142 protein-coding genes, 1 tRNA gene, 1 other RNA gene, 3 pseudogenes and 1 riboswitch (1 of these 148 running past the window's edge) are annotated in these 169,975 nt (G+C 70.6%); of the genes and pseudogenes, 53 read left to right on the plus strand and 94 right to left on the minus strand.

Annotation, left to right across the window (positions count from 1 at the left end):
* Positions 1-437, minus strand: partial view of a hypothetical protein gene (locus tag LRX76_RS07475; RefSeq protein ID WP_231803656.1) — the 5' portion only. 286 nt of this gene lie to the left of the window's left edge; 437 of the gene's 723 nt are visible here — the first part of the coding sequence; the start codon lies at positions 435-437; its stop codon lies off the left edge, out of view.
* A gap of 198 nt (positions 438-635) precedes the next feature.
* Between LRX76_RS07475 and LRX76_RS07480 the strand changes: the two genes are divergently transcribed.
* Positions 636-2,015, plus strand: a complete 1,380-nt coding sequence (locus LRX76_RS07480; RefSeq protein ID WP_231803658.1) for an MFS transporter — start codon at positions 636-638, stop codon at positions 2,013-2,015.
* Between the two features lie 117 nt (positions 2,016-2,132).
* On the opposite strand, the gene LRX76_RS07485 is transcribed toward LRX76_RS07480, so the two are convergent.
* From LRX76_RS07485 to LRX76_RS07510, 6 genes are all read right to left on the minus strand, one after another.
* The gene (locus LRX76_RS07485; RefSeq protein ID WP_231803660.1) at positions 2,133-2,690 is read right to left on the minus strand and encodes a DUF3228 family protein; all 558 of its coding nucleotides are present in this window, start codon (positions 2,688-2,690) and stop codon (positions 2,133-2,135) included.
* 17 nt (positions 2,691-2,707) lie between these two features.
* Positions 2,708-3,631 carry a M14 family metallocarboxypeptidase gene (locus tag LRX76_RS07490; RefSeq protein ID WP_231803663.1) on the minus strand — a complete coding sequence of 308 codons (924 nt, stop codon included), beginning with the start codon at positions 3,629-3,631 and terminating at the stop codon, positions 2,708-2,710.
* A 485-nt stretch (positions 3,632-4,116) separates the two neighbouring features.
* Entirely contained in the window at positions 4,117-5,706 is a 1,590-nt protein-coding gene (locus tag LRX76_RS07495) for a PepSY-associated TM helix domain-containing protein (RefSeq protein ID WP_231803665.1), read from the minus strand.
* 4 nt (positions 5,707-5,710) lie between these two features.
* Positions 5,711-6,013 (minus strand): hypothetical protein, encoded by a 303-nt coding sequence (locus LRX76_RS07500; RefSeq protein ID WP_231803667.1) that lies wholly within the window; start codon positions 6,011-6,013, stop codon positions 5,711-5,713.
* Positions 6,010-6,300 (minus strand): hypothetical protein, encoded by a 291-nt coding sequence (locus tag LRX76_RS07505; RefSeq protein ID WP_231803669.1) that lies wholly within the window; start codon positions 6,298-6,300, stop codon positions 6,010-6,012. Before LRX76_RS07505 ends, LRX76_RS07500 begins: the two co-directional genes overlap by 4 nt.
* A complete protein-coding gene (locus LRX76_RS07510) occupies positions 6,297-8,519 on the minus strand; it encodes a TonB-dependent siderophore receptor (RefSeq protein WP_231803671.1) in 2,223 nt (740 codons plus the stop codon). Before LRX76_RS07510 ends, LRX76_RS07505 begins: the two co-directional genes overlap by 4 nt.
* A gap of 187 nt (positions 8,520-8,706) precedes the next feature.
* Between LRX76_RS07510 and metF the strand changes: the two genes are divergently transcribed.
* The 3 genes from metF to LRX76_RS07525 all read left to right on the plus strand — a co-directional run bounded on the left by metF (position 8,707) and on the right by LRX76_RS07525 (position 12,713).
* Positions 8,707-9,531 carry a methylenetetrahydrofolate reductase [NAD(P)H] gene (gene metF, locus LRX76_RS07515; protein WP_231803673.1) on the plus strand — a complete coding sequence of 275 codons (825 nt, stop codon included), beginning with the start codon at positions 8,707-8,709 and terminating at the stop codon, positions 9,529-9,531.
* Between the two features lie 219 nt (positions 9,532-9,750).
* The gene (locus tag LRX76_RS07520; protein ID WP_231803675.1) at positions 9,751-12,039 is read left to right on the plus strand and encodes a TonB-dependent hemoglobin/transferrin/lactoferrin family receptor; all 2,289 of its coding nucleotides are present in this window, start codon (positions 9,751-9,753) and stop codon (positions 12,037-12,039) included.
* Between the two features lie 80 nt (positions 12,040-12,119).
* Positions 12,120-12,713, plus strand: coding sequence for a biliverdin-producing heme oxygenase (locus LRX76_RS07525; protein ID WP_231803677.1), 594 nt, complete (start codon positions 12,120-12,122; stop codon positions 12,711-12,713).
* Between the two features lie 91 nt (positions 12,714-12,804).
* Here LRX76_RS07525 and LRX76_RS07530 read toward each other — a convergent pair whose 3' ends face one another.
* The 3 genes from LRX76_RS07530 to LRX76_RS07540 all read right to left on the minus strand — a co-directional run bounded on the left by LRX76_RS07530 (position 12,805) and on the right by LRX76_RS07540 (position 17,986).
* The gene (locus LRX76_RS07530; RefSeq protein WP_269450766.1) at positions 12,805-13,728 is read right to left on the minus strand and encodes a Nudix family hydrolase; all 924 of its coding nucleotides are present in this window, start codon (positions 13,726-13,728) and stop codon (positions 12,805-12,807) included.
* A 404-nt stretch (positions 13,729-14,132) separates the two neighbouring features.
* Positions 14,133-16,889, minus strand: a complete 2,757-nt coding sequence (gene secA / locus LRX76_RS07535; RefSeq protein ID WP_231803679.1) for a preprotein translocase subunit SecA — start codon at positions 16,887-16,889, stop codon at positions 14,133-14,135.
* Between the two features lie 146 nt (positions 16,890-17,035).
* Complete coding sequence (locus tag LRX76_RS07540; RefSeq protein WP_231803681.1) at positions 17,036-17,986, minus strand: M23 family metallopeptidase; 951 nt, start codon at positions 17,984-17,986, stop codon at positions 17,036-17,038.
* Positions 17,987-17,995: 9 nt separating this feature from the next.
* Between LRX76_RS07540 and LRX76_RS07545 the strand changes: the two genes are divergently transcribed.
* Complete coding sequence (locus LRX76_RS07545) at positions 17,996-18,433, plus strand: DUF721 domain-containing protein (RefSeq protein ID WP_231803683.1); 438 nt, start codon at positions 17,996-17,998, stop codon at positions 18,431-18,433.
* Positions 18,434-18,697: 264 nt separating this feature from the next.
* Here LRX76_RS07545 and lpxC read toward each other — a convergent pair whose 3' ends face one another.
* The 15 genes and pseudogenes from lpxC to mraZ form a co-directional block, all read right to left on the minus strand.
* Positions 18,698-19,609, minus strand: coding sequence for a UDP-3-O-acyl-N-acetylglucosamine deacetylase (lpxC, locus tag LRX76_RS07550; protein WP_231803685.1), 912 nt, complete (start codon positions 19,607-19,609; stop codon positions 18,698-18,700).
* A 361-nt stretch (positions 19,610-19,970) separates the two neighbouring features.
* The gene (gene ftsZ, locus LRX76_RS07555) at positions 19,971-21,194 is read right to left on the minus strand and encodes a cell division protein FtsZ (RefSeq protein WP_231803687.1); all 1,224 of its coding nucleotides are present in this window, start codon (positions 21,192-21,194) and stop codon (positions 19,971-19,973) included.
* A gap of 205 nt (positions 21,195-21,399) precedes the next feature.
* The gene (ftsA, locus tag LRX76_RS07560) at positions 21,400-22,635 is read right to left on the minus strand and encodes a cell division protein FtsA (RefSeq protein ID WP_231803689.1); all 1,236 of its coding nucleotides are present in this window, start codon (positions 22,633-22,635) and stop codon (positions 21,400-21,402) included.
* 53 nt (positions 22,636-22,688) lie between these two features.
* A pseudogene (locus tag LRX76_RS07565) lies at positions 22,689-23,363 on the minus strand (cell division protein FtsQ/DivIB); the annotation flags it as partial.
* 133 nt (positions 23,364-23,496) lie between these two features.
* Positions 23,497-24,453, minus strand: coding sequence for a D-alanine--D-alanine ligase (locus LRX76_RS07570; protein ID WP_231803691.1), 957 nt, complete (start codon positions 24,451-24,453; stop codon positions 23,497-23,499).
* Positions 24,450-25,886 carry a UDP-N-acetylmuramate--L-alanine ligase gene (gene murC, locus LRX76_RS07575; protein WP_231803693.1) on the minus strand — a complete coding sequence of 479 codons (1,437 nt, stop codon included), beginning with the start codon at positions 25,884-25,886 and terminating at the stop codon, positions 24,450-24,452. Before murC ends, LRX76_RS07570 begins: the two co-directional genes overlap by 4 nt.
* Positions 25,883-27,151, minus strand: coding sequence for an undecaprenyldiphospho-muramoylpentapeptide beta-N-acetylglucosaminyltransferase (gene murG / locus LRX76_RS07580; RefSeq protein WP_231803695.1), 1,269 nt, complete (start codon positions 27,149-27,151; stop codon positions 25,883-25,885). The genes murC and murG overlap by 4 nt, the downstream gene beginning before the upstream one ends.
* Positions 27,148-28,452 (minus strand): putative lipid II flippase FtsW, encoded by a 1,305-nt coding sequence (gene ftsW / locus LRX76_RS07585; protein ID WP_231803697.1) that lies wholly within the window; start codon positions 28,450-28,452, stop codon positions 27,148-27,150. The genes murG and ftsW overlap by 4 nt, the downstream gene beginning before the upstream one ends.
* On the minus strand, positions 28,452-29,537 hold the full coding sequence (gene mraY, locus LRX76_RS07590; RefSeq protein ID WP_231803699.1) for a phospho-N-acetylmuramoyl-pentapeptide-transferase: 1,086 nt from the start codon (positions 29,535-29,537) through the stop codon (positions 28,452-28,454). The genes ftsW and mraY overlap by 1 nt, the downstream gene beginning before the upstream one ends.
* A complete protein-coding gene (gene murF / locus LRX76_RS07595) occupies positions 29,527-30,963 on the minus strand; it encodes a UDP-N-acetylmuramoyl-tripeptide--D-alanyl-D-alanine ligase (protein ID WP_231803701.1) in 1,437 nt (478 codons plus the stop codon). Before murF ends, mraY begins: the two co-directional genes overlap by 11 nt.
* On the minus strand, positions 30,960-32,462 hold the full coding sequence (locus LRX76_RS07600; RefSeq protein WP_231803935.1) for a UDP-N-acetylmuramoyl-L-alanyl-D-glutamate--2,6-diaminopimelate ligase: 1,503 nt from the start codon (positions 32,460-32,462) through the stop codon (positions 30,960-30,962). Before LRX76_RS07600 ends, murF begins: the two co-directional genes overlap by 4 nt.
* A gap of 8 nt (positions 32,463-32,470) precedes the next feature.
* A complete protein-coding gene (locus tag LRX76_RS07605) occupies positions 32,471-34,330 on the minus strand; it encodes a penicillin-binding protein 2 (protein ID WP_231803703.1) in 1,860 nt (619 codons plus the stop codon).
* 142 nt (positions 34,331-34,472) lie between these two features.
* Positions 34,473-34,736 (minus strand): cell division protein FtsL, encoded by a 264-nt coding sequence (gene ftsL / locus LRX76_RS07610; RefSeq protein ID WP_231803705.1) that lies wholly within the window; start codon positions 34,734-34,736, stop codon positions 34,473-34,475.
* A complete protein-coding gene (rsmH, locus tag LRX76_RS07615) occupies positions 34,733-35,842 on the minus strand; it encodes a 16S rRNA (cytosine(1402)-N(4))-methyltransferase RsmH (RefSeq protein WP_231803937.1) in 1,110 nt (369 codons plus the stop codon). Before rsmH ends, ftsL begins: the two co-directional genes overlap by 4 nt.
* 14 nt (positions 35,843-35,856) lie before the next feature.
* On the minus strand, positions 35,857-36,312 hold the full coding sequence (gene mraZ, locus LRX76_RS07620) for a division/cell wall cluster transcriptional repressor MraZ (protein WP_231803939.1): 456 nt from the start codon (positions 36,310-36,312) through the stop codon (positions 35,857-35,859).
* A 316-nt stretch (positions 36,313-36,628) separates the two neighbouring features.
* On the opposite strand from mraZ, the gene LRX76_RS07625 reads away from it, so the two are divergent.
* Positions 36,629-37,384 (plus strand): NRDE family protein, encoded by a 756-nt coding sequence (locus LRX76_RS07625; protein ID WP_231803707.1) that lies wholly within the window; start codon positions 36,629-36,631, stop codon positions 37,382-37,384.
* Between the two features lie 249 nt (positions 37,385-37,633).
* A complete protein-coding gene (locus LRX76_RS07630) occupies positions 37,634-38,857 on the plus strand; it encodes an MFS transporter (RefSeq protein WP_231803709.1) in 1,224 nt (407 codons plus the stop codon).
* Between the two features lie 276 nt (positions 38,858-39,133).
* Here the strand turns inward: LRX76_RS07630 and rnpB are convergent.
* Positions 39,134-39,565: RNase P RNA component class A (rnpB, locus tag LRX76_RS07635), an RNA gene on the minus strand.
* Between the two features lie 100 nt (positions 39,566-39,665).
* On the opposite strand from rnpB, the gene LRX76_RS07640 reads away from it, so the two are divergent.
* On the plus strand, positions 39,666-40,649 hold the full coding sequence (locus LRX76_RS07640; protein ID WP_231803711.1) for a zinc-dependent alcohol dehydrogenase family protein: 984 nt from the start codon (positions 39,666-39,668) through the stop codon (positions 40,647-40,649).
* Positions 40,650-40,826: 177 nt separating this feature from the next.
* Here LRX76_RS07640 and rsmI read toward each other — a convergent pair whose 3' ends face one another.
* Complete coding sequence (gene rsmI / locus LRX76_RS07645; protein WP_231803713.1) at positions 40,827-41,651, minus strand: 16S rRNA (cytidine(1402)-2'-O)-methyltransferase; 825 nt, start codon at positions 41,649-41,651, stop codon at positions 40,827-40,829.
* 92 nt (positions 41,652-41,743) lie between these two features.
* Between rsmI and LRX76_RS07650 the strand changes: the two genes are divergently transcribed.
* Together LRX76_RS07650 and LRX76_RS07655 are read left to right on the plus strand one after the other, a co-directional pair.
* Positions 41,744-43,474, plus strand: a complete 1,731-nt coding sequence (locus LRX76_RS07650; RefSeq protein WP_231803715.1) for a penicillin-binding protein activator — start codon at positions 41,744-41,746, stop codon at positions 43,472-43,474.
* Positions 43,464-43,844 (plus strand): YraN family protein, encoded by a 381-nt coding sequence (locus tag LRX76_RS07655; RefSeq protein WP_231803717.1) that lies wholly within the window; start codon positions 43,464-43,466, stop codon positions 43,842-43,844. The genes LRX76_RS07650 and LRX76_RS07655 overlap by 11 nt, the downstream gene beginning before the upstream one ends.
* A gap of 5 nt (positions 43,845-43,849) precedes the next feature.
* Here the strand turns inward: LRX76_RS07655 and LRX76_RS07660 are convergent, their stop codons facing one another.
* On the minus strand, positions 43,850-44,953 hold the full coding sequence (locus LRX76_RS07660) for a hypothetical protein (protein WP_231803718.1): 1,104 nt from the start codon (positions 44,951-44,953) through the stop codon (positions 43,850-43,852).
* A gap of 109 nt (positions 44,954-45,062) precedes the next feature.
* Here LRX76_RS07660 and LRX76_RS07665 point away from each other — a divergent pair, with 109 nt between their 5' ends.
* Together LRX76_RS07665 and LRX76_RS07670 are read left to right on the plus strand one after the other, a co-directional pair.
* Complete coding sequence (locus tag LRX76_RS07665) at positions 45,063-46,385, plus strand: PLP-dependent aminotransferase family protein (protein WP_231803720.1); 1,323 nt, start codon at positions 45,063-45,065, stop codon at positions 46,383-46,385.
* Positions 46,386-46,881: 496 nt separating this feature from the next.
* Complete coding sequence (locus LRX76_RS07670) at positions 46,882-48,264, plus strand: FAD-linked oxidase C-terminal domain-containing protein (protein WP_231803722.1); 1,383 nt, start codon at positions 46,882-46,884, stop codon at positions 48,262-48,264.
* Positions 48,265-49,244: 980 nt separating this feature from the next.
* On the opposite strand, the gene thiL is transcribed toward LRX76_RS07670, so the two are convergent.
* The 20 genes from thiL to LRX76_RS07770 all read right to left on the minus strand — a co-directional run bounded on the left by thiL (position 49,245) and on the right by LRX76_RS07770 (position 70,668).
* Entirely contained in the window at positions 49,245-50,234 is a 990-nt protein-coding gene (gene thiL, locus LRX76_RS07675; protein WP_231803724.1) for a thiamine-phosphate kinase, read from the minus strand.
* Between the two features lie 31 nt (positions 50,235-50,265).
* Positions 50,266-50,742, minus strand: a complete 477-nt coding sequence (gene nusB / locus LRX76_RS07680) for a transcription antitermination factor NusB (protein ID WP_231803726.1) — start codon at positions 50,740-50,742, stop codon at positions 50,266-50,268.
* Entirely contained in the window at positions 50,739-51,206 is a 468-nt protein-coding gene (gene ribH, locus LRX76_RS07685) for a 6,7-dimethyl-8-ribityllumazine synthase (protein WP_231803728.1), read from the minus strand. The genes nusB and ribH overlap by 4 nt, the downstream gene beginning before the upstream one ends.
* A gap of 61 nt (positions 51,207-51,267) precedes the next feature.
* A complete protein-coding gene (gene ribB / locus LRX76_RS07690) occupies positions 51,268-52,380 on the minus strand; it encodes a 3,4-dihydroxy-2-butanone-4-phosphate synthase (protein ID WP_231803730.1) in 1,113 nt (370 codons plus the stop codon).
* A complete protein-coding gene (locus tag LRX76_RS07695; RefSeq protein WP_231803732.1) occupies positions 52,377-52,979 on the minus strand; it encodes a riboflavin synthase in 603 nt (200 codons plus the stop codon). The genes ribB and LRX76_RS07695 overlap by 4 nt, the downstream gene beginning before the upstream one ends.
* Positions 52,980-53,165: 186 nt before the next feature.
* A riboswitch (FMN riboswitch) is annotated at positions 53,166-53,355 on the minus strand.
* Between the two features lie 185 nt (positions 53,356-53,540).
* The gene (ribD, locus tag LRX76_RS07700; RefSeq protein ID WP_231803734.1) at positions 53,541-54,662 is read right to left on the minus strand and encodes a bifunctional diaminohydroxyphosphoribosylaminopyrimidine deaminase/5-amino-6-(5-phosphoribosylamino)uracil reductase RibD; all 1,122 of its coding nucleotides are present in this window, start codon (positions 54,660-54,662) and stop codon (positions 53,541-53,543) included.
* A gap of 7 nt (positions 54,663-54,669) precedes the next feature.
* A complete protein-coding gene (gene nrdR / locus LRX76_RS07705) occupies positions 54,670-55,206 on the minus strand; it encodes a transcriptional regulator NrdR (RefSeq protein WP_231803736.1) in 537 nt (178 codons plus the stop codon).
* A gap of 105 nt (positions 55,207-55,311) precedes the next feature.
* Positions 55,312-56,565: a serine hydroxymethyltransferase gene (gene glyA, locus LRX76_RS07710; protein ID WP_231803738.1), complete on the minus strand. Its 1,254-nt coding sequence runs from the start codon at positions 56,563-56,565 to the stop codon at positions 55,312-55,314.
* A gap of 155 nt (positions 56,566-56,720) precedes the next feature.
* Positions 56,721-57,929, minus strand: coding sequence for a D-alanyl-D-alanine carboxypeptidase family protein (locus LRX76_RS07715; protein ID WP_231803740.1), 1,209 nt, complete (start codon positions 57,927-57,929; stop codon positions 56,721-56,723).
* A gap of 118 nt (positions 57,930-58,047) precedes the next feature.
* Positions 58,048-59,508 carry a septal ring lytic transglycosylase RlpA family protein gene (locus tag LRX76_RS07720; protein WP_231803742.1) on the minus strand — a complete coding sequence of 487 codons (1,461 nt, stop codon included), beginning with the start codon at positions 59,506-59,508 and terminating at the stop codon, positions 58,048-58,050.
* Positions 59,505-60,665 (minus strand): lytic murein transglycosylase B, encoded by a 1,161-nt coding sequence (gene mltB, locus LRX76_RS07725; RefSeq protein ID WP_231803744.1) that lies wholly within the window; start codon positions 60,663-60,665, stop codon positions 59,505-59,507. The genes LRX76_RS07720 and mltB overlap by 4 nt, the downstream gene beginning before the upstream one ends.
* A gap of 221 nt (positions 60,666-60,886) precedes the next feature.
* Entirely contained in the window at positions 60,887-61,666 is a 780-nt protein-coding gene (locus LRX76_RS07730; RefSeq protein ID WP_231803746.1) for an acetoin reductase, read from the minus strand.
* 90 nt (positions 61,667-61,756) lie between these two features.
* The gene (locus tag LRX76_RS07735) at positions 61,757-63,169 is read right to left on the minus strand and encodes an NAD(P)(+) transhydrogenase (Re/Si-specific) subunit beta (RefSeq protein WP_231803748.1); all 1,413 of its coding nucleotides are present in this window, start codon (positions 63,167-63,169) and stop codon (positions 61,757-61,759) included.
* A 3-nt stretch (positions 63,170-63,172) separates the two neighbouring features.
* Complete coding sequence (locus LRX76_RS07740) at positions 63,173-63,499, minus strand: NAD(P) transhydrogenase subunit alpha (protein ID WP_231803750.1); 327 nt, start codon at positions 63,497-63,499, stop codon at positions 63,173-63,175.
* Between the two features lies 1 nt (position 63,500).
* Positions 63,501-64,643 carry an NAD(P) transhydrogenase subunit alpha gene (locus tag LRX76_RS07745; protein WP_331716762.1) on the minus strand — a complete coding sequence of 381 codons (1,143 nt, stop codon included), beginning with the start codon at positions 64,641-64,643 and terminating at the stop codon, positions 63,501-63,503.
* A 145-nt stretch (positions 64,644-64,788) separates the two neighbouring features.
* Positions 64,789-65,895: a rod shape-determining protein RodA gene (rodA, locus tag LRX76_RS07750; protein WP_231803754.1), complete on the minus strand. Its 1,107-nt coding sequence runs from the start codon at positions 65,893-65,895 to the stop codon at positions 64,789-64,791.
* Positions 65,892-67,955: a penicillin-binding protein 2 gene (gene mrdA / locus LRX76_RS07755; RefSeq protein WP_231803756.1), complete on the minus strand. Its 2,064-nt coding sequence runs from the start codon at positions 67,953-67,955 to the stop codon at positions 65,892-65,894. The genes rodA and mrdA overlap by 4 nt, the downstream gene beginning before the upstream one ends.
* Positions 67,956-67,964: 9 nt before the next feature.
* Positions 67,965-68,450 (minus strand): rod shape-determining protein MreD, encoded by a 486-nt coding sequence (gene mreD / locus LRX76_RS07760; protein WP_231803758.1) that lies wholly within the window; start codon positions 68,448-68,450, stop codon positions 67,965-67,967.
* Positions 68,447-69,454 carry a rod shape-determining protein MreC gene (gene mreC, locus LRX76_RS07765; RefSeq protein ID WP_231803760.1) on the minus strand — a complete coding sequence of 336 codons (1,008 nt, stop codon included), beginning with the start codon at positions 69,452-69,454 and terminating at the stop codon, positions 68,447-68,449. Before mreC ends, mreD begins: the two co-directional genes overlap by 4 nt.
* Positions 69,455-69,621: 167 nt before the next feature.
* Positions 69,622-70,668: a rod shape-determining protein gene (locus LRX76_RS07770; protein ID WP_231803762.1), complete on the minus strand. Its 1,047-nt coding sequence runs from the start codon at positions 70,666-70,668 to the stop codon at positions 69,622-69,624.
* 285 nt (positions 70,669-70,953) lie between these two features.
* On the opposite strand from LRX76_RS07770, the gene LRX76_RS07775 reads away from it, so the two are divergent.
* Complete coding sequence (locus LRX76_RS07775; RefSeq protein ID WP_231803764.1) at positions 70,954-71,886, plus strand: carbohydrate kinase family protein; 933 nt, start codon at positions 70,954-70,956, stop codon at positions 71,884-71,886.
* Between the two features lie 136 nt (positions 71,887-72,022).
* Here LRX76_RS07775 and LRX76_RS07780 read toward each other — a convergent pair whose 3' ends face one another.
* The 3 genes from LRX76_RS07780 to ubiE all read right to left on the minus strand — a co-directional run bounded on the left by LRX76_RS07780 (position 72,023) and on the right by ubiE (position 75,954).
* Complete coding sequence (locus LRX76_RS07780; RefSeq protein ID WP_231803766.1) at positions 72,023-72,742, minus strand: hypothetical protein; 720 nt, start codon at positions 72,740-72,742, stop codon at positions 72,023-72,025.
* Between the two features lie 362 nt (positions 72,743-73,104).
* Positions 73,105-75,036, minus strand: coding sequence for a M1 family metallopeptidase (locus tag LRX76_RS07785; RefSeq protein WP_231803768.1), 1,932 nt, complete (start codon positions 75,034-75,036; stop codon positions 73,105-73,107).
* A gap of 156 nt (positions 75,037-75,192) precedes the next feature.
* Positions 75,193-75,954: a bifunctional demethylmenaquinone methyltransferase/2-methoxy-6-polyprenyl-1,4-benzoquinol methylase UbiE gene (gene ubiE / locus LRX76_RS07790; protein ID WP_231803770.1), complete on the minus strand. Its 762-nt coding sequence runs from the start codon at positions 75,952-75,954 to the stop codon at positions 75,193-75,195.
* A 200-nt stretch (positions 75,955-76,154) separates the two neighbouring features.
* On the opposite strand from ubiE, the pseudogene LRX76_RS07795 reads away from it, so the two are divergent.
* The 4 genes and pseudogenes from LRX76_RS07795 to atpC all read left to right on the plus strand — a co-directional run bounded on the left by LRX76_RS07795 (position 76,155) and on the right by atpC (position 79,975).
* Positions 76,155-78,119, plus strand: a pseudogene (locus LRX76_RS07795) (ribonucleoside triphosphate reductase).
* The gene (locus tag LRX76_RS07800; protein ID WP_231803772.1) at positions 78,116-78,805 is read left to right on the plus strand and encodes an anaerobic ribonucleoside-triphosphate reductase activating protein; all 690 of its coding nucleotides are present in this window, start codon (positions 78,116-78,118) and stop codon (positions 78,803-78,805) included. The pseudogene LRX76_RS07795 and the gene LRX76_RS07800 overlap by 4 nt, the downstream one beginning before the upstream one ends.
* 157 nt (positions 78,806-78,962) lie before the next feature.
* On the plus strand, positions 78,963-79,418 hold the full coding sequence (locus LRX76_RS07805; RefSeq protein ID WP_231803774.1) for a nucleoside deaminase: 456 nt from the start codon (positions 78,963-78,965) through the stop codon (positions 79,416-79,418).
* Between the two features lie 71 nt (positions 79,419-79,489).
* The gene (atpC, locus tag LRX76_RS07810; protein WP_231803776.1) at positions 79,490-79,975 is read left to right on the plus strand and encodes an ATP synthase F1 subunit epsilon; all 486 of its coding nucleotides are present in this window, start codon (positions 79,490-79,492) and stop codon (positions 79,973-79,975) included.
* 299 nt (positions 79,976-80,274) lie between these two features.
* Here atpC and LRX76_RS07815 read toward each other — a convergent pair whose 3' ends face one another.
* The 3 genes from LRX76_RS07815 to hslV form a co-directional block, all read right to left on the minus strand.
* Positions 80,275-81,780 (minus strand): DASS family sodium-coupled anion symporter, encoded by a 1,506-nt coding sequence (locus tag LRX76_RS07815; RefSeq protein WP_331716763.1) that lies wholly within the window; start codon positions 81,778-81,780, stop codon positions 80,275-80,277.
* 456 nt (positions 81,781-82,236) lie between these two features.
* Positions 82,237-83,604 carry an ATP-dependent protease ATPase subunit HslU gene (gene hslU, locus LRX76_RS07820; RefSeq protein ID WP_231803778.1) on the minus strand — a complete coding sequence of 456 codons (1,368 nt, stop codon included), beginning with the start codon at positions 83,602-83,604 and terminating at the stop codon, positions 82,237-82,239.
* Between the two features lie 102 nt (positions 83,605-83,706).
* Positions 83,707-84,258 carry an ATP-dependent protease subunit HslV gene (gene hslV / locus LRX76_RS07825; RefSeq protein WP_231803780.1) on the minus strand — a complete coding sequence of 184 codons (552 nt, stop codon included), beginning with the start codon at positions 84,256-84,258 and terminating at the stop codon, positions 83,707-83,709.
* A gap of 209 nt (positions 84,259-84,467) precedes the next feature.
* Here hslV and LRX76_RS07830 point away from each other — a divergent pair, with 209 nt between their 5' ends.
* Complete coding sequence (locus LRX76_RS07830; protein WP_231803782.1) at positions 84,468-85,424, plus strand: LysR family transcriptional regulator; 957 nt, start codon at positions 84,468-84,470, stop codon at positions 85,422-85,424.
* Between the two features lie 33 nt (positions 85,425-85,457).
* On the opposite strand, the gene LRX76_RS07835 is transcribed toward LRX76_RS07830, so the two are convergent.
* The 11 genes from LRX76_RS07835 to LRX76_RS07880 all read right to left on the minus strand — a co-directional run bounded on the left by LRX76_RS07835 (position 85,458) and on the right by LRX76_RS07880 (position 95,612).
* The gene (locus tag LRX76_RS07835) at positions 85,458-87,128 is read right to left on the minus strand and encodes an OFA family MFS transporter (protein ID WP_231803784.1); all 1,671 of its coding nucleotides are present in this window, start codon (positions 87,126-87,128) and stop codon (positions 85,458-85,460) included.
* A 55-nt stretch (positions 87,129-87,183) separates the two neighbouring features.
* Positions 87,184-87,681 (minus strand): HPP family protein, encoded by a 498-nt coding sequence (locus LRX76_RS07840; protein WP_231803786.1) that lies wholly within the window; start codon positions 87,679-87,681, stop codon positions 87,184-87,186.
* 24 nt (positions 87,682-87,705) lie between these two features.
* The gene (locus LRX76_RS07845) at positions 87,706-88,911 is read right to left on the minus strand and encodes an NAD-dependent formate dehydrogenase (protein WP_231803788.1); all 1,206 of its coding nucleotides are present in this window, start codon (positions 88,909-88,911) and stop codon (positions 87,706-87,708) included.
* 289 nt (positions 88,912-89,200) lie between these two features.
* Positions 89,201-89,398 (minus strand): DUF1203 domain-containing protein, encoded by a 198-nt coding sequence (locus tag LRX76_RS18750; RefSeq protein WP_331716764.1) that lies wholly within the window; start codon positions 89,396-89,398, stop codon positions 89,201-89,203.
* The gene (locus tag LRX76_RS18755; protein ID WP_331716765.1) at positions 89,383-89,598 is read right to left on the minus strand and encodes a DUF1203 domain-containing protein; all 216 of its coding nucleotides are present in this window, start codon (positions 89,596-89,598) and stop codon (positions 89,383-89,385) included. Before LRX76_RS18755 ends, LRX76_RS18750 begins: the two co-directional genes overlap by 16 nt.
* Positions 89,599-89,787: 189 nt before the next feature.
* Positions 89,788-90,669 carry a tyrosine recombinase XerC gene (xerC, locus tag LRX76_RS07855; protein ID WP_231803790.1) on the minus strand — a complete coding sequence of 294 codons (882 nt, stop codon included), beginning with the start codon at positions 90,667-90,669 and terminating at the stop codon, positions 89,788-89,790.
* A 59-nt stretch (positions 90,670-90,728) separates the two neighbouring features.
* Positions 90,729-91,415: a DUF484 family protein gene (locus tag LRX76_RS07860; RefSeq protein WP_231803792.1), complete on the minus strand. Its 687-nt coding sequence runs from the start codon at positions 91,413-91,415 to the stop codon at positions 90,729-90,731.
* Positions 91,412-92,266 (minus strand): diaminopimelate epimerase, encoded by an 855-nt coding sequence (gene dapF, locus LRX76_RS07865; protein ID WP_231803794.1) that lies wholly within the window; start codon positions 92,264-92,266, stop codon positions 91,412-91,414. Before dapF ends, LRX76_RS07860 begins: the two co-directional genes overlap by 4 nt.
* On the minus strand, positions 92,256-92,477 hold the full coding sequence (locus tag LRX76_RS07870) for a lipoprotein (RefSeq protein ID WP_231803796.1): 222 nt from the start codon (positions 92,475-92,477) through the stop codon (positions 92,256-92,258). Before LRX76_RS07870 ends, dapF begins: the two co-directional genes overlap by 11 nt.
* 55 nt (positions 92,478-92,532) lie before the next feature.
* A complete protein-coding gene (locus LRX76_RS07875; protein WP_231803798.1) occupies positions 92,533-92,916 on the minus strand; it encodes a YbaN family protein in 384 nt (127 codons plus the stop codon).
* 518 nt (positions 92,917-93,434) lie between these two features.
* Positions 93,435-95,612, minus strand: coding sequence for a S9 family peptidase (locus LRX76_RS07880; protein WP_231803800.1), 2,178 nt, complete (start codon positions 95,610-95,612; stop codon positions 93,435-93,437).
* A gap of 90 nt (positions 95,613-95,702) precedes the next feature.
* On the opposite strand from LRX76_RS07880, the gene LRX76_RS07885 reads away from it, so the two are divergent.
* The gene (locus tag LRX76_RS07885; protein WP_231803802.1) at positions 95,703-96,899 is read left to right on the plus strand and encodes a pyridoxal phosphate-dependent aminotransferase; all 1,197 of its coding nucleotides are present in this window, start codon (positions 95,703-95,705) and stop codon (positions 96,897-96,899) included.
* Between the two features lie 274 nt (positions 96,900-97,173).
* Here the strand turns inward: LRX76_RS07885 and LRX76_RS07890 are convergent, their stop codons facing one another.
* Positions 97,174-99,267 carry a prolyl oligopeptidase family serine peptidase gene (locus tag LRX76_RS07890; protein WP_231803804.1) on the minus strand — a complete coding sequence of 698 codons (2,094 nt, stop codon included), beginning with the start codon at positions 99,265-99,267 and terminating at the stop codon, positions 97,174-97,176.
* Between the two features lie 69 nt (positions 99,268-99,336).
* A complete protein-coding gene (locus tag LRX76_RS07895; RefSeq protein ID WP_231803806.1) occupies positions 99,337-99,672 on the minus strand; it encodes a hypothetical protein in 336 nt (111 codons plus the stop codon).
* Between the two features lie 134 nt (positions 99,673-99,806).
* On the opposite strand from LRX76_RS07895, the gene LRX76_RS07900 reads away from it, so the two are divergent.
* Positions 99,807-100,379, plus strand: a complete 573-nt coding sequence (locus tag LRX76_RS07900; protein ID WP_231803943.1) for a lipocalin family protein — start codon at positions 99,807-99,809, stop codon at positions 100,377-100,379.
* A gap of 604 nt (positions 100,380-100,983) precedes the next feature.
* On the opposite strand, the gene LRX76_RS07905 is transcribed toward LRX76_RS07900, so the two are convergent.
* Positions 100,984-101,850 (minus strand): SDR family oxidoreductase, encoded by an 867-nt coding sequence (locus LRX76_RS07905; protein ID WP_231803807.1) that lies wholly within the window; start codon positions 101,848-101,850, stop codon positions 100,984-100,986.
* A gap of 86 nt (positions 101,851-101,936) precedes the next feature.
* On the opposite strand from LRX76_RS07905, the gene LRX76_RS07910 reads away from it, so the two are divergent.
* A complete protein-coding gene (locus LRX76_RS07910) occupies positions 101,937-102,365 on the plus strand; it encodes a helix-turn-helix domain-containing protein (protein WP_269450769.1) in 429 nt (142 codons plus the stop codon).
* Between the two features lie 117 nt (positions 102,366-102,482).
* On the opposite strand, the gene LRX76_RS07915 is transcribed toward LRX76_RS07910, so the two are convergent.
* Positions 102,483-103,451, minus strand: coding sequence for a YafY family protein (locus LRX76_RS07915; protein WP_231803809.1), 969 nt, complete (start codon positions 103,449-103,451; stop codon positions 102,483-102,485).
* A 444-nt stretch (positions 103,452-103,895) separates the two neighbouring features.
* On the opposite strand from LRX76_RS07915, the gene LRX76_RS07920 reads away from it, so the two are divergent.
* Positions 103,896-104,705 carry a DUF481 domain-containing protein gene (locus tag LRX76_RS07920; RefSeq protein WP_231803947.1) on the plus strand — a complete coding sequence of 270 codons (810 nt, stop codon included), beginning with the start codon at positions 103,896-103,898 and terminating at the stop codon, positions 104,703-104,705.
* A 332-nt stretch (positions 104,706-105,037) separates the two neighbouring features.
* Here the strand turns inward: LRX76_RS07920 and hemC are convergent, their stop codons facing one another.
* The 6 genes from hemC to LRX76_RS07950 form a co-directional block, all read right to left on the minus strand.
* The gene (hemC, locus tag LRX76_RS07925) at positions 105,038-105,955 is read right to left on the minus strand and encodes a hydroxymethylbilane synthase (protein ID WP_231803811.1); all 918 of its coding nucleotides are present in this window, start codon (positions 105,953-105,955) and stop codon (positions 105,038-105,040) included.
* A gap of 171 nt (positions 105,956-106,126) precedes the next feature.
* Positions 106,127-106,849 (minus strand): LytTR family DNA-binding domain-containing protein, encoded by a 723-nt coding sequence (locus tag LRX76_RS07930; RefSeq protein WP_231803949.1) that lies wholly within the window; start codon positions 106,847-106,849, stop codon positions 106,127-106,129.
* A 394-nt stretch (positions 106,850-107,243) separates the two neighbouring features.
* Positions 107,244-107,909, minus strand: a complete 666-nt coding sequence (locus LRX76_RS07935) for a carboxylesterase (RefSeq protein ID WP_231803813.1) — start codon at positions 107,907-107,909, stop codon at positions 107,244-107,246.
* Positions 107,910-107,963: 54 nt separating this feature from the next.
* A complete protein-coding gene (gene mdoH, locus LRX76_RS07940; RefSeq protein WP_231803815.1) occupies positions 107,964-109,886 on the minus strand; it encodes a glucans biosynthesis glucosyltransferase MdoH in 1,923 nt (640 codons plus the stop codon).
* A gap of 241 nt (positions 109,887-110,127) precedes the next feature.
* A complete protein-coding gene (locus LRX76_RS07945; protein ID WP_231803817.1) occupies positions 110,128-110,421 on the minus strand; it encodes a hypothetical protein in 294 nt (97 codons plus the stop codon).
* A gap of 400 nt (positions 110,422-110,821) precedes the next feature.
* Positions 110,822-111,688 carry a LysR family transcriptional regulator gene (locus LRX76_RS07950; protein ID WP_231803819.1) on the minus strand — a complete coding sequence of 289 codons (867 nt, stop codon included), beginning with the start codon at positions 111,686-111,688 and terminating at the stop codon, positions 110,822-110,824.
* A 133-nt stretch (positions 111,689-111,821) separates the two neighbouring features.
* Here LRX76_RS07950 and LRX76_RS07955 point away from each other — a divergent pair, with 133 nt between their 5' ends.
* The 9 genes from LRX76_RS07955 (at position 111,822) to LRX76_RS07995 (ending at position 122,355) form a co-directional block, all read left to right on the plus strand.
* Entirely contained in the window at positions 111,822-112,748 is a 927-nt protein-coding gene (locus LRX76_RS07955) for an aldo/keto reductase (protein WP_231803821.1), read from the plus strand.
* A gap of 10 nt (positions 112,749-112,758) precedes the next feature.
* Positions 112,759-114,126, plus strand: a complete 1,368-nt coding sequence (locus LRX76_RS07960) for an MFS transporter (protein WP_231803823.1) — start codon at positions 112,759-112,761, stop codon at positions 114,124-114,126.
* Positions 114,127-114,229: 103 nt separating this feature from the next.
* Positions 114,230-115,198 carry an SDR family oxidoreductase gene (locus LRX76_RS07965; RefSeq protein ID WP_231803825.1) on the plus strand — a complete coding sequence of 323 codons (969 nt, stop codon included), beginning with the start codon at positions 114,230-114,232 and terminating at the stop codon, positions 115,196-115,198.
* A 105-nt stretch (positions 115,199-115,303) separates the two neighbouring features.
* Entirely contained in the window at positions 115,304-116,023 is a 720-nt protein-coding gene (locus LRX76_RS07970) for an SDR family oxidoreductase (protein WP_231803827.1), read from the plus strand.
* Entirely contained in the window at positions 116,020-117,279 is a 1,260-nt protein-coding gene (locus tag LRX76_RS07975; RefSeq protein ID WP_231803829.1) for an MFS transporter, read from the plus strand. Before LRX76_RS07970 ends, LRX76_RS07975 begins: the two co-directional genes overlap by 4 nt.
* Before the next feature lie 244 nt (positions 117,280-117,523).
* The gene (locus LRX76_RS07980; protein ID WP_231803831.1) at positions 117,524-118,309 is read left to right on the plus strand and encodes an antibiotic biosynthesis monooxygenase; all 786 of its coding nucleotides are present in this window, start codon (positions 117,524-117,526) and stop codon (positions 118,307-118,309) included.
* 156 nt (positions 118,310-118,465) lie between these two features.
* Positions 118,466-119,521, plus strand: a complete 1,056-nt coding sequence (locus tag LRX76_RS07985) for an SDR family oxidoreductase (RefSeq protein WP_231803833.1) — start codon at positions 118,466-118,468, stop codon at positions 119,519-119,521.
* 66 nt (positions 119,522-119,587) lie between these two features.
* Entirely contained in the window at positions 119,588-120,901 is a 1,314-nt protein-coding gene (locus LRX76_RS07990; RefSeq protein WP_231803835.1) for a sorbosone dehydrogenase family protein, read from the plus strand.
* Positions 120,902-120,954: 53 nt separating this feature from the next.
* On the plus strand, positions 120,955-122,355 hold the full coding sequence (locus tag LRX76_RS07995; protein ID WP_231803837.1) for an MFS transporter: 1,401 nt from the start codon (positions 120,955-120,957) through the stop codon (positions 122,353-122,355).
* 51 nt (positions 122,356-122,406) lie between these two features.
* On the opposite strand, the gene LRX76_RS08000 is transcribed toward LRX76_RS07995, so the two are convergent.
* Positions 122,407-122,634, minus strand: a complete 228-nt coding sequence (locus tag LRX76_RS08000; RefSeq protein WP_231803839.1) for a hypothetical protein — start codon at positions 122,632-122,634, stop codon at positions 122,407-122,409.
* 116 nt (positions 122,635-122,750) lie between these two features.
* Here LRX76_RS08000 and LRX76_RS08005 point away from each other — a divergent pair, with 116 nt between their 5' ends.
* The 4 genes from LRX76_RS08005 to LRX76_RS08020 all read left to right on the plus strand — a co-directional run bounded on the left by LRX76_RS08005 (position 122,751) and on the right by LRX76_RS08020 (position 126,017).
* Entirely contained in the window at positions 122,751-123,551 is an 801-nt protein-coding gene (locus tag LRX76_RS08005; protein WP_231803841.1) for a MipA/OmpV family protein, read from the plus strand.
* A gap of 189 nt (positions 123,552-123,740) precedes the next feature.
* Positions 123,741-124,451: a response regulator transcription factor gene (locus LRX76_RS08010; RefSeq protein WP_231803843.1), complete on the plus strand. Its 711-nt coding sequence runs from the start codon at positions 123,741-123,743 to the stop codon at positions 124,449-124,451.
* A complete protein-coding gene (locus LRX76_RS08015; RefSeq protein WP_231803845.1) occupies positions 124,438-125,808 on the plus strand; it encodes an ATP-binding protein in 1,371 nt (456 codons plus the stop codon). Before LRX76_RS08010 ends, LRX76_RS08015 begins: the two co-directional genes overlap by 14 nt.
* Positions 125,805-126,017 carry a hypothetical protein gene (locus tag LRX76_RS08020; protein WP_231803847.1) on the plus strand — a complete coding sequence of 71 codons (213 nt, stop codon included), beginning with the start codon at positions 125,805-125,807 and terminating at the stop codon, positions 126,015-126,017. Before LRX76_RS08015 ends, LRX76_RS08020 begins: the two co-directional genes overlap by 4 nt.
* A gap of 536 nt (positions 126,018-126,553) precedes the next feature.
* Here the strand turns inward: LRX76_RS08020 and LRX76_RS08025 are convergent.
* Positions 126,554-128,128 carry an alpha/beta hydrolase gene (locus LRX76_RS08025; protein WP_231803849.1) on the minus strand — a complete coding sequence of 525 codons (1,575 nt, stop codon included), beginning with the start codon at positions 128,126-128,128 and terminating at the stop codon, positions 126,554-126,556.
* Positions 128,129-128,467: 339 nt separating this feature from the next.
* On the opposite strand from LRX76_RS08025, the gene LRX76_RS08030 reads away from it, so the two are divergent.
* Both LRX76_RS08030 and LRX76_RS08035 read left to right on the plus strand, forming a co-directional pair.
* Entirely contained in the window at positions 128,468-130,180 is a 1,713-nt protein-coding gene (locus tag LRX76_RS08030) for a sensor histidine kinase (protein WP_231803852.1), read from the plus strand.
* The gene (locus LRX76_RS08035) at positions 130,168-130,869 is read left to right on the plus strand and encodes a LytTR family DNA-binding domain-containing protein (RefSeq protein WP_231803854.1); all 702 of its coding nucleotides are present in this window, start codon (positions 130,168-130,170) and stop codon (positions 130,867-130,869) included. The genes LRX76_RS08030 and LRX76_RS08035 overlap by 13 nt, the downstream gene beginning before the upstream one ends.
* A 246-nt stretch (positions 130,870-131,115) precedes the next feature.
* Here the strand turns inward: LRX76_RS08035 and LRX76_RS08040 are convergent, their stop codons facing one another.
* The 3 genes from LRX76_RS08040 to LRX76_RS08050 all read right to left on the minus strand — a co-directional run bounded on the left by LRX76_RS08040 (position 131,116) and on the right by LRX76_RS08050 (position 133,935).
* Positions 131,116-131,301 (minus strand): Arm DNA-binding domain-containing protein, encoded by a 186-nt coding sequence (locus tag LRX76_RS08040; protein ID WP_231803856.1) that lies wholly within the window; start codon positions 131,299-131,301, stop codon positions 131,116-131,118.
* 139 nt (positions 131,302-131,440) lie between these two features.
* Positions 131,441-131,516 (minus strand) — tRNA-Ile (locus LRX76_RS08045).
* A gap of 67 nt (positions 131,517-131,583) precedes the next feature.
* Complete coding sequence (locus LRX76_RS08050; RefSeq protein ID WP_269450771.1) at positions 131,584-133,935, minus strand: GH92 family glycosyl hydrolase; 2,352 nt, start codon at positions 133,933-133,935, stop codon at positions 131,584-131,586.
* Between the two features lie 135 nt (positions 133,936-134,070).
* Here LRX76_RS08050 and LRX76_RS08055 point away from each other — a divergent pair, with 135 nt between their 5' ends.
* Genes LRX76_RS08055 through LRX76_RS08070 form a run of 4 tightly spaced genes read left to right on the plus strand, consistent with a single transcriptional unit; the run spans position 134,071 to position 138,711 of the window.
* Positions 134,071-135,147 (plus strand): LacI family DNA-binding transcriptional regulator, encoded by a 1,077-nt coding sequence (locus LRX76_RS08055; protein ID WP_231803858.1) that lies wholly within the window; start codon positions 134,071-134,073, stop codon positions 135,145-135,147.
* A complete protein-coding gene (locus LRX76_RS08060; RefSeq protein ID WP_231803860.1) occupies positions 135,144-136,451 on the plus strand; it encodes a sugar MFS transporter in 1,308 nt (435 codons plus the stop codon). The genes LRX76_RS08055 and LRX76_RS08060 overlap by 4 nt, the downstream gene beginning before the upstream one ends.
* Positions 136,451-137,437: a carbohydrate kinase gene (locus tag LRX76_RS08065; RefSeq protein ID WP_231803863.1), complete on the plus strand. Its 987-nt coding sequence runs from the start codon at positions 136,451-136,453 to the stop codon at positions 137,435-137,437. Before LRX76_RS08060 ends, LRX76_RS08065 begins: the two co-directional genes overlap by 1 nt.
* A complete protein-coding gene (locus LRX76_RS08070) occupies positions 137,434-138,711 on the plus strand; it encodes an AGE family epimerase/isomerase (RefSeq protein WP_231803865.1) in 1,278 nt (425 codons plus the stop codon). Before LRX76_RS08065 ends, LRX76_RS08070 begins: the two co-directional genes overlap by 4 nt.
* An 820-nt stretch (positions 138,712-139,531) precedes the next feature.
* On the opposite strand, the gene rpoD is transcribed toward LRX76_RS08070, so the two are convergent.
* Positions 139,532-141,400, minus strand: a complete 1,869-nt coding sequence (gene rpoD, locus LRX76_RS08075; protein ID WP_231803867.1) for an RNA polymerase sigma factor RpoD — start codon at positions 141,398-141,400, stop codon at positions 139,532-139,534.
* 142 nt (positions 141,401-141,542) lie between these two features.
* The gene (gene dtd / locus LRX76_RS08080; protein WP_231803870.1) at positions 141,543-141,983 is read right to left on the minus strand and encodes a D-aminoacyl-tRNA deacylase; all 441 of its coding nucleotides are present in this window, start codon (positions 141,981-141,983) and stop codon (positions 141,543-141,545) included.
* Positions 141,984-142,034: 51 nt separating this feature from the next.
* Between dtd and LRX76_RS08085 the strand changes: the two genes are divergently transcribed.
* The 4 genes from LRX76_RS08085 to LRX76_RS08100 all read left to right on the plus strand — a co-directional run bounded on the left by LRX76_RS08085 (position 142,035) and on the right by LRX76_RS08100 (position 146,934).
* Positions 142,035-142,958: a lauroyl acyltransferase gene (locus LRX76_RS08085; protein ID WP_231803872.1), complete on the plus strand. Its 924-nt coding sequence runs from the start codon at positions 142,035-142,037 to the stop codon at positions 142,956-142,958.
* Between the two features lie 159 nt (positions 142,959-143,117).
* Positions 143,118-144,242, plus strand: coding sequence for a GTP cyclohydrolase II RibA (gene ribA, locus LRX76_RS08090; protein WP_231803874.1), 1,125 nt, complete (start codon positions 143,118-143,120; stop codon positions 144,240-144,242).
* A gap of 668 nt (positions 144,243-144,910) precedes the next feature.
* Positions 144,911-145,429, plus strand: coding sequence for a PH domain-containing protein (locus tag LRX76_RS08095; protein ID WP_231803876.1), 519 nt, complete (start codon positions 144,911-144,913; stop codon positions 145,427-145,429).
* Positions 145,426-146,934, plus strand: coding sequence for a PH domain-containing protein (locus tag LRX76_RS08100; protein ID WP_231803878.1), 1,509 nt, complete (start codon positions 145,426-145,428; stop codon positions 146,932-146,934). Before LRX76_RS08095 ends, LRX76_RS08100 begins: the two co-directional genes overlap by 4 nt.
* A gap of 55 nt (positions 146,935-146,989) precedes the next feature.
* Here LRX76_RS08100 and LRX76_RS08105 read toward each other — a convergent pair whose 3' ends face one another.
* Complete coding sequence (locus tag LRX76_RS08105; RefSeq protein ID WP_231803880.1) at positions 146,990-148,045, minus strand: CDP-glycerol glycerophosphotransferase family protein; 1,056 nt, start codon at positions 148,043-148,045, stop codon at positions 146,990-146,992.
* Here LRX76_RS08105 and LRX76_RS08110 point away from each other — a divergent pair.
* Positions 148,044-148,898, plus strand: a complete 855-nt coding sequence (locus LRX76_RS08110) for a glycosyltransferase family 2 protein (protein WP_231803953.1) — start codon at positions 148,044-148,046, stop codon at positions 148,896-148,898. The genes LRX76_RS08105 and LRX76_RS08110 overlap by 2 nt on opposite strands.
* Positions 148,899-148,906: 8 nt before the next feature.
* On the opposite strand, the gene LRX76_RS08115 is transcribed toward LRX76_RS08110, so the two are convergent.
* The 6 genes from LRX76_RS08115 to def form a co-directional block, all read right to left on the minus strand.
* Positions 148,907-150,175: an O-antigen ligase family protein gene (locus tag LRX76_RS08115; protein WP_231803882.1), complete on the minus strand. Its 1,269-nt coding sequence runs from the start codon at positions 150,173-150,175 to the stop codon at positions 148,907-148,909.
* Between the two features lie 92 nt (positions 150,176-150,267).
* Entirely contained in the window at positions 150,268-151,290 is a 1,023-nt protein-coding gene (locus tag LRX76_RS08120; protein WP_231803884.1) for a glycosyltransferase, read from the minus strand.
* 73 nt (positions 151,291-151,363) lie between these two features.
* Positions 151,364-153,088, minus strand: a complete 1,725-nt coding sequence (locus LRX76_RS08125; protein ID WP_231803886.1) for a glycosyltransferase family 39 protein — start codon at positions 153,086-153,088, stop codon at positions 151,364-151,366.
* Between the two features lie 18 nt (positions 153,089-153,106).
* Positions 153,107-154,435, minus strand: coding sequence for a 16S rRNA (cytosine(967)-C(5))-methyltransferase RsmB (gene rsmB, locus LRX76_RS08130; protein ID WP_231803888.1), 1,329 nt, complete (start codon positions 154,433-154,435; stop codon positions 153,107-153,109).
* Entirely contained in the window at positions 154,432-155,358 is a 927-nt protein-coding gene (fmt, locus tag LRX76_RS08135; RefSeq protein WP_231803890.1) for a methionyl-tRNA formyltransferase, read from the minus strand. Before fmt ends, rsmB begins: the two co-directional genes overlap by 4 nt.
* Positions 155,359-155,484: 126 nt before the next feature.
* The gene (gene def / locus LRX76_RS08140) at positions 155,485-155,997 is read right to left on the minus strand and encodes a peptide deformylase (RefSeq protein WP_231803892.1); all 513 of its coding nucleotides are present in this window, start codon (positions 155,995-155,997) and stop codon (positions 155,485-155,487) included.
* 129 nt (positions 155,998-156,126) lie between these two features.
* On the opposite strand from def, the gene LRX76_RS08145 reads away from it, so the two are divergent.
* The 6 genes from LRX76_RS08145 (at position 156,127) to LRX76_RS08170 (ending at position 163,551) form a co-directional block, all read left to right on the plus strand.
* Positions 156,127-157,263 carry a LysM peptidoglycan-binding domain-containing protein gene (locus LRX76_RS08145; RefSeq protein ID WP_231803894.1) on the plus strand — a complete coding sequence of 379 codons (1,137 nt, stop codon included), beginning with the start codon at positions 156,127-156,129 and terminating at the stop codon, positions 157,261-157,263.
* Positions 157,264-157,350: 87 nt separating this feature from the next.
* Positions 157,351-158,511, plus strand: coding sequence for a DNA-processing protein DprA (dprA, locus tag LRX76_RS08150; RefSeq protein WP_231803896.1), 1,161 nt, complete (start codon positions 157,351-157,353; stop codon positions 158,509-158,511).
* A gap of 42 nt (positions 158,512-158,553) precedes the next feature.
* Positions 158,554-159,027: a DUF494 family protein gene (locus LRX76_RS08155; RefSeq protein WP_231803898.1), complete on the plus strand. Its 474-nt coding sequence runs from the start codon at positions 158,554-158,556 to the stop codon at positions 159,025-159,027.
* 447 nt (positions 159,028-159,474) lie between these two features.
* Entirely contained in the window at positions 159,475-161,931 is a 2,457-nt protein-coding gene (locus LRX76_RS08160; protein ID WP_231803900.1) for a DNA topoisomerase I, read from the plus strand.
* A gap of 346 nt (positions 161,932-162,277) precedes the next feature.
* On the plus strand, positions 162,278-162,838 hold the full coding sequence (locus tag LRX76_RS08165; protein WP_231803902.1) for a Sua5/YciO/YrdC/YwlC family protein: 561 nt from the start codon (positions 162,278-162,280) through the stop codon (positions 162,836-162,838).
* 47 nt (positions 162,839-162,885) lie between these two features.
* Positions 162,886-163,551, plus strand: a complete 666-nt coding sequence (locus LRX76_RS08170; RefSeq protein ID WP_231803904.1) for a DUF4124 domain-containing protein — start codon at positions 162,886-162,888, stop codon at positions 163,549-163,551.
* A gap of 98 nt (positions 163,552-163,649) precedes the next feature.
* Here the strand turns inward: LRX76_RS08170 and LRX76_RS08175 are convergent, their stop codons facing one another.
* On the minus strand, positions 163,650-164,426 hold the full coding sequence (locus LRX76_RS08175) for an SDR family oxidoreductase (protein ID WP_231803906.1): 777 nt from the start codon (positions 164,424-164,426) through the stop codon (positions 163,650-163,652).
* 104 nt (positions 164,427-164,530) lie between these two features.
* Here LRX76_RS08175 and LRX76_RS08180 point away from each other — a divergent pair, with 104 nt between their 5' ends.
* Entirely contained in the window at positions 164,531-164,740 is a 210-nt protein-coding gene (locus LRX76_RS08180) for a hypothetical protein (RefSeq protein ID WP_231803908.1), read from the plus strand.
* Positions 164,741-165,290: 550 nt separating this feature from the next.
* On the opposite strand, the gene sppA is transcribed toward LRX76_RS08180, so the two are convergent.
* The 4 genes and pseudogenes from sppA to LRX76_RS08200 form a co-directional block, all read right to left on the minus strand.
* The gene (gene sppA / locus LRX76_RS08185; RefSeq protein WP_231803909.1) at positions 165,291-167,189 is read right to left on the minus strand and encodes a signal peptide peptidase SppA; all 1,899 of its coding nucleotides are present in this window, start codon (positions 167,187-167,189) and stop codon (positions 165,291-165,293) included.
* Positions 167,190-167,267: 78 nt separating this feature from the next.
* Positions 167,268-168,632 (minus strand): MATE family efflux transporter, encoded by a 1,365-nt coding sequence (locus LRX76_RS08190; protein ID WP_231803911.1) that lies wholly within the window; start codon positions 168,630-168,632, stop codon positions 167,268-167,270.
* 339 nt (positions 168,633-168,971) lie between these two features.
* Positions 168,972-169,553, minus strand: a complete 582-nt coding sequence (locus LRX76_RS08195) for a DUF3106 domain-containing protein (RefSeq protein WP_231803913.1) — start codon at positions 169,551-169,553, stop codon at positions 168,972-168,974.
* A pseudogene (locus LRX76_RS08200) lies at positions 169,543-169,975 on the minus strand (hypothetical protein); the annotation flags it as partial. The gene LRX76_RS08195 and the pseudogene LRX76_RS08200, both read right to left, overlap by 11 nt.

Here is a 169,975-nt window from a genome sequence, read left to right on the forward strand (position 1 = left end):
TCCAGCACGCCGGCGGCCAGCGCGTCGCCATCGCGCCACAGTGCCAGGCGGATGCGCCGCCGGCCGCCGCCGCGCAGCCACAGCAGCAGGTGCCCGCGCGCGTGCAGCTGGCGTACCTGCGTGACCTCGGCGAACGGCAGCCGCGTGCGTCCGTCGTCGATGCCGCCGGGGTCGAGCCGCAGCGTCGCCGGCGCGCGCAGCCAGGCGAACAGGTCCGCGCCCTTCCAGAAGATCAGGTAGGCCGCGGTGGGCAGCGCCAGGAAGAACACCAGCGCGGCGGCGCGGTAGTGGAGGAGCTGCGAGGTCAGCGCATGCGGCAGCAGCGCGACGCCCAGGGGCGCCAGCAGCATCGCCAGGAACAGGTAGGCCAGGGCCAGGCCCCATGCCACGTACAGCAGGGCGGTACGCGGCAGGATGCGTTCGAAGGACTGGTTCATACGGGGCGGAACATGGCGTGTGCCGGGAAAAACCGGCGCGCATGATAGCAGCCGCGGTCGTCCCGCCTGTCGCAGGGCGTGACCGGCGCCGCCGCACGGCGGTTCCAAGTGCGCCATCCGGGCGTATCGTCCCCCTGCCATGCGGACGCGGGCGACAATGGCCGGCCCGTGGCGAGGTCCGCTTCCCGAGGAGACGCAATGACGCCATCCACACAAACGGGCCTGCCGCCGCCGGCGCGCCTGTGGGCGATGGCGGCGCTGTCCATCGCGGTATGCCTGGCGACGCTGGACACCGCCATCACCAATACCGCACTGCCGACGATCGCCCGGGAGTTCGCGGCCGGACCGGCCGACACCATCTGGATCGTCACCAGCTACCAGCTGGTCATGATCGCCGCGATGCTGCCGCTGGCTTCGCTGGGCGAACGGTTCGGGCAGCGCGCGGTCTTCGTCGCCGGCATCGCGGTGTTCGCGGCGGCCTCGCTGGCGTGCGGGCTGGCGCGGTCGCTGCAGGTCCTGGTCGGCGCCCGGGCGCTGCAGGGCCTGGGAGCGGCCGCGATCATGAGCGCCAACACCGCGCTGGTCAGGCACATCTACCCGGAGGCGAACCTGGGCCGGGGCCTGGGCCTCAACGCGCTGGTGATCGCGTTCGGGCTGGCGGCCGGGCCGGTGCTGGCCTCGGCGATCCTGGCGGTCGCCACGTGGCACTGGCTGTTCCTGGTCAACGTCCCAGCCGGCCTGCTCGCGCTGTCGATGGCGTTGCGGATGCTGCCGCGCCCGGCCGGCACCGCCGCCGGCTTCGATGGCGTGGCGGCACTGCTGTGTTTCACGATGTTCGCCCTGTTCGTGCACGGCCTGGGCGAAGCCAGCCACCGCGGCGCGTGGGCACTGGTGGCCGCGGAATGGGCGCTGGCGCTGCTGTGCGGGTATCTGCTGGCGAGGCGGCAGCGGCGCGGATCGTCCCCGATCCTGCCCGTGGACCTGCTGCGGATCCCGCTGTTCGGCCTGTCGTCGGCGGTCGCCGTGTGTGCGTTCGCCACGCAGGGACTTGCGCTGGTGGCGCTGCCCTTCCACTTCATGGCCGATCTGGGGCGAGGCCAGGTGGAACTGGGACTGCTGATCGCCCCCTGGCCGCTGCTCGGCGCGGCCATGGCCCCGGTCGCCGGGTCGCTCTCCGACCGCTATCCCGCCGGCCTGCTCGGCGGCGCCGGGCTGCTGTGCCTGGCCTCCGGGATCGCCCTGCTGGCGCTGCTGCCCGCCGCCACCTCGACCGCGGCCATCGTCGGCTGCATGGCGCTGTGCGGATTCGGGTTCGGCCTGTTCCTGTCGCCGAACCAGAGATCGATCATGGCCAGCGCGCCGGCCCGGCGCTCCGGCGCGGCGAGCGGCATCCTCGGCACGGCGCGGCTGCTGGGCCAGGCGCTGGGCGCGGCCATCGTCGCGCTGTGGCTGACGCTGTCCGGGACCGCCGGCGCGCGCGCCGCGTTATGGGTCGGATGCCTGCTCGCCGTCGCCGGCGCCATCGCCTCGATGGCCAGGCTGTTGCCGGCGCGGAAGCACGACGCCCACGGGGACTGAAGGCCAGGCCGGCGGGATGCCGTCCATCGCAGCCGGCTCCCGCTCCGGCTCGCGCCGTGCCGGCGGCTGTCGCCTGTCACACGCCCGGGCGAACGGTGCGGCCGGCTCGCGTCGGCGCTACGGCCGCCAGTTGGCGTGCCGCTCCCAGAACGCCACGCTGCGCCTGTACGCCTCGCGGTCCAGCGGCACGCCCGAGCCGCCCTCCTCCACGCCGAGCGCGTTGCGCATCATCGTGATCGGCGCCATCGGCAGTTCCTCCGGCGTCATCGTGTACAGGCAGCCGACCACGCCCCAGTCGGCGTCGATCGGCGAACCCTCCTTGGCCAGTTGCTCGCGGCTGTACAGGATCGGCAGCAGGTAGCCGGCCACCGGCGGCTCGACGCCCTCGAACCAGCGCACCAGCACCGGCAGTTCCTCGCGGCTGCGCGCCTCGTAGGCGCTGCGCAGCAGCTGGCGGTTGCCGTCGTCGATCGCCACCACCGAGCACCGCGTGGAGGTCCAGTTGCGGTGCACGTGCAGCTTGCAGAACGGTGCGTAGCCGTCGAGCACCTGCAGCGGCGCGTGCTCGTTGAGGTGGCGCTCGAACTGCTCGGCGCCGCAGTCCTGGATGGCGGTGCGGCGCCCGTCGCGCGGGAACAGGCGGCTGCGGGCGAACGGCGTCAGGACGATGGACATGGCAGGCACGGACCGGCTCAGGCGGCGTGCGCCAGCGCGTGGTCGATGGCGGCGCGGATGGCGGCCACCTGCGCGGCGTTGCACTGCTCCGGCGTGGCCCTCGGGCTGTCCGGGTAGACCTCGGTGGTGGTGCGGTAACGGGCAGGGGTGATGCTGGCGCACAGGCCCAGCGCGGTGCAGTCGTATTCGATCACCCCCGGCGCCACCACCGGCGAGCCGATGATCTCGCCCTCGCCGTCCGCCGGGGCGATGTGGGTCACCTCGGCGACGGCGGCGTTGACCGCCTGCTGGAAGGCCGGCTCCGGCGCGGCGCTGTCGGCACACAGGTAGAAGCCGTCGGGGATCGTGCCCGGCTCGAACGGCTTGCCGTCGCGCGCGGCAAGCGCCGGGCGGAACTCGCTCTCGTCGCTGTCGGTGGTCTCGTGCAGGTCGATGTGCATGAGCACGGTGTCGCGCAGCGGCGCCACCAGCCGCATCAGCGCCGCCGATTCCTGCGCCGGGCTGTCCGCGCGGAACGAGCGGTTCGGATCGAGCGCGTCGGCGTTCCAGCGCTGGATGTGCTCGTAGCCCCACGGGCTGACGCACGGCACCAGCAGCACATTGGCACGGCCGGCGTAGTCGCCCGCGTGTTCGCCGGCAAAGCGCAGCGCACCATGCACGCCGCTGGTCTCGTAGCCGTGCACGCCGCCGGTCACCAGCACGGTCGGCAGCGCGTCGTCCCAGCCGCGGCTGCGCAGCGCCAGCAGCGGGTAACGCTCCTGGCCATAGGCAAGCTCGCCGTACTCGTGCACCTGCCAGTGCGAACCCAGCCGCTCCACCGCCGCCACCACGTCGATGGCATGGCTGCGCTGGCGGCGCTGCCGCGCGCACCACTGCGCCTTCTCCGCATCGCCCCAGGGCTGTCCGGGGGTGCCGACGGGATAGAAGGACGGGATGTTCATGACGGTGCTCGCTCGGGCATGGAACGGAAGGCCCGAGACTTTACACCGGTGCCGGCCATTGCCGCTTGGCGCATCCGCCATCGCTGCGGACCTGCGCAGGCCACGTCGCGGCGCGGACCCATGGCAGGCCCGAGCGCCAGCATTCGCCTTGGCCCGTCGCGCCCCTTGCAGCGGCACTGCTCGGTCGAGGACGCAACGTCCATGGGCGCCCCACCTGCGCGGGAGCGACGATTGTTTCCCCGGGCAGCAATGCCCCGCGCGGAAACCGCGGCACCGCGGATGCCTGCGGCGAGCCTGCCCCGGGAGCGTGGGCGGCAGAGATGTTCGAGGCGAAGCGCTTCACCACAGCGAAGCGGGTCGAAGTTCGCCGTGCGAAGCCAGATTCGTGACGATTCGCCTGTAGCCGCGCTATAGGCCAGGAAGCGGTGCGGATATGGACCGCACGGCGGGCTTCGCAGCCCTGACGGCTTCCGCCGCCCGCGCTCCTAGCCGCGGGCCACGTCCTCCGCATCCCGGCCGGTCCATATGCTGTCGACCGCACCGTGCCGCATGCGCCGGCGCGTGTAGCGGGCGATCAGCACGAACGCCGGCACCGCGGCCAGCGCCACCAGGTCGACGACGATCCCGCTGCCGGGGTGATTCCAGCTGCCGCCGATGCCCCACACCCCGGCCAGGCTGGACAGCGGCACCAGCAGCGCCGCCAGCGCGCACAGCCACAGCAGCTCGCAGGCGCCCTGCGCGGCACCGCGCCAAAGCGCCCAGGCCGTGGCCGCCAGGAACACGGCGTAGTAGATGCCGGTATGCCAGGCCATCAGGTCCTGCACCTGCGCCGGCAGCCACTTGGCCGCGGCCACCGTGGCGGAGATGCCGGCCACGCAGCCCAGCGACACGCCCACCGTCAGCGCGCCCATGACCCGGGCCGAGCGCTTCTGCGCCACCGGCGTGCCGTGGCGCGCCTTCCTGCGCCGCGACTCGATCCACAGCAGGTTGCCGGTGTAGAACAGCATCGCCCCGGCCAGGCCGAGCGCGAAGTACATCCAGCGCACCGGATTGCCGCCGAAGCTGCCGAAATGGAGCATGAAGAAGCTGTTGACCGCGGTGTCCCAGCCATCCATATGCCCGGGCAGGTCGTGCGGGTCCACCTCGCCCGTGTACGGATCCAGGTGGGCGCTGGCATAGGTGCGCGCACGGGTGCCGTAGCGGATGTCCAGGCCGGTCACCCGCGCCTCCAGCCGGCCGTGGTCCTCGGCGAAGCCCAGGCTGTGCACCTCGAAGCCCGGCAGTTGCCGCCGCACCCGCTGCAGCAGCTCGGCCGGCGCCAGCGGCACCGCGCCGGGCGGTGGTGCCGGTTCGGCCTGCTCGCCCCATTCGATGCGCTGGTCGTAGACCGCCTTCTCCTGCACCTCGTAGAACTGGTCGTGGAAGGCGAACACCACGCAGGTCAGCGCCATGATCAGGTGGAACGGCAGGCTGACCACGCCCAGCGCGTTGTGCGCGTCCAGCCACATGCGCTTGAGGTTCTTGCCGATGCGCAGGGCGAAGAAGTCCTTGGCCAGCGTCGGCAGCAGCACGATCAGCCCCGATACCAGCGCCACCGCGTAGGCCAGCGACACCGCACCCATGATCGGCCGCGACACCGCGTCGGGGAACGGCAGGCCGACGTACTGGTGCAGGCGGTCCACCAGCTCGGCGGCCCTGGCCTTGCGCAGCTTCTCCACCTTCAGGCTGCCGTCCGGCGCGAAGTTGGCGCCGTACTCGGTGAACTGGCGCCGGCCCTGCCCGCGTTCGCGCCAGATCACCCGCGCCGGCTGGTCCGGGGTGATGTCCACCACCACCGAATGGTTGCGCGCCGCCTGCGGATGTGCGGCCAGCACCGCGGCGACCAGCTCCGGCGCGCGCTGCAGCGGCACCGGCTCGCCCAGCGCCGAGGGCGGCGTGGCCCAGCGCTCCAGCGGCTTCTCGAACATGGTGATGGAGCCGGCGTAGAACGCCACGAACAGCATCAGCCCGGTCACGATGCCGACCCAGATGTGCACGTCCTTGTAGACCTTGACGATGTCGCTGCGCAGCTTCATGCCCTCATCCCAGCGCCGTGCGCACGGCCCACAGCAGCGCGAAGCCGAGCACGTTGGCCGCGCCCAGCCACAGCCACGCGCGCAGGCTGTCGCGGAACAGGAACACGAAGCTCAGCACGCCGGCCCACACCGGCGCCATCAGCCACATGTTGAACTGCGCCTTGCCGCCGCCGGCGCCGATGCCGCCCGGCCCCAGCCAGGCGAACAGGCCGGATGCCGCCAGCGCCAGGCCGAAGCCCAGCACCGCGCCGGCGCAGGTCTTGCCCAGCCAGTGGCGGCTTTGCAGCCTGGCCGGCCCGGCGCTCATCGCGCCCTCCGCCGCCGCGCCCGCCACGCGCCCAGGAACGGCGCGGCCGACCCCACCAGCATCAGCAGCGTCAGCCAGGCGAACACGGCCGCGCCCGAGCCCATGACCGGCAGCAGCAGCGCCAGCGACAGTGCCAGGCAGGCGCTGCCGGGCAGCCAGCGCCGGCGCGACGGCCACGGCCCGGCCGCGCGCCACTGCTGCTGGGGCGAGGCGACGTACAGCAGCATCGTCCCCAGCGTGCCGGCCAGCGCGGCCAGCAGCGCAATCCAGCCAGCGCCCACCATCACCAGATGAAGCGCGCCGTGGCGGTCACCACGCGGCCGCTGCCGTAGTAGCACGAGGACACGCCGCCGCAGGTGGAGACATAGGTCTTGTCGGCCAGGTTGCTGGCGTTGAGCGCCAGCTGCACGGCCGTGGCGCCGAAGCGGCCGGCGTCGTAGCGGATCGCCGCGTCGAACAGGGTGTAGGACGGGATGCGGTACAGGTTGGCGCTGTCGCCATAGCTCTCGCCGTTGTAGCGCACGCCGGCGGCCAGGCTCAGGCCCGCCAATGCACCGGCCTGGAAGGTGTAGTCGCCCCACAGCGCGGCGGTCCAGTCCGGCACCATCGCCAGCTGCCTGCCCTTGTAGCCGTTGTTGCTGCGGGTGACTTCCGAATCCATCCACGACGCCGCGCCGATCACGCTGAAGCCGTCGAACGGGGTGATGCGCGCCTCCAGTTCGACGCCGCGCACGCGGCCCTCGCCGTCCTGGACCTGGCACTGGCTGCTGCCGCTCGCACCGCAGCCATCGGCATGGTCGGGGTCGTTGGTCAGGATGTTCTGCTGGCGCAGGTCGTAGGCGGCCACGGTGAACAGGCCGTCGAAACCGGCCGGCTGGTACTTCAGGCCGGCTTCCCACTGCTTGCCGGTGATCGGGTCGAACGGCGTGCGCGCGTAGCTCATGTTGGTATCGGTGCCCGCCGGCTGGAACGACTCGGCGTAGCTGACGTAGGGGGTGAGGCCGTTGTCGGCCACGTACAGCACCCCGGCATTGCCGCTGAAGGCCTTGTTGTCGATCCGGGTCGGTACGCGCGCCCCGTACACGCCGCTGACCGCGTTGTAGGAGCGGGTCCAGGTGTCGTCCTTGGTCCAGTCGTAGCGCCCGCCCAGGGTGAGGCGCCACTTGTCCAGCGCGATCTGGTCCTGCAGGTACACGCCGGTCTGGCGGTTGACGCCGCCGGAGTAGGCGATGCTGGTGGTGACCGGGACGTAGCCGGTGTAGACCGGGTTGAAGATGTCGATGTCGAGCGGGCTGTTCATCGCGCCGCGCGCGCCGTCCCAGTCCGCCCTCTGCCAGTCCACGCCGAACAGCAGCGTGTGCTCGGCGGCGCCGGTGGCGAACCGGCCGGTCAGGCGGGTGTCCAGCGTGTCGCCGTCCGAGTCGCCGGTGCCCCAGGTGGCGCGGCGCTTCTGGGTGCGGCCGTCGGCATTGAGCCCGCCGTTGGTCACCACGGTGCGGAACAGCGAGTCCACATGCGTGCGGCGCGCGCTCTGGCTCAGCGTCCAGTGCTCGTTGAAGCCGTGCTCGAACAGCCAGCCGGCGGTCCAGAGGGTGCGGTCGAAGGTGTTCCAGTTCGGCTCGCCGATGAAGGTGGTGTTCTTCATCCGCCCGTACGGCGTGGCCACCAGGGTGCCGGCCATCGGCAGGAACTGGTAGGTCGAGCCGCCGTCGTCCTTCTGGTACAGGCCGAGCAGGGTCAGGCGGGTGCGCTCGGCGATCTGCCAGGTGTAGCTGGGCGCCAGGAACCAATGCTTCTGCTCGGTGTGCTTGATCTGGGTGTCGCCGTCGCGGTACAGCCCGACCAGGCGGAACAGGTGGTCGTCGCCGGTGCTGCCGGCGCCGACGTCGAAGGCGGTGCCGTACTGGCCGTTGCCGTCCACGTTCAGCCGCAGCTGCTGCTCCTGGTCCGGCGTCGGCGTCTTGCTGACCTGGTTGACCATGCCGCCCGGGGCGACCTGGCCGTACATCACCGCCGACGGTCCCTTGAGCACCTCCACCCGGTCCAGGTTCCAGCTGTCGAACATGGAACGGTTCCACTGGCTGCCCTGCGGCGCGCGCATGCCGTCCAGGGTGACGTTGTTGGACCAGCTGCCGGCGTCGAAGCCGCGGATGCGGAAGTCGTCCACGCGGTTGTCGATGCCGCTGCTCTCCAGGCTGACGCCGGCGACGTAGCGCATGGCCTCGTTGAGGTTCTGCACGCCGCGCGCATCCAGCTCCTCGCGCGCGATCACCGACAGCGACTGCGCCGTCTCGGCCACCGGGGTGTTGGTCTTGGTGGCGCCGCTGGCGCTGGTGGTGGCGCGGTAGGCGTTCACCCGCACCGCGTCGAGATCGACCGGGTCGGCATCGCCGCGCGCGGCCGACGGCGACTGCTCGGCCACGGCGGTACCGGACAGCAGCGCGCAGGACAGGAGAAGGACGAGACGGCGGCGGCGCGGCGCACGCAGGGAGCTGCAACGGGACATGACGGGACCTCGGTGTATCGAAACGAAGCGCGGGAACGGGCTCGCCCACGCTGGCCGGCGCGGATTGTCCTGCAAATGAGAATAGTTATCAAACCTATCGCCAGGACGGCGGTTGCATCCGACACTTCATTTCACATCCATCGCGATAAAGAGATATGATTCGCACCCCGCCACGGCCGCCGCCGCGATGACCCAGATCAGCTTCGAGTTCTACCCGCCCAAGACCGACGAGCAGCGCGCGCAGCTGGACCGCACCGCCAGCCGGCTCGGCAAGTTCGCTCCCGAGTACGTGTCGTGCACCTTCGGCGCCGGCGGCTCCACCCTCAGCTACACCTCCGAGACGGTGCGCCACCTCAAGCAGCACCACGGCTTCGACGCCGCGCCGCACCTGTCGTGCGTGGGCGGCAGCCGCGAGGAGATCCGCGAGCTGCTCAAGCTCTACCGCGCCATCGGCTGCCGCCGCATCGTCGCCCTGCGCGGCGACCTGCCCTCGGGCATGGGCCATCCCGGCGACCTGCGCTATGCCGCCGACCTGATCGCCTTCATCCGCGCCGAGCACGGCGACGCCTTCCGCATCGAGGTCGGCGCCTACCCGGAAACCCATCCCCAGGCCAGCGACGCGCTCGCCGACCTGCGCCACTTCAAGGCCAAGGTCGATGCCGGTGCCGATGCCGCGATCACCCAGTACTTCTACAACGCCGACGCCTATTTCCGCTTCGTCGACGACGCGCGCCGGCTCGGCGTGGACGTGCCGATCGTGCCCGGCATCATGCCGATCTCCAACTTCAGCCAGCTGCGGCGCTTCTCCGAACAGTGCGGGGCTCAGATCCCGCGCTGGATCGACAGGCGCATGCAGGCCTATGGCGACGATGCCGATTCGGTGAAGGCGTTCGGCGCCGACGTGGTCGCGCAGCTGTGCCGGCGCCTGCTCGACGGCGGTGCGCCCGGGCTGCACTTCTACACGCTCAACCTGGCCAGGCCGGCCACCGCGGTGCTGTCGCGGCTTTCCTGAATCGAGGAAAAATCGCGGCAGAGACCCGCGACAAATTGTCACTGCTGGAATTTCCGCAAGACCGGCTTGGTCTATCATCGCGCACCCAAGCGCCGTACCCGGGCGCCTGATAACTCCATTCCAGGCCAGCCAGCCATCGTTCCGCCCCTGCGGCCGTCCGACCTTCAGCAAGCGCGCCTTATCGACATGCCCCGCCCGCCGGGGTTGATGAGGACAACCATGCGCAATTTCCCCCGCGTTACCCCCTTGGCCGCACTGATCGGCCTGGCCCTCGCCGCACCGGCCTTTGCCGACGAGGCCGTCGACCTGCCGCGGGTGGACGTCACCGCCACCAAGCCCACGATCAAGCTCGACACCCCCGGCACCGTCACGGTGATCGACCGCGAGCGCATCGACCGCTACATGGTGCAGAACATCCGCGACCTGGTGCGCTACGAGCCCGGCGTGTCGGTGGTCGGCAGCCCCGGCCGCTTCGGCCTGGAGAGCTTCAACATCCGCGGCCTGGCCGGCAACCGCACCCGCATCGAGGTCGACGGCGTGTCGCTGCCGGCATCGTTCGCCTCCGCCGTCGCCGGCAGCAGCCTGCGCGCCGGCCGCAACCAGATCGACGTTGACAACATCAAGGACGTGGAGATCGTGCGTGGCCCGGCCTCCGCGCTGTACGCCTCCGACGCGCTCGGCGGCGTGGTCAACCTGAGGACCAAGGACCCGATCGACTACCTGCAGCCGGGCAAGACCTTCGGCGGCCAGGCCAAGGTCTCCTACGACAGCGTCGACGACAGCAAGGGCGCGGTGGCCACCGTCGCCTTCGGCGACGTGCGCGACAGCCTGCTGCTGCAGGCCAGCTACCGCGAGGGCCACGAGACCGAGAACAAGGGCGAGGTCGGCGGCACCGGCGCCACCCGCACCCGCGCCGAGCCGCAGGACTACAAGCAGACCGGCTTCCTGGCCAAGTACGTGCACAACGCCGACAGCGGCCGCCGCGACTTCGTCGGCATAGAGAGCGCACGCACCGACACCGACACCAACGGGCTGAGCAGCGTCACCGGCGCGGCCAGCTACTACCTGGCGCAGGACAGCAACCGCCGCTTCAAGCTGAACTTCGGCCAGTCCTACCGCGAGTTGGGCAGCGCGCTGGCCGACAGCCTGGATTGGAACGGCTACTGGCAGAAGACCTCCAGCCGCACCAACACCCAGACCGATACCGCCGCCTACCGCCGCTACTACTACGTGCTGCCGTCGCAGGAAAAGACCTACGGCGGCAAGCTGGTGGCGGAGAAGCGCTTGGAGGGCGGCGGCGTCGGCCAGACCCTCAGCTACGGCCTGGAACTGTCGCGCACCACGCCCAAGGGCTATGCCGACGGCTACGGCGTGAGCAAGACCACCGGGCTCAGCGGATCGGCCTCGCCCTACCTGCCCAGCACCTACCCGCTACATCTGTTCCCCAAGAGCGACACCGATCGCTACGCGCTGTTCGCCCAGGACCGGATCGAGCTGGCCGACGGCCGCCTGAGCATCGTGCCCGGCGTGCGCGTGGACCGCTACGAGTACAAGCCCGGCGACGACGCGCTGTACTACTCCCAGGTCGGCAACGCCGCCGCCTCGGACTACACGGCCACCGAGGTCTCGCCCAAGCTGGGCCTGCAATGGAAGTTCAGCGACGGCCTGAGCGCCTACTTCAACTATGCCGAGGGCTTCCGCCCGCCGCTGTACAACGAGATCGACGGCGCCTGGTCCGAGCGCTTCCCGCCGTACGCCAACATCGCCTTCATCCCCAACGCGGACCTGAAGAAGGAGACCAGCCGCGGCGGCGAGATCGGCGTGCGCGGCAACGGCGACGCCGGCTGGTTCAACGTCGCCGGCTACTACACCTACTACGACGACTTCATCTGGAGCGGATACCAGCTTCCCGCCGGCGACATCCCCTCGTGGGTCCTGGCGCTGGTGCCCGGCGCGTTCACCACCATGGTGTTCCAGTCGGTCAATGCCGAGCACGCCATCATCAAGGGCGTGGAAGCCAGCGGCCAGCTGCGCCTGGGCTACTTCTCCGACGCGCTCGCCGGATGGTCGGTCAACGCCAGCGCCTCGATCGCCAACGGCCGCCTGATCCAGCCGGGCGACAGCGGCTACACCCCGCTCAACACGGTGGACCCGGCCAAGGCCGTGCTCGGCATCGCCTACGACGGCGAGCGCTGGGGCGCGGAACTGGTCGGCACCGGCGTGCGCCGCCACAGCCGGCTCGACGATTCCACCGTGTTCCGCCCGCCGGGCTACGGCAAGATCGACCTGTTCGCCCACTACCGCCCCACCCGCAACCTGGAACTCAACGTCGGCCTGAACAACCTGACCGACCGCACGTACTGGGAATGGGGCAGCCTGCAGAGCAGCCTGCTCGGCACCAAGCCGGGCAGCACCGCCCCGGACACGGTGTCGTCCAGCAGCGGCGTCCTGGACATGTACACCATGCCCGGCCGCAGCATCAGCGCCTCGCTGCGCTACACCTTCTGAGCAGGACGCCAAGCAAGCCGGCCAGGACCGGCCCGGGACTCCCCGGGCCGGTCCTGGCCGATCCCCGGAGACTCGCCCCCATGTCCACCGATGTCCTTTCCTCGCCCTCGCTGTCCCTGCGCCTGAAGCAGGAGACCGAACCGCAGCACCTGCGCATGCACGCACTGATGGAACGCGCGCAGCCGTTCTCCAGCCGCGAACGCTATGCCGGCTTCGTCGCCGTGCAGTACCTGTTCCAGCGCGACGTCGAGCACCTGTTCGACGACCCGCAGGTGCGCGCCGCGGTCGACGACCTCGACGCCCGCGGCCGCCTGGCCGCCGCACTGGCCGACCTGCAGGATCTCGGCGCGCCCGTGCCCGAGGAGGCAGCGCTGGCTACCGCCGGGATCGCCATGCCGGCGGCACTGGGCTGGCTCTACGTCTCCGAGGGCTCCACCCTCGGCGCCGCCTTCCTGTTCAAGGAAGCCCGCGACCGGCTCGGCCTGTCGAGCGGGTTCGGCGCGCGCAACCTGGCCGCCTACCCCGAGGGCCGCGCCCGGGTGTGGCGGCGCTTCGTCGAGTCGCTGGACAGCGAGCGCGTCGCCGCCGGGCAGCACGATGCCGTCATCGCCGGCGCCAATGCCGCCTACGACCGCTTCGGCACGCTGCTGCAGGCGACCTTCGCCCTGGCCTGACCCGCCTCCGGCCTCGACAGCCCACGCCGACGCAGCCCCCAATCAGCGGCGGCGCCGGGCGTGCGCGGTGCGATCGCGGCTCCCTCTACCGTCAGCCTGCCGGCTGGATCGTGGCCACGCCCTGCGCGCCATGGCGCCGCGCCTCGGCGACCGCGTCCACGTCGAGGCCGCTGGCGTACAGCGGCAGCGCCACCTGCTCGCGCAGCCGCTCGAAACCGCGCCAGCCGAGCGCGTCCGGCGCCGCCGGCCCGGCCTGCACCGGCCCGACCACGGCGAAGTCGCAGCCCAGCGCCTGCGCCGCGCGCAACTGCCCGGCGTCCTCGCACGAGGCGGCCAGCAGGCCCGGCACTGGCCGCGCATCGAGCCCGCGAAGCTGGGCCGGTTCCAGGTGCAGGCCGATGCCCAGTTCGGCGGCCAGCCCGGCATCGCCGCCCAGCAGCCAGCGCACCTTGCGCCGCGCGAACCGCCGCAGCGTGCTGCGCAGCAGCGCCGGCCACGCCGCATCGCGGCCGGGCGCACGCAACTGCACCAGCGACACCCCGTCCTCGATGGCCTGCTCCAGGCCGCCGAGCCAGGCCTGCTCGCCATCCGGCGCGGACGTCACCAGGTAGCGATCGGGATCGCGCAGCAGCGCCACCACCGGCTGGTCGGCCGGCGGCATCGAGTAGCGCGGCAGCCGCTCGGGCAGCACCCAGGTCAGCGGCTGGCCTTCGCGCCCGCGCGCATGGCCGCTCCATGCAGACACGCGCCGCACCTCCAGCCGCAGCCGCTTGTCCGGATACTGCTGCGGCACCTCCATCAGCAGCGGGCCGACCTCTGCCTCGATGCCCAGTTCCTCGCGCAGCTCCCGCACCAGCGCCTGCTCGGAGGTCTCGCCCGGCTCCAGCTTGCCGCCGGGAAACTCCCACAGCCCGGCGAGATCGCTTTTCCCGGTCCTGCGCGTGAGCAGGATGCGGCCACGCCTGTCGGCGATCACAGCGGCGACGACGTGGATGGAACGCAAGGACTCTGGCATGGGGCCAAGCTTAGCCGACAACCAGGATCCTGCATCGCCCCGGCGACCGATCCTCCCCTCATGTAGAGCCGAGCCTGCTCGGCTGAAGCCTTCCCGGTAACGCCCAGCCGAGCAAGCCCGGCTCTACGGCGCGACGCCGCAGCAGGAACCATTCCGAAGAGGAAGCCCCCTTGGCAAGGAGGCGCGGCGCAGCCGCGGGGATCGGAAGCAACGAGCCGGGGCCCGGACTTCGCAACGCGAAGTTTGGGGCGCAGCGGGCGAAGCCTGGTGTGCGCCCTCCCCGTTGGATAGGAGGGCGCGGCGACGGCCACGGGAATCGGAAGCAAAGTCCGTGAGCCCGGAATCCGCTACGCGGATTCCGGGTGTGCAGCCGGCTGCGCGGGCTGCACCACGGTCAACTCAGCTCAGCTGAGTTGACCGTGGCAGTGCTTGTACTTCTTGCCGCTGCCGCACGGGCAGGGATCGTTGCGGCCGACCTTGGGCTCGTCGCGCACCACCTGGGTGACCGCCGCGGGCGCCTGGCCGGCCTGGCTGCGCTCCCGCGCCGCCTGCACCTGCTCGGCCTCCTCGTCGGCGCCGTAGCCGCCCGCGTCCTGCTTCTGGAACTGCGAGGCCTGCAACCGCGCCTGCACCTGCTGGCGCTCCTGCTCCTCCAGCGCCGCCACTTCCTCCTCGCTGCGGATGCGCACGCGCGCCAGCAGCCCCACCACCTCGCGCTTGACGTTCTCCAGCATCTCCGAGAACAGCTCGAAGGCTTCCTTCTTGTATTCCTGCTTGGGCTGCTTCTGCGCGTAGCCGCGCAGGTAGATGCCCTGGCGCAGGTAGTCCATGCGCGCCAGGTGCTCCTTCCAGCTCTGGTCGAGCACGGTCAGCATCACGTGCTTCTCCAGCGCGCGCATGGTCTCGCTGCCGACCGCCGCCTCCTTCTGCTCGAACAGCTCGGCCACCGCCTGCTCGACCTTGTCGACGATGCGCTCGGCATCCAGCTCCTCCTGGCCCTTGGCCCACTCCACCAGCGGCAGGTCCAGGCCCAGGTCGGAGGCCAGCGCGGCCTGCAGGCCCGGCAGGTCCCACTGCTCGTCCACCGAATTGGCCGGCACGAAGCGCGCGACCAGGTCGTAGACCACGTCGTTGCGGATGCCGTCGACGTTTTCCTTGACCGACTCGGCGTCCAGCAGCTCGTCGCGCTGGGCGTAGATCACCTTGCGCTGGTCGTTGTTGACGTCGTCGAAATCCAGCAGGTTCTTGCGGATGTCGAAGTTGTGCGCCTCCACCTTGCGCTGCGCCTTCTCGATCTGCCGGCTGACCAGCTTGTCCTCGATGACGTCGTCTTCCTTCATGCCCATCATGCGCATGGCCTTCTGCACCCAGTCCGAGGCGAAGATGCGCATCAGGTTGTCTTCCAGCGACAGGTAGAAGCGCGAGGAACCGGGGTCGCCCTGGCGGCCGGAACGGCCGCGCAGCTGGTTGTCGATGCGGCGGCTCTCGTGGCGCTCGGTGCCGACGATGTGCAGGCCGCCGGCGGCCTTGACCGCGTCGTGGCGCTGCTGCCATGCGGCCCGGATCTTCTGCCGCTCGTCATCGCCGACCTCGTCGCCGAGCGCGGCCAGTTCGGCCTCCAGCGAGCCGCCGAGCACGATGTCGGTACCGCGGCCGGCCATGTTGGTGGCGATGGTCACCGCCGCCGGCTGGCCGGCGTTGGCGACGATGGTGGCCTCGCGCTCGTGCTGCTTGGCGTTGAGCACCTCGTGCGCCACGCCGGCCTCGCGCAGGTGCTCGGACAGCATCTCCGAGGTCTCGATCGAGGTGGTGCCCACCAGCACCGGCTGGCCGCGCTTGGCGCAGTCCTTGATGTCCTCCAGCACCGCGTTGAACTTGCCCTTGCGGTTGAGGAACACCTGGTCCGGATAGTCCTTGCGCACGGTCGGGCGGTTGGTCGGGATCACCACCACCTCCAGGCCGTAGATGCTCTGGAACTCGTAGGCTTCCGTATCGGCCGTACCGGTCATGCCGGACAGCTTCTTGTACATGCGGAACAGGTTCTGGAAGGTGATGCTGGCCAGGGTCTGGTTCTCGCGCTGCACCGGCACCCCTTCCTTGGCCTCCACCGCCTGGTGCAGGCCGTCGGACCAGCGCCGCCCGGCCAGGGTGCGGCCGGTGAACTCGTCGACGATCACCACCTCGCCGTCGCGCACGATGTAGTCCACGTCGCGCTGGTAGATGGCGTGCGCGCGCAGCGCGGCGTTGAGGTGGTGGACCACGCTCAGGTTGTTGGCCGCGTACAGGCTGTCGCCCTCGCCGATGATGCCGGCCTCGTGCAGCAGCAGCTCGGCATGCTCCATGCCGGCCTCGGACAGGTAGACCTGCTTGCCCTTCTCGTCCACCCAGTAGTCGCCCTCGCCCTCCTCCTCGGCCTGGCGGGTCAGCGACGGCACGATGCGGTTGACGCGGATGTACAGCTCCGGCGACTCGTCGGCCGGGCCGGAGATGATCAGCGGGGTGCGCGCCTCGTCGATCAGGATCGAGTCGACCTCGTCGACGATGGCGTAGTGCAGCCCGCGCTGGTAGCGGTCGGCCCGCGACAGCGCCATGTTGTCGCGCAGGTAGTCGAAGCCGAACTCGTTGTTGGTGCCGTAGGTGATATCGCTTGCGTAGGCCTCGTGCTTGTCCGCGTGCGGCATGCCCGGGTAGACCACGCCCACCGACAGGCCCAGCCAGTTGTACAGCCGGCCCATCTGCGCGGCGTCGCGGCGCGCCAAGTAGTCGTTGACGGTGACCACGTGCACGCCCTTGCCTTCCAGCGCGTTGAGGTACACCGGCAGCGTCGCCACCAGGGTCTTGCCCTCGCCGGTGCGCATCTCGGCGATCTTGCCCAGGTGCAGCACCATGCCGCCGATCAGCTGCACGTCGTAGTGGCGCATGCCGAGCACGCGCTTGCTGGCCTCGCGGCACACCGCGAACGCCTCGGGCAGGATCTTGTCCAGGGCTTCCCCGCCCTCGATGCGCTGCTTGAACTCCGGCGTCTTGGCCTGGAGCTGCTCGTCGGAGAGCGCCTGGATCTCCGGCTCCAGCGCATTGACCTTGGCGACGATGCGATTGAGCTGGCGCAGCTGGCGTTCGTTGCGGCTGCCGAAAACGCGGGTAAGCAGACTGTTGATCATTGAGGGAACCGGTTGGAAAGGAGCGCCGACCCGGCAACGGTTCCACAGGGAGTTCCGATGGAAGCCGGCCGCGGCAAACGAAACAGGGCGCTATGCGCCCTGTCTATGGCAACGCCCATTGTAGCTTGGGGCGCGGCCCCGTCGAATCAAGCGCGCCCGCGCCGGCCCACGGGGGTGTTGCCACCGTCGCCCAGGAACTTGCGCGGGTTCATCACCCGGCCGTTCTGCCACACCTCGAAATGCACGTGGGCACCGGTGGAACGGCCGCTGGAGCCGGCCTTGGCCAGCTCCTGCCCGGCGCGCACCAGGTCGCCGGCGCGCACCGTCAGCCGCGAATTGTGCGCGTAGCGGGTCATGTAGCCGTTGCCGTGCTCGATCTCGACCACGTTGCCGTAGCCGCCGCGCACGCCGGAGTAGCTGACCACGCCGTCGGCCACCGCCAGCACCGGATCGCCGACGCGGGCGTGGAAATCGATGCCCTTGTGGTTGGAGGCGCCGCCCTTGAACGGATCGGCACGGCCGCCGAAGCCGGAGGTGATGTAGGTGTTGCGGATCGGCATGCGCGAGGGCACCGCGTTCTGCTCGAGCTGGTGGTCGAACAGCAGCGCCTCCAGCACCCCCAACTGCTGGCCGGAACCGGACAGCTGCTTCTGCAGGCGCCCCATCTCCTGCTTCAGCTCGCCCACCGGCATGTCCTGCGCCGGCTCGTCGCCGCCGCCGATGCCGACCGGCTCGTTGAAGTCGAACTCGCCGTCCTCCAGCCGGCCGACCTGGGTCAGACGCTCGCCCAGGGCGTTGAGCCGGGTGGCCTGCGCCTGCAGCTCGCCCAGCCGGGCCGCCAGCGCGTTGACCTCGGCCTGCGCCTGCTGACGCACCTGCGCCAGTTCGCGCTGCTGCTGCTCGACCTTGGCGCTCAGCCGCGCGTCGTGGACCGCGCCGATCGCCACGCTGGCGCCGAAGCCCAGCAGCAGGCCGGCGCCGAGCACGCCTCCCAGCAGCGCCGAAGGGCGCCGCCGGGCCAACTCGAGCAACTTTGCCTGGACCCGCGGACTCCCCTTCACGGGCGACTTGATTACGATCTTTCGATTGAATGTCATGATTGCTCTATGTCGAAACCCAAGACCAGCGACCGCACCGCCTCCAAGCCGCAACCCGCGCTGGAGGTGTTGATGGCGGACAAGGCTGGCCATCCGTTGCGCCGGGCCCTGTGGCTCGATGCGCTGGACAGGCAGTTGCGCCCCCATCTGCCGCCGTCGCTGGCCGGCCATTGCCGGCTGGCCAACGTGAACGGCGAACAGCTCGTTTTCCTGGTCGATTCCCCGGTCTGGCATGCGCGCCTGCGCCTGGCCGAACACGGGATCCTCGACGTGGCCCGCTCCGTCGGGCTGAAGGCCACCAAGGTGACCATCAAGACCGCGACTGCCTCGCTGCATTCCCCAACGCAACCGATCCAGAGCAGGCCTGCCACTGTTTCCGCAGCCACGCAGAAAGGCCTGCGCGACGCGCTCGCTGCCTTGCGGGATGTCGATCCGGGAAAATCCTGACCGGCCGCTGCTCCATGCTGCGGCGTACCCGGGCCGAACCGGCCTTCACGCGGGACCAACGAATCCTAACGGCCGCCCAGCGTTCAATAGTTAGGCAGACATTAAATAAAAGTTAAATTCAGACTTGCCATGGGCGAGAGTTCACACTTCTGTCACGCCTGCCCCGTAGCCTGCGGCAGACGCGCGCAGGCAAGCCTCCACGATCACGTGGCGGCTTAAGAGAAGGGACAAGGGACCCGGCAGTCGGGCCGGAAGGCCGGCGTCTCAGGCGTAGACCGGGCTGGCGTAGATCAGCGGCGGCGAGCGGCCATCCGGTTCGAAGCTGATCTTCTCCCAGGCCGAGGTTTCCGCCAGCAGGGCGCGCACCAGCTTGTTGTTGAGGTCGTGGCCGGACTTGAAGGCGGTGTAGGCACCGAGCACCGGGCCGCCGGCCAGGTACAGGTCGCCGACCGCGTCGAGGATCTTGTGGCGCACGAACTCGTCGGCGAAGCGCAGGCCGTCGTCGTTGAGCACGCGGAACTCGTCGAGCACGATGGCGTTGTCCATCGAACCGCCCAGGCCCAGGTTGCGCTCGCGCATGTACTCCAGGTCGCGCATGAAGCCGAAGGTGCGCGCACGCGCGATCTCGCGGATGTAGGCGGCCGTGGAGAATTCCAGCGAGGCATGCGATTGCTTGGCCGGGATCATCGGGTGGTCGAAGCGGATGGTGAAGTCCAGCTTGTAGCCGTCGTACGGCTCGAAACGGGCGACCTTGTCGCCGTCGCGCACTTCCACCGCACGCTTGATGCGGATGAAATGCTTGGGCGCATCCTGCTCGACGATGCCGGCGGACTGCAGCAGGAACACGAACGGACCGGCGGAGCCGTCCATGATCGGCAGCTCGGCCGCGGACAGTTCGACGATGATGTTGTCGATGCCCAGGCCCGCCAGCGCCGACATCAGATGCTCGACGGTCTGTACCTTGGCCGGCCCCATGCTCAGGCCGGTGCACAGCGTGGTCTCGGTGACCAGCTCGCCGTCGGCGGGCACTTCCACCACCGGCTCAAGATCGACGCGGCGGAACACGATGCCGTGGTCGGCCGGGGCCGGACGCAGGGTCATGTACACCTTGTCGCCGCTGTGCAGGCCGACACCGGTGGCGCGGATCGTGTTCTTGAGGGTGCGTTGCTGGGTCATCTGCGAAAGTGTGAACGGGCAGGCTCGGACAGACGCTGAACCGGCTGCGAGAATAGCACGCATTTAGCCAAATCTTAACTTTTGCCGCCTCGCATGCATACCCGCGGGAGCAGGCAAAACCCGCCGGGTCGCGAGCGACCCGGCGAAAGGTGTTGCCGGCACGCGGGACGGACGGCCCGCGCACCTTGTCTACGGCACTACAGCGACCGGCAAGAACCCCCGTCCTGGCGGTCCGCAAGGACCGGCACGGCAGCGGCCTGCGCCGGGTGGATCCCGGTCGGGCTGGCGGTGCCGGCGAGCGCCCGGCCAGGGATGGCCCGGCCGGGCCATCCGAAGCCTTCGTTCATCGCCATGGACGGCGTCAGTCGGCCTGGCGGCGCAGGAATGCCGGAATGTCCAGGTAGTCGCTCGGCAGCTCGGCCGCGGCCGGAGCCGATGCCGGGCCGCTGGCGGCGGCCGAATCGCCGCTGGCGCGGCGCAGCCCCAGGCCCACCGAACCGACCGCCTTGGACACGGCGTCGCCGCCGTTGTCGAAGCTGTCGAACTCCGGCTGGCCGGTGGTGGCGTTGCGCACCAGCTTGATCGGCGCGCGCTGGTCCGGACGCTGCGCCTGGCGGCCCACCGCGCGGTTCAGCCCGGTGGCGACCACGGTCACGCGCACCTCGTCCTGCATCTCCGGATCCAGCACGGTGCCCACCACCACGGTCGCGTCCTCGGAGGCGAAGCCCTCGATGGTGCGGCCGATCTCGTCGAACTCGGCCATGGTGAAGTCGGCGCCGGCGGTGATGTTGACCAGGATGCCGTTGGCGCCGGCCAGGTTGACGTCGTCCAGCAGCGGGTTCTGGATCGCCGACTCGGCCGCGGCCTGCGCGCGGTCGTCGCCGCGGGCGGTGCCGGTGCCCATCATCGCCAGGCCCATCTCGGACATGACGGTGCGCACGTCGGCGAAGTCGACGTTGATCAGGCCGGGGCGCACGATCAGGTCGGCGATGCCCTGCACCGCGCCCTGCAGCACGTCGTTGGCGGCGCGGAACGCCTGGATCATGGTGGCGTTGCGGCCGAGCACGGTGATCAGCTTCTCGTTGGGGATGGTGATCAGCGAGTCGCAGTGCTGGCTCAGTTCCTCGATGCCCTTGAGCGCGACCTGCATGCGCCGGCGGCCCTCGAACGGGAACGGCTTGGTGACCACGGCCACCGTCAGGATGCCCATCTCCTTGGCCAGCTGCGCCACCACCGGCGCGGCGCCGGTGCCGGTGCCGCCGCCCATGCCGGCGGTGATGAACACCATGTCCGCGCCCTGCAGCGCGTCCATGATGCGCTCGCGGTCCTCCAGCGCGGCCTGGCGGCCGACCTCGGGGTTCGCGCCCGCGCCCAGGCCCTTGGTGACGTTGCTGCCGAGCTGCAGCTGCAGCTTGGCGCCGCAGTTCTTGATCGCCTGCGAGTCGGTGTTGGCGGTGATGAACTCCACGCCGTCGACGTTGCCGCTGACCATGTGCGCCACGGCGTTGCCGCCGCCGCCGCCCACGCCTACCACCTTGATCACCGCGTTGGGTGCCATCTTCTCGATCAGTTCGAAATGCGCCATGTCCGTGTCCTCATTTTTTTTGGTGGAGCCGTGATTCGGGATTGGGGATTGGGGATTCGATGAACCGCCTCACCACCACCGCGAATTCCGGCGTTCTCTTGTTGGTCTGTCTTACTGCCCTGCTACAACGCTCGCCTTGCCCTTGCCCTTGCTTCTTGCCTTTTGCTCTTACGAATCACCAATCCCGAATCACCAATCCCGGCGCCTAGAACTCACCGCGATACCAGTTCTTGAGCTTCTTGAAGAAGCTGCCGGCGCGCCCGGTCGGCAGCGACGGCCGCCGCGGGTGCTCGAGCTGGCTGCCCATCAGCAGCAGCCCCACGCCGGTGGCGTGCACCGGGTTGCCGACCACCTCGCCCAGCCCGGTGACGTGCTGCGGGATGCCCACGCGCACCGGCATCTGCAGCATTTCCTCGGCCAGCTCGACCACGCCTTCCATCTTCGAGGCGCCGCCGGTGAGCACCATGCCGGCGCGCACCAGTTCCTCGAAACCGGAACGGCGCAGCTCGGCCTGCACCATCTCGAAGATCTCCTCGTAGCGGCCCTGCACCGCCTGCGCCAGCGAGGCGCGCGGCATCCGCCGCGGCGGCCGGTCGCCGACCGAGGGCACCTGGATCGATTCCTCGGCGGTGGCCAGCTGCGCCAGCGCGCAGGCGTAGCGCACCTTGATCTGCTCGGCCTCCGGGGTCGGCGTGCGCAGCATGTGGGCGATGTCGTTGGTGACGTGGTCGCCGGCGATCGGCAGCGAGGCGGTGTGGCAGATCGCGCCCTGCACGAACACCGCCAGGTCGGTGGTGCCGGCGCCCATGTCCACCAGCACCACGCCCAGCTCGCGCTCGTCGGCGGTCAGCACCGCCACCGAGGAGGCCAGCGACGACAGCACCAGGTCGTCCACCTGCAGGCCGCAGCGCTGCACGCACTTGCTGATGTTGGCCGCGGCCGACTGCGCGCACACCACCAGGTGCGCGTGCACCTCCAGGCGCACGCCGGTCATGCCGACCGGGTTGCGGATGCCTTCCTGCGAATCGTCGAGCACGTACTCGCGCGGGATCGCGTGCAGGATCTTCTGGTCGGCCGGGATGGCGACCGCCTTGGCCGCCTCCAGCACCCGGTCCAGGTCGCCCCAGGTGACCTCGCCGTCGCGGATCGGCACGATCCCGGGCGAGTTCTTGCACTGCACGTGGTTGCCGGAGATCGAGGCGTAGACCGAGCGGATCTCGCAGCCGGCCATCAGCTCGGCCTCCTCGACCGCGCGCTGGATCGACTGCACGGTGGACTCGATGTCCACCACCACGCCGCGCTTGAGCCCGCGCGACTCGTGCGAGCCGATGCCGATGACCTCGATCGGATTGCCCGGCGAGTACTCGCCGACCAGCGCGACCACCTTGGAAGTGCCGATGTCCAGTCCGACGATCAGCGATTTGTCACCTTTGCGATTCATGTCCTGCCCTGCTTTGGCTTCTGCGCTTCCGCCGCTGGTGCGCCCCAGCTCAGCGTGAAGCCGTTGGTGTAGCGAAGATCGGCCAGCTCGATCGGCTGGCTTGCGTTGACCAGCTGCGGCAGCACCCGGGCGAAGCGCGCCAGGCGCGCGCGGGCATCATCGCGGCCGATCACCACCTCGGTGCCGTTGTCCAGCGCCAGCGACCAGCTGCCGCGGTCGTCCATCACCAGCGCGCGCACCTCCAGGCCGGCCGGGGCGAACATCGCCCGCGACTGGTTGTAGAGCTCGACCACCTCGGTGGTCTTGCTGTCCGGGCCGCCCAGCTGCGGCAGCTGCACGTCCTTCAACCCCGGCGGCACCGGGAACAGGCGGCCCTGCTCGGACAGCATGCGGTCCTTGCCCCAGCGCGCGAACGGCTTGTGCTCGACCACGTGCACCTCGAGCACGTCCGGCCACTGCTTGCTGACCTGCGCCGACTCCACCCACGGCAGGCGCCGCACGGCGTCCTGCGCGCGATCGAGCTCGACCGCGAAGAAGCCCTTGTGCGCGTACGGCAGCACCACCGCGCGCAGTTGCTCGGCCGGCACCCGCTGCAGCTCGCCGCTCACCCGCAGCCGGGTCAGCGGCCAGCGCTCGGCGCCGACCCAGCCGTTGAGCACCGCCACCACCGGCAGCGCCACCACGGCCACCGCCAGCAGCCAGGCGAGGATGCGGAGGATGGCGTTCATGGGTGCGCTCCGCGCACGGGATTGGGGATTGGGGATTGGGGATTGGTGAGGGCACTGGCTGCGCGCACGCCAGCCGACAGGCGTTGCCTGCCGGCTTTTACCAATCCCCAATCCCCAATCCCGAATCCCGTCTTCATAGCGCCTGCTCCAGCACCCGCCACACCAGTTCCTCGAAACCGATGCCGGCCTGCGCCGCCGCCTTGGGCACCAGCGAATGGCTGGTCATGCCGGGGGCGGTGTTCGCCTCCAGCAGGAAGAAGTCGCCGCTGTCGCGCTCGCGCATCACGTCCACCCGGCCCCAGCCGCTGCAGCCCAGCGCGGCGAATGCGGCCAGCGCCAGGCGGCCGATCTCGGCCTCGTCGGCGCCTTCCAGGCCCGGGCACAGGTACTGCGTGTCCTCGGCGACGTACTTGGCGTCGTAGTCGTACCACTGGCCCTTGGGGACGATTCGGATCGACGGCAGCGCCACGTCACCGAGGATGCCGACGGTCAGTTCGTCGCCCACCACCAGCCGTTCCATCAGCAGCTCGCCGTCGTAGCGCAGGGCCAGCGCCAGCGCGTCGTCCAGCTGCGCGTGCTCGAACACGCGGCTGATGCCGACGCTGGAACCCTCGTTGGCCGGCTTGACGATCACCGGCATGGCCAGCGAATCGGCGGCGCGGCGGACATCCTGGGCATCGCTGCCGGCGAACAGACGCTGGTAGTCGGGTGTCGGCAGGCCCAGCGAGAGCCACACCTGCTTGCTGCGCACCTTGTCCATGCTCAGCGCCGAGCCGAGCACGCCCGAGCCGGTGTAGGGCACGCCGTGGGCCTGCATCAGGCCCTGCACGATGCCGTCCTCGCCACCGCCGTCGTGACCGTGCAGCACGTTGAACACGCGCTCGAACTTGTTCTCCGCCAGCGCCTGCGCCAGCGCCGGGATGCCGTCCACCGGCTGCGCATCGACGCCGCGCGCGCGCAGAGCCTGCAGCACGTTGCGGCCCGAATCCAGCGACACCTCGCGCTCGGACGAGGTGCCGCCGAGCAGCACGGCGACGCGGCCGAACACGGCCGGGTCGGTGCAGCGCAGCGGCGGCAGGACGCGGCTCATGCCTTCGGCGCCTCCACGAATCCCTCGGCGACGATCTGCTGCGACACCGCGCCGATGTCGCCGGCGCCCATCATCAGCAGCAGGTCGCCGTCCTGCAACACGTCGGGCAGCACCTGTGCCAGTTCCGAGGCATGGCCGACCACCACCGGCTCGCTGCGGCCGCGCGCACGGATGGCGCGCGCCAGCGACTTGGCATCGGCGCCGGGAATGGGCTGTTCGCCGGCCGGGTAGACCTCGCTGAGCACCAGCGCATCGACCTCGCTGAGCACCGCGGCGAAGGCGTCGAACTGGTCGCGGGTGCGGCTGTAGCGGTGCGGCTGGAACGCCAGCACCAGGCGCTTGCCGGGCCAGCCGCCGCGGGCGGCGGCGAACACCGCGGCCAGTTCGCGCGGGTGGTGGCCGTAGTCGTCGACGATGCGCACGCGCGCACCGGCGGGCGTGACCACCTCGCCAAGGTCGTTGAAGCGGCGGCCGATGCCGGCGAAGCTCTCCAGCGCGCGGGCGATCGCCTTCGGGTCCACGCCCAGCTGCCAGCCCACCGCGGCGGCGGCCAGCGCGTTGAGCACGTTGTGCCGGCCCGGCAGCGCCAGCGTCACCGGCAGCGCCTGGTCGCCTGGCAGGCGCAGGGTGAAGTGCATGCGCGCGCCGTCCTGCACCACGTCGTCGGCGCGGACGTCGGCATTGCTGTTGAAGCCGTAGCTCATCACGTGGCGCGGCGTCTTCGCCGCCAGCGCGGCCACTTCCGCATCGTCGATGCACAGCACCGCCAGCCCGTAGAACGGCAGCCGCTGCAGGAACTCGGCGAACGCCGCCTGCACGCGGGCGAAATCGTTGCCGTAGTTCTCCAGGTGGTCGGCGTCGATGTTGGTGATCACCGACACCAGCGGGTTCAGGCGCAGGAAGCTGCCGTCGCTCTCATCGGCCTCGGCCACCAGCCACTGGCCGGTGCCCAGGCGCGCGTTGGCGCCGGCCGCGAGCAGCTGGCCGCCGATGACGAAGGTCGGGTCCAGCCCGCCTTCGCTGAGCACCGCCGCGGTGAGGCTGGTGGTGGTGGTCTTGCCGTGGGTGCCGGCCACTGCGATGCCGCGGCGGAAACGCATCAGCTCGGCGAGCATGGCCGCGCGCGGCATGATCGGGATGCGGTGGCTGCGCGCCTCCATCAGCTCCGGGTTGTCCTCGCGGATGGCACTGGAGACGACCACGCAGTCGGTGCCGAGCACGTTGGCGGCCGAATGCCCGCGCATCACCCGCGCGCCCAGCCGCGCCAGCCGGCGGGTGGCGGCGTTGTCGGCGTTGTCCGAACCGGAGACCTCGTAGCCCAGCGTCAGCATCACCTCGGCGATGCCGCTCATGCCGGTGCCGCCGATGCCGACGAAGTGCACGCGCGGGAACGCGCGCACCAGGTCCTCGGTGTCGTGCAGGCGGCGGATCACCGGGCACCTCCTGCGGAGGTGCAGGGATTCGAGATTCGGGATTCGGGATTGGTGGAATCGTCGGTAGTCGAAGATTCCGCTGGGCTATCGTGCATCCGCTTTTGCTCTTGATTCTGCTCTTTACGAATCCCGAATCCCGAATCCCCAATCCCGGCCTCTTCGAGAATGATGTCCGCGATGCGTTCGGCCGCATCGGTCCTGGCCAGGCCGCGCGCGGCCTGCGCCATCGACAGGCGCAGCGCCGGGTCGGCGCACAGTTCGGCCAGCGTGCGCTGCAGGTTGGCGGCCAGCGCGTCGTCCTGCTTCAGCAGCACGGCGGCGCCGCGCTCGACCAGGTACTCGGCGTTGCGGGTCTGGTGGTCGTCGACCGCGGCGGCGAACGGCACCAGCACGCTGCCCACGCCGGCCGCGCACAGCTCGGCGAGGGTGGAGGCGCCGGCACGGCACACCACCAGGTCGGCCCAGGCGTAGGCGGCGGTCATGTCGGCGATGAACGGCTCCACGCTGGCCCGCACGCCGGCGGCGGCATAGCTGGCCAGCGCTTCGTCGTACAGCTTCTCGCCGCACTGGTGGCGCACCTCGATGGCCGAGCCGGCCAGCGCCGACAGCGCCTGCGGCACGGCGCCGTTCAACGACCGCGCGCCCTGGCTGCCGCCCAGCACCAGCAGCCGCAGCGGGCCTTCGCGGCCGGCCAGGCGCTGCGCCGGCGGCGCGATGGCGGCGATGTCCTCGCGCACCGGGTTGCCCACCGCCTCCTCATGGCGGAAGCTGCCCGGGAACCCGGTGAGCACCCGCCGCGCGAAGCGCGACAGCACCTTGTTGGTCATGCCGGGCGCGCGGTTCTGCTCGTGCACGATCAGCGGCAGCCCGCACAGGCGCGCGGCCAGCCCGCCGGGACCGGCGGCGAAACCGCCGAAGCTCACCACCGCGCGCGGCCGGCGACGGCGCAGCACGGCGACGGCGCCGCGCACCGCGCGCAGCACCCGCAGCGGCGCGCCGAGCAGCGCCAGCGCGCCCTTGCCGCGCAGGCCGGCGATCTCCAGGGTGTCCAGTTCGATGCCGTGCTGCGGCACCAGCCGGGTTTCCATCCTGCCCGCCGCGCCCAGCCACGACACCGGGATGCCACGCTCGCGCAGCACCCGCGCCACCGCCAGCGCCGGGAAGATGTGCCCGCCGGTGCCGCCGGCCAGGATCATGACCGGGCGCTGCCGGATCCCCGCAGCTGCATGCGCGGGCTTTTGCGGGGAATTCGCATACCTGCTCATGCGATCCTCCCGAAGGTCGGTTCCACCCGCGGCTGCATGCGGCTGGTGCCGCGGCCGCCGCGGGCGGCGCTCTGCAGCGCATCGGCCACAGCGCCGGCGGCCTCGCGCGGCAGCGGCTCGTCGACGACCGGTTCGGCCGCCACTGCCTCGCTGCGGATGCGCGAGACCTGGGTGGCGCGGTCCAGCTCGTAGGACACGCGCAGCAGCAGCCCCATCGCCACGCAGGTCATCAGCACCGAGGAGCCGCCGGAGGAGATCAGCGGCAGGGTCAGGCCCTTGGTCGGCAGGATGCCCAGGTTGACGCCGATGGAGACGAAGGTCTGCATGCTGATCCACAGCGCGATGCCGAAGGCGATGTAGCCGGAGAAGTGGCGCTTCATCTCCACGCACTTCATGCCCAGCCAGAACGCGCGCGCCACCAGCAGCGCGTACAGGCCGATCACCAGGCACACGCCGAAGAAACCCAGTTCCTCGGCGATCACCGAGAAGATGAAGTCGGTATGCGATTCGGGCAGGTAGTTAAGCTTCTGCACCGAGGCGCCCAGGCCGACGCCGAACCACTCGCCGCGGCCCACCGCCATCAGCGCGTTGGACAGCTGGTAGCCGGAGCCGAGCTGGTCGGCCCACGGGTCCAGGAACGAGGTGATGCGGCGCATGCGGTAGGGCTCGAGGATCGCGATGAACGCGAACACCGGCAGGCCGATGACCACCGGCGCCGACATCCGCGGCATGTTCACCCCGCCCAGCACCAGCATGCCGGCGGTGATGCCCAGCAGCAGCGTGGACGAGCCGAAGTCCGGCTGCAGCAGCAGCAGCCCGACCAGCGCCACCGCCACGCCCAGCGGCTTGAGCATCGCCGGCCAGGTCGCGTTGACCTCGTCGCGGAAGCGCACCAGGTAGCTGGCCAGCCAGACGATGTACAGCACCTTCACCGCTTCCACGGTCTGGAACTTGGACACGCCCAGGTTGACCCAGCGCCGCGCGCCGTTGACGCTGCTGCCGATGCCCGGCACGAACACCACGATCAGCAGCACGAAGCAGCCCAGCAGCAGCAGCTGGTTGTACTTCTCGATGGTCTTGAATTCGGTGCGCATCGCCCAGTACGCCAGGCCGATGCCGATGCCGAGGAACACCAGGTGCCGGTTCAGGTAGTAGAACGGGCTGGAGGTCAGTTCGATCGAGCTGGAGGCCACCATCACCACGCCCAGCGAAGCCAGCGCCACGGCGGCGCCGAGCAGCCACTTGTCGTAGCGGCCGCCGATGGCGTCGAGTCGTGTGGCCTGGCGCGAGAGATCGTTCATCAGCGCACCTTCAACGTTGCCAGGCCGACCAGCACCAGCACCACCGAGATGATCCAGAATCGCACGATCACGCGCGGCTCGGGCCAGCCCTTGAGCTCGAAGTGGTGGTGGATCGGCGCCATCCGGAACACGCGCTTGCCGGTGAGCTTGAAGCTGGCCACCTGGATCATCACCGACAGCGTCTCGATGACGAACACCCCGCCCATGATCACCAGCACCAGTTCCTGGCGCACGATCACCGCGATGGTGCCCAGCACCGCACCCAGCGCCAATGCGCCGATGTCGCCCATGAACACCTGTGCCGGGTAGGTGTTGAACCACAGGAAGCCCAGCCCCGCGCCGGCGATCGCGGTGCAGATGATCACCAGTTCGCCGGCGCCGGGGATGGTGGGGATCTTCAGGTACTCGGAGAACACCACGTTGCCCGAGGCATAGGCGAACACGCCCAGCGCGCAGGCCACCATCACCGTGGGCATGATCGCCAGCCCGTCCAGGCCGTCGGTCAGGTTGACCGCGTTGGAGAAACCGACGATCCACAGGTAGGCGATCACCACGAAGCTCAGCCCGGCCAGCGGCAGCGCGATCGCCTTGAACAGCGGGATGTAGAAGGTGATCGCCGCCGGCACGTCGGCGCTGTAGTACAGGAACAGGCCCGCGGCCAGGCCGAAGATCGACTGCAGCAGGTACTTCCAGCGCGACTTCAGGCCGTTGGGGTCGCGCCTGACGATCTTGATCCAGTCGTCGTACCAGCCGATCGCGCCGAAGCACAGCATCACCGCCAGCACCAGCCACACGTAGCGGTTGCGCAGGTCGCCCCACAGCAGCACCGCGACGGTGACCGACAGCAGGATCAAAGAGCCGCCCATGGTCGGCGTGCCGGCCTTGGAGAAATGCGTCTTCGGGCCGTCCTGGCGAATCGGCTGGCCGCCCTTGAACTGGGCCAGCTTGCGGATCATGCCCGGGCCCATCCACAGCGCCAGGAACAGCGCGGTGAGCGCGGCGAGGATGCCGCGGAACGTCAGATAGTTGAACAGCCCGAACAGGCTCTCCAGTTGCTGTAGCCAGCGGGCCAGTTCAAGCAGCATTCGGGGTTTCCTCTGCACGCGCCAGCAGCGCGCTCACGATCCTGTCCATGGCGCTGCCGCGCGAGCCTTTGACCAGCACGTGCAGCGGCGTCGATTCTTCTGCGGGACCAGCCCCCGCACGGCGTTCGTCGATATCGGCCTGCAGCGCCTGCGCCAGCGCGGCGTGCGAGTCGAACACGCGGCCGCCCTCGCCGAAGGCCTGTGCCGCGGCCGCGCTCAGCGGGCCCAGGGCGTACAGGCGGGCGATCCCGGCCTCGCGCGCGCGGCGGCCGGCGGCGGCATGCAGCGCCTGCGCCTCCGCCCCCAGCTCGCGCATGTCGCCCAGCACCAGCCAGTTCTCGCCGCCGCCGGCGGCGAGCGCATCGATCGCCGCCGCCAGCGAACCGGGGTTGGCGTTGTAGCTGTCGTCGATCAGCACCTCGCCGGAAGGCAGGGTGCGCGCGACCTGCCGGCCCGGCACCGGCCGCGCCTGGGCGAGCCCGGCGGCGACCTGCTCCAGCCCGATCCCGGCGGCCAGCGCCAGCGATGCGGCGGCCAGCGCGTTGAGCACGTTGTGGCGGCCGGGCAGCGCCAGCGTCACCGCGGCCTCGCCCTGCGGCGCCACCAGCACGAAGCGCGAGCCCTGGGCGTCGAGCTGCAGCTGCCGCACGTGCACCTCGGCGCTGGCCTGCAGCGCGAAGCGCAGCACGCGGCGGCCCTGCGGCGGCCGTGCGGCCAGGTTCTGCTCGAACCACAGGCCGAAGGCATCGTCGGCATTGATCGCCGCCACGCCCTCGGCCGGCAGCGCGGCGTAGATCGCGCCCTTGGTGCGGGCGACGCCGAGCAGGCTGCCCAGGCGCTCCAGGTGCGCCGGGGCGATGTTGTTGACCAGCGCGTAGTCCGGCCGCGCGATGTCGGTCAGGTAGGCGATGTCGCCGGGCTTGCCGGCGCCCATCTCGTAGACCGCGAAGTCGGCCTCGTCGGGCGCGGCGATCACCGCCAGCGGCAGGCCGATCTCGTTGTTGCGATTGCCGGGGCTGGCGTGGACCACCGCCCCGCTGTGCGCGGCGGCGTGCTGCAGGATCGCCAGCAGCAGCGTCTTGACGCTGGTCTTGCCGTTGGAGCCGGTGATCGCGAACACCTTGGTGGCGCGGTCGCGCTGCAGGCCGGCGGCGATGCGCGCCAGCGCCCGCTCGGTGTCGGCGACCAGCAGCTGCGGCAGTTCGACGGCGTCGAGCAGGTGGTCCACCAGCAATGCGCTGGCGCCGCGCGCGGCGGCATCGGCTGCGAAGTCGTGGCCGTCGAAGCGCTCGCCGCGCAGCGCCACGTACAGGCTGCCGGCCGCCAGCGTGCGGGTGTCGTTGGACACCGCGTCGATCACGGCGTCCTCGCCGTGCAGCTCGCCGCCGGCCCAGTGCGCGATCAGCGACAGCGGAGTGCTCCTCATGGCTGTCCTCCCGCGCTGTGCGCATCCCGGTCGTCGCGATGCGCGGCGCGGCCGGCCAGCACCTCGCCGGCGACCACGGTGTCGTCGAACGGATGCCTGATCCCGCCCACGTCCTGGTACGGCTCGTGGCCCTTGCCGGCGACCAGCACGATGTCGTCGGCGCCGGCCAGGCCGATCGCGCGGGCGATGGCGGCGGCGCGGTCGCGCTCGACGATGGCCTGCTGCGGACGGGCGAAGCCGGCGACGATGCCGGCGACGATGGCGTCGCCGTCCTCGCGGCGCGGGTTGTCGTCGGTGACGATCACCGTGTCGGCCTCGGCCTCGGCGATGGCGGCCATCTGCGGGCGCTTGCCGGTGTCGCGCTCGCCGCCGCAGCCGAACACGCAGATCAGCCTGCCGGCGGCATGCTCGTGCAGGCTATGCAACGCCTGCTGCAGCGCATCCGGGGTGTGGGCGTAGTCGATCACCACCAGCGGCAGCACGCCGTCGCCGCCGAGGCGGTTCATGCGCCCGCGGATCGGCTGCAGCTGCGACAGCACCTGGGCGATGTGCGCCGGCGCCACGTCCAGCGCATGCAGCGCCCCGGCCACCGCCAGCAGGTTGTCGACATTGAAGCGGCCCAGCAGCGGCGACTGCACCGCCAGGCGTTGGCCGCCGATGTCCAGCTCGAAACCGATGCCGCGGTTGTCCAGCCGCAGCTGCGATGCCGACACCTCGGCCCCGGCCTGCCCGCGCGAGCTGACGCCGACCGCGGTCACGTCCGCGTCCAGCCCGGCGCGAAGCTGGCGGCCGAACTCGTCGTCCAGGTTGAGCACCGCGGCCTTGAGCCCCGGCCAGGCGAACAGCCGGGCCTTGGCGGCGCCATAGCTGGCCATGTCGCCGTGGTAGTCGAGATGGTCGCGGGTGAGATTGGTGAACACGCCGACGTCGAAATGCACGCCGGCCACGCGGCCCTGGTCCAGCGCATGCGAGCTGACTTCCATCGCCACCGCCTGCGCCCCGGCATCGCGCAGCCGCGCCAGCTGGGCGTGGACCTGCAGCACCAGCGGCGTGGTGAAGCCGGTCGGCACCGCGGCGCCGTACAGGCCGGCGCCGAGCGTACCGATGCTGCCGCTGGTGGTGCCCAGCAGCTTCCACGCCTGCGCCAGCAGCTGCACGCTGGAGGTCTTGCCGTTGGTGCCGGTGACCCCGACCATCGTCATCGACTGCGACGGGTGGCCATGGAACTGGTCGGCCATCGCACCCAGCCGCGAACGCAGCCCGGGCACGGCGATGGCGTCCGCCGGGGCCGGCAGCACGTCCGGCGCCGGCGGCTCGAACAGGATCGCCGCCGCGCCGCGCGCGCGCGCCTGCTCGACGAAACCCAGCCCATGCGCGCCGAAGCCGGCGATGGCGACGAAGGCGTCGCCCGGCTGCACCGCGCGGCTGTCCATCTCCAGCCCGGACACCGACACGCCTTGCGCGGCGGGCACGTCGGGCAGCAGCCGGCCCAGATCCATCGCCCGGGTCACTGGCGCACCTCCTGCAACGGCGCAGGCTGGGCAGGGGCCGGCGGCGCAGCGGCATGCAGCGAGGGCAGCGCGGCATCGACCTCGGTGGCGGCATCGACGGTGCCGGCCGGATCGGGCGCGGCCGGCATCGGCGCACCCTGCCCGGTCTTGCCGGCGGCCTGCGCCGCCAGCCACGACTGGATGTCGTCCGGCGGCACGTCCATCAGCCGCAGCGCGCCCTCCATGACGTTGTGGTACACCGGCGCCGACACCAGGCCGCCGTAGTACTTGCCGGCCTGCGGGTCGTTGATGACGATCACCGTGGCGAAACGCGGGTTGCTCGCCGGCACCAGCCCGGCGAACAGGGCGTTGTAGTGGCCACGGTCGTAGCCGCCGACGCCGGCCTTGCGTGCGGTACCGGTCTTGCCGGCGACGTGGTAACCGAGGATGCCGGCCTGCTTGGCGCCGCCCTGGGTGACCACCGTCTCCATCATCCGCACCACTTCGGCGGCGATAGACGGGTCCAGTACCTGCGGCGCCGGCTCGTGCTGGCCCTTGACGAAGCTCGGTGTCACCAGCTTGCCGCCGTTGCCCAGCATCGAATAGGCGCGCGCGATCTGCAGCGGCGTCACCGACAGGCCGTAGCCGTAGGACATGGTGGTCTTGGTCGCGCCATCCCAGTTGGCCGGCCGCCGCAGCACGCCGGCCGACTCGCCGGGGAAGCCGCTGCGCGGCACCGAGCCGTAGCCGAAGCTGTGCACGGTGTCGTAGAAGGTCTGGTCCGGCATCATCGCGGCGATCTTGGCCGCGCCGATGTTGGAGCTGCGGGTGATCACCCCGGTGACGTTGAGCACGCCGTTGTTGCGCGGCACGTCGCGGATGACGAAGCGGCGCCCGACCGCCATGTAGCCGGGGTTGGTGTCGACGGTGGTGTTGGGCGTGACCACCCCGGCCTTGAGCGCGCTGGCGATGGTCAGCGGCTTCATCGTCGAGCCCGGCTCCACCAGGTCGGTGACCGCGCGGTTGCGGCGCGCATCGGACGCCCCGCTGACCGAGTTGGAGTTGTAGGTGGGCAGGTTGACCATGGCCAGGATCTCGCCGGTGGCCACGTCCATCACCACGATCGAACCGCCGGCGGCCTTGTTCTCCACCAGCGCATTGCGCAGCTCCTTGTAGGCCAGGAACTGGATGCGGCGGTCGATGCTCAGGGTCAGGTCCTTGCCGGGCTCGGCCGGGCGCACCAGGTCGATGCTCTCGACGATGGCGCCCTTGCGGTCGCGGATCACCTTCTTGATGCCGGGCTTGCCGCGCAGCCAGTCGTCGAAGGCCAGCTCCAGGCCTTCCTGGCCGCGGTCGTCGATGTTGGTGAAGCCCAGCACGTGGGCCATCGCCTCGCCCTGGGGATAGAAGCGGCGGAACTCGCGCTGCGAGAACACGCCGGGAATGCCGAGGGCGACGATCTGGTGCGCCTTGTCCGGGTTGATCCGGCGGCGCAGGTACATGAATTCCTTGTCGGCCTTCTGCGACAGCCGCGTGGTCAGCTCGTCGGCCGGCAGCTCCAGCGCGGCGGCCAGCTGCGGGATGCGGTCGGGCACGCGCAGCAGTTCCTGCGGGTTGACCCAGATCGACTCCACCGGCGTGGACACCGCCAGCGGCTCGCCGTTGCGGTCGGTGATCATGCCGCGCGAGGTGGCGATCGGCAGCTCGCGCAGGTAGCGGGCCTCGCCCTGGCGCTGGTAGAAGTCGCTGTTGACCAGCTGCACGTAGGCGGCGCGGCCGATCAGCGTCACCGAGCACAGGCCCAGCGCCACGCCCACCAGCATCAGCCGGCCGCGCAGGTTGAACTGGTTGCGGGTGCGGTTGCGTCCGGCCTTCATGGCGCACCTCCTTGTGCGCCACCCTGCGGACGGCTTCGCCGTGCAAAACGGCTGTCCTGCCGTTTTGTCATGGCAAGGGCACCTCCTTGTGCGCCACCCTGCGGGCGGCGTCGCCGTGCAAAACGGCTGTCCTGCCGTTTTGTCATGGGCGCACCACCACGATGTCGGCGGCCTCGGGGAACTTCATGCCCAGGCGCTCGCGCGCGATCTGGTCGACGCGGTTGGCCTCGGCCCAGGTGGCCTGCTCCAGCTGCAGCCGGCCGAACTCGATGTTCAACTCGTCGCGCTCATGCTCCAGCCGCGACAGCTGCACGAATAGCTCGCGGTGGCGGTGGCGCATGTACACCCCGCCGATCGCCGAGGCGATGGTGCAGGCCAGTAGCACGATCAGCAGCAGGCGGCTCATTGCGCACCTCCGTGTGGAGGAGCCGGGATTGGGGATTGGGGATTCGGGATTGGGGAAAGGCGGCTGGCGCGCGCATCCGTCGACACCGTACCGGACCCGGCGCCCATGCTCTTATCGAATCCCGAATCCCCAATCCCCAATCCCAGCTTCTCCGCCACCCGCAGCACCGCGCTGCGCGCGCGCGGGTTGCCGGCCAGCTCGGCCTCGTCGGCGCGGATGGCGCCGCCCAGGCCCTTGAGCACGGGCACGAAGGTATCGGCCTGCGGCAGCCGGCGGTTGGCCGGCGGCGCCTTGGCGTGGCGGGCGACGAACTGCTTGACGATGCGGTCTTCCAGCGAGTGGAAGCTGATCACCGCCAGCCGTCCGCCCGGCTTCAGCGCGGCCAGCGCGGCGTCGAGCCCGGCCTCCAGGTCGGCCAGCTCGCGGTTGATGTGGATGCGGATGGCCTGGAAGCTGCGCGTGGCCGGGTGGATCTTGTCCTTGCCGCGCGGCATGACCGAGGCGATCAGCTCGGCCAGTTGCGCGGTGCGTTCCAGCGGCTGCTCGGCGCGGCGGGCGACGATGGCGCGGGCGATGCGGCGGCTGAGCTTCTCCTCGCCGTAGGTCCACAGCACGTCGGCGATCTCGCGCTCGGAGGCGTGCGCCAGCCACTGCGCCGCGCTCTGCCCGGACTCGGGGTCCATGCGCATGTCCAGCGGGCCGTCCTTGCCGAAGGAAAAGCCGCGCTCGGCCACGTCCAGCTGCGGCGAGGACACGCCCAGGTCGAACAGGATGCCGTCGACATCGCGGGCCAGGTCCCAGCCGCCGAGCGCGGCGAAGCTGCCGCGCCGGATCGACACGCGAGGATCGGCACCGAACGCCTGTTCGGCCACCGCGATCGCTTCGGGGTCCTTGTCCATCAGCAGCAGCCGGCCTCCTGGGCCGAGTTTCTCCAGCACGCCGCGCGCGTGTCCGCCACGCCCGAACGTGCCATCCAGATACCTTCCGTTCTCGATCACCTGCAGCCCTTCCATGACCTGCGCGTACATCACCGGCAGATGCGCGGCCGGCGCTGTGGCCGGCGGTTGCGACACCGGGAGGTGACCGGCCTGCGCCTTGCCGCGCACCCGGGCACCCCGGCTCACAACTTCAGGTCGAGCAACCCATCGCCCAGATCCTCGTCAGACAGCGTCTGCTGGATCAGTGCGCGATGTGCCTGCTCGCTCCACAGTTCGAACTTGTCGCCCATGCCCAGCAGCACCGCCTTCTTCTCGATGCCCACCGCGTTGCGGTGGCTGGAGGGGATGCTGATGCGGCCGTTGCCGTCCAGCTCGAGCACCGCCGAGGAACCGACCAGCTTCTGCTGCAGCACCCGCACCACCTTCTGCGTGTTGGGCTTGGCCATCACGTCCTTGCGCACCCGCTCCCATTCGCTTTCGGCGTACAGCCACAGGCACCCGGACTCGAACGGGTTGTACGTCAGCACCAGGCGGTTGCCGCTCTCACGCGCGACGAGGTCGCGATACGCGGTGGGAACCGCCATTCGCCCCTTGTCATCAACCGTGATGGCCGTCTCGCCCTGGAACACGACGCCTATACCCTCCAAATCCGCAATGGACACCATTGAACCACGAAAAACCACAAAAAACCCGGTTTTCCCTCAGGTGCCCACCTTATCAGCGCGCAAAGGGTTGTCAACAACTTTCCAGCGAACAAATCACCATGAACATCAATGGCTTGCGGCAATCTTTAGAGACTTGTTCAAGGCTTATCCACAAGTTGCTGTTTCGTCTCATATTTTGAGATTGAACAGGGATTCAGCACTGTGCAGGGGACGTTAAGGCCGCGCCTCCGGGGATCCGGCCCGCGCCCGGTTCCCGCCACGCGGCGCGCGAAAGGTCCAGAATCGCCGCATGTGCCTGCTCGCCCTCGCCTGGAAATCCCACCCGCGCTGGCGCCTGCTGATGGCCGGCAACCGCGACGAGTTCCACGCCCGCCCCAGCGCGCCGCTGCAGCGCTGGCAAGCGCCGGCCCAGCGGCTGCTGGCCGGTCGCGACCTGCGCTCGGGCGGCACCTGGATGGGACTGGCCGACGACGGCCGCGCCGCCGTGGTCACCAATGTGCGCGACCCGATGGCCAGCACTTCCGGCCCCTCGCGCGGCCGGTTGGTGGCCGACTACCTGGCCGCCGGGCTGCCGGCCGCGGCCGGCGTCGCCGGACTGGAAACCGCCGCCGCGGCGTATCCGCCGTTCAACCTGGTCCTGGCCGATGGCGGGGAATGCCGCTTCCTGGGCAACCATCCACACCACGCGCAGGCGCTGGACGCCGGCGTCCACGCCCTCTCCAATGGCCCGCTGGATGCGCCGTGGCCCAAGTCGCGGCACCTGGCCGCCGCCCTGCGCCGCTGGCTGGACGCCGGCCAGACCGGGTTCGAGCCGATCTGGCGGGCACTGGCCGACGAAACCCGGGCCGCCGACGCCGACCTGCCCGACACCGGGGTGGGCCTGGAGCTGGAACGGCGGCTGTCGCCCGCCTTCATCCGCGGCCACGACTACGGCACCCGCGCCAGCACCGTGCTGGCGGTGGACCACGAGGGCCACGGCTGGATCCACGAGCGCCGCTACGGACCGGACGGCGTGTTCCTCGGCCAGACGCGGCTGGAGATATGAGCCGATCCCGCCTGCCCGCGAATCCGCGCGAACCGTAGGCCGAGGCCACGCCGCCGGCGCCCACGGATCCGGACACTGCGCGCAGCCCGTCCGCGGCCGATCCACGTTGCCATCCGATTGCCTCCAGGCTGACGACGCGCGCCGTCGTCGCATTCCACCCGTTGCGTACCATCTGCTAACGTCGCCGCGCACCTCCACGGCAGCGCATCCGCCGGCCGGCCTCTCCCCACGCCACGCATCGGGCTCCCCATGTCGTCATCCCCGCCGCCCCAGGGTGCGCTTTCGAACAACAGGCTGCTGCTGATCTGCGGGACGGGCTGGCTGTTCGACGCGATGGACGTGGGACTGCTGTCCTTCGTGCTGGCGGCCTTGCGCCAGGAATGGGGGCTCAGCGCCGCGCAGCTGGGATTGATCGGCGGGGTGAACTCGATCGGCATGGCGGTGGGCGCCTTCGTCTTCGGCCTGTATGCCGACAGGAAGGGGCGCAAGTCGGCGTTCATGCTCACGCTGCTGCTGTTCAGTATCGCCAGCGGCCTGAGCGCGTTTGCGTGGGGGCTGGGCAGCCTGCTGGTGCTGCGCTTCCTGATCGGCATGGGCCTGGGCGGCGAACTGCCGGTGGCCTCGACGCTGGTCAGCGAGAGCGTCGCGGCCGAGGTGCGCGGCCGCGTGGTGGTGCTGCTGGAGAGCTTCTGGGCGCTGGGCTGGCTGCTGGCGGCGCTGATCGCCTACTTCCTCATCCCGCTGCCCGGCTTCGGCTGGCGCGGGGCGATGCTGCTGTGCGCGCTGCCGGCGCTCTATGCGCTGTACCTGCGCCGCCGGCTTCCCGATTCGCCGCACTACGCCGGCCTGAGCACGGACGAGAGGAAAACCTCGTTCTCCGGCAAGGTCGCCCTGCTGTGGAGCCGGGAATTCCGGCGCAGCAGCGCGATGCTGTGGATCGTGTGGTTCTGCGTGGTGTTTTCCTACTACGGCATGTTCCTGTGGCTGCCCAGCGTGCTGATGATGAAGGGATTCGGCATGGTGCAGAGCTTCGGCTACGTGCTGGTGATGACGCTGGCGCAGCTGCCGGGATACCTGTCGGTGGCCTGGCTGATCGAGCGCGTCGGGCGGCGCTGGGTGCTGGCGGTCTACCTGCTGGGGACGCTGGTCAGCGCCGGCCTGTTCGGCATCGCCGACTCGGTGGCGCAGCTGCTGGTGTCCGGCTGCCTGCTGTCGTTCTTCAACCTCGGCGCCTGGGGCGCGCTGTACGCCTACACCCCGGAGCAGTACCCGACCCGGGCCAGGGCCACCGGTGCCGGCGTCGCCGCCGCGATCGGCCGCATCGGCGGCATCTTCGGCCCGCTGACGGTGGGCTGGCTGGCCTCGGCCGGGGTATCGATCGCCGTCATCTTCGCGGTATTCGCCATGGCGATCCTGCTGGCGGTGATCGCGATCGCGACGCTGGGCAAGGAAACCAAACAGACCGCCCTGTAGAAGCGCCCCGTAGGAGCGACTTGTAGGAGCGACTTCAGTCGCGATGGGGCTTTGCCGGTAGAGCCCCATCGCGACTGAAGTCGCTCCTACAACGGCATGCATACGCAGATGCGTACAACACCCCGATGCCACCCTGGACGCCGTCTGGAGCAGAGCCCCCTTTGGTAAAGGGGGCGCGGCAATAGCCGCGGGGATTCGGAAGGCGATGAGCCTGGGGCCCGAAGTTTGCTGCGCAAACTTTGGGAGCTTCTTCGCGCAGCGCGCGAAGAAGCTAGGCGGCGGAGCCGGCCTGTAAGCCGGGTTCTGTCGTGGACAGTCATTCCTCTAGGCGCATCGTCACCGATACGCTCGAGCAACCTACCCGGACCCGACGCGGGCCACGTCATGAGGTCCCTATTTGGTCTTGCTCCAGGTGGGGTTTGCCGTGCCGGCCTGTTACCAGGCTCGCGGTGCGCTCTTACCGCACCATTTCACCCTTACCTGCCCCTCGCCACCCCTTTGCGGCCTTCCCTGCGACGACGTGGCCGATGCGTGCATCGGCATGGTCACGGCCGCAGGCCGCAAAGGGGTGGCGAGGGACATAGGCGGTATCTTTCTGTTGCACTTTCCGTCGGCTCGCGCCGCCCAGGCGTTACCTGGCACCTTGCCCTGTGGAGCCCGGACTTTCCTCGGCACCCTTGCAGGTGACGCGACTGTCCGGCCGACTCCGCCGCGCACATTGTCCCACACCCGGCGCCCGATGCAGCGGCGGCGAAACCTGCACGCCTTCGTCACTCCACTTCTGGTTCAGGGGACTATATTCGACCGCATGAAAGCGATGCTGCTGCGTCAACAGGGACAGCCGCTGGAAGCGGCCGAACTGCCGGACCCGACGCCCGGCCCCGGCGAGGTCCTGATCGAGGTCGCCGCCTGCGGGGTCTGCCGCACCGACCTGCACGTGGTCGATGGCGACCTGCACCACCCCCGGCTGCCGCTGGTGCCGGGCCACGAGATCGTCGGCCACGTCAAGGCCCTGGGCGAGGGCGTGGACACGTTCCAGGTCGGCCAGCGCGTGGGGGTGGGCTGGCTCGGACATACCTGCGGCCACTGCGAGTACTGCCTGGAAGGCCGCGAGAACCTGTGCGATGCCCCCGGCTTCACCGGCTATACCCGGAACGGCGGCTTCGCCGAGTTGACCGTGGCCGAGGCGCGCTACACCTACCCGATGCCCGAAGGCGGCGACGACGCGGAGATGGCGCCGCTGTTGTGCGCCGGCCTGATCGGCTGGCGTTCGCTGGTGATCTCCGGCGAAGGCAAGCGCCTGGGTTTCTACGGCTTCGGCGCCGCCGCGCACCTGATCGCGCAGGTGGCACGCTGGCAGGGTCGCCAGGTGCATGCCTTCACCCGCCCCGGCGATGCGGCCGCGCAGGCGTTCGCGCTGTCGCTGGGCGCCACCTCGGCGGGCCCGTCGGACGTGCCTTCGCCGCAGCCGCTGGACGCGGCCATCATCTTCGCACCGGTCGGCGACCTGGTGCCGACAGCGCTGCAGTCGGTGCGCAAGGGCGGCCGCGTGGTCTGCGCCGGCATCTACATGAGCGACATCCCCTCGTTCCCGTACAGCCTGCTGTGGGAGGAACGGCAACTGGTCTCGGTGGCCAACCTGACCCGCAAGGACGCGCACGACTTCCTCGCGCTGGTGCCCGAGGTCGGCCTGCGCGCCAAGGTCACACGCTATCCGCTGGCACAGGCCAACCAGGCCCTGGCGGACCTGCGCGAAGGCCGGCTGACCGGCGCGGCGGTGCTGGTTCCGTAGGCCGGGGCAACGCCCCCCGGCGCCCCATGAAGACGCCGCCGGCCCGAACCGTAGCCCGGGCAAGCGAAGCGCGTCCGGGGCGCTCGCAATTCCGGGAACAGCCATGGGGGCCACGCCCGACCCACATGGAGCATCGCCGACCGCCGGCGCCGGCTTGCGCTACCGCAAGCGCCGCCATCAGCCGCCGTAGAGCGCCTTGCGCGGCGCGCCGCTGATCTCCGCCGCCAGCTTGGCCGCGGTGGACGGCGGCAGGTGCTCGACGAGCCTGGCATAGAGGCGCCGGCCTTCGGCCACCTGCCCCTCGGCATCGTCCGCGGCCCCCTGCACCATCACCACGAATTCGCCCCGGCGCTGGTCCGCGTCGGCCTCCACCTGCGCCTGCAGCCCGGCCAGGGTGCCGTCGAGCACGGTCTCGAACAGCTTGGTCAGCTCACGCGCCAGCACCGCCGGGCGCTCGTCGCCGAAGGCCGCGCGCAGGTCGGCCAGCGACTCGGCGATGCGGTGCGAGGACTCGTAGAACACCAGCGTGCGCGTCTCCCCGGCCAGCCTGGCCAGCCGCTCGCGCCGCGCCGCGGGCCTGGCCGGCAGGAAGCCCTCGAAGGCGAAGCGGTCGCTCGGCAATCCGGCCACGCTCAGCGCCGCGATCGCCGCGCAGGCGCCGGGCACCGGGCTGACCCTGACCCCGGCCGCGCGCGCGGCGCGCACCAGGCGGAAGCCGGGGTCGCTGACCAGCGGCGTGCCGGCGTCGCTGACCAGCGCCAGCGTCTCGCCGGCCAGCAGCCGCGCCACGATCTTCTGCGCCAGCGCCTCCTCGTTGTGCTCGTGCAGCGCGACCAGCGGCCGCTCGATGCCGAAATGCGACAGCAGCTGGCGGGTGTGGCGGGTGTCCTCGGCACACACCGCGTCGGCGCCGCGCAGGGTGTCCAGCGCACGCGGCGACAGGTCTGACAGGTTGCCGATGGGCGTGGCGACGACGAACAGCGTTGCGGGCGTGGCGGTCAATGCAGCGGCCTTTCATGGGGATTTCATGGTCGAGGGTAGAATCGTAGCGGTTTTCACCGGCCCGCCCCGCGGGCCCTTTCGACGGAAGCAAGATGAACAAGCCATTGGCCAGGATCTGCTCGGTGTCGCTGCTGCTGTTGCTGTTTGCCGGCTGCGCCACCACCAGTGTCACCCCGACCGCCTCGCCCGAGCAGTCGGCAGCGCTCGCGCTGCTGGCGCAGGGAAAACCTCGCGAGGCCGCGCAGCAACTGGAAGCGCAGGCCGCCGGCGCCAGCGGCGCCCAGCGCAGCCGCCTGCTCGCCGATGCCGCCTTCGCCTGGCACGAGGCCGGCGACGACGCCAAGGCGCAGGCGCTGCTGCCGCAGATCCAGCCGCGCCACCTGGCCGGCGCCCAGCGCGGCCGCTTCGGCCTGCTCAATGCCGAACTGGCGCTGGCCGCGCAGCAGCCTGCGCAGGCGCTGCAGGCGCTGGGTTCGAGCGCGCTGGACCTGCCGCAGGAACTGCAGCCGCGCTGGCACCTGGCGCGCGGGCAGGCGCTGGAGGCCAGTGGCGATGCCTTCGCCGCGGCCGGCGAGCGCGCCCAGGCCGACGCCGGCCTGGCCGGGGAGACGCGCAGCGAGAACCAGCGCGCGATCGTGCGCCTGCTGGCCTCGCTCGACGATGCCACCCTGAGCAGCCGCGCCGCCGCGCTGCCGGCCGGGGATCCGCTCTACAACTACGCCGGCCGCGGACTGATCAGCCGCGGCCTGCCGCTGCCGCGACCGTTCGATCGCGGCGAGCAGTGGAGCGTGGACACAAGCAAGCGCCCGCCGGCCGAGCGCGACGGCTACCGGCCGCCGGTGAAGATGGCGGTGCTGCTGCCGTTGAGCGGCAACCTGGCCGCCGCCGGCGCCTCGGTCCGCGACGGCCTGCTGGCCGGCTACTACGGCGAAGCCCGGCGCCGGCCGCAGGTCGACTTCTTCGATACCGCCGGCACCGTGGCCGGCGCCAACGCCGCCTACGACCGGGCCGCCGCCAGCGGTGCCGACTTCGTGCTCGGCCCGCTCGGCCGCGACGAGGTCAGCGCGCTGTTCGCGCGCGGCCAGCTGCCGGTGCCGGTGCTGGCGCTCAACCGCCCGGCCGACGGCAGCGCGCCGCCCGCCGGCAGCGCCGGCTTCTCGCTGGCGCCGGAGGACGACGGCATCATGGCCGCCGAGTACCTGCTGGCGCGCGAGCGCCGCAACGTGCTGATCATCGGCAGCAACGACGACAGCGGCCGCCGTTCGGCCGCGGCGTTCCGCCAGCGCTTCAGCGAGCGCGGCGGCCAGATCGCCGGCAGCATCAGCGTCGGCGACGCGCTGGCCGACATCGGCTCCCAGCTTCGCGCCTACGCCGCCGCCGACTCGGTGTTCCTGGCGGTGCGCGGCCCGCAGGCGCGCATGCTGGCGCCGCAGCTGGCGCTGGCCGGGTTCGCCGGCAAGACCCGGGTGGGCACCTCGCAGCTGGTGCAGGGCACCGGCAACGCCGAGGAGGACATGCCGCTCGAGGGCATCGCGTTCCCCAGCGAGAGCTGGCCGTCCTACGGCGTCGGCGGCCTGCCCAGCGCCGGCACCCTGGCCACCACGCTGCCCACCGCACGCGGTGCGGCCAGCCGCCTGTTCGCCTTCGGCTACGACGCCTGGCTGATCACCGCCTACCTGGAGAAGCTGGCCGCCGGCAGCGACGGCGGCCTGCGCGGCGCCACCGGCACGCTGCACCTGGACGGCTTCGGCAACATCCTGCGCACCCCGGCGTGGTCCACCTTCAGCGGCGGCCGGCCCCAGCCGATCGCCGGTGGCCACTGAGCGGCGCGAACGCGGCGCGGCGGTCGAAGCGGCCGCCGGCGCACTGCTGCAACGCGCCGGGCTGAAGCCGGTCGCCGCCAACGCCAGCTATCGCGGCGGCGAGCTGGACCTGGTGATGCTCGATCCCGGCGGCCGCGAACCGGTGCTGGTGTTCGTCGAGGTGCGCTACCGCCGCAGCGATGCCTTCGGCGGCGGCGCGGCCTCGGTCGATGCCCGCAAGCGCCGCAAGCTGGTGCGTGCGGCGCAGCTGTTCCTGGCGACGCATCCGGCGCTGGCCGCCTCGCCGTGCCGCTTCGACGTGGTGGAGGCGGCCGGCGAGCCGCCGCGGCTGAACTGGATCAGGGACGCCTTTCGCGCGGACGAGTGCTGAGCTACTCACTCCTCCGGCGCGGCGGGCTCGGGCACGTTCGACGACGGGCATCCCGCATCCGCATCCACCGACGGGCCTGAAGGCGGCGCGGCGGCGGCGGCGGGCGGCGCGATCTGGTAGGTCTTCTCCACCCGGCCGGTGGCGCTGTCGGCATTCACCAGCGCCGCACGCACCCAGATCACGCGATCGCCGACACGCCGGATATGGCCTCGGCGCAGGTGCGCACGCGGCGAGGCATGCTGCCCGCCGGCGCCGTCCGCGGCATCGGCCGCCCCGCGCACGGTCAGCTCGAGCACGCGGTAGCTGAAAAACGGCTGCTTGCCGGCACGCACGCGGTGCCGGTTGAGCGCTTCGGGCGGATCGACCGTCGCCGCCTGCACGTTCGCGCAGTTCAGCACGCAGCAGGTCTGGATCAGCATCGCCACTTCGTCGCGGCAGGAATGCACGATATCGGCGCGCAGGCGGGCGGTATCGCGGCGGGCGGATTCCCATGCATGCCATTCCGGGAGCAGCGCGAACGGCGCCACGCGGAACTGGCGCAGCATGCCCGGCGCCACGCCCGCCTCGCGCAGCGGCTCGTTGACCAGCCGCGTCGGCAGATCGGCCTCGTCGGCGTGATAGAGGCTGACGTCGTTGTTGTAGGGAACGTATACCGCGCCGATCGGCAGCTTCCAGGTACGCTCGGCCGACACCCACGATACCGGTATCACCACCACGCCACCGGCCGGCTCGTCGAGAAAGCGCGCCGTATCCGGGAACGCCGAGGCCACCGCCTCGTCCATGCTCAGGCACAGCGCGATGCGCCTGGAGGAGCGGACGCCGGGCAGCTTGTCGCCTCCCATGCCGTCCTCCAGGATCCACGGCGCCTCCAGGGCCACGACCGGATAGGGCAGGCGCGCCATGTCGATGTGGACCTGCCGCAGCTCGCCCAGGTCCAGCACGTCGGCGCAGTTGGGAAGCAGGAACTTGACGCTCTGGTGGAGATACCCGGCGACGGCCTCGTGCGCCCGGCGGATCCCCGGCATGTCCGACTTGATGCGCGGGATCAGGGCATTGAGTTCGTCGAGCGCGTGCGCGGAGTAGTTGAGCAAGGCAGGGTGTCTTGACATTGTCATGAAGACCTCGAACCTCCAGGGAAGCGATGGCCGATTCTAGGAACCAAAAATCGATACAATCAAAAAATTGAACTAGATACACTCCCGGGTCCGGAGACAGCCGATGGCCAAGTACAAATCGTTGGTCGACCGGATCGCCGGGGAAATCCGCTCGGGCGCACTGCGTCCCGGGCATCGCCTGCCGCCCCAGCGCACGCTCGCCCGCCGCCATGGCCTGGCACTGGCCACGGCCAGCCGGGTCTATGCCGAACTGGAGCGCATGGGCCTGGTGATCGGCGAAACCGGACGCGGCACCTACGTCCGCCATCCCTCGGAAAGCGGCCCGGAGAGCGACCTGGGCTTCGCCCGCATCGCAGGCGTCAACCTCAACACCAACATGCCGAGCTCGCCTGGGCAGGACGCCATGCTGCGGGCCGCATTGCGGCAGCTCGCCTCGCACGGCGACCTCGACGCATTGCTGCGCCACCAGCCGCACCGGGGACGGTTTCACGAACGGGAAAGCGTCGCGCGCTATCTGGCCACCCACGACATCGAGGTGGACCCGGAACGGGTGAGCATCGTCCAGGGAGCCCAGCACGGACTCTCGGTGACCCTGATGGCGCTGCTGCGGCCGGGCGAGATCGTCGCCGTCGATGCGCTGATCTATCCGGGCCTCAAGGTCGCCGCCACCCTGCTCGGTCTCGAACTGCTGCCGATCCGCTCTGGCCCGGACGGGCCGGACCTGGCACAGCTGCAGGACGCCTGCGCCCGGCGCCGGATCCGCGCGGTGCACTGCATGCCGACGCTGCAGAATCCGCTCAGCTGGGTCATGGATGCGGATGCACGCGATGAGCTGGTACGGATCGCACGCAGGCACGACCTGCTGCTGATCGAGGATGCGGCCTTCAACTACCTGGTGCCCTCGCCGCCGCCCGCGCTGGTGACGCTGGCGCCGGAGCGCACCTTCCATATCTCGGGCCTGTCCAAGGGCGTCGTGACCAGCCTGCGCTTCGGCTACGTGATCGCGCCGGAGACCGCGACCGCAGCGATGGAACGGGTGATCCGCGCCACCACCCACAGCACGCCCGCGATCGTCTCGGCGCTGGCCTGCCAATGGCTGGACGATGGCACGGTGCGGTGCCTGGAGGCCGAACGGCGGGCCGACACGGCGCGCCGCCAGGAACTGGTCGCGCGCCTGCTGCCCGACCAGGCGATGCGACGCCACCCATGTTCCTACTTCGTCTGGCTCGACCTGAGCAACGCCGACATGCGCGCCGAGGAGCTGGCCCACACGCTGGCGGCGGAAGGCATCGCCGTGGCCACCGCGGCGCCCTTCGCCACCACCGCGCACATACCGAACGCATTGAGGCTCGCACTGGGATCCACCACTCCCGGAGAGCTGGAGACGGCGCTGCGTCGCATCGCCAGCCATCTCTCCATCCATTGACCCGCCCGCGGCCAGCGCATGGCGGGGTCGAATGCGACCGCGCCAGGTCATACGCGCTGGCGAACCGCAATCATCCCGGGCGGGTAGGAGCCCGTTCCCGATCCCAAGATGGGTGCAGCAGATGCCGATCGGTCGCTGTGGCTCGGGAATGACAAGCAGCGAGAGTCGCCCGCAGGAGCGACCTGTAGGAAAGACCCGTAGGAGCGACTTCAGTCGCGATGAGGCTTTCCCGCTAGAGCCTCATCGCGACTGAAGTCGCTCCTACAGGATCGTAAACAGGCGGCCGGCGATGCTTTTGCCGGAGGGAGCGGAGCACGCCGCAAGGTCTTCCGTGGATGGCAGGCAGCCGGGTAAGACACGTGTCGCCGGATTGCCCAGAGAAGCCGGCGCGGCCGGCCCAGTTGGCTCGCCGCCACGCGGATCGCCGGTTCCGGTGGCTTGCGTTCCCGGCCACGGCCGCACCGGACGCGCCCTGTCCGCCACTTACAATGGCACGATGACACCGCTGCCCGACGCCCTGCACCGCTCCCTGCACTCCCTGCTCGGCGAGCGCTGGCTCACCGATGCGGCCAGCCGCCGCAGCCATGGCGCGGACGATTCGCGACGCCAGGCACTGGCCGACGCAGTGGCGCTTCCGCGCGACGCCGCCGAGGTGGCCGCGATCGTGCGCGCCTGCCGCGCGCACCGGGTACCGATCGTCGCCCGCGGCGCCGGCACCGGCACCACCGGCGCGGCGGTGCCCACGCAAGGAGGCGTGGTGGTGTCGTTCGCGCGCATGGACCGCATCGTCGACATCCGCGCCGCCGACCGCTGCGCGGTGGTGCAGCCGGGCGTGCTCAACGGCGAGCTGCAGCGCGCGCTGGCGCCGCATCGCCTGTTCTGGCCGCCGGATCCCTCCAGCGCCGAGCTGTGCAGCATCGGCGGCAACCTCTCCACCAACGCCGGCGGCCCGCGCGCGGTGAAGTACGGCAGCAGCCGCGACAACGTGCTCGGCCTGGTCGCGGTGACCGGCGCCGGCGAGCTGATCCGCTGCGGCGGCCCCTACACCAAGGACGCCACCGGCTACGACCTCACCCACCTGATCGTCGGCAGCGAGGGCACGCTGGCGCTGATCGTCGAGGCCACGCTGAAGCTGGCGCCGTTGCCGCTGGCGCAGGCCGGGCTGCGCGCCTTCTACCGCGACGCCGCCAGCGCCGCGGCGGCGGTGTCGCGGATCATGGCGCAGCCGGCCGCGCCGACCATGCTCGAATTCCTCGACCGCGCCAGCCTGGCGCTGCTGCGCCGCAACGGCAGCGAGGTGCCCGAGGCCGGCGCGATGCTGCTGGTCGAGGCCGACGGCGACCACGACACCCTGCCCTGGCTGCTCTCGGCCCTGGGCGCCGCCGCCGAGGGCGAGGGCCTGCTGTCGCTGGACGTTGCCGCCGACGGCGTCGCCCGCGACCGCCTCTGGGCCGCGCGGCGCGCGCTGTCGCCGGCGCTGCGCACGATCGCGCCGGGCAAGATCAACGAGGACGTGGTGGTGCCGGTGTCGCGCATCCCCGAACTGGTCGCCGGGGTGGAAGCGCTGTCGGCGCGTTCGCGGCTGCCGATCGTCGCCTTCGGCCATGCCGGCAACGGCAACCTGCACGTCAACATCATGTACCACCCCGACGATGCGGACGAGACCGCGCGCGCGCAGGCCGCGCTGCCGCAGGTGTTCGAGCTGGCGCTGGCCCTGGGCGGCACGCTCTCCGGCGAACACGGCATCGGCCTGGCCAAGCGCGGCTTCATGGCCCGGGCCTTCGACCCGGCCACCCTGGCGGCGATGCATGCGGTGAAGCGCGCGCTCGACCCGGACGGCATCCTCAACCCGGGGAAGGTGCTGCCCGATCCGTTGTAGCGCGCCCGTAGCCATCAGCCCCGCCGGAACCATGGCCGCCCCCTGCTTCGCACGGCGTCTTGATCACAGAACGGGGAATAGAAAGCTCCCTTCTCCCGCTTGCGGAGCTGGGAACCCTCGGGGTGGAAGGTGCCCGAAGGGCGGATGGGGGTTGCCGGGAGCAAGGGAAAGCCACCGTAGAAGCGCCCTCATCCGGCGCTGCGCGCCTCCTTCTCCCGTGAACGGGAGAAGGAGGCTTCGCGGCGATTCCGGATGACCGAGTGCTGTTCCCTTCCCCCGCTTGCGGGGCTGGGCACCCTCGGGATGGAAGGCGCCCGAAGGGCGGATGGGGGTTGCCTGGAGCGTGGGAAAGCCACCGCAGAAGCACCCTCATCCGGCGCTGCGCGCCACCTTCTCCCGTGAACGGGAGAAGGGGAACTCCGTGGTAATTCCAGGTGAGCGAGCGCCGTTCCCTTCTCCCGCTTGCGGGGGAAGGTGCCCGAAGGGCGGATGGGGGCTGCCTGGAGCGTAGGAAAGCCACCGCAGAAGCACCCTCATCCGGCGCTGCGCGCCACCTTCTCCCGTGAACGGGAGAAGGGGAACTCCGTGGTAATTCCGGGTGAGCGAGCGCCGTTCCCTTCTCCCGCTTGCGGGGGAAGGTGCCCGAAGGGCGGATGGGGGTTGCCTGGAGCGTGGGAAAGCCACCGCAGAAGCGCCCTCATCCGGCGCTGCGCGCCACCTTCTCCCGTGAACGGGAGAAGGAAGCTTCGCGGCGATTCCGGATGACCAAGTGCTGTTTCCTTCTCCCGCTTGCGGGGGAAGGTGCCTGAAGGGCGGATGGGGGTTGCCTGGAGCGTGGGAAAGCCACCGCAGAAGCACCCTCATCCGGCGCTGCGCGCCACCTTCTCCCGTGAACGGGAGAAGGGAAGCTTCGCGGCGATTCTGGGTGACCGAGTGCTGTTCCCTTCCCCCGCAAGTGGGAGAAGGGAAGATCGAGTGCGCTACGAATCGGCCGAGAAATGCTGGAACGCGGCATGGGGCGGCCGCCAGGGATGCCCGAGCGCATCCACCACCTCGACGCCGTCGCCGGCGACGATGCTGCCGATGCGGCTGCCCTCGGTGCCGGCGGCCAGCAGCGCCGCCGCGATGGCGTCGCGCTGCGCAGGTGCGGCGGTGAAGCAGAGCTCGTAGTCGTCGCCGCCGGCCAGCACCGCCGCGTACGGGTCCTCGGCCACCGCCAGCCGTCGCTGCGCCGCCGGGACCGGCACCGCGTCCAGCCGTAGCCGCGCACCGACCGCACTGCGCTCGCAGATGTGGCCGAGGTCTCCGAGCAGGCCGTCGGAGATGTCCACGCACGCATGCGCCAGCCCGCGCAGAGCGAGGCCGGCGGCCAGCCGCGGGGTCGGCCGCAACAGCCGCTGGCGCACGCTTTCCAGGTCCGCCGAGGGCCCCGGCACGGTGACGTCCAGCCGGCCCTGGCGCCACAGCGTCAGCGCCACGAAGGCGTCGCCGGGCGTGCCGGTGACCCAGATGTCGTCGCCCGCCTGCGCGCCGTCGCGCCGCAGCGCCTGCCCGGGCGGGACCGCGCCCATGGCGGTCACAGAGATCGACGGCGGCCCCTGGATCTGGGTGGTGTCGCCACCGACCAAGGCGATGCCGGCGCCGTCGGCCAGCGCCAGGAAGCCGTCGAGGAAGGCGTCCAGCCAGGCCACGTCGGCCCGCGGCAGGGCCAGCGACAGCGTGCACCACAGCGGCTGCGCCCCCATCGCCGCCAGGTCGGACAGGTTGACCGCCAGCGACTTCCAGCCGATGTCTGCCGGCAATGCCTCGGCCGGGAAATGCATGCCCGAGTTGAGCGTATCGACGGTGACGGCCAAGGCCTGCCCGTCCGGCGGCAGCAGCAGCGCGGCATCGTCGCCGACGCCCAGCGCGATGTCGGCGCGCGCGCGGGAGCGGGCCTGGATGCGGGCGATCAGGTCGAACTCGGCCATGCCAGTCACCTATGCCGGGGCGCGCTGCGGCTCAACCGCCGGCGCTGCCCGACTCCACCTTGCGCCACGCCAGCGCGGCGCGGTCGAGCACGCCGTTGACGTAGGTGTGGCCGTGCTCGGAACCGAAGCGCTTGGCGGTCTCGATGGCCTCGTTGATCACCACTCGGTACGGCACGTCGGGGCGGTACAGCAGCTCGTAGGCAGCCACGCGCAGCACCGCGCGCTCGATCGCGTCCACTTCCTCGACGCTGCGGTCGAGGTAGTCCACCAGCGCCTGGTCCAGTTCGCCGCGATGGGCGAGCACGCCTTCGATCAGGTTCTCGAAATAGGCCAGGTCGGCGATCTCGTGCGCCTGCTCGTGGGCGAACTGGGCGACGATCTGCTGCGCGCTGCCGCCGGAGATCTGCCAGGCATAGATGGCCTGCAGCGCGCGCCGGCGCGCACGCGAGCGCAGCACCGGATCGATGCCGTCGCGGCGCTGGAACTTGTGCGGACCGGGCTTGCTCACGGCAGTTGCTCCATCAAATTGACCATCTCCAGCGCGGCCAGCGCGCATTCCTCGCCCTTGTTGCCGTGGCTGCCGCCGGCACGGGCCTCGGCATCCTCCACCCGCTCCACCGCCAGCACGCCGTTGAGCACCGGCACGCGGTGGTCCAGCGCCACCCGCATCAGCGCTTCCGAGCAGCGGTCGGCGACGTGTTCGTAGTGGCGGGTGTCGCCGCGGATCACGCAGCCCAGGGCGATGACGGCGGCATGGCGGCCGGCCGCGGCCAGCTGCGCGGCGGCCACCGGGATCTCCCAGGCACCGGGCAGGCGTATCACGTCGATGGCGTCCTCGGCCACGCCGTTGCCGGCCAGGCTCTGGCGGGCGCCGGTCACCAGCGCGTCGACGATGCGTGCGTTCCAGCGGCTGGCGATGATCGCGAAGCGCGCCTGGTCGGGGGCGCGGAGGTCGCCTTCGTAATGGCTCATGCGGTGCGGGGGTCCCAAAGGCGGAAGGTCGGAAGCGGTGCGCAGTTTAACCCGTGGCGGCTCAGGCGGCCTGGCCCAGCGACACCGGGTCGAGCGTCTCCACCACCTCCAGGCCGAAGCCGGCCAGGCCGATCTGCCGGCGCGGCGTGCCCAGCACGCGCAGCTTGCCCAGGCCGAGATCGGCCAGGATCTGCGCACCGGCACCGTTGCGCCGCCACTGGCCCACGTCCTTGCCCTGGACGACCTCCGGCTGCGAGCGCAGGCGCGCCAGCAGGCCTTCCGGATCGTGGCGCGCCGACAGCACCACCATCACGCCCTCGCCGGCCTCGGCGATCGCGCGCAGCGAATCGCCGGCGGAGACGCCGAAGTCCTCGCGGCGCCAGTGCAGCAGGTCCGACAGCGGATCCTCCACCTGCACCCGCACCAGCGCCGGGCGCTCGGCCTGCGGAGTACCGCGCACCAGCGCGAAGTGCAGGTCGCGGGCGATCAGGTCGCGGTAGGTGACCAGCCGGAACGGGCCGAAGTCGGTGTCGATCTCGCGCTCGTCCACGCGCTCGACGGTGCGCTCGGTGGCCAGGCGGTAGGCAATCAGGTCGGCGATCGAGCCCATCTTCAGCCCGTGCTCGCGCGCGAACAGCTCCAGCTGCGGGCGCCGCGCCATGCTGCCGTCGGGGTTGAGGATCTCCACCAGCACGCCGGCCGGCTCCAGCCCGGCCAGCTGCGCCAGGTCGGTGGCCGCCTCGGTATGGCCGGCGCGGGTGAGCACGCCGCCGGGCTGGGCGATCAGCGGGAAGATGTGGCCGGGCCGGCTCAGGTCGGCCGGCTTGGCGTTCGGCCGCACCGCGGTGCGGATGGTGTGGGCGCGGTCGGCGGCGGAAATGCCGGTGGTCACGCCCTCGGCCGCCTCGATGCTGACGGTGAAGTTGGTGTGGAACTGCGCGGTGTTGGCCTGCACCATCGGCGCCAGGCCGAGCTGGGCGCAGTGCGTGACCGACATCGGCAGGCACACCAGGCCGCGGCCGTGGGTAACCATGAAGTTGATGTCCGAGGCCTTGACCAGCTCGGCGGCCATGATCAGGTCGCCTTCGTTCTCGCGGTCCTCGTCGTCCACGACCACGATCATGCGGCCGTTGCGGATCTCTTCCAGCAGTTCGGGGATGGTGGCAAAGCTCATGGGGTGGCTCCTTCGCCCAGCAGGCGTTCGACGTAGCGGGCGATCAGATCGATCTCGAGATTGACGGCATCGCCGGGACGCAGCTCGGCGAAACGGGTATGGGCGACGGTATGCGGGATCAACGCCACGTCGAAGCCCTCGGCATCGACGCCGTTGACGGTGAGGCTGACGCCGTCCACGCAGATCGAGCCCTTCCTGGCGATGTAGCGCAGCAGTCCGGCCGGCGCGGCGAAGCGCCAGCGCTGCGCGCGCGCGTCCTCGTGCACCGACAGCACGCGGCCGACGCCGTCGACGTGGCCGCTGACCAGGTGGCCGCCGAGGCGGTCGCTCGGGCGCATGGCCCGCTCCAGGTTGAGCACGGCGCCCACCGGAAGCTGCCCCAGCGTGGTCAGCGCCAGCGTCTCGGTGGAGGCGTCGGCCTGGAAGGAATCGGCGTCGTGGGCGATCACGGTCAGGCAGGTGCCGTTGACCGCGATGCTCTCGCCCAGGTTCACCGCATCGAACGGCAGCGTGCCGACGGAGAAGGTGAAGCGGACATCGCCGCCGACCGGTTCGCGCGCGGCCAGGCGGCCGACGCCTTCGATGATGCCGGTGAACATCAGCCCACCTCCTTGCCGGAGGCGGCCGGGAAGACAGCGCGCACGCGCGCGGCGGCCGGCACGGGAACATGCGACCGGGATGGAGGGAGATATCGTCGAAGAATGTGCATTTGGCGTTTCCCGCAATGGATGGGCGAAAAACGTCACCAGGCAATAGGCCTCTTCGCCGCCATCCTGGCTGCGGGGGGCCGTCTTCTTTCATCCGGACTGTCACCGTCGGCTCCGGCATCGGACCGGATCTGCTGACCTTCCGCGGCAAGGGCTTCCGCAAGGAACCCGCATGCCGCCGGAAGCGCTCGCGGGCTCGCGCGGGCCGCTCCAAGGAAGCGTCGCGCCTACCGCCGGTGGGGAATCGCACCCCGCCCTGAAGACGTCGTTTGCCGGCGAACCGGCGAGGAGCATTCTACACCTGCGCCCGCAACGTACCTTCAACAAAGTGTGCCGGCAGCGTAGGCAATGCGCGGCCCGCCAGCTCCGCGATGGCGGCGCGGACACGAGCGGAAAGCGGGCGCGGCAACACCTGGCGCGGCTGCCCGCGCGAGCGCGCCGGCGCGGGGAGGATCAGGCGCCGGCCAGGCGTGGCCGCAACCGCCAGCGCACGTCGGCGCCGACCATGCGCATGTCCACGACCTCCAGCGCGATGCGCCGCTGCATGGTGTCGATGCCCAGGCCCGCCAGCAGCGGCCGCGCCTGCTCGCCCAGCAGCAGCGGCGCCATGTACAGCAGCAGCTCGTCGGCCAGGCCCTGGGCCAGCAACGCGCCGCACAGCACCGCGCCGGCCTCGACCTGGACCTCGTTGATGCCGCGCTCGCCGAGCAGCGCCAGCGCCGCCTGCAGGTCCAGGCCGCCGCCCGCGGCCAGCGGCAGCGCCGCGAACTGCGCATCCGCCAGCGGCGGCGGCCGCACGTCCGCAGCATGCAGGTACAGCGTGGGCGCACCGCCTTCGCGCACCCGCGCGCAGCCGAGCGTGCGCAGCCGCGGATCCAGCACCACGCGCAGCGGCGGCACCACGTCGGCACCGTGCAGGCGCACCGTCAGCGCCGGATCGTCGGCCAGCACCGTGCCGGCGCCGGTGAGGATCGCCGCCGAGCGCGCGCGCCAGTGCTGCACGTCCTGGCGCGAGGCCTCGCCGCTGATCCACTTGGAATCGCCGTCGGCCATCGCGGTGCGCCCGTCCAGGCTGCTGGCCAGCTTGATCCGCAGCCACGGCCGGCCGCGCTCGCAGCGCGACAGGTAGCCGGCATTGAGCTCGCGCGCCTGCGCCTGCATCAGTCCGCAGCGGACGTCGATGCCGGCCTCGCGCAGCAGCCGGAAGCCGCCGCCGTCGACCTTGGGGAACGGGTCCTGCATCGCCGCCACCACCCGCGCCACGCCGGCCTCGATCAGCGCCAGCGCGCACGGCGGGGTGCGACCGTGGTGGGCGCAGGGCTCCAGGGTCACGTAGGCGGTGCCGCCGCGGGCGCGATCGCCGGCCTGGCGCAATGCGAACACCTCGGCATGCGGCCCGCCGGCGCGCTGGTGCCAGCCTTCGCCGACCACCTCGCCGTCGCGCACGATCACGCAGCCGACCATCGGGTTGGGCCGGGTGGTCCAGGCGCCGCGCTCGGCCAGGCGCAGGGCGCGCGCCATCATCGCCTGGTCCAGCGCGGAGAAATCCGGAGTGTCGCGGGGGGACGGCGCCATCGGCGGCTCAGCGCTTGCCGCCGCGATCGGCCTTCTTGTCGATCGCGGCGATCTCGCCCTGCAGCAGCGGCAGCTGTTCGCTGCCGACCGGCAGGTCGCGTTCCAGCCGGTCCAGCTCCTCGCGGAAATCGGCCACGTCCTCGAAGCTGCGGTACACCGAGGCGAAGCGCACGTAGGCGACGTGGTCGAGCTTGCGCAGCTCGGCCATCACGAACTCGCCGACGCGGATCGAGGGCACCTCGCGCTCGCCGGACATGCGCAGTTGGTGCACCACCGCGCGCACGGCCGCCTCGATCCTCTCCTCCGACACCGAGCGCTTCTGCAGCGCGCGGTCGAAGCCGGTGCGCAGCTTGCGCGCATCGAACGCCTCGCGGCGGCCGTCGGACTTGATGATCGCCGGCAGCTTCAGCTCGATGGTCTCCAGCGTACTGAAGCGCTCGCCGCAGGCCTCGCACTCGCGCCGGCGGCGGATGGTGGCGCCATCCTCGGACACGCGCGAGTCGATCACCCGGGTATCGCTGTGCTGGCAGAAGGGGCAGTGCATCAGAGTGCCGGGATTCGGGATTGGGGAGTCGGGATTGGGAAAAGCACGGAAGCGGGAACCCGGCTGTACGCCAATCCCCGATCCCGAATCCCCAATCCCCGCTTCTCAGCCATACACCGGGAACCTCCGGCACTGCGCGGTGACGGCCTCGCGCACGCGGGCCAGCACCGCCTCGTCGGCGGGCGCGTCGAGCACGTCGGCGATCCAGTTGGCCAGCTCGACGGTGTCCGCTTCCAGGTAGCCGCGGGTGGTGATGGCCGGGGTGCCGAGGCGCAGGCCCGAGGTCACGAACGGCGAGCGCGGGTCGTTGGGCACGGAATTCTTGTTGACGGTGATGTGGGCCTTGCCCAGCGCGGCTTCCGCGTCCTTGCCGGACACGTCCTTGCCGATCATGTCCACCAGCATCAGGTGATTGTCGGTGCCGCCGGAGACGATCTTGTAGCCGCGCGCGACGAGCGTGGCCGCCATCGCCTGCGCGTTCTTCACCACCTGCCGCTGGTAGTGCTCGAACTCCGGCTCCAGCGCCTCCTTGAACGCCACCGCCTTGCCCGCGATCACGTGCATCAGCGGGCCGCCCTGGATGCCCGGGAAGACGATCGACTGCAGCTTCTTCTCGATCTCCTCGCCGGCGTTCAGCGCCAGGATGATGCCGCCGCGCGGTCCGCGCAGGGTCTTGTGGGTGGTGGAGGTGACCACGTGCGCGTGCGGCAGCGGGGTCGGGTAGACGCCGGCGGCGACCAGCCCGGCAACGTGCGCCATGTCCACGAACAGGTAGGCGCCGACCTTGTCGGCGATGGCGCGGAAGCGCGCCCAGTCCATCACCCGCGAGTAGGCCGAGAAGCCGGCCACGACCATCTTCGGCTTGTGCTCCAGCGCCAGCCGCTCGATCTCGTCGTAGTCCAGCAGGCCGTTCTCGTCCACGCCGTACTGCACCGCGTTGAACAGCTTGCCCGAGGCGTTGACCTTGGCGCCGTGGGTGAGGTGGCCGCCATGGGCCAGGCTCATGCCGAGGATGGTGTCGCCCGGCTGCAGCAGCGCGAAGTACACCGCCTGGTTGGCCTGCGAGCCGGAGTGCGGCTGCACGTTGGCATAGTCGGCGCCGAACAGCTGCTTGACCCGCTCGATCGCCAGCTTCTCGGCGATGTCGACGAACTCGCAGCCGCCGTAGTAGCGCTTGCCCGGATAGCCTTCGGCGTACTTGTTGGTCAGCACGCTGCCCTGCGCCTCCATCACCCGCGGACTGGCGTAGTTCTCGCTGGCGATCAGTTCGACGTGGTCCTCCTGGCGGCCCGCCTCGGCGGCGATGGCCTGGGCCAGTTCGGGGTCGTAGCTTTCGATGCGGGCGTCGCGCGGGTACATCGGGTCTCCGGGAGCTGAGGACGGCGGGCCCGCAATTGTATCCCGCCGGGCCTTGCCGGCCTAACCCCGGGAGCGCGGGCGGCGCAGCCGCAAACGCGCGCGGGCCGGGAGTCGCCTCCCGGCCCGCGCGGCGACGGCTCGATGCCGGCCGTGCGCTACTCGGACTTCCACCACATCCAGAACGCGTCCCACAGGCGCTTGAAGAAGCCGGCCTCCTCCACCGCCTGCACCGCCACCAGCGGCGCCTGCGCGATCACCTTGCCGTCCAGCGTGACCTTGACCGTGCCGACCGCCTGGCCCTGCTTGAACGGCGCCACCAGCTGCTTGGGCAGGTCGATGCTGGGCTTGAGCTCCTCGTAGCGGCCGCGCGGCACGCTCACCAGCAGCGGCTGGGCCACGCCCAGCTGGACCTCGTCGGCCTTGCCCTTCCACACCTTCTGCTGCGCCACGGCCTTGCCCGGCTCGTACAGGCGGTGGGTCTCGAAGAAGCGGAAGCCCCAGTTCAGCAGCGCCAGGCTGTCGTCGGCGCGCTGGCGCTCGGAGACGTCGCCCATCACCGCCGCGACCAGGCGCTGGTCGCCGCGCTGGGCCGAGCTGAGCAGGCAGTAGCCGGCCTCGGAGGTATGCCCGGTCTTGATGCCGTCCACGCTGGGGTCGCGCCACAGCAGCAGGTTGCGGTTGGGCTGGGTGATGTTGCCGACGCGGAATTCCCTGATCTTGTTGTAGGCATAGGTCTCGGGATAGTCGCGCACCATCGCCCGGCCCAGCAGCGCCAGGTCGTAGGCGGTGGTGTAGTGGCCCTCGGCCGGCAGGCCGTGCGCGTTGACGAAGTGCGAATCCTTCATGCCGATCTGCGCGGCGTAGTTGTTCATCAGCGCGGCGAAGGCCTCCTCGCTGCCGGCCACGTGCTCGGCCAGGGCGATGGCGGCATCGTTGCCGGACTGGATCGCCATGCCCTTCTCCATGTCCTCCAGGCGCGCGGTCTGGTTGACCGGGAAGCCGCTGTAGCTGCCGTCGGTGCCGGCGCCGCCCTCGCGCCAGGCGCGCTCGCTCATCATCACCTGGTCGTCGCGGGTGATCTTGCCGTTCTTCAGCTCGGCGGCCACCACGTAGGAGGTCATGACCTTGGTGATGCTGGCCGGGGCCACGCGCTCGTGGATGTTCTCGCCCGCCAGCACCTGGCCGGTGGCGTAGTCCATCAGGATCCAGGACTTGGACACGGCCGGCGCCGGGGCCGGCGGGATCTGCACCGGGGCGGCCGCGGCCGTGGCCGGTGCCGGGGCCGGCTGCGGGGCGGGCGCCTGCGCGGAAACCACGCCGAAGGCGAAGGTGGCCAAGGCGGCGGCGGCAAAACGGAATTTCATCGGAAAACAACTCCTGGCAGGCCAAGCAGGCCGAAAAACGGTGATTGTAGGACGATGCCCGCCGCCACGGGCGAACGCGCGCACGCGACGGCGGTGAAGTCGGCGGCAGCGGCGGTGGTCAGTCCTTGACGATCTGCGGCCGCCCGAACCCCAGACCGGCGATGCGGCTGGCAAGTTCCGCGGCCGAGGCATGGTCCGGCGCCGGCACCCGCAGCCGCCACATGGTGCGGCCGCCGCTGGCGATGTCGCTCAGGCTGGCGCCGGGGATGCCCGCCGAGGCCAGTTGCGACAGCGCCCGGTTGGCGTTCTCGCGGCTGGCGAAGCTGGCCACCTGCAACAGGATGTTGCCCAGCGCCGACTGCATCATCGTCGGGCTGGCGGCAGCCGCCGGCTGCGGCGCCGGGGCCGGGGCCGCCGCGACCTGTGCCACGGCCACCGGCGCGGGCGCGGCGGCCTGCGGCTGCGGTTCGGCCGCGGCGGCGCGGGCGCTGCGACGGGACTGGCGAGCGGGTGCGGCCGCCACCGTCGCGGCGGGAGTTGCGGCGACCGCGGCCGGCTTGCCGGTGGCCACGCGCACGCCCTGGGACTTCATCCAGGCGTCGAAGTTGTCGGCGTTGCCCGGATCCTTGGAATCGGCCACCCGGTAACGCCAGCGCTCGCCCGGCGCGGTCGCACCCGCAGCAGGCGCGCTCGCGGCCGGAGCGGCGGTGGCGGCTGGCGTGGCGGCCCTGGCGACGGCCGTCGTGGCAGGCGCGGCGGCCACGCTCCTGGCCGGCAGGCGCTGCACCAGCCTGTCGATGTCGCTGGCCGCGGCGGGCGCGGGCGCCACGGTGCTGGCTGCGGCGGCGCTGGCGACGACGGTGCCGCCGCCCTGCATGCGGCGCCTGGCCAGCAGTCCGGCGTTGTCGGCCTCGGTCAGCGCGCGCACCTCCACCCGCCCGGTGCCGCGCTGGGTGATGCCCAGCTTCACCGCCGCCGCGTAGCTGAGGTCGACCACGCGGTCATCGTGGAACGGGCCGCGGTCGTTGACCCGCACCACCACCGACTCGCCGTTGTCCAGGTTGGTCACCAGCGCGAAGCTGGGCAGCGGCAGGGTCTTGTGCGCGGCGGTGAAGGCGTACATGTCGTACACCTCGCGGTTGGAGGTCAGGCGGCCGTGGAACTTGCCGCCGTAGTAGGACGCGGTGCCCTTCTCGACATAGCCGGCGACGTCGTTCATCACCTTGTAGGTCTTTCCCAGCACCTGGTACGGCGACTGGTTGCCGATCGGCGAGCGCGGCTCGTTGCTGACCAGCGGCTCGGGGATGCAGGCCACGTTGGGCACGTAGTCGGGCGTGGTGTCCTTGACCCCCGGCGCGTACAGGCCGCCGGCGGTGTAGTTGCCGCGCGTGGACAGGTCCTCCTGCGCGGCGGCGTAGGGCGAGGTCGAGGGGCAGCCGGTGGCGACGTGCGCCGGCCCCTTGCCCTGCACCTTCATCCCGGCCACCGCACTGCTCGCCGCGGCCGGCTTCTTGGGGGCGCTGCTGCACGCGGCCAGCGCCAGCACGATCAATGCGGGGACGAGCGGTTTTGCGTTCATGCCGGCGGCAGCTCCTGTCCGGCGATGGCCTGGGACAGCTGGAACACGGCCATCGCGTACATCTTGGAAATGTTGTAGCGGGTGATCGCGTAGTAGTTCTGGAAACCGAGCCAGTACTGCTTGCCGGTGCTGGCCTCCAGCGTGATCGGGGTGGCGGTGGCTCCGGCCGTCACCGGCGCGCTGGCGTGGTAGCCGCGCGCGGACAGCTCGGCCAGGGTGTAGCGCGGCGTCCAGTCGGCGGGATTGAATTCCTCGTGGCCGGCGGCGAGCGTGGCCGGCACCGCGACCTGGCCGCCGCGCACCCAGCCGCCCTTGCTGACGAAGTAGTTGGCGATCGAGGCAAAGGCGTCGTCGTAGTCGCTGAACAGGTTGCGGTGGCCGTCGCCGTTGCCGTCCACCGCGAACTCGCGGTAGCTGGAGGGCATGAACTGGCCCAGCCCCATCGCCCCGGCGTAGCTGCCGGTGAGCGAGGCGATGTCCAGCCGCTCCTCCTTGGCCAGCGCGAACAGCTGCCCCAGCTCGTCGCGGAAGAACAGCTCGCGGCGCACTTCGCGTTCGAGCTTGTCCGGATCGCCGCTGCGCGGGTAGCGGAACGCCAGCGTGTACAGCGCGTCGAGCACGCGGTACTTGCCGGTGTTGGCGCCGTAGCTGGTCTCCACGCCGATGATGGCGACGATGACCTCGGCCGGGACGCCGGTGGCGGCCTGCACCCGCATCAACTCGTCGCGATGCTGCGCCAGGAAGGCGCGGCCGCCGTTGATGCGCGCCTGGCTGATGAACATCGGCCGGTACTCGTTCCACGGCTTGACCCGCTCGGCCGGGCGCGACATCGCGGCGACGATCGCATCCTTGAACTGGGCCTGGGCCAGGGTCGCCTCGATGCTGGCCGGGTCGATGCCGTAGCGGGCCGCGGTGTCGCGCACGAAGTTGGCGCGCGCGGTCTCGAACGGCACCGGGGTCAGGTCCACCGGCGGCGCGGTGGGCGCGGCGGCCTCGGGCGCGGCCTCGGCCGGCATCGCGGACGCGGCCGGCGGGAGCGCGGCGGGCGTGCCGGTGGGCTGGGTCGCGGCCTCGGGCGGGGGCGACGGGGACTGCGGCTGGGTCGCACAGGCGACGAGGCCGAAGGTGATCAGGCAAGCCAGCAGGCGTCGGGTCATCGGGCGAGACTAGCAGATTTCAGATGAAGTCCGCTCAATAACACCATGAAACAAAAGAAATTTACAGCCCCACCCTTCTATGGGTTTGGTCGTGTTTCAGGGAACGGGACGGCACAGGCGCGATCGGTCGGCGCCATGGCGTGCATTGCCGCCATGCGCCGCGCGAAAAAACGCCGCCGCCGCATCCCGCCCCGGGATGCGGGCGGCAGCACCCCAAAGACTCAGCGGTACACCAGCCCGCCGTCGATCAACGGCGCCTGCCCGGTCATGTAGTCCGAGTCGGGGCCGGCCAGGTAGGACACGAAGGCGGCCACGTCGTCCGGGGTCTCGGCCCGGCCCAGCGCGATGCCGCCGACGAACTTCTCGTAGGTGGCGCCGATCGGCGCACCGGTGACCTCGGACATGCGCTTGTCGATGTCCACCCACATGTCGGTGCCGACCACGCCCGGGCAGTACGCGTTGACGTTGATGCCGTCGCTGGCGTACTCCTTGGCCGCGGCCTGGGTCAGCGCGCGCACCGCGAACTTGGTCGACGAGTAGACACCGAGCAGCGCATAGCCCTCGTGCCCGGCGATCGAGCTGGCGTTGATGATCTTGCCCTTCTGCTTGCGCGCCTTGAACTTGGCCGCCGCCGCCTGGATGCCCCACAGCGTGCCCTGCACGTTGATGCGGTAGATCCGCTCGACCTCCTCGACGGTGACGTCGGCCAGCGGCTTGACCTGGCTGATGCCGGCGTTGTTGACCATGATGTCGAAGCCGCCCAGTTCCTTCTCGGCGTGGTCGACGGCCGCGAACACCTGGTCGCGGTCGGAGATGTCGGCCACGAACGTGGTCGCCTTGCGGCCGAGCGCGCGGATCTCGCCGGCCACCTCCTCGATCTTGTCGGCCTTCACGTCCACCAGCGCGACGGCGGCGCCGTCACGTGCCAGGCGCAGCGCGATGCCGCGGCCGATCCCTTGTCCGGCGCCGGTGACCAGCGCCACTTTTCCTGCAATCGTCATGAGCATTACTCCCTGCGGCGATGCCGCAAAACCTGTTCCGGCTGGTTGATGCAGGGCAGGCGCCGGCGCGGATGCGCCGGCGCCCGGACCTCATTCGCCCAGTGCCTTGACCGACTGCACCATGCTGTTGAGCACGGCCAGCGCGTCGCCATAGACCATGTCGCAGTTGTCCTGGTAGAACAACAGGTTCTCGACGCCGGCGTAGCCCTTGCCCTGTCCGCGCTTGATCACGAACACCTGGTGCGCCTGGTCCACGTTGAGGATCGGCATGCCGTAGATCGGCGAGCTCTTGTCGGTGCGCGCGGCCGGGTTGACCACGTCGTTGGCACCGATGACCAGCGCCACGTCGGTGCTGGCGAAGCTGTCGTTGATGTCGTCCATGTCGTAGATCAGGTCGTAGGGCACGCCGGCCTCGGCGAGCAGCACGTTCATGTGGCCCGGCATGCGCCCGGCGACCGGGTGGATGGCGAACTTGACGTCCACGCCCGCGGCCTGCAGCAGCTTGACGAACTCGTACAGCTTGGCCTGCGCCTGTGCCACCGCCAGGCCGTAGCCGGGGACGATGATCACGCTGCTGGCATAGCGCATGGTCACGCCGGCATCGCCCGCATCGACCGAGGTGATGCTGCCCTCGATCTTCTGGTCGCCGCCGGCCGCGCTCTCGCCGAAGTTGCTGAACAGCACGTTGGCGAGCGAACGGTTCATCGCCTTGGCCATCAGGAAGGTCAGCAGGGTACCGGCCGAACCGACCACCATGCCGGCGATCATCAGCGCAGGGTTCTCAAGCGCGAAGCCTTCCAGCGCCACGGCCAGGCCGGTGAAGGCGTTGTACAGCGAGATCACCACCGGCATGTCGGCACCGCCGATCGGCAGCGTCATCAGCACGCCGAAGGCCAGCGCCAGCACGAAGAACAGCAGCGGCCAGGTCAGCGAGTCGGTGCCGTAGGCGACGGTCAGCCCGCCCACCACCACCGCGGCGATGAACACCAGGCCGTTGAACACGCGCTGGCCGCCGAAGCGGAAGGCGCTGTTCATGCGCCCGTCGAGCTTGGCCCAGGCGATGATGGAGCCGGACAGCGAGATCGAACCGATCAGCGCGCCGAGCACGGTGACGATCTGGTGCAGCAGGCTGGCCTGCTCGCCGCCATGCTCGAACAGCACCACCGCCGCCAGCGCCGCGGCCGAACCGCCGCCCATGCCGTTGTACAGCGCCACCATCTGCGGCATGTCGGTGACCGGCACCTTCTTGCCGCCGCGCCATGCCCAGATGCCGCCGATGGCCAGCGCCAGCAGCGCCAGCACCACGTTGGTGGTGCGCAGCGGCATCGCCTCGGGCTGTACGTCGACGAGGTAGAGGAAGCTGACCGCCACCGCCAGCACCATGCCCCAGCCGGCGACGATGATGCCGTGCGTGGCGGTGACCGGCGAAGACATGCGCTTCAGGCCGAAGATGAACAACAGGACCGCGACAAAGCCGCCCAATGCAACCAATAGACTGGCCATGGCTTACTCCTTTGCGGCCGTGGGGGCCGCCTTGTTGCTTGGCTTGAACATCGCCAGCATGCGTTCGGTGACGACATAGCCACCGGCCGCATTGGCCGCGCCAAGCACCACGCCCACGAAGCCGATGGCCTGGCCCACCGGGCTGGTGGCGTTGAACAGCGCATGCAGCGCACCGACCACGACGATGCCGTGGACGAAGTTGGAACCGGACATCAAGGGCGTATGCAGGATCGACGGCACCTTGCCGATGACCTCGTATCCGGTGAATGCGGCCAGCATGAACACGTACAGCGCGACCAGCCAGCTCATTGTCAGTAGTGCGGAATCCATCTCAAGCCTCCTTTTCCAACAGCGCCGCCGCGGCCGCGTTTAGAATCTTGCCGTCATGCGACAGCAGCGTGCCTGCCACCACCTCGTCGGTCAGGTCCGGCGCCAGCGCCCCGTCCTTGACGATCAGTCCGAGCAGGTTGAACAGGTTCTTGGCGTACAGCTCGCTGGCGTGCTGCGCCAGTCGCGACGGTACGTTGAACGGTGCGATGATCAGTGCCGGGCCGATGGCGACGTCCTTGCCCGGCTCGGCGCCCTCGCAGTTGCAGCCGCTGTCGGCCGCCAGGTCGACGATCACCGAGCCGGACTTCATGCCCTCGATCTGCGCGCGGCTGACCAGTTGCGGCGCCTTGCGCCCGGGGACGTTGGCGGTGGTGATGATCAGGTCGGCCTTCTGGATGTGGCGGGTCAGCACCTCGGCGGCCTTGGCCTGCTCTTCCGGCGTGAGTTCGCGGGCGTAGCCGCCCTGGCCGGTGGCGTCGATGCCGGTGTCGACGAACTTGGCGCCGACCGATTGCGCCTGCTCGCGCGTCTCCGGACGCACGTCGTAGCCCTCGGTGACCGCGCCCAGGCGCTTGGCGGTGGCCAGCGCCTGCAGGCCGGCCACGCCCAGGCCCATCACCAGCACCTGCGCGGCACGCAGCGAGCCGACCGCGGTGGTCATCATCGGCAGGATCCGCGGCAGGTGCACCGCGCCCAGCAACGGCGCGTAATAACCCGCCAGTGCGGCCTGGCTGGACAGTGCGTCCATTGCCTGCGCACGGCTGATGCGCGGCACCGTCTCCATCGCGAAGCAGGAGATCTTCTTCTCGCGCAGCACCGGCAGCAGTGCCGGGACCTTCTGCGGATAGACGAAACTGGCGAGCCACGCGCCCGGTTTCATTGCCGCCACCACTTCCGGGGACGGCGGTTGCACGGCGAACACGACATCGGCCGCGGCCACCAGCGACTTGGCATCGTCCTGGAACTGGACGTCCTTGTAATCGGAGTCTCGGAAGCGTGCGGCCACGCCGGCACCGCGTTCCATCACCACCTCCGCACCCAGCTTGGCGAACCGCGCCAGCTGCGAAGGCACCATCGCAACGCGGCACTCGTCCGCTTGCGTTTCCTTAAGTACTGCAATTTTGAAGGCCATAAACAACTCCATGGGGAGTGACGGGGCGAGTATGCGACCGGGCAATTGACAAGGGTATTGATGGAGATCAAATTGCCCCGGATACAAACGCACGATCAGAACGGCGGTGACGAACGCGTCGACGCCGGCATGTACTTTGGTGCCTGCAGTGGAACTTTCAGTACCCGTGTACGGGACGGTATTCCCTCACTGCCATCACTAGCCCCAGGCTGGCCAGCAGCGATACCGCCGAGGTGCCACCATAGCTGATCAGCGGCATCGGCACCCCTACCACCGGCAACAATCCCGAAATCATGCCGCCGTTGACCAGCACGTAGACGAAGAACGCCAGGCCGGTGGCGCCGGCCAGCAGCCTCGAATAGGTATCGCGCGACTGCGCGGCGATCCACAGGCAGCGCGCGATCACCACCAGGTACAGCGCCAGCACCGTGGCCACGCCGATCCAGCCGAATTCCTCGCTCAACACCGAGAAGGCGAAGTCGGTGGTCTGCTCGGGGATGAAGTTCAGGTGCGACTGCGAGCCCAGGCCCCAGCCCTTGCCGTCGAAACCGCCCGAGCCGATCGCGATCTTGGACTGGATGATGTTCCAGCCCGCGCCCAGCGCATCGCTCTCCGGGTCCAGGAACATCAGGATGCGGTCCTTCTGGTAGGGCTTGAGCAGCCAGAACCAGGCCACCGGCGCGACCGCCGCCACGCCCGCCACCGCCACCCCGACCCACCACCACGGCAGCCCGGCCAGCAACAGCACGAACACGCCGCTGGCGGCGATCAGCACGCCGGTGCCGAAGTCCGGCTGCAGCATGATCAGCGTGGTCGGCACGCCGATGATCACCGCCGTCGCCAGCACCGCGGGAATGCGCGGCGGCAGCGGCACCCGGTGCAGGTACCAGGCCGCCATCATCGGCAGGCTGATCTTCAGCAGCTCGGCCGGCTGCAGGTAGAACACCTTCAGGTCCAGCCACTGCCGCCCGTACTTGCCGGTGCCGAGCACGAACACCGCCAGCAGGGGCAGCATCGACAGGCCGTAGATCAGCGGCGTCCACGCGCGCAGGCGCGGCACCGGCACCCGCGACAGCAGCCACATCGCCGCCAGGCCCACCGCGAAGCGGCTGCCCTGCGCGATCACCAGGCCGTCGCCGCCGGCGCTGCGCATCACCGCCAGGCCGACCGACATCAGCGCCAGCAGCGCCAGCAGCAGCGGCCAGTCCAGCGTGCGCGTGGCGCGATGGCCGATATCGCCCAGCCAGCGCAGGAAATCGCTCATTGTCCGTGCTCCGGGATCTCGGACGGCACGTCCGGCGGCGGCGGCGGAAGCGGCGACGCAGCGGCGGCCGGCTCGATCACGGCGGCGCCGATCTGCACCGGCAGCGTGCCCAGCTCCAGCGCGGCCTGGTCGCCGGCCTGGCGCAGCTGCGGGTTCTCGGCCACGAACGGATGCGCGCCCAGGGCGGTGGCACCCAGCTCGCTGTCCAGCGGCTGCAGGCCGTCGGGCATGCGGCCCAGCAGCCAGGCATCGAAGATCTTGCGGCCGATCGGCGCGGCGGTGCTGCCGCCGTAGCCGCCGCCCTCCACCGCCACCGCCACCACGATGGTGGGGTTCTCCGCCGGCGCGAAGCCGACGAACAGCGAGCGGTGGCGCAGGTGCATCGGCAGGCTCAGCGGGTTGACCGCGGCGGTGCCGCGGCGGCTGGTGACCTGGGCGGTGCCGGTCTTGCCGGCCATGGTGTACGGCGCCCCGGCGGCCACGCGCGCGCCGCTGCCGCCGGGCTGCATGGTCGCCATCATGCCCTCGCGCACCGCGCGCAGGTGCTCCGGGTCCGGGCTGATCGGCTTGCCCGGCGGCTGCGGCAGCGGCTGCCAGTCGCTGTCGAAGCCGGTGCGCTGTTCCACCGCCAGGTGCGGCCGCCGCAGCTGGCCGTCGGCGATCCCCGCCACCGCGCGCACCAGTTGCAGCGGCGTCACCTTCCAGTCGCCCTGGCCGATGCTGGCGTTGACGGTGTCGCCGGGATACCAGCGCTCCTTGCGCGCCTTGTACTTGGCCTGCGGCGAGGGCAGGATGCCGCCGATCTCGCCGACCAGGTCGATGCCGGTGGGCTGGCCCAGGCCGTAGCTGCCCAGGTACTGGTCGAAGCGCTCGATGCCCAGGTCCAGCGCCAGCCGGTAGTAGTAGGTGTTGACCGACTGGGCGATGGACTTGCGCAGGTCGGTCCAGCCGTGGCCGCCGCGGTTGGCGTCGCCCCAGCCGCGGCTCACTCCCGGCAGGTAGAACATGCCGGTGGACAGCACCCTGTCCTCGGGCCGGCGCACGCCGCTGTCCAGCCCGGCCAGCGCGATCATCGGCTTGATGGTCGAGCCAGGCGCCACCCCGCCGAGCACCAGGCGGTTGAACTGCGGCCGCGAGGGGTTGTCGTTGAGCGCCTTGAAATCGGCATGGGAGATGCCGTTGACGAACAGGTTGGGGTCGTAGCTGGGCAGGCTGACCATGGCCAGGATCTCGCCGCTGCGCGGATCCATGGCCACCGCCGCGCCCTCGAAGCGGCCGAACGCGGCCACCATCGCCCGCTGCAGGTCGGCGTCGATCGACAGCCGCAGGTCGGCGCCGGACTGCGCCTGCACCCGGCCGACGGTGCGGATCGCCCTGCCCTGCACGTTGGTCTCCACCTGCTCGTAGCCGACCTTGCCGCGCAGCTGCTGCTCGTAGTAGCGCTCCAGCCCGGACTTGCCGATATGGGTCAGCGCGGCATTGCCCTCGCCCAGCGTCTCCAGGTCCTTCTCGTCGATGCGGCCGACGTAGCCGATGATGTGCGCGAACAGCTCGCCGTAGGGATAGCGGCGGGTGAGGTAGGGCTCCAGCTCCACGCCCGGGAAGCGCCAGCGGTCCACCGCGAAGCGCGCCATCTCCTCGTCGCTCACGCGCAGCTTCAGCGTCACCGGCAGGAATCCGCGGCGCGCCTTGCGCTCGCGGTTGAAGCGCTCGATGTCCTCCGGGCTCAGCGCGACCACCTTGCCCAGCCCGGCCAGCAGCGCGTCCATGTCGGCGACCTTGTCCGGGGTGACGTCCAGGCGGAACGCCGGCACGTTCTCGGCCAGCAGGCGGCCGTTGCGGTCGTAGATCATGCCGCGCCCGGGCACCACCGGCTTGGGCTTGATGCGGTTGGCCTCCGAGCGGGTGGCGTAGATGTCGTGGTCGAGCACCTGCAGCTTGAAGTACCAGCCGCCCAGGCCCAGCAGCGCCAGCAGCACGACGGCGAAGCCGAGCGCGGCGCGGCGGCGGAACTGCTCGGCCTCGGCGTGCGGGTTCTTGACCTGGCGGCTGGACATCATGGCCCCGGCCTACTTGCCGCGCCTGCCCAGCCGCAGCGCGTCGAGCACCACGAACAGCGGCGCCCACAGCAGCGCGCCCAGCAGCGGCGCCCACCAGTACAGCCACGGCAGCGTCGGCTCGCCCATGGCCAGGTGCGCGGCGGTGGCGACGATGCGGTCGTTGACCAGCAGCCCGCCGATCGCCAGCGCCTGCTGCGACAGCGGGAAGAAGCGGATGCGGGCGCGGAAGCGCTGCAGGATGAAGGCCATGATCACCAGCCGCAGCGGCTGCTCGCCGAGCAGGCCGCCGTACAGCAGGTCGGCGACCACGCCGACCGCGAAGGCAAAGCCCAGGCCGACCTTCTCCGGGGTCTCGATCACCCAGTAGGCCACCACCAGCGCCAGCCAGTAAGGCCGCAGCGGCTGCAGCCAGCCGGGCAGCGGCAGCAGGCCCAGCAGCAGCGCCAGCAGTACGCTGACCGGGAGCACCCAGGTCTTGCTGCGCGGGCGGCTCACGGGCCCGTCTCCTGCGGAGCCGGGCGGGAATCGGGAGAGGCAGGCGCGTTTCCCGGCACGGGCGGCACGGCTTCGCTCTTGCCGTTTTCCGCATCCCGCGCCGGCTCCACAGGTGCCGCGCCTTCGCTTTTGCCCACTGCCGATTCCCGACTCCCGATTCCCGCTGCGGCAGCCGGCGCCTGCCGCAGCAGCAGCACGTCGCGGCCGCGATCGAGCTGGGCCGCCGGGGTCAGGTCGCCGACCAGGAAGGCATGGGTGTCGTCGGGCCGCAGCGCGGCGATGGTGCCGACCGGGAAGCCGGCCGGGAAGCGCCCGCCCAGGCCGGAGGTGACGATCTCGTCGCCGACCTGCACGCCGGCACTGAGCGGGACGTCGCGCAGTTCCAGGCGGTCGCCGCGGCCGTAGACGATCAGGCGCACGCCGGTGCGCGCCACCGTCACCGGCACCGCGTGGTCGGGGTCGGTCAGCAGCAGCACGGTCGAGTGCATCGGCGTGGTCGCGATCACCTGGCCCATCAGCCCGCCGGCGTCGATCACCGCCTGCCCCACCTGCACGCCCTCGCGGCTGCCGGCGTCGAGCACCAGCCGCCGCCGGGTCGGGTCCAGGTCGATGTCGAGGATCGGCGCCAGCTGCACGTCCAGGCCGCTGCGCTCGGCCACGTTGAGCAGCTCGCGCAGCTGGGCGTTGTCCAGCGCGGCGGTCTGCAGCCGGGTCAGCCGCGCGTTGGCCACCAGCAGCTGGTTGCGCAGATCGCGGTTCTCCTCCACCAATTGCGCATGGGTGGCGGCATTGTCCTTGACCTGCACGCCGATGCGCCCGGGCAGCCCGGCCAGCGCCCACACCGGCTGCACCAGCAGATTGGCCTGCCCGCGCAGCCGCGCCAGCCAGTCCGCCTGCGCATCGAGCACGATCAGGGCGATCGCCAGCGCCAGATAGGCCAGCAGCCGCAGGGGGCCGGCGGCTTCACTCGGACGGACGGCAGCGGAGGGACCGTAGGACGGCACGGGTTAAGGCCGGGAGTGGGAAATGGAGAAAAGGGAATAGGAAGGCAGAAGCATGCTCCGTTTCGACCATGCGGGGGCAAGCTCGGCGTTTCTGGCAGGAACCGGGAGGTGCCATCGACTGGAAAGGAGCCACCCCATTCTCCGTCCCCGGTTCCCCATCCCCAGCCTCAATCCGGCGCGAAGAACTCGTTGCCGTGCATGTCCACCAGTTCCAGCGCGCGGCCGCCGCCGCGGGCCACGCAGGTCAGCGGGTCGTCGGCCACCTGCACGTACAGGCCGGTCTCCTCGCTGATCAGGCGATCCAGGTCGCGCAGCAGCGCGCCGCCGCCGGTGAGCACGATGCCGCGCTCGGCCACGTCGGCGCACAGCTCCGGCGGGGTCTGCTCCAGCGCCAGCTTGACCGCCGAGACGATCCCCGACAGCGGCTCGTGCAGCGCCTCCAGCACCTCGTTGGAGTTGATCTTGATCATCTTCGGCACGCCCTCGGCGAGGTTGCGCCCGGAGATCTCCATCTCCTGCATCTCCGACTGCGGGTAGGCGCAGCCGATCTCCAGCTTGATCCGCTCGGCGGTGGCCTCGCCGATCAGCATGCCGTGGTTGCGGCGCACGTAGTTGGTGATCGACTCGTCGAAGCGGTCGCCGCCCACCCGCACCGACTGCGAGTAGACGATGCCGTTGAGCGAGATCACCGCCACCTCGGTGGTACCGCCGCCGATGTCGATGACCATCGAGCCGCGCGCCTCGGTCACCGGCAGGCCGGCGCCGATCGCCGCGGCCATCGGCTCCTCGATCAGGTAGACGTCGCGGGCGCCGGCCTCCTCGGCCGATTCCTTGATCGCGCGGCGCTCGACCTGGGTGCTGCCGGCCGGCACGCACACCAGCACGCGCGGGCTCGGGCGCAGGAAGCGCGACTTGTGCACCTTCTTGATGAAGTACTTGAGCATCGCCTCGGTATAGGTGAAGTCGGCGATCACGCCGTCCTTCATCGGGCGGATGGTGGTGATGTGGCCGGGGGTGCGGCCGAGCATCTGCTTGGCCTCGGCGCCCACCGCGGCGACCGAGCGGGTGCCGCCGATGGCGCGGTCCTGGCGCACCGCGACCACCGACGGTTCGTTCAGCACGATGCCCTGGCCGCGCACGTAGATGAGGGTGTTGGCCGTGCCCAGGTCGATGGACAGGTCGTTGGAGAACATGCCGCGCAGTTTCTTGAACATCGGGGAAATCGATCCTGGCAGTGCCGCGCCCGCGCGCCGAATGGCGAAAAAATGGGCAGATAACAAGGTCGGCTAGCCTAGCAACCCACCCGGGTGCGGGCAAGGAAAATTCTTGTAAAAACGCGGCCTGCGGCCCCTGGCGGCCGGGTCCGGACGCGCCGGCATGCGTCCGCTTCTGGCCCTTGCCGGCCGCAGCCGTTAACCTTTGCGCCGCGACGCGCCAGCCGCCGCCCCGCGTGTCCTTTCGCCACCGCCGGGAAAACCCCCTCGCACAGGCCCTACCCGATGTCCGCTTTGATCTGTGGTTCCCTTGCCTACGACACCATCATGGTGTTCCCGGACCAGTTCAAGAACCACATCCTGCCGGACAAGGTGCACATCCTGAACGTCTCGTTCCTGGTGCCGCGCATGCGCCGCGAGTTCGGCGGCTGCGCCGGCAACATCTCCTACAACCTGCACCTGCTGGGCGGCAGACCCATCCCGATGGGCACCGTGGGCCAGGATTTCGGCCCCTACCGCGAGTACTTCGAGGGCCTGGGCATCGACCTGTCGCGGGTCAAGGTGATCGACGAGCTGTTCACCCCGCAGGCGTTCATCACCACCGACCACGACAACAACCAGATCACCGCCTTCCACCCGGGGGCGATGATGCGCAGCTACGAGAACCACGTGAAGGACGTGCCGGGCGTGACCCTGGGCCTGGTCGGCCCGGACGGGCGCGAGGGCATGATCCAGAACGCGGCCGAATTCTTCGAGGCCGGGGTGCCCTTCATCTTCGATCCCGGCCAGGCGATGCCGCTGTTCAACGGCCCGGAGCTGCGCGAGTTCATCGAGCAGGCCGACTACGTGGTGGTCAACGACTACGAGTCCAACCTGCTGCAGCAGCGCACCGGCTGGGACGAGCACGAGATCGTGCAGCGGGTGAAGGCCTACATCACCACCCAGGGGCCGAAGGGCGCGGTGATCCATACCCCGGAGAAGTCGTACTCGATCCCGCCGGCGCACGAGCGCCGCGTGGTCGACCCCACCGGCTGCGGCGACGCCTTCCGCGCAGGGCTGATCTATGGCATCGAGAACGGCTACGACTGGCTGACCATCGGCCGCATGGGCAACCTGATGGGGGCGCTGAAGGTCGAGCACCCGGGAACGCAGACCCAGCGTTTCGACTTCGCCGAGTTCAACGAGCAGTTCAAGCAGCAGTTCGGCTATTCGCTGTAGCCGCCCGCTCCGCCCCCTGTAGGAGCGACTTCGGTCGCGATGGGGCTGTACCGGGAAAGCCTCATCGCGACTGAAGTCGCTCCTACGTCGTTCCTACAGCGAGAGGCGAACGCTCTGCCGCGGGCAGGCGATCACCTCAGCCCCAGCCGGGCAGCTGCTTGGCGTCCAGGCCGCCGACCTCGAACACCGCCGTCCGGGTACCGCCGGCCTTGACCGGGAACGTGATCTCCACCGACTCGCTCGCGCGCAGCAGCTTCCACAGCGCCCTGTCGTCGTCGATGAACATGGCGATGGCCTCGTCGGTGTCCGGCCGGTGCGCGGCCAGCGCCCTCGGCTTGCCGCCGTCGGCGGCGACCTGCACCCTGCAGCCGCGGTAGCAATCGAAGTCGCCGGCCTGCAGCACCAGGTAGCTGTGCCGCTTCCACTGCGGGTGGTCGCGGAACACCAGGCTCACCGGCTTGGGACCGCTGCCGTCCACGTCCACCCTGTCGCGGGCGTAGATCAGCGCCGAGCGCTGGGTACCGCTCTTCTCGGCCACCTGCGCGTACTGCCACAGCGACTCCAGCCGGCGCTGCTCGCGGCGCTGCTCGCCCCTGGCCTTGACCTCGGCGTAGCCGGGTTCGATCCGCTGCGCGGCGGCGGTGCCGGCGTACTGGTCCAGCAGCGCGGCGCCATGGACGCGCGCCTTGTCCCAGTCCTGCGCCTGCACGGCGCTGTCGTACTGGCGGGCGACGTCGTCGGCCGCCTGCTCGCGCGCCTGCGCCTGCGCGGCGGCCTGGGCCTGGCGCTGGGCCTCGCGGTCGGTGCATGCGGCCAGCGCCAGCGCGCAGGTCGCGATCAACAGCATGCGTTTCATCCGGGCTCCATCGAAAAGGCACCGCATCGGCGATGTCCGGCCATCGTCCACACCCCGTCGGGGTGATGCAAGCGGCCAGGAAGGCGGGGCGATGTCCTCGCGAAGCCCCGATGCCAGCTGTTGCTGGATCCCAGGATCCCCTTCTCCCGCTTGCGGGGGAAGGTGCCCGAAGGGCGGATGGGGGCTGCCTGGAGCATGGGAAAGCAAAAGCCCCCCCATCCGGCGCTGCGCGCCACCTTCCCCCGCAAGCGGGAGAAGGGAGATTGCCGGCTCTGCTTGTCCCTACGGGATTCGGAGTAGGACGCACAGCATGAAGGCGGGCCAAGGCCCGCCTTCATGCGTCCACGCAGCGCCGCAGCGAGTTACTTCGCGCTGCCGGCCTCGGCCTTGGCGATCATCTCCTGCACCGAGCCGGTGGTGATCGGGTGGTAGCCCGGTCGCGCCTTGGCGAAGGCGTCCTTGGCGAAGGCCAGGCCCTCGGGCGTCTTCACCAGTTCGGCGTAGATCGGCAGGATCAGCTTGCGCCGGCCGACCCGCTCGATGAACGCGCCGGCGGCCGGCAGCGCGGCGGTGTAGCCGCTGCGGATCGCCAGCGGGTACCAGCGCATGGCGATCTCGCCGTTGGGCGTGCCGGTGAAGTGGTAGGCATCGTCGAGCTGCTTGAGCTGCTCGGGCTTGAGCGTGGCGCCGAGGCCGTCGATGAAGTGCACCCACTCCTGCGTGCCCCACTCCGAGCTCAGCTGCGCGTTGGGCAGCGTGCCGCTGCCGGACCAGGCGATGCGCGCGGTGTCGACGATGGAGAAGTTGCGCGACTTGGCGCGGGTGGCGAAGGCGGGGATGCCCGGCTCGTTCAGCCATGCGTCCAGTTCGGCCTGGGTCACCGCGTTGGGGTTCTTCGGCAGCAGGTTCTGCTTGAGGTAGTCGACGAACTGGTCGGTCGTCGCGCTCTGGAAGGCGTGGCTGTCGAACCAGCCGCGCAGGAACGGGTCGAAGGTCTCGCGGCCGAAGCGCTGCTCCAGGAACTGCAGGAACCAGGCGCCCTTGACGTAGGCCACCTGGCTCAGCGCCTCGTCCGGGTCGCGCGAGGCCAGCGGCGGCAGCGCCAGCGCCTGGTCGGCCGGGCTCATGTCCTTGACCTCGTTGAGCAGGTCGGTCTGGTCGATCTGGCGCTCCATCTCGGCCATCTCGTTGCCGTACAGCGCCTCGGTGATGCGCGCCTGCACGTAGGTGGTGAAGCCCTCGTTGAGCCAGATGTCCTTCCAGCTGGCATTGGTCACCAGGTTGCCGGACCAGCTGTGCGCCAGTTCGTGGGCCACCAGCGACACCAGCGACTTGTCGCCGACGATCACGGTAGGGGTGGCGAAGGTCAGGCGCGGATTCTCCATGCCGCCGAACGGGAACGACGGCGGCAGCACCAGCATGTCGTAGCGGCCCCAGCGGTACGGGCCGTACAGCTGCTCGGCCACGCCGATCATCTTCTCGGTGTCCTCGAACTCCCTGGCGGCCTTGTCGGCCATGGCCGGCTCGGCCCACACGCCCGAGCGCTCGGAGATCGGCTTGAACACCAGGTCGCCGGCGGCGATGGCCAGCAGGTAGGACGGGATCGGCTGCGGCATCTTGAAGCTGTAGTCGCCGTCGCGCGCCGCGTGCGGGTCGTTGTCGGCACTCATCAGCACCATCACGTCCGGGCGGCTGGTGACGTGCGCGCTGTAGGTGAAGCGCACGCTCGGGGTGTCCTGCAGCGGCACCCAGCTGCGCGCGTGGATCGCCTGCGACTGGCTGAACATGAAGGGCAGCTGCTTGCCCTCGGTCATCGACGGCTCCAGCCACTGCAGGCCGGAGGCCTGCGGCGAGGTGCGGTAGCCGATGCGCACCTGCTGCGGGCGGGTGGGCGCCTCGATGGTCAGCTTGCTGCCGAACACCTTGTCGGCCGGGGCCAGCGCGTACTGCAGCGGCGCCCAGGCGCCCTTGCCGTCGCCGCCCTCGACCTGCGCGATGGCCAGGTCGCGGGTGTCGAGCACCAGTTGCGTGGCCTGCGGGTCCTTCCAGTCGAGCTGGTAGGTGGCGGTGCCGCCGATCTGCTTGGCGTCGAAATCGACCTTCAGGTCGAGCGCCAGGTCCTTGATGACGACCTTGTCCGGCTCGGCATAGGAACTTTCGTCGTGGTTGCGGGCGACGGGCGTCACGGCAGCGGCCTTTGCGGGGGTGGAAGCGGGCTCGGCGGGAGCGGCGGGCTCTTTCGAGCAGCCGGCCGCGAGCAGCGCGGCCAGGGACAGCAGGATCGGGAATCGCATGAAGGCAACCGGATCGGGAAAGCCTGGGATTCTACCGAAAGGCGGGGATTGGGGATTCGGGATTGGGGATTCGCAAAGCCGGGGTTACCTATCCGGTGACACGCCAGAGAATCCGCTCTTGCGAATCCCCAATCCCCAATCCCGAATCCCGCCCCCTCAAACCTTGTAGCCGGAGTGGATCGCGACGATGCCGCCGCTGAGGTTCTTGTAGTGGCAGCGCGCGAAGCCGGCTTCGGCCAGCATCGCCTTGAGTTCGTCCTGCGGCGGGTGCTTGCGGATGCTCTCGGCCAGGTACTGGTAGCTGTCGGCATCGTTGGCGAACAGCTTGCCCAGCCGCGGCAGCACCTGGAAGGAATGGAAGTCGTAGATCGGCTTGAACCAGTCGGCGGTGACCTCGGAGAACTCCAGCACCCGCGCCTGGCCACCGACCCGGAGCACGCGGTACATCTCGCGCAGCGCGGCGTCCTTGTCGGTGACGTTGCGCAGGCCGAAGGCGATGGTCACCAGGTCGAAGCTGGCATCGGGGAACGGCAGCGCCTCGGCGTTGCACTGCACGTACTCGAAGCCGGACACCAGGCCGCGGTTGGTCAGGCGGTCGCGCCCCACCGACAGCATGCCGGCGTTGATGTCGCCCAGCACGATCTCGCCGTCCTCGCCCACCCGCTCCCTGAGCAGCGCGGCGATGTCGCCGGTGCCGCCGGCCAGGTCGAGCACGCGGTCGCCCGGCTTCACCTGGCAGGTGGCAGCGAAGTAGCGCTTCCACACCCGGTGGATGCCCAGGCTCATCAGGTCGTTCATCAGGTCGTAGTTGCGCGCGACCGAGGTGAACACCTGGCCGACCAGCTTCTGCTTGTCGCGGGCATCGACGTCGCGGAAGCCGAAGTGGGTGGTGCCGCTCTTGTAGGGGGATTCGCTCATGGCGGGATTATCGCACCGCCCGTCGCCGGCTGGCGAACCGGCCGCCAGCAGCGCCTGCCGGGGGTGTCGATCGCCACCGCGGCTTCGTCGCAGCAACACTGAGACGGAACGATCTGCAGCGAACCTGATCCATATCAATCAATATGTAGTTGTTTGGGTACACCATAAACACAACATGATGTGTTTGTGAGTCCCAACCCATGCAATCCGATCCTTCCCGCCAGGCCGCCGCCGCTACGCTTTCCCGGACTTCCATCGATCCGGTGGCCAGCATCGAGGAGTACCTCGGCCGCGCCGACTGGCGGGTCAACGCCAACGCCAACCAGGGCTATTCGCTCGGCGGCCTGATCCTCAACGTGGCCGGCAAGGTCGTCGCCAACTACTGGCTCGACCGGGTCTATCCGCCCGAGGTCGGCCGCGCCCACCGCGAGGGCGACCTGCACATCCACGACCTGGACATGCTGTCGGGCTACTGCGCCGGCTGGTCGCTGCGCACGCTGCTCTACGAAGGGCTCAACGGCGTGCCCGGCAAGGTCGAGGCCGGCCCGCCCCGGCACATGGGCTCGGCGGTCGGGCAGATCGTCAACTTCCTCGGCACGCTGCAGAACGAATGGGCCGGCGCGCAGGCGTTCTCCTCGTTCGACACCTACATGGCGCCGTTCGTGCGCAAGGACCGCATGGCCTACGGCGAGGTGCTGCAGTGCGTGCAGGAGCTGATCTACAACCTCAACGTGCCTTCGCGCTGGGGCACGCAGACCCCGTTCACCAACCTCACCTTCGACTGGACCTGCCCGGAGGACCTGCGCCAGCAGACCCCGTTCATCGCCGGCGAGGAGATGCCGTTCACCTACGGCGAGCTGCAGGCCGAGATGGACATGATCAACCGCGCCTACATCGAGGTGATGAGTGCCGGCGACGCCAAGGGCCGGGTGTTCACCTTCCCGATCCCGACCTACAACATCACCGCCGACTTCCCGTGGGAGTCGGAGAACGCGCAGCGGCTGTTCGAGATGGCCGCCAAGTACGGCCTGCCGTACTTCCAGAACTTCATCAACTCCGAGCTCGACCCGGGCATGGTGCGCTCGATGTGCTGCCGCCTGCAGCTGGACCTGCGCGAGCTGCTCAAGCGTGGCAACGGTCTGTTCGGCAGCGCCGAGCAGACCGGCAGCGTCGGCGTGGTGACGATCAACTGCGCGCGCCTGGGCTACCTGCATCGCGGCGACGAGGCGGCGCTGCTGGCGCGCCTGGACGAACTGCTGGAGCTGGGCATGCGCAGCCTGGAACTCAAGCGCCGGACCGTGCAGTCGCTGATCGACCAGGGCCTGTTCCCGTACACCAAGCGCTACCTGGGCTCGCTGCGCAACCACTTCTCCACGCTCGGCGTGAACGGCATCAACGAGATGCTGCGCAACTTCAGCGGCGACCGCCACGACATCGCCAGCGCCTGGGGCCACGCCTTCGCCGCGCGCCTGCTCGACCACGTGCGCGCGCGCATGCAGCAGTTCCAGGAAAGTAGCGGCCACCTGTACAACCTGGAAGCGACGCCGGCCGAGGGCGCCACCTACCGCTTCGCCCGCGAAGACCGCCGGCGCTGGCCCGGCATCCTCCAGGCCGGCACGCCCGAGCAGCCCTACTACACCAATTCCTCGCAGCTGCCGGCCGGCTGGACCGACGACCCGTTCGCCGCGCTGGAGCACCAGGAGGCGCTGCAGGCGCGCTACACCGGCGGCACCGTGCTGCACCTGTACATGGCCGAGCGCCTGTCCAGCGGCCGCGCCTGCCGCGACCTGGTGCGGCGCGCCCTGACCCGCTTCCGCGTGCCCTACCTCACCGTCACCCCGACGTTCTCGATCTGCCCGGTACACGGCTACCTGGCCGGCGAGCACGAGTTCTGCCCCCGTTGCGACCAGGAACTGCTGCAGCGCAAACGCGCCGCCGCGGTCGCCTGAGCGCCTTCCACAAGGAGTGCCTCCATGCAATACGACCCTGCTTCCTCCGCCATCACCCTTCGCGACGACGAACGCCAACGCTGCGAGGTCTGGACCCGGGTGATGGGCTACCACCGTCCCGTCTCCAGCTTCAACGTCGGCAAGCGCGGCGAGTACGCCGAGCGCCGCTGCTTCGTCGAGCACCCGCAGCCGGGCAGCTCCGCGCGCGCGGCATGATCCGCATAGGCGGCATGGTGCCGATGAGCAGCCTGGACTTCCCCGGCCGGCTGTCGGCGGTGCTGTTCCTGCAGGGCTGCCCGTGGCGCTGCGGCTACTGCCACAACCCGCACCTGCTGCCGGCGCGCGCGCCGGGCGCGATCGGCTTCGACCAGGTGCTGGAGTTCCTCGACCGCCGCCGCGGCCTGCTCGATGCGGTGGTGTTCTCCGGCGGCGAGCCGACCGCGCAGCCGCGCCTGCACGAGGCGGTGGCCGAGGTGAAGCGGCGCGGCTTCCTCGCCGCGCTGCATACCGGCGGCATGTACCCGCGCCAGCTGCAGCGGCTGCTGCCGCTGCTGGACTGGGTCGGCCTGGACATCAAGGCGCCCTGGCACCGCTACGACGCCATCACCCGCTGTCCCGGCAGCGCGGCGCGGGTCGAGGCATCGCTGCAACTGCTGCTGCGCAGCGGCGTGCACTACGAATGCAGGACCACCTGGGCGCCGGAGCTGTTCCCGCCGCGGGAACTGCATGCGCTGGTCGCGCAACTGCGCGTGGCCGGCGTGCGCAACTGGTCGCTGCAGCAGCTGCGCCACGGCGGCGGCGCCATCGCCGCCGACTGCGAGGCGCCCGCTTTCGACGTGCCCGATCCGGTGCGGCTTGCGGCCGGCTTCGAGCAGTTCCAGCTGCGCCCGGCGGCGCCGTGAGCGCGGACGCGCCGGGCAGGTCGACCTGCCCGGCGTCGCGGCGCGGCAGGCACCGGCACGGCTCAGCTGCGACACGATGTCGCCACCGGCCGTGCCCATGGGGATGACAGCCTCGGCCACACTGCGCAAGATGGAAGGCCCGCACCGAGGAACCCGCATGACCGTCACCCCCGACTACCGCGCCCTGCTCGATACCGCCATCGCCGAGGCCCGCCGCGGCCTGGCCGAAGGCGGCATCCCGATCGGCGCGGCGCTGTACCACGACGACGGCCGCCTGCTCGGCTGCGGCCACAACCGCCGCGTGCAGGAAGGCGATCCCTCCGTGCACGGCGAGACCGACGCCTTCCGCAAGGCCGGGCGCCAGCGCTCCTACCGCGACACCATCATGGTCACCACGCTGGCGCCGTGCTGGTACTGCAGCGGCCTGGTGCGCCAGTTCGGCATCGGCACGGTGGTGGTGGGCGAATCGGTCACCTTCCAGGGCGGCATCGACTGGCTGCGCGAGAACGGGGTCAAGGTGATCGACCTGCACAGCCAGGAATGCATCGATATGCTGGGCGGGTACATCGCCGCCCATCCCGAGGTCTGGAACGAGGACATCGGCGAGGATTGAGCGCCGGCCCGCCGCGGCCGAAAACGACGCCGGACCGCAGCCTGCGCGCCGGCCAACAACGGGAAAGAACATTGGCTACAGCTCCCCATACTCCCTCCCCCGCAACGCAATCGGCACAGGACACCGCGCCGGCGCACGACGACGGACAGGCGCGCACGCTGGCGCTGGAGATCGTCAGCCTCGGCGGCAGCATCTGGAGCGGCCAGGTCCGCGAGGCCAGCCTGCCCGGCAGCCTGGGCCGGTTCGGCGTGATGGCACGGCACCTGCCGATGCTGTCGATCCTGCGCGAAGGCCTGGTGCACATCGTGCCGGCCCAGGGCGAGCCGCTGGACGTCTACGTTTCCGGCGGCTACGTCGAGGTGCAGCCCGGCAAGATCATGGTGATGGCCGACCTGGCACAGCGCGGCGCCGACATCGATGCCGCGCGCGCGAAGGCCGCGCGCGAGAGCGTGGCCTCGCCGATGGCGCAGAGCCTCACCGATGCGGCCTACCTGCGGCTGCACATGGAACTGATGCAGCGCTACGGCGGCAGCCTGCGGCATACCCGCCTGCCCTGAGCAGGCGCCGCGGCGTCCGCGCATCGGCTGCCTCGCCGAGACCGCCCTTCCCCGGCCATTGCCCGGCGTCGGCCGCCGCCGGCCCGGAGCACGCGTGCCGGCCGACCTGCGAAACCGCCGCACCGCGCAGGTCGGGGCCACGCTTCCGGGGCTCCGGACCAAGGCATGGCGCGCACCGGCCGCATGGGGCCGGGCCACGAGCGGGAAATCCGCAGATCCACGACGCATCCACGAAAAAGGCCGGCCCCGCATGAAGCAGGGCCGGCCCTTTCGGTTCTATCGGCGAAGACGCCGGGCGCTTACCAGAAGCCCAGAACCTTCCACCACACCATGCCGACGGTGGCGTAGATGATCAGTTCGATCACCGACATGATGAAGCCCACCTTCCACCAGTTGCCCAAGGTGACGTAGCCGCTGCCGAAGATCACCGGCGAGGTACCCGTGGCGTAGTGCGTCAGCGTCATCATGATCGTCGAGCCGGCGGTCATCATCAGCATGAAGGGGATCACGTACTCGGACGGGATCAGCTGCGTGCCGACCATCAGGAAGGCCAGCAGCATCGCGCTGATGTGCGCCGTGGTGCTGGCGAACATGTAGTGCGAGTACACGAACAGCAGCACCAGGACCGCCGCGGCCGCCTGCCAGCTCATGCCGCTGTGGGCGATGGCGTTCTTCATGTTCTCGGAGAACCAGGAGATGACGCCGGTCTTGTTCAGCTGCTCGGCCATCATCACCAGGGCACCGAACCAGATCAGGGTGTCCCAGGCGCTCTTCTCGGACAGTACGTCGTCCCAGTTGATGGTGCCGGTGATGATCAGCGCGAACAGGCCGACGAAGGCGACCACCGTGGGATCCAGGGTGAAGGCCGGGCCGAAGATCATCGCCGGGATGTTGGCCCACAGCACCAGCAGCAGGAAGAAGGTCCCGAGCATCACCTTCTCCGAACCGCTCAGGCCGCCCATGGTCTTGAGTTCCTTGCGGGCGTAGGTGACCGCGTCGGGGGTGACCTTCAGCTCAGGCGGCGACAGCCAGGACACCAGCAGCGGCATCAAGGCCATGCAGGCCAGGCCCGGCAGCAGCATGCACAGCGCCCAGGTGGTCCAGGACAGGTGGAAGCTCTGGTTGGTCGCCTTGGCCACGAAGTCCACGACCAGCGGGTTCGGCGCGGTGGCGGTGATGAACATGCCCGAGCTGATCGTGTTGGCGTGGATGTTCACCAGCGCCAGGTAGGTACCGATCTTGCCCTGGGTGCCCTTGGCCGGATCGGAGTCGAAGGCGTTGGCGATCGACTTCATGATCGGGTGGACGATGCCGCCGCCGCGCGCGGTGTTGGACGGCGTGAACGGCGCCAGCACCAGGTCGCAGATCGCCAGGCCGTAGCCGATACCGACCGAGCGCTTGCCCAGCAACGATATGAACATCAGGCCGATGCGGTTGCCCAGGCCGGTCTTCTTCAGGCCGCGGGAGATCATGATGGCCACCACGATCAGCCAGATCAGCGGGCTGGAGAAGCTGCCCAGGGCATCGGCGATGGCGCCCTTGGACGAGGTGGAGGTGACCTGCGACACCGAGACGATGACGATGGCCATCATCGCCATCACGCCGATCGGCATGACCTTGAGGATGATCGCCACGATGGTGGTCAGGAAGATCGCGACCAAGGCCCATGCCTTGGGAGTGAGCCCCTCCGGACAGGGGATCGCCAACAATATGAATAGGACTGCCGTGGCAATCAGGGCCGGTACCAGCCGGAATGGCACGGCGTCGTTGAAGTAGCGGAACATCGCCTTGATGCGTTCTAACATCGGTTTATCCCTCTGGGCTGATAGCGGTGGGGGCCGGGGGGCCGCCAACTTGCGGAACGGACGATAACGTTCCGTGATGACAGCCGCACTGATCCAGATCAGTGCGACAGGGTCGCGACATGCGCGACCGATTGTCGCATTTGTTGCGCATGCGTCATTCTGTCGCTCCCTTTGACACGGGCGCCCCGGCTCCGCGTCGTTTAGTGCGAGGCGATGGACCGGGACACACCCACTCGCCAGCACTCGCCCCCTTGCTTCCGCCGCAGCGATGCCCGCGGAAGCAGGCGCAGCAATGCCCGGCGACGGCATCGCTCGCGGCTCCATGCTCCGCGCCCCCTGGCGCACAGACGCAAACGCGGCCGGACAATGGTCCGGCCGCGTTTGCGTCTGTGCGGGGATCGCCATTGCCCCGGCTCGCCTGCCCCGCGGGGACAGGCGACGGCCGGGACGATGCGACTACAGGATGTAGCGGCTCAGGTCCGGGTCCTGCACCAGGTCGCCCAGGTACTTGTCCACGTAGGCGCGATCGACGACGACGCTGCTGCCGTCGCGGTCCGGCGCCTCGTAGCTGAGGTTGTCCAGCAACCGCTCGAGCACGGTGTGCAGGCGCCGCGCGCCGATGTTCTCCTGGCGCTCGTTGACCTGGAAGGCGATCTCGGCCAGGCGCTCGATGGCGTCCTCGGCGAAGCTCAGCTCCACCCCCTCGGTCTTGAGCAGCGCCTGGTACTGGCGGGTCAGCGCCGCCTTCGGCTCGGTGAGGATGCGGATGAAGTCCTGCCGGCTCAGCGCCGACAGCTCCACCCGGATCGGGAAGCGGCCCTGCAGCTCCGGGATCAGGTCGCTGGGCTTGGCCAGGTGGAACGCGCCGGAGGCGATGAACAGGATGTGGTCGGTCCTGACCGTGCCGTACTTGGTGGAGACGTTGGAGCCCTCCACCAGCGGCAGCAGGTCGCGCTGCACGCCCTCGCGGCTGACGTCGCCGCCGGACGAGCCCGCATCGCCGCGCTTGGCGACCTTGTCGATCTCGTCGATGAAGACGATGCCGTGCTGCTCGCAGGCCTCGATCGCCGCGGCGCGCACGTCCTCCTCGTTGACCAGCTTGGCCGCCTCGTCCTCGATCAGCAGCGGCCGCGCCGCCTTGATCGCCAGCTTGCGCGTCTGCGGCTTGGCGCCGCCGAGGTTGGAGAACATCTGCCGCAGCTGCTGGCCCATCTCCTCCATGCCCGGCGGGGTCATGATGTCCATGCTGACGTTGGCGGCGATCTCCAGCTCGATCTCGCGCTCGTCCAGCTCGCCGTTGCGCAGCATGCGGCGGAACTTGACCCGGGTGTCGTTGTCCTGGGCCGACGGCTCGTTACGCGCCGCTTCCGGATCGAAGCCGATGCCGGCGGCACGGCGCGGCAGCAGCGCATCGAGGATGCGCTCCTCGGCACGTTCCTCGGCCTGGGTGCGCACGCGCACCTTGGCCTGCTCGCGGTACATCTTGACCGCGGTGTCGGCCAGGTCGCGCACGATCTGCTCCACGTCCTTGCCGACATAGCCGACCTCGGTGAAGCGGGTGGCCTCGACCTTGACGAACGGCGCGTTGGCCAGCGTCGCCAGGCGCCGCGCGATCTCGGTCTTGCCCACGCCGGTAGGGCCGATCATCAGGATGTTCTTGGGCATCACCTCGTTGCGCAGCTCCGGTTCGAGCTGCATGCGTCGCCAGCGGTTGCGCAGGGCGATGGCAACCGCGCGCTTGGCCTCGTGCTGGCCGACGATGTGGCGGTCGAGTTCCTGCACGATCTCGCGCGGGGTCATGGTGGAGGAGCTGGGATTGGTCATGGGGGATTCGGGATTGGTTGGCGAGGCGGATGGGGGATTCGGGATTGGGGATTCGCAGAAGCGGGATGCGGGCTTTACCAATCCCGAATCCCGAATCCGGAATCACAGCTCCTCGACCACCACGTTGCGGTTGGTGTAGATGCAGATGTCGCCGGCGATGCCGATCGCCTCGCTGGCGATGGTGCGGGCATCGAGCTGGGTATGCGCCAGCAGCGCGCGCGCGGCCGACAGCGCGTAGGAGCCGCCGGAGCCGATGGCGATGATGCCGTCCTCCGGCTCGATCACGTCGCCGGTGCCGCTGATCACCAGCGAGGTGTCCTTGTCGGCCACCGCCAGCAGTGCCTCGAGCTTGCCCAGGCGGCGCTCGGTGCGCCAGTCCTTGGCCAGCTCCACCGCCGCTCGGGTCAGCTGGCCGTGCTTCTCCAGCTTGGCCTCGAACAGCTCGAACAGGGTGAAGGCATCGGCGGCGGCGCCGGCGAAGCCGGCCAGCACCTGGCCGTCGCGGCCCAGCCGGCGCACCTTGCGCGCGTTGCCCTTCATCACCGTGTTGCCCAGGGTGACCTGGCCGTCGCCGGCGATGGCGACGTGATCGCCGCGGCGCACGCAGATGATGGTGGTGGCGTGGAAAACGTTGGGGTTCTGGCTGGGATCCATGCGGTACTCCGTGAAGTCCTGTCGATCTGGGGACCGCGCGCGGGCGATTCAAGCCCGCGTGCTTCGGACCCGCGCCCCAGGCCCGCGCGTGGTGCGTCGCGCCAAGACATCCGCACCGGCGTCCCTACAATCGGCCAGGTGCCCCACGCCCGGGCCCTGCCCGCGCCAATCCGCGCGGCGGCGGCCCTCACCCCGCACGGGAGCCGCGCATGTTCATCAGGCAACTCAGCTACCTGGTCGCGCTGTCGCGCGAAAAGCACTTCGGCCGCGCCGCCGAGGCCTGCCATGTCTCGCAACCGGCGCTGTCCAACGCGATCCGCGGCATCGAGGCCGAACTCGGCATCGCCATCGTCAACCGCAACCACCGCTTCGAGGGCTTCACCGAGGACGGCGAGCGGGTGCTGGCCTGGGCGCGCCGCGTGCTCAAGGACTGCGAGGGCCTGCGCCAGGAGGCGCGCTCGCCGCACGACAACCCCAGCGGCGTGCTGCGCCTGGGCATCATCCCGGCCTCGGTGCCGATCGCACCGCGGCTGACCCAGGCCTGCCTGCACCGCCACCCGCGCATCCGCCACGAGATCCGCACCATCGCCGCCAGCGAGATCCTGCAGCGGCTGCAGCGCTTCGACATCGACGTCGGCCTGACCTACCTGGACGACGAGCGCCTGGGCGACTTCGATACGCAACCGGTGTTCACCGAGCGCTACGTGCTCGCCGCCGCCAGCACCGCCGCCTTCGACGGCGCGCGCTGCGTCAGCTGGTCGGAGGTCGCCGACCTGCCGCTGTGCCTGTTCGGCACCGACATGCAGTGCCGGCGCGGCATCGACGCGGCGTTCGCGCGCGCAGGGCGCGAGGTGGTGCCGCGACTGGAGAGCGACTCGATGACCTCGCTGTGCGCGCACGTGCATGGCGCCGGCCTGTACAGCGTGCTGCCGCACAGCGTGCTGTGCCTGCCGATCCTGGCGATGCCGCTGGCGACGATCCCGATCGTGCCCGAGCTGCACCGCGCCATCGGCCTGGTGATGCCGGCGCGGCAGCCGCGCGGGCGGGTGCTGCAGGCCGCGCTGGACTGCTTCGCCGGTGTCGACCTGCAGTACCACGTCGATACCCTGCTCGGCGAGGAAGCCGGCAGCGCCGCCTGCCCGCTGCTCGACCTCGGCCGCGATTGAGCGACCGGCGCGGGAAGGCGCCGGCCGGCGTGCTCAGAGGAAGCCGGCCACGCTCTGCAGCGTGCGGTACACGCCCCAGGCGATGGGCAGGCCCACCGCCAGCCAGGCCAGCAGCAGCGCCAGGCGCTGTCCGCCAGAGGCCGTGGCCGTCGTCGCGGCAGCCGGCGCCTGCTGCGCGACCACCGCCGCGGCTTCGCGCAGCGGCTTCTCCTCGCGCGCCAGTTCCTCCTCGCTCATGAAGTGGCGGCGGTCGACCGGCCGCAGCAGCAGGTTGCACACCAGCCCCACCAGCAGGAAACCGACCAGGATGTACATGGTCTGGTTGTAGACCTGGTCGCGCGGCGTGCCCAGCGACAGCTGGTAGTCGCGCATGTAGTTGATCACCACCGGGCCGACGATGCCGGCGGTGGCCCACGACGTCAGCAGGCGGCCGTGGATGGCGCCGACCATCTGCGTGCCGAACAGGTCGGCCAGGTATGCCGGCACGGTGGCGAAGCCGCCGCCGTACATGCTGACGATCACGCAGAACGCGGCCACGAACAGCAGCTTGTTGCCGGCCCCGGCGATGGACGGGATGCTGGCGTACAGCAGCGCACCGATCACGAAGAACAGCGCATAGGTCAGCTTGCGGCCGATGCGGTCGGAGATCGAGGCCCAGGCGAAGCGCCCGCCGATGTTGAACAGGCTCAGCAGCGCGGTGAAGCCGGCCGCGGCCGCGGCCAGGGCCTTGAGCTGCTCGCCGTCGAGCGCGCCGAACGGCTTGTGCACGCCGATCAGCTCGCCGCCGAACACCTCCTGCAGCATCGGGCTGGCGATGCCGAGCACGCCGATGCCGGCCGACACGTTCATGCACAGCACCATCCACACCAGCCAGAACTGCGGGATGCCCCAGATGCGCCGCACGTGCACGTGGCCGCGGGCGATCATCGCGTTGGCCGCGGCATCGGCCGGCGGCGGGCTCCATCCCAGCGGCGACCAGCCCGGCGCCGGCACCCGGTAGCCGAACGCGCCGCCGAGCATGAAGACCGTATACACCAGCCCCATCACCACGAACGTCGGCGCCACGCCGACGTCGTGCGCATTGGCGAAGTGCGCCATCAGCCCGCTGGCCAGCGGCGAGCCGATCATCGCGCCGCCGCCGAAGCCCATGATCGCCATGCCGGTGGCCATGCCGCGGCGGTCGGGGAACCACTTGACCAGGGTGCTGACCGGGGAAATGTAGCCCAGCCCCAGGCCGATGCCGCCGATCACCCCCGAGCCCAGCAGCATCAGCCAGAACTGGTGCAGGTGGATGCCCAGCGCCGCCACCAGCATGCCGCCGCCCCAGCACAACGCGCTGACCACGCCGGCCTTGCGCGGTCCGGCATGCTCCAGCCAGTGCCCCCAGATCGCCGCCGAGGTGCCCAGCAGCACGAAGAACAACGTGTAGATCCAGCCCAGGGTGGACACCTTCCAGTCGCAGCCGCGGGCGAACAGCTCCTGCAGGAAGCCGCCCGGCGTGCACGGCACCGGTTCGGTGATCCCCACCGCCTGCGACAGCGGCAGCCAGAACACCGAGAAGCCGTAGGCCATGCCGATGCACAGGTGGATCGCCAGTGCCGCAGGCGGCACCAGCCAGCGGTTGAATCCCGGCGCGGCGACGGTGCGCTGGCGGGACAGCAGCGGCGCGGCCGGGGCCGCGGCATCGTGGATCGAGCTCTGCACGTTGGTTTCCTCCCAAGGGGTGGTACACCGATTGCAAACGACCGGCAGGTGCGCCTCAGCCGGATCCGCGCCGCGCCAGCCAGTGCCGGCCGTACCCGTACAAGCGGCCCAGCAGCATCAGCAGGCACGCCCCGGCCAGCGTGGGCAGCCACAGGAACTCCCAGCCCGGCTGGGCCATGAACACGATCACCGGGTTGCTGCCGGCCGGCGGGTGCATGGTGCCGGTGGCCAGCATCAGCATCAGCGCACAGGCAGCGGTGATGCCCAGCGCCGCCCAGCCCGGGCCGAGCAGGTGCAGCCCGATCAGGCCGACCAGGCTGGCCAGGCAGTGCCCACCGATGACGTTGCGCGGCTGCGAGAACGGCCCGTCTGGGAACGCGAACAGCAACGCGCAGGTGGCGCCGAAGGAACCGAGCAGCCAGGGCTGGCCGGTCCAGGCCGCCAGCGCGCCGACCAGCGACAGCGCCAGTGCCGCGCCCAGTCCCGCCAGCGCGATGGCGGCGGGACCGGGGCGCGCGGTGGCCGCGCGCACGGGACGGGACGATGCGGACATGGCCGGGTCACTTCTTCTGCGAGATCACTTCTTCTGCGAGAACCGGGCCGCTTCCTCCGAGCCGCCGGTGGCATTGCCGGCGCTGTAGGAATGCGCGCCGACGCCGGCCAGGTGGCCGCCCTGCACGATCAGGTACTCCTCGCGGATCGGCCGCCCCTCGAAGAAGCACTCCAGGATCTCGCGGGTACCGGCGGCGTAGCGCGCCTGCGCCGACAGCGAGGTGCCGGAGATGTGCGGGGTCATGCCGTTGAACGGCATGGTGCGCCACGGATGGTCCACCGGCGGCGGCTGCGGGAACCACACGTCGCCGCCGTAGCCGGCGAGCTGGCCGCTGCGCATGGCCTCGACGATGGCGTCGCGGTCGCACAGCTTGCCGCGCGCGGTGTTGACCAGGTAGGCGCCGCGCTTGAAGAACTTCAGCGTGTCGGCGTTGATCATGTGCTCGGTTTCCGGGTGCAGCGGGCAGTTCAGCGTCACCACGTCGCAGGCGCCGGCCAGGCTCTCCAGGTTCTCGTGGTGGGTCAGGCCCAGCTCCTGCTCCACCTGCGCCGGCAGCCGGTGTCGGTCCAGGTAGTGCAGGTGCACGTCGAACGGCTTGAGCAGGCGCAGCACGCGCAGGCCGATGCGCCCGGCCGCCACCGTGCCCACGTGCATGCCCTCGATGTCGTAGGAGCGCTCCACGCAGTCGGCGATGTTCCAGCCGCCCTTGGCCGCCCACTCGTGCGAAGGCAGGTAGTTGCGCACCAGCGCCAGCATGGTCATCACCACGTGCTCGGCCACGCTGTTGCTGTTGCAGTAGGTGACCTCGGCCACGGTGACGCCGTGGTCCATCGCCGCCTGCAGGTCGGTGTGGTCCGAGCCGATGCCGGCGGTGACCACCATCTTCAGCTTCTTCGCGCGCCCGAAGCGCTCGGCGGTCATGTAGGCCGGCCAGAACGGCTGCGAGATCACGATGTCGGCATCGGGCAGCTCGCGGTCCAGGACGTTGTCCGGGCCGTCCTTGCTGGCGGTCACCACGAACTGGTGGCCGTTGGCCTCCAGGTAGTCGCGCAGCCCCAGCCCGCCGGAGACGCTGCCCAGCAGCTGGCCCGGGGTGAAGTCGATGGCCTGCGGGGTGGGCAGGGTCTGTCCGTCGGGATAGCGCTCCAGCCTGGGCAGGCCGTCGCGCGGATAGTGCGTGGGATAGCCGTCGATCGGATCGTCGTAGAGCACGCAAAGGACTTTGGCCATTGGAGGTTCTCCGGTTGGGTGGCGGATGCCCCGGGCGCCTGCGCAGCGGGGCACGGATCGGACCGAACGGGTCGGCGGCGGCCATGCTTGGCGTGGCCGCCAGCCGATTGCCAATCACTAGTGCTGATCCCTCGATACATCCGCTGAATCGAGCGGCGCCGGGCCTTGTGCCGAAAGGCCTGCGCGCATTCGTACGGCCACGCGCGGCAGCCCGCCTCGCTGGCGAACGGTGACGTTTTGCGGCGATGCACGATGCTCGGGGGCGGCCGGACCGGGCCGCTCCAGCGATTCAGCCTGCGGCGACGACGCGATCGGCGCGGCAGGCATAGCAGCCCCGGCGCGCGTTGTGCAGGTGCACGTAGGCCACCTGCGGGTCGTCGAGGCAGGCCTGCAGCCAGGGACCGACCGCCTCGCCCGGGCAGACCTCGGCGGCGACGATCAGGTCGTCGGCGTCGTAGGCGCGCAGCGAGATCAACCGCGTGGCCACGCAATCCGGCACCTGGCCGGGCGCCAGCCGGGCGCCAGCCGCGCGGCGACCGCGCCGCGACGCACGTAGATCGGTCCGGCCGCGCGGTAGGGCGCATGCGCCGGCTGGTGCATGTGGTGCAGCAGCAACAGCTCCTCGCCCACGCGCGCCTCCTCCAGGCTGACCCGGCATGGGAAGCCCGGCGCGGCGGCGGCGACCACGCGCCGGGCATGGCATGCGTGCAGGCCGGCGTCATCGAGTTCGAACTAGGGAGGCGAAGGGTTGCGGATCGAGTCCGGAAAGAAGGAAGGCGGCCATGGGCATGCTCGTGCGGAGGAAGCAGCAGCATGGTCCGCCCTCGCCGTACCCTCTCACCGTTGTGCGACGGCGAAGACCGCCGGGTCGCGCCGTCAGCCGCCCTTCCTGCGCCGTGCCCGCGGATGCGCGGCGTCGTAGACCTTGGCCAGGTGCTGGAAGTCCAGGTGGGTGTAGATCTGGGTGGTGGCGATGTCGGCGTGGCCGAGCAGTTCCTGCACCCCGCGCAGGTCGCCGGAGGATTCGAGGATGTGGCTGGCGAAGCTGTGCCGCAGCATGTGCGGATGCACGTGCTTGTACAGGCCCTGGCGCAGCGCCAGCTGCTTGATCCGCACCTGCACCGCGCGCTGCGAGATCGGGCCGCCGCCGCGGCCCGGGAACACCGGGGCCTCGTTGCCGGCCGCCGATTCGCCGCGCCATTCCAGCAGCGCCTTGCGCGCGTGCGAGCCCACCGGCACGCTGCGCTGCTTGTTGCCCTTGCCCAGCACGGTGACCGTGCCGCCGGCGAAGTCCAGGTCGCGCCAGCGCAGCGCGCACAGTTCGCTCAGGCGCAGGCCCGAGGAATAGAACAGCTCCAGCAGCGCGCGGTCGCGCAGCCCCAGCGGCGCGTCGGTGGGCAGTTCCACCAGCCGCACCGCCTCGTCGGCGTCGAGCACCTGCGGCAGCTTGCGCGGCGCCTTGGGCGCGCGCAGCGACGCCGCCGGCGAGACCGCGATGCGGCCGTGGCGCAGCAGCCAGGCATAGAAGCTGCGGCAGGCCGAAAGCCGCCGCTGCAGGCTCTTGGGCGAGAGCCCGCGACGGTGTTCGTCGGCGATGAAGCGGCGCAGCTGCTCGCTGTCGAGCGCGGACACCTCGGCAGCGTCGGCGTGCTGCAGGGCCCAGTCCGCCAGTGCGGACAGGTCGCGGCGATAGGCGTCGAGCGTATGCGCCGACATGCGCCGCTCGACCTGCAGGTGGGAGAGGAACGCCTCGATCATGGCACTGCCCGCGGCCGTGGAACGACCCCGCAGGCGGCCTGCAGGCGGGCGCTCACGGCTCAGCCGCCGAAACGCTGCAGCGCCACCGCCAGCGACTCGCCCATCATGCGCAGGAACAGCGTGCCCATGCCCGGGTAGAAGCGGTTGGGATCGCGGCTGCCCACCGCCAGCAGGCCCGTGCCCGGCAGCGGCAGCAGCGCGGTGGACTGCACCTCGCCCTGCGCCTGGCCGTACAGCACGGCGTTCTTTTCCGGCTGCAGGCGGCCGCAGATCGGCTCGCCGCTCTTCAGGCAGTCGCGGAACGGCGCCAGCCGCGCATCGGCCTCGTCCAGCACCTGCAGCCACGGCGCCTGCACGCCGTCGAGCGGATGCAGCAGCACGATGCTGACCTTGTCGCCGTCGAAGTCCTCTTCCAGCGAGGCCGCCATCGCGCGCACGGTGTCGGCCGCACTGGCCTGGCGCATCAGCGCCAGCGTGAGCTGGTGCGTGCGCACCGCCAGGCGCTCGTTGACCTGGGCATTGGCCGCCAGTTCGGCCAGCCGCCGCGACAGCTCGCGGTTCTTGTCGCGCAGCACCTCCAGCTGGTAGCTGGCCAGCGATGCGGTCGGGCCCTCGTCGCGCGGCACCACCAGCGTCAACGCGAGATCGGGGAATTGCTTCAGGAAAGCCGGGTGCCGCCGCAGCCAGGCCGCGACCTCGTGCGCCCCCAATTTGTCGATGGCGTTCTTTTCCACGGTATCGCTCATGGATTCCACTCCCCCTCGAAGACGAATGTGGCCGGGCCGGACAGGGTCACCTCGGCGTCGTCGGCCGGCCAGCGCACGCGCAACTCGCCGCCGGGCAGGCCGATGCGCACGTCGCGGCCGATACGGCCGCGCTGCATCAGCACCACCGCCGCGGCGCAGGCGCCGCTGCCGCAGGCCAGTGTCTCGCCGACGCCGCGCTCGTACACGCGCAGGCGGATGTGGCCGTGGTCGACCACCTGGGCGAAGCCGACGTTGGCCGACTGCGGGAACGAGGGGTTCTGCTGCATCAGCGGCCCCACCCGCTCCACCGGTGCCGCATCGACCAGGCCGACCTCGATCACCGCGTGCGGGTTGCCCATCGACACCGCGCCGAAGCGCACGCTCTCGCCCTGCAGCGGCAGGAAGTACTCCTCGCGCGCGTGGGCGAAGCCGGCCAGCGGGATCTGTGCCGGCTCGAAACGCGGCACGCCCATGGCCACCGCAAAATCGCCGTCGGCCAGCTGCTCGACCGCGTGCACGCCCACCGGGCTGTCGATGAGGAAATGCGCCGCGGCGGCGCCGTCGCGCACCAGCCACGCGGCGACGCAGCGCGCGCCGTTGCCGCACTGGCCGGCATCGCTGCCGTCGGCGTTCCAGATCCGATAGGACGCCACCGCCTGCTCGCTGCGCGGCGGCTCGATGGTCAGGATCTGGTCGCAGCCGACGCCGAAGTGGCGATCGGCCAGGCGCGAGGCGAACTGCGGGTCCGGCGGCGGCGTGCAGTCGCGCAGGTCCAGCACCACGAAATCGTTGCCGGCGCCATGCATCTTGCTGAAACGCAGGCGCGCATCCGCGCCCGGGCTACTCGTCATCGCCGTTGTCTTGGACCGGCTCGGCGCGCCCGTCCTCGGGCTGGAGCTGGTCGGCGGGCGGGATGTCGGCGGCGGGGGTGGCGGGCGCGGTATCGACCGGCACCGGCTTCTGCGGCATCACCAGCGGGCCCTTGTTGCCGCAGGCGGCCAGCGCCAGCAGCGCGGCGCCGGCCAGCGCGATGCGGATCTTCGGGGAAAGCTTGATCGTCATGGCGCGAGTATAGCCACTCGCGGTGCCGCCCCACAGGCGGCCGGCACGTGGATATTCAGGACGGCGGCGGCGGTTCCGGCCGCAGCCACAGCCAGATCGCCACCGCGGTCATGCAGGCGATCGGCACGATCTGCGCCCACAGCCGCGGCACGAACAGCAGCACGATCACCGCGCACACGGCCATGGCGATGGTCGCCATCCACTTGCCGCGCCGGCTGACCGCACCGTGGTTCTCCCAGTCCGCGATCACCGGGCCGAAGCGCGGATCGTTGACCAGCCGCTGCCGCAGCCGCTCGGAACCGCGCGTGGCCGCCCACGCCGCGATCAGGATGAACACGGTGGTCGGCAGCCCGGGTACGAAGATGCCGACGATGCCGGTGGCCAGGCTGACATAGGCCAGCAGCCACCACAGCCAGCGGAAGCGCACCGGTCGGTTCATGCGGCAATGATAGTGCCGGAGCGGAAGCTGCGGTCACGCCATGGAAGGTCCTGCCCGGACCGACCGCGAATACGCTCCGGTTCGATGCCGGCCACACCGCCGTCGCCGAGGCCGGCCGTTTCCTGCGCCGGACCCTGGTGTCGTGGGATGCAGGCCGGAGCCGAAAGCGATCGCCCCCTTGCGGGAAGAACTCGATCACCGTCCCGGCGCAGGCTTGTCTCTACGTCACAGGACAGCAACAGGCCTCCCTTCTCCCGCCTGCGGGGGAAGGTGCCCGAAGGGCGGATGGGGGCTGCATGAAGCATGGGAAAGCAACAGCAAAAGCTCCCCCCATCCGGCGCTGCGCGCCACCTTCCCCCGCACGCGGGAGAAGGAGATATGGGCAACTTCAAATATGGTGAAGTGACAGGCCTTCGCCGGGACCACGGCTCCGACCGACACCTGCGTTGAAGGTCCCGTGCCAGGGCAGGAGACGACACCGCCCCCTCCCCTGCGCATGCCAGATGCCAGGGCGCCCGTCAGGGAGTGGCCTGCGCGCCCTCCACGCCCAGCTGGTCGAGCACGAACGCATACGACTCGGCCCGCTCGCGGTAGCGGCGGAAGCGTCCGGACTTGCCGCCGTGGCCGGCTTCCATGTTGATGCGGAACACGATCGGATGATCGCCGGTGTTCTCGTCGCGCAGCCGGGCCACCCACTTGGCCGGCTCCCAGTACTGCACCTGCGAGTCCCACAGCCCGGTACCGACGAACATGGCCGGATAGGCCTGCTTTTTCACGTTGTCGTAGGGCGAGTACGACAGTATGTAGTCGTAGTACTCGCGCTGCTCCGGGTTGCCCCACTCGTCGTATTCGTTGGTGGTCAGCGGGATGCTCGCGTCGAGCATGGTGGTGACCACGTCCACGAACGGCACCTGCGCCTCGATCACGCGATAGTCCTGCGGCGCCAGGTTGGCCACCGCGCCCATCAACAGGCCGCCGGCGCTGCCGCCGGCCGCGGCCACCCGGTCCCTTGCCGCGTAGCCCTGCTGCACCAGCGCCCGGGTGACGTCGATGAAGTCGGTGAAGGTGTTGTTCTTGTTCAGCAGCTTGCCGTCGTCGTACCACTGCCGGCCCATCTCCTGGCCGCCGCGGATGTGGGCGATGGCGTAGACCACGCCGCGGTCGAGCAGGCTCACCACCGGCAGGTTGAATCCCGGGTCCATCGACATGCCGTAGCTGCCGTAGGCGTACTGGAACAGCGCGGCGCTGCCGTCCTTCCTGAAGCCTTTGCGGTACACCAGCGACACCGGCACCTTGACTCCGTCGCGCGCGGTCACCCAGACGCGCTCGGTGGCGTACTTGGAGGCGTCGTAGCCGATCACCGGCTGCTGCTTGAGCAGGCGGCGCTCGCCGCTGGCCACGTTGAGCTCGTAGGTGGTGGCCGGCGTGGTCAGCGAGGTATAGCCGTAGCGCAGCCAGGTCGTGTCCGCCTCGGCATTGACCGACAGGCCCATCGAGTAGGCCGGCTCGTCGGCCTTGACGTATTCCTGCGAGCCGTCGGCCTTGAGCACGCGAACCCGTTCCAGGCCGTCCGAGCGCTCCTCGATCGCGGTGAAGCCGTCGAACAGCTCGAAGCCCTCGATGTACACCGCCGGGTCGTGCGCCACCCAGTCGCTCCACTGCTTGCGCGAGGTGGCGTCGCTGGGTGCGGTGACGATCTTGAAGTTCTGCGCGCCATCGGCATTGGTGCGGATCACCCAGCGCCCGCCGAAGTGGTCGGCGTCGTACTCGACGTCGCGCGCGCGCGGCGCCAGCACCGTGAACGTGCGCGGGTCGGCGGCCGGGGCGTAGCGCAGCTCGGAGGACACGGTGCTGTCCAGGCCGATGGTGATGTACCTGTCGTCGCGGCTGCGGCCGATGCCCATGTAGAAGCTGTCGTCCTTCTCCTCGTACACCAGCACGTCGTCCGCGGCCGGGGTACCCAGCACGTGCTTCTTGACCCGCACGGTGAGCAGCGTCTCCGGGTCGTTCTCGACATAGAACAGGGTGCGGTTGTCGTCGGCCCAGACCAGGTTGGCCGAGACGCCGCCGATGCGGTCCGGGTAGATCTCGCCGGTCTCCAGGTTCTTGAAGCGGATCGCGTACTGGCGGCGGCCGACATCGTCCTCGGCCCAGGCCAGGATGCGGTTGTCCTGGCTGACCTCGGCATCGCCGACGCTGAAGTAGCCCTTGCCCTCGGCCATCGCGTTGACGTCCAGCAGTACCTGCTCGGCGGCGAAATCGCCGGCGGCGTTGGCGCGCTGGATAGATTCGGCGTCCACCCCCGCGCCGTCCTTGCGGCGGGCCTGGATCGGATAGTCCTTGCCGGCCTGGAAACGCGTGTAGTACCACCAGCCGCGCTCGCGGTACGGCACCGAGGCATCGTCCTGCTTGATGCGGCCGACGATCTCCTCGTACAGCGTGTCCTGCAGCGACTTGAGCGGCGCCAGCAGCTGGTCGGCGTAGGCGTTCTCGGCCTGCAGGTAGGCCAGCATCGCCTTGTCCTCGCGGGTGTCGTCGCGCAGCCAGTAGTAGTCGTCGCTGCGGGTGGCGCCGAACGGCGCCTTGACCGTGTGCGGGCGTTTTTCCGGGTGCGGCGGGAGCGGATCGGCGGCGATGGCGGAAGCGGGGGACAAGGTCATCAGGGTGGCGATCAGGATCGAAGCGGGGAATTTCATTGCATGGGGCTCGGTCGGCGGCATTGCAACCTGCGAGGCTGCGCCGCCGCCATGGCCTGGGCAAGTGCCGATCGGCCTATCATTGCGGCCATGAACGCCCAGCCCCAGCTTTCCCCCGTCGCCGGCTACAGCCAGCGCAGCCGCGACATCGCCCCGTTCCGGGTCATGGAACTCAGTGCCCGCGCCGACGAACTGGAACGCGCCGGCTTCGACGTGATCCACATGGAGGTCGGCGAGCCTGACTTCACCACCGCCGCCCCGATCATCGCCGCCGGCCAGGCCGCCCTCGCCGCCGGCCGCACCCGCTACACCGGCGCGCGCGGGCTGCCCGAGCTGCGCCAGGCGCTGTCGCGCTTCTACCGCCAGCGCTACCGGCTGGACATCGATCCAGAGCGCATCCTGGTCACGCCGGGCGGCTCCGGAGCGCTGCTGCTGGCCAGCGCGCTGCTGGTCGATCCCGGCAGACACTGGCTGATGAGCGATCCCGGCTACCCCTGCAACCGCCAGTTCCTGCGGGTGATGGAAGCCGGCGCGCAACTGGTGCCGACCGGGGCGGACAGCGCCTACCAGCTCACCCCGCAGCACATCGCCGCACACTGGAACGCCGACAGCGTCGGCGCGCTGCTGGCCTCGCCGGCCAATCCCACCGGCAGCGTGCTCTCGCGCGAACAACTGGCCGCGCTGTCGCAGGCGGTCCGCGCGCGCGGCGGGCACCTGGTGGTAGACGAGATCTACCACGGCCTGACCTACGGCATGGATGCCCCCAGCGTGCTGGAGGTGGACGACGAGGCGTTCGTGCTCAACAGCTTCTCCAAGTACTTCGGCATGACCGGCTGGCGGCTGGGCTGGCTGGTGGCGCCGCGCGACGCGGTGCCGGCGCTGGAGCGGCTGGCGCAGAACCTGTACATCAGCGCCCCCACCATCGCCCAGTACGCCGCGCTGGCCTGCTTCGAGCCGGCCACCCTGGAAATCCTCGAACACAGGCGCGAGCAGTTCCGCCGGCGCCGGGACTACCTGCTGCCGGCGCTGCGCGGCCTGGGCTTGGACATCGCGGTCGAGCCGCAGGGCGCGTTCTACCTGTACGCCGACGTGTCGCGCTTCACCGCCGATGCGCAGGCGTTCTGCCGGCACTTCCTGGAGACCGAGCACGTCGCCTTCACCCCGGGCATCGACTTCGGCGCGCACCGCGCCGGCACCCACGTGCGCATCGCCTACACCCAGGACCTGCCGCGGCTGCACGAGGCGGTGGCGCGGATCGGGCGCGGGCTGGAGCGGTGGCAGGGTTGAGGCATAGCGAGCTGTCGGCGGTACGGCCGATGAGCGCCCGAAGAGCGAGTTTTCGGACCGGATACACCAGGGATCGGCGGGTCTGCTCCAGCTACTGCCCCCTCCCTTGCGAAGCAGGGGAGGGCTGGGGAGGGGTGCTGTTGCCCTTGCCGTTGCTTGAGCTCCCGCAATCAAGAGCAGGAACAACTGCCCCCCTCCCCAACCCTCCCCCGCGCTGCGCGCAAGGGAGGGGGCCTTCTTTCGGCCCAGGGGGAATCGATGCCGGCGGCGCCGATCAGCGCGCCAGCCGTTCCCACAGGAAGCTGTAGGCCAGCGCCGACATGTGCGCGGCCTGCGCGTTGTCGGCCGCGCCGCCGTGGCCACCCTCGATATTCTCGTAGTAGGTCACGTCCTTGCCGGCCTCGATCATCTTCGCCGCCATCTTGCGCGCATGGCCCGGGTGCACGCGGTCGTCGCGGGTGGAGGTGAGGAAGATCACCGGCGGGTAGCTCCTGGCCGGATCGAACAGGTGGTACGGCGAGAAGGTCCGGATGAACGACCAGTCGTCGGTGTCCGGATCGCCGTACTCGGCCATCCACGAGGCGCCGGCCAGCAGGTGGCTGTAGCGCTTCATGTCCAGCAGCGGCACCTGCACCACCACCGCGCCGAACAGCTCCGGGTACTGGGTCAGCATGTTGCCGGCCATCAGCCCGCCGTTGCTGCCGCCCTGCACGCCCAGGTGCCTGGGCGAGGTGATCTTGCGCGCGAACAGGTCCTTGGCCACCGCCGCCATGTCCTGGTAGGCCTTGTTGCGGTTGGCCTTGAGCGCGGCCTGGTGCCAGCGCGGGCCGTACTCGCCACCGCCGCGGATGTTGGCCACCACGTACACGCCGCCCTTGTCCAGCCAGGCCCGGCCCATCCCACCGGAGTAGTTCGGCGTGAGCGAGATCTCGAAGCCGCCGTAGGCGTACAGCAGGGTCGGGTTGGCGCCGTCGAGCTTCAGGTCGCGGGCGTGGACGATGAAGTACGGCACGCGGGTGCCGTCCTCGCTGGTGACGAAGTGCTGCTCGATCACGTCCCTGGACGCGTCGAAGAATGCCGGCATGGTCTTCAGCGTCTGCGGCGGCTGGCCGATCTGCGCCAGCGCCAGCGTGGTCGGGGTGAGATAGTCGGTGACGGTCATCCACACCGCATCGGACTCGTCGCTGTCCACCGCGCCGACCTGGACCGTGCCGAACGCCGGCGCGCCGACGAAGGCACTCTTGCTCCAGCCGCCCTGCCCCGGGGTCAGCACGCTCAGGCGGTTCTTGACGTCCTCGAGCACGTTGAGCACCAGGTGGTTGCGGGTCCAGGTGAAGCTGGCCAGCGAGGAGGTGTCGGTCGGCTCGAACAGCACCTCGAACTCGCGCTTGCCGGCCATGAAGTCGTCGAACTTCGCCGCCAGCAGCGCGCCGGCCGGGTAGGTCCGCCCAGCCACGCTCCACGGCTCGCGCAGTTCCAGCGTCAGCCATTCGCGCTTGACGCCCTTGTTGGCCGAGTTCGGCGCATCGACCTTGACCAGCGAGCCATCGGGCTTCCGCAGGTACAGTTCGTCGTTGTAGAAGGCCAGCGTGCGGCTGACGAAGTCACGCTCGAAACCGGGGGTGTCGTCGTGCATCGCGGCGATGTACATGTCCGCGGGCTGGCCCTCGTAGACCACCGCGGCCTGCTCCAGCGGCGTGCCGCGCTTCCACTGCTTGACGATGCGCGGGTAGCCGGAGCTGGTCTGCGAGCCGGGGCCGAAGTCGGTGTAGACGTAGACGGTGTCCTGGTCGATCCAGCCCAGCGCGCCCTTGGCCTCGGGGCGGAAGAAGCCGCCCTCGACCCAGCTGCGGGTGCCGATGTCGAATTCGCGGGTGACGTCGGCGTCGGCGCCGCCGCGCGAGAGCGCGATCAGGCAGCGCTGGTACGCCGGGCGCAGGCATTCGGCGCCATGCCAGACCCAGTTCTCGCCCTCGGCCTTGTTCAGCGCGTCCAGGTCGAGCACCGTCTCCCAGTTCGGCTGCGGCTTGCGGTACTCGTCCAGCGTCGTGCGTCGCCACAGGCCGCGCTCGTGCTGCTTGTCCTTCCAGAAGTTGTAGTAGTACTCGCCGATCTTCTGCACGCCGGGGATCTTGGCGTCCGAATCCAGCACCTCGCGGATGCTGCCCTCCATCCGCTTGAACGCCGGGGTGGCGGCCAGCCGCGCTTCGGTGCGGGCGTTCTGTGCCTTCACCCAGTCCAGTGGCGCGGCGCCGGTGACGTCTTCCAGCCAGGCATAGGGATCTTTCGGCATCGCAGGCTCCTCGGCAGCGACGGCGCCAGCAGTGATCAGGCCGGCCACCAGGCAGGCCGAGGCGAGTTTGGACATGCAGCGCTCCATCGTAAATATCGATCGCGAACGCTACCACGGGCGCCGGCGCCGCTCCCCTGCCAAACGTCAGGCAACGCGCCGGTGCAGGGGCGCGGGGCCGCGCATGGGCAGGCGCCGGGCCTGCGGGCGCGGGCGGCGCCATGTCCGCAGGCGCGCGACCAGGCGCGGGCGCGGCATGCGGAACCGGTGCAGCGCCCACCACGAGGCCAGCGGCATGCCCAGCAGCCACAGCGGGCCCCAGCCCAGCCACTGGCTGTAGCCGCGCGCGGCCGGCCACACCAGCAGCAGCGCGATCCCGAACAGCAGGGCGTGGCGCACGCCCCGCACCAGGCGCGGGTCGGGCGTATCGGCGGCGGCCGCGAGCGGACGGGCGCGGCGGTGGCGGGAAGGCTTGATCGACATGGCGGTGGTTCCGATTGGGCGGGTTGGCATACCATCGGGCAGCGCCATCTCACCGGCTGCGACCTCCATTGACGTGCCCTTCGCCCGCCGACCGCTAGCTTGTCCGATCCCTACCTGTACAGCCCATGCCGAAGATGCGCCTGATCGCCCCTGTCGTCGCTGCAATGCTGCTGGTCTGCGGAATGCTCCCGGGCGCCCGGGCGGCCGAAGCCGTCGCCTCCCAGCCCCCCGTCGACCTGCCGCGCTTCATGGGCACCTGGTACGTCATCGCGCGCATCCCCAACGCGATCGAGCGCGGCGACGTCGCCGCCCGCAACGAGTACACGCTGCGCGAGGCGGACAAGGTGGCCGTGCGCTACGTCTCGCGCGAGGGCTTCGGCGAGCCCGAGGAGGAAGTGAACGCGCGCGCCACGGTCGATGCCGAAAGCGGCAACCGGCGCTGGCGGCTGTGGTTCTACCGGGTCGTGCCGACCAAGTACCGGATCCTGGAGGTGGCCCCGGACTATTCGTGGGCCCTGATCGACTACCCCGGCCGCGACCTGGCCTGGGTGTTCTCGCGCAAACCCGAGATGGAGCAGGCGCAGTACCGCGAGTTGCTGACCCGCATGCGCGAGGAGTACGACATCAACACCGACAAGCTGCGCCGGGTCCCGCAGCTGCGCGAGCAGGTGGGCAAGCTCGGCTTCGACGTGCCGAAGAAGCGCTGAGACCCCCGGAAAGGCCGTCGGTCAGGCGCGGCCGTCGCCGGACGTACCCGGCAACGGGCCTCGCCAGGGCGTTCGATTTCTTCTCAACGCCATGCCTTTCAAGGTCTTGCAGATACGGACAACATCCCCGGGACAGGATGCGTCGCCGGGGACCGGCAAGCAGGGCAAAGGCTTCCGTCCGCTGACGCGGCCGGGTTCACCCTTTTGGAAAGCGCCAAAAGAAACCCAAGGAAAAACGCCTTTCCCGCAACGCCACGAGCCTACGCCTGAAGGGTTATCGGTATTTCCCGACTCGCCCTTCCTGGCTCGACCGGAACATGCTCGATCACGGCAGGCTCGATCACGGCAGGCCGCCCATCCATGGGCGGCGCTTTCCGGGTCTGGGCAGATCGTCGCCGCTCGAACATGGAGCGGGCGCTGGCCTGCCGCCGGATCCCCTCGGCCACGCGGCTGCACGCCGGGAAACCGCGGCGTCCCGGCGGCACAAAGACGTCGAAGGGCTTGCTTCCCAAGGCCCGGGCCCGAAGGGCTGCCGCGGCCCGTTGCGCCGCGGCTGTGCAGGACCGTGGCCGGGCCCTGCAGCCCGGCCACGCGGCTGCCGCGATCAGCCCGCAGCCGTCTCGAGCTGCGCGGCCACGACCTGCGCCAGCGGCGTGGTCGGCCGGCCGATCAGCGCGCTCAGCTGGCGGCCGTCGTCGAACAGCGCGCCCTTGGCGGCCGCGGCATCGGAATCGGCGATCATCGCGGCCAGCGGCGCCGGCAGGCCGGCCTGTTCCAGCGCGGCCTGGTACTGCGCCTGCGGCAGGTCCTGGTAGGCCACGGCCTTGCCGGACTGGCGCGAGATCTCCGCCGCCAGGTCGGCCAGCGTATAGGCCTGGTCGCCGGCCAGTTCGTGGATCCGGCCCGCCTGGTCCTCGCCCGAGGCCAGCACCGCGGCCGCCGCATCGGCGTAGTCCGCGCGCGTGGCCGAGGCGATGCGCCCCTGCCCCGCACTGCCCAGCAGCGCGCCGTGGGCAAGCGCGGCGGGGATGCCGGCGGTGTAGTTCTCGGTGTACCAGCCGTTGCGCAGCAGCACCGCCGGCATCCCGGATGCGGCGATCGCCGCCTCGGTCTGGCGATGCTCGGGCGCCAGGCCCAGCGGCGAGGTGTCGGCGTGCAGCACGCTGGTGTAGGCCAGCAGCCTGACGCCCTGCGACTTGGCCGCATCGATCACCGCCTGGTGCTGGGGCACGCGCCTGCCGACCTCGCTGGACGACACCAGCAGCACCTTGTCGGCGCCGGCCAGCGCGGCGGCAAGCGTGGCGGGCTGGTCGTAGTCGGCCTGCCGCACCTGCACGCCCAGCGCGGCCAGGTCTGCAGCCTTGTCCGGCTGCCTCACCGCGGCGACGATCTCGCCGGCAGGCACGCTGCGCAGCAGGGAGTGGACGACGAGCCGGCCGAGCTGGCCGGTGGCACCGGTGACGACGATCATGGCGGGTTCCTTGGTCTGCAGATGAGGAACGGACGAGGATAGGGAGTAAGCTTACTTTCCGTAAGTACGCACCTGGACGTTAGTGCATGTCGGCCCGGCCCCCGATCTCCCCTCCCTCTCTTTCCGAACAGTTGCAGCGCGGCCAGGTGTTCGCCGCCGACTGCCCCTCGCGCGCGGTGCTGGACCATGTCACCAGCCGCTGGGGCGTGCTGGCGCTGGTGGCGTTGCGCGCCGGCACGCTGCGCTTCAGCGACCTGCGCCGGCGCATCGGCGGGGTCAGCGAGAAGATGCTGGCGCAGACGCTGCAGACGCTGGAGGCCGACGGCCTGGTGCTGCGCCGCGCCTATCCGGTGGTGCCGCCGCACGTGGAGTACAGCCTCACCGCGCTCGGCGGCGAGGCCGCCGGGCACGTCGAGGCGCTGGTGGACTGGATCGAGGCCAGCCTGCCGCGGGTGCTGCAGGCGCGCGCCGGCCGACAGCCGGCACAGGCCCCGGAGCCCACCCCACTGCCGTAGCAGCGCCTGTAGGAGCGACTTCAGTCGCGATGAGGCTCTACCGGTAAAGCCCCATCGCGACTGAAGTCGCTCCTACAGTCGCTCCTACAGGCGTTCCTAGAGGTCGATCGCGGACGCTCAGCCTTCGTAGTTGCTCAGCGCCAGCGACAGCAGCGACTTGGCCTGCTCGCGCAGCGAGCGCGGCTCGACGATCTCCGCGTCCGAACCGTAGTGCAGCACGTCCATCAGCAGTTCGCGCGAGACGCTGTAGGGCACCTTGAGCTCGTAGCGGCCGTCGGCCAGGAAGCGGCCCTGCTGCTTGGAATGCCAGTGCTCGTCGGCCACCCAGCGCGCGGCCTTGGGACTGAACAGGATCGTCGCCCAGCCCTTGGCCGGGCCGGAGAAGATGCCGTAGCTGGCGGCCAGCTGGTCGTCCAGCTCGCTGTCGGGCACGTCGCGCGCCGGCTCGTCGACGATCCGCGCCTGGTTGATGCGGTCCACCGCGAAGCTGCGCACCGCCTCGCGGCCGTGGTCCCAGGCGTCGAGGTACCAGTTGTCGCGGTAGTGGGTGATGCGCTGCGGGGAGACCGTGCGCTTGGTCGCCTCGTCGGTGGAGCGGGCGCGATACTCGAACGACAGCCGCTTGCGCTCCAGCACCGCCGAGGCGACCGAGCGGAAGCTGGCCTCGTCGAGCCGGCGGCCGCGGTGCGGGATCACCCGCACCCGCTCCACCGGCCATTGCGATACTCCCGCCTGCGCCGCCAGCAGGCCTTCGATGCGCTGCTGCAGCGGCGCCAGCACGGTGGACAGCACGCCGCCGCCGGTGCGCGCCAGCAGCTGCTGCGAGGCCAGCAGGGCATGCAGTTCCTCCGAGCTGAGCCACAGCCCCGGGAGTTCGAAGCGGTCGTTCTCGCCGGACTGGTAGCGGAAGCCGGCCTCGCCGTCGCCCTCCACCGGCGCCATCAGCGCATCGCGCAGGAACGCCAGGTCGCGATAGACGGTGGCACGGGAACAGCCCAGTTCCTCCTGCAGCCGCGCCACCGTCACCGGGTAGCGCGCCGACTTGAGAGTGCGATGCAGCGCGTTGATGCGTTCGTATCGGTCCATGCGCCGATTATGGCGCGGTTTTGCGTCCAGTTTGACCACCGCCCCGGGACGACCCGCCGCGGGTGCCACGGCCACTGCCGCAAACCGCTTCCACCGGCATGGCGCAAGCGCGCGCCCGCTCCGGTCGACGTCCGGGCCGGCTGCACGCGTCCCCATCCAGTACCAGCCCGCATCGGTCCGGCGATCGGCCAGGAGAACAGGAGAATCAGGAGAAGGAGAGCCCCCCTGCCCGGACCGGCGTGCCGGCACCTCGGATGGCCCTGCGCAACGCCGCCGCCCTCCGGCCGCAGCGCCCGCCGCACGGCCCGCAGTCCGCGATGGCACCCGCCCGACAGCGCCTGCGCCCAGGTCCCGGGCCCCGAACGGACAGTGAAACGCGGCGGCCCCGGGAGCGGCCGGGCAAGGCCCTTCGGCTATGATGGAAGCGATTCCACCCCCATTTTCCTGTCGAGAGCCCTGCCCATGTCGCGCCGCGTTTCCCTGTTGGCCCTTTCCCTGTTCTGTTCCACCGCCGCCTGGGCACAGGAACCGCAAGTACCCACCGATCCGGCCGCCGCGATCACGCCCTCGCCCTGGTCGGGCAGCGGCGGCGAACTGGGCTTCGCCTCGGCCCACGGCAACAGCACGACCGAGAGCCTCAACGCCAAGCTCAGGGCACGCTATACCGACGGCGACTGGATCCACAGCCTCGACCTGACCGGCCTGCGCTCCAGCGCCACCTATACCCGCACCAACGACGACGGCAGCATCGACCGCTACAGCCAGACCACCTCGAACCGCTACACCGGCGCGGCCGGCAGCGCCCTGCAGCTGGGCGAGCACCGCCAGCTCACCGCCACGCTGCGCTACGAGCGCGACGACTTCGCCACCTACGACCGCGTCGCCACCTTCGGCCTGGGCTACGGCACCCGCCTGATCGACGGCGAGAAGATGTACCTGGACGCGCAGATCGGCCCCGGCGTGCGGCGTGCCCACGACGCCGTCGAGGACCGCGACGAGAACGGCCTGATCGGCCGCGGACTGTTCGACTTCAAGTACGCCATCACCGGCAACACCGACCTGCTCAACACGCTGCTGGTGGAATCGGGCGAGTACAACACCTTCGCGCAGAACGACCTGGGCGTGTCGGTGGCGATGAACAACCACTTCGCGCTCAAGGCGGCCTGGCAGATGCGCCACAACAGCCAGGTCAGCGAGGGCAGCAAGAGGACCGACACCCTGACCACGGTCAACCTGGTCTACACCTTCAAGTGACGCCGGCGCCAGGCGCCGGCTTCTGCAGCCCGGCAACCTGCCGGGCCGCGAGGCCCGCCGGGCGATCAGGCATCCACGCCACCTCCTGCGGAAGCGCTGCCGCAACCAGTGCCCTCGGCACAATGCACAGGTAAGGACTGTAGGAGCGACTTCAGTCGCGATCGGGCTCTACCGGTAAAGCTCCATCGCGACTGAAGTCGCTCCTACAGCCTCCTACATCCCCCTACGGCTCCCTACAGTACAGCCGCCTGCAGCCGCTGCTGCACGGGCTTGCGAGCCCCGCCCTGCCGCCCCAGGTCGGCATGCGCTGCATCCAGCCCGGAGAACAGGCGCTAGCGCCCGGCCGCAAGCAGTTCGCCGGCGCCTGTATCCAGCAGCTTCGCGGCGACCTTTCGCCCCAGTGCCTCCGGATCGCCGGCCGGGCCTTCGTCCTGCGCGCGCACCAGGCGGCCGTCGGCCACCCCGCCGACCAGCCCCTGCAGCTGCAGCCGGTCTTCCCGCAGTTGCGCGAATGCGGCCACCGGCACATGGCAGCTGCCGTCCAGGGCGCGGTTCATCGCCCGCTCGGCCTCGACGCAGCAGCGCGTGGGCGCATCGTCCAGCGCCGCCATCAGCGTATGCACGCCGGCATCCTCGCGGCGGCATTCCACCGCGATCGCGCCCTGCGCCGGTGCCGGCAGCCAGTCCGGCGCGTTCATGCGCCCGGTGATGCGCGGCTCCAGGCCCAGCCGCTGCAGGCCGGCGCAGGCCAGCACAATGGCGTCGTAGCCGCCGTTGTCGAGCTTGGCCAGGCGCGTGTTGACGTTGCCGCGCAGGTCCAGCAGCGCCAGGTCCGGGCGCCGCGCGCGCAGCTGCGCCTGGCGCCGCAGCGACGAGGTGCCCACGCGCGCGCCGATCGGCAGCACCTGCAGCGAGGCGTAGAGGTTGGAGACGAAGGCGTCGGCCGGGTCGGCGCGGGCCAGGATCGCCGGCAGCGCGAACGGCGGATCCAGCTCCATCGGCACGTCCTTGAGCGAGTGCACCGCGCAATCGGCATCGCCGCGCAGCATCGCCAGCTCCAGTTCCTTGAGGAACAGCCCCTTGCCGCCGATCGCCGCCAGCGAGCGGTCCAGCACTTCGTCGCCGCGCGTGCTCATCGGCACCAGCACCACGTCCAGACCGGGCCAGGCCTGGCGCAGGCGGTCGGCGACATGCTCGCTCTGCCACAGGGCGAGCGGACTCTTGCGGGTGGCGATGCGCAGGGTTTCCATCCGAGCATTATCGCGGAACGCGGCGTTTTCTGGCGTGCCGCGAAGGCCGCCCCGGAACCTGCAGGAGCGACGTAGGTGCGACGTAGGTGCGACGTAGGAGCGACTTCAGTCGCGATGGGCTCTACCGGTACAGCCTCATCGCGACTGAAGTCGCTCCTACAGAGGTCGTTCCTATGGAAGATGGCGCAGTTGCTGCCGCAGCGTGCTCACGCAGCGCCGGCTCACCTCGAGCGGCTCGCCGCCGTGGCGAAGCAGCGCGTGGACCCGGCCGTCGTTGTCGCGCCGGAGCTCGCGCAGTTCCTCGCGCGCCACCAGGCAGCTGCGGTGGATGCGGACCAGGCGCTGGGAGAACTCCTCCTCCAGCGAGCGCAGCGATTCCTCGATCAGGTCCTGCCCGCCGGCGTGGTGCACCACCACGTACTTCTCCTCGGCCTGCAGGTAGCGGACGTCCTCCAGCGGGATCAGCCGCAGGCTGCCGCGCAGGCGCGCGCACAGGTGGGTGCGCGCACGCTCGGCAGGCACGGCGGGGCCGGCGGTACGCCCGGCCAGGAAGGTGCGTGCGCGCTGCAACGCCGCGGCCAGCCGCTCGCGGCGTACCGGCTTCATCAGGTAGTCGATGGCCGCCGCATCGAATGCGGACAGCGCGTACTCGTCGTAGGCGGTGCAGAACACCACCGCCGGACGCGCCCGGAAAGTGGAAAGGTGGCGCGCGGCCTCCAGCCCGTCCATGCCCGGCATGGCGATGTCCAGCAGCACCAGCTCGGCATTGCATTCGGCACAGGCCTGCAGCGCCTCCATGCCGTTGCCGGCCTCGGCCACGATCTCGACTTCCGGGTCCGCCGACAGCAGCACGCGCAGGCGCTCGCGCGCCAACGGCTCGTCGTCGACGATCATCACTCTCACGGGCGCTCCCCTCGCTTCGGCGGCAGTGTGATGTCGCCGGAATAGTAGCCTGCGCTCCGGCCGCCCGCCATCCTCGCGCGCCGGCACCGGCGCCCGCGAAGGTTTCGCCGGCTGCCGGGAACGAAGGCCCACGGCGCATCAGGATTCCACCACATCCCGGATCGAGGCTTGCGCGCTGAATCTCTCCTCGTTCCCGCGCAAGCGCACTGCTGTCATGGGAGCACACGGGACCGATGCCCTCCCGCCATGACGGCGGGCCCCATGCCGGGGAGACCCAAGGCGCGTCGTCCCCGCGAAGGCGGCGAGCCAGCGCCTCGTACCGCGAAGGGTGGAGCGGACCGCACACTGGGCCTCGCAACCCGGACGGCGCCTGCCGCCCGCGTCGCTAGCCGGCGGCCAGGCGCTGATCCATCCATTCGCGAAGGGCGTCGATCTCCTCCGCGCACACCTGGTGGCCCATCGGGTAGCGCTGCCACTGCACCTCGAAACCCAGCGTGCGCAGCGCCGCGACGCTGGTCTCGGCATAGGCCAGCGGCACCACCGGATCGCCCAGGCCATGGGCCATGAACACCGGCTGCGACAGCGCCTGCGGCTGCAGGTGGTTCCCGGCATGGGCGGCATCGGGCAGGTAGGTGGACAGCGCGATCAGGCCGGCCAGCGGCTGCGGCTGGCGCAGGCCGGCGGCCAGGGCGATCGCCCCGCCCTGCGAGAATCCGGCCAGCAGCACGTGGTCGGCGGCGATGCCGCGCTCGTGCTCGCGCTGCAGCAGCTGCTGCACGTGGACGATCGATTCCTCCACGCCGTCGACATCGGCGCGCGAGGCGAAGTCCAGCCCGGCGATGTCGTACCAGCCGCGCATGCGCATGCCGTTGTTGATGGTGATCGGGCGCACCGGCGCATGCGGGAACACGAAGCGCAGCGCGGGCCACTGCGGGCGCACCAGTTCCGGCACCAGCGGCGCGAAATCATGGCCGTCGGCACCCAGTCCGTGCAGCCACAGCACCGACCACCGCGGCGCGGCACCGGTTTCGCGTTCAATGGTTTCCAGCATCCAGGTACTCCCCAAGCATCGACGCCGGGCATTATGCCTGCGCGGCGTGGCGTGTCAGGAGGCCGGCAGTGCCTGCGCCATCGCCTCGCGGCGCAGCTGCGCCGCACGCACCAGCACCGCGGGCGGCCGCGTCTCCTCGGGAATGCTCAGGAAGCGATGCCGCTGCAGCCACTGCCCCGGCGCGCGCGAGGAGGTCAGCGCCACCACCGGCACGGCCAGGACCATGCCCAGCACCACCGGCGACATCCAGGCCGCCAGCGGCGGCGACACCGCCAGCGCGATCGCGCCGATCATCGCCCCGAACAGGCTCAGGCCGCCGTAGCTCTTCAGCAGCGCGATCCAGGAAACCCGGCCGTCGTCGCGCTGCTGCGCATCCCAGCCCGAATCGCGCCCGGCCAGCACCTCGGCCACGCCGCGCGACTGCACGTACATCACCACCGGCGCCATCAGCGCGGCCAGCAGCGTTTCCAGCAGCATGCTCAGGAAGGCGCGCACCGTGCCGCCGCAACCGCGGCGCTCGTCGTCGTCCAGAAGCATGGTCAGGTAGCCCAGCAGCTTCGGCGCCAGCAGCACCGCCATGCTGGCGACGAACAGCCACAGCACCCGCGTCTCGTCCTGCCGGTGCCAGTAGTGCGCCGGCGAGAACGGCAGGTGCACCAGTTCCGCCAAGTCGGGGGCGTTCTGCTGCAGCGGGATGGCGATGCCGATCAGCATCATCATCGCCCACATCGGCGAGGTGAAGTAATGGGCGATGCCGACCAGCATGTGCACGCGGCTGATCCAGTGCAGGCCGCGGCTGCCGAGCACCTTGGCGTGCTGCAGGTTGCCCTGGCACCAGCGGCGGTCGCGCACCAGCAGGTCGGTGAGCGTGGGCGGGCCTTCCTCGTAGCTGCCCTGCAGGTACGGCACCATGTGGATCGCCCAGCCGCCGCGCCGCATCAGCGCGGCCTCGACGAAATCGTGGCTGAGCACGTGGCCGCCGAACGGCTTGCGCCCGGGCAGCGGCGGCAGGCCGGCCTGCTCGGCGAAGGCGCGGGTGCGGATCACCGCGTTGTGGCCCCAGTAGTTGCTCTCCGAGCCCTGCCACCAGGCCACGCCGTAGCCGATCACCGGGCCGTACACGCGGCCGCCGAACTGCTGCATGCGCGCGAACAGGGTGTTGCCGCCGACCACGGCGGGCAGGGTCTGGATCAGGCCGACGTCGGGGTTCTCCTCCATGCCGGCGACCAGGCGCACGATGGTGTCGCCGGTCATCAGGCTGTCGGCGTCCAGGATCAGCATCTGCGGGTAGCCGCCGCCGAAACGCCGCACCCAGTCGGCGATGTTGCCGGCCTTGCGGCCGCCGTTGTCGGCACGGCGGCGGTAGAAGATGCGCCCCTGCCCGCCGGTGCGCTCGCACAGCTGTGCGTAGACGCGCTCCTCGGCCTGGCCGATGTCGGCCCGGGTGGTGTCGCTGAGCACGAAGAAATCGAAGCGATCCAGTTGCCCGGTCGCCTCCACCGACTCGTAGATCGCCTGCAGGCCGGCCATCATCCGCCGCGGGTCCTCGTTGTAGGTGGGCATCAGCAGCGCGGTCCTGCTGTGCAGCACCGGCAACGGCGCCGCCGGATCGATGCCGAGCTTGCGCCCGGCGCCGAACAGCACGGTCAGGAAGCCGGCCAGCGAGCTCAGGAACGAGAGCGCGATCCAGCCGAACAGCATCACGAACAGCACCAGCAGGCACGCTTCCAGCACGCTGGTGCCGCCGGCCTGCAGCACGTTCCACATCAGCCAGGCGGCGGTGGCGGTCATCGCCAGCGTGCCGCCGAACAGGTACAGCCGGCGCAGCAACATGCCGGCCGGCTCGGTACGCTGCCGCCGCTGCTGCAGCCGTCCGCGGTTGAGCGTCTGCTCGGGCATCGCCAGCACGGCCTCGGCCGGCAGCACCGCCAGGCCGGCATCGAGGACCTGCGGTGCGGTGGGGGTCGCTGTCGTCATGCGCGCCTGGCCTGTCGAGCCTGGAGAACGGATTTGCCCCCGAAGCGGGCCGGACCGGGCGAAGGTTGCGTGCGACGGGCGCATCGAGGAGTGCGCCGCGGCTCTAGCGTCCGGACCTGACCGTTATTGCTTGCAAACACACACTCTCCTGGCTGCGGCAGATGGGCTGGCGCAGTCTAGAGCCAAATACGTAAGAAAGACGCAAAGCCATCCCTTGCGGGGCCGCCGGCCGGGCCGGCGATCAGCCCTGGCGCGACCGCTCCTGGCCTGCCTCGATATGGGTCCATACGTTGCGGGCGAGCCATGCGGCGCGTTCCCAGGGCACCCGCGGCAGCGGCTGCATGGTTTCGAAACGCGGCTTGAACAGGCTCAGCCGGATCTCGCCATCGAGGTCCGGATAGGCCAGCAGCGCATCGCAGGAGGCCTTGATGATGGGCACGTAGTCGCCGAAGGAGTGGCCCGCCAGCTCGGCACTGCGTTCGCGCCAGTAGGCGATCTCCGAATCCACGTTGACGATCAGCGATCTTCCGCTCATGCGCGCCCGGCTCCCGTCGGCGCGTGGCCACCGGGCGACGGAACGCCTGCCGGCAAGGTCGGAAGCCGCACCGCCTGAGCATCGGCGCGCAGGCAGGGTGGCTGCAAAAGGAATGTCTGGACGAACATGGAATGCCCTCGTCTGAATGCTCCATTGTTCGCAGCAAAGCGATGAACCCACCGTCAAAACAGGCGTTGCGGGCGGCGCAGTCGGCAGCGCTGCGCCTTAACAGTTCATCCGCTTTGCGCCGGCTAACGGACGCAGCGGCATGAGCGATGCCGGCAGATCCGGCGTCGCGGGCGTTCCGGCGGACGCGTGTGCCGCAGGTTTCCCGGCATCTTCGCCAACGGCGGCGATTCCATCGCGATGCCGCATGCCGCCGCCGTTGGCGACACGCGCATCACCCCGGCGTGACCAGGTGCGCGGCCAGGTAGTCGAGGAACGTGCGCACGCGCGGGGCCAGGTGGCGGCTGTGCGGATAGACCGCGTGCAGCGGCGCGGCCGGGATCGGGTAGTCGGCCAGTACCTGCACCAGCCGTCCCGCCTCCAGGTCCTCGGCCACGTCCCAGATCGACTTGCGCGCGATGCCGTGTCCATCCAGCGCCCAGCGATGCACGACCTCGCCGTCGTTGGCCGCCAGCCGCGCGACGATCCGCAGCGTCACCGGGTTCTCGCCCTCGAAGCGCCAGTCGGCCTGGGCCTGCAGCCCGATGTGCAGGCAGCGGTGGGCGAGCAGATCGGTCGGATGGGCAGGCACGCCGTGGCGCTGCAGGTAGGCCGGGGACGCGCACAGCACGCGATGGTTGGGCGCCAGCGGCCGCGAGATGTACGACGAATCGTCCAGCCCGCCGAAGCGGATGGCCACGTCGGTGCCCGACTCCACCAGGTCGAGCAGCGCGTCGGTGAGGTCGAGCTGGGTGTGCAGGCCGGGATGCAGGGCGCTGAAGTCCGCCAGCAGGGGGGCGATCCGCCGCCGTCCCAGCGCGAGCGGCGCGGTCACCCGCAGGTTGCCCGACACGGTGGCGCTCTGCCGCGACAGCTGCTGCTCGACCTGCTCCAGGTCGGCCAGGACCTGCAGCGCGCGCCGGTAGAGCAGTTCGCCCTCCTCCGTCAGCGACTGCCGCCGCGTGGTCCGCCGCAGCAATCGCACCCCCAGGCAGGCCTCGAGGTGGCGGAGCCTGCGGCTGGCCGCCGGCAGGGTGATCCCGGTCGCGCGCGCCGCCGCGGACAGCGAACCGGCGTCCACGACGCTTACGAACAATCGCAACGAAGCAAGGTCATCGATCGCCATCATTGTTACCCATGAGGACAAGAGATCATTAACGCAAGCGGCAATTATTGACGCCAATAGCCAATATAGACTGCTTCGAAAGCCTACCCGACCCCCAAGGAGTGCGCCCATGCCATCCCGACGTCGCTTCCTCTCCGGCCTTGCACTGGCTTCCGCAAGCCTCGCCTTCGCCCGTCCGTCGCTGTCGCTGGCGGCCGCCCCGGCGGGCTCCAACGCCCTGCAGACCCGGCCGATCCCCTCCAGCGGCCAGCGCCTGCCGGTGATCGGCATGGGCAGTTCGGGCAGCTTCGAGGTCGGCGCCGGCGCCGCCGAGCGCGATCCGCTGAAGGAGGTGCTGCGGCGCTTCTTCGCCGGCGGCGCCACGGTGATCGACACCGCGCCCGGCTACGGCAGCGCCGAAGGCGTGATCGGCGACCTGGTCGCGGAACTGCAGCTGCGGCCGCGCACGTTCCTGGCCACCAAGATCGGCGCCACCGGGCGCGAGGCCGGGCTGGCGCAGTTCCAGCGCTCGCTGCAGCTGCTCAGGACCGACAAGGTGGAACTGCTGCAGGTGCACAGCCTGCAGGACTGGCGCACCCAGTTCGCGCTGATCGAGGAACTGAAGGCGCAGGGCAAGACCCGCTACACCGGCCTGACCCATTTCGTGGACGGCGGCCACGACGAACTGGCCGAGGTGGTGCGTGCGGTCAAGCCGGACTTCCTGCAGGTCAACTACTCGGTGGTCTCGCGCAACGCCGAGCGGACGGTGTTCCCGGTCGCGCAGGAACTGGGGGTGGCGGTGCTGATCAACCGCGCCTTCGAGGACGGCAAGCTGTTCTCGCAGGTGCAGGGCAAGGCGCTGCCGGCGTGGGCGGCGGAGGCCGGCATCACCTCCTGGTCGCAGGCGTTCCTCAAGTTCGCGCTGAGCCATCCGGCGGTGACGGCGGTGATCCCGGCCACCGGCCGCCCCGACCGCCAGAGCGACCAGCTGCTGGCCGGCCACGGCCCGGACCTGAGCGAGCAGCAGCGCCAGTCCCTGATCGCACTGTTCGCCTGAGGCCGCCGCGATGAACACGCGGCCATCGAACGGCAACGCCTTCGTGCGCCTGGTCTCGCGCCTGTTCGACGTGGCGCCGGGCGAGGCGCCGGCGGTGGCGGCCGGGCTGGTGATGTTCTTCCTGCTGTTCGCCGGCTACTTCATGCTGCGGCCGGTGCGCGAGACCATGGGCGTGGCCGGCGGCGTGGAGAACCTGCAGTGGCTGTTCACCGGCACCTTCGTCGCCACCCTGGTGGCGTTGCCGCTGTTCGGCTGGCTGGCCTCCAGGGTCTCGCGGCGGCGGATCGTGCCGTGGACCTACGCGTTCTTCGTGGTGAACCTGCTCGGCTTCGCCGCCGGGCTGGCATGGTCGCCGGACAGCGTGTGGGCCGCGCGTGCGTTCTACATCTGGCTGTCGGTGTTCAACATGCTGGCGATCTCGCTGGCCTGGAGCGTACTGGCCGACGTGTTCGCCACCACCGAGGCCAAGCGCCTGTTCGCGCTGATCGCCGGCGGCGCCAGCCTGGGCGGGCTGGCCGGGCCGATCCTCGGCACCGTGCTGGTGGCACCGCTGGGACACGCGGGACTGCTGGTGCTGTCGGCGGCGCTGCTGGCGATCAGCGCCGGCGCCGCGGTCTGGCTGCATGCCTGGCGCGACCGCAATCCGCTGCCGGCCGGCAGCATCGCCGACAGCAGCGAACAGCAGCGGCGCCGGCCGCTGGGCGGCAACCCGTTCGCCGGCGCCACCGCGGTGTTCCGCTCGCCCTACCTGCTGGGCATCGCCGCGTTCGTGGTGCTGCTGGCCAGCGTCACCACCTTCCTCTACTTCGAGCAGGCGCGGATGGTGGCAGAGCACTTCCCCGACCGTACCCGCCAGACCCAGGTGTTCGGCCTGATCGACACCGTGGTGCAGACGCTGTCGCTGCTGACCCAGTTCTTCCTGACCGGGCGCATCGCCAAGAAGCTGGGCGTGGGCGTGCTGCTGACGGTACCGGCGCTGGCGATCGCCGCCGGCTTCCTGTGGCTGGCGTTGGCGCCGGTGTTCGCGGTGTTCGTGGTGGTCATGGTGGTGCGCCGCGTGGGCGAGTACGCGCTGGTGCGGCCCGGCCGCGAGATGCTCTACACGGTCATGCCGGCCGAGCAGAAGTACAAGGCCAAGAACTTCATCGACACGGTGGTCTACCGCGGCGGCGACGCCGTCAGCGGCTGGGTCAAGCGCGGCCTGGACCTGATCGGCGAACATCCGGCGCTGGCGATGTTCATCGGCGCCGCGATCGCGCTGGCCTGGGCGGGCGTAGGCGGCGGCCTGGGGCGCTGGCAGCGCCGGCTCGAGCAAGCGGAGCGGGACGGACGATCGCCGCCGCCGTCACCGGCGACCACGCAGGAGCGGCCGGCATGAAGCCATCACCTCGCCGAACACGGCGGCCGCCGTCCCGTGTCGCCATGGCGTCCGCCGCCGGCACTGGCAGCGGGCGGATCGTACATTCCTGCGGAGACTCACGATGACCACCGGCAATGAACCCGGCAATGAACAAAGACGTTCGCTGATGATCGGCGGCCTTGCCGCGGCCGCGGGGATCGCCGCCCTGGGCACGGGTGCCGCCGCCGCGCAGGCGCCGTCGCGACCGGCGCCGGAGCGGCTGCCGCTGGCGGGCAGGGTCGCGTTCGTCACCGGCGCCGCTCGCGGCATCGGCCGCGCGAGCGCGCTGGCGCTGTCCCGCGCCGGTGCCCGCGTCGCCCTGGTCGACATCGGCGACGCCGACGCGATGCTGTCCGAGATCGGCTATCCGCTGGCGTCGCGCGAGGAACTGGAGGCAAGCGCCGCCGCGGTGGTGGCGGCGGGAGGCGAGGCGATCCCGCTGCTGGCCGACGTCCGCGACATCGCGCAGCTGCGCGCGGCCGTGGACGAGACGCTGCGCCGCTTCGGCGGCATCGACATCGTCGCGGCGATCGCCGGCGTCGGCGTCCAGGACGACGACTTCGCCCACTACGATCCCGAGCGCACCCGGCACGTGATCGACGTCAACGGCGTCGGCGTGCTGAACACCGTGCACGCCGCCTGGGAACCGCTGAAGCGTTCGGCCGGCGGCGGACGGGTGGTGGTGCTGAGTTCGCAGGCCGCGCGCATCGGCGAGGCGCTGCCGGCCTATGGCACCTCCAAGTTCGCCGCCACCGGCGTGGTGAAGAACCTGGCGGTCGCGCTCGGCCCGGACAACATCCGCGTCAACGCGCTGGCCCCGAGCATGGTGGAGACCGGGCTGCCGTACTTCCAGAACCGGCTGCCGCGCAACGAGGCATCGCGGCGCAGCCTGACCGAACGCCTGGGAAGGAACTTCGTCCTGCCCCTGCAGATGCTGGACGTGGACCTGGTGGCCGAAGGCATCGTGATGCTGGCCGGCCCCATGACCGAGGCGACGACCGGCATCACCTTCGACATCAACGGCGGGCTGACCGCGCAGACGCCATCCTGATCCAGGCGTTCGGCACCGCGACGCCGCGATGGCGCGCCTGCGGGCCGCGCCGGACCGATTTTCCCCGCAGTTTTTTGTTCAACACGAAACCGGAGTACCCCCCACATGTCTAGTTCCTTTTCCGGACAACGCGTCCTGGCCGTCGGCGGCAGCTCGGGCATCGGCGAGGCCGTCGCCACGGCGTTCGCCGGGGCCGGCGCGCAGGTCACCATCGCCTCGCGCAGCCAGGCCAAGCTGGACGCCGCCGCCGGCCGCATCGGCCACGACGTGCGCACGGCGGTGCTGGACACCAGCGACGACGCGGCGGTGGAAGCGTTCTTCGCCGGCGCCGGCAGCTTCGACCACGTCGTCGTCAGCGCCGCGCAGACGCCGGGCGGACCGGTGCGCCAGCTTCCGCTGGAGGATGCGTACAAGGCCATGCAGAGCAAGTTCTGGGGTGCCTACCGGGTGGCGCGTGCGGCCGGCATCGCCGAGCGCGGGACGCTGACCTTCATCTCCGGCTTCCTCAGCGTGCGCCCGGGCAACTGGGTGCTGCAGGGTGCGATCAACGCCGCGCTGGAGTCGCTGGGCCGCGGCCTGGCGCTGGAACTGGCGCCGCAGAAGGTCCGCGTCAACACCGTCTCGCCGGGCATGATCGCCACCCCGCTGTGGGGCGGGATGGACGAAGCCGCGCGCCAGGCCATGTACGACAAGGCCGCGGCCACGCTGCCGGCGCGGGTGATGGGGCAGCCGCAGGACATCGCCAACGCGGTGCTGTTCCTGGCCGCCACGCCCTATGCCACGGGCTCGACCGTGCTGGTCGACGGCGGCGGCGCGATCGCATGAGTGACGCATCCCTGCACGCGGCCGCCAGCGACAAGGCGCACGCCGACGGCACGCCCGCCCGCGGCGCACGCATGCCGCCGGCGATCTGGGCGCTGGCGCTGGGCACCTTCAGCATCGGCGTCACCGAGTTCGTGGTCGCCGGGCTGCTGCCGCTGGTGGCCGACGAGTTCGGCATCTCGGTGTCGCTGGCCGGCAACCTCGCCACCAGCTACGCGCTGGGCGTGTTCTTCGGCGCCCCGGCCGTGGTCATCCTCGGCAACCGGCTGCCGCGCAAGGTGCTGCTGGTGCTGGTGATGGGCCTGTTCGTGCTCGGCAACCTGGTCACCGCCGCGGCGCCGGGGTTCGGCTGGGCGCTGGTCGGGCGGGTGATCACCTCGATGACCCACGGCGCCTTCGTCGGCATCGGCGCGATCATCGCCAGCGCCCTGGTGGCGCCGGAACGGCGCGCCACCGCCATCGCGCTGATGTTCACCGGCATGACCCTGGCCAACCTGGTCGGCATCCCCGCCGGCACCTGGCTCGGCCAGGCGGTGTCCTGGCGCGCCACCTTCTACGCGATCGCCGCGATCGGCGTGGCGACCGCGCTGGCGATCCTGGTCTGGGTACCGGGCGACGGCCAGCGCCGCAATCCGCCGCGCCTGGCACGCGAGCTGGCGGCCTTCGCCGACCGGCGGGTGCTGATGTCGATGGCGATCACCGTGCTCGGGCCCGCCGCATTCTTCACCTCGATCACCTACATCGCGCCGATGATGCGCGAGGTCGCCGGCTTCGGCGAGAACGGCGTGAGCGGCATCCTGTTCCTGTTCGGGCTGGGCCTGTTCCTCGGCAACCTCGCCGGCGGCAAGCTCGCCGACCGCGCGCTGATGCCGGTGCTCTACGCCACGCTGGCCGGCCAGGCGCTGGTGTTGCTGGCCTTCTACTTCCTGGCCGAGAGCCGGGTGGCCTCGGCGATCTGCGTGTTCCTGATGGCGGCCTTCGGCTTCGCCACCGTCTCGCCGATCCAGAAGCTGGTGATGGAAAAGGCCGCCGCCGCGGGCGCGCCGAACCTGGCCTCGTCGGTCAACATCGGCATGTTCAATCTCGGCAACGCCATCGGCGCGGCCTTCGGCGGCTTCGTGATCGCGCACGGCTTCGGGCTGGCATCGCCGAACTGGGCCGCGGCGCTGCTGTCGACCGCGGCGCTGGCGGTGGCCCTGTGGCTCGGCCGCGGCGAGCGCCGCGGCGGCGACCTGTCCGTGCCGGCGAACGCGAGCTAGGGCGCCACACCGACACCACCCAAGACCCAGGAGATGTACCGCATGGAATCCCGGATCGACACGCCACGCAGATCGCCGCCGGCCGCGTCCGGCACGCGCCGGACGCCCGGCATTTCCCATGTGGTCGCCTGTGCGCGTATCCAGCGCCGGCCGCTTCCGGCACGCCCCCGCGGGCCGCTAGCGGACTCGCCTGACCGGCGCTAGCCGCGCCGCGCCTTCCCCGTTCCCACCCAGGAGATTGCCCATGTCCAGACTGCCACACCTCCCCGCCCTGGCCGCCGCGACCTCGTTCGCCCTGCTGGCCGCCTGCTCCGGCCCCGAGCAGGGCAGCGCCGCCGCCCCGCCGCCTGCCGCGACCGAGTCCGCGGCGGCGCCGGGCGATGTCGCCGAGGCACAGGACATCGCGCTGTTCGGCACCATCTCGCTGCGCCCGGACACCTACGAGACCTTCGTCGCGGTGCTGGGGGAGAACGTGCGTTCCTCGCGCCAGGAACCGGGGAACGTGTCCTTCGAGGTGTTCCGCCCCGAGGACGGTTCGCCGACGCTGCTGCTGTTCGAGCGCTGGAAGGACCAGGCCGCGATCGACACGCACATGCAGCAGCCGAACCTGAAGGCGGTGATCGAGGCGGTGCGGTCCACCGGCGCGGACGCGTCGGAAACGCACGAGCTGGTCGAAGTGCAGCCTTCCGGCGCCGCCAGCCGCCGCGCCCCCGCCGATCCGGCGACCTCGCGCAACGTGCTGGTGGTGCTGAAGGTCAAGCCCGAGGCCGAGGAGACCTTCCTGCAGGCCTGGCGCGACGTGTTCCCGCATGCGCGCGCGGCACCGGGCAACGCGGTGTTCGAGATCTACCGCGACACCAAGACGCCGCAGACCTACGTGCTGATCGAACGCTGGGACAGCGCCGAACAGCACGAGGCGCACCTGGCCCAGCCGTACTCGCTGGCGCTGGACGAGGTGCTGCCGGATACGCTGGCCGCGCCGATCGTCAACGGCCAGAACCGCTTCCTCGCCCACGGCGTGCTCGACTGACGCGCCCGGCCGCCGTCCCGTGCGGCGGCCACGCCTCCCCGGATGGAGGCAATGGCGACGGCGCGGCCTTCCGCGCCTGCAGCCCACTCCCGCAACCGGTGAACGGTCGCAGTGCTTGCGACCTCTGCAAAGACGAGAACCGAGTAGCCAACCCTCATGAGCACGAACGAAAAGAAGAAGGCCCTGGTGGCCGGCGGCCTGGGCGTGATCGGCCGCAACCTGGTCGAGTACCTGGCGCAGCAGCCGGACTGGGAGGTGCTGGGACTGTCGCGGCGCGCCGCACCGGACGGCACGCCCGGGGTCCACCTGCAGGTGGACCTGCTCGACCCGGCCGACGCCCGCGCCAGGCTCGGCGGCCTGGAGGGCGTCACCCACGTCTTCCACGCCGCCTACCAGGAACACGACGATCCGCATGCGCTGGTCGACGCCAACCTCGGCATGCTGCGCAACCTGGTGGAGGCAGTGTCGCCGTCGCCGTCGCTGCGGCGCGTGGTGCTGTACGAAGGGGCCAAGTACTACGGCGCGCACCTGGGCGCGTTCGCGACCCCGGCGCGCGAGGACGACCCGCGGCACATGCCGCCGAACTTCTACTACGACATGCAGGACTGGCTGCTCGGCACGGCCGCGGGCCGGCCGTGGGACGCGGTGGTGCTGCGCCCGGACGTGGTCTGCGGCTTCGCCATCGGCAACCCGATGAACCTGGCGATGGTGATCGCGGTCTACGCCAGCATCAGCAAGGCGCTGGGCCTGCCGCTGCGCTTCCCCGGCACCGCCACGTGCTACGGCAAGCTCGCCCAGGTGACCGACGCGGCGCAGCTCGCGCGCGGGTCGGTCTGGGCCGCCACCGAGGGCCGCGGCGGCGAGGCCTACAACCTGACCAACGGCGACGTGTTCCGCTGGTACCAGGCCTGGCATGCGATCGCGCGCTGGTTCGACATGGAGGTCGGCGAGCCGCAGACGATCCCGCTGGCGCAGTTCATGGCCGACAAGGCGCCGCTGTGGCAGTCGCTGGTGCAGCGGCACGGCCTGCAGCCGGTGCCGTACGACCAGATCGCCGCCTGGGGCTTCGGCGACTTCATCTTCCGTTGCGACTGGGACGTGATATCCAGCACCACCAGGATCCGCCAGGCAGGTTTCCACGATGTGGTCGACAGCACGCAGATGTTCCTGCGCCTGTTCGACGAGTTCCGCACCCGCAAGGTCATCCCGTGAGCACCCCCGCGCCCGGCCGCTGACCGCTCCCGAAGCAGACACAACCGAACAGGAGGTCCCATGCCCATGTCCACTCGCTCGCCCGTGCTCGCCGGCCTCTGCGCACTGTGCCTGGCGGCCCCGCTCGCCCACGCCGACACCGCCACCCCGCCCGGCAGCGGCGTCGGCCCCGGACCGGAGGTGGCCGCGCGGCTGCCGGCACCGGCGGACAACGCCGACACCGAGGTGCGCGCGCAGGTGGTCGGCTGGCCGGCGGACCGTGCGCCGCTGGCGCCGGAGGGCTTCCGCGTCACCCGCTATGCCGAGGGGCTGGACTACCCGCGCTGGATGCACGTGCTCGACAACGGCGACGTACTGGTGGCCGAGGCGCGCTCCAATCCGCGCCGCGGCCAGCGCGAGGTGCTCAACGCCGCCCGCTCGCACGGTCCCAGCGCCAACCGCATCACCCTGCTGCGCGATGCCGACGGCGACGGCGTTCCCGAAGTGCGCAAGGTGTTCGCCGTCGGCCTGAACCAGCCGTTCGGCATGCAGCAGCTCGGCGACCGGCTGTACGTCGCCACCACCGACGGCGTCTGGCGCTTCCCCTACGCCGATGGCGAGACCCGGCTGCGGCAGGACGAGGGCGAGAAGATCCTCGACCTGCCGGCCGGCGGCTACAACAACCACTGGACCCGCAACGTGGTCGCCCGTCCCGATGGCAGGAAGCTGTACGTGACCGTCGGCTCGGCCAGCAACAACGGCGAGTACGGCCTGGACGTGGAACGCCGCCGCGCCGCGATCCTGGAGATCGACCCGGACGGCGGCAACGAGCGCATCTTCGCCTCCGGCCTGCGCAACCCCAACGGCATCGACTTCGAGCCGGCGACCGGCGCGCTGTGGACCTCGGTCAACGAGCGCGACCTGATCGGCGACGAACTGGTGCCCGACTACATCACCCGGGTCCAGGACGGCGGCTTCTACGGCTGGCCGTATGCCTACTTCGGGCCCAACGTCGATAGCCGGGTGCCACCGCGCCCGGACCTGGTCGCGCGCACCCTCGTGCCGGACTTCGCGGTGGGCGCGCACACCTCGGCGATGAGCCTGCACTTCTACCGCGGCAGCAAGTTCCCCGAGGCCTACCGCGGCGGCGCCTTCGTGGCCCTGCACGGCTCCTGGAACCGCAGCACGTTCTCCGGCTACCAGGTGCTGTTCGTGCCGTTCCAGGACGGCAGGCCGAGCGGCCAGGCGCAGACCTTCCTGACCGGCTTCGTCCGCGGCGACGGCCCGCAGGTCCACGGGCGGCCTACCCACATCCTGGGCCTGGCCGACGGCTCGCTGCTGTTGACCGACGACGCCGGCGACACCATCTGGCGGATCGCCTACGCCGGTGACGAGGCATGAACGCCGGCGGCAGCTGCGCACTTGCGGACGAACGGCGCCGGGCAGCCTGAAGCATGACCGGCGCGCTGCACTTCGACCGCCGCACCGCCACCGCGCTGCTGGTGGCCGCGGTGTTCTTCATGGAGAACCTGGACGCCACCGTCATCACTACCTCGCTGCCGGCGATGGCACGCGATTTCGGCGTCGCGCCCGCGCACCTGTCGGTCGGCGTGTCGGCCTACCTGGTGGCGCTGACGATGTTCATCCCGATCAGCGGCTGGGCCGCCGACCGCTTCGGCGCGCGCCGCGTGTTCGCCTCGGCGATCGCCGTGTTCACCGCCGCCTCGCTGCTGTGCGCGGCCAGCGGCGAGCTGTGGAGCTTCACCGCCGCGCGCACCCTGCAGGGCATCGGCGGGGCGATGATGGTCCCGGTCGGGCGGCTGGTGGTGCTGCGCGACACCCCCAAGGAGGGCATCGTGCGCGCGGTCGCCATGCTCACCTGGCCGGCGCTGACCGCGCCGATACTCGGCCCGCTGGTGGGCGGCTGGATCAGCACGCACTGGAGCTGGCACTGGATATTCCTGCTCAACCTGCCGTTGGGCGCACTCGCGCTGGTCGCGGCCCTGGCGCTGCTGCGCGACGGCCCGCCGCAGCGCGCGTCCTTCGACCTGCCCGGCTTCCTGCTCAGCGGCCTCGGCTTCGGGCTGTTCATGGCCGGCATCGAGGCGGCCAGCCGCGCGGACATGCCGCACGCGCTGTCGTTCGGAACGATGATCGTCGGCGCGATGCTGCTGCTGGCCGCGGCGGCGCACCTGCATCGCGCGCCGCACCCGCTGTTCGGGCTGGCGCCGCTGGCGATCGCCACCTTCCGCGCCACCGCGGTCGGCGGCTCGCTGTTCCGTACCGCGATAGGCACCGCGCCCTTCCTGCTGCCGCTGATGTTCCAGATCGGCTTCGGCTGGAGCGCGGTACGCGCAGGCTCGCTGCTGCTGTGGCTGTTCGCCGGCAACCTGGCGATGAAGCCGGCCACGACGCGGATCATGAACCGCTTCGGCTTCCGTGCCGTGCTGGTCGGCAACGGGCTGCTGGTCGCGGCCGGTTTCGCCGCCTGCGCGCTGCTGAGCGCGGACACGCCCTACTGGCTGATCTGCGCACTGCTGTTCGTCACCGGCATGACCCGTTCGATGCAGTTCACCGCGCTCAACACCGTCGGCTTCGCCGATGTGCCGCAGGCGCAGATGCGCGATGCGACCACCTTGTTCTCGGTACTGCAGCAGATGAATGCAGGCATGGGCATCGCCGTCGGCGCACTGGCGCTGTCGGTGGCCGAATCCATCCGCGGCACCGTGCCCGGCATGGTCGCGACCGGAGATTTCCACCTGGCCTTCGGCCTGATCGCGCTGATCGCGCTGCTGGCCGTCGTCGACAGCCTGCTGCTCCCGGCCGATGCCGGATCCGAAGTGCTCACGCGTTGATCGCCGCGTCGCCGGGATACCCGATGCCTGCGAGTGGACCAGGGCTGCCCGTCACGCTTCGTGCTTGGGCGGCCGCGCATGCCCGGTGAGGCGGTTCATCACCACCGAAACGATCTTCGCGGAGCCCGCTGCCCATAGCGCCACGAACGGCACCGCCTGCCAGGACCAGGTGGATGGGAACCTCGAGGCGATCGCCAATCCGACCGCTACGGAGGCGATGAGGCACGCGTTCGCGACCAGCAGTCTCCGTCCGTCAGTCATGGCCATTGGCTTCTTCATCTCCTTCGTCCCTGATCCGGACCACCCGCATCACGGCAACGGCAGCGTACGGCGTAAGTCGCCTGTAAGTCCAAGGCCAGCAGACTGGCGAGGCCCTTCCCCGACCAGGCCTCACCATGCGCATACACGTTGCCGCAGCACTCTTTTTCTCGCCGGCCCTGGCGATCGCACAAACCGCCACCAGCACCGGCGACATCCTGGCCAGGAGCGCCGACAACCGCTGGACACTCGGAGCGGCCGTCTCCGTGCGCGACAGCCCCTATGCCGGGGAGGGAACGCGCACGAGGCCGCTGCCGCTGCTCACCTACTCGGGAGAGCGGCTGTTCTGGAACGGGCTGTCCGGCGGCGTGCACGCAGTCAGGGGCGAGCGCTTCGGCCTGGACGTCATCCTGGCGGGCCGCTTCGACGGCTTCGATATCGACGATCTCGGACGCAGCGCGCTGATCCGCAACGGCCTGGATCCGGCACTGCTCGAGGATCGCGACGACGGGCTCGATGCCGGCCTGGCGTTGAGCTGGTTCGGCCGGGCCGGACAGCTGAAGCTGCATGCGCTGGCCGACATCACCGACGCCAGCGGCGGCCATGAGTTCGGTGCCGACTACGCCTATGCCATGCGCTGGGGCAGCACCACGATCGTGCCGGGCATCGGCGTGAGATGGATGTCGCGCGACCTCGTCCGGTACTACTACGGCATCCTGGAGGAGGAGGCCGCGCGCGGAGTCGCCGCCTACCGGCCCGGTTCCGCCGTGGTGCCGCAGGTCAGCATCGGCTTCTCGCGCTCCCTGGGCGAGAAGTGGAGGCTCGTCGGCGCCGTGGACTACCGGTTCCTGCCGGACGAGATCACCGACAGCCCGCTGATCGAGCCGGACACCAGCGGCGGCGCGGGGCTGCGCATCGGCCTCACCCGCGGCTTCTGACCTGACATAGTGCTCCAGTGTCGCGACGACCATCGAATGCCGGCCCCATGCTTGCCCCGGCTCGCATCGCGGCATTGCAGGCCCTGCCGGGACAGCCAGTCCTGGCGGTGGTCCGCGCCTTGCGCTGCGAGACGAGGGCCGCACGAACGACCGGCATTTGACGGCTGTCGCGACACCCAGGAACCCGCCATGAAAAACAGCGCCCCCCTACCCCACAACCGCATCGCCCTGGTGGAGGACCATGCGCGCCTGGCCGCCCTGGTCGAGCGCGGCCTGGCCGCCTCCGGGATCGCCGTGGACCGCTACCAGACCCTGGAATCGGCGTGGCATGGCATTGCCGCACAGTCCTACGCGATCGCTGTCGTCGACCGCGGGCTTCCCGATGGCGATGGACTGGACCTCGTCAGGCGCCTTCGCAGCGCCGGCTGCCGGACGCCCTGCCTGATGCTGACCTCGCGCGACGCGCTGCACGACCGCGTCGACGGCCTGGACGCGGGCGCCGACGACTACCTGCCCAAGCCCTTCGCGCTGGAGGAGCTTTCGGCGCGGGTGCGCGCGCTCATGCGCAGGCCGCCGGAAATACGCGACTCCCGGCTGATCCATGCAGGCCTGTGCGTCGACCCAGAGCAGGGCAGCATGGAATGCGGGGAAGAACGCGTCAGCCTGTCCACGGCCGAGCTGCAGATCATCATCTGCCTCGTCCGCGCCGCCGGCCGCACGGTGCGCCGCGAAGCCCTGGAACAGGCCGCCTGGGGTATTTCCGAGGCGGTCACGCCCAATGCCCTGGATGTCGCCATCCACCGCCTGCGCAAGAAGCTGGCGGCCATCGACTCCGGCCTGTTCCTCGTCAACCTGCGCAATCGCGGCTTCGCACTGCAGGTCTCCGATGCTGCCCAGTAGCCTGACCGCCCGCCTGATGGTCGCGGCATTCACCGGCCTGCTGGCGGCGACCGCGACCGGCCTCGGGCTCATGGCGCTGCAGGTCTGGCCGCTTTCGCCCGAGCGCATGCTGCGGGCGGAGTTGAGGGAGGAGATCGAGCACATCGGCGAGGGCCTGCGCATGCATGCGGACGGCCGCGCCGAGGTTCGCCTCAAGGACTACCTGGCCAATACCTACGACGCCATGCCCAAGGACGCGGCGTTCCAGGTCAGGGACGAGCACGGGCGCATCGTCGCGCAGAGCATCGCCGGTCCGGCGCTGCAGGCGTTGGCGGCGATGCCGGGGGACGGCCAGCTCATCCAGGTCCGCAGTGGCGGCACGGTCCTGCGGCTGCAGGCCAGCGAGGAGCAGCTGCTGCATGACGGGCGTCGCTACACGGTGCGCGTCGCGCGCAGCGACCGGCTCGTGACCACCCTCAAGGACTACGCCGGCAAGCTGTACCTCCGGGCCGGCCTGGTCACCGGATTGCTGGCGCTGATCACCTTCGTGCTCGTCGTGTTCCTGACCGTACGGCGCATGGTGCGCCCGCTCTACCGCATCTCGGCCGTCGCCGCGCAGATCGGGCCGCGCAACCTCGGAACGCGGCTCGGGACGGACGGCCTGCCGGCCGAGCTCGTCCCGTTGATCCAGGCGTTCAATGCCGCGCTGGCCCGGCTCGAGAACGGGTACCGGGTACAGCAGGAGTTCCTGGCCTCCGCCGCCCACGAACTCAAGACCCCGCTGGCGCTGCTGCAGGCGGAGATCGAGCTGGGCGGGGCCGCGGACAAGGCGGTACTGCTGCGCGACACCGCGCTGATGGCGCGCCAGGTCCACCAGCTCCTGCAACTGGCCGAAGTCAGCGAGGGACACAACTACCAGTTCGCCAGCGTGGACCTGGCCGACGTCGTGACCGACGCGGCCCACTACCTGGAGAGGCTGGCCGGCCAGAAGTCGGTTCGCCTGGTCGTGGGATTCGAGGGAAACGCGGCGGCGGCGGTGGAAGCGGACGCCGCCGCGATCTTCGTCCTGGCCAAGAACCTGCTCGAAAACGCCATCCACCACAGCCCGCAGGGCGGCGAGGTCCGGGTCCGCCTGCGCGTGGACGGCTTCAGCGTCGAGGACGAAGGCCCGGGCGTTGCCGCGGACGACCGCCCGCGCCTGTTCGAGCGCTTCTGGCGCGGGGCGCCAAGGGAGAGCGAGGGCGCCGGGCTCGGCCTGGCGATCTGCAAGGAGATATGCCAGGCGCATGGATGGAGCATCCATCTCGATGCCCGTCCCACGGCGACCGGCGCCTGTTTCGTCGTGACCGTCCCGCCCGGGCGCCTGCAGCGGCCATGACGATCGACACCGACATGTCCCTGCAGGCCACCGTGCTGGCGATCGCCAGGACGCTGGTGAAGGACGAGGATGCCGCGCAGGCATGGTTCCGCGGCGATGCGATCGCCTCGTTCGACGGCATGACCGCGGCCGAGATGTTCGCGCAAGGCCAGGGCGGGAAGGTGCTGTGCTTCCTGCTGCGGGTGCTGGAACGGGAGAGCTGCTCGTGATCCGCATGCGCCTTACCACCTGATCGCTGCAGCCGATGGCCATGCGCGCGGCAGGTGAGCCCACTTCCCGTCGCTGCACCGACGCAGGCATGGGGCCGCGCAGTGGCGGTCCCGCGACCCTGGCCACACCGTCCCGGCAGCGGCACCGCCTCCCCACACATCAACGGCTTCGACAACATCGCCGGAACTCCGCTCCCTTCGTGATCACAAGGCCGGTTCGTTCGCAGACTCGCCGGCCCTTGTCTAGGTCAATACGGTCGCTGCCATCGTCGGCCACTGATCGTGCTCGCCCCGATCAAGCGCTTTGCACCTGCCTGAGCACCGATGGGCATCAATTGGGATTTCCTGGAAATCCGGCCTGGGGCCCAGCAGCCATCGAACTGGAGGGGTCGGCATAGCCAACCCGCTGTGCGGTGCTGTTGAGGTGCCTTCGCCGGACGCCGGATGCCGGGCGTGTGCCCTGCCCCCGCGGTCACCGGGGTGAACAATTTTCTCCACCCGAACCTGATTTTCTGAGCCGGTCCGAACTGCTCGCATCACCGCTCCCGGCGCTGCCTCCTGCGCCGACGCCAAAGCAAGAACGCGGCCAGCGGCAATGCCACCAACGCTACGAGTGCGGCCAGCGCCGTTCCCCGGCCGATACCGAGCGCCGACAACAACAAATCGAACTTGCTTGTGGCAAACGCTGGCGGCGGTACCTCCAGCACCGCATCGTCCATCGGACGGCCGGCGAGGAAGTCGGCGATATGCGCGGCAATGTCCGGATGACCGAGCCACAGCTCGTCGTCATGGCTTGCACCGCGTACAAGCAGCTGCCTGCCGTCGCTGAAACCGGGCAGCAGCGCCTGCGCGTTCGCCGGCGGCGTGCGGCCGTCGAGCGTGCCGCTGACGAACAGTGCCGGCACCTCGCTATGCAACGGTGCACGGAATGCCTCGCCGAGATCGACGAGCCCGAGGCCCTCGCCAAGCATCGGGAACGGAAAGTTGATCGCATCGCCGAACAGGCTGTCGCACGCCTGCGCTTCGACCAGGGCACGCCGCTGCGGGCTCTGGCCGGATGCCGCCTCCATCGCCAGTGGCATGGCACGGAACTCGCCGATCTGCTCGCGCACCGCCAGCACGATCTCCGCCATCAGGCCGTAGTCGCCACGCTCGGCATCGCGCAGCGCCAATGGCAGGATCTGCTGGGTCGAACGCCGCCCGAGCGAGGCCGCGATCGCGAGCTGCGCGTCGTACTCGCCAATCGTCACCTGCCGGCCACCACGCATGAAGCTGCGGCCCCGGCCTGGCTGGCGGCGCAACGCCTCCAGCACGCGCCGGGCAGAACCGGCCAGGTCGTCGAATCCTTGGTCCTTGGCGACGGCGGCCAGCTCCGCCAGCAGGACATCGGCCGCCAGTGGCGACTTCAGCGTGTCGTCGGGTCCCTCGACACCGAGCAACACCACGCGGTCGATGCCCGTGCCATGCCGGCGGACGCTGGCCAGCGCCAGGTGAGTGCCGTAGCTCATGCCCCACAGGCTGATCCGTGGCACGCCCAGCGCGCGGCGCAGATGCTCGAGGTCGTCGGCGCTCTCGGCGGTGGTATAGGCGTCCAGGTCGATGCCTTCCTGCCGCCAGTGGGCGATGCAGCGGGCGGCCGTGGCGTGCAATGCGGCCAGCGCGGCGTCCCGCTCCAGCGGACGGGCGTCGTCGAAGCGCTGCACATGGGGGCATGGCGGCGACGGTTCCGACAGGCCGGTTCCGCGCTGGTCGAGCAGCAGCACGTCGGTCTCGCGCCGGACCCGGTCGAACACCGGCCAGCGCGGTCCGCGCGCGGTGCCGACCCCGGAGCCCCCGGGGCCGCCAGCCAGGTACACCACCGGCGCGGCGCGGCCATCGCCGCCCGTGGCCGGCAGCCGCACCACCCGCAGGCGCATGCCCGGGCCATCCGGCTCGCCGTGCCGGCGCGGCACCTCCAGGAAGGCGACCTCGGCGGCGATCGTGCCGTGGCGCTCGGTCTCGAACGCATAGGGCGCGAACCGCAACGGCGCCTGCACATCATTGGCCAGCGCAGGCGCCGCTGCGGCGATCGCCAGCCACATTGGCCCCAGCCGCGCGACCGCCGAGAGCATCCGTTGGGACGGTCCTGCGCCGCCGGGCGGGATGTTGGACCTGTCGCCACGCCGGCACCGGCCCGGAGGCGGCGTGGGGGGGACGGCCGCCCGGGAAAGCGGGCTCAGGCGGTATAGACGAAACGGCAACATCGATACGGCGGACATGGTGGACTCCGGGCGGCAGGCAATGCGGGCGCTCCCGGCCTGGCGACCGCTCGGGATGCGACACGCGGCGGCGGGACGGTCCGCGCCACCGGCCGCCAGCATCTCCGCCGGCGCGGGGTCTCGGGCATCCCAGACCGCCGAACCGCTCTAACCGGCGGTCCAGCGTCTCCGTGCAGCCGATACGATGTCGGCATGCCGATCGCGAGAACCCTGACCGCCCTTGCCGTGCTGCTGGCCGCACTCTCCGCCTGGCTGATGGCTTCGTCGCGCGCCCCGGCAACGGTGCGCGTGCTGGCCGCGGAGATGGCGCCTGCCGCGATGGCTGCTTCCGCAGGCATGCCGGAACGGCCTCCAGGCCAGTTGGACTGGCGCCCGCTCGATCAACGCGTACTGGCGAACTGGCACGGCCCCTACTGGCTGCGCTGGCGACTGTCCGCGCCCACGACCAACGATGGCGACCGCGCGATGCGCCTGTCGCTGCGCGCCGCCAGCCAACCCTACTGGAACGGACGGCCACTGGCAGGCAATGGCATCGTGGGCCTTACCGCAGAAAAGGAACGGCCAGGCCTCGTCGACGTCGTCCGCGTGCTGCCGCCATCCTCTCGCGCCGGCACGGACGAACTGGCCGTGCTCGCCTCCAGCCACCACCAGGGGTTTCACCTCCATCATGCGGGCGCCGCCATCGAGGTGGCACCGGTCGAGGCGATCTACAGCCATCGCCTGCGACCCTGGCTGATCGCGGCCCTGGCCACGGGCGCGCTCGCGGCAGCATGGCTGTATTTCCTGGCCGTGCAGCGCGGCCGGCTGCGCACGCCCGGCGCGCCCCTGCTGCTGGCGCTCGGCGCAGTCGGCCTGGCGTTGCCGGTCGTCGAGGCCTGGCGCCCGCTGCTGGGATACGCCTATCCATGGCACGGCCCGCGCCTGCTCGCGCTGCTGGCCCTGCACCTGGCGGCTGCGGTCCTGCTGCCGGCCTACATTGCGCGCCGCTTCGGCGTCGTCGTGCCGGGCGGCGCGCGCATCGCCTACCTTGCGGTGCTCGCGGCGATAGCGGCCTTTCTGCCCAGCTTCGATGGCCGCTCGGCCGCCGTGCTCCTGCTGAGCCTGCTCGCCTCGGCCTGGCTGCTGCTGTGCGCCCGTGGCGAGCCCGATGAGCGCTGGCCGATGCTGATCCTGATGCTGGCCGGCGCACTGGCGATGCCGATCGCCGGCGGCGCGTTTCTCGACGGCCCGTACTTCCTGCTGCTGGCGGTGCTGATGGGCTTCCTGCTCCTGCGCCACGCCGCGCAGCTGCACGCGCTGGACCGGCACAACGCGACGCTGCGCGAAGAGCGCGCCCGCCTCTCATTGCAATTGCTGCAGCGGGGCATCCAGCCGCACTGGCTGATGAATACCCTGACCTGCCTGCAGGAACTGATCGAACAAGCGCCGCCGCGCGCCAGCCGTCTGGTCGAATCGCTGGCGGAACAGTTCGATCGCCTACGCGAGAGCAGCGCCCGCACGAGCGTTCCGCTGGAGGACGAACTGGCGCTGTGCCGCAACCACCTGGACATCGTCGGCCTGGCGCTGGATCGTCCGATGCACTTCGAGGTCGAGACCGGCACCGAACGGACGCGACTGTCGCTGCCGCCCGGCGTCCTCCACGCACAGGTCGAGAACGCACTGACCCACGCCGGTGCAGTTGCCTGCGCGCAGCGCCCGTTCCGCCTGCGCGTGTACCGCGAGGACGACCGGTGGATCCTGGAGCTGCGCAGCGCACGCGGGTCCGCGCCGCATCGCGGCCAAGGCACCGGCACGCGCTACATCGAGGCCAGCCTGGCCGCCGCCTGTCCCGGCGGCTGGCGATTCGTCCAGCACGCCGAAGGCGACGACTGGTACGGCCGGATCGAGCTGGCATGCGCATCCTGATCGTCGAAGACGAACCCCTGGTGCGCCAGCGCCTGCTGCGCCTGTGCGCCGAGCTGGCCGGCACGCGTGCCCGCTTCGACGCCGTCGCCGAACTGGAGTCGGCCGGCGACCGGCTCCAGCGCAGCGTCTACGACGGCCTGCTGCTGGACCTGAACCTCGGCGGCGAGGATGGCTTCGAACTGCTGCGACGCGCGGTGGCCGGGCGCTACCACTGCGTCGTGGTCTCGGCCCATCGCGAGCGCGCGCTGCAGGCCTTCGAGCACGGCGTGCTGGACTTCGTTCCCAAGCCGTTCTCGCGCGAGCGCCTCGGCCTGGCCCTCGACCGCCTGCTCGACGCCGGGCGCTACCGTGCAGGCAGCGCCCGCTACCTCGGCATCTGGCGCGCGCAAGGCGCGGCACTCGTCGAACTGGCGGACGTGCTGTGGATCCGCGCCGACGGCGACTACAGCGAGCTACGCCTGCTCGATGGCCGCAGCGAACTGCACGACAAATCCCTGGCCGCCCTGACCGCCGTGCTGCCGCCCGATTTCGTGCGCTGCCACCGCTCCTACCTGGTCAACCTGCGCCATGTCCGCACCCTGCATGCCGGCTCCGGCAGCCGTTACTGGCTGGTCCTGACCGGCGGCGCGGAACTGCCCGTGGGCCGCGCCCACGTCGCGGCGCTGCGCCGGGAGCTTGCGCTCGAATGAGGGCCTGCGAACCTGTCTTCGCCGCAAGCGTTGGCCACCGCGGCAACGATAACGGGGTTCAGGTTTACTTCTTTCGAGAACTCAGCTTTCATCAAGCCGAGGCCCACGTCTTCAACCATTCCCGATCTGCTCCAGTCGCCCATTGCGACGATGCGGCACACGGCAGAGGGAGCCCGGCGCGAAGAGCTCTGTGGCCGTAACGATCTTCGGCCACGGGCTGGCCATCGATGGCGGCAAGGTTCGTATCTACCATCCGGCACTCGTGTTTAACCTAGCCGGAGCTTCGGCACGCGCCTCCGCAAGCGAGCGACACGAATAGCGCCAGACTTTCGCGCCAGTGGGACTAACCTCGACGCACAGTCCGTTGGTATCGGCGACACGGTAGGCGTTCGCGCGGGGCTTCAGCCCGCGCAGCTTGGTGTCGGTCAGCACGTGAGTCAGGAGGTCTTGGACACTCCGGCTGACTCACACCCTGCCGGGATTCAACGGGACGCCCTGGGACGACAGGAACGAAAAAACCCCTGATTTCAGGGGGTTTCGGCACCACATGGGATTTCCTTGGACTTCAGCGTGGTGGGCCCACCAGGATTCGAACCTGGAACCAAAGGATTATGAGTCCTCTGCTCTAACCGTTGAGCTATAGGCCCGTGCGGCCGCACAGTGTAGTGGAGCGACCGGGCCGCGACCACACGCACGGCGCCGGCCGCCGGGGCTTCACTGGCGCGATTGCGAATACGGCTGCTGCTCCGGATGCGTGCCCCACTCGGTGTTGGGCGCGGCCTGCATGACGAAACGCAGTTCGCCGCCGGCCATGATCTCCTCGTGGCGCAGGAAGGCGCGGTTCAGCGGCTGGCCGTTGAGCATGGCGCTGCCGATGTAGCCGTGGCCGTCGTCCAGTCCTTCGGCAATCACGGTGAAACGCTTGCCGTCGGGCAGGTTGAGCGTGGCGCGCGGCAGGAACGGGCGGCCGATGATGTATTCGTTGCTGCCCGGGGTCACCGGATAGAAGCCGACCGCGGTGAACACGTACCACGCCGACATCTGCCCGAGGTCGTCGTTGCCGGCCAGGCCGTCCGGGCGCGGGGCGTACTGGCTGTCCATGATCTGCTTGAGCCGCGCCTGGCTGCGCCACGGCTGTCCGGCATAGGCATACAGGTAGGCGACGTGGTGGCTGGGCTCGTTGCCGTGCGCGTACCAGCCGATCAGGCCGGTGATGTCCTCCATGTGCTCGAACACCGCCGGGTCCACCTTGGCGTCGAACACCGCATCCAGCCGGTCGAGCAACCTGTCGGCGCCGCCGTGTGCGGCGGCCAGACCGGCCACGTCCTGCGGCACGTACCACGAGTACTGCCAGGCGTTGCCCTCGGTGTAGTCGGTGCCGTAGCCGCTGGCATCGGGATCGAACGGCTCGCGGAAGGAACCGTCGCGGTTGCGCGCGCGCATGAAGCCGGTGGCCGCGTCGAAGGCGTGCTTCCAGTTGCCGGCGCGCTTGCCGAACTCGGCGGCGACATCGGCCTTGCCCATCCTCTGCGCCATGCGCGCGATGGTCCAGTCGTCGAAGGCGTACTCCAGCGTCTTGCTCGCCGCCTCGCCTTCCTCGTCGATCGGCACCCAGCCGAGCTCGCGGTACTGGGCGATGCCGTCGTAGGGGCCGTAGTTGGCGCTGGCGACCATCGCCTGCAGCGCCTCGTCGGCGTCGAAGCCACCGATGCCCTTCATGTAGGCGTCGGCGATCACCGGCACGGCGTGGTAGCCGATCATGCACCAGGTCTCCAGGCCGTGGAACGCCCACACCGGCAGGATGCCGTAGGGACTCTCGCGGCGCGCGGCCAGCAGCGAGTTGACGATGTCGCCGGTGCGCTGCGGCGGCTGCACCAGCGTCAGCAGCGGGTGCAGCGCGCGGTAGGTGTCCCACAGCGAGAAGGTGGAGTAGTTGGTCCAGCCCCTGGCCTGGTGCACGGCGTTGTCCGGGCCGCGGTAGCGGCCGTCGCTGTCCATGAACAGCGTCGGTCCCAGCAGGGCGTGGTACAACGCGGTGTAGAAGCTGGTGCGTTGCGCTGCCGGCGCCTGCACGACCACCGCCGCCAGCGCCCGCTCCCATTGCGCGCGGGCCGCGGCGCGCACGCCGTCGAAATCCCAGCCCGGCACTTCGGCGTCCAGGTTGGCGATGGCGCCGGCCTCGCTGACCGGGGAGATGGCCACTTTCACCACCAGCGCGTCGCCGCCGCCGTCGCCGAAGTCGAACGTCCCCACCAGCTGCCGGCCCTCGATCTGGGCGCGCGCCGCGGGGTCCTTCTCGCCCGGCGGCGGGAAGCCCTTGTAGGGGATTTCCTGCTCGGTGTTGTGCAAGGCATGGCCGCGCAGCGGGCGGGAAAAGCGCATGGCGAAGTACAGCTGCCGCCCCGGCGCCCAGCCGCGGGTCTCGCGGAAGCCGGTGACGGTGCCGTCCGGCTGCAGCCGCAGCCGCGACCAGGAGATCTTGCCGGGGTAGTCGTACATGCTGGTGCGCAGGTCGACCAGCACGTGCGCCGGCTTGCCCTTGGGGAAGGTGTAGCGGTGCACGCCGACGCGGGCGGTGGTGGTCAGCTCGGCACGCACGCCATAGTCGTCCAGGGTCACCGCGTAGTAGCCGGGCTCGGCGTGCTCGTCGGCATGGCGGAAGCGCGAGGTGTAGCCGCTGCCGGGCACGTCGGGGTCGCCGCGCTCCAGCCTGGGCGCACCGCTGACCGGCATCAGCAGCACGTCGCCCAGGTCCGAATGGCCGCTGCCGGAAAAGTGCGTGTGGGAGAAGCCGACGATGGTGCTGTCGTCGTAGCGGTAGCCGGCCGCCCAGCCATAGGCGTCCTTGCGCGGCTGGATGCGGGTATCGGGGCTGAGCTGGATCATGCCGAAGGGCACCGTCGCGCCCGGATAGGTATGGCCTTCGCCGTCGGTGCCGATGAACGGATCGACCGAGGCGAAGGCGGCCGCGCCCGGGGCCGCCGGCGCGGCCTGCGCCGCGTCCGCACCCATCAATGCGCCGATCGCGGCCATCGTCATGCCCAGCGTTGCCCCAAGTGTCGCCATCTCGCCCTCGTTTGGACCGGTTCAATCGACGACCGTAGCACTGTCATCGCCATGGCCGCATGTTGCGGCGCAAGATGCCGAAACCTGCGGCAGCGGCGACGATGCGCGACCCTTTGAACCGATCCAAATCGAGCCATGTCCTCCCCGGCCCCGCGCCACCGCCGCGTCACCCTGGCCGACATCGCCGCCGCCTGCGGCCTGTCCAAGGCCACGGTATCGCTGGTGCTGCGCGACAGCCCTCTGGTGCATGCCGACACCCGCGCCCGCGTGCGTGCGGAGTTGGAGCGGCAGGGCTACGTCTACCACCGCGGCGCGGCCAGCCTGCGCGGCGGCGGCTCCAATGCAGTGGCGCTGGTGGTGAACGACCTGGCCAACCCGTTCTTCGCCGAGTTCGCCGCCGGGGTGGACACGGCGCTGGCCGAGGCCGGCTACGTGACCCTGCTGGGCAGCACCGGCGAATCGCCCGAGCGCCAGCAGCAGGTGCTGGCCTCGCTGATGGAACACGAACCGGCGGCGGTGATCCTTTCGCCCGCCGAGCACAGCGATGCCGCGCGCCTGCGCCGCGTGCTGGGCGAGCGCCTGCCGGTGCTGGTGTTCAACCGCGCACTCGACGGCGCCGATGGCGCCGGCGGCTGGGACTACCTGGCGCTGGACAACCGCCACGGCGCGCGCGTGGCCACCGAACACCTGCTGGCGCTCGGCCATCGCGCGATCGCGTTCTTCGGCGGCCACCGCGATTCCAGTTCCTGCCACGAACGCCGTGGCGGCTACCGCGACGCGCTCGCCGCCGCCGGCATCGCGGCGGACCCGGCATGGCTGGTCGAGTGCGCGCCCACCCGGCTGGAGGCCGCGCACCAGGCCGGTGCGCTGTTCGCGCGCGACCCGGCGCCGACCGCGGCGGTCTGCTACAACGACGCGGTCGCGCTCGGGCTGATGGCCGGGCTCGCCGCGCGCGGCCGCCATGCCGGCACGGACTTCGCGGTGGTCGGCTTCGACGACATCGCCGAGGCCGCCGCCGCCTCGCCCGCGCTCACCACCCTCGCCACCGCGCCGCGCGAACGCGGCGTCCAGGCGGCACGGCTTATGCTGGCGCGGCTGCGCGGCCAGGCACCTGCCCTGCCGCAGAAGGTGACCGCGCCGGTGACGCTGCGCGTGCGCGCCAGCAGCCAGAGCCCTTCCCTGTCGATCCGCGCCCCAGGAGCCACCGCATGAGTACGTCGTCACGCACGCTGTCCAACACCGCCGCCCTGGCGGTGGTCAGCCTGATCTTCTTCACCTGGGGCGGGCTGACCAGCCTCAACGACGTGCTGATCCCGCACCTGAAGGCCGTGTTCGCGATGAACTACGCGCAGTCGATGCTGATCCAGTTCACGTTCTTCGGCGCGTACTTCCTGATGTCGCTGCCGTCGGGCGCGGTGGTGGCGCGGGTGGGCTACAAGGTCAGCATCGTGATCGGGCTGGTGGTGGCCGCGATCGGGGCGAGCATGTTCTACCCGGCCGCGCGCCTGCCCTCGTACGCGCTGTTCCTGTGCGCCCTGTTCGTGCTCGCCAGCGGCATCACCCTGCTGCAGGTGGCGGCCAACCCGTACATCAGCCTGCTGGGCGATCCCAAGACCTCGCACAGCCGGCTCAACCTGGCGCAGGCGCTGAACTCGCTGGGCACCACGCTGTTCCCGCTGCTGATCGGCCCGCTGATCCTGGTCGGCGCGGTCCTGGGCGCGGACCAGATCGCGGCGATGGATGCCGCCGAGCAGGCCGCCTACCGTGCCGCCGAGGCACGCTCGGTCGAGGTCCCGTACCTGATGCTGGCCGGCGGCCTGTTGCTGCTGGCGGTGTTCGTGCTGGCCATGCGCATCCCCTCGCTGCGCGAGGCCACCGACGCCGGCGACCAGACCCATCACACCTACGGCGAGGCCCTGCGCCATCGCCACCTGCGCTGGGGCGTGCTCGGCATCTTCGTCTACGTCGGCGCCGAGGTCGCCATCGGCAGCTTCCTGATCAACTACATGGCCGAGCCGCAGATCGGCGGACTGACCGAGGCGGCCGCCTCGCGCTTCCTGGCCTTCTACTGGGGCGGGACGATGCTCGGCCGCTTCGTCGGCGCGGCACTGATGACGCGCTTCGACGCGCGCCGGCTGCTGGCGATCAGCGCCGGCATCGTCTGCGCGCTGCTGCTGACCACGATGACCACGCAGGGCCACGTGGCGATGTGGAGCGCGCTGTCGATCGGCCTGTTCAACTCGATCATGTTCCCGACCATCTTCACCACCGCGATCGAGCGGCTTGGCACGCTGACCAGCAAGGCGTCGAGCCTGCTGGTGATGGCCATCGTCGGCGGTGCGATCATCCCGCTGCTGCAGGGCACGCTGGCCGACCGCATCGGCATCCACCACGCCTTCGTGATCCCGCTGGCGTGCTATGCCTACATCGTCTGGTACGGGCTGCGCGGCTCGCGCGTGGACGCAGATGCCTCCCACCTCCCGGCCTCGGTGCCGCGCAGCGGGCCGATGCACTGATGGCTGCGCCGCGCACCACCGTCGCCTGCTTCGGCGAGGCGCTGATCGACTTCCTGTCGCTGCCGGCCGCAGCCGGCCAGCCGCGGAGCTTCCTGGAACAGCCCGGCGGCGCGCCGGCCAACGTCGCCGTCGGCGTGGCCCAGCTGGGCGGGCGGTCGCGCTTCGTCGGCATGCTTGCGCAGGACATATTCGGCGACACCCTGCTCGCCGCGCTGCGCGCCCACGCCGTGGACACCGCGCAGGTGCGGCGCACCGATGCGGCGCCGACCGCGCTGGCATTCGTGTCGCTGGATGCCGCCGGCGAACGCAGTTTCAGCTTCTACCGGCCACCGGCGGCCGACCTGCTGTTCCGCAGCAGCGATTTCGACGAGACCGCGTTCGCCGACATCGCGGTGTTCCACGTCTGCTCCAACAGCCTGACCCATCCGGACATCGCCGAGGCAACGCTGCACGGCATGCGCCTGGCGGCCGCCGCCGGCGCACTGGTCAGCATCGATCTCAACCTGCGCCCGGCACTGTGGCCGCGCGATGCCGATCCGCGGCCATGGCTGTGGCGGGCGCTGGCCCTGGCCAAGCTGGTCAAGCTCAGCCGCGAGGAACTGGAGGCGCTGACCGATGCCGGCGATACCGCGGCGGTGATCGAGCGCCTGCTTGCGGGCGATGCCGAGGCGGTGGTCGTCACCGACGGCGCCGCCCCGATCCATTGGTGGACCCGCAGCCGGCACGGCCAGGCCACCACGTTCCCGGTGGACACCATCGACACCACCGCCGCCGGCGATGCCTTCGTCGCCGGCCTGCTGTGGCGGCTGGTCGCTCTCGGCATCGGTGCCGGCACGCTGGCCGCCGCGTTCGACGACGACGCCGTGCGCGCGGACCTGCTGCGCCATGGCGCCGCCGCCGGCGCGCTGGCCACCACCCGCCACGGCGCCTTCGTCGCCATGCCCGATGCCGATGCCGTGCGCACGCTGATCGAGACCCACGGATGAACCTGCCCGCTTTCCCCGTTCCCGACCTCACCCGGCCGGAGAACCTTCGCGCCCACATCGCCGACACGATGGCCTTCTATCATCCACGCGCGATCGACCCGGCCGGCGGCTTCTTCCAGTACCTGCGCGACGACGGCAGCATCTACGATCGCAGCCACCGCCACCTGGTCAGCAGCACCCGTTTCGTCTACGACTACGCCATGGCCGCGATCGAGTTCGCCGACTCGCCGCTGGCGGCCGACTACCGCGCCGCCGCCGCGCACGGCGTGGACTACCTGCGCAACGTCCATCGCGACGCCGCCAGCGGCGGCTATGCCTGGACCCTGCGCGACGGCGTGCCCGAGGACCGCACCAACCACAGCTACGGCCTGGCCTTCGTGCTGCTGGCCTACGCCAGCGCGCGCAAGGCCGGGCTCGACACCGCCGCCTGGATGGACGAGACCTGGGAGGTGCTGGAAGCCCATGCCTGGGACCCGGAGCACGGCCTGTACCGCGACGAGGCCGACACGCACTGGCACTACGGCGACTACCGCGGCCAGAACGCCAACATGCACCTGTGCGAGGCGCTGATCGCCGCCCACGAGGCCGGCGGCGACGGCCGCTACCTGGCGCGCGCGCTGCAGCTGGCCGAGCACATGACGCAGCGGCAGGCCGCGCGCGCCGGCGGGCTGGTGTGGGAGCACTATCGACAGGACTGGTCGGTGGACTGGGACTACCACCGCGACGATCCGCAGCACCTGTTCCGTCCTTGGGGCTTCCAGCCCGGCCACCAGATCGAATGGGCCAAGCTGCTGCTGGCACTGCGCACCCACCTGGGCAGCCAGGCCCCGGCATGGCTGCTGCCGACCGCGCGCCGTCTCTACGACGCCGGGCTGGCGCACGGCTGGGACGACATCCATGGCGGCATCGTCTACGGCTTCGCGCCGCAGGCGCTGCGCGAACGCTCGCCCGGACCCGACGAGGCCGCGCCGGACGTGGCGACCGCACCGATGTACGTGTGCGACGGCGACAAGTACTTCTGGGTACAGGCCGAGGCGATCGCCGCGGCGTGGCGGCTATATCGGGCCACCGGCCTGGATCGCTATCGCGACGACTACCTGCGGCTGTGGGACTACGCCTGGCGGCATTTCGTCGATCACCGGTACGGCGCCTGGTACCGCATCCTCGACCGCGAGAACCACCGCCACGACGACCTCAAGAGCCCGGCCGGCAAGACCGACTACCACACCATGGGCGCCTGCCACGACGTGCTGGCGGTGATACGCGGTAGCTGATCGACCTGCGCGACCTTTCGCGGCAACTTCTGCAGCGACAACCATGGGACCGACTCGGTGCGGCCCTCGGGCGATCAGTCGCAACGGGTCTACCGGTGACTTGACTCCCCGCATTCGCATCCAGACCAGAACAACAGCGGCCCCCTCCCCGACTGCCCGGCCCACCGGCGTAGCCGGTGGGCGCTGCCCCGAGCGCTAGCCAATGGCTCGCAAGCGCTCGTACCCGCCCCTGCTTCGCAAGGGAGGGGGCAAAAGACTCCAGTCCTCGGTCACACCGCGTTGCTGTTGCCGTTGCCGTTGCTGTTGCTGTTGCTGTTGCTGTTGCTGTTGCTGTTGCCACCAAGTGTGAGCAACGGGGACCTGTCCAGACCCGCAGGGCGCCGCCCATGGATGGGCGGCGTTTTCCGACCGAGCCACGGAGGGCGAGTCGGAAAATACCGATAGCCCATCAGACGCAGGCTCTTGATGTTGCAGGAAAAGCGTTTTTCTTTGGTTCCGTTTCTTTTGGCGCTTTCCAAAAGAAATGAACCCGGCCGCGCAGCGGACGGAAGCCTTTGCTTCTATCGGAAGCCTTTGCTTCTATCGCCCAGGTCCGAAGGTTTCCTTGCCAGAACGGGAACTTCGAAGGCATCGGATGCAAGTGACTGGAGGGAAGCAGCTCACCGGTAGAGCCCATCACGCCCGGATAGCCCGGACACCACGCCAAGTCGCCCCGACGGCCCCTGCACAGCGCCGGATCCGGATCCCCCCCCTATAGCCCAGAAACGCCGAAGGCCGCTTGCAGCGGCCTTCGGCGGTAACACGACTTAGGAACGACGGCTCAGTCGATGTCGAGGAAGCTGCGCAGCTGCTCCGAACGCGACGGATGACGCAGCTTGCGCAACGCCTTGGCCTCTATCTGGCGGATGCGCTCGCGGGTGACGTCGAACTGCTTGCCGACCTCTTCCAGCGTGTGGTCGGTGTTCATGTCGATGCCGAAGCGCATGCGCAGCACCTTGGCCTCGCGCGGGGTCAGCCCGGCCAGCACGTCGCGCACGGTCTCGGACAGGTTGATGTTCACCGTGTTCTCGATCGGGGACTCGACGTTCATGTCCTCGATGAAGTCGCCCAGGTGCGAGTCCTCGTCGTCGCCGATCGGGGTCTCCATCGAGATCGGCTCCTTGGCGATCTTCATCACCTTGCGGATCTTGTCCTCGGGCATGTCCATTTCCTTGGCCAGCTCCTCCGGGGTGGCCTCGCGGCCGTACTGCTGGAGCATCTGCCGGGAAATGCGGTTGAGCTTGTTGATCGTCTCGATCATGTGCACCGGGATGCGGATGGTGCGCGCCTGGTCGGCGATCGAGCGGGTGATCGCCTGGCGGATCCACCAGGTGGCGTAGGTCGAGAACTTGTAGCCGCGGCGGTACTCGAACTTGTCCACCGCCTTCATCAGGCCGATGTTGCCCTCCTGGATCAGGTCCAGGAACTGCAGGCCGCGGTTGGTGTACTTCTTGGCGATGGAGATCACCAGGCGCAGGTTGGCCTCGACCATTTCCTTCTTGGCCTTGCGCGCCTTGGCCTCGCCGTAGGCCATCGCCCGGCTGATCTCCTTGATCTCGGCCAGGGTCAGGTAGTTGCTCTTCTCCAGGTCGATCGTGGCCTGCTGCTCGGCGACGATCTGGTCCTTGACGTCGCGCAGGGCCGAGGACCACTTCTGCTTGCGCTTGAGCGCATCGTCCACCCAGCCCAGGTTGGTCTGGTTGCCTTCCCAGGAGCGGATGAAGTCCTTGCGCGGCATGCGCGCGACGTTGGTGGACAGGTGCAGCACGCGGCGCTCGTGGTCGCGGATCTGGCCCATCACGTCGCGCAGCTGGCGCACCAGGGTGTCGGTCAGCGGCAGCGGCAGCTTCAGGGTGACGAACACCTCGGCCATGTCGTTGCGCAGCTTCTCCACGGCCTTGTGCTCGGGACCGTGCTTGGCATAGGCCTTCTTGAACTTGGCCAGTTCCTCGGCCAGCACGTCCATGCGGCGCGCGACCTCGACCGGGTCCGGGCCGGTGGGGCCGGTGTCCTCGTCGGCGTCGTCGACATCGTCGTCGTCGCTGTCGTCGTCGGAATCGTCGCTGTCGCTGCTGTCGTCGCCGGCGGCCTCGGGCACGACCGGCTCGGGCACTTCCTCGACCAGGTCGTTGAAGCCGACCACGATCTCGGGCAGGCGCTTCTTGCCTTCCTTGTGCAGCTCGAAGTCGGCCAGCAGCGACTCGATCGACATCGGGAAGGTGCCCAGGGCGGCCTGGACCTGGCCCAGGCCTTCCTCGATGCGCTTGGCGATGGCGATCTCGCCCTCGCGGGTCAGCAGCTCGACCGTGCCCATCTCGCGCATGTACATGCGCACCGGGTCGGTGGTGCGGCCACCCTCGGTGTCGAGCGCGGTCAGCGCGGCGGCGGCTTCCTCGGCGGCGGTGTCGTCGACCTCGCGGTTGCCGGTGTTGCCGTCGTTGAGCAGCAGGGTCTCGGCGTCGGGGGCGACTTCATGGACGTCGATGCCCATGCCGTTGATCATGCCGATGATGTCTTCGATCTGCTCCGGATCGACGATGTCGTCGGGCAGGTGGTCGTTGACTTCGGCATAGGTCAGGTAGCCCTGTTCCAGGCCCTTGCTGATCAGTTGCTTGATGTCGGATTGCTGGGCAGGACGTTCGTTGGCCATGAGTGCTCGCGCCACCGGCAGTTGGTAATGAAGAGAACCTAGCATTATACCGCGCAAGGCGGACATTTGCCCGCCCGGAAGTTCGCGCGCGCCGCCGTGCGTCCCGGATGTTTACGCTCGGCGGCTTCGTGCCAGAACGGATTCAGGCCCGAAGAATGAAGGTCACCGGGCCGTCGTTGACCAGGCTGACAACCATATGGGCACCGAAGCGGCCGGTTTCCACCCCGGGCCGGTGCTGTTGCCGGCACAGCTCGACAAGACGGTTGAACAGGCGTTCAGCCTCCTCCGGCGCGGCGGCGCTTGTGAAGCTGGGGCGCATGCCCGAGGCGGTATCCGCCGCCAGGGTGAACTGGCTGACCAGCAGCAGGCCGCCGCCGCTGTCGGCCAGCGACCGGTTCATGCGCCCGCCGGCGTCGGCGAACACGCGGTAGCCGAGCAGGCGCTGGGCCATGCGCCGCACCCGCGCCTCGTCGTCGCCCGGTTCCACCGCCACCAGCGCCAGCAGGCCGGGGCCGATGCGGCCGATGCAGCGCTCGTCGACGCTGACGCTGGCCTGGGTGACGCGCTGGATGAGCGAGAGCATGGCGGTGCGGCCGGTTTCTGGGACTGCGGTTATACCGGCTAGACTTTTGCCATGAAAGCCGAATTCATCGCCAGCGTCCTGTACCGCCTGGCCGCGCTGTTCGCCCGCCTGCCCTGGCCCTGGTTGATGACCTTCGCCGACCTGCTGGCCTGGCTGTGGTGGCGGCTGGACGCGCGCGAAAGCCGGGTCGCCCGGCGCAACCTGGAGCTGGCCTACCCGGACCTGCTGCCCAGCGAGCGGGTGCTGGTGCACCGCGCGATCCTGCGCTCGACCGCGCGCCAGGCGGTGGAGACGCTGCGCCTGTGGACGCGGCCGCCGGCGCAGAACCTGGCGCGCTGCCTGAAGCAGCGCCACGGCCAGGACCTGTACGACGCCGCCCTGGCCTCGGGCAAGGGCGTGATCGTGGCCGCGCCGCATTTCGGCAACTGGGAACTGCTCAACCAGTGGCTGTCCCAGCGCGGGCCGATCGCCATCGTCTACAAGCCGCCGCAATCGGCGGTCGGCGATGCCTTCCTGCTCAAGGTCCGCGGCTCGGACGCCAACATCCGCCAGGTCCGCGCCGAGGGCCCGGCGGTGCGCCAGCTGTTCAAGGTGCTCAAGGACGGCGGCGCCACCGGCATCCTGCCCGACCAGCAGCCCAAGGCCGGCGACGGCGTGTTCGCGCCGTTCTTCGGCATCGACGCGCTGAGCATGACCCTGGTCAACCGGCTGGCCGCGCGCACCGGGGCGACGGTGCTGTTCGCCTGGTGCGAGCGCATCGGCCCGGACATGGAGTTCGCGCTGCACGTGGAGCCCGCGCCGGCGGCGATCGCCGACCCGGACCCGGTGGTCGGCGTGAGCGCACTCAACGCCGGGATCGAGCGCATCGCCCGCCGCGACCCGGCGCAGTACCAGTGGACGTACAAGCGCTACACGCTGCGCCCGCCGGGCAGCGGCGAGCACGACCCCTACGCCACCGCCCGACATCCGCACTGAACGGCGGCAGCGCAACGCATCGTCCCGGCCGGCCGCACCCCGGGTTTTGGCCCGGGACAGGAAAAACATCGACAATAGCCGACCGAACGCGGGAAGCCGCCGCCGCGAAAGTGGCGGCGGTTGAATCGAACGCCCGCCTCCCCCATCTGAAAAACCGTCATGCCACTGCCTTCAGCCCCTTCCACACCCAGCTTCGGCGACCCCTCGGCCATCCGCTGCGAACGCGCCGCCTCGGAGCTGCGTGCCGGGCGCCCGGTGATGATCGAGGACGGCCACGGCACGCGCCGGGCGGTAATGGCCCTGGACAGCAGCACCGAGCAGTCGTACGCGGCCTATGCGCAGGCCGCCGGCCATCGCCACTACCTGTTCCTCACCGCCACCCGCGCCGCCGTGCTGGGCCTGCAGGCGCCGCACGGTGCGCGCATCCCCCTGGGCGAACGCAGCTTCGACAGCCTGGCGGCGCTGGGCTACCTGCGCGAGGCCGAGCTTCCCGCCGACTGGAGCGCGGGCGATGCGCTGGATGCGGCCGCGGTCGAGGTCGCGCGGCTGGGCCTGCTGCTGCCGGCGATGCTGGCGGTGGACGTGTCCGCCGATGCTTCCGCGTTCGAGGGCTGCGGCAGATTGTCGCTGCAGGACCTGCAGCAGGGCGCCGCGCAGGCCGCGCATGGCTACGAACTGGTGGCGCGCGCGCCGGTGCCGCTGCGCGATGCCGGCATGAGCCAGTTCGTGGTGTTCCGCGGCGGCGTGGCGCAGCGCGACCAGGTGGCGGTGATCGTCGGCCATCCCGACCTGTCGCAGCCGGTGCCGGTGCGCGTGCATTCCTCGTGCCTGACCGGCGACCTGTTCGGATCGCTCAAGTGCGACTGCGGCGACCAGCTGCGGCGGGCGCTGACGATGCTGAAGGAGCTGGGCGGCGGCGTGCTGCTGTACCTGGACCAGGAAGGCCGCGGCACCGGCATCGCCGCCAAGATGCGTGCCTACGGCTACCAGCACGACGGCCTGGACACCATCGACGCCGACGCCCAGCTCGGCTTCGGCGCCGACGAGCGCCGCTACGGCAGCGCGGTGGCGATGCTGCGCGGGCTGGGCATCGCCCAGGTGCGGCTGCTGACCAACAACCCGGCCAAGGCCGAGCGCCTGCGTGCATCCGGCATCGACGTGGTCGAGCGCATCCCGGTCACCGGCCGCATCACCCACGAGAACGAGCAGTACCTGCGCACCAAGGCCGCCCGCGCCGGGCACCTGCTGGACGTGGACGCGCTGATCCACGCCTCCACCCGCTGAGCGGTCTCGCGACCTGCGCAGGAGCGGCTGGGCTATCAGTTGCAACAGGGCTTTACCGGCATCCTTTTCAGGTCTTTGAGGCCCTTGAGGCTGTAGTAGGTCGCAGCACTCCCTGCGCCGTCGCATAGGGCGGACCTTTGGCCCGCCTCTTCTCAATCCGCCACGACGGGTCGGAGCCCGCCCTGTACCTGTCGCCAGCTATGAGCGACGACGATCTGCCCAGAGCCGGAGGGCGCCGCCCATGGATGGGCGGCCTGCCGTGATCGAGCATGTTCCGACCGAGCCACGGAGGGCGAGTCGGAAAATCCCGATAACCCATCAGGCGAAGGCTCTTGATCTTGCAGGAAAAGCGTTTTTCTTTGGTTCCGTTTCTTTTGGCGCTTTTCCAGAAGGGTGAACCCGGCCGTGTCAGCGGACGGAAGCCTTTGCTTTTCTTGCTTGCCGATTTCTCCGGTGACACATTTGGAAGATCCGAGCTCACCGGCCGGGTGCCGTCGCGACTGATGGCCCAGACGCCACGCAGAGCCGCCCCTGCGGCCACCTCAGCCCAGGCACGCGCAGGAATGGCGAGCTACCCCGAACTCGGCGACACGCCCTAAACTCCCGTGTGCCGCCTCTCCGGCACCGGCTGCGTCGTGCGCGCCATCCTTCCGCCTGGAGCAAGTCCCGTGACCGACGCCGAGATCCCTTCCGCGCCTGCGCCTGCATCCGCCGCCGAAACCGGCTGGCAGCCGTTGCCGCGCCGTGGCGCCTGGCTGGCGGCACTGGGCGGCGCGGCGGCGATGCTGCCGCCGCTGGCGGTGGTCGCCGGCGTGTTCACCCTCGCCACCGGCATCGGCTCGCCCTGGCTGGCGATACCGCTGTGTGCGCTGCTTGGCGCTATCGCCGGTGCGTGGCTGGCGCTCAAGCGCCATCGCCTGACCCGCTGGCGGCTGGATGCGCAGGGCCTGGCGCTCGCGCGCGGGCGCTGGTGGCAGACCGACACGCGGGTTCCGCTCTCGCGGGTGCAGCACCTGGACCTGCGCCGCGGCCCGCTGGAACGGGCCGCGGGGCTGGCGACGCTGGTGGTGCATACCGCCGGCACCCGCCTCAACACGGTGGCCATCTGCGGGCTGGACGACGCTGATGCCGAGCGCCTGCGCGACCGCCTCGCCCGCCAGCTGGACCAGGACGACGACGCGCTGTGACGTCCCCGGCAACCGCACCGGCCACGCCGGACAGGCGCCTGCACCCGTGGTCGTGGCTGTTCGTGCTGCTGCAGCAGCTGCGGCAGTTCCTGCTGCCGCTGGTGGCGCTGGTGGTGTTCGGCAGCCGCGGCGATCGCGGCGACCTGGCCGACCTGCTGGTGCCGCTGGTGGCGGTGGCGGTGCTGGTGGCGATCTCGCTGCTGCAGTACCTCACCTACCGCTACCGCATCGGCGGCGACGCACTGACCGTGCGCAGCGGCTGGCTGCAGCGCAGCGTGCGCGAGATCCCGTTCGCCCGCATCCACAACGTGGTCGTGCACCAGTCGCCGCTGCACCGGCTGTTCGGCGTGGCCGAGGTCCGGCTGGAATCGGCCGGCGGCGACAAGCCCGAGGCGCAGATGCGGGTGCTGCGACTGGACGATGCCCTGGCACTGGAACACCAGGTCAGGCACCGTGGCCCCGAGGCCGGGGAGGCGGCAGGCGTCGCGCCGCCCGCCGCCGAGGTGCTGCTGGCGCTGTCGCCGGCCGAAGTGGTCCGGCTGGGGCTGATCTCCAACCGCGGCATGGTGGTGACGGCCGCCGCCTTCGGCGCGCTGTACCAGATGTTCCCGCGCCGTCTGGCGTCGGACTACATCCAGGACTACAGCCAGCGCGCGTTCGGCTATGCCAGCCACCTGCATCCGGGCACGGCGGTCGCGGTGGTGGCCGCCGTCGCCGTGGCACTGCTGGCATTGGCGGCGCTGCGGGTGCTGTCGGTGCTGCTGGCGCTGTTGCAGTACCACGGCTTCGTCCTCAGCCGCGCCGAGCGGCGGCTGACGGTCGAGCGTGGCCTGCTGACACGCCTGCGCACCAGCGTGGCGCAGCGGCGCATCCAGGCGTGGACGCTGCAGGAAGGGGTGATGCATCGCCTGTTGCGGCGCCGGCGCCTGCGCATCGACACCGCCGTGGTCGAGGCGCAGGGCGAGAGCGGCCGCGCGCTGAAGGAACTGGCACCGGTGGCCACGCCGGCGGCCTGCGACCGGCTCGTCGCCGGGCTGCTGCCGGTGGCGCACTGGCCGCCGCGCGACTGGCGCGGCGTGGCGCGCGGGCAATGGTGGCGGCTGTGCCTGCCCACGCTGGTGCTGCTGCCGGCGCTGGTCGCGCTGCTGTGCTGGCACTACGGATCCTGGGGGCTGCTGCCGTTGCTGTGGCTGCCCTGGTCGGCGTTCAAGGCGCGCCGGCAGGTCGCACGCATGGGCTATGCGCTGGACGAGCGCCTGATCGCCGTGCGCGGCGGCTGGTGGAACCGCTGGTGGCGCTTCGCCGAGCTGGACAAGCTGCAGGCGCTGCAACTGGTGCGCTCGCCGCTGGACCGGCTGCTCGGCACCGCCACGCTGTGGCTGGACACCGCCGGCGCCAGCGCCGGCTCGCCACCGCTGCGGCTGCAGTTCGTCGCCGAAGACGACGCCCGCGCGATCCATCAGCGGCTGATCGAGGCGATGGCGCGGCGCAGGCTGCGCTGGTAGGCGGTCGCGCCGGACCGCGTGCGCGGCGGCACGGCGGCGATGGCGTCCCGCCACTTCAGCGCTGCGCCGGCCCCCAGTAGCCCAGCTCGCGGCGGATCTGCAGCCCGCGCCACAGCGCGCCCAGCGGCTTGCGCCGCAGCCGCCCCATCTCGCCGTCGATGAAGTCCTCGGTGGCGGTGATCACGCGCTCGGAGGACTGGCCGTCACGGTACGGATGGATCCAGTCGGCGTAGCGCACGATCTCGGCCATCAGCGCAGGCTCCGGCGCCAGCGCTCGCGCCAGCATAGCCGGCAGCTGTTCCGGATCGGCGAAGTCGATCATGTGCGGCTGCGGCACGCGGTTGCGGAAGGTCACAACCGGTTTGTGCTGGACCACGAACTCGGACACGATCGAGGAGGTGTCCGAGACCAGCACGTCGGCCGCGCGCTGCGCCGCCATCACCTGCTCGGGCTCGACGAAACACGCATTGGCGCCGGCCAGCGCGCGGTAGCGATCGAACAGTTCCGGCGCGCACTTGGGATGCAGGGTCAGCAGCCAGTAGCGCTCGCCGCGGGCGATGTCGGCGGCGATTTGCGCATGCAGCCACGGCGCCGCGCTCAGGCGCTCGGTGAAGGTGGAGCCGAACAGGATCACCGGGCGGCCGGCGGCCGGCGCGCGCAGCGCCGCGCTGCGGCCGCCGTCGTCGCGGAACAGCGGGTCGAGCTTGGGCCAGCCGGTCTGCGCGACGGCGAAATGGCCTTCGCGCGCGGCCAGTTCGCGGAACGGCTGCGTCGTCGCCGGTCCCTGGGTGCAGTACAGGTCGAACAGCCCGCGCACGCGGAAGTGGCCGCGACTGTCCTCGCGCTTCTGCACGTTGAAGCCGTGGAACAGCTGCACCTTGGCCCCGGACACGAACGGCGGCACCCAGTTGGCGGCGCTGAACACCGCGCGCGGGCGCAGCGCCAGCGCATCGCGCAGGCCCACGCTGCGCACGCCCTCCAGTTCGGCGCCGGCCGCGCCGCCCTCGAACCAGGCCGCCACCGATTGCCCGGACGCGTGCAACGCCTGCGCCAGAGGCGCCAGAATAGGCAGCGCATAGCGCTCCGTCGCGAACAGCAGGTACCCGGCCATCGACACTCCATCCTCTACGACCGCCCGCGGCGAGCGGCCTCGCATCTCGGCCTGCATTATCGCGTTCAACGAAGCCGACCGCATCGGCGACTGCCTGGCCTCGCTGGCCTTCTGCGACGAGATCGTGGTGGTCGATTCCGGCTCGACCGACGCCACCGCCGCCATCGCGCAGGCCGCCGGCGCGCGCGTGCTGCAGCGCCCGTTCGACGGCTTCCGCAGCCAGAAGGCGTTCTGCGTGGCCCAGGCCGCGCACGACTGGGTGCTGTGCCTGGACGCCGACGAGCGCGTGGACGAGACGCTGCGCGCATCGATCCTGCAGGCCCGCGACGGCGGTTTCGCCGCGGCGGCCGGTTATCGCTTCGCCCGTCTGTCGGACTACTTCGGCCGCTTCCTGCGCCACGGCAACGCCTATCCGGACCGGGTGATGCGCCTGTTCGACCGCCGCCGCGGCGGCTGGCGCGGCACGCGCGAGATCCACGAATCGGCCAGCGTCGACGGTCCGGTGCCGACCCTGCGCGGCGACCTGTTGCATTACCCCTACCGCTCGCTGGAGCAGCAACTGGCCAAGACCCAGCGCTACGCGCGGATGATGGCCGAGCACGACTTCGCCCGCGGCAAGCGCGCGACATGGAGCAAGCTGGTGCTGGCGCCGGCATGGCGCTTCTGGCGCGGCTACGTGTTCCGCGCCGGCTTCCTCGACGGCTGGCGCGGGCTGGTCTACGCCTACGTGCGCGCCAACTACGTGCGGCAGAAATCGATCATGCTGTGGCTGCTGCAGCACGGCCAGCCGCTGGCCGATCCGCCCAGGGGCGATACGCGCGCCGCACACGGCGAACCGGCTCACGACCCGTAGGAGCGACTTCAGTCGCGATCGGGCTTCACCGGTAAAGCCTCATCGCGACTGAAGTCGCTCCTACGGGAATCCAGGTTCATGGGGGTACTTGCGCCACCGCCGGCCTGCTGCGCCTCGCGCGCCGCCAGGCCCGCCAGGATGCCGACCGCGACGCAGTAGAAGCTCGATGCCAGCTGATGGGCGAACATCGACTGGGTCAATCCGCACAAGGCGTACGCCACCACCAGCGTGGCGCCGGTGGCGGCAGGCCCGCGGAACTCGTGGCGGCCGCTGCGCCGGTACAGGCGCACGAACCAGTACAGCGGCAACGCGTAGACCAGGATCAGCAGCAACGCGCCCGGTATCCCCTGGGTCGCGCCCCACTCGGCCAGGTCGTTGTGCGCATGGCCCAGGTGGCAGCGCTCGATGCCGGCGTTGGCGCATTCCGGCAGCCGCTGCATGGCCACGTCGAAGCGGCCGATGCCGATGCCGGCAAGCGGATGTTCGCGCAGCGTCGCCCATGCCACCTGCAGCCGTTCCAGCCGCGCGCCGGTGGAGGAGTTCTCGTCCCCGCCCTTCAGCCTGGCCACGTCCTGCTGCAGTTCGACGATGCGCGCCTGGTGCGCCAGTTCGGGAACGGTCAGCAGCGCCGTCCCCGCGGCAAGCCCGAGCAACGCCAGCAGCAGCAGGCGCGTGCCCAGCGTGCGCCAGTGCGCGGTGCAGACGACGACCAGCAGCAGCGCGGCCAGGCCCAGCATCACCCCGCGGCTGCCGCTGAGCACGAACACGCCGGCGGCGGCGGCCAGGGTCCAGGCGCGGCCCCATCTGGGCGTGTCCGGCTCCAGCAGCACCAGCACCAGCAGCCCGAGCGTCACGTCGGCGAACACGATGGCGTTGTTCCAGCCCTCGGCGCGGGGGGCGCCCGCCGCGACCTGCGCGATCGCCAGCGCCAGCGCGGCCCATATCCCGGCCACCGCGCCGCGCCACAGCCAGCGCCGGTCCGGCATCAGCGCGTAGGCCCACAGCACGGTCCACGGCAGCGCCAGGAAACGGGAGCGCTTCTCGACGTTGCGCAGTTCCAGCCCCCACCAGGCCGCCGAGATCAGCGCCAGGGCGATCACCCCCAGCGCCAGCCAGGTGGTCCAGGCCAGCAGGCCCTGGGTGCGGCCGATGCCCTGCCGCAGGCAGGCGGCGCCGAGGATGCTCGTCGCCAGCAGCAGCACGCCGAACGGAAGCAGGCCGCTGGGAAGGCTGACCACGCACAGGCCGAGCAGGAAGACGGCAGCCGAGGCCAGCATCCGGACCCGCTGCTGCGGTAGCCGGGAAGCGGGGACTGGGGTTGCAGCCAGCGGCGAGGACGACATGGAGGCGGATTCTCGGGTGTGCCGGCCTAATGCGACCCCAACCGTGGCGGTGCCGGGACCCCGGCCGCCGAGCTGTCGTTCAGGCTCAGGGATTGCTGCACCACCTGCGCGAAACGCTCGTGGAACGAGGCCTGCTGCTGCAGGAAGAACGCGCGGGCCGCGGCCGAGATGCGCGCCTGCGCCTGTGCATCGAGCGACAGCGCCCGCATCACCGCACGCTCGATCGCGGCTTCGGCGACCTCGTAGCGCACGCCGAGGTTTTCCGGCGCATGGCCGGCCGTGGCGATCAGCACGCCGCGGTCCTGTCCCACCAGCTCGTTCATCGGCGCGCCATCGGTGGTGAGCACGATCGCGCCCACGCCCAGGCCTTCCACGATGTAGTGGCCGAAGCCCTCCGCCCGCGACGGGCACAGGTGGAACAGGTGCTCGTTCTGCAGCCGGCGCAGCGCATCGTCGGGCACGTGGCCGCTCAGCTGCAGGACGTTGGCCAGGTGCCGCGGCACCGATTTCTTCACGCTCTGCACCACCGTCAGCTGCGGCCATTCCGGATGCCGCGCCCACAGCCGCAGCAGCAGGTCGGTGTTCTTGGCCGAGCTGCGACCGGCCAGATGGAAGAAGCGCCGCTGCCGCCGCACCCCGGGCAGATGGCGATCCTCGCTGGTGAAGCCGACGTAGTGCGCAGCGCATCCCAGCCGGGCGAAGGTCGCCTGCGCCTCGACGGTCTTGCACAGCACCCCGTCGAAGCGCGGCAGCAGTTCCTGCCACTTGGGCAGGAACCATTCCGGGTTCGGGATCAGCAGGTTGCTCCTGCCTGCCGGCAGGCAGCGCTGGTAGATGCGCTCCAGGAATATCTGCACGTCGGCGCGCCCGCGCCACAGCGCGGCGACCCGCATCCCGGCCTCGCGCAGGCGATTGCGCGCGTTGCCGCCCTGGAAGCCGAGCAGCTCGACCTCCACGCCGGGGATGCGCCTGGCCGCCTGCGCCACCAGCAGCATGTCGCGGCTCAGGCCGACGCCGTTGTCACGGCTGATGATGCGGATCAGCGGCACGCGCTCATCCCCTGGCGAAGCGACGGCACCGGGCCGCGCCTGTCGCTCCGGCCATCGTTGGCGCGAGCGTCATTCATTCGTTTTCCGCATCGGCCTGCGCCTTCCGTTCGATCAGCCTTTCGCCCGCCGACATCGTACAGCCGCCGCGCACGGCCCCGGCCGGCACCAGCCACCAGCTCCTGCGGTTGGCCACCCCCATCGGCTCGCTGGCCTGGCGGTCGATGCACGAGAGCATCATCGGATCCTGCACCAGCAGCCAGCGCTGCGCCGGCCGCTGTGCCTGCCACGCCACGCCACGCCGCAGCTGTTCGTCCCACGGCACCCTGAAACCGAAGGTCGCCGCCGGCCGGTCGGCCATCAGCAGGTTCTGCTCCTTCCACGCCACCAGGCCGAGCTCGGCCTGCGGGCCGATGCGGCGGCCGACCGCTTCCATCAGGCCGCGCGCCGAGCTGGAATCGTTGAGCAGCGGATAGCCGACCAGCCCGTACATCACCCAGAACGCGCCCAGCACCGAGCACACCGCGCGCTCGGGCAGGCGCCGGCCCCAGACCAGCAGGCTGCCGACGCCCCAGGTGCCGACCGCGACCAGCACCCAGGCCAGCGGCCGCGTCACTTCCTGGCCGATGCCGCGGCCGTCCATCAGGCGCCGCTCGAAGCCCGGGGTACCCGACAGCATCGCCAGCCCCGCCACCAGGAACAGCGCCGCCAGCAGCACCGCGAACGCCCCCACGCACAGGCGCACGCCGCGCCGGCGCAGCAGCCCCGGCAGCAGCGGCGCCAGCGCCAGGCAGAACATCGGCAGCGCCGGCAGGATGTAGACGTCGCGCTTGCCGCTGGGAATGCTGAAGAACACCACCACCAGCAGCCACCACGCCAGCGGCAGCAGGTAGCGCGGATCGTGCCGCAGCCGCAGCCGCCGCCACCACGGCGCCAGCGCCCACGGCAGGGCCAGCATCGCCGGCAGCCACATCGTCAGCATCGTCTCCAGGTGGTACCAGGGCGGCTGCGGGTGGTCCCAGGACTGCGCGTAGCGCTTGGCCGTCTGCCGGAACAGGATGTCGTCCAGGTAGGCGTGGTACTCGGGATTGCTCGAAGACAGCCCCACCGCCAGCACCGGCGCCAGCCATACGCAGATCGCCGCCAGCAGCGCCAGCGGCCCCAGCCAGAAGCGCGCGTCGCGCACGTGCACGCGCACGCCCGGCCAGCCGCGCGCGGCGGCGATGCCGGCCGGCACCAGCATCAACAGCGCGATCACGCCCACGCCCTTGCTGATCACCCCGAGCCCGGCGGCGAACCAGCCCAGCGTCCACCAGCCCCAGCGCGGCCCCTGCAGCAGGTGCCGCAGCAGGCCGTAGTTGGCCAGGGTGATCCAGAACACCACCAGCGGGTCGATCTGCGCCTTCTTGGCCTGGAAGGTGAACTGCAGCGCGAACAGCAGCATCCACGCCGCGTACAGCCCGACCCGGCGCGTCCACAGCCGCCGTCCCAGGTCGTAGACGCAGGCCAGCGTGCCCAGCGCCGCCAGCAGCGAGGGCAGCAGGAAGGCCACGCGCCAGTTGCCGAGGATCGTGTAGAACGCGGCCTGCAGCCACATCAGCAGCGGCGGCTTGTCCGAGTACAGCTCCATGCCGCGGTGCGGGAACAGCCAGTCGCCGTTCTCGACCATCTGCTTGGCCACCAGCGCGAAGCGCGGCTCGTCCGAGGGCCACGGATCGCGCAGCCCCAGGCCGGCGCCGATCACCAGCATGGCGGTGATGGCCAGCAGCCAGAATTCGCGGGAGGATCGAGTGTTCAGCATCGGCGGCGATAGTAGCGGTTAGGCCTGCCTGCGCAGGCGTGCGTAGAAGAAGCCGTCACAGTCCTGTTCACCCGCAAGCCGCTGGCGGCCGGCACCGGAGACATGGCCGAAGCCCTCGTCCAGGACCTCGGCGCGCGCATCGCCGGTGCGGGCCAGGAACGCCTCGACCTGGCCGGCGTTCTCGCGCGTGAGCAGCGAGCAGGTGGAGTACAGCAGCACGCCGCCGGGACGCAGCGTCTTCCACGACGCATCGAGCAGGCGCGCCTGCAGCGCCACCAGCGCCTGGATGTCGGCCGGGCGACGGTGCAGCAGCACGTCGGGCTGGCGGCGGACGATGCCGCTGGCCGAGCACGGCGCGTCCAGCAGCACCGCATCGAACGCCGCCCCGTCCCACCACTGCTCCAGCGCGCCGGCATCGGCCGCCCTGAACTCGACGCTGGCCTGCAGCCCGGTGCGCTGCAGCGTCTCGCGCACCCGCTGCAGGCGCCGCGCGTCCACGTCCAGCGCCGTCAGCCGCAGCGACGGGTCGCGCTCGACCAGGTGCGCGGCCTTGCCGCCGGGCGCGGCGCAGGCATCGAGCACGCGCGCGGCGGGCGGCAACGCCAGCGCATCGGCCACCTGCTGCGCGGAGCCGTCCTGCACCGATACCAGGCCATCGGCGAACCCCGGCAGCGAGGACACCGCGACCGCCGTCTGCAGGCACAACGCATCGGCCAGCCATGCCGGCGCGCGGGCCTGCAGGCCGGCCTGTTCGAGCAGCGCCAGATAGGCCTGGCGGCCGATCCGCGCACGGTTGACCCGCAGCCACATCGGCGCGGCGAGCGCGCTGGCGGCGAAGACCTGTTCGGCCTGGCCGGGCCAGTCGCGGCGGACCTCGTCGGCCAGCCACTGCGGCCAGTTCGCGGCGGCGTCGGCCTGCGGGAATCCCTCGCGCAGCGCGCGGCGCAGCAGTGCATTGACCATGCCGGCCTGGCGTGGGCGGCCCAGCGCCCGCGCCGCCTCCACCGTCGCCGACAGCGCCGCGTGCGGCGGCAGTTCGAGCACATCGATCTGGGCGAAGCCGGCCAGCAGCAGCCCCTTCAGTTCCGCGTCGGCGCGCCCGAGCGGGCGCTGCAGCCACTGCTCCAGCGCCGCGGCATAGGCGGCGTGGCGGCGCAGCGCGGAAAAGCAGATGGCCTCGACCAGCGCGCGGTCGCGCGCATCGGCGATGCCGCCCAGCGCGGCGGCCAGCTCGGCCTTCAGCGAACGGCCGCGGCCGACCACCGCGGCCAGCACGCGCGCGGCGGCGACCCGCGCCGCCACGCCCGGCGGGGATGGCGGCGGCGCCTGTGGCCGGGCGGGATTCACGCCGAAACCGGCAGATCGCGGCGCGCGTTGAGGTAGTCGGCGGCGGTGATGGCCTTGCCGCCCTCGCGCTGGACCACGCGCAGGCGCAGCACGCCCTCGCCGCAGGCCACGTCCAGGCCCTGCCGCGAGGCGGCGATCACGCTACCCGGCGCGGCGCCGCGGCTGGACTCGTCCAGCGCCACCGCGCCATGGATGCGCAGGCGTTCGCCGGCGACCTGCGCCTCGGCGACCGGCCAGGGATTGAAGGCACGCACCTTGCGCGCCAGCACCGAAGCCGGCTGGTTCCAGTCCAGCCGCGCCTCGGCCTTGTCCAGCTTGTGCGCGTAGGTCACGCCGGCCTGCGGCTGCGGCTGCGCCACCGGCTTGAGCCCGGCACGCAGCAGCCCCAGGCCGTCGCCCAGCACCTGCGCGCCCAGCGCCGCCAGGCGATCGTGCAGGTCGCCGCCGGTGTCCTCCGGCCCGATCGGCAGGCGCTGCGACAGCAGCACCGGCCCGGTGTCCAGGCCGGCCTCCATCTGCATCAGGCAGACGCCGGTCTCGTCGTCGCCGGCCTCGATCGCGCGCTGGATCGGCGCGGCGCCGCGCCAGCGCGGCAGCAGCGAGGCATGCACGTTCCAGCAGCCATGGGTGGGGATCGCGAGCACCGCCTTGGGCAGGATCAGGCCATAGGCCACCACCACCAGCAGGTCGGGCTCCAGCGCGCGCAGCGATTGCAGCGCCGCCGGATCGCGCAGCGTCGGCGGCTGATGCACGGGGATGCCGCGCGCCACCGCTTCGAGCTTGACCGGCGAGGCGGCCAGCCCGCGGCCGCGGCCGGCGGGCCGATCGGGCTGGGTGAACACCGCCACCACTTCGTTGCGCTGCGCGGCCACGCGCAACGACGGCACGGCGAAATCCGGCGTACCGGCGAAGATGATTCTCATTGGGCAGGGATTCGGGAGTGGGGATTCGGGAGTGGCAGGAACATCTGGATCACAGGGTAAACAGGGAAGGGGATCGGCCGCATTCGCCTTTGCGAATCCCCGATCCCGAATCCCCAATCCCCGCCGTCAAGCCACGTGCTTGCGCGCCTTGGCCAGCTTCTTGCGCACCATCTCGCGCTTGAGCGGCGACAGGTAGTCGATGAACAGCTTGCCGTCCAGGTGGTCGATCTCGTGCTGGACGCAGGTGGCCAGCAGGCCCTCGGCGTCGAGCTGCCGCTGCTGGCCGTCGCGGTCGAGAAAGCGCACGGTGATGGTGTCGGCGCGGCTGACGTCGGCGAAGATGCCCGGAATCGACAGGCAGCCCTCCTGGTAGACGCGGCTGCCGCTGCGCGCGGTGATCTCCGGGTTGATGAACACCTGCGGATCGTTCCGCTCTTCGCTGACGTCGATCACCATGAAGCGCTTGTGCACGTCCACCTGGGTGGCGGCCAGGCCGATGCCCGGCGCCTCGTACATGGTCTGCAGCATGTCGTCCAGCAGCTGCTGGAACTGCGGCGTGGTCACCTGCTCGGCGTCGACCGGCGCAGCCTTGGTGCGCAGGCGGGGATCAGGAAATTCGAGAATGGGAAGTAGTGCCATGATCGTACCGATATGGGGGCGCCGGCCAATCCGGCAAGGCGTCTCAATTCTAACGCGAGCGCCTGCCCGATTCGCCCTTTTCTGGACTATAGTGCGGCTACCTGTTGGGGAATCAGGCAGATAGACACCATGTTCAAACGAATTCGTACGGTCGTCGCCGTCGCGATGCTGACCGTTGCGGCCTATGCCGTGGCCGTGGAAAGCCCCGGCGGCCATCCGGACACCTACGTGGTGCGCAGGGGCGACACGCTCTGGGACATCGCCTCGCGCTTCCTCGGCAGGCCGTGGCTGTGGCCGGAGATCTGGCAGGCCAACCCGCAGGTCGCCAATCCGCACTTGATCTATCCGGGCGACGTGCTGAGCCTGGCCTACCTGGACCGGGTCGCCACCACGGCCAAGGTGCAGCCGGGGCCGCGCCAGGAAGCGCCGATCGACGCGATCGCGCTGGCCGAGGTCGAGCCGTTCCTGAAGAACCTGCGCGTCACCGACAGCTTCGAGCAGCTGCCCTACGTGGTCGGCCTGGAGGACAACCGCCTGCGCGCCAGCGCCGGCCAGGTAGCCTACGTGGTCGGCCTGGACCAGGCCCGGCCGGGCCAGCGCTACGCGGTGGTGCGGCCGACGGTGGCCTATGCCCAGCCCAGGCCGACCGAGGACCTGGGCGCCAACGGCAGCACGACGCCGGGCTCGGGCAACCTGTGGAAGGACTTCGCCGCTCCCACCGCCCGCCGCGAGTTCCTCGGCTACGAGCTGGCCCAGGTCAACATCGGCACGGTGACCCGCGCCGCCGGCGGCAATGCCGAGGCGACCGCGATGCTGCTGGAGGACAGCGGCCGCGAGGTGCGCGCCGGCGACCGCATCGTCGCGGTCGAGGCGCAGGCCTACGACCTGCAGTTCGTCCCGCACGCCCCGGCGCCGCAGGTGCTGGAGACGGACATCCGCGTGCTGGCGGTGGCCGATGCCCTGACCGCCGCCGGCCCGCGCGACGTCATCGCCATTTCCGGCGGGGCACGCGAGGGCATCGACAACGGTACCGTGTTCTCGCTGTGGCGCTTCGGCAGCCGGGTCAACGACCGTGTCGCCCACACGCGCTTCTCGCGCGCGGACGACGGCTACCGCGGCGGCCACGGCACCGTGGGCCTGCCGGACGAGTACGCCGCCCACGCGATGGTGTTCCGCACCTTCGATACCGTCAGCTACGCGCTGGTGATGGAGGGCGTGAAGCCGGCGCGCGTGGGCTACCAGCTCAAGCATCCGGACGCACGCTGACGGCCGCCGCGACAGCGGAAAATCCTGACGCGACACGAGGACGGCGCCCTACGGCGCCGTCCTCGTGTCCGGCCTAGCCTGGTGCGGATGGCCGCTGCCCCCGCCCCTGCCCGCGACGATGCCGACGTCCATGCCCTGGCCGCCCTGGTCCTGGCGGGCGGCGCGGCCGCCCCGCGGCGGCGGTTGCTGCAGCGCCACCGGCACCCCGCCGCGGCACTGGCCGCGGGCCCGCACGCCTGGCGCGACGGCGGACTGGACGCGGCGCAGTGCGCCGCCCTGCGCGAGCCCGATCCCGCCAATCTTCAGCGCACGCTCGACTGGCTGGGCCGCCCCGGCCACCACCTGCTCGGCTGGCACGACCCCGACTACCCGCCGCTGCTGCGCCAGGTCCCCAGTCCGCCGCTGGCGCTTTTCGTCGATGGCGACCCGGCCCGGCTCTGGCATCCCAGCCTGGCGATCGTCGGCAGCCGCACCGCCACCGCGGGCGGCTGCGGCAATGCCCGCCGCTTTGCCGAGGCGTTCGCCGATGCCGGCTTCGCCGTGGCCAGCGGCATGGCCGCCGGCATCGACGCCGCCGCGCACGAGGCCGCACTGGCGCGGGGCGCCATCACCGTGGCGGTGCTGGGCACCGGCGCCGACGTCGCCTATCCGCGCCAGCACGCCTTCCTGCGCGATCGCATCGCCGCCACCGGCGCGGTGGTCAGCGAGCATCCGCCGGGCACGCCGCCGCGCGCCGGGCACTTCCCGGCACGCAACCGCATCCTCGCCGGGCTGGCCCTGGGCACGCTGGTGGTGGAGGCGGCAGCCCGCTCCGGGGCGCTGATCACCGCCCGCCAGGCGGCCGAGGCCGGGCGCGAGGTATTCGCCCTGCCCGGCTCGATCCACAACCCGCAGGCGCGCGGCTGCCACCGGCTGATCCGCGAGGGCGCCATGCTGGTGGAGACCCCGGCGGAAGTGACTGCCGGCACAGGCGCGGCGGCGACCGCGCTGGCCGCGGCCTTGCGCCGTCGCCTGGGCGCCCCCATGCATGCGATCGAACCTTGCACGGGCGGTTCCCCCCACCCCGCAGCGCCCCGCGACCCGGAACACCACCGCTTGTGGCTGGCGCTGGACCATGACCCAACGGGTATGGATTCATTGATCGAACGCACCGGATTGACGGCCGCCGAACTGTCCTCCATGCTGCTGGTCATGGAACTGGATGGAACCGTGGTGGTCGAACATGGCCGCTACCTGCGCAAGCCCTAGTTTCTTCACCTCCACAGCGTCGTTGACGCAGGCCGAGGGGCAATGAAAGAGAGCATTCTGGATGTCCTGCTGTACCTGTTCGAGCACTATTTCACCGAGGACGCGGATCTCATCCGCGATCGCGACTCACTCCAGAACGGCCTGATCCAGGCCGGCTTCAGTCCCTCCGAGATCAGCAAGGCCTTCGACTGGCTCGATGCGCTGGCCGAGCAGCGCCCGAGCATCGCCCAGCCGCGCGTCGACGGCCCGGTGCGCATCTACCACGGCCCGGAGCTGGACCGCCTGGACGTGGAATGCCGCGGCTTCCTGATGTTCCTGGAGCAGCACGGCATCCTCTCGGCCGACCAGCGCGAGCTGGTGCTCGACCGCGCCATGGCGCTGGACCAGGACGAGCTGGACCTGGACGACCTGAAATGGGTGGTGCTGATGGTGCTGTTCAACCAGCCCGGCGCCGAGGCGGCCTACGCCTGGATGGAGACCCAGATGTTCCTGGACGAGCCCGAGCCGGTGCATTGACGGCTGGGATTCGGGATTCGGGATGGCCAGCCTGCGGCTGTCGGGAAGCGCACGGGATTCGGGATTCGGGATTCGGGATTCGGGATTCGGGATTCGGGATTCGGGATTCGGGATTCGGGAAAAGCGTAGCCTTCTGCATTGTCCCGTTCCCGCTTGGCCCGGCGCCCCCGGGTCATCGGCCATCCCGGGTGCGCTGCGCTTACCCGGGCTGCGCGCCTTCCCGGCGATCCGTTCATGTACATCCACGCGCGGATCGGGGTGGGCCGGCGACAGGACTTGACAGCGCTCACAAGGCGTGATTCCACTAAATAAGCAAAGCGGGCGCCCGGGGTCACTCCCGGGCGTCGGCATGTGTGCCTACCGCGATCGCCAGCGGCCGAGCTTCCCTCGGCGCGGCAATTGCGCCACCCTACCCGCCCCCGGGGCCGGCCCCAAGACCATAAAGACATGCCCAAGCACCTGCTCATCGTCGAATCGCCCGCCAAGGCCAAGACGATCAACAAATATCTCGGCAAGGACTTCACCGTCCTGGCCTCGTACGGGCATGTGCGCGACCTGGTACCGAAGGAGGGCGCGGTCGATCCGGACAACGACTTCGCCATGCGCTACGACCTGATCGACAAGAACGAGAAGCACGTCGAGGCGATCGCCAAGGCCGCCAAGGGCGCCGACGACATCTTCCTGGCCACCGACCCGGACCGCGAGGGCGAGGCGATCAGCTGGCACATCGCCGAGATCCTGAAGGAACGCGGCCTGCTCAAGGACAAGCCGCTGCACCGGGTGGTGTTCACCGAGATCACCCCGCGCGCGATCAAGGAGGCGATGGCGCAGCCGCGGCAGATCGCCGGCCACCTGGTCGATGCGCAGCAGGCGCGCCGCGCGCTGGACTACCTGGTCGGCTTCAATCTCTCGCCGGTGCTTTGGCGCAAGGTGCAGCGCGGGCTGTCGGCCGGCCGCGTGCAGAGCCCGGCGCTGCGCATGATCGTCGAGCGCGAGGAGGAGATCGAGGCCTTCATCGCCCGCGAGTACTGGTCCATCGCCGCCGAGTGCGCGCATCCGGCGCAGCCGTTCACCGCCAAGCTGGTCAAGCTGGACGGGCAGAAGTTCGAGCAGTTCACCGTCACCGACGGCGACACCGCCGAGGACGCGCGCCTGCGCATCCAGCAGGCCGCGCAGGGCCGGCTGCACGTCACCGACGTCACCAGCAAGGAGCGCAAGCGCCGCCCGGCGCCGCCGTTCACCACCTCCACGCTGCAGCAGGAGGCCTCGCGCAAGCTCGGCTTCACCACCCGCAAGACCATGCAGGTGGCGCAGAAGCTGTACGAGGGCGTGGCCATCGGCGAGGAAGGCACGGTCGGCCTGATCAGCTACATGCGTACCGACTCGGTCAACCTGTCGCAGGAGGCGGTGGCCGAGATCCGCGACGTGATCGCCCGCGACTACGGCACCGGCGCGCTGCCGGACAAGCCCAACGCCTACCAGACCAAGTCCAAGAACGCGCAGGAAGCGCACGAGGCGGTACGCCCGACCTCGGCGCTGCGCACCCCGGCGCAGGTCTCGCGCTTCCTGTCCGACGACGAGCGCCGCCTGTACGAGCTGATCTGGAAGCGCGCGGTGGCCTGCCAGATGATCCCGGCCACGCTCAACACCGTCAGCGTGGAACTGGCCGCCGGCAGCGAGCACAGCTTCCGCGCCAGCGGCACCACCGTGGTGGTGCCCGGCTTCCTGGCCGTGTACGAGGAAGGCAAGGACAGCAAGGCCGCCGAGGACGAGGACGAAGGCCGCAAGCTGCCGGCCATGCGCCCGGGCGACCAGGTGCCGCTGGATCGCGTGCTGGCCGAGCAGCACTTCACCCAGCCGCCGCCGCGCTTCACCGAAGCGGCGCTGGTCAAGGCGCTGGAGGAGTACGGCATCGGCCGGCCTTCCACCTACGCCTCGATCATCCAGACCCTGCTGTTCCGCAAGTACGTGGAGATGGAGGGCCGCAGCTTCCGCCCGTCCGACGTCGGCCGCGCGGTCAGCAACTTCCTGTCCGGGCACTTCACCCGCTACGTCGACTACGACTTCACCGCCAAGCTCGAGGACGAGCTGGACGCGGTCTCGCGCGGCGAGGAGGAGTGGATCCCGCTGATGTCGCGCTTCTGGACCCCGTTCAAGGAACTGGTGGAACAGAAGAAGGAATCGGTGGACCGTTCCGAGGCCACCGGCGCGCGCGAGCTGGGCACCGATCCGAAGACCGGCAAGCCGGTCAGCGTGCGCCTGGGCCGCTTCGGGCCGTACGCGGCGATCGGCAGCACCGCCGAGGACGCGGAGGAGAAGCCCAAGTTCGCCTCGCTGCGCCCCGGCCAGTCGATGCATACCATCACCCTGGAGCAGGCGCTGGAGCTGTTCCTGATGCCGCGCATCCTCGGCGAGGACAACGGCGAGCAGGTCAGCGTCGGCATCGGCCGCTTCGGCCCGTTCGCCAAGCGCGGGTCGATCTACGCCTCGCTGAAGAAGGAGGACGATCCCTACACCATCGACCTGGCGCGCGCGGTGTTCCTGGTCGAGGAGAAGGAGGAGATCGCCCGCAACCGCATCATCAAGGAATTCCCGGGCAGCGACATCCAGGTGCTCAACGGCCGCTTCGGCCCGTACATCAGCGACGGCAAGCTCAACGGCAAGATCCCCAAGGACCGCGAGCCGGCCTCGCTGACCCTGGCCGAGGTGCAGCAGCTGCTGGAAGAGACCGGCAAGCCGGTGCGCAAGGGCTTCGGCGCCAAGAAGGCCGCCGCCAAGAAGACCGCGGCGAAGAAGGAAGCCGCACCGAAGAAGACGGTCGCCAAGAAAAGCGCGGCCAAGAAGGCGCCTGCGAAGAAGGCGGCCAAGAAAGCGGTGAAGAAGGTCGTCAAGAAGGCCGGCTGAGGCAACAGCTGTATCGATACCGCAGGAGCGGCGTCAGTCTCGAGGTCTTTACCGAGACGCGATTAGCGCCAACCGTCAGTTTTCGAATCGAAATCCATCGTCGTCCACGCAAAGGCGGGGACCCAGCGACTTGAGCCGGTGCCGCGGCAGGCACGGGGTCCACGCCTTCGCGGGGACGACGATGGGAAGACTGTGGAAATGCGCAAGGGCTGACACTCGACGCTAACCAGGTACCGGGAAAGCCCTCGCGGCTGATGCCGTTCCAATGCACACCTCGTCTCGGGGCCTGGCCCGGCCCTGCGCATCGGCGCGACAATAGCCCGCTTCCCACCCCGCGATGCATGCCATGGATCTTTCTCTTGCACAGGCCGTCGCCGCGCTGCGCCGCGGCGGCCTGGTCGCCTGCCCGACCGAGGCGGTCTGGGGGCTGAGCTGCGATCCGCTCGACCGCGACGCGGTGCAGCGCCTGCTGGACGTGAAGCGGCGCCCGGTCGAGAAGGGACTGATCGTCGCCGCCGCCGACTTCGCGCAGTTGCAGCCACTGCTGGACCTGTCGCGCCTGCCGGCGGACAGGCTCGACGCGGTCCTGGCGCAGTGGCCCGGCCCGCACACCTGGGTGCTGCCGGCCAGCGCCACGGCACCGCGCTGGGTCACCGGCGCGCATGACGGCATCGCCGTGCGGGTCACCGCGCACCCGCAGATGGCGGCGCTGTGCCGGGCCTTCGGCGGGCCGCTGGTCTCCACCAGCGCCAACTTCGCCGGCGCCCCGCCCGCCTACCGGCGCGGGCAACTGGACCCGGCGCTGCTGGCGCTCACCGACGGTGCGCTGGCCGACGGCGACACCGGCGGCCTGGCGCAACCCACCCCGATCCGCGACGCGGCGAGCGGCGCGCTGTTCCGCGCCTGACGCCGATGGCGCTTCCCGCCGCCGCCCGAAGCGGGGAAGATGCGGCGATGAAGCGATGGTCGCTCCCGTGCTGGCTGGCACTGCTGGCGCCGCTCCCGGCCGCGGCCGGCGCCCCGCCGCCGGCCGGAGACCTCACCGTCTACCGTTGCGTGGACGGCCAGGGCCGGCTGAGCCTGGGCGACGCTCCCTGTCCCACCGGCCAGCGCCAGCAGGTGCTGAGCATGCAGCGCCCGCAGGATCCTCCGCCACGCAGGCCCACCGCGCCGGCGACCGCGGCGGCAACGACCGCGGTGCCGCCACGCGAGGTGCGCATAGTCAGCGTGCAGCCGCCGCAGCCCATGTACGAATGCGTCACCGCCGACGGCGAGCGCTACACCAGCGACGACGACGACGGCAATCCGCGCTGGGTGCCGAGCTGGGGCCTGGGCTACGTCGCGCGGCCGGGACGGCCGGCGAATCCCGCGCCCGGGACGCGGCCGGGGCCGCCCCCTCCCCGCCCCGGCGGCGTGAGCGCCATCGTGCCGATCGGCAACGTGCTGGTGCGCGACGCCTGCCACGCGCTGCCGCGGCAGGAAGCGTGCTCGCGCCTGCGCGACCGCCGCTGGGAGCTGATCCGCCGCTACAACAGCGCGCTGCAGAGCGAACGCGAGGCGCTGGTGCGCGAACAGCGCGGCGTCGACGCGCGCCTGGACCAGGACTGCGGCGGCGCATGAAACGCTCGGCCAGCCGTAGGAGCGACTTCAGTCGCGATGAAGCTTTACCGGTACAGCTCCATCGCGACTGAAGTCGCTCCTACAGTCGCTGCTGCCAATCAGAACCCGTAGCGCAGGAAGCCGCCGTCCACGGCGATGCATTCGCCGGTGATGTAGCTGGCGGCCGGCAGGCACAGGAAGCCGACCGCGGCGGCCACCTCCTCCGGCTCGCCGATGCGGCGCATCGGCGTGCGCTCGATCACCTGCTCGTAGTAGTCCGGGTCCGACAGCGGCGCGGAGGTGCGGCGGGTGCGGATGTACCACGGCGCCACCGCGTTGACGCGGATGCCGTCCTCGGCCCATTCGCAGGCCAGGTTGCGGGTCATCTGCTGCAGCGCCGCCTTGGTCATGCCGTAGGGCGCGCCGCTGCGCACATGGGTGATGCCGCAGACGCTGCCGACGTTGACGATCGACGAGTTGGCATGGCGCGCCAGCAGCGGGTACGCGTAGCGCGACAGCTCGAAGGCGGAGAACAGGTTGGTCTCGAAGATGCCGCGCCATTCGTCCTCGGTGTAGTCCACCGCGGCCTTGGCGAGGTTGCCGCCGGCGTTGTTGACCAGGATGTGCAGGCCCTCGCCGTGGTCCTCCACCCAGTCCAGGATCTGCCGCCGGTCCTCGTCGTCGGCGACATCGGCGGCCAGGCCGTGGACCTCGCGCTCGGGGAACTCCTCCAGCAGCTCGTCGCGGGCGACGGCCAGCGCATCGGCGTCGCGGCCGACGACCAGCAGGTCGGCACCGAACCCGAGCAGCTCGCGCGCGATCGCCAGGCCGATGCCGGCGCTGGCGCCGGTGATCAGCGCGGTCTGTCCATCCAGCCGCCAACGCTGCCGGGCCATGGTCGTCTCCTCGCGGTTCGGGTCTCCCGGCACCAAGGTACAGCAGGCATGGCGCCGGCGCGGACCGGCGTAGGATAACCGCCACACTCAGCAGGATTGCGCCGATGAAGACCCGTTCTCGTCCGTATCCGATGGTGCTGGCACTGTTGCCGCTGCTGGCGGCGCTGGCCGGTTGCCGCAGGCCCGAGCCTCCGGCCACGCCCGAGCGGCCGCCGGAGCCCAAGGCCGCCGCCCGCGAAACCGGCGCGCAGCGCGTGGACCTGCAGGCGACCAGACCGATGACAACCGACCGCGCGACGGTGAGAACTGCGTAAGCGGCCAGGGCTTGCCCGGGGAAACCCAGCCGCCGGTGCCTTGCGACCCGACATTCCCCGATCGTCCCCGCGAAGGCAGGGACGATGGTCGGTCTCGATACGGCGCCGCGGCCGGTCAGGCCCTGAAACCCATGCCTTTCGACGTCCTGCCGATACGGACAGCCTCCCCGGGACAGGATGCGTCGCCGGGGGCGGCAAGCAGAAACAAGGGCTTCCGCCCGCTGTCGCGGCCGGGTCCACCCTTTTGGACAGCGCCAAAAGAAACGGAACCAAGGAAAAACGCTTTCCCCGCAAGATCAAGAGCCTACGCCTGAGCGGCTATCGATGTTTTCCGACTCGCCATCCTGGCTCGGTCGGAACATGCTCGATCACGGCAGGCCGCCCATCCATGGGCGGCGCCCTTCGGGTCCGGGGAGATCATCGCCGCTCGAGCAAGGAGCCGGCGCTGGCCTGCCGCGAGATCCCCCAGGCTATGCGGCCGCAGGCAGGGAAGCCGCGGCGTCCCGGCACGACGTTGAAAGGCATGGCCCTGAAACCCGGACCGCGACGGCTAGAACCCGCAGAAGCAGTACGCCAGCTCCTTGGCCGGGGCGCCATCGCGGTCCTTGACCGCGTTCTCGACGAAGCGCAGCTGCGCGTCCATCTGCGGCAGGGTACGCGCCAGCATCACCCGCGCCAGCCCGGAATCGCCCAGCAGCCGGGCGCCGGCGTGGCTGCCGGCGAAGCCGGCCATGAACTGCGCGAACGGCGTGGCCGGCTTCTCGATGTAGCGCACGCGGTACTTGCCGTCCTCCAGCTTGACCCGCCTGGCCGCATCGGCCAGCGCCGCCTTGAGCCCGCCGAACTCGTCCACCAGCCCGCGCTCCTTGGCCTGGGCGCCGGTCCACACGCGGCCGCGCGCGACCTCGTCCACCGCCTGCACGCTCTTGTTGCGCGCCTGCGCGACCTTGCCGGTGAAGTCGGCATAGCCCTTGTCGATCACCGACTGGATCACCCGGCCCACCGCCGGGTCCAGCGGCCGGCTGATGTCGAAGGCGCCGGCGAAGCGGGTGGTGCCCACGCCGTCGGTGTGCACGCCGATCTTGTCCAGGGTGCGGGTCAGGTTGGGCACCAGGCCGAAGATGCCGATCGAGCCGCTGATGGTGGAGGCGTCGGCGTAGATGCGGTCGGCGTTCATGCTGATCCAGTAGCCGCCGGAGGCGGCCAGGTCGCCCATCGACACCACCACCGGCTTGCCGGCGGCCTTCAGCGCCACCACCTCGCGGCGGATCTGCTCGGAGGCGAACACCTCGCCGCCGGGCGAATCCACCCGCAGCACCACCGCCTTGACGTCGTCGTCGTCGCGCGCGGCGCGCAGCAGCGCGGCGGTCGACTGGCCGCCGATGCGCCCGGCCGGCTGCTCGCCGCCGCTGATCTCGCCCTCGGCCACCACCACCGCCACCTGCGGGCGGCTGTCCACCGGCGAGCGGCGCCCGTCCAGCTGGGACAGGTAGCCGGCGAAGTCGACGTTGCGGAAGCCGCCGTCGGCATCCTTGTCGGCCACGCCGCGCTCGGTGAGCAACTGCTCCACTTGCTCGCGGGTCTTCAGCCCGTCCACCAGCTTCTGCTGCAACGCGAACTTGGCCAGGTCGCCGCCGGCGGCGGCGATGCCCTCGGGCAGGGTGTCGATGCCGGCGGCCAGCTGCCCGGGGGTGAGCTTGCGCGCGGCGGCGATGTCGGCCAGGTAGCGCTGCCAGATGTCGTTCATCCAGAACAGGTCGGCTTCCTTGGCGTCCGCGGAGGCCGCATCGAGGATGTACGGCTCGGCCGCCGACTTGTACTCGCCGACGCGGAACAGGTGCACGTCCACGCCCAGCTTCTCCTGCAGCGCGGTGCGGAAGTACTGGCGGTAGCCGCTCAGGCCCTGCAGCAGCACCGCGCCCATCGGATCCAGGTAGATCTCGTCGGCCTGCGCCGCCAGCAGGTACTGGCCCTGGCTCATGTTCTCGCTGAAGGCCACGACCTGCTTGCCGGAGGCCTTGAGCTGCTGCAGCGCGGCCGCCACCTCGCGCAGCGAGGCGAAGCCGGAAGGCTGCAGCTTGTCCAGCTGCAGCACCACGCGCTCGATCTTCTTGTCCCTGCCGGCGGCCTCGATCACCCGGATCAGGTCGCGCAGCTGGATCTCCTCGGCGCTCTTCTCGCCCACCGCGCGCGCCAGCGCACGGCTGACCGGGTCGGCGCTGAACTGCTCCACCAGCTTGCCTTCCGGCGCGATCACCAGCGTGGTGCGGTCGGCCAGCGCCTTGGTGCCGCCGGCACCCTTGGCCATCACCGCCACGAACACCATCAGGATCAGGAACAGCAGGCCGAAGAACAGCAGGTTCAGGATCAGCCGGCGGGTGAAGTTCATCACATCCCACAGGCCAACGAAGAAGCTGGCAATGGGATTGCGACGCACGGGTTGGTTCATGGACGACTCCGTAGGGAAAGGCGGCTGGTGCTGTGGATCAGCATACCGGCTGGCGCGGGCGCCGGCATGCGCTGGAAGTCAGGGGACGGCCCGGGCCAGGCGGCTGCTGGTGGCATGGAAGCGCCAGCACATCAGCACCGCGGCCACGGCCAGGCCGGTGATCAGGCCGATCCACATCCCCCGCGGGCCCCAGCCCAGGCCCAGGCCGAGCCCGGCGCCGAGCGGCATGCCCACGCCCCAGTACGAGAGCATGGCCAGGAACATCGGCACGCGGGTGTCCTTGAGCCCGCGCAGCGCGCCGGCCGAGAGCACCTGGATGCCGTCCGGGAACTGGAACGTGGCCGCGTACAGCAGCAGGCTCGAGGCCAGCGCCGCCACCGCGACGTCGTTGCTGTACAGGCCGACGATGGCGCCGTGGCCGAACAGCAGCACGCTGGCCGACAGCGCCTGGGTGCACAGCACGATCGCGTAGCCGGCCCAGGCGGCGCGGCGCATGCCGGCCACGTTGCCGCCGCCGATCGCGTGCCCCACCCGTACCGTGGTGGCCTCGGCCACCGCCATCGGCACCATGAAGCAAAGCTGGGCCACGTTGATGGCGATCTGGTGCGCGGCCGCCTCGGTGGCGCCGAGCCGGCCGATCAGCAGCGCGGTGACGATGAACAGCCCGCCCTCCATCAGCACGGTGATGCCGATCGGCAGGCCGGTGCGCAGCAGCTCGCGCATGGGTCCCCAGCGCGGCGGTTCGAACCGGGCGAACAGGTGCAGGTGGGCGAAGCGCCGGGTGCGCCACAGGTAGGTGGCGAATGCCAGCGCCTGCAGCCACATCATCGTCGCCGAGGCGATGCCCAGCCCTTCGGCGCCCAGCGCCGGCAGGCCGAACTTGCCGTAGGCCAGCACGTAGCCCAGCGGCGCCAGCACCAGCAGCCCGCCGAAGCCGAACAGCATCGTCGGCAGCGTCCAGTGCATGCCCTCGCACAGGTAGCGCATGCAGAAGTACAGCGTCAGCGCCGGCCCGCCCCAGCGCACCGCGTGCAGGAAGCCGGTGGCGCCGGGGACGATGTCCGCGGCGATGCCGAACGCCGGCAGCAGCGGCGGCACCACGCTGAGGAAGAAGAACATCACCGCGCCCAGCGCCACCGACAGCCACAGCGCCTGGCGGAACAGCGGGCCGATCTCGTCCCTGCGGCCGGCGCCGTCGAGCTGCGACACCGAGGCGGTGAGCGAGATCAAGGTGCCGATCGGGATCAGCATCGGCAGCCACAGCAGCGCCGTACCGATGGTGACGGCGGCCAGCGTGTCGGTGCCGTGGTGGCCGGCGATGACGTTGTCGACGAAGCTGATCAGGCCGGTGGACACATGGCCCAGGACGAGCGGCAGGGCGAGGAGAACGGTGGCGCGCACTTCGTGGCCGAAGCGCGGCGCAGGGGAGGAAAGCGTGGACATTGCGGATGGATACGCGGACTGCGGGGACGCACGGAGGCGCCGGCTCCCGGGTCGCGGAGCCGGGCATTCTACCCGTCCGCCGCCGTCGATGCCCGCAGCACGTGCGCCGGGCTGGGCCTATCCGTTCACCCTTAAAGATTCATCCGTAAAGACTAAAGGGCAGCTCCCTTCTCCCGCGTGCGGGGGAAGGTGGCGCGCAGCGCCGGATGGGGGAAGCTTTTGCTGTTGCTTTCCCGTGCTCCGAACAGCCCCCATCCGCCCTTCGGGCACCTTCCCCCGCACGCGGGAGAAGGGAACTGTGTGTTCATGTCACGTGACAAGGAAACAGAACCACCGCCCTCAGCGCCCCAACCGCTGGCGGATCCACGTCCCGCGCCGCTGCGCCGGCTGCGCCAGCAGTTCCTGCCGCAGCTCGGCGCGTGCTGTCGGCGGCGTGCGCTGGGACAGCAGCGCCAGCTCGGCGCGCTGTTCCCGATCGAGAGCGCGCAACAGCGCCAGCACCGGCTCGCGCTCGGCGGGCGGCAGGTAGCCGAACAGCGGCTGCAGCGCCGGGTACAGCGCGCCCAGCTCCGGCCCCAGCCGCCAGCCGTCGCGATGCAGCCGGTCCAGCGCGTCGAAGCGCGCGTGCACCACCTGCCGCTCGCCCTCGGGCGCCATCGCCAGCCGCGCCGCCGCCGCGCGGATGCGTGCGCGCTCGCCGTCGTCGAGCGTGCGCCAGGCGGCGTAGCGGTCGCGCAGGTCGCGGCGCTGCGCCGGCGTTGCGCTTTCCCATTGCTGCTGCAGCGTTGGCCCGCCGGTGGGAGCGACGGCAGCGGGAGCGGCCTCGGGCTCGGCCAGCGGCGCCGGCAGCGGGGCCGGCGTCGCACGGGCCAGGCACGGCAGCAGCAGCGCCGCCAGCAGCAGGCGCGGGCTATTCGGCATCCACGGTCTCCAGCGCCTCGTCGGGCAACGGCGCGGTGGTCGCCGGCGGCGGTTCGGACTCGTCGCGCGGCAGCGGCTGGCCGGCGGCCAGCCAGGCATAGAAGTCGGCGTCGCGGGCGATGGCCAGGTCCGGATCGGCGAGCATGGCGCGGTCGGCGGCATCGGTGGATCCGGCAGCCGGATCCGGCCGGGCGCTGCGATCGGCCGGCAACTCCTCCACCAGCACCTGCGGCGTCTGGCCCGGCCCGGTCTGCTCCGGCAGCGGGTGCGCGCCCGGCCACAGCAGCCAGGCCGCCACCAGCAGCAGGGCCAGCACGACCACCACGGCCATCCAGGGCCGCACGCGCAGCCCGCGCGCGCGGCGGCGCGGCGGCACCGGCTCGGCCGCGGACGGCGGCGGCACCGGCCGGTCGGCCGCCGCC

It is taken from the genome of Stenotrophomonas sp. MMGLT7 (assembly GCF_021168555.1).
Lineage (GTDB): Bacteria > Pseudomonadota > Gammaproteobacteria > Xanthomonadales > Xanthomonadaceae > MMGLT7.

What these genes read in the sequence shown, in the direction of transcription:
- LRX76_RS07480 (WP_231803658.1), top strand. Translation starts at nt 636, where the DNA reads ATGACGCCATCCACACAAACGGGCCTGCCGCCGCCGGCGCGCCTGTGG.
- LRX76_RS07485 (WP_231803660.1), bottom strand. Translation starts at nt 2,690, where the DNA reads ATGTCCATCGTCCTGACGCCGTTCGCCCGCAGCCGCCTGTTCCCGCGC.
- LRX76_RS07490 (WP_231803663.1), bottom strand. Translation starts at nt 3,631, where the DNA reads ATGAACATCCCGTCCTTCTATCCCGTCGGCACCCCCGGACAGCCCTGG.
- LRX76_RS07495 (WP_231803665.1), bottom strand. Translation starts at nt 5,706, where the DNA reads ATGAAGCTGCGCAGCGACATCGTCAAGGTCTACAAGGACGTGCACATC.
- LRX76_RS07500 (WP_231803667.1), bottom strand. Translation starts at nt 6,013, where the DNA reads ATGAGCGCCGGGCCGGCCAGGCTGCAAAGCCGCCACTGGCTGGGCAAG.
- LRX76_RS07510 (WP_231803671.1), bottom strand. Translation starts at nt 8,519, where the DNA reads ATGTCCCGTTGCAGCTCCCTGCGTGCGCCGCGCCGCCGCCGTCTCGTC.
- metF (WP_231803673.1), top strand. Translation starts at nt 8,707, where the DNA reads ATGACCCAGATCAGCTTCGAGTTCTACCCGCCCAAGACCGACGAGCAG.
- LRX76_RS07520 (WP_231803675.1), top strand. Translation starts at nt 9,751, where the DNA reads ATGCGCAATTTCCCCCGCGTTACCCCCTTGGCCGCACTGATCGGCCTG.
- LRX76_RS07525 (WP_231803677.1), top strand. Translation starts at nt 12,120, where the DNA reads ATGTCCACCGATGTCCTTTCCTCGCCCTCGCTGTCCCTGCGCCTGAAG.
- LRX76_RS07530 (WP_269450766.1), bottom strand. Translation starts at nt 13,728, where the DNA reads ATGCCAGAGTCCTTGCGTTCCATCCACGTCGTCGCCGCTGTGATCGCC.
- secA (WP_231803679.1), bottom strand. Translation starts at nt 16,889, where the DNA reads ATGATCAACAGTCTGCTTACCCGCGTTTTCGGCAGCCGCAACGAACGC.
- LRX76_RS07540 (WP_231803681.1), bottom strand. Translation starts at nt 17,986, where the DNA reads ATGACATTCAATCGAAAGATCGTAATCAAGTCGCCCGTGAAGGGGAGT.
- LRX76_RS07545 (WP_231803683.1), top strand. Translation starts at nt 17,996, where the DNA reads ATGTCGAAACCCAAGACCAGCGACCGCACCGCCTCCAAGCCGCAACCC.
- lpxC (WP_231803685.1), bottom strand. Translation starts at nt 19,609, where the DNA reads ATGACCCAGCAACGCACCCTCAAGAACACGATCCGCGCCACCGGTGTC.
- ftsZ (WP_231803687.1), bottom strand. Translation starts at nt 21,194, where the DNA reads ATGGCGCATTTCGAACTGATCGAGAAGATGGCACCCAACGCGGTGATC.
- ftsA (WP_231803689.1), bottom strand. Translation starts at nt 22,635, where the DNA reads ATGAATCGCAAAGGTGACAAATCGCTGATCGTCGGACTGGACATCGGC.
- LRX76_RS07570 (WP_231803691.1), bottom strand. Translation starts at nt 24,453, where the DNA reads ATGAGCCGCGTCCTGCCGCCGCTGCGCTGCACCGACCCGGCCGTGTTC.
- murG (WP_231803695.1), bottom strand. Translation starts at nt 27,151, where the DNA reads ATGAGCAGGTATGCGAATTCCCCGCAAAAGCCCGCGCATGCAGCTGCG.
- ftsW (WP_231803697.1), bottom strand. Translation starts at nt 28,452, where the DNA reads ATGAACGATCTCTCGCGCCAGGCCACACGACTCGACGCCATCGGCGGC.
- mraY (WP_231803699.1), bottom strand. Translation starts at nt 29,537, where the DNA reads ATGCTGCTTGAACTGGCCCGCTGGCTACAGCAACTGGAGAGCCTGTTC.
- murF (WP_231803701.1), bottom strand. Translation starts at nt 30,963, where the DNA reads ATGAGGAGCACTCCGCTGTCGCTGATCGCGCACTGGGCCGGCGGCGAG.
- LRX76_RS07600 (WP_231803935.1), bottom strand. Translation starts at nt 32,462, where the DNA reads ATGGATCTGGGCCGGCTGCTGCCCGACGTGCCCGCCGCGCAAGGCGTG.
- LRX76_RS07605 (WP_231803703.1), bottom strand. Translation starts at nt 34,330, where the DNA reads ATGAAGGCCGGACGCAACCGCACCCGCAACCAGTTCAACCTGCGCGGC.
- ftsL (WP_231803705.1), bottom strand. Translation starts at nt 34,736, where the DNA reads ATGAGCCGCCTGCTGCTGATCGTGCTACTGGCCTGCACCATCGCCTCG.
- LRX76_RS07625 (WP_231803707.1), top strand. Translation starts at nt 36,629, where the DNA reads ATGTGCCTGCTCGCCCTCGCCTGGAAATCCCACCCGCGCTGGCGCCTG.
- LRX76_RS07630 (WP_231803709.1), top strand. Translation starts at nt 37,634, where the DNA reads ATGTCGTCATCCCCGCCGCCCCAGGGTGCGCTTTCGAACAACAGGCTG.
- LRX76_RS07640 (WP_231803711.1), top strand. Translation starts at nt 39,666, where the DNA reads ATGAAAGCGATGCTGCTGCGTCAACAGGGACAGCCGCTGGAAGCGGCC.
- LRX76_RS07650 (WP_231803715.1), top strand. Translation starts at nt 41,744, where the DNA reads ATGAACAAGCCATTGGCCAGGATCTGCTCGGTGTCGCTGCTGCTGTTG.
- LRX76_RS07660 (WP_231803718.1), bottom strand. Translation starts at nt 44,953, where the DNA reads ATGTCAAGACACCCTGCCTTGCTCAACTACTCCGCGCACGCGCTCGAC.
- LRX76_RS07665 (WP_231803720.1), top strand. Translation starts at nt 45,063, where the DNA reads ATGGCCAAGTACAAATCGTTGGTCGACCGGATCGCCGGGGAAATCCGC.
- LRX76_RS07670 (WP_231803722.1), top strand. Translation starts at nt 46,882, where the DNA reads ATGACACCGCTGCCCGACGCCCTGCACCGCTCCCTGCACTCCCTGCTC.
- thiL (WP_231803724.1), bottom strand. Translation starts at nt 50,234, where the DNA reads ATGGCCGAGTTCGACCTGATCGCCCGCATCCAGGCCCGCTCCCGCGCG.
- ribH (WP_231803728.1), bottom strand. Translation starts at nt 51,206, where the DNA reads ATGAGCCATTACGAAGGCGACCTCCGCGCCCCCGACCAGGCGCGCTTC.
- ribB (WP_231803730.1), bottom strand. Translation starts at nt 52,380, where the DNA reads ATGAGCTTTGCCACCATCCCCGAACTGCTGGAAGAGATCCGCAACGGC.
- LRX76_RS07695 (WP_231803732.1), bottom strand. Translation starts at nt 52,979, where the DNA reads ATGTTCACCGGCATCATCGAAGGCGTCGGCCGCCTGGCCGCGCGCGAA.
- ribD (WP_231803734.1), bottom strand. Translation starts at nt 54,662, where the DNA reads ATGGCGCCGTCCCCCCGCGACACTCCGGATTTCTCCGCGCTGGACCAG.
- nrdR (WP_231803736.1), bottom strand. Translation starts at nt 55,206, where the DNA reads ATGCACTGCCCCTTCTGCCAGCACAGCGATACCCGGGTGATCGACTCG.
- glyA (WP_231803738.1), bottom strand. Translation starts at nt 56,565, where the DNA reads ATGTACCCGCGCGACGCCCGCATCGAAAGCTACGACCCCGAACTGGCC.
- LRX76_RS07715 (WP_231803740.1), bottom strand. Translation starts at nt 57,929, where the DNA reads ATGAAATTCCGTTTTGCCGCCGCCGCCTTGGCCACCTTCGCCTTCGGC.
- LRX76_RS07720 (WP_231803742.1), bottom strand. Translation starts at nt 59,508, where the DNA reads ATGAACGCAAAACCGCTCGTCCCCGCATTGATCGTGCTGGCGCTGGCC.
- mltB (WP_231803744.1), bottom strand. Translation starts at nt 60,665, where the DNA reads ATGACCCGACGCCTGCTGGCTTGCCTGATCACCTTCGGCCTCGTCGCC.
- LRX76_RS07730 (WP_231803746.1), bottom strand. Translation starts at nt 61,666, where the DNA reads ATGACGATTGCAGGAAAAGTGGCGCTGGTCACCGGCGCCGGACAAGGG.
- LRX76_RS07735 (WP_231803748.1), bottom strand. Translation starts at nt 63,169, where the DNA reads ATGGCCAGTCTATTGGTTGCATTGGGCGGCTTTGTCGCGGTCCTGTTG.
- LRX76_RS07740 (WP_231803750.1), bottom strand. Translation starts at nt 63,499, where the DNA reads ATGGATTCCGCACTACTGACAATGAGCTGGCTGGTCGCGCTGTACGTG.
- LRX76_RS07745 (WP_331716762.1), bottom strand. Translation starts at nt 64,643, where the DNA reads ATGGAGTTGTTTATGGCCTTCAAAATTGCAGTACTTAAGGAAACGCAA.
- rodA (WP_231803754.1), bottom strand. Translation starts at nt 65,895, where the DNA reads ATGAGCGATTTCCTGCGCTGGCTGGGCGATATCGGCCATCGCGCCACG.
- mrdA (WP_231803756.1), bottom strand. Translation starts at nt 67,955, where the DNA reads ATGATGTCCAGCCGCCAGGTCAAGAACCCGCACGCCGAGGCCGAGCAG.
- LRX76_RS07770 (WP_231803762.1), bottom strand. Translation starts at nt 70,668, where the DNA reads ATGTTCAAGAAACTGCGCGGCATGTTCTCCAACGACCTGTCCATCGAC.
- LRX76_RS07775 (WP_231803764.1), top strand. Translation starts at nt 70,954, where the DNA reads ATGTCCGCTTTGATCTGTGGTTCCCTTGCCTACGACACCATCATGGTG.
- LRX76_RS07780 (WP_231803766.1), bottom strand. Translation starts at nt 72,742, where the DNA reads ATGAAACGCATGCTGTTGATCGCGACCTGCGCGCTGGCGCTGGCCGCA.
- LRX76_RS07785 (WP_231803768.1), bottom strand. Translation starts at nt 75,036, where the DNA reads ATGCGATTCCCGATCCTGCTGTCCCTGGCCGCGCTGCTCGCGGCCGGC.
- ubiE (WP_231803770.1), bottom strand. Translation starts at nt 75,954, where the DNA reads ATGAGCGAATCCCCCTACAAGAGCGGCACCACCCACTTCGGCTTCCGC.
- LRX76_RS07800 (WP_231803772.1), top strand. Translation starts at nt 78,116, where the DNA reads ATGATCCGCATAGGCGGCATGGTGCCGATGAGCAGCCTGGACTTCCCC.
- LRX76_RS07805 (WP_231803774.1), top strand. Translation starts at nt 78,963, where the DNA reads ATGACCGTCACCCCCGACTACCGCGCCCTGCTCGATACCGCCATCGCC.
- LRX76_RS07815 (WP_331716763.1), bottom strand. Translation starts at nt 81,780, where the DNA reads ATGTTAGAACGCATCAAGGCGATGTTCCGCTACTTCAACGACGCCGTG.
- hslU (WP_231803778.1), bottom strand. Translation starts at nt 83,604, where the DNA reads ATGACCAATCCCAGCTCCTCCACCATGACCCCGCGCGAGATCGTGCAG.
- hslV (WP_231803780.1), bottom strand. Translation starts at nt 84,258, where the DNA reads ATGGATCCCAGCCAGAACCCCAACGTTTTCCACGCCACCACCATCATC.
- LRX76_RS07830 (WP_231803782.1), top strand. Translation starts at nt 84,468, where the DNA reads ATGTTCATCAGGCAACTCAGCTACCTGGTCGCGCTGTCGCGCGAAAAG.
- LRX76_RS07840 (WP_231803786.1), bottom strand. Translation starts at nt 87,681, where the DNA reads ATGTCCGCATCGTCCCGTCCCGTGCGCGCGGCCACCGCGCGCCCCGGT.
- LRX76_RS07845 (WP_231803788.1), bottom strand. Translation starts at nt 88,911, where the DNA reads ATGGCCAAAGTCCTTTGCGTGCTCTACGACGATCCGATCGACGGCTAT.
- xerC (WP_231803790.1), bottom strand. Translation starts at nt 90,669, where the DNA reads ATGATCGAGGCGTTCCTCTCCCACCTGCAGGTCGAGCGGCGCATGTCG.
- LRX76_RS07860 (WP_231803792.1), bottom strand. Translation starts at nt 91,415, where the DNA reads ATGAGCGATACCGTGGAAAAGAACGCCATCGACAAATTGGGGGCGCAC.
- dapF (WP_231803794.1), bottom strand. Translation starts at nt 92,266, where the DNA reads ATGACGAGTAGCCCGGGCGCGGATGCGCGCCTGCGTTTCAGCAAGATG.
- LRX76_RS07870 (WP_231803796.1), bottom strand. Translation starts at nt 92,477, where the DNA reads ATGACGATCAAGCTTTCCCCGAAGATCCGCATCGCGCTGGCCGGCGCC.
- LRX76_RS07875 (WP_231803798.1), bottom strand. Translation starts at nt 92,916, where the DNA reads ATGAACCGACCGGTGCGCTTCCGCTGGCTGTGGTGGCTGCTGGCCTAT.
- LRX76_RS07880 (WP_231803800.1), bottom strand. Translation starts at nt 95,612, where the DNA reads ATGAAATTCCCCGCTTCGATCCTGATCGCCACCCTGATGACCTTGTCC.
- LRX76_RS07885 (WP_231803802.1), top strand. Translation starts at nt 95,703, where the DNA reads ATGAACGCCCAGCCCCAGCTTTCCCCCGTCGCCGGCTACAGCCAGCGC.
- LRX76_RS07890 (WP_231803804.1), bottom strand. Translation starts at nt 99,267, where the DNA reads ATGTCCAAACTCGCCTCGGCCTGCCTGGTGGCCGGCCTGATCACTGCT.
- LRX76_RS07895 (WP_231803806.1), bottom strand. Translation starts at nt 99,672, where the DNA reads ATGTCGATCAAGCCTTCCCGCCACCGCCGCGCCCGTCCGCTCGCGGCC.
- LRX76_RS07900 (WP_231803943.1), top strand. Translation starts at nt 99,807, where the DNA reads ATGCGCCTGATCGCCCCTGTCGTCGCTGCAATGCTGCTGGTCTGCGGA.
- LRX76_RS07905 (WP_231803807.1), bottom strand. Translation starts at nt 101,850, where the DNA reads ATGATCGTCGTCACCGGTGCCACCGGCCAGCTCGGCCGGCTCGTCGTC.
- LRX76_RS07910 (WP_269450769.1), top strand. Translation starts at nt 101,937, where the DNA reads ATGTCGGCCCGGCCCCCGATCTCCCCTCCCTCTCTTTCCGAACAGTTG.
- LRX76_RS07915 (WP_231803809.1), bottom strand. Translation starts at nt 103,451, where the DNA reads ATGGACCGATACGAACGCATCAACGCGCTGCATCGCACTCTCAAGTCG.
- hemC (WP_231803811.1), bottom strand. Translation starts at nt 105,955, where the DNA reads ATGGAAACCCTGCGCATCGCCACCCGCAAGAGTCCGCTCGCCCTGTGG.
- LRX76_RS07930 (WP_231803949.1), bottom strand. Translation starts at nt 106,849, where the DNA reads ATGATCGTCGACGACGAGCCGTTGGCGCGCGAGCGCCTGCGCGTGCTG.
- LRX76_RS07935 (WP_231803813.1), bottom strand. Translation starts at nt 107,909, where the DNA reads ATGCTGGAAACCATTGAACGCGAAACCGGTGCCGCGCCGCGGTGGTCG.
- mdoH (WP_231803815.1), bottom strand. Translation starts at nt 109,886, where the DNA reads ATGACGACAGCGACCCCCACCGCACCGCAGGTCCTCGATGCCGGCCTG.
- LRX76_RS07945 (WP_231803817.1), bottom strand. Translation starts at nt 110,421, where the DNA reads ATGAGCGGAAGATCGCTGATCGTCAACGTGGATTCGGAGATCGCCTAC.
- LRX76_RS07955 (WP_231803821.1), top strand. Translation starts at nt 111,822, where the DNA reads ATGCCATCCCGACGTCGCTTCCTCTCCGGCCTTGCACTGGCTTCCGCA.
- LRX76_RS07960 (WP_231803823.1), top strand. Translation starts at nt 112,759, where the DNA reads ATGAACACGCGGCCATCGAACGGCAACGCCTTCGTGCGCCTGGTCTCG.
- LRX76_RS07965 (WP_231803825.1), top strand. Translation starts at nt 114,230, where the DNA reads ATGACCACCGGCAATGAACCCGGCAATGAACAAAGACGTTCGCTGATG.
- LRX76_RS07970 (WP_231803827.1), top strand. Translation starts at nt 115,304, where the DNA reads ATGTCTAGTTCCTTTTCCGGACAACGCGTCCTGGCCGTCGGCGGCAGC.
- LRX76_RS07975 (WP_231803829.1), top strand. Translation starts at nt 116,020, where the DNA reads ATGAGTGACGCATCCCTGCACGCGGCCGCCAGCGACAAGGCGCACGCC.
- LRX76_RS07980 (WP_231803831.1), top strand. Translation starts at nt 117,524, where the DNA reads ATGTCCAGACTGCCACACCTCCCCGCCCTGGCCGCCGCGACCTCGTTC.
- LRX76_RS07985 (WP_231803833.1), top strand. Translation starts at nt 118,466, where the DNA reads ATGAGCACGAACGAAAAGAAGAAGGCCCTGGTGGCCGGCGGCCTGGGC.
- LRX76_RS07990 (WP_231803835.1), top strand. Translation starts at nt 119,588, where the DNA reads ATGTCCACTCGCTCGCCCGTGCTCGCCGGCCTCTGCGCACTGTGCCTG.
- LRX76_RS07995 (WP_231803837.1), top strand. Translation starts at nt 120,955, where the DNA reads ATGACCGGCGCGCTGCACTTCGACCGCCGCACCGCCACCGCGCTGCTG.
- LRX76_RS08000 (WP_231803839.1), bottom strand. Translation starts at nt 122,634, where the DNA reads ATGAAGAAGCCAATGGCCATGACTGACGGACGGAGACTGCTGGTCGCG.
- LRX76_RS08005 (WP_231803841.1), top strand. Translation starts at nt 122,751, where the DNA reads ATGCGCATACACGTTGCCGCAGCACTCTTTTTCTCGCCGGCCCTGGCG.
- LRX76_RS08010 (WP_231803843.1), top strand. Translation starts at nt 123,741, where the DNA reads ATGAAAAACAGCGCCCCCCTACCCCACAACCGCATCGCCCTGGTGGAG.
- LRX76_RS08015 (WP_231803845.1), top strand. Translation starts at nt 124,438, where the DNA reads ATGCTGCCCAGTAGCCTGACCGCCCGCCTGATGGTCGCGGCATTCACC.
- LRX76_RS08020 (WP_231803847.1), top strand. Translation starts at nt 125,805, where the DNA reads ATGACGATCGACACCGACATGTCCCTGCAGGCCACCGTGCTGGCGATC.
- LRX76_RS08025 (WP_231803849.1), bottom strand. Translation starts at nt 128,128, where the DNA reads ATGCTCTCGGCGGTCGCGCGGCTGGGGCCAATGTGGCTGGCGATCGCC.
- LRX76_RS08030 (WP_231803852.1), top strand. Translation starts at nt 128,468, where the DNA reads ATGCCGATCGCGAGAACCCTGACCGCCCTTGCCGTGCTGCTGGCCGCA.
- LRX76_RS08035 (WP_231803854.1), top strand. Translation starts at nt 130,168, where the DNA reads ATGCGCATCCTGATCGTCGAAGACGAACCCCTGGTGCGCCAGCGCCTG.
- LRX76_RS08050 (WP_269450771.1), bottom strand. Translation starts at nt 133,935, where the DNA reads ATGGCGACACTTGGGGCAACGCTGGGCATGACGATGGCCGCGATCGGC.
- LRX76_RS08055 (WP_231803858.1), top strand. Translation starts at nt 134,071, where the DNA reads ATGTCCTCCCCGGCCCCGCGCCACCGCCGCGTCACCCTGGCCGACATC.
- LRX76_RS08060 (WP_231803860.1), top strand. Translation starts at nt 135,144, where the DNA reads ATGAGTACGTCGTCACGCACGCTGTCCAACACCGCCGCCCTGGCGGTG.
- LRX76_RS08065 (WP_231803863.1), top strand. Translation starts at nt 136,451, where the DNA reads ATGGCTGCGCCGCGCACCACCGTCGCCTGCTTCGGCGAGGCGCTGATC.
- LRX76_RS08070 (WP_231803865.1), top strand. Translation starts at nt 137,434, where the DNA reads ATGAACCTGCCCGCTTTCCCCGTTCCCGACCTCACCCGGCCGGAGAAC.
- rpoD (WP_231803867.1), bottom strand. Translation starts at nt 141,400, where the DNA reads ATGGCCAACGAACGTCCTGCCCAGCAATCCGACATCAAGCAACTGATC.
- dtd (WP_231803870.1), bottom strand. Translation starts at nt 141,983, where the DNA reads ATGCTCTCGCTCATCCAGCGCGTCACCCAGGCCAGCGTCAGCGTCGAC.
- LRX76_RS08085 (WP_231803872.1), top strand. Translation starts at nt 142,035, where the DNA reads ATGAAAGCCGAATTCATCGCCAGCGTCCTGTACCGCCTGGCCGCGCTG.
- ribA (WP_231803874.1), top strand. Translation starts at nt 143,118, where the DNA reads ATGCCACTGCCTTCAGCCCCTTCCACACCCAGCTTCGGCGACCCCTCG.
- LRX76_RS08105 (WP_231803880.1), bottom strand. Translation starts at nt 148,045, where the DNA reads ATGGCCGGGTACCTGCTGTTCGCGACGGAGCGCTATGCGCTGCCTATT.
- LRX76_RS08115 (WP_231803882.1), bottom strand. Translation starts at nt 150,175, where the DNA reads ATGCTGGCCTCGGCTGCCGTCTTCCTGCTCGGCCTGTGCGTGGTCAGC.
- LRX76_RS08125 (WP_231803886.1), bottom strand. Translation starts at nt 153,088, where the DNA reads ATGCTGAACACTCGATCCTCCCGCGAATTCTGGCTGCTGGCCATCACC.
- fmt (WP_231803890.1), bottom strand. Translation starts at nt 155,358, where the DNA reads ATGAGAATCATCTTCGCCGGTACGCCGGATTTCGCCGTGCCGTCGTTG.
- def (WP_231803892.1), bottom strand. Translation starts at nt 155,997, where the DNA reads ATGGCACTACTTCCCATTCTCGAATTTCCTGATCCCCGCCTGCGCACC.
- LRX76_RS08145 (WP_231803894.1), top strand. Translation starts at nt 156,127, where the DNA reads ATGTTCAAACGAATTCGTACGGTCGTCGCCGTCGCGATGCTGACCGTT.
- dprA (WP_231803896.1), top strand. Translation starts at nt 157,351, where the DNA reads ATGGCCGCTGCCCCCGCCCCTGCCCGCGACGATGCCGACGTCCATGCC.
- LRX76_RS08155 (WP_231803898.1), top strand. Translation starts at nt 158,554, where the DNA reads ATGAAAGAGAGCATTCTGGATGTCCTGCTGTACCTGTTCGAGCACTAT.
- LRX76_RS08160 (WP_231803900.1), top strand. Translation starts at nt 159,475, where the DNA reads ATGCCCAAGCACCTGCTCATCGTCGAATCGCCCGCCAAGGCCAAGACG.
- LRX76_RS08165 (WP_231803902.1), top strand. Translation starts at nt 162,278, where the DNA reads ATGGATCTTTCTCTTGCACAGGCCGTCGCCGCGCTGCGCCGCGGCGGC.
- LRX76_RS08170 (WP_231803904.1), top strand. Translation starts at nt 162,886, where the DNA reads ATGAAGCGATGGTCGCTCCCGTGCTGGCTGGCACTGCTGGCGCCGCTC.
- LRX76_RS08175 (WP_231803906.1), bottom strand. Translation starts at nt 164,426, where the DNA reads ATGGCCCGGCAGCGTTGGCGGCTGGATGGACAGACCGCGCTGATCACC.
- LRX76_RS08180 (WP_231803908.1), top strand. Translation starts at nt 164,531, where the DNA reads ATGAAGACCCGTTCTCGTCCGTATCCGATGGTGCTGGCACTGTTGCCG.
- sppA (WP_231803909.1), bottom strand. Translation starts at nt 167,189, where the DNA reads ATGAACCAACCCGTGCGTCGCAATCCCATTGCCAGCTTCTTCGTTGGC.
- LRX76_RS08190 (WP_231803911.1), bottom strand. Translation starts at nt 168,632, where the DNA reads ATGTCCACGCTTTCCTCCCCTGCGCCGCGCTTCGGCCACGAAGTGCGC.
- LRX76_RS08195 (WP_231803913.1), bottom strand. Translation starts at nt 169,553, where the DNA reads ATGCCGAATAGCCCGCGCCTGCTGCTGGCGGCGCTGCTGCTGCCGTGC.